This is a genomic window from Streptomyces sindenensis (genome assembly GCF_014649035.1).
Taxonomy (GTDB): Bacteria; Actinomycetota; Actinomycetes; order Streptomycetales; family Streptomycetaceae; genus Streptomyces; species Streptomyces sindenensis.
Genome location: NZ_BMSG01000013.1, coordinates 1 through 183557 on the forward strand (window position 1 = coordinate 1; position 183557 = coordinate 183557).

At 71.8% G+C, this 183557-nt stretch carries 148 protein-coding genes and 3 pseudogenes; 89 read left to right on the forward strand and 62 right to left on the reverse strand.

Going from position 1 to position 183557, the window contains the following annotated elements:
- Nucleotides 1-58 precede the first annotated feature (58 nt).
- The 3 genes and pseudogenes from IE145_RS16255 to IE145_RS16265 all read right to left on the reverse strand — a co-directional run.
- A pseudogene (locus IE145_RS16255) lies at nucleotides 59-607 on the reverse strand (aldehyde dehydrogenase family protein); the annotation flags it as partial.
- A 219-nt stretch (nucleotides 608-826) separates the two neighbouring features.
- Entirely contained in the window at nucleotides 827-1474 is a 648-nt protein-coding gene (locus tag IE145_RS16260) for a CBS domain-containing protein (protein ID WP_189525753.1), read from the reverse strand.
- 317 nt (nucleotides 1475-1791) lie between these two features.
- Nucleotides 1792-3066, reverse strand: a complete 1275-nt coding sequence (locus tag IE145_RS16265; RefSeq protein WP_373296592.1) for an MFS transporter — start codon at nucleotides 3064-3066, stop codon at nucleotides 1792-1794.
- A 305-nt stretch (nucleotides 3067-3371) separates the two neighbouring features.
- Here IE145_RS16265 and IE145_RS16270 point away from each other — a divergent pair, with 305 nt between their 5' ends.
- A complete protein-coding gene (locus IE145_RS16270) occupies nucleotides 3372-3794 on the forward strand; it encodes a pyridoxamine 5'-phosphate oxidase family protein (RefSeq protein WP_189525754.1) in 423 nt (140 codons plus the stop codon).
- Nucleotides 3795-3875: 81 nt separating this feature from the next.
- On the opposite strand, the gene IE145_RS16275 is transcribed toward IE145_RS16270, so the two are convergent.
- From IE145_RS16275 to IE145_RS16300, 6 genes are all read right to left on the reverse strand, one after another.
- Nucleotides 3876-4892, reverse strand: coding sequence for an Acg family FMN-binding oxidoreductase (locus IE145_RS16275; protein WP_189525755.1), 1017 nt, complete (start codon nucleotides 4890-4892; stop codon nucleotides 3876-3878).
- Between the two features lie 351 nt (nucleotides 4893-5243).
- Nucleotides 5244-6449: a globin domain-containing protein gene (locus IE145_RS16280; RefSeq protein ID WP_189525756.1), complete on the reverse strand. Its 1206-nt coding sequence runs from the start codon at nucleotides 6447-6449 to the stop codon at nucleotides 5244-5246.
- A 316-nt stretch (nucleotides 6450-6765) separates the two neighbouring features.
- Nucleotides 6766-7533: a respiratory nitrate reductase subunit gamma gene (narI, locus tag IE145_RS16285; protein WP_189525757.1), complete on the reverse strand. Its 768-nt coding sequence runs from the start codon at nucleotides 7531-7533 to the stop codon at nucleotides 6766-6768.
- A complete protein-coding gene (narJ, locus tag IE145_RS16290; protein WP_189525758.1) occupies nucleotides 7530-8327 on the reverse strand; it encodes a nitrate reductase molybdenum cofactor assembly chaperone in 798 nt (265 codons plus the stop codon). The genes narI and narJ overlap by 4 nt, the downstream gene beginning before the upstream one ends.
- Complete coding sequence (gene narH / locus IE145_RS16295; RefSeq protein WP_189525759.1) at nucleotides 8324-9856, reverse strand: nitrate reductase subunit beta; 1533 nt, start codon at nucleotides 9854-9856, stop codon at nucleotides 8324-8326. Before narH ends, narJ begins: the two co-directional genes overlap by 4 nt.
- Nucleotide 9857: 1 nt before the next feature.
- Nucleotides 9858-13556 (reverse strand): nitrate reductase subunit alpha, encoded by a 3699-nt coding sequence (locus IE145_RS16300; protein ID WP_189525760.1) that lies wholly within the window; start codon nucleotides 13554-13556, stop codon nucleotides 9858-9860.
- A 654-nt stretch (nucleotides 13557-14210) separates the two neighbouring features.
- Between IE145_RS16300 and pflB the strand changes: the two genes are divergently transcribed.
- The 11 genes from pflB to IE145_RS16355 all read left to right on the forward strand — a co-directional run bounded on the left by pflB (nucleotide 14211) and on the right by IE145_RS16355 (nucleotide 26754).
- Complete coding sequence (gene pflB / locus IE145_RS16305; protein ID WP_189525761.1) at nucleotides 14211-16469, forward strand: formate C-acetyltransferase; 2259 nt, start codon at nucleotides 14211-14213, stop codon at nucleotides 16467-16469.
- Nucleotides 16466-17203 carry a pyruvate formate-lyase-activating protein gene (gene pflA, locus IE145_RS16310; RefSeq protein WP_189525762.1) on the forward strand — a complete coding sequence of 246 codons (738 nt, stop codon included), beginning with the start codon at nucleotides 16466-16468 and terminating at the stop codon, nucleotides 17201-17203. Before pflB ends, pflA begins: the two co-directional genes overlap by 4 nt.
- 92 nt (nucleotides 17204-17295) lie before the next feature.
- Nucleotides 17296-17988, forward strand: a complete 693-nt coding sequence (locus IE145_RS16315) for a response regulator (protein WP_189525872.1) — start codon at nucleotides 17296-17298, stop codon at nucleotides 17986-17988.
- 117 nt (nucleotides 17989-18105) lie between these two features.
- A complete protein-coding gene (locus IE145_RS16320; protein ID WP_189525763.1) occupies nucleotides 18106-19863 on the forward strand; it encodes a GAF domain-containing sensor histidine kinase in 1758 nt (585 codons plus the stop codon).
- A 300-nt stretch (nucleotides 19864-20163) separates the two neighbouring features.
- Nucleotides 20164-20310: a hypothetical protein gene (locus IE145_RS16325; RefSeq protein WP_189525885.1), complete on the forward strand. Its 147-nt coding sequence runs from the start codon at nucleotides 20164-20166 to the stop codon at nucleotides 20308-20310.
- A gap of 200 nt (nucleotides 20311-20510) precedes the next feature.
- A complete protein-coding gene (locus tag IE145_RS16330) occupies nucleotides 20511-21308 on the forward strand; it encodes a sigma 54 modulation/S30EA ribosomal C-terminal domain-containing protein (protein WP_189525764.1) in 798 nt (265 codons plus the stop codon).
- A 175-nt stretch (nucleotides 21309-21483) separates the two neighbouring features.
- On the forward strand, nucleotides 21484-22401 hold the full coding sequence (locus IE145_RS16335) for a universal stress protein (RefSeq protein ID WP_189525765.1): 918 nt from the start codon (nucleotides 21484-21486) through the stop codon (nucleotides 22399-22401).
- Nucleotides 22402-22679: 278 nt separating this feature from the next.
- A complete protein-coding gene (locus IE145_RS16340; protein WP_189525766.1) occupies nucleotides 22680-23555 on the forward strand; it encodes a universal stress protein in 876 nt (291 codons plus the stop codon).
- Nucleotides 23556-23930: 375 nt separating this feature from the next.
- The gene (locus tag IE145_RS16345; RefSeq protein WP_189525767.1) at nucleotides 23931-24830 is read left to right on the forward strand and encodes a universal stress protein; all 900 of its coding nucleotides are present in this window, start codon (nucleotides 23931-23933) and stop codon (nucleotides 24828-24830) included.
- A gap of 32 nt (nucleotides 24831-24862) precedes the next feature.
- Nucleotides 24863-25894 (forward strand): zinc-dependent alcohol dehydrogenase, encoded by a 1032-nt coding sequence (locus IE145_RS16350; protein ID WP_189525768.1) that lies wholly within the window; start codon nucleotides 24863-24865, stop codon nucleotides 25892-25894.
- Complete coding sequence (locus IE145_RS16355) at nucleotides 25891-26754, forward strand: universal stress protein (RefSeq protein WP_189525769.1); 864 nt, start codon at nucleotides 25891-25893, stop codon at nucleotides 26752-26754. Before IE145_RS16350 ends, IE145_RS16355 begins: the two co-directional genes overlap by 4 nt.
- Nucleotides 26755-27030: 276 nt before the next feature.
- Here IE145_RS16355 and IE145_RS16360 read toward each other — a convergent pair whose 3' ends face one another.
- The 3 genes from IE145_RS16360 to IE145_RS16370 form a co-directional block, all read right to left on the reverse strand.
- Nucleotides 27031-27486 (reverse strand): cyclic nucleotide-binding domain-containing protein, encoded by a 456-nt coding sequence (locus IE145_RS16360; RefSeq protein WP_189525770.1) that lies wholly within the window; start codon nucleotides 27484-27486, stop codon nucleotides 27031-27033.
- Nucleotides 27487-27838: 352 nt separating this feature from the next.
- A complete protein-coding gene (locus tag IE145_RS16365; RefSeq protein WP_189525771.1) occupies nucleotides 27839-29014 on the reverse strand; it encodes a cation:proton antiporter in 1176 nt (391 codons plus the stop codon).
- A gap of 4 nt (nucleotides 29015-29018) precedes the next feature.
- The gene (locus tag IE145_RS16370) at nucleotides 29019-29498 is read right to left on the reverse strand and encodes a cation:proton antiporter regulatory subunit (RefSeq protein ID WP_189525772.1); all 480 of its coding nucleotides are present in this window, start codon (nucleotides 29496-29498) and stop codon (nucleotides 29019-29021) included.
- Nucleotides 29499-29856: 358 nt separating this feature from the next.
- Between IE145_RS16370 and IE145_RS16375 the strand changes: the two genes are divergently transcribed.
- From IE145_RS16375 to IE145_RS16385, 3 genes and pseudogenes are all read left to right on the forward strand, one after another.
- Entirely contained in the window at nucleotides 29857-30774 is a 918-nt protein-coding gene (locus tag IE145_RS16375; protein ID WP_189525873.1) for a universal stress protein, read from the forward strand.
- 250 nt (nucleotides 30775-31024) lie between these two features.
- A complete protein-coding gene (locus tag IE145_RS16380; RefSeq protein WP_189525773.1) occupies nucleotides 31025-31906 on the forward strand; it encodes a universal stress protein in 882 nt (293 codons plus the stop codon).
- A 78-nt stretch (nucleotides 31907-31984) separates the two neighbouring features.
- Nucleotides 31985-32551: pseudogene (locus IE145_RS16385) on the forward strand (cation-transporting P-type ATPase); the annotation flags it as partial.
- Here IE145_RS16385 and IE145_RS16390 read toward each other — a convergent pair.
- Together IE145_RS16390 and IE145_RS16395 are read right to left on the reverse strand one after the other, a co-directional pair.
- Nucleotides 32484-32651 carry a DUF4259 domain-containing protein gene (locus IE145_RS16390; RefSeq protein WP_229825590.1) on the reverse strand — a complete coding sequence of 56 codons (168 nt, stop codon included), beginning with the start codon at nucleotides 32649-32651 and terminating at the stop codon, nucleotides 32484-32486. The pseudogene IE145_RS16385 and the gene IE145_RS16390 overlap by 68 nt on opposite strands.
- Nucleotides 32652-33012: 361 nt before the next feature.
- Nucleotides 33013-33240 carry a hypothetical protein gene (locus IE145_RS16395; RefSeq protein WP_189525776.1) on the reverse strand — a complete coding sequence of 76 codons (228 nt, stop codon included), beginning with the start codon at nucleotides 33238-33240 and terminating at the stop codon, nucleotides 33013-33015.
- A 158-nt stretch (nucleotides 33241-33398) separates the two neighbouring features.
- Here IE145_RS16395 and IE145_RS16400 point away from each other — a divergent pair, with 158 nt between their 5' ends.
- From IE145_RS16400 to IE145_RS16420, 5 genes are all read left to right on the forward strand, one after another.
- Complete coding sequence (locus IE145_RS16400) at nucleotides 33399-35966, forward strand: XRE family transcriptional regulator (RefSeq protein WP_189525777.1); 2568 nt, start codon at nucleotides 33399-33401, stop codon at nucleotides 35964-35966.
- Nucleotides 35967-36158: 192 nt separating this feature from the next.
- Nucleotides 36159-37268: an alpha/beta hydrolase gene (locus IE145_RS16405; RefSeq protein ID WP_229825592.1), complete on the forward strand. Its 1110-nt coding sequence runs from the start codon at nucleotides 36159-36161 to the stop codon at nucleotides 37266-37268.
- A 92-nt stretch (nucleotides 37269-37360) separates the two neighbouring features.
- A complete protein-coding gene (locus IE145_RS16410; protein WP_189525778.1) occupies nucleotides 37361-38548 on the forward strand; it encodes a glycoside hydrolase family 183 protein in 1188 nt (395 codons plus the stop codon).
- Nucleotides 38549-38670: 122 nt separating this feature from the next.
- A complete protein-coding gene (locus IE145_RS16415; protein ID WP_189525779.1) occupies nucleotides 38671-39540 on the forward strand; it encodes a hypothetical protein in 870 nt (289 codons plus the stop codon).
- Nucleotides 39541-39784: 244 nt separating this feature from the next.
- The gene (locus IE145_RS16420; protein WP_189525780.1) at nucleotides 39785-40336 is read left to right on the forward strand and encodes a hypothetical protein; all 552 of its coding nucleotides are present in this window, start codon (nucleotides 39785-39787) and stop codon (nucleotides 40334-40336) included.
- Between the two features lie 409 nt (nucleotides 40337-40745).
- On the opposite strand, the gene lepB is transcribed toward IE145_RS16420, so the two are convergent.
- Nucleotides 40746-41414, reverse strand: a complete 669-nt coding sequence (lepB, locus tag IE145_RS16425) for a signal peptidase I (RefSeq protein WP_189525781.1) — start codon at nucleotides 41412-41414, stop codon at nucleotides 40746-40748.
- Between the two features lie 170 nt (nucleotides 41415-41584).
- Nucleotides 41585-42505: a hypothetical protein gene (locus IE145_RS16430; protein WP_189525782.1), complete on the reverse strand. Its 921-nt coding sequence runs from the start codon at nucleotides 42503-42505 to the stop codon at nucleotides 41585-41587.
- An 857-nt stretch (nucleotides 42506-43362) separates the two neighbouring features.
- Here IE145_RS16430 and IE145_RS16435 point away from each other — a divergent pair.
- Nucleotides 43363-46044 carry an FG-GAP-like repeat-containing protein gene (locus IE145_RS16435; protein WP_189525783.1) on the forward strand — a complete coding sequence of 894 codons (2682 nt, stop codon included), beginning with the start codon at nucleotides 43363-43365 and terminating at the stop codon, nucleotides 46042-46044.
- A gap of 209 nt (nucleotides 46045-46253) precedes the next feature.
- On the opposite strand, the gene IE145_RS16440 is transcribed toward IE145_RS16435, so the two are convergent.
- A complete protein-coding gene (locus tag IE145_RS16440; RefSeq protein ID WP_189525784.1) occupies nucleotides 46254-47687 on the reverse strand; it encodes an endo-1,4-beta-xylanase in 1434 nt (477 codons plus the stop codon).
- 562 nt (nucleotides 47688-48249) lie between these two features.
- Here IE145_RS16440 and IE145_RS16445 point away from each other — a divergent pair.
- The gene (locus tag IE145_RS16445) at nucleotides 48250-49716 is read left to right on the forward strand and encodes a non-reducing end alpha-L-arabinofuranosidase family hydrolase (RefSeq protein WP_189525785.1); all 1467 of its coding nucleotides are present in this window, start codon (nucleotides 48250-48252) and stop codon (nucleotides 49714-49716) included.
- Nucleotides 49717-49802: 86 nt separating this feature from the next.
- Here the strand turns inward: IE145_RS16445 and IE145_RS16450 are convergent, their stop codons facing one another.
- On the reverse strand, nucleotides 49803-50891 hold the full coding sequence (locus IE145_RS16450) for a lytic polysaccharide monooxygenase auxiliary activity family 9 protein (protein ID WP_189525786.1): 1089 nt from the start codon (nucleotides 50889-50891) through the stop codon (nucleotides 49803-49805).
- An 801-nt stretch (nucleotides 50892-51692) separates the two neighbouring features.
- Here IE145_RS16450 and IE145_RS16455 point away from each other — a divergent pair.
- Both IE145_RS16455 and IE145_RS16460 read left to right on the forward strand, forming a co-directional pair.
- Nucleotides 51693-54284 (forward strand): glycoside hydrolase family 9 protein, encoded by a 2592-nt coding sequence (locus IE145_RS16455; protein WP_373296593.1) that lies wholly within the window; start codon nucleotides 51693-51695, stop codon nucleotides 54282-54284.
- Between the two features lie 389 nt (nucleotides 54285-54673).
- Nucleotides 54674-55969 carry a YncE family protein gene (locus IE145_RS16460; RefSeq protein ID WP_229825594.1) on the forward strand — a complete coding sequence of 432 codons (1296 nt, stop codon included), beginning with the start codon at nucleotides 54674-54676 and terminating at the stop codon, nucleotides 55967-55969.
- Between the two features lie 293 nt (nucleotides 55970-56262).
- Here the strand turns inward: IE145_RS16460 and IE145_RS16465 are convergent, their stop codons facing one another.
- Complete coding sequence (locus tag IE145_RS16465; RefSeq protein WP_189525787.1) at nucleotides 56263-57324, reverse strand: LacI family DNA-binding transcriptional regulator; 1062 nt, start codon at nucleotides 57322-57324, stop codon at nucleotides 56263-56265.
- 139 nt (nucleotides 57325-57463) lie between these two features.
- Here IE145_RS16465 and IE145_RS16470 point away from each other — a divergent pair, with 139 nt between their 5' ends.
- Genes IE145_RS16470 through IE145_RS16485 form a run of 4 tightly spaced genes read left to right on the forward strand, consistent with a single transcriptional unit; the run spans nucleotide 57464 to nucleotide 63037 of the window.
- Nucleotides 57464-58765, forward strand: a complete 1302-nt coding sequence (locus tag IE145_RS16470; protein ID WP_189525788.1) for an ABC transporter substrate-binding protein — start codon at nucleotides 57464-57466, stop codon at nucleotides 58763-58765.
- A gap of 32 nt (nucleotides 58766-58797) precedes the next feature.
- Nucleotides 58798-59754: a carbohydrate ABC transporter permease gene (locus tag IE145_RS16475; protein WP_229825595.1), complete on the forward strand. Its 957-nt coding sequence runs from the start codon at nucleotides 58798-58800 to the stop codon at nucleotides 59752-59754.
- Nucleotides 59751-60572, forward strand: a complete 822-nt coding sequence (locus tag IE145_RS16480) for a carbohydrate ABC transporter permease (RefSeq protein WP_189525789.1) — start codon at nucleotides 59751-59753, stop codon at nucleotides 60570-60572. The genes IE145_RS16475 and IE145_RS16480 overlap by 4 nt, the downstream gene beginning before the upstream one ends.
- Entirely contained in the window at nucleotides 60569-63037 is a 2469-nt protein-coding gene (locus IE145_RS16485; RefSeq protein WP_189525790.1) for a beta-xylosidase/alpha-l-arabinosidase, read from the forward strand. The genes IE145_RS16480 and IE145_RS16485 overlap by 4 nt, the downstream gene beginning before the upstream one ends.
- Before the next feature lie 107 nt (nucleotides 63038-63144).
- Here the strand turns inward: IE145_RS16485 and IE145_RS16490 are convergent, their stop codons facing one another.
- Together IE145_RS16490 and aztA are read right to left on the reverse strand one after the other, a co-directional pair.
- On the reverse strand, nucleotides 63145-63687 hold the full coding sequence (locus tag IE145_RS16490; protein ID WP_189525791.1) for a hypothetical protein: 543 nt from the start codon (nucleotides 63685-63687) through the stop codon (nucleotides 63145-63147).
- A 204-nt stretch (nucleotides 63688-63891) separates the two neighbouring features.
- A complete protein-coding gene (aztA, locus tag IE145_RS16495) occupies nucleotides 63892-64635 on the reverse strand; it encodes a zinc ABC transporter ATP-binding protein AztA (protein WP_189525792.1) in 744 nt (247 codons plus the stop codon).
- Nucleotides 64636-64649: 14 nt separating this feature from the next.
- On the opposite strand from aztA, the gene aztB reads away from it, so the two are divergent.
- The 4 genes from aztB to aztD all read left to right on the forward strand — a co-directional run bounded on the left by aztB (nucleotide 64650) and on the right by aztD (nucleotide 69049).
- Nucleotides 64650-65546: a zinc ABC transporter permease AztB gene (gene aztB, locus IE145_RS16500; RefSeq protein WP_189525793.1), complete on the forward strand. Its 897-nt coding sequence runs from the start codon at nucleotides 64650-64652 to the stop codon at nucleotides 65544-65546.
- Between the two features lie 11 nt (nucleotides 65547-65557).
- Complete coding sequence (locus tag IE145_RS16505) at nucleotides 65558-66796, forward strand: hypothetical protein (protein WP_189525794.1); 1239 nt, start codon at nucleotides 65558-65560, stop codon at nucleotides 66794-66796.
- A complete protein-coding gene (gene aztC / locus IE145_RS16510) occupies nucleotides 66793-67752 on the forward strand; it encodes a zinc ABC transporter substrate-binding protein AztC (protein ID WP_189525795.1) in 960 nt (319 codons plus the stop codon). Before IE145_RS16505 ends, aztC begins: the two co-directional genes overlap by 4 nt.
- Nucleotides 67753-67840: 88 nt before the next feature.
- Nucleotides 67841-69049: a zinc metallochaperone AztD gene (aztD, locus tag IE145_RS16515; RefSeq protein ID WP_189525796.1), complete on the forward strand. Its 1209-nt coding sequence runs from the start codon at nucleotides 67841-67843 to the stop codon at nucleotides 69047-69049.
- Nucleotides 69050-69203: 154 nt separating this feature from the next.
- Here the strand turns inward: aztD and IE145_RS16520 are convergent, their stop codons facing one another.
- From IE145_RS16520 to IE145_RS16540, 5 genes are all read right to left on the reverse strand, one after another.
- Nucleotides 69204-70280 carry a C40 family peptidase gene (locus IE145_RS16520; protein WP_189525797.1) on the reverse strand — a complete coding sequence of 359 codons (1077 nt, stop codon included), beginning with the start codon at nucleotides 70278-70280 and terminating at the stop codon, nucleotides 69204-69206.
- A 32-nt stretch (nucleotides 70281-70312) separates the two neighbouring features.
- Nucleotides 70313-70795: a poly-gamma-glutamate biosynthesis protein PgsC/CapC gene (locus IE145_RS16525; RefSeq protein WP_006128197.1), complete on the reverse strand. Its 483-nt coding sequence runs from the start codon at nucleotides 70793-70795 to the stop codon at nucleotides 70313-70315.
- Nucleotides 70792-72486, reverse strand: coding sequence for a poly-gamma-glutamate synthase PgsB (pgsB, locus tag IE145_RS16530; protein WP_189525798.1), 1695 nt, complete (start codon nucleotides 72484-72486; stop codon nucleotides 70792-70794). Before pgsB ends, IE145_RS16525 begins: the two co-directional genes overlap by 4 nt.
- Nucleotides 72487-72492: 6 nt before the next feature.
- Nucleotides 72493-74748, reverse strand: coding sequence for a cache domain-containing protein (locus IE145_RS16535; protein WP_189525878.1), 2256 nt, complete (start codon nucleotides 74746-74748; stop codon nucleotides 72493-72495).
- 230 nt (nucleotides 74749-74978) lie between these two features.
- On the reverse strand, nucleotides 74979-76157 hold the full coding sequence (locus tag IE145_RS16540) for a CapA family protein (RefSeq protein WP_189525799.1): 1179 nt from the start codon (nucleotides 76155-76157) through the stop codon (nucleotides 74979-74981).
- A 107-nt stretch (nucleotides 76158-76264) separates the two neighbouring features.
- Between IE145_RS16540 and IE145_RS16545 the strand changes: the two genes are divergently transcribed.
- A complete protein-coding gene (locus IE145_RS16545) occupies nucleotides 76265-77164 on the forward strand; it encodes a hypothetical protein (RefSeq protein WP_189525800.1) in 900 nt (299 codons plus the stop codon).
- 193 nt (nucleotides 77165-77357) lie between these two features.
- On the opposite strand, the gene IE145_RS16550 is transcribed toward IE145_RS16545, so the two are convergent.
- Entirely contained in the window at nucleotides 77358-78935 is a 1578-nt protein-coding gene (locus IE145_RS16550; RefSeq protein ID WP_189525801.1) for an aldehyde dehydrogenase (NADP(+)), read from the reverse strand.
- 217 nt (nucleotides 78936-79152) lie between these two features.
- Here IE145_RS16550 and IE145_RS16555 point away from each other — a divergent pair, with 217 nt between their 5' ends.
- Genes IE145_RS16555 through IE145_RS16585 form a run of 7 tightly spaced genes read left to right on the forward strand, consistent with a single transcriptional unit; the run spans nucleotide 79153 to nucleotide 86003 of the window.
- Entirely contained in the window at nucleotides 79153-80313 is a 1161-nt protein-coding gene (locus IE145_RS16555) for an NAD(P)/FAD-dependent oxidoreductase (protein WP_189525802.1), read from the forward strand.
- Nucleotides 80310-80600 (forward strand): (2Fe-2S)-binding protein, encoded by a 291-nt coding sequence (locus IE145_RS16560; RefSeq protein ID WP_189525803.1) that lies wholly within the window; start codon nucleotides 80310-80312, stop codon nucleotides 80598-80600. Before IE145_RS16555 ends, IE145_RS16560 begins: the two co-directional genes overlap by 4 nt.
- Nucleotides 80593-82083 (forward strand): FAD-dependent oxidoreductase, encoded by a 1491-nt coding sequence (locus tag IE145_RS16565; RefSeq protein WP_189525804.1) that lies wholly within the window; start codon nucleotides 80593-80595, stop codon nucleotides 82081-82083. Before IE145_RS16560 ends, IE145_RS16565 begins: the two co-directional genes overlap by 8 nt.
- A gap of 9 nt (nucleotides 82084-82092) precedes the next feature.
- Complete coding sequence (locus IE145_RS16570; protein WP_189525805.1) at nucleotides 82093-83007, forward strand: dihydrodipicolinate synthase family protein; 915 nt, start codon at nucleotides 82093-82095, stop codon at nucleotides 83005-83007.
- 1 nt (nucleotide 83008) lies between these two features.
- Complete coding sequence (locus IE145_RS16575) at nucleotides 83009-84010, forward strand: proline racemase family protein (RefSeq protein WP_189525806.1); 1002 nt, start codon at nucleotides 83009-83011, stop codon at nucleotides 84008-84010.
- Nucleotides 84007-85065: a proline racemase family protein gene (locus IE145_RS16580; RefSeq protein ID WP_189525807.1), complete on the forward strand. Its 1059-nt coding sequence runs from the start codon at nucleotides 84007-84009 to the stop codon at nucleotides 85063-85065. Before IE145_RS16575 ends, IE145_RS16580 begins: the two co-directional genes overlap by 4 nt.
- Nucleotides 85062-86003 carry an ornithine cyclodeaminase family protein gene (locus IE145_RS16585; RefSeq protein ID WP_189525808.1) on the forward strand — a complete coding sequence of 314 codons (942 nt, stop codon included), beginning with the start codon at nucleotides 85062-85064 and terminating at the stop codon, nucleotides 86001-86003. The genes IE145_RS16580 and IE145_RS16585 overlap by 4 nt, the downstream gene beginning before the upstream one ends.
- A gap of 59 nt (nucleotides 86004-86062) precedes the next feature.
- On the opposite strand, the gene IE145_RS16590 is transcribed toward IE145_RS16585, so the two are convergent.
- The gene (locus IE145_RS16590) at nucleotides 86063-86773 is read right to left on the reverse strand and encodes a GntR family transcriptional regulator (protein ID WP_150196605.1); all 711 of its coding nucleotides are present in this window, start codon (nucleotides 86771-86773) and stop codon (nucleotides 86063-86065) included.
- Nucleotides 86774-86858: 85 nt separating this feature from the next.
- Nucleotides 86859-88319, reverse strand: coding sequence for an aminopeptidase P family protein (locus tag IE145_RS16595; RefSeq protein WP_189525809.1), 1461 nt, complete (start codon nucleotides 88317-88319; stop codon nucleotides 86859-86861).
- A gap of 319 nt (nucleotides 88320-88638) precedes the next feature.
- Between IE145_RS16595 and IE145_RS16600 the strand changes: the two genes are divergently transcribed.
- The 7 genes from IE145_RS16600 (at nucleotide 88639) to IE145_RS16630 (ending at nucleotide 98205) form a co-directional block, all read left to right on the forward strand.
- Nucleotides 88639-90384 (forward strand): ABC transporter substrate-binding protein, encoded by a 1746-nt coding sequence (locus tag IE145_RS16600; protein WP_189525810.1) that lies wholly within the window; start codon nucleotides 88639-88641, stop codon nucleotides 90382-90384.
- Nucleotides 90385-90404: 20 nt separating this feature from the next.
- On the forward strand, nucleotides 90405-91349 hold the full coding sequence (locus IE145_RS16605) for an ABC transporter permease (protein WP_189525811.1): 945 nt from the start codon (nucleotides 90405-90407) through the stop codon (nucleotides 91347-91349).
- Nucleotides 91346-92332, forward strand: coding sequence for an ABC transporter permease (locus IE145_RS16610; RefSeq protein WP_189525812.1), 987 nt, complete (start codon nucleotides 91346-91348; stop codon nucleotides 92330-92332). The genes IE145_RS16605 and IE145_RS16610 overlap by 4 nt, the downstream gene beginning before the upstream one ends.
- Before the next feature lie 2 nt (nucleotides 92333-92334).
- On the forward strand, nucleotides 92335-93441 hold the full coding sequence (locus tag IE145_RS16615; protein WP_229825596.1) for an ABC transporter ATP-binding protein: 1107 nt from the start codon (nucleotides 92335-92337) through the stop codon (nucleotides 93439-93441).
- On the forward strand, nucleotides 93438-94472 hold the full coding sequence (locus IE145_RS16620) for an ABC transporter ATP-binding protein (RefSeq protein ID WP_229825597.1): 1035 nt from the start codon (nucleotides 93438-93440) through the stop codon (nucleotides 94470-94472). Before IE145_RS16615 ends, IE145_RS16620 begins: the two co-directional genes overlap by 4 nt.
- A gap of 272 nt (nucleotides 94473-94744) precedes the next feature.
- A complete protein-coding gene (locus tag IE145_RS16625) occupies nucleotides 94745-97006 on the forward strand; it encodes a M9 family metallopeptidase (protein WP_229825608.1) in 2262 nt (753 codons plus the stop codon).
- A gap of 140 nt (nucleotides 97007-97146) precedes the next feature.
- Nucleotides 97147-98205, forward strand: coding sequence for a vWA domain-containing protein (locus IE145_RS16630; protein ID WP_032768702.1), 1059 nt, complete (start codon nucleotides 97147-97149; stop codon nucleotides 98203-98205).
- Between the two features lie 13 nt (nucleotides 98206-98218).
- Here the strand turns inward: IE145_RS16630 and IE145_RS16635 are convergent, their stop codons facing one another.
- Nucleotides 98219-98866, reverse strand: coding sequence for a LysE family translocator (locus tag IE145_RS16635; protein ID WP_189525813.1), 648 nt, complete (start codon nucleotides 98864-98866; stop codon nucleotides 98219-98221).
- A 182-nt stretch (nucleotides 98867-99048) separates the two neighbouring features.
- Between IE145_RS16635 and IE145_RS16640 the strand changes: the two genes are divergently transcribed.
- Complete coding sequence (locus tag IE145_RS16640) at nucleotides 99049-100392, forward strand: aminotransferase-like domain-containing protein (protein WP_189525814.1); 1344 nt, start codon at nucleotides 99049-99051, stop codon at nucleotides 100390-100392.
- Between the two features lie 57 nt (nucleotides 100393-100449).
- Here the strand turns inward: IE145_RS16640 and IE145_RS16645 are convergent, their stop codons facing one another.
- Nucleotides 100450-101976 (reverse strand): cryptochrome/photolyase family protein, encoded by a 1527-nt coding sequence (locus IE145_RS16645; protein WP_189525815.1) that lies wholly within the window; start codon nucleotides 101974-101976, stop codon nucleotides 100450-100452.
- Nucleotides 101977-102103: 127 nt separating this feature from the next.
- Nucleotides 102104-102550, reverse strand: coding sequence for a hypothetical protein (locus IE145_RS16650; protein ID WP_189525816.1), 447 nt, complete (start codon nucleotides 102548-102550; stop codon nucleotides 102104-102106).
- 134 nt (nucleotides 102551-102684) lie between these two features.
- Here IE145_RS16650 and IE145_RS16655 point away from each other — a divergent pair, with 134 nt between their 5' ends.
- Nucleotides 102685-103500, forward strand: a complete 816-nt coding sequence (locus IE145_RS16655; RefSeq protein WP_189525817.1) for a helix-turn-helix domain-containing protein — start codon at nucleotides 102685-102687, stop codon at nucleotides 103498-103500.
- A 22-nt stretch (nucleotides 103501-103522) separates the two neighbouring features.
- On the opposite strand, the gene IE145_RS16660 is transcribed toward IE145_RS16655, so the two are convergent.
- On the reverse strand, nucleotides 103523-103747 hold the full coding sequence (locus IE145_RS16660; protein WP_189525818.1) for a hypothetical protein: 225 nt from the start codon (nucleotides 103745-103747) through the stop codon (nucleotides 103523-103525).
- 185 nt (nucleotides 103748-103932) lie between these two features.
- On the opposite strand from IE145_RS16660, the gene IE145_RS16665 reads away from it, so the two are divergent.
- The 5 genes from IE145_RS16665 (at nucleotide 103933) to IE145_RS16685 (ending at nucleotide 109098) form a co-directional block, all read left to right on the forward strand.
- On the forward strand, nucleotides 103933-104898 hold the full coding sequence (locus IE145_RS16665; protein ID WP_189525819.1) for a DUF8832 domain-containing protein: 966 nt from the start codon (nucleotides 103933-103935) through the stop codon (nucleotides 104896-104898).
- Nucleotides 104899-105059: 161 nt separating this feature from the next.
- Nucleotides 105060-106112, forward strand: coding sequence for an iron-siderophore ABC transporter substrate-binding protein (locus IE145_RS16670; protein WP_189525820.1), 1053 nt, complete (start codon nucleotides 105060-105062; stop codon nucleotides 106110-106112).
- Nucleotides 106113-106162: 50 nt separating this feature from the next.
- The gene (locus tag IE145_RS16675; protein WP_189525821.1) at nucleotides 106163-107200 is read left to right on the forward strand and encodes a FecCD family ABC transporter permease; all 1038 of its coding nucleotides are present in this window, start codon (nucleotides 106163-106165) and stop codon (nucleotides 107198-107200) included.
- Complete coding sequence (locus IE145_RS16680; protein ID WP_189525822.1) at nucleotides 107197-108279, forward strand: FecCD family ABC transporter permease; 1083 nt, start codon at nucleotides 107197-107199, stop codon at nucleotides 108277-108279. The genes IE145_RS16675 and IE145_RS16680 overlap by 4 nt, the downstream gene beginning before the upstream one ends.
- Before the next feature lie 237 nt (nucleotides 108280-108516).
- Complete coding sequence (locus IE145_RS16685) at nucleotides 108517-109098, forward strand: hypothetical protein (protein WP_189525823.1); 582 nt, start codon at nucleotides 108517-108519, stop codon at nucleotides 109096-109098.
- Nucleotides 109099-109205: 107 nt separating this feature from the next.
- On the opposite strand, the gene IE145_RS16690 is transcribed toward IE145_RS16685, so the two are convergent.
- The gene (locus IE145_RS16690; RefSeq protein WP_189525824.1) at nucleotides 109206-109874 is read right to left on the reverse strand and encodes a DedA family protein; all 669 of its coding nucleotides are present in this window, start codon (nucleotides 109872-109874) and stop codon (nucleotides 109206-109208) included.
- Between the two features lie 26 nt (nucleotides 109875-109900).
- On the reverse strand, nucleotides 109901-110788 hold the full coding sequence (locus tag IE145_RS16695; protein ID WP_189525825.1) for an SIS domain-containing protein: 888 nt from the start codon (nucleotides 110786-110788) through the stop codon (nucleotides 109901-109903).
- Between the two features lie 229 nt (nucleotides 110789-111017).
- On the opposite strand from IE145_RS16695, the gene IE145_RS16700 reads away from it, so the two are divergent.
- From IE145_RS16700 to IE145_RS16750, 11 genes are all read left to right on the forward strand, one after another.
- Entirely contained in the window at nucleotides 111018-111815 is a 798-nt protein-coding gene (locus IE145_RS16700; RefSeq protein ID WP_189525826.1) for a DeoR/GlpR family DNA-binding transcription regulator, read from the forward strand.
- A gap of 176 nt (nucleotides 111816-111991) precedes the next feature.
- Entirely contained in the window at nucleotides 111992-112396 is a 405-nt protein-coding gene (locus IE145_RS16705; RefSeq protein ID WP_189525827.1) for a cell division protein SepF, read from the forward strand.
- Between the two features lie 150 nt (nucleotides 112397-112546).
- Nucleotides 112547-112906 carry a nucleotide pyrophosphohydrolase gene (locus IE145_RS16710; protein ID WP_093813194.1) on the forward strand — a complete coding sequence of 120 codons (360 nt, stop codon included), beginning with the start codon at nucleotides 112547-112549 and terminating at the stop codon, nucleotides 112904-112906.
- Nucleotides 112907-113030: 124 nt separating this feature from the next.
- Nucleotides 113031-113552 (forward strand): DUF6099 family protein, encoded by a 522-nt coding sequence (locus tag IE145_RS16715; protein ID WP_189525828.1) that lies wholly within the window; start codon nucleotides 113031-113033, stop codon nucleotides 113550-113552.
- A 91-nt stretch (nucleotides 113553-113643) separates the two neighbouring features.
- On the forward strand, nucleotides 113644-114567 hold the full coding sequence (locus tag IE145_RS16720; RefSeq protein ID WP_006128244.1) for an LLM class F420-dependent oxidoreductase: 924 nt from the start codon (nucleotides 113644-113646) through the stop codon (nucleotides 114565-114567).
- A gap of 57 nt (nucleotides 114568-114624) precedes the next feature.
- On the forward strand, nucleotides 114625-115611 hold the full coding sequence (mmuM, locus tag IE145_RS16725) for a homocysteine S-methyltransferase (RefSeq protein ID WP_189525829.1): 987 nt from the start codon (nucleotides 114625-114627) through the stop codon (nucleotides 115609-115611).
- A 56-nt stretch (nucleotides 115612-115667) separates the two neighbouring features.
- Nucleotides 115668-117176, forward strand: coding sequence for a 3' terminal RNA ribose 2'-O-methyltransferase Hen1 (locus IE145_RS16730; RefSeq protein WP_189525830.1), 1509 nt, complete (start codon nucleotides 115668-115670; stop codon nucleotides 117174-117176).
- Entirely contained in the window at nucleotides 117173-119785 is a 2613-nt protein-coding gene (locus IE145_RS16735) for a polynucleotide kinase-phosphatase (protein WP_189525831.1), read from the forward strand. Before IE145_RS16730 ends, IE145_RS16735 begins: the two co-directional genes overlap by 4 nt.
- A gap of 98 nt (nucleotides 119786-119883) precedes the next feature.
- Nucleotides 119884-121119, forward strand: a complete 1236-nt coding sequence (locus tag IE145_RS16740; RefSeq protein WP_189525832.1) for an arginine deiminase — start codon at nucleotides 119884-119886, stop codon at nucleotides 121117-121119.
- Nucleotides 121120-121233: 114 nt separating this feature from the next.
- Entirely contained in the window at nucleotides 121234-122238 is a 1005-nt protein-coding gene (argF, locus tag IE145_RS16745) for an ornithine carbamoyltransferase (protein ID WP_189525833.1), read from the forward strand.
- Between the two features lie 236 nt (nucleotides 122239-122474).
- Nucleotides 122475-123959 (forward strand): amino acid permease, encoded by a 1485-nt coding sequence (locus IE145_RS16750; RefSeq protein WP_189525834.1) that lies wholly within the window; start codon nucleotides 122475-122477, stop codon nucleotides 123957-123959.
- On the opposite strand, the gene IE145_RS16755 is transcribed toward IE145_RS16750, so the two are convergent.
- Nucleotides 123910-124359 (reverse strand): ATP-binding protein, encoded by a 450-nt coding sequence (locus tag IE145_RS16755; protein ID WP_069736897.1) that lies wholly within the window; start codon nucleotides 124357-124359, stop codon nucleotides 123910-123912. The two genes, IE145_RS16750 and IE145_RS16755, sit on opposite strands and share 50 nt — an antisense overlap.
- A 297-nt stretch (nucleotides 124360-124656) precedes the next feature.
- Between IE145_RS16755 and IE145_RS16760 the strand changes: the two genes are divergently transcribed.
- Together IE145_RS16760 and IE145_RS16765 are read left to right on the forward strand one after the other, a co-directional pair.
- Nucleotides 124657-125484 (forward strand): enoyl-CoA hydratase family protein, encoded by an 828-nt coding sequence (locus tag IE145_RS16760; protein ID WP_006128253.1) that lies wholly within the window; start codon nucleotides 124657-124659, stop codon nucleotides 125482-125484.
- The gene (locus tag IE145_RS16765) at nucleotides 125469-127778 is read left to right on the forward strand and encodes a bifunctional salicylyl-CoA 5-hydroxylase/oxidoreductase (RefSeq protein ID WP_189525835.1); all 2310 of its coding nucleotides are present in this window, start codon (nucleotides 125469-125471) and stop codon (nucleotides 127776-127778) included. The genes IE145_RS16760 and IE145_RS16765 overlap by 16 nt, the downstream gene beginning before the upstream one ends.
- Here the strand turns inward: IE145_RS16765 and IE145_RS16770 are convergent.
- Together IE145_RS16770 and IE145_RS16775 are read right to left on the reverse strand one after the other, a co-directional pair.
- Nucleotides 127765-128208 (reverse strand): hypothetical protein, encoded by a 444-nt coding sequence (locus IE145_RS16770; protein ID WP_189525836.1) that lies wholly within the window; start codon nucleotides 128206-128208, stop codon nucleotides 127765-127767. The genes IE145_RS16765 and IE145_RS16770 overlap by 14 nt on opposite strands.
- Nucleotides 128205-128633, reverse strand: a complete 429-nt coding sequence (locus IE145_RS16775) for a GNAT family N-acetyltransferase (protein WP_189525837.1) — start codon at nucleotides 128631-128633, stop codon at nucleotides 128205-128207. Before IE145_RS16775 ends, IE145_RS16770 begins: the two co-directional genes overlap by 4 nt.
- Before the next feature lie 216 nt (nucleotides 128634-128849).
- On the opposite strand from IE145_RS16775, the gene IE145_RS16780 reads away from it, so the two are divergent.
- Nucleotides 128850-129428, forward strand: coding sequence for a DM13 domain-containing protein (locus IE145_RS16780; protein WP_189525838.1), 579 nt, complete (start codon nucleotides 128850-128852; stop codon nucleotides 129426-129428).
- Between the two features lie 76 nt (nucleotides 129429-129504).
- Here the strand turns inward: IE145_RS16780 and IE145_RS16785 are convergent, their stop codons facing one another.
- Together IE145_RS16785 and IE145_RS16790 are read right to left on the reverse strand one after the other, a co-directional pair.
- Nucleotides 129505-130323, reverse strand: a complete 819-nt coding sequence (locus IE145_RS16785) for a PaaX family transcriptional regulator (RefSeq protein WP_189525839.1) — start codon at nucleotides 130321-130323, stop codon at nucleotides 129505-129507.
- Between the two features lie 9 nt (nucleotides 130324-130332).
- On the reverse strand, nucleotides 130333-132033 hold the full coding sequence (locus tag IE145_RS16790) for an AMP-binding protein (protein WP_189525840.1): 1701 nt from the start codon (nucleotides 132031-132033) through the stop codon (nucleotides 130333-130335).
- Between the two features lie 150 nt (nucleotides 132034-132183).
- Here IE145_RS16790 and IE145_RS16795 point away from each other — a divergent pair, with 150 nt between their 5' ends.
- The 9 genes from IE145_RS16795 (at nucleotide 132184) to IE145_RS16835 (ending at nucleotide 141410) form a co-directional block, all read left to right on the forward strand.
- Nucleotides 132184-133350 (forward strand): acyl-CoA dehydrogenase family protein, encoded by a 1167-nt coding sequence (locus IE145_RS16795; protein ID WP_189525841.1) that lies wholly within the window; start codon nucleotides 132184-132186, stop codon nucleotides 133348-133350.
- Entirely contained in the window at nucleotides 133347-133748 is a 402-nt protein-coding gene (locus tag IE145_RS16800; protein ID WP_069736905.1) for a RidA family protein, read from the forward strand. Before IE145_RS16795 ends, IE145_RS16800 begins: the two co-directional genes overlap by 4 nt.
- Before the next feature lie 300 nt (nucleotides 133749-134048).
- Complete coding sequence (locus IE145_RS16805; RefSeq protein WP_075263731.1) at nucleotides 134049-136952, forward strand: Na+/H+ antiporter subunit A; 2904 nt, start codon at nucleotides 134049-134051, stop codon at nucleotides 136950-136952.
- On the forward strand, nucleotides 136949-137569 hold the full coding sequence (locus IE145_RS16810) for a Na(+)/H(+) antiporter subunit C (protein WP_032777493.1): 621 nt from the start codon (nucleotides 136949-136951) through the stop codon (nucleotides 137567-137569). Before IE145_RS16805 ends, IE145_RS16810 begins: the two co-directional genes overlap by 4 nt.
- Complete coding sequence (locus IE145_RS16815; RefSeq protein WP_189525842.1) at nucleotides 137566-139218, forward strand: Na+/H+ antiporter subunit D; 1653 nt, start codon at nucleotides 137566-137568, stop codon at nucleotides 139216-139218. Before IE145_RS16810 ends, IE145_RS16815 begins: the two co-directional genes overlap by 4 nt.
- Nucleotides 139215-139841, forward strand: a complete 627-nt coding sequence (locus IE145_RS16820) for a Na+/H+ antiporter subunit E (RefSeq protein WP_075263729.1) — start codon at nucleotides 139215-139217, stop codon at nucleotides 139839-139841. The genes IE145_RS16815 and IE145_RS16820 overlap by 4 nt, the downstream gene beginning before the upstream one ends.
- Nucleotides 139838-140230 (forward strand): MrpF/PhaF family protein, encoded by a 393-nt coding sequence (locus IE145_RS16825; RefSeq protein WP_075263728.1) that lies wholly within the window; start codon nucleotides 139838-139840, stop codon nucleotides 140228-140230. Before IE145_RS16820 ends, IE145_RS16825 begins: the two co-directional genes overlap by 4 nt.
- A complete protein-coding gene (gene mnhG, locus IE145_RS16830; protein WP_075263727.1) occupies nucleotides 140227-140580 on the forward strand; it encodes a monovalent cation/H(+) antiporter subunit G in 354 nt (117 codons plus the stop codon). The genes IE145_RS16825 and mnhG overlap by 4 nt, the downstream gene beginning before the upstream one ends.
- 89 nt (nucleotides 140581-140669) lie before the next feature.
- Entirely contained in the window at nucleotides 140670-141410 is a 741-nt protein-coding gene (locus IE145_RS16835) for a CDP-alcohol phosphatidyltransferase family protein (RefSeq protein ID WP_189525843.1), read from the forward strand.
- Here the strand turns inward: IE145_RS16835 and IE145_RS16840 are convergent.
- A complete protein-coding gene (locus tag IE145_RS16840; RefSeq protein ID WP_006128276.1) occupies nucleotides 141379-141828 on the reverse strand; it encodes an FAD synthase family protein in 450 nt (149 codons plus the stop codon). The genes IE145_RS16835 and IE145_RS16840 overlap by 32 nt on opposite strands.
- Nucleotides 141829-141979: 151 nt before the next feature.
- Here IE145_RS16840 and IE145_RS16845 point away from each other — a divergent pair, with 151 nt between their 5' ends.
- Genes IE145_RS16845 through IE145_RS16855 form a run of 3 tightly spaced genes read left to right on the forward strand, consistent with a single transcriptional unit; the run spans nucleotide 141980 to nucleotide 146171 of the window.
- On the forward strand, nucleotides 141980-143242 hold the full coding sequence (locus IE145_RS16845) for a glycosyltransferase (protein WP_189525844.1): 1263 nt from the start codon (nucleotides 141980-141982) through the stop codon (nucleotides 143240-143242).
- Nucleotides 143239-144930, forward strand: coding sequence for a lipopolysaccharide biosynthesis protein (locus tag IE145_RS16850; RefSeq protein ID WP_189525845.1), 1692 nt, complete (start codon nucleotides 143239-143241; stop codon nucleotides 144928-144930). Before IE145_RS16845 ends, IE145_RS16850 begins: the two co-directional genes overlap by 4 nt.
- Complete coding sequence (locus IE145_RS16855; protein WP_189525846.1) at nucleotides 144927-146171, forward strand: MATE family efflux transporter; 1245 nt, start codon at nucleotides 144927-144929, stop codon at nucleotides 146169-146171. The genes IE145_RS16850 and IE145_RS16855 overlap by 4 nt, the downstream gene beginning before the upstream one ends.
- Here the strand turns inward: IE145_RS16855 and IE145_RS16860 are convergent.
- The gene (locus IE145_RS16860; RefSeq protein WP_189525847.1) at nucleotides 146140-147672 is read right to left on the reverse strand and encodes a hypothetical protein; all 1533 of its coding nucleotides are present in this window, start codon (nucleotides 147670-147672) and stop codon (nucleotides 146140-146142) included. The two genes, IE145_RS16855 and IE145_RS16860, sit on opposite strands and share 32 nt — an antisense overlap.
- 108 nt (nucleotides 147673-147780) lie before the next feature.
- Here IE145_RS16860 and IE145_RS16865 point away from each other — a divergent pair, with 108 nt between their 5' ends.
- Nucleotides 147781-148944, forward strand: a complete 1164-nt coding sequence (locus tag IE145_RS16865) for a glycosyltransferase (RefSeq protein WP_189525848.1) — start codon at nucleotides 147781-147783, stop codon at nucleotides 148942-148944.
- Nucleotides 148945-148976: 32 nt separating this feature from the next.
- Here IE145_RS16865 and IE145_RS16870 read toward each other — a convergent pair whose 3' ends face one another.
- From IE145_RS16870 to gmd, 4 genes are all read right to left on the reverse strand, one after another.
- Nucleotides 148977-149816, reverse strand: coding sequence for a glycosyltransferase family 2 protein (locus tag IE145_RS16870; RefSeq protein ID WP_189525849.1), 840 nt, complete (start codon nucleotides 149814-149816; stop codon nucleotides 148977-148979).
- Nucleotides 149813-150547 (reverse strand): Rv1352/Rv1906c domain-containing protein, encoded by a 735-nt coding sequence (locus IE145_RS16875; protein ID WP_189525850.1) that lies wholly within the window; start codon nucleotides 150545-150547, stop codon nucleotides 149813-149815. The genes IE145_RS16870 and IE145_RS16875 overlap by 4 nt, the downstream gene beginning before the upstream one ends.
- Nucleotides 150548-150550: 3 nt before the next feature.
- Nucleotides 150551-152809 (reverse strand): LamG domain-containing protein, encoded by a 2259-nt coding sequence (locus tag IE145_RS16880; protein WP_189525851.1) that lies wholly within the window; start codon nucleotides 152807-152809, stop codon nucleotides 150551-150553.
- Nucleotides 152810-153237: 428 nt separating this feature from the next.
- On the reverse strand, nucleotides 153238-154251 hold the full coding sequence (gmd, locus tag IE145_RS16885; protein WP_189525882.1) for a GDP-mannose 4,6-dehydratase: 1014 nt from the start codon (nucleotides 154249-154251) through the stop codon (nucleotides 153238-153240).
- A gap of 114 nt (nucleotides 154252-154365) precedes the next feature.
- On the opposite strand from gmd, the gene IE145_RS16890 reads away from it, so the two are divergent.
- Nucleotides 154366-155349 carry a GDP-L-fucose synthase family protein gene (locus tag IE145_RS16890; RefSeq protein WP_189525852.1) on the forward strand — a complete coding sequence of 328 codons (984 nt, stop codon included), beginning with the start codon at nucleotides 154366-154368 and terminating at the stop codon, nucleotides 155347-155349.
- A 74-nt stretch (nucleotides 155350-155423) separates the two neighbouring features.
- Here the strand turns inward: IE145_RS16890 and IE145_RS16895 are convergent, their stop codons facing one another.
- The 6 genes from IE145_RS16895 to IE145_RS16920 all read right to left on the reverse strand — a co-directional run bounded on the left by IE145_RS16895 (nucleotide 155424) and on the right by IE145_RS16920 (nucleotide 165663).
- Complete coding sequence (locus tag IE145_RS16895) at nucleotides 155424-156983, reverse strand: exopolysaccharide biosynthesis polyprenyl glycosylphosphotransferase (RefSeq protein WP_189525853.1); 1560 nt, start codon at nucleotides 156981-156983, stop codon at nucleotides 155424-155426.
- A gap of 572 nt (nucleotides 156984-157555) precedes the next feature.
- Entirely contained in the window at nucleotides 157556-160258 is a 2703-nt protein-coding gene (locus tag IE145_RS16900) for a SpoIIE family protein phosphatase (protein WP_189525854.1), read from the reverse strand.
- A gap of 96 nt (nucleotides 160259-160354) precedes the next feature.
- The gene (locus tag IE145_RS16905) at nucleotides 160355-160984 is read right to left on the reverse strand and encodes an alpha-ketoglutarate-dependent dioxygenase AlkB (protein WP_189525855.1); all 630 of its coding nucleotides are present in this window, start codon (nucleotides 160982-160984) and stop codon (nucleotides 160355-160357) included.
- Between the two features lie 39 nt (nucleotides 160985-161023).
- Nucleotides 161024-162601: a GMC family oxidoreductase gene (locus tag IE145_RS16910; protein WP_189525856.1), complete on the reverse strand. Its 1578-nt coding sequence runs from the start codon at nucleotides 162599-162601 to the stop codon at nucleotides 161024-161026.
- A 15-nt stretch (nucleotides 162602-162616) separates the two neighbouring features.
- A complete protein-coding gene (locus IE145_RS16915) occupies nucleotides 162617-164197 on the reverse strand; it encodes an APC family permease (RefSeq protein ID WP_229825598.1) in 1581 nt (526 codons plus the stop codon).
- Nucleotides 164194-165663, reverse strand: a complete 1470-nt coding sequence (locus tag IE145_RS16920; protein ID WP_189525858.1) for an aldehyde dehydrogenase family protein — start codon at nucleotides 165661-165663, stop codon at nucleotides 164194-164196. The genes IE145_RS16915 and IE145_RS16920 overlap by 4 nt, the downstream gene beginning before the upstream one ends.
- Before the next feature lie 256 nt (nucleotides 165664-165919).
- On the opposite strand from IE145_RS16920, the gene IE145_RS16925 reads away from it, so the two are divergent.
- The 5 genes and pseudogenes from IE145_RS16925 (at nucleotide 165920) to IE145_RS16940 (ending at nucleotide 169734) form a co-directional block, all read left to right on the forward strand.
- Nucleotides 165920-166372: a hypothetical protein gene (locus IE145_RS16925; RefSeq protein WP_229825599.1), complete on the forward strand. Its 453-nt coding sequence runs from the start codon at nucleotides 165920-165922 to the stop codon at nucleotides 166370-166372.
- Complete coding sequence (locus tag IE145_RS16930; protein ID WP_189525859.1) at nucleotides 166369-167760, forward strand: hypothetical protein; 1392 nt, start codon at nucleotides 166369-166371, stop codon at nucleotides 167758-167760. Before IE145_RS16925 ends, IE145_RS16930 begins: the two co-directional genes overlap by 4 nt.
- Nucleotides 167761-167822: 62 nt before the next feature.
- Complete coding sequence (locus IE145_RS16935) at nucleotides 167823-168086, forward strand: hypothetical protein (RefSeq protein ID WP_229825601.1); 264 nt, start codon at nucleotides 167823-167825, stop codon at nucleotides 168084-168086.
- A 41-nt stretch (nucleotides 168087-168127) separates the two neighbouring features.
- Nucleotides 168128-168236 (forward strand): annotated as a pseudogene (locus tag IE145_RS33405) (methylenetetrahydrofolate reductase); the annotation flags it as partial.
- A gap of 280 nt (nucleotides 168237-168516) precedes the next feature.
- On the forward strand, nucleotides 168517-169734 hold the full coding sequence (locus tag IE145_RS16940) for an FAD-dependent monooxygenase (protein ID WP_189525861.1): 1218 nt from the start codon (nucleotides 168517-168519) through the stop codon (nucleotides 169732-169734).
- Nucleotides 169735-169761: 27 nt separating this feature from the next.
- On the opposite strand, the gene IE145_RS16945 is transcribed toward IE145_RS16940, so the two are convergent.
- The 8 genes from IE145_RS16945 to IE145_RS16980 all read right to left on the reverse strand — a co-directional run bounded on the left by IE145_RS16945 (nucleotide 169762) and on the right by IE145_RS16980 (nucleotide 180162).
- A complete protein-coding gene (locus IE145_RS16945) occupies nucleotides 169762-170490 on the reverse strand; it encodes an ABC transporter ATP-binding protein (RefSeq protein ID WP_189525862.1) in 729 nt (242 codons plus the stop codon).
- A gap of 10 nt (nucleotides 170491-170500) precedes the next feature.
- Nucleotides 170501-171367: an ABC transporter ATP-binding protein gene (locus IE145_RS16950; RefSeq protein ID WP_189525863.1), complete on the reverse strand. Its 867-nt coding sequence runs from the start codon at nucleotides 171365-171367 to the stop codon at nucleotides 170501-170503.
- Nucleotides 171364-173502 carry a branched-chain amino acid ABC transporter permease gene (locus IE145_RS16955; protein WP_189525864.1) on the reverse strand — a complete coding sequence of 713 codons (2139 nt, stop codon included), beginning with the start codon at nucleotides 173500-173502 and terminating at the stop codon, nucleotides 171364-171366. Before IE145_RS16955 ends, IE145_RS16950 begins: the two co-directional genes overlap by 4 nt.
- A 1-nt stretch (nucleotide 173503) precedes the next feature.
- Nucleotides 173504-174718, reverse strand: coding sequence for an ABC transporter substrate-binding protein (locus tag IE145_RS16960; protein ID WP_189525865.1), 1215 nt, complete (start codon nucleotides 174716-174718; stop codon nucleotides 173504-173506).
- A gap of 62 nt (nucleotides 174719-174780) precedes the next feature.
- Nucleotides 174781-175185: a roadblock/LC7 domain-containing protein gene (locus IE145_RS16965; protein ID WP_118905306.1), complete on the reverse strand. Its 405-nt coding sequence runs from the start codon at nucleotides 175183-175185 to the stop codon at nucleotides 174781-174783.
- Entirely contained in the window at nucleotides 175182-177698 is a 2517-nt protein-coding gene (locus IE145_RS16970; RefSeq protein ID WP_189525866.1) for a sensor histidine kinase, read from the reverse strand. The genes IE145_RS16965 and IE145_RS16970 overlap by 4 nt, the downstream gene beginning before the upstream one ends.
- A gap of 863 nt (nucleotides 177699-178561) precedes the next feature.
- Nucleotides 178562-179521 carry a PaaX family transcriptional regulator C-terminal domain-containing protein gene (locus tag IE145_RS16975; protein ID WP_189525867.1) on the reverse strand — a complete coding sequence of 320 codons (960 nt, stop codon included), beginning with the start codon at nucleotides 179519-179521 and terminating at the stop codon, nucleotides 178562-178564.
- Nucleotides 179518-180162: a GNAT family N-acetyltransferase gene (locus IE145_RS16980; RefSeq protein WP_189525868.1), complete on the reverse strand. Its 645-nt coding sequence runs from the start codon at nucleotides 180160-180162 to the stop codon at nucleotides 179518-179520. Before IE145_RS16980 ends, IE145_RS16975 begins: the two co-directional genes overlap by 4 nt.
- A 133-nt stretch (nucleotides 180163-180295) precedes the next feature.
- Here IE145_RS16980 and IE145_RS16985 point away from each other — a divergent pair, with 133 nt between their 5' ends.
- Nucleotides 180296-181312 (forward strand): alpha/beta hydrolase family protein, encoded by a 1017-nt coding sequence (locus IE145_RS16985; RefSeq protein ID WP_229825606.1) that lies wholly within the window; start codon nucleotides 180296-180298, stop codon nucleotides 181310-181312.
- A 228-nt stretch (nucleotides 181313-181540) separates the two neighbouring features.
- Here IE145_RS16985 and IE145_RS16990 read toward each other — a convergent pair whose 3' ends face one another.
- Nucleotides 181541-182044, reverse strand: a complete 504-nt coding sequence (locus IE145_RS16990) for a MarR family winged helix-turn-helix transcriptional regulator (RefSeq protein WP_189525884.1) — start codon at nucleotides 182042-182044, stop codon at nucleotides 181541-181543.
- A gap of 586 nt (nucleotides 182045-182630) precedes the next feature.
- Nucleotides 182631-182990, reverse strand: a complete 360-nt coding sequence (locus IE145_RS16995) for a hypothetical protein (protein WP_189525870.1) — start codon at nucleotides 182988-182990, stop codon at nucleotides 182631-182633.
- 399 nt (nucleotides 182991-183389) lie between these two features.
- On the opposite strand from IE145_RS16995, the gene IE145_RS33410 reads away from it, so the two are divergent.
- Entirely contained in the window at nucleotides 183390-183539 is a 150-nt protein-coding gene (locus IE145_RS33410; RefSeq protein ID WP_229825607.1) for a hypothetical protein, read from the forward strand.
- Nucleotides 183540-183557 lie beyond the last annotated feature (18 nt).

Consider the following 183557-nt stretch of genomic DNA (forward strand, 5'->3'; position numbering starts at 1 on the left):
CTCGTCCGTTGCGCTCCACGGCCCATCACCCGATCGGTGGCCAACTCGAAGAAGCTCACTGTACGCAGTGCTCCGGAGCACCGGCGGCGATGGCCGCGTCCCGGACGACGCGGGCCGCTTCGGCGCTGCACCGCTGGGCGGAGGGGTGGAACGCGAAGATCACCGGATTACGGGTCTTCAGCGCCATCAGTGCCTTGAAGATCGTGGTCGAGGTCGGGTTGGTGACGGGCGTGACCGCGGCCACCACGCCCACCGGTTCGGCGATTTCGAGCATGTCCTCGATGTCGTCCCGGCCGATGACTCCGACGGTCTTCATGTGGGCCATGCTGTGCGTGACGTGCTCGCAGGCGAACATGTTCTTGGCGGCCTTGTCCTCGAAGACCCCGCGTCCTGTCTCCTCGACCGCCAGACGGGCCAGCGCGGTGTGCTGGTCCAGGGCTGCGACCGACGCCTTCTTGACGATGTGGTCGACCTGTTCCTGGGTGAGGGCGTCGTAGTCGGCGAGTGCTTTGAGGCCGTCCGTGACCAGACGGTCCACGGCGACCGCGGTGTCGGACGGGGCGTCGGTCCTGGCGCGGCCCTCGGTCCGTACGTCCTGTCGGGTCATGGTGGTGTGCCTCCGTTGTGAGGGGCCGCCGTGGTGTGCGGCGGTGCCGGCCAGGAGCGGTGCGACGGTGAACGGTCCCGCTCTCTGCCCTCACTCTCCTTCGGCGACGTCCTCTGCGGGAGGACCCGGAGGGCCCGCGTCGATGCCGTCCGGCCCGGCTCGGCAGGGACCGTCGGCCCAGGCCGCCCGAGCCGCCGGCCGAGGCTTCTCGCCGGGCGCTCATGAACTCCCGGCGCGAGCCGGACCGGCCGGTGCCGCACAGTCGTCGATGCGGAAGCCCAGACCGTTCACCACGCCGACCACACCTTCGAGGCGCCAGGCGGCGTGGACGATCTCCGGTACCCGGGAACGCAGTTCCACCCGGCCCTCAAGAGTGATGACACCGTCGCGAACGGAGACGAGGACCGTGTCGGACGGCAGTCCCTGCGCCGTGCCGACGATCTCCTCGGTCACCTCTCGGCGGATGTCCTCGTCCGCACGCAGGAAGACCCGGAGGAGGTCGCGGCGGGTGGCGATGCCGATCAGGCGGTCGGCCTCGTCCACCACGGGCAGCCGCTCGACACCGCGGCGCTCCATCAGCCGGGCGGCGTCCGGTACGGACTGCTCCGGGTGCACGGTGACGGCCGGGCTGGACATCACCTCCTGCGCGGTCACGGCCAGGGGCGGAGCGGAGCCTTCCCGGTACGCCTGGGCGCGTATCAGATCGCTTCCGGACAGCACACCGAGGACCTTGTCGTCGGCGTCGACCACCGGCAGGCCGCTGATCCGGTGGTGGTCGAGCAGTCGCACGACCTCCTTGAACGGTGTCGTCGGGCCGGCCTGCACGACGTCCCGTGTCATCACCTCACCAACAGTGCGAGAGGGCATGATGGATCCTCCTTCACGAGCATGGGCGAAGAGAGCCGGAGCCGGTGGCCGGCCGGGTTCTCACGGGCACCGAGGTGCCGGGCGACCCGGTGCTCCGCTGTCCGTGACCGTGCCGCCACGCCTCAACACTGCCGCGCTCCGCAGTCACGGACCAGGGGCGTCCGGTCCTGGTGGGGAGGGCGGCCCGGCCCCGGCCACAGGGCCGAGGAGCCCCGTGTCCGGCTGCTGTCTGCTCCGCTCGGTCCCCTCCGGGGCGGGCCCGGTCGGCCCTCCCGGACGTGCCCCCGGCGCCCGGAACGGCGGACGGGAGACGTAGTTCAGGCGGCCGTGCGGGGCTCGCGCTGCCCGCTGGCGCGGGATTTCCCCGCACCGTCCGGGGACGGGGCGTGGACGGCGGTGAGAGTGAAGGCCAGAGCCCCGGCGGACACGGTCGCGAGCAGGACGAGGCCCATCGCGTACGAATCGAACAGCCCGAACAGCGACCCCATCACCAGCGGTGGCAGGAATCCGCCCAGTCCGCCCGCGGCGCCGACCACTCCGGTCACCGAGCCGACCTGGTCGGCCGGGGTGCGCAGGGCCACCAGGGCGAAGGCCGCTCCGCTGCCGGCGCCGAGCGCGGCGGCCATGGCCAGGAAGGCGAGGGTGCCCACGGGTGCCAGGGCGGGGGTGAACGCCTGCGTGGCAGCACCGGCCACGACCGTGGCCAGCGAGCCCGCCAGCACACGGACCGGGCCGATCCGGTCGGACAGCCAGCCACCGAACGGGCGCATCGCCACCGCGAGGACAACGAACCCGGCCATGCGGTTCGCCGCGTCGGCCTGGGCGAGGCCGTAGCCGGTCTTGAGGTACGTCGGCAGGTAGACGGAGAAGGCCACGTAGCCGCCGAACGCAACCGCGTACAGTGCGGACGCCTGCCAGGTGATGGGCAGTCGGAGGGCGGCGGACAGGCGGCTTGCGGCCGACTCGGTCGGCGCGGTCCGGCCGGGCGCGTCACGGAGCAGGAGAGCGGCGGCGGCGGCGTACGCCGCGAGAACCGCCGCGGTGAGCAGGAACGGCGTGGACATGCTGCCCGCGTCGACCAGCTTCACCGTGGTCAGGGCGCTGATGGCGGTGCCGCCCATACCCGCGCCGAAGACTCCGATGGCGAGGCCGCGCCGCTCGGGCGGGAACCAGGCGTTGACGAGCGGAACGCCGACAGCGAAGGCGGTGCCGCCGATACCGAGGAAGAACCCGCCGACGAGCAGGGCGCCGAGTGAGGAGTGTCCGGCCAGGCCGAGGTGGAGCACCGGCACGATGGTGGCCGCGGACACGATGGGGAACATGACCCGTCCGCCGAATCGGTCGGTCAGCGCGCCGGCCGGGATCCGGCCCAGAGAACCGACGACGACCGGCACCGCCACCAGCAGCGACTGCTCGAACGACGACAGGTCGAGCCCGTCCTTGAATCGCGGGCCGAGCGGGCTGAGCAGCGCCCAGGCCCAGAAGTTGACCGCGAAACCGGCGGTGGCCAGGGCCAGCATCAGCCAGGCCCGGCCGGGCACCGGCGCACCCGGCCCCGTCCTGCCGCTGTCCGCCATCGAAACCTTGATCATGCTGTCCGCCTCTGCCCCTCTGTATGGTGCCGCGACACGGTGATCCGCAGGTCTTCCGCCTGCGGATCGGCGACTGCTCAGCCACTGTCGTCCTCGGGGCGCGGGGGGTGGCATGGGCCAAGGGGCCCTGCCGAGAGGCTGAGGGTCCTCCATCGAATCCGGCCGGCTCCCCTTCGCCATGGCGTCCCGATTCGCTCACCCGACGACTCGGCCGGAGCGGTGTACACGGCCGCCCGCTGCCAGGAACCGCAGATAGGGCCGACCGGCCCTACCCGGCGTCGCAGCGCGGCGCGGAGGATGGTGGGATGCTCGAGAACGACGCCATCCGCATTCTCGACCGGCTGGAATGCCTTCGTCTGCTCGCCGAAGTGCCGCTCGGCCGGGTCGTGTACACCCGGCAGGCGCTGCCCGCGGTCCTCCCGGTCAACTTCGCCCTGGACGAGGACGACTCCGTAGTGCTGTACACCTCGGCGGTCTCCGACCTCGTGCAGGCCATCGACGGTGCCGTGGTCGCCTTCGAGGCGGACGAGTTCAGTGCGGCGACCCGGTCGGGCTGGAGCGTCGTCGTCACCGGCCGGGCCGGCGTGGTGGCCGAGCCCGCCGAGCGCGAACGGCTCTCGCAGTCCGGCCCGCGTTCCTGGATGCCCGTACGTGACGGGGTCTTCGTGCGTATCGAGTCCGAGTTGGTCACGGGCCGCGAGATCACGGGCACACGCACCACCGGATGAGCGGGCGTCTCCGCATGCCGCTCCGGTCCGCAGTGCCGGCCGGACACGGTCAGGCCGGTCCGCAGTGGCGACCGGACGCGGTCAGCCGGATGAGGCGGCCCCCTCACCGGGAACCGCCGCCCCGGGCGTCGGGGACGATGCGGCGTACGCGGCCGCGCGCGGGGTGCGACCGCCCTCGGGGCCGTACCCGAACCGGATCAGCAGCTGCGGGCACCGCTGCTGCGCACCGGCGACCGCCGCCCGCAGATCCATCCACTCCATCGCCTGGTGCAGTATCGAGGTGCGTACTCCGTACGAGGTCGCCGTGAGCAGCACGTGCTGCAGCGCCTGGCCCGCCCGCAGCCAGTCCTCCCGCCGGTCCCGCGCGGTCCACAACAGGGCCACCTGCGCGTGGCGTTCGAAGTGCAGGGCAGGAAGACGCGGCACGGGCAGCCGGCCGGTGAAGTCCCGCATCGGCATCCGGCCGGACGCGTCCAGGGCCCCCACCGCGGTGACGGGGATGCCGTACCCGGAGTCGATTCCCGGGGCGGTGAGGCAGCTGTGCGCCTCCGCCGTGCGGCCGGGGTGGGAGGCGTTGCGGGCCTCGCCCGCCCGGGTCAACCGCAGCAGACGCCTGGTCCCCATGATGTCGGGGACCTCAAGGCGCGCGCCCTGCGTACGGGCCGCGGCGGTCATCTCCGTCACGATCGTCTCGGGCACGGGGCGGCCGGTGAACGGCATCCGGCTGCTGTGACGCCGTTCGACGGCCTCGTACAGCCACCGCAGGGACGGGGGGCCTTCCCCGCCGGCCCCGGCCAGGTGCACGGTGGCCAGCAGCTCGGGGTCGGCCTCGGCGGGCAGCAGCCGGACGACGGGCACCCACCCCAGGTGCGCCGCGGCCACTCGGAGATTGAAGACGGCCGCGCCCACGGAGAGATGGCGGGCACGCAGGTCGGGATCGGTCATCGGAAGCCGCCGTCCGGCGGCACGGACTTCGACCGACCCGTTGCCCGCGTCCAGGCCGAACCGCCAGGGCTGCGTGTTGTGGATCGAGGGCGCTGCCACCGCCGCGGCCAGCAGGGTCTGGACGGCTGCGGCATCGATGTCCCGGGTCCTCATGGCGACTCTCCTTCACAAGCTCTCGCGTGCCGCCCACCCCCCCCTGCGACACCATGCCCGCTCGCGGGAGGGTTGGGCGGCCCCTCTCCGCCCGCCACATGGCCCCGAACCGAGGTCCGCGAGGCCCGGGGGAGGGGGCCGGGGGGGGAGGAGGGGAGGGACCGACGAGTTGAACCCGGAGCGAGAGGGGGTGCGGAGGGCCGGGGTGCTCAGGAGAAGGGCTTGTGCAGGCGGCTCGTCGAGCGGACCGGTGGCCGAGGAGGGGATCGCTCCTCACCGCCGCCGGGGCAGTCCGCACCGCCCTTGCCGCGGACGAGGTCGCCCGGCCCCACGCCCTCGTGTCGTCCGCGCTCAGCCTTCCGTGTGGGCCAGCCAGAGATCGGGGCCGAAGACCTCGTAGCGGATGTGGCGCGCCGGAACCCCCGAGTCGAGCAGTTGTGCCCTGACGGCCCGCATGAAGGGCAGCGAGCCGCAGAGGTAGACATCAGTGCCGTCGGGCAGCTCCAGTTCCCTGAGGTCCATCAGACCGCAGTGGGCGCCGGGCTCGGCGGCAGCGTTCTGCTCGTACCAGAACTCCGCCCGGGCAGCGGGCAGGCGGCCCACCAGGCGGCGGGTGTCCGAGCGGAGGGCGTGGTCCGCCGGCGAACGATCCGCGTGCAGCACCGTGACCGGGCGGGTGGCTCCGGTCGCCGCAAGGTGTTCGAGCATGCCGACCATCGGGGTGCAGCCGATGCCGGCCGAGACCAGCAGCAGGGGACTGTCGGCCTCGTCGAGGACCACATCGCCGAACGGAGCGGACAGGGTGAGCGCGTCACCGGCCCCGACGGTGCGGTGCAACTGGTTCGAAACCTCGCCCTCGGGCGCGTCGGACAGGCTCGCCACCCGTTTGACGGTGACCCGGCGGAGTCGGCCGCCGGGGGCGCCCGACAGGCTGTACTGGCGCACCTGGTGCACGCCGTCGGGCATCCGCACCCTGACGCTGACGTACTGGCCGGCGCGGGCGGGCGGCACGGGATCCTCGTCGGCCGGGCGCAGCAGGAAGGACACCACGTCGGGGGTCTCCTCACGCCGTTCCACCACCGTCCACTTCCGCCACGGGTTGCGGGGGTCGACCTGCGCCTGCTGGTAGAGACGGGCCTCCTGGGCGATCAGGGCGCCGGCCATGAGCCAGTACACCTCGTCCCAGGCGGCGGCCACCTGCGGCGTGACCGCTTCGCCGAGAACCTCCGCGATGGCGCGGAAGAGGTACTTGTGGACGATCGTGTACTGGTCCTCGGTCACACCGAGCGCCGCGTGCTTGTGGGCGATCCGGGAAAGCAGGACGTCCGGCCTGTTCTCGGGATCGGCGAGCAGTGCCTGCGCGAAGGCGGCGATGGAACCGGCAAGAGCACGGCGCTGACCGCCGGTGGCCTGGTTGCCGCGGTTGAACAGTCCGTCCAGCAGGTCGGGCTGCTCGGCGAACATGGTGCCGTAGAACCGAGCCGTGATCTCGCCCAGCGCTCCGCCGACGGCGGGCAGGGTGGCGCGGACGACGGCGGCCGAATCGGGCGAAAGCATGGGTCTCCTCGGCGAGGTGGCGTGCGGGGGAACTGTGCTCACCATCCTGGCGGCCCGGGTACCGGGCCGGATGGGCCGATCGGCCTTCTCCGCGGGTCCGACCGGCTCGGGTGCAGCTCGCCGTCCGGCGACGGACCCGCCGGCCGGGTCGCGCGAGCGCGGAGGTCCTGCCGCCCCTTGTCCGGAACGCGCCGTGCCGTGCGTGCGTACCCGGTCACCGGGACCGGAACGCGGCACGGCCGGCGCGTCATCGGCGTAATCGGCGTACAGCGGCAGGATGTTGTCGGGGCGAGCGCGGGCCGGTGCTTCGCTCCGCTCACCGGGAGCCGGAGACCGACCGCCGTCGGCCCGGGGCCGCACTCGGCGCGGCCCGCCTCCGGTAGACGAGATACGGCCGGACGAGGTAGCCGACCGGGGCGCTCCACACGTGCACCAGCCGGGTGAACGGCCAGGCCGCGAAGAGCAGGAAGGCGGTCAGGGCGTGCAGTTGGAACAGCAGGGGCGCCCCGATCATCGCCTCGGGCTGCGGCTGGAGGACGAACAGACCGCGGAACCACACGGAGACGGTGGAGCGGTAGTCGTAGCCGGCGCCGAAGACGTTGTGGGCGGCGGTGGCGGTGATGCCGAGCAGGACGGTCGCCGACAGCAGGGGGAAGAGGAGCTTGTCGCTGCGGTCGGTGCCGAGGCGGACCGTGCGGTTCAGCAGCCGACGGGCGCACAGCATGCCGAGCCCGGCGATCATGGCGACGCCCGCCACCGAGCCCGCCCAGACGGCGGTGGTGTGGTAGGCGTGCTCGGATATGCCGACGGCCTCGGTCCACGAGCCGGGGACGGCGAGTCCCACGACATGGCCGGCGATCACCATGAAGGCGCCGAGGTGGAACAGCGGGCTGCCCCAGCGCAGCCAGCGGTGTTCGAGGAGCTGGCTGGTGCGCGTGGTCCAGCCGAACTGGTCCTGGCGGTAGCGCCACACGTGCCCGACGACGAACACCGAGAGGCAGACGTAGGGGACGGCGACCCACAGCAGGAGGTCGGTGCCGCTCACCGCCGCTGCGGCCGGCGGGGAGAGGAATGCGGCGTTCATCGGGTGCCTTCCCTGCGGGTGGTGGTCGGATCGGCGGGCGGCACCCGGGTCGGCGGAGCGGCCATCGGCGGCACGAAGGTCCCCGGAGGAGCGAACTCTCCCTCCCCGTACGTACCGTAGGGATCGAGGCCGACCTCCTCCTCCGGCGGCCCCTCGGCGACGAGCCGGGCCACCGCCGCGCGGTCCGCGTCGGTGGGCGGCGGCAACAGGGTGAGCAGCGCGGCCATGACGTGCCGGTACGGCGAGTGCGCGTCGGTCAGTGCCCGGTGGATGAGCTCCAGCCCCCGCCGGTGCTGGCGCAGCGGTGCTTCGCCGCCGCCCGGGCCCATCAGAGCGGCGAACTCCAGCACGACCGGAAGGTGGTCGGGCAGTTCACCCCCTTCGATGTCCCAGCCGGCGGCGCGGTAGCGCTGGTTCAGCGTGAGCAGGGCCATGCCGCGGCGGCGGGTGTCGCCGTGCAGGTAGTAGGTGAGGTAGAGACTGCTCCTGCGGCGCAGGTCGAACGTCTCGACGTAGTGCTGCTCGACGGCGTCCGCCTCCTGGCCCGTGAGCCAGGTGGTGAAAGCGGCCAGATGAGCGGCGGCGGGCGACGGCGGCAGCGCCTCGATGACGCCGGCCGACGGTTGTGCGAATGCGGTGAGTTCGGCGTCCGGATACTGAAGCAGCAGCGAGCAGAGCCGCAGCAGCAGGGCGCGCTCCTCCCTCTCCTCGGCTGTGAGCCGGGCCGGGCGGCGGACGGCCGCCCGGACGCGGGTGCGGACGAGGGCGGGAATGCTTGCGGGCAGCGGGCTCACGCGTGACCTCCGGTGGTCGTGCGGCGCAGGGTGGGGATGCCGAGCATCACCCGTCGGCCACCGGCCTCCGCGGGCTCGCCGGAGGACTCGACGGGGCAGCGTTCCTCCATGGCGGTCAGCGCGGCGGCGTCCTCCTTGTGGGCTGCGGGGACGACGTAGCGGTCCTCGTACTTGGCGACGGCGAGCAGGCGGTGCAGGTCGGTGGCCTCCCGGGCGGTGAGGCCGACCGCCTTGAGCACGGCTTCGTCGCCGTCCTCGCCGAGGGCGCGCTCGCGCATGTAGGAGCGCAGGGCCGTGAGTTTCATCAGCACTCCGGCGACCACGTCGGCGTCCCCGGCGCTGAACAGCTCCGCCAGGTACTCCAGGGGGATGCGCAGCCGGGTGACGGCGGCGAAGACGTGGTCGGGGTCGTCCTGGTTTCCGCCCGCGGCGTCGACGGCGTCCAGGACGGGGGAGAGCGGCGGCACGTACCAGACCATGGGAAGGGTGCGGTATTCCGGGTGGAGCGGCAGCGCGACCTCGTACCGCACGACGAGGTCGTACACGGGGGAGCGGCGAGCCGCGGCCAGCCAGTCCTCGGGGATGCCGGCTCCCCTGGCCGCCGCGATCACGTCGGGGTCACGCGGATCGAGGAAGACCCCGCGCTGGGCGTCGAGGAGGTCCTTCTCGTCGGGGGTGGCGGCGGCCTCGCCGACCCGGTCGGCGTCGTAGAGCAGCAGTCCGAGGTAGCGCAGCCGTCCCACGCAGGTCTCGGAGCAGACGGTGGGCTGGCCGGCCTCGATGCGCGGGAAGCAGAAGGTGCACTTCTCGGCCTTGCCGGTGACGTGGTTGACGTACACCTTCTTGTACGGGCACGCCGTCACGCACATCCGCCACCCGCGGCACCTGTCCTGGTCGACCAGGACGATGCCGTCCTCGACCCGCTTGTACAGGGCCCCGGACGGACAGGCCGAAACGCAGGCCGGGTTGAGGCAGTGTTCGCACAGACGCGGCAGGTGGAAGAGGAAGGTCTGCTCGAACTCGAACTTCACCTTCTCGGCCCACGCGCCGGTCAGGTTCGGGTCGCCGCCGGCGTTCTCGGGAGCGCCACCGAGGCCGTCCTCCCAGTTGGCGCCCCAGGTGATGGCGGTGGGCTCGCCGGTGAGGGCGGAACGGGGGCGGGCCACGGGCATGTCCTTGCCCGCCGGGGCGTTGACGAGGTTGTCGTAGTCGTAGGTGACCGGCTCGTAGTAGTCCTCGATGGACGGCAGGTCGGGGTTGGAGAACAGCGAGAGGAGCCGCTTGGCCCTCCCCCCGGAGCGCAGGACGAGACGCCCGCGCCTGTCCAGCATCCAGCCGCCCTTCCAGTGCTCCTGGTCCTCGTAGCGGCGTGGGTACCCGACACCGGGCTTGGTCTCGACGTTGTTGAACCAGGCGTACTCGACACCCGTGCGGTTGGTCCACGTCTGCTTGCAGGTGACCGAGCAGGTGTGGCAGCCGATGCACTTGTCGAGGTTCATCACCATCGCGATCTGTGCCATGACGCGCATGTCAGTACTCCACTTGCTGGCTGCGGCGGCGGATGACGGTGACCTCGTCGCGCTGGTTGCCGGTCGGGCCGTAGTAGTTGAAGGCGTAGGTGAACTGGGCGTAGCCGCCCGCGAGATGCGTGGGCTTGAGCAGGAGGCGGGTGAGCGAGTTGTGGATGCCGCCCCGCACGCCGCTGACCTCGGTCTTCGGAACATTCACGTTGCGGTCCTGGGCGTGGTGCATGTAGACGGTGCCCTCGGGCATGCGGTGGGTGACCACGGCGCGGGCGGCGACGACGCCGTTGCGGTTGTACGCCTCGATCCACTCGTTGTCCCTGGCGCCGATCTTCTCGGCGTCGGCGGTGGACATCCAGATCGTCGGGCCGCCGCGGGACAGGTCGAGCATGTACTTGTTGTCCTGGTAGTTCGAGTGGATGGACCACTTGGAGTGCGGGGTCAGGTAGCGGACGGTGACCTCGGCGCGCCCGTCGTCGTGCAGGTGCTGGTCGCCGTAGTGCCGCGGCGAGTTCAGCGGAGGCCGGTAGACCGGGAGTTGCTCGCCCAGTTCGGCTATCCAGTCGTGCTGGACGAAGAAGTGCTGGCGTCCGGTGAGCGTGTGCCAGGGCTTTTTGTGTTCGGTGTTGATGACGAACGGCGAGTAGCGGCGACCGCCCGTCTCCGACCCCGACCATTCGTACGAGGTGATGACCCCGCGCGGCTGGGTGCGGGTGTCGGCGAACGTGATGCGTTCCGCCTCGCGTTCGGAGGCCAGTTCCGCCATGCCTTCGCTTCCGGTCTGCCGCTCCAGCTCCCGGAAGCCTTCGGTGGCCAGGCGCCCGTTGGTGGTGCCGGACAGGGCGAGGATCGCTTCGCACATGTCGGAGGCGGTGGCGAGGGAGGGGCGTCCGGCCGCGATCCCGTCCCTGACCGCGCCGTTGTGGCGCCGCAGCCCGTCGATCTCCTCGTCGGGGTGGACGGTGACGCCTTTGGTGGTGGTGCCGAGGGTGTCCAGCAGCGGGCCGATGGCACGCATCTTCTGCGCCACGGCCGCGAAGTCCCGTTCGACGACGACGAGCTTGGGCATGGTGCGTCCGGGGACCGGCTCGCACGCGCCGCTCTTCCAGTCCCGTACGGTCCCGCCGGGCTGGGCGAGTTCGTCGGGTGTGTCGTGCAGGAGCGGCACGGCGATGACGTCCGTGCGGGTGCCCAGGTGCTCGGCGGCCAGCTCGCTGAACCTGTCGGCCATGGTCAGGAAGGTGTCGTAGTCGGTGCGGGACTGCCAGGGAGGGGCGATGGCCGGGGTGAAGGCATGTACGAAGGGGTGCATGTCCGTGCTGGACAGGTCGTCCTTCTCGTACCAGGTCGCGGCCGGCAGGACGACGTCGGAGAGCAGACCGGTGGAGGTCATCCGGAAATCCAGCGTGACGAGCAGGTCGAGCTTGCCCTCGGGTGCCTCCTCCCGCCACACCACGTCCTGCGGACGCCCCTCGACCGGGGTCTCCTCGGAGCGTACGGCGGCGTCGGTGCCCAGCAGGTGTCGCAGGAAGTACTCGTTGCCCTTGCCGGACGAGCCCAGCAGGTTGGCCCGCCACACGGTCAGCACGCGGGGGAAGTTCGCCGGGTCGTCCGGGTCCTCGACAGCGAACCGCAGCCTGCCGGACTTGAGTTCGCCGACGATGTGCTCGGCGACCGGCCGGCCCGCGGCGGCCGCCTCGTCCGTGATGTCGAGGGGGTTGCGGTTGAATCCGGGGTGGCCGGGCGTCCAGCCGAGCCGCACGGCCTGCGCGAGCGTGTCCGCGAACGCCTTGCCCTTGAACCGGCCGCTGCCGAGAGGCGAGGCCAGCTCATCGGGCCCGAACGCCTCGTAGCGCCACTGGTCGGAGTTGAGGTACCAGTACGACGTGCCCGCCATGTGCCGCGTGGGCCGCTGCCAGTCGAAGGCGAACGACAGGTGCTGCTGCCCGGTGACCGGGCGCACCTTCTCCTGTCCGACGTAGTGCGCCCAGCCCCCGCCGTTGACGCCCTGGCAGCCCGTCATCGTCGTCAGTGCCAGGAACGCCCGGTAGATGGTGTCGGAGTGGAACCAGTGGTTGGTGCCCGCCCCCATCGCGATCATCGAACGGCCCTGGGTGCGCTCTGCGTTGCGGGCGAATTCCCGGCCGATCCGGGCCGCCTGCACCGCCGGGACCGAGGTGACCGTCTCCTGCCAGGCCGGTGTGTACGGCTGGCTCGCGTCGTCGTACCCGGTGGGCCAACTGCCCGGAAGTCCGGGGCGTACGACGCCGTACTGGGCCAGCAAGAGGTCGAAGACCGTGGTCACCAGCCGCCCCGCGACCCGGCGCACCGGCACCCCGCGCAGCATGGTGGAGCCGCCCTCGGTGGCACCCTCGTCGAAACGGGGCAGTGCCACCTCGGCTGTCTCCTCCGCCCCTTCCAGCAGCGACAGCTCGGGTATCACGTCGCCGAGATCGAGGTTCCAGCGACCCTCGCCGGCTTCTCCCCAGCGGAAGCCGAGCGAACCGTTCGGCACGACCGGTTCGCCGGTGGCCGAGTCGAGGAGGACGGTTTTGGAGTGGGCGTTCTCCTCCACGTGGCCCAGGTCGGCCGCCGTCAGGAACCCGCCGGGGACGAGACCGTGCTCGTGCTCGCGCAAGGTCACCAGGAACGGAGCGTCGGTGAACGTGCGCAGGTAGTCCCGGAAGTAGGGGACCTCGCGGTCCACGAGGAACTCGCGCAGGATCACGTGGCCCATGGCCATCGCCAGCGCCCCGTCGGTACCGGGGTGCGGGGCCACCCACTCGTCGGCGTGCTTGACGTTGTCGGCGTAGTCGGGGCTGACCGCGACGACCTTGGTGCCGTTGTAGCGGGTCTCGGTGAGGAAGTGCGCGTCCGGCGTGCGGGTCACGGGGATGTTGGAGCCCCACATGATCAGATAGCCGGCGTTCCACCAGTCCGCGGCCTCCGGCACGTCGGTCTGGTCGCCGAAGACCTGCGGCGAGGCGATCGGCAGGTCGGCGTACCAGTCGTAGAAGGACAGCAGGGTGCCGCCGATCAGCGAGTGGAACCGCGCCCCGGCCGCGAACGACGCCATGGACATCGCGGGGATCGGCGAGAAGCCGGCGACGCGGTCGGGGCCGTACTCCTTGACGGTGTGCACCTGGGCGGCGGCGATCAGCTCGCCGGCCTCCTCCCAGTCCGCGCGCACCAGGCCGCCCTTGCCGCGCGCCCGCTTGTACGCCCGGGCCTTGGCCGGGTCCCCGGTGATCTCGGCCCAGGCCGCCACCGGGTCGCCCAGGCGCTTGCGGGCCTCCCGCCACAGGCTCAGCAGCTCGCCGCGCACGTACGGGTAGCGGACCCTGTTGGGCGAGTAGGTGTACCAGGAGAAGGACGCCCCACGCGGGCAGCCGCGGGGCTCGTACTCGGGGCAGTCCGTGCCGATGGACGGATAGTCGGTGGCCTGGTGCTCCCACGTGATGATGCCGTCCTTGACGTACACCATCCACGAACAGGACCCGGTGCAGTTGACCCCGTGCGTGGAGCGCACCACCTTGTCGTGGGCCCACCGGTCCCGGTAGAAGCCCTCCCACTTCGGGTCGCCTTCGCCGAACACGGCCCGGCCGTCGGCCGACACCTCGCGGCGTGTCAGCAGTCTGCGGGCCGCGAGCGGCCAGCCTTCTGGGGCGGGCGACGCCTTGCGCCGTGCGTTCCGATCGTTCTCCATGGCAGGGAACGCTATGGGCGGCAGGCAGGGATACGCCTGGGCTGGCGGTCCCTGACGGATGGCCTTCCGGCCCCATCCAGCGGGCCGCAACAGGGACCAACGGCACCGTGCCGGGCCCGGTCGGCGAGGGAGCGCACGGTGCCCGGCGTGCGTCCCGGCGTGCGCACGGTGCCTGGCGAGCGCACGGTACCCGGCGTGTGTCCCGGCCGATGACCGAACGGCAGATGCCCGTCGGCGCCACCGCCCTCCGTGCCCGCCGGACGCGCGGGCACCCGGCTCCGTCGAGCATCCGGCCGCTCCCGCGGCGAGGTGCGGCGAGGTACGGCATCACCCCCGCCAAGGGCCGCACCGGGCCGGGCCGAGCGCCGGCGATCGTCTCCCTCGGCGTCGTCCCGCTCGCCACTGCCTCCCCCGCCACCTGGCCGGCGTCCGCGACGCGGAAGTGGGGAGGAGGCGGCGGGCGCGCCCGGCCCCTGCTGGACGCGCCCACGCGGGAGCCGCTCCGACAGCCGCCGTCATCTGTCCGTGGCGGGCCGAAGGTCCCGCCGGCCGGGGCCGTCCGGGGCCCGCCCGGTGCCCTGTCCGGCACTGCCCGCCACCGGCCCGCACGACGAGCATCGGCAGTGACAAGACCGTCCGACGAGAGGACCCGTGATGACCGCGACGGTGACAGCCGACCCCCGGACCGCGGACGCCTGGCGACAGTTCACCGGGAGCGGGTGGCGTGAACGCGTCGACGTGCGGGACTTCATCCAGGCCAACTACACGCCCTACGAAGGCGACGACGCCTTCCTGGCCGGTGCGACGGACCGCACCCGGGCGGTATGGGAGAAGGTCAGCGGGCTGTTCCCGGAGGAACGGCGCAGGGGCGTCCTCGACGTGGACACCGCCACCCCCTCCACCATCACCTCGCACGCCCCCGGCTGGATCGACCGCGACCGCGAGCTGATCGTCGGCCTGCAGACCGACGCCCCGCTGAAGCGGGCGATCATGCCCAACGGCGGTCTGCGCATGGTGGAGAACGGGCTGAAGGCGTACGGCTACGAGACGGACCCGTTCGTGACGAGGGTCTTCGACACCTACCGCAAGACCCACAACGCCGGCGTGTTCGACGCCTACACCCCGGCGATGCGCGCCGCCCGCAGGGTCGGCATCATCACCGGCCTGCCGGACGCCTACGGCCGTGGCCGGATCATCGGGGACTACCGGCGCGTCGCCCTCTACGGCACCGACCGGCTCATCGAGGCCAAGCACGCCGAACGCGCCGGTCTCGACGGCAGGCCGTCCACCGCCGACGTCATCCGCGACCGGGAGGAACTCGCCGAACAGATCCGGGCGCTGGGCGAGCTGACGGCGATGGCGGCCACGTACGGCTGTGACGTCAGCCGTCCCGCGGCGACCGCGCACGAGGCCGTGCAGTGGCTCTACCTCGGCTACCTGGCCGCCGTCAAGGAGCAGAACGGCGCGGCGATGTCGCTCGGCCGGACCTCCACCTTCCTGGACGTCTACCTCCAGCGTGATCTGGACGCAGGGCTCCTCGACGAGACGCGCGCCCAGGAACTGATCGACGACTTCGTCATCAAGCTCCGCATCGTCCGCTTCCTGCGGACCCCTGAGTACGACGCGCTGTTCTCCGGAGACCCGACCTGGGTGACGGAGTCCATCGGTGGCGTCGGTGCCGACGGCCGCCCGCTGGTCACCCGCACCTCCTTCCGTTTCCTGCAGACCCTGTACAACCTCGGTCCCGCCCCGGAACCGAACCTGACCGTGCTGTGGTCGTCGCGACTCCCGGACGGCTTCAAGGAGTTCTGCGCCCAGGTGTCCATCGACACCAGCGCCGTCCAGTACGAGTCGGACGACCTGACGCGGACACGCACCGGCGACGACACGGCGATCGCCTGCTGCGTCTCCGCCATGGCGGTGGGCAGGCAGATGCAGTTCTTCGGCGCTCGCGTCAACCTGGCCAAGGCGCTGCTGTACGCCGTCAACGGCGGCCGGGACGAGATGACCGGCGACCAGATCGCCCCCGGGGCGGCGCCGCTGACAGGTGAGTACCTCGACTACGACGAGCTGTCGGCGGCGTACGACCGCGTCCTGGACTGGCTCGCGCAGACGTACGTCGACGCGCTCAACGTCATCCACTACATGCACGACAAGTACGCCTACGAGCGCATCGAGATGGCGCTGCACGACTACCCCGTCCACCGCTTCATGGCCTGCGGCATCGCGGGCCTGTCCGTCGCCGTGGACAGCCTGTCCGCCGTCAAGCACGCGCGTGTCAAGGTCTTCCGCGACCGCACGGGGCTGGCCGTGGACTTCCGGACCGAGGGCGAATTCCCGGTGTACGGAAACAACGACGACCGTGCCGACAGCATCGCCGTCGACCTGGTGGAGTCGTTCATGGCGAAGGTGCGGAAGCACCCCGCCCACCGCGACGCGGAGCACACCCAGTCCGTGCTGACCATCACCTCCAACGTCGTGTACGGCAAGCACACGGGCAACACCCCTGACGGCCGGCGCGCCGGACAGCCCTTCGCTCCCGGCGCCAACCCGATGAACGGCCGCGACAAGCACGGAGTGGCCGCCTCCGCCCTCTCGGTGGCCAAGCTGCCCTACGACGCCGCCCGGGACGGCATCTCCCTGACCACCACGATCACCCCGGAAGGGCTGGGGCACGTCCCCGGGGAACGCGCCGGCCACCTGGTCGGTATCCTCGACGCCTTCGTGTCCGCGGGCGGCTTCCACATGAACGTCAACGTGTTGAGCCGAGCCGTGCTGGAGGACGCCATGGAGCACCCGGAGAACTATCCCGAGCTGACCATCAGGGTCTCCGGCTACGCGGTGAACTTCGTCCGCCTGACCCGCGAGCAGCAGCTCGACGTGATCAGCCGCACCTTCCACGGCGCACTGTGAGCGCCGTGACGACAGGCCGGATCCACTCCTGGGACCTGTCCACCGGCGTGGACGGTCCCGGGACCCGGTTCGTGCTCTTCGTGAGCGGCTGCCCGCTGCGCTGCCTGTACTGCGCCAATCCCGACACCTGGCACATGCGCGACGGACGGGAGGCCACCGTCGACGAAGTGATGGCCGAGATCGGCCCGTGCGGGGGCTTCATCACCACGGCGGGGGGCGGTGTCACCGTCACCGGTGGCGAACCCCTGCTCCAGCCGGCCTTCACCGCGGCGGTCCTGCGCCGCTGCAAGGAGGCCGGTCTGCACACCGCCCTCGACACCTCGGGCCTTCTGGGGGCCCGGGCCTCGGACGAACTCCTCGCCGACACCGATCTGGTGCTCCTCGACATCAAGTCTTTCGACAGCACCACCTACCGGAAGCTGACCGGCGGCGCACTCGCCCCCACCCTCGGCTTCGTGACCCGTCTGGAGGCCCTGGGCAAGCGCGTGTGGATCAGGTACGTCCTGGTGCCCGGCTGGACCGACGACGAGATCGCCGTCGACGGGCTCGCCGCGTTCCTCTCGGGCCTGGGCTGCGTGGACCGGGTCGACGTCCTGCCGTTCCACAAGCTCGGCGCCGCCAAGTACGACGCACTGGACATCCCCTTCCCTCTGCACGACACGCCGGTACCCGACCCGGCGCTGGTGGACCGCGTGCGGGGCCGGTTCCGCGAGCACGGGCTCGTGGCCCACTGACGCGGGCGAAAGTGGGGCCGACCGGCCCTGGTCCCGGGCCGTCCGGGAAGATGACGATGTCGGCACAGGACCAGGCACACGAGGAGCGGTCAATGGAGCACGGCGAGCAGGACGGCAGCACGGGGAAGCCGATCACGGTGTTCCTCCTGGACGACCATGAGGTGGTACGTCGAGGGGTGCACGACCTCCTGGAGGACGAACCGGGCATCACGGTCGTCGGGGAAGCGGCGACGGCGGAGCAGGCATTGGTGCGTGTCCCCGCACTGCGGCCCGACGTGGCCGTCCTCGACGTGCGTCTGCCCGACGGCGACGGGGTGACCGTCTGCCGTGAACTGCGCTCGACGGTGCCGGACCTGGCCTGTCTGATGCTCACCTCCTTCGACGACGAGGAGGCACTGCTGGACTCGATCATGGCAGGAGCCGCCGGGTACGTCCTGAAGCAGATCCAGGGATCGGACCTCGTCACGGCCGTGCGGACGGTGGCCCGTGGCCAGTCGCTGCTGGACGCGAGCGCCACGACCAAGCTCATGGCACGGCTGCGGGGCGGGCAGGCGGCCGAGGAGCCGGAGCTGCTGCCCGGGCTGACCGACCGCGAGCGTGAGATCCTCGACCTGATCGGTGAAGGGCTGACCAACCGGCAGATCGGGCAGCGGCTGTACCTCGCGGAGAAGACGGTGAAGAACCACATCTCCCGCCTGCTCGCCAAGCTCGGCGTGGAGCGCCGCGTCCAGGCCGCGGTCATCGCCACCCAGGCTCGCGACCGTATGCGCCCCGACGGCCGCTGAAGGCCGGCGCCCGGGACACCGTCGGCGGTCTCCTGACCTCCTTCCTGTTCGAGCCGCTACTGTGGAAGTCGAACGGGACAGTTGCCTACAGGCGGTGCGGCGTTGGAGGAGCAGCGGGTGGAGAGCGCCGAAGGGCCCCGCGAGGCTCGGGTACGGCTGCCGCAACTGCGGCTGGACGAGTTGCTGGAGGAGCTGCAGGCCCGGCTGGACGCGGCGCGCGGGACCCGGGACCGGGTTCACAGCCTCCTGGAGGCCGTGCTGTCGGTCGGCCGTGAGCTGGACCTGGAGCAGGCGCTGCGCAGTATCGTGGAGGCCGCCGCGGCCCTGGTCGACGCCGAGTACGCCGCGCTCGGAGTGATCGGCCCGGACGGCAAACGGCTGTCGGCCTTCCACACGGTGGGTGTGGACGAGGAACAGATCGCGAGAATCGGGCCCTACCCGCAAGGCCACGGCATCCTGGGCGAGCTCATCCGCCATCCGGAGCCGTTGCGCCTGCCCAAGCTCTCCGAGCACCCGGCCTCCTACGGCTTCCCGGCCGACCACCCGCCGATGAACACCTTCCTCGGCGTCCCCATCCGGGTGCGCGATCACGTCTTCGGGAACCTGTACCTGACGGAGAAGCGCGGTGGGCAGCAGTTCGACGAGGACGACGAGTCGGTGCTCGCCACGCTGGCCGTGGCGGCCGGCGTGGCGATCGACAACGCCCGCCTCTACGAGGAGTCCCGGCTGCGGGAACGCTGGCTGCAGGCGAACGCGGAGATCACCCACACGTTGATGTCCGGTGCCGACCAGGGCGGGGTGCTGCCGCTGATCGCGGACCTGGCCAGGGAGATCACCGCTTCGGCCCTGAGCGTGGTGGCCATGCCGGTGAGCGGGACGGACACACTCGCCGTGGAGCTCGCGATAGGCCAGGAGGCCGACGTGTGGCGGGGGGTCGTCCTGCCGGTGGAAGGCACTCTCGTCGGACGGGCGTTCGTTCACCGGACCCCTGTCAGCACCGCGGACCTTTCCCATGACTCCCCGCTCTCGGTCGGCCTGCCGCCCTCCGACGGGCTGGGACCGGCCGTCGCCGTGCCCATCGGATCGCGCGACGAGGCCCAGGGAGTGGTCCTGCTGGTCCGGCAGTCGGGCGGCCGGGGGTTCACCGGGAAGGAGACCGAGTCTCTCCAGGTCTTCGCCGCGCAGGCCGCCGTCGCGATGGAACTGGCGGAACGCCGTCAGGACGCCGAGCAGATCGCCCTGCTGGAGGACCGCGACCGGATCGCACGCGACCTGCACGACCTGGCCATCCAGCGGCTCTTCGCCACCGGCATGACGTTGCAGAGTGCTGGGCGGCGGGTCCAGGACGGTGTGGCTTCCGAGCGCATCCTGCGGGCGGTGGACGACCTCGACGAAACCATCAAGATCATCAGGTCGACGATCTTCGGCCTGCGCTCCCGCGACGACGAATCGGCGCCCGGCCTGCGCTCCCGCGCGGTACGCGCGATCGGCGAGGCAGCTCCTCTTCTGGGCTTCGCCCCCAGCGTCCGCATGGAGGGCCTGCTCGACACGCACGTGCCCGGTCGGATCGCCGACCACGTCATGGCCGTCCTCACCGAGTCCCTGACCAACATCGCCCGGCACGCCCACGCCGACCGTGCCGACGTGGTGCTGGACACCGACGGCAAGCAGGTCCGCCTGGTGGTCACGGACAACGGCGTCGGCATCCCGGCCGGAGGCCGCCGCAGTGGGCTGGCCAACATGGCGGAACGCGCACGGACGCTCGGCGGCGACATGGAGCTGGAGAGTCCCGAAGGAGCGGGGACACGGCTCGTGTGGCACGCACCCCTGGGGCAGTCCTCGGACACGGTCCGCAGCACCCGGCCCGCCTCGTGAGGGCGCGGAGAGGCAGCTGAGCGGCCCGCCAGAGCCTTCCGCGGACCGCCGTCGGGCGGGGCCGGCAGCTCGCCGGGCCGTCGCCCCGCAACGTGGCGGTCCCGGCGTCGAGGGGCGAGGTCCCCTGGTGACCGGTGCCGCCGATGTGATGGCGATCGCCCATGCCCAACGCCCCTTTTCCTGAGGGCCGTTCAGCCCGTCGGCGTGGACCTCTGGCGTCCGGTGCCGGGGGGCGCGGTCCGGAAGGGTGAGCGGTGCCGGGAACCGCTCGGCCAGTGTCGAAGGGACGGTTCGGCGAGCATGTCGACGAACCCGTTCGCCGACCACCACGTGGTCTACGCGGTCATGCTGATCGCTCTGGCCGCTGTCCCGGCCGGTGACGTGCTCGGACTGGGGCGGCTGTGGGCCCGGCTCCCGGTCGTTCGTGACCACGGGTGGCTGCGCTGAACACGGCCGGAGGGGCGGGTCCGCCGACGAGCCCGGCGAGCTCCGCGGATGGCTGTGGGCCGTAGGGCCCTCACCGCCTGTCCGGTGGTCCTCGCCCACGGGCCTCCCACGGGTACGACCGGCACCTCGGTGCGGACCCGTCGGCTCTGCCGGGGAGAAGCGGCGGAAGCCAGGATGAGGGAGACCGAGGAGGAGTTGCCATGAGCGGTCTCAGGACCAGCGAAGAAGTCGACATCCAGGTGCGGAACCGAGGACAGGTGCCGGAGGAGGCGGGAGCGTACGCCCGGAGGAAGGTGCTCGTGGTGATCAGCCATGTGAGCGAACCGGTCCTGTCGGCCCACGTGAAGCTCACGCAAGCCGCCCATGCCTCGGCGTCCCGTCCCGCCACGGCTCAGGCCGTGGTGGACGTCAACGGCAGGCCGGTGCGGGCCCATGTCGCCGCGACCACCATGTTCGAGGCCGTCGATCTCCTGCAGGAACGCCTGACCGCCCGCATCGCCCGGGCACGGCGGTACAGGGCGCGCGGATCGCGCGGTGGCGGCCCGGAGGACCGGACGTGGCAGGACGGCCCGGGTCATGAGCACCGGCCGCACCGCCGGCACCTTCCGGCCGAGGAACGTCGCATCATCCGGCACAAGTCCTTCAGCCTGGCCCGGCAGACACCGCAGGACGCCGTGATCGACCTGGAGGCCATGGACCACGGCTTCTGGCTCTTCACCGACCTGGCCTCGGGGCACGACAGCGTGGTCTACCGGGACGCTGTCGGTGGCCGGCACCGTATGGCGTCGCTCGGGACCACCGGCCGACGACGGGACTTCGAGGGACCGCTGAGCGTCAGCACGGTTCCCGTCCCCGTGAGCGATGTGGACGGGGCCGTCCGCCGACTGCGCCTGACCGGCCTGCCCTTCGTCTTCTTCCACGACACCGGCACCGGCCGGGGCAGCGTGCTCTACCACCGCTACGACGGCCACTACGGCCTGATCACCCCGGCCCTGTAGGGGGAGCACCTCACCGCCGTACCGCCCGTTCCGGCTCTCCCGGAATCGGGCAGCACGCGGTCGACGGTCCGGGCGCTGCCGCCGGGCGCCGCGTCCGGGCCGTCGCCCTGCCCTCGCTCTGCCGTCGCTCTGCCGTCGCTCCTCGACCAGACGTACCCCCTATCAGGAGGAAGCCATGTCACGACGTACCGTCATCGCCGCCGTGGACGGCTCGGCCGAGTCGCTCGCCGCAGCGGCGTGGGCTGCCCGAGAGGCCCGCCTGCGCGGTCTGCCCCTGCACCTCCTCCATGCCCGGCAGGACCGCTCGCCGCTCTTCAGCGCCGCCCTGCCGGGGGGCGTGGGCCCCGCACCCGACGGAACCACCCTGACCCGGCACGGGGCGGAGCTCGTCCTGGCCGAGACGGCCGACCGGCTGAGGGAGGGGTGTCCCGACCTCGACGTCAGCGTCGAGCAGGTGACCGGGCGCCCCGCGGAGGTGCTGCTCTCCGCGACGGAAGGGGCGGAGGTCCTGGTGATGGGATCACGAGGGCTCGGAGCCCTCGGGGGCTTCCTGGCCGGATCGGTTTCCACGCCCGTCATCGCACGTGCTGAGCGCCCGGTGGTCGTCGTGCGGCCGGGCGAACGGGTCGAGGACGGGGCCGATGGCAGCGCGGTTGACCGGCACTGCCTCGACGTGGTGCTCGGCCTCGACCTCTCCCGGCCGTGTGACGCGTTGATCTCGTATGCCTTCGAAGCCGCCACCGCTCGCGGGGCCGGCTTGCGGGTCGTCCACGGCTGGACCGCCCCGTCCGTCTTCGACCACGACCCGGCAGCCGCCGACCCCGGCCACCGTGTCGCCGGAGGGCTGCGTGAAGCGAGCGCGCTCACAGACGTACTGCGGCCGTGGCGCGGCACGTTCCCGCAGGTCGAGGTCACGGAACAGTGCGTCGTCGGCAAGGCCGCCCACCACCTCGTGGACGCTTCCGCGGACGCCTCTCTGGTGGTGGTGGGGCGGCGTGTACGCCGGGCACCGTTCGGCACGCACGTCGGGCCGGTCACGCACGCGGTGCTGCACCACGCCGCCTCCCCGGTGGCGGTCGTCCCCCACCTGTGAGCGCGTACAGTCGGCTCGACCCGGACGGACACACCACCGGAGCCGGCCGTCACCGCTTCCCCGGCACACCGGCTCCCCGAAACGGTCCTTCCGGCGGTCGCGCCGTCCACCGCGACCCGATACCGGGCGGGGCCCACCGTCCGGTCCAACCAGGGCCGCTCAGGCCCAGACCAGGGACGATCGGCCCGAGCGCCGTTCGCCGGACCCATGTGAGGCTCACACCATCACACCGACGTCCTCTGGGGTCTCCCCTCCCAGCGGCAGCATCAGGAGGCAACATGTCCGGCACCATCACCGTAGGACTGGACGGGACCGACCACGCCGCGGTGGCAGCCGACTGGGCGGCCCAGGAGGCGGAGCGCCGGGGATCGGCCCTGCGCCTGGTGCATGCCTGGGTCTGGCGCCCCACCGACGTGGCATACGTCGGAGACCGGGCGGCCGAGGAGCGCTGGGTACGCGACATGCTCGACGAGGCCCGGTCCCGCGTGGCCGGGCGGCATCCGGCCCTGGACGTCACGACCGAGCTGATCGTCGACGACCCGGTGCCCACCCTTCTGGCCGAAGCCGCACACGCCGACACGCTGGTGCTGGGATCGCGCGGTTACGGCACACTGACCGGTTACCTGCTCGGTTCCGTCTCGATGAAGGTGCTGCGCCACGCCGCCGGGCCGGTCGTCATGGTCGGGAAGCCGCACTCCGCCGCCCCCCGGGAGGCCCAGGAAGTGGTGGTCGGCGTGGAACCGGGACAGATCGGTGACGCCGTCCTGGAGTTCGCCTTCTCCGCCGCGGCCGAACGCGGAGCGACCCTGCGCGCCGTACACGCCTGGAGCGTCCCGACGGCCCTCGCCTGGAGTCCGGGTTCGCTGTACCGGGTCGACGAGGCGAACGGTCTGGAGCAGATCAACAGGGAGGCGCTGACCGAGACCCTCAAGCCCTGGCGCGACACGTACCCGCAGGTCGAGGTCGTCGAGCACTGCGAGATCGGCTCCGCCTCGGAGGTGCTGCTGTCCAACAGCGTCCGGGCCGGCCTCGTGGTCGTCGGGCGGCGCAGTCACGATGCCGGCCTGCGACGTCTCGGTCCGGTCACCCACGCCGTCCTGCACCACGCCACGGCCCCTGTGGCGGTCGTGCCCCACGACTGCCCTCCCGGGTAGGACCGCCGGCCCGCGTCCCCTCGCCGTGCGGACGAAGGAGCGTGCGATGTCTCCTCGTCCGCGGCGGCCGGAGCGGCCTGGCCGGACATCCCGGCCGGCACCCGGGGGCGGCCCGCGCCCGGGGCCGGTCCGCTCACGGGGCCGGGCAGCACTCAGGGTCGGCCCGCGCCCAGGGCCGGGCGATGCCCGCCCGGTGCCGCTCGGCCCTGCGCGGCTCTGCCCGTCCGGGCCCTCATGACCGCGGTCGAGTGCCCCGGAGCGCCCACCCGCACGGACAGGGCCGGTCGGCCCCTGCCGGGGACCTGCGGCCCCTGTTCCGAGAACCTGCCGAACACGACGCTGGAACCAGAGCATCCGACACCGGGAGGGACCATCATGGCCCGCACGATCACCGTAGGACTCGACGGATCGGCCGAGAGCGGAGCCGCTGCGGAATGGGCGGCACGCGAGGCGAAGCTGCGCGACCTGCCGGTACGGCTGATCCACGTATCGATGCCGGTGCCGGAGCCGATGGCCCAGGCCCCGCTCCTGGGGGCAGAGACCCACCAGCACTGGACCGAGCGGGTTCCGCGCGAGGCCGCCGAAGGGCTCAGGCTGCGCCACCCGGGGGTCGAGGTGAGCACCGAGCAGCGTAACGGGACGCCTACCGAGGTCCTCGTGGAAGCCGCCCGCGACGCTGAGCTGCTGGTCCTGGGGTCCCGAGCGCTGAGCGGGCTCGGCGGCTTCCTCGTGGGCTCCGTCGGCCAGGCCGTGATCGCCCGGAGCGAGGTGCCCGTGGTCCTGGTGCGCGCCGGGGAACAGGCGGCCGACGAGCACGTCATGGACCCTGCCGGCCTTCCGTCCGCCGCCACCGCGTTCCGGCCCGTCGTCCTCGGCCTGGGCAGTCCCGACGACACCGTCATCGCCTTTGCTTTCGAGGAGGCACGGCGCCGGGAGACCGCTCTGTACGTGGTCCAGGCGTGGGACACATGGCCCTACGCCGTCTACACCGTCGGGCCGGGTTTCGAGCACCACGAGACATTCACCCGGCAGCGGGCCGACGCACTCGCCGACACGCTGCGTCCGTGGCGGCAGAAGTACCCGGACGTCGAGGTCGTCGAGATGTCCCGACCGGGCAGCGCCGCCACCCACCTGATCGACGCCTCCCGCGACGCCTCCCTCGTCGTCGTCGGCAGGCGTGTGCGCCGCAACCCCTTCGGCACCCACATCGGGGCCGTCACCCACGCGGTGCTCCACCACTCCACCGCGCCCGTCGCCGTCGTCGCGCACGACTGACGCACATCCGTACACAAGAGAACGAGGACATCATGAAGGCAGCGGTCGTACGGGAATTCGGTCAGCCCCTCGTCATCGAGGAGCGCCCCGACCCCGAGCCCGGCCCCGGACAGGTCCGCGTCCGCGTCGAGGCGTCCGGGCTGTGCCACACCGACATCCACGCCGCGCACGGTGACTGGCCCGTCAAGCCCGCCCCACCGTTCGTCCCCGGCCACGAAGGTGTCGGCCTTGTCGAGGAGACCGGCGAGGGAGTCACGCATCTCGCCGTCGGCCAACGGGTCGCCGTGCCGTGGCTCGGCCGCGCGTGCGGGCGCTGCGAGCACTGCTTGTCGGGCTGGGAGTCGCTGTGCGAGAGCCAGGTCAACACCGGTTACGGCTGCGACGGCGGATACGCCGAGAAGATGCTGGCCTGGGCCGACTTCGCCCAGCTGGTGCCCGAGGGCGTCAGCGCCGTCGACGCGGCCCCGCTGACCTGCGCGGGCGTCACCACCTACAAGGCCCTGAAGGTCGCCGACGTCAGGCCCGCACAGCTCGTCGCCATCTCCGGCGTGGGCGGCCTCGGCCATCTGGCGGTTCAGTACGCCAAGATCGCCGGCGCCACCGTCGCCGCCATCGACGTCACCGACGAGAAGCTCGAACTCGCCCGGGAACTGGGCGCCGACATCCTCATCGACGCCCGTACCCAGGACGTCGGGGCGGAGCTGAAGCGGCACGGCGGCGCCCACGCAGCCCTCGCCCTCGCGGTCAGCCCCGCCGCGTTCGAAGCCGTCAACTCGGGTCTGCGGCGTGGTGGGAAGCTCGTCATGGTGGCCCTGCCCGCGCACGGCACCCTCCAGGTGCCCATCTTCGACACCGTGCTCAACGGCACCTCGGTGATCGGCTCCATCGTCGGAACCCGCCAGGACCTCGCGGAGGTCTTCCAGCTCCACGCGGACGGCCGGACGAAGGTCATCCACGAGACCCGACCGCTCACCGCCGTCAACGAATCGATCGACGACGTGCTGCACGGCAAGGTCAAGGCCCGCATCGTCTTCGACCTCGGCGCGGGAGGCCGAGAGCGATGAACCTGCCTCTGATCGTCGGCGTCGACGGCTCCGAGCCCAGCCTGCGGGCCGTCGACTGGGCGGCCGACGAGGCCGTCCTGCGCCGGGCGTCCCTGCGGATCGTGTACGCCTCCTTGTGGGAGCGCTACGAAGGGCCCGCACTCGCGCCGGAGGTGGGCGGCACGTCCGGGCGTGTCGCCGCGGAGGACATCCTCGCGGCCGCGGCCCGGCGGGCGCTGCGCCATCATGCCGAACTGCCCGTAACGACCGCCGACGTGCTGGAGGAGCCTGAGTACGCCCTCGTGCGCGAGGGCCGCGACGCGTCCGCCGTGGTCGTGGGCACCCGCGGACGCAGCGGTCTCGCCGATCTGCTTCTGGGCTCCGTCAGCCTGACCGTGGCCGCGCGAGCGGACTGCCCTGTCGTCGTGATCCGTGGCAACCACAACAGCCGCGCTGTCGGCGGCGGGCAGGACCACATCGTCGTCGGAGTGGCCGACGCGCCGACAGCGGCCGTGCGCTTCGCCTACGAGGAGGCGAAGCGGCGCGGTGCCGCCTTGGAGGCGGTACGGGCGTGGCGGTGCCCCCGGCACGAGACGGTCGGCCACCCTCTGCTCACGGGCGGTCCCGAGCGACTGCACGAGGAACGGGCGGCCAAGGAGCTGGAGGAAGCTCTCGCAGACGCTCCCCTGGAGGTCCGGTTGCGGCGGCGCACAGCGGAGGGCCCCGCCCACGGGGTCCTCCTGGCGGCCTCGCGAGACGCCGGCCTCCTCATCGTGGGCCGACGGCGTCCCGGCCGGCTGGGACCTCATCTGGGACGGGTCGCCCACACGGTCCTGCACCACTCCGGCTGCCCTGTCGTGGTCGTGCCGGAACCGGAGTGAGGGCAGGGCCCCGACGCGGGACGGCGGGAGAGCGGAGCAGCTTCTGCCAGGCGCCGGCAGGCCCCCGTTCACCCGCGACACACGGGTGAAGTACCGGCCGGAAAGTTCGCGGTGGCGGGACTGCCGGGCTGCCGGACTGCCGGGCTGCGAGGGAGGCGGCGGTTCGCCACTCGGCCGGCGAACCACCTCTTCGCTCGCGTGGTGCGCGGCCGGCGAACCACCTCATCGCTCGCGTGGTGCGCGGCACGAGACGACCGGCTGCGTCGAAGGGCGTGCTCACGCTCCTGCCCGGCCGCCGCGATGAGCGTCGAGGTCGAGGAGCCGCTCACGTGTCGCTCGGAGCCGACACGCGACCACCGAGCCGACCCAGACAGCGATCGAGCGCCCGAACTCCGCGTCCGCGGCACACATGGCCCGTACGGTCACCGCGTCGAACTCCCAGGCGCGCACCCGGTTCACAGCCTGAGCGCCCAGCTGCCACCGGTAGGGCGGGAAGTGCCAGGACCATCCGAGGAGTTCCTCGTGACCGAGGGAACCGATGATCGGGGCCGACTGGCCGGGGGCTTGCGAGTCGAGGGCGACCGTGCCGCTGTGGATCACCCAGAACCGGTCTGCGGGCCCGCCCTCCTCCAGCAGACGGGAGCCCGGCTCGAAAACGGCCTCCCGGGCCGTGCGCATCAGCCGGTTCCGGTGTGCGGTCGGCAGGGCCGCGGTCAACATGGTGGTGGTCATCGTGCCGGTTCCCCATCTCTCCCCGACGGCTGTCCGGCCGTGGCAAGGTGCCGGCCGGAATCGCATGCGCCCACGGCGCGGGCTCTTGACTCAGACTGCTTCCCAGCAGGGGGTGTGAGCCATGTGCCGTTCGGCCCCGCAGGGGAGCCGTTCGGCCCCACCGGTCTGCCCGGTTGTGCCGCCGCGCTCCCAGGAGGAGCGCCGGGCGAGGGGGAAGCGCGGGATGCAGCTCTGCCGCGGCCCGCTCCGCAGGGCCGGGCGGCCGGCTCTGGTTCCGTGCTGTCGCAGGCTCATACGCTGGTCCTTCGGGGCTGGGCGCCAACCCCGTGGGGGAGCGGTGCCGTCCGGCGGATCAGGACACCGGCGTGCTGCGGCGTGGTGAGCGCTGCGGATCGGAGGGGCGTGATCCGGCGCAGCGGGTGATGACGGGGCCGGCCACGGCGAGCAGGAGGACATAGGCGGCCACCAGGGCGCCGAGCCGGTCGTGGCCGGTGCCCACGAGGCCGATGATGACGATGGAGAACTCGCCCCGGGCGATGAGCGCGGTTCCTGCCCGCAGGCGTCCTCGGCGTCCCACTCCTTCGCGGCGCGCCGCGTACCACCCGGACGCCACCTTGGTCGCGGTGGTGACCACGGCCAGGACCAGGGCGGCCGGAAGGACCGGCAGCAGCGAGTTCGGAGGGATGGACAGGCCGATGGCGAGAAAGAACACGGCGGCGAACAGATCTCGCAGGGGGCTCAGCACTTTGCGTGCCCGGTCGGCCGCTTCGCCCGTGAGGGAGAGCCCGACCAGGAAGGCGCCGACCGCCGCCGAGACGTGGACGGCCTCCGCGAGGGCCGCGACGACCAGTGTCACGCCCAGGACGCGCAGCAGCAGCTGCTCCGCGTCGGGGTGCGACAGCAATCGCCCCAGGTGATGCCCCCACCAATAGGACATGGTGAGCGCGGCCACGACGGCGGCCAGGGCCAGCAGCACCCCCAGTAGGGCCTGCTGCCACGTTCCTCCGGCAGCCACCACGGCGAGCAGCGGAAGGTACGCGGCCATCGCGAAGTCCTCCAGCACCAGTACGGACAGCACTGCCGGGGTCTCCCGGTTGCTCATCCTCCGCAGGTCGCCCAGGAGCCGGGCGACGATGCCCGAGGAGGAGATGTAGGTCGCCCCGGCGAGCGCCAGGATCCCTGCGGCGTCCAGCCCGAACAACCACCCCGCCACCGCACCGGGGGTCGCGTTCAGCACGAGATCGACCCATGCCGAGGGCAGGTGGCGGCGCAGACTGACCGTGAACTCCGGCACGGTGAACTCGAGACCGAGTACCAGCAGCAGAAGAACGACGCCGATGCCCGCGCCGGTCTCCACGAAGGAACCGGCTGCCGGGACCGGGGCGACGCCTCCCTCGCCCAGCGCCAGTCCGGCCAGGAGATACAGCGGGATCGGGGACAGCGCGTAGCGTCGCGCCAGCGTACCGAGCAGACTCAGCGAGGCGAGGATGATGCCCAGCTCCAGCAGCAGGGCGACCGAGATGTGCATCTGCTCAGCCCCGGACGAGCTGTTCCACCGCGGCGATCCCCGCGCGGGTCCCGATCACCACCAGGACGTCTCCAGCACACAGGACCTTCTCCGGCCCGGGGGACGGGATGACGTCCTCACCGCGGACGATCGCCACGATCGACGCACCGGTCCGTGTGCGTGCCCTGGATTCTCCCAGTGGGCGGCCGACGTACGGGGTGCCGGCGAGCACCTCGACCTGCCCGGCGCTGAGTCCGGGCACCTCTTTGGTCAGATCCGCGAACCGCTCGGCGATGCGCGGCGCGCCCAGGATCTCTGCGAGGACGTCGGCCTCCTCGCCGGTGAGCCGGAACACGGCCCGCGCCTGATCGGGGTCCCCCTCTCCGTAGACCGCCAGTTCGAAGTCGCCGGAGCGCCGGGCGACCACACCCACCCTGTCGCCCTCCAGATTGACGAACTCGTAGAGCAGCCCCACACCCGGCAGGAGCACTTCGTTGACATCCACCTGTACTCATCCCGTCCGCCGTGAAATCGCTGTCGTGCGGCTCGGTGCCCCGACCGCCGTGCCCTGGGTATTCGGCATCCGGGGGCGGCGGCTCAAGCTCCGGCCTCGGCCTCGGAGGCCCGCGGGGCACTCTTCCTCGCGTTGGGCTGGGGCCGGCAGGACCCGAGCGGCCCCGTACAGGGGGCCGAACGGGCCTCTGTACGGGGCCGGCTCCGGCGGGGGCGCTGACAGCCGCCGTGCCGGACGAGCGGGTCAGGACGGTCGGCCCTGAATGTGGCCCACACGCCCCATGGCGGGGGGAGCCCGTGCGGGGTGGGCTGGGAGACGAGAGCCAGGCGGTCCGGAGACAGGAGACATGATGAGTGGTCCGGTGGTTGTGGGTGTGGACGGGTCGGAGTCGAGTTTCGCCGCGGTGGAGGCGGCGGCTCGGGAGGCGCGGGAGCGTGGGCTGGGGCTGCGAGTGGTGCACGCGCTGGTCTGGCCGGTGACGTACGTGCTTCCGCGCCCTTCACCGGGAGGCACGTCGCTGTTGGGGCCGCCGCCGATGGACCCGTCAGAGGCCGGGCTCCGGAAGATGGCCGCGGATCTGGTGACCGAGGCGGTCGGGCGAGCGCGGGCGGTGGCGCCGGATGTCCAGGTCGGTCACGCGGTGGTGTCCGGCGAGCCCCTGACCGTCCTGGAGGCGGAGTCCCGTGCGGCCGAGCTGGTCGTGGTGGGGTCCCGGGGGCTGGGCGGGTTCGTCGGGCTGCTGGCCGGGTCGACGGCGGTGCACCTGGTGGCACACGGCCAGTGCCCGGTGATGGTGGTTCGCGAGGAGCCACGCGCGGACGGCCCGGTCCTCCTGGGCGTCGACGGTTCAGCGGCGGGCGGACCGGCGGTGGACTTCGCCTTCGCCACGGCGGAGCGGCGGAAGGCCCCCCTCCTGGCCCTGCACGCCTGGACGACGTGGAACGCGCCGCTGCCCGCTCCACAGGACGCTTCCGCTGCGTACGCCCGCCTACCGGGCGCTCTCGCCGAGGAGGAGGAGACGCTGCTGTCCGAGGCCCTCGCGGGCTGCCGGGCACGGTATCCGGACGTGGTGGTGGAGCGCCGGGTGGTGCACGGCCGGACACGCGAGGCGCTGATCGGCGCGAGCCGCTCCGCACAGCTGACGGTGGTCGGCGCTCGTGGGCGGGGCGGGTTCGCCGGACTGCTGCTCGGCTCGGTCAGTCAGGCCGTGCTGCACCACGCCCACTGCCCGGTCGTAGTGGTGCGGGCGTCGGGGGCGCGGCACTGACCACGCCCCGGCATGGGGCCGGCGCGTTCCGGGGAGCGGCCGCGGGCTGCCGAGCAGACGGCGATGGCGCCGCAGGGCAGGTGCGCGCGCAGAGCGGGCGCCCTGCTCGGGCGCGACCGCATCAGGGCCGCCGTCAGGACCGAATGGTCCTGACGGCGGCCCGTTGGTCCCTGGGCGCGGTGGATGGGCTGCGACCAGGATGAGGATCACGGGGCCGCGCATCGGCGGCGTCCCGGGACGGGAGACTGCAATGACTGATCCGGTGATCGTAGGGGTGGATGGTTCTGCCTCCAGCCTTGAGGCGGTCGACGTGGCGGCTCGTGAGGCGCGCCTGCGCGGCGCCCCGCTGCGGATCGTGCACGCATTCGGCCGTGCGCCCGGACACCGGCCGGCCGACGGGCCGCCGCGGAGCCCGGCCGGCCACGGCCTGGAGCCGATGGTCCCGGGAGCGCTGGCCGAGGCCGAGGAACGGGCCCACGCGGCGGCACCGGGCGTCGCCGTGACCCGGTCGGTGGTGGCAGGGGAGGCCTTGGAGGTGATGGAGACCGAATCGCGCTCGGCGTCCTTGGCCGTCGTCGGCAGCCGGGGCCTGAGCGGGTTCTCGGGGTTGCTGCTGGGCTCGACGGCGGTGCATCTGGCCGCGCACGGCCGCTGTCCGCTGATGGTGGTGCGAGGCCGCCCCGACCCGTCCGGAGCGGTGCTGCTGGCCGTCGACGGATCCGATGCCGGTGGGGCGGCCGTGGAGTTCGCGTTCGCCGAGGCCGCTCTGCGCGGGGCGCCGCTGGTGGCCCTGCACGTCTGGAACACCTGGAGCGAGCACGCCTACGAAGGCCCCGGCGACCCCCTCAACGCCATGGTGGTCGATATCGAACGGCTTCGAGAGGCTGAGCAACGCCTGTTGGACGAGACGGTCGCGCCCTGGCAGAAGGCCTTTCCTGATGTCACGGTGGAGCGGCGGCTGGAGCGTGCCCGGATCCGCCCGGCCCTGCTCGACGCCAGCCGCGACGCCCAGCTGGTCGTCGTCGGAGCCCGGGGACGCGGTGGGTTCACCGGCCTGCTGCTCGGCTCCGTCAGCCAGGCTCTGCTGCACCACGCCCACTGCCCCGTCACCGTGGTCCGCGGCCAGGACTGACCGTGCCTCAGCAGACCACGGCCGGGAGCAGCGCCCGGACGGCGCCGGGCCCCGCAGCCGGACGCCCACCGACGCGCCGCCGCCGACGTGGCCGGCTCGCTCGCAGTCATTCCGGCACGTGGCCCGACCACCGCGGACGCCGGACGACGGGCCGACGCCCGGGGAGCCGACGAACTGCCCGGACCGGTCCGCCGACCGCAGTGGTTGCGCCTGCTGGACCGGTCCCGCAGCTGGCTGATCGGCATCCTCCTGGCCGCAGCGGTCATCGCCGGAGCCGTCGGCGAGGTCAAGGACACCGCTGTCATCACCGCCGTCCCGCTCATCAACGCCACGATCGGTCACCTGAAGGAACGCCGTGCCGAGCGCAGCTTCGAAGCGCCGCGCCGGATGCTCGTCCCCACAGCCCGAGTGCGCCGCGACGGCGAGGTACAGGTGGTCCCGGCCGGCTCTCCGGTGTGCGGCGACATCGTCCTTCCGGAAGCTGGAGCCCGCTCTCGACCACCAAGCCCACGCCTGGCTTTGTCCATGAGAACGGGCTCTGGCTCATGTTCTGTGGTACGTGACTGTGGGGCACCGATTAGATCGCGAACAGAGCTTCCCCTTGTGGCGGGATCGGAGGGGCAAGGACGTCGCGGAGGCGGGTGATGCCCTGGCGCCACTTCGACCAGTTCGCGGCTTCGGCCCACAGCTCGGCGAGTTCAGGCCGGTTGGATACCACTTGATCGAGGGCGTCGACGGCGAGCATCCGAAGGTCTGCAGGCAACTCCGGTAGCGGCGCTGATGGGCCGTAGCTCCTTCAGACGGAGCACTATCTCGTTCATGGCCCCGAACTGCCAGCCCAACTGCCGTGACCACGGCCTACTTTCGGGCGAACTGGAGCCCCCAGCCTGAGACGATCAGCCGTCACTCGCAGTGGCCGCTGCACGGAAGTTGAGCCAGAACCAACTCGTGAACAAAGCCACCACGCCGGCTCCCCTCTCCCGCCACCCGCCCCACCCCGGACCGCCAGTCCGGTATCCGGCCGGGCGAGACCGCCCTGCCCTGCCCCGGAGTGCCCACCGACCACGCCCGTCCTATCGCGGCGCGGCACGCCGAGGGGTGGCGCCTCAGTGGCGGCAAGCGGCCAAGATGGCCAGCAGGACGAGCGCGATGGCCGCGAGCTGGAGGCACGCGCGGGCTCCGCCCGAGTCGCCCCTGCGGCTCTCGATCTGACCGCCGGGGGGCGTCCCGGGGTGCCTCGCGGCGTAGTGCTCGATCTGCTGGCGCAGCCCCTCGGACTCCTCCAGCCAGGGCGTCTTGAAGCTGCAATCGCCGCACCAGTAGCGGTAGACCACGTCGACTCCTCGTCTGCCGTCGGTGTGTGCGCTGGACCCACGACAGTGACCTTCGTCATGTGACGTGAACAGGACAGAGAACCGGCCATCTGTGACCGGTGGTCAGTGGCTGTCGGTAGGATCACCGCCGTCCGTACTGCCGAGTAGGGAGTTGCCCCGTGACCGATGACCTCGGCACGCTGTTGCGCGCGCTGCGCGATGCGGCGCAACTGACGCAGGAACAGGTCGCCGAGCAGTCCGGGGTCAGCGTGCGTACCATCCGCCGGCTGGAGAGCGGCAGATCCACGAACCACCGGATGGGCACGGTCAATCTGCTCGCTGATGCCCTTGAACTCGGCGAGGAGGACCGACGTCGCCTGGCGGCCGCGATCACCCGGCCGCGCGGCGAGTCGGCGCCCCGGACAGACAAATCCGTGCCCCGCCCCGAGTCCGAAACCCACGGTGAATCCGGAAACCGGCCTCCGCAGGACCCGGATCGCGTGCCCGGACACGCTTCCGGGGTGGTCGCCCCCATCGCCGAACCAGGTCGGCCGCCCGGCGACGGCCTGCCAGGACCCGCCGCTTCCGCGAGTGCGTCAGCGGCTCCCGCCCCGTCCCCCGTACACCCCGCACTCGCCGACGCCGTACGCGAGCTCGCGATGGAGGTCCGGCGCCGCTGGCGTCGCGAGGAGGGGCAGCGCCGGGTCCACGACCCCTTCCCCCTCCCCGTCAGGTGGGAGCCGGCACCTGCCGGTCTGGCCGACCGGCCGGAGAACGTTCAGCGCCTCGGCCCTGGGGGGACGCCCCGGGAGGTGAACGTGAACGGTGACCTGGGTGGCGTTCTCGACGTGTATTGCCGGATCCCCTCGGGACGGCTGACGATCCTCGGCCGGGCCGGCTCCGGGAAGTCCGTCCTCACCATCAGACTCACCCTGGACCTCCTGGAGGCACCGGCCACACACGGCCGCGTGCCGGTCATCTTCAGCATCAGCTCGTGGGACCCGACCGCCACCGCACTGCGGGACTGGCTGATCGGCCGCCTGCTGCGCGACCACCCGCATCTGGCCCGTCGCGGCCCCTACGGGACAACGCTCGCCGCGGCCCTCGTCGACGCCGACCTCGTCCTCCCCGTCCTCGACGGCTTCGACGAGATCGCCGAGGGCCTGCGGGGGGCGGCCCTGGACGCGCTCAACACCACCTCGTCACCCCTCGTCCTCACCAGCCGGCGCGACGAGTACGCCCAGGCCGTCCAGGCGGCGCATGCGCCGCTCGTCTGGGCGGCGGCCATCGAACTCGTCGACCTCACTCCGGACGACCTGGCCGGGTACCTGCCCCGTACCGTCCGGACGATCGCAGGCGACACAGACGTCAAGGCAGGTACTGGCGGTACGGGGAACGTGTGGGACACGGTCCTCGACGAACTGCGCACACGGGGCACCCCCGCGGGCGCGAACCTCGCCACGGTCCTGACCACCCCGCTCATGGTTATCCTCGCCCGCACGCTCTACAGCGAGATGCCGGGCCAGGATCCCTCCGAACTCCTCGACGCCGCCCGTTTCCCCACGGTGAGGGCGCTGGAGGAACACCTGCTGGCCGGCTTCGTGCCCGCCGTCTACCGGCACCGCGCCCCCGAACGGGACGCCGAGGGCCGGCGGCCCAGGAGCCCGGGCCGGGACTCCGCACGTGCCGAGCGCTGGCTCGGTTACCTCGCCCACCACCTGGTCCGGCTCGACCGTGACCGGCACGACCTCGCGTGGTGGCAGGTCGGCGACTCACTGTCCCGTCCGACCCGCACCCTCGTCATCGCCCTGGCCACCGCTCTGAGCGTCGCCCTGGCCGACTGGGTGGTCGGCCTGCTGCTCACCCCGATCGGCATCGGTGAACTCCTGTTGCAGGGAGCCCTCATGGGCCCGGTAGCGGGACTCGCCTTCGGATCCGTCTATGCGCTCATGGACAGGTGCGGGCTCCGGACGGACTTTGAACCGGCCCGCATCCGAGTGACGCTGCGGGCCACCCACGACCGGCTCGGCCGCAGCCCCCTGCGCACCTTCATCGTCCGATTCGGACACGGTCTGTTCGGCGGGAGCGTCATGGGCATCGGCTGTGCCTGTGCGCTCGCCCTTGAGCGCTCGCTGTACTCGGGGATCCCGCTCGCGGAGCCCCGGGTCATCGAGGGCACCCTGATCAACATGCTGTTCCTGGGGCTGACCTTCGGCTCGGCCGCCGGCCTTGTCTTCGGGCTCATTGCCGCACTCGAGGCGCCCGTGGACGTCACCGCCGCGGCTACCCCGGTCAGTGCGCTGGCGTCCAGCCGCAAGACGGTGGGCCGGCAGTTCCTCGTCCTGGCCACCGCGCTCACCGTGGCCATCGCCTTCGGCGGGTACCTGCTCGTCCTGCTGCTCCAGGGCTCACTGGGCCGGCTCAACTGGGGAATGCCGGACAGCCTGTTCATCGGAACGATCGGCGGACTCGGGGGCGCGGGATCCTACGTGCTCGCTTTCACCGCATGGGGGCAGTGGTTCGTGTTCGCCCGAGTCTGGCTGCCGCTGACCGGGAGGCTCCCCTGGGATCTCGTCGCCTTCCTGGAGGATGCCTACCACCGCGGAGTACTTCGGCAGACCGGCGCCGTGTACCAGTTCCGACACGTCCGGTTGCAGCATCACCTCGGGAGCGCGTTCCGCCGACAGGACACCGCCTTCGCACCGGTCACCCTTCCGCCCCCACGGACTGGCGCCGACGCCTCCTGACCACGGGCGTGCGCCACCGGACGACTGTCGGGACGACCGGTCGGGGCAGGGATGGCCCACTCCGGTGAATGCCGGTCACATATGGCCGGTGGCACGGCCTGTCCGTCGAACGGCAGGGGACACCAGCATCGGGGCGTCCGGTCCGCCGCACCTCACCGTGCCGCGGGCACCCCCCTCGACGAAGGGTTCCCGATGATGCCCCTCCGCCACGCCGCCGCAGGCGCCGCGCTCGCGCTTGCCGCCCTGACGGGCGCCGCCCCGGCGCACGCCGACACCCTGAGGACCGCGCCCGCGGTCACCGCCCCCGCTGCCGTCGCCGCTCTCCCCGTCTTCACCGACGGACACGGGCTGACCGTGCTCCCCGGGGCCACCGAGGTGCACAGCCCCACCGACTTCACGCTCACCGTCACCACGAAGCAGCTCTCGGGGCAGCACAAGATCCGCGTTCTCCTTCCCGCCGGGTACGATGCCGCCCCCGAACGGCGGTGGCCGGTCACCTACTTCCTGCACGGCGGCGGCGGCACCGTCGACGACGTCGCGGCCGCCCCGGCACTCCACTCCGACTCGATGATCACCGTGGTGCCGGACGGCGGGTTGAAGGGCTGGTACGCCGACTGGCAGATGCAGAACACCGCCGAAGGCGCCGCGAACTGGGAGACCTTCCACCTCACCCAGGTCGTCCCGTTCATCGACGCCAACCTCCGTACCCGCACCGACCGGGACCACCGGGCCGTCGTCGGACTGTCCATGGGCGGCTACGGCTCCCTCCACTACGCCGAGGCCCGCCCCGACCTGTTCGGTCACGTCGCCGCGCTCTCCGGAGGAATCGACTTCGGCATGGCGCAGGTCCGCGCCGCCGTCCTGGCCACCGAGCTCAACCTCACCGGTGCCTGGTGTGCCGTGAGCAGTTCCTCCAGCACGTCCGGCTCCGGCAAGTGCACCGGCTACGGCCCCTACGTCGACAGCGACGCCATCTTCGGCTCTCCGTACCCGGTCTTCAACGCCGACCGCGTGTGGAAGGCCGTGGACCCGGCCGCGCCTGCCAACCTCGCCAAGCTGTCCCGCACCGGCATCACCCTCTACACCGGCAACAACGACGTCATCGACGTTCACACCGCGGCGGCCTCCAAGACCGTCAAGGCCCGCCTCGACCAGCTCGGCGTCCCCAGCCGCCTCGTCAACTACGGCAACGGCGCCTCATTGGCTCCGGGCTGCAACGGCGGCCACAACTACGGTTGCTGGGCCCCGGCATTCGCCGACTACGTTCCGCGCCTCGAAGCCGCCTTCGCCGCGGCGGGCTGACACGCGCTCAGGCCCGGGCCCGGGCCCGCCCCATCGCATCGCACTCACAGGCACCATCCGCTCCCCTTCTCCCTCTGCTCGGAGGAACGACCGTGACCGAATCGCCCCCCACGGGCCGCCGGCCCCACCCCTCGCGCCGTACCGTCCTCAGGGCCGGCGGCGGCCTTGCCCTGGGCGCGGGCCTGGCAGCCGTCGCCCCGGCTGCCCCCGCCTGGGCCGCACAGCGCGGCACCCCCCTGTGCGACGAGCCCGGGGACTCGGCCGCCGCCCAGGGAATCGGCTCCAGCGACCTCGCCATCCCGTACTACCGCGAACACGACGGCACCTGGGGCTACGTCTTCGGCGACACATGGTCCGGCATGCAGCAGTACGGCGACTACCTCGGCTCGCCGCTGATGCTTTGCCAGGGCGGGTTCGACGCGTCCGGCGCGACTCCCATCTCGTTCACCTGGGCACTGCCCACGGGCGGCCGGGCCCGGCAACTGTTCGACTACCGGACCAACGCGGACAACGGGTTCGGCTTCGAGGTGAGCCGTATCCCCAACGACTGCATCGAGTTCGGTGGACGCACGTACATCCAGTACACCTCGGTCGGCACGTGGGAGCCGCCCGCGGGCTACGACGGCTCGGTGATGTCCGGCGTCGCCTACTCGGACGACCACGGCGTCACCTGGCACGACTACCCGTACCACTGGGCGGGTGACATGCAGGGCGTGAACCAGTCCATGTACGGGATGTGGTCCTTCGCGGGCATCGACCCCGACGGCTGGCTCTACATCTTCTCCAAGCGCTGGAACGGGACACACCGCAACACCGCCGACGGTGGGGCCATCCAGCTCTTCCGGATCCGCCCCGACGACTTCCGGGCGGGGAACTTCGGCGCCCAGCAGAACTGGGCACACCACGAGGGTCGCTGGCAGTGGACCAACGCCGTCGGGCCCTCGCCGATCCTGACCGGCAACCACATCGGCGAGTTCTCGGTCAAGCGGATCGGCGGCCGGTACTGCATGAGCTACTTCGACGTCACCGACTACTCCATCAGCACCCGGTCCGCGTCGCGTCCCGACGCCGTGTGGACCGCGCCCAAGCCGCAGATCGTCGGCGACAACCGCTGGCCGGCGAACCACTGGGGCAAGCCGCAGATCCCCAACCTGTACGGCGGCTACATCCACCCGGGCAGCGCGAGTGCGACCTCGCTCACCCTCATCGTCTCCCAGTGGCCCGGCGTCCTGCACCAACCGCCCTACCGAGTCCTGCAGTTCGACGGCATCAACCCCTAGCCGCGCCCTACGGCACCGCGGCGGGGCCGCCTCAGCCGTGATCCACATCGCGTCGATCGACACCCCGCCAAGGGCATGGCGGACGAGACGCGAACAGCCACCCCGACAGACAGGAAGCACGCATGTTCCGACGACTGAGCACCCTCACCGTGACCCTGGCACTCGCCGGGACCCTCGGCGCCGGCACCGCCTCCGCCGCCGACACCGCGCCGGAGGACCGCGTTTCCGGTAAGCGCGTGCACAACGGCATGCAGATCGCCTTCAACCCGGCCGCGCCCGACGTCTTCTGCACCGTGGGAGCGGTCGGCAATGACGACTACGGGCGGAAGATCGCCATATCCGCAGGCCACTGCATCAACGACCCGCGCTACGCGGACCGCGAGATCCACGAGAACATCGCCCCCGTCTACCACCGGCAGGACATCGCCGCCGGCCCGATCGGGTACGTGCGCTATTTCAAGGACCCCGAGGGTTCGATGACCGGACACCTGACCAAGGACTACATGGTCATCGAACTGGTCGATGGAGTGGCACTCTCATCACAGGGGCCGCATCTGAAGCAGACCGACGAACTGGAGGTCCCCGGCGGCAAGGCCAGCCCGAACGCCCTGTCGCCCGCCCGTGACGACGAGCGTCTCCTCGGCGCCTCTCTGTTCAACAACAACGAACTCGTGGTGTCCGGACAACTGGGCGTCTGGTACGGACGGATCACCAACAGCAGCAGCGGCGTCTACCAGTCGCACGCCAAGCACAAGGCCCGCGACTCCGGCGGCCCGGCCATCTGGCACGTACCGGGCACCGCGTACCCCTCTGAGGCCAATGGATTCCAGGCGGAGGGCCCCTGGGCGGGCATAACCAAGGGCGTCATCCTCGGCATTCCCCCCTACGTGTACACCAGCTCGGCCAACATCCTCGCCGACCTGCGCGCCCGGGACACCGCCGATCCCGCTGACGTCTACGGCTCGGGCTTCGAGGTGACAAGCAACCCGTAGAGCAGCACGCGACGGCTGGTGAACCGGTACGTCATCAGGGCGTCGGTCAGGGCATGAGGCCGATCAGAGACGTCAACACCGCGGAAGCCGGACCTGTCGTGCTGGCTTGATCGCACTTCGGGAGATCACGGCATGACCCGTCCACGATCCGCTCTCCTACCGGTTCGACGCGCGGAGCGTCCTCTTCGCCATGTCCTGACCGCCCACCGCCCGAATACTTTCGATCAGTAACACAGGGGGATCCTTGAACACTCGTACGATATTCGCCGTCCTCGCCGCCACCACCTGCGCACTCGCCGGATGCTCCGGCGCCCAGGAGCTGTCCTATGGCGCCAAGGCGAAGAAGGACAACCTTGAGGTCAGCGTCTTGCGCGTGGTCGCCGGGACCTCCGGCGACCTGTCCGTGCTCAAGGAGGCAGCCACATATGAAGGCCGTACGCCGTACTACGTCCACTACCGTGTGACCAAGACCGACGCGGGCGATGTGAACGGACCCTCTTTCGACGTTACGGCGGACGGTGCCCTGCTGACTCAGTTGAACATCATGAGCGCCTTTCCGGAACCCGTCGTGGGCACGGACGGGAAGCTCAGCTACGAGGACGCTCCGAAGTTCGACAAGTGCCTCGACGAACACAACTCCAGCGAGTTCGCGCAAGCCGCGGCCGGCGAGAGTTACGAGGCATGCACGGTCTACCTCTCCGCCCCGGGCTCCAACGCTGCGCCCGAGAAGGTCGAGTGGGTAAAGGGCGGCCTTCTGCGGCGCAGCGACGACCAGGCGTTCGCCGTCTGGAAATGAGCCGACCCGCGGAGAGCGCCACTCCGTCGGGAACGCACAGTCGCTCGGCCGGCGACGGCGCCGTTCGGGAGCGGGAGGCGGCAGCGGCGCCACCCGCTCCCGGATCGCCTGCAACGTGCCGGCGATCAGCGAGACCGAGGCGCCGCTGCTGCGGCCGCCCAAGGGAGGGGAATCGGTGCCGTGGTCAGCCATGACACGAGTACGGCATGCCGCATGCCACACGGCGGGATCCTGCCTGCGGCGTCATGGCTGCGCTCTCCCTCGTAACGTCAGATGCCGCACATGGCGAACGTCGAGTGGGAAGAGGCCGACGTCCCCGCCGAAGGGCACCTGCACCTGTCCGGACACCGGGGAGGGTCGGCATGTTGAATCCCGGTTCATCTCCGCTTGAGAGGAGATTCACTGGTCTTCACTGTGCCGCGGCCCAGGGCGGCACAGCTGTGATCGGCCGCCGGGCGCGCCGTCTGGCAACGTATCCTCCGATCCCCAGGCCGATTCCGACCATGGCCAGCAGGACCCCAAGGAATCCGAGCGTCCCCGACGCCGCCGGCGCGGCGACACCCTCATTCACGCGCCCGAGCACTCCGGAGGCCGCGACACTGCCCGACTGCTCGTTCAGGAAGAACCGCGAGTCGTTGGAGTTCCCCCGGTGATCGCCCAGCAGGAAGATCCGCCCGTCCGGCACCCGCACGTCGTACGGCCCGGTCCCCGGGTTCACTTCCCCGCGCATCAGATACGGCTCTTCGACCGGCTCGCCGTTCACCGTGATCCGATTTCCGTCGCACACGACGTGATCGCCGGCCATCCCGATGACCCGCTGCAGGACCGGACCGCCCTGATAGCGATCGGGCACATCGACGAGCACGACATCACCCCTGCGTACCTCGTCCGCGTCGATGCGCTCGATGACCAGCCGGTCGCCCTGTCGGTAAGTGGGCGCCATGGCCTCGCTCATGACGGTGGCCCCCTGGTAGTGCGTGAAGAAGTACCCGATGCCTCCTACCGCCAGGAGCAGTCCGAGTGGCACCAGGACCCAGGCCGCGACTCTCAGGCAGCTGCCCGCTCCTTGCTGCTGCATGAACACCTTCCCTTGACACGCCCTGAGCCCAGCGGAGCAGCGGAGGCCAGGCGGTTCCGGAACGGAAACCCACCTGACCCGAACGGCCGCTCTGATTGCTGAAGTCCTCAGCCGCGCTTGATGTTTGCACGAACAGTGACGGACCCGGCCGGGCCGGGCCCGTCACTGGGTCAGGACCTGACGAGCGTGATGTCGTTGCTCTGGAAGTCGCTGACGCTCACGGGGTAGTCACGGTCGTCCGCACTGGCCAGTCCCCGGAGCACGGCCGTGCCGGGCTGGAAGGAGGCGGTGGGGTCGATGTTGCTGGGGAAGGACGTGGTCCACGGGACCGGGGCTCCCGGCTCGCAGACGACGATCAGGCCCTCGTGGGAGCCGTTCGCCGTCGCACGCTTCTGGGTTTGGTAGGCGCTGACGTTGATGCTGATGCGGGCCGGCTTGTTGCAGGTGGCCGTGCCGCCGACGGTGATCTCGCCGGTGCGGGCGGCCACCGTGCCCGTCGTCTCCAGCTGCACGCCGATGGCGAGCTCCACGGGCGGCTCGGGCATCCGGGCATGCAGCTCGCCGCGCACGGGCAGTGTGGAGCCGCTGCAGGTCCGCTCGAAGGTCGCGTCCACCTCACGGATGTAGCCGTGGGGACCGTAGGCGATGTGCGAGATGGTGAAGGAGCCGGTGCCGCTCTCGCAGTACCTGTCCGTCTCGCTGAACTGCAGCTTGGGATCCTCCGGCTGAGCTTCGGGCCAACTGCGGGCGTTGGCGTAGGTGGTTCCGGCCACGAGGATTTGGCCGTAGGGGGCCGACATGGACAGGGCCCAGCGCTCGCCCTCGGGCGTGACGACCGTGGCGCCCACGGCGGACTGCGAGGTCGGCCCGGAGACCTCGAACATCTCCGTCGTCTCGGGGGTGTAGGTGTGGGACTGTCCGCCGGAGATGTACTCACCCGGCTCACCGCTGAAGCTGAGCGATCCCGCCACCGCTTCGTGGGCCTGCGCCGTGCCCGTGAGCGGGGCCATCGTCACCGCCAGGGCGAAAGCCGCTCCGAGGGCAACCGCCGTTCGGGCCACGTTCCGGCCCAGGATGCTGCCTACTGTCATGACGCTCCCTTATATGAATGGTCCCGGTTCCAGCGACCGGGCCGTGATGTCGGGGGTTGATCCGGTGTGGACAGGCCGAGGCGGTGGTTGGGCACGGTGACGCCCGGTACGCCGGTGGTGCGCTCGGTCTTCGGTACGCGTGGCTCGTACGAGGACTCACATGCCCCGCGCCCCAGGGCGCTCTCCTGCGAACGCCGCTTGTCCCCGCCCCTGGCCACACACGCCTCTTCGTTCGTCCGACTCCGGTCCCCTTACCCCTGCGTCCCGGCACACAGAAACGTCACAGGAAACTGAGCCCACGCCTCACCCCCCTGCCCGAACAGTTCGGCTCATCTCACCGGCAGGCCGTCGTCGGCGCCCCCGGGCGACCGTGCGGCGGAAATACATCTGCTGTACGGACTCCTCCGGCCCGGCGGCGAACCGATGGCCACTTTTCCGCTCGGGCTTCCACGCCCGACCGTCGAGCATCCGCCCCCCGGTCATCCGGCCCCCCGGTCTTCAAGCACGGCCGAGTTCCCCCGGGAACGCCCAGAGGGGGAACTCTCCTCGCCCAGTCGGAGACCAAGCGCACCCCGGCCCCGAAACGTCACTCCGGTCGCTCAGTCCTTCTGCGTATCGCCCTGGCCTTCGCATTCGGCCATGGGCCTGATCAGGGGGGCGGGGTCGCACCGGCCTGCCGGCCGACCGCGCAGCACCATCGGCTGACCGCCCGCCCGGCCCCCCCCATGTGACGTTTCAGGAGGGCAGGGCGCTGGGTATAAGGGCACGCCTCTTTTCGGGGGTAAGCCGAAACGGACCTCCGATAAGGGGTAAGGGATTTGAGTTCGCGTAAGTCGCATGCCTACAGACCGCTGAGCATGAAACGCCGCGCCTGGCTGACCGTCGGGGCCGTCGTGCTCGGTGGTGCGGGGGTCGTCACAGCCGCTGTGGCCAGTCCCGGCACGGACCCGGTGCGGGAGGGGCTGAAGCCACGCAAGGCCGAGGTGCACTCGCTCGACTTCAAGGGGACGGGAAGCGAGAAGCGCGATGTGCCGCGCACCAGCACCGAGCCGTTCTCCCTTGTCGGTGTCACCTGGGTGAACCCGGATGCGGAAATCGAAGGCACAGCGGAGGTGCGTACGCGCAACCGCGAGACCGGCGAGTGGGGCGACTGGCTGGAGGTGCACCTCGACCAGCACCTCGCCGAGAAGCGGGACGCCAGGGCCGATCTGCCCGGCATGTCGGAGCCGCTGTGGGTGGGGCCGTCCGACGCCGTTCAGGGACGTGTACTGAGGGCGGACGGCAAGTCGAGCGCCGGTCTGCCCAAGGGGCTGGAACTGACCCTGGTGGACCCGGGTGTCACAGCCAAGGAGGCCAAGGCGCCGGGCGCGGACGCGCAGCCGGCGGCGTACGCCCTCGAAGGGACAGCGACGCCTGCGCCGGCCGCAGCCGCCACGGAGACGGAAACCGCGTCCCCGACACCCACGGACGCGGCCACGCAGACGGCGGGCACGAGCGCCACGCCGACGGATCCGGTCACTCCGACGGGCACGCCGACCACCACCCCGACGCCGACCACACCGACCGCGCCACCTTCCACGGTGACGCGGCCGCCCATGACGCTGCGTACCGGTTGGGGCCCGGACGAGTCGCTGGCCACGAACTACAGCGACCCGGAGTACATCGACAGGATCCAGGCCGTCTTCGTCCACCACACGGCCGACTCGAACAACTACAGCTGCTCCGAGTCTCCCGCGATGGTCCGCGCGATCTACGCCTACCATGTGACGCCGCGCCCGGGTTACGAGGGCTGGAAGGACATCGGCTACAACTTCCTCGTCGACAAGTGCGGCCAGATCTTCGAGGGCCGTGAGGGCGGCGCCGACCTGCCCGTGCTCGGTGCGCACACCTACGGCTTCAACTCCTACTCCACGAGCGTCGCGCTGCTCGGCAACTTCGAGACGGGCAGGCCCAGCCGGGCCGCCCTGGACTCGGCCGCGCGCGTCGCCGCCTGGAAGCTCGGCCAGTACGGTGTCAGCCCCAGCGGCACGGTCACGCTGACCGCCGCAGCCGACACCGGCAAGTACCGGGCCGGCGAGAAGGCCACGCTGAGCACCATCTCGGGTCACCGCGACGGCTTCGCCACGCTCTGCCCCGGCGTGAACCTCTACAGTGAGCTGCCGGCGATCCGCAGGTTCGCGTCCGGCGCGGGCCGCAACTCCGCGATCCCGACGTCCGACTTCAACCGCGACGGCATCACCGATCTCGTCATCGGTACGCCGAAGGCCGCGAGCAGCGACGGCAGCGTCCACATCCTGCCCGGCGGCACGGACGGCCCCGTCGCCGCGGCGCGCCGCACGATCGACCAGAGCAGCCCGGGTGTGCCCGGCACCTCCGAGAGCGACGACCGGTTCGGTTCCTCCACGGCGTACGGCGACCTGAACGGTGACGGTTTCGCCGACCTGATCGTCGGCGCCCCCGGCGAGAACGGGGTGACCGGGCAGGCCAACACCGGTTCCGTCACCGCGCTGTACGGCCCCGCGCTCACCACGGGCAAGCTGTACTGGACCAACTCGGACACCCGGACCGCGGACGAAGGGCTCGGCACGACCGTCGCGGCGGGCGACTTCAACGCCGACGGCAAGGCGGACATCTTCTCCGTCGCACCTGGCGTCCCGGGCCGCTGGTACGCCTGGGACTCCGCGTCCGGCGTGGGTACGAGGGGCTATCTGGACACGGCTACGTCGTACACGGGCCGCGTCTCCTACTCCTCGGCGTCGACCGGCGACTTCAACGGTGACGGTTACGCCGACGCGGCGGTCTCGTTCCGTGACACGGAGGGCAAGGGCCGCCTGGTGTGGCTGAAGGGCTCACCGACCGGTCTGCAGCGGGTCGGCATGCTGACCGCGCCCGGCGGTCGTTCGCTGGCCGCGGGTGACCTCAACGGCGACGGCTACACCGACCTCGCCGTCGGGCAGCCGTCCGCCACCGAGTCGGGTCACACCGCCGTGGGCGGCGCCGTTACCGCGGTCTTCGGTTCGTCGGCGGGCCTGACCTCCGCGGGGACCAAGACCCTGCACCAGGACACGACCAGCGTTCCCGGCCTTGACGAGAGCGGCGATGGCATGGGTGCGTCCGTTTCCATCGGTGACGTCGACCTCGACGGGTACGCCGACATCCTGGTCGGCCTGCCGGGCGAGAACGTAACCCGCAACGACGTTTCGTACGTCAACGCCGGCTCGACGCTGCTCCTGCGTTCCACCTCCACCGGACCCACGGGCACGGGCGCCGTCATCTACTCGCAGGACACCAAGGGTGTGCCGGGCACGTCCGAGCGAGACGACCGCTTCGGCTCGGCAGTCTCCCTGACCGACCTGTCCGGGTACAGCCGGGCGGATGTGGCGATCGGCGCCGAGGGCGAGGACGCCGGCAACGGCACCGTCCTCCAGCTCGACAACAGCAGCGCATCGGGCATCGTCACCACCTCGGGCGTCTTCTACGGCCTCACCGAGCTGGGCACTCCCGCGGCCGCTCGCATCGGCAAGGTGCTCCACCCGTAGGGTCTCCCACCGTGAGGCGAGCGCCACGCGCGCACGCGCCACGCAGGAGGACGGGGCTCTCCCGCGAAGGAGGGCCCCGTCTTTTCCTGGCCGACCGCGCGTGCCGGGGCCCGGGGTGACGCCGGGCCCGGCACGGTCACAGCCTCGGCGCCCTCGTCGCCGCACCGCAGGCCGTCATCGGTTCATCCGTTCGCCTGTGGCAGGTCCCGTCAGGTGAGGGTCCAGCGCTGGTTACTGCCGTTCGAGCAGGAGTAGAGCTGGATCTGGGTGCCGTTGGCGGTGCCGGTTCCGACGGCGTCGAGGCAGAGGCCGGACTGGACGCCGACGATGGATCCGTCGGAGTTGACCCGCCACTTCTGGTTGTCACCGCCCCAGCAGCTGTAGATCTGGACCTTGCTGCCGTTGCTCGTGCCGGCGGCGTCCAGGCATTTGTTGCCGTAGACCCGGAACTCACCCGCGTCGGTGGCCGCCCACTGCTGGTTGGCGCCGCTGCCGCAGTCCCACAGCTGGAGCTGGGTGCCGTCGGCGGTGCCGGAGTTGGGCACGTCCAGACAGCGGCCCGAACCGACGCCCTTGATCTGTCCGGAACCCGCCGGGGGCTCCGTTGTGCCGCCGCCGTTGAGTGCGTTGAGGACGGCCGAGTAGGCGGCCTTCTTGCTCCCGTCGTTGTTGAACAGCAGCGGTGTGTGCTCCGGTCGCCAGGAGTCGCTGTCGCGCACACCCCAGACGGTGACGCCGAGGCAGCGCTCGACGGCCAGGCAGTCATGGGTCACGTTGGCGTAGGTCGTGGGCGAGGCGCCCTGGATGTCCAGCTCGGTGACGGCCACGTCGACTCCGAGGGCGGCAAAGTTCTGCAGCGTGGTACGGAAGTTGCTGTTGTAGGGGCTGCCGTTGTTGAAGTGCGCCTGGAAGCCGACGCAGTCGATCGGCACGCCGCGCTGCTTGAAGTCCCGGACCATGGAGTACATGGCCTGGGTCTTGGCCCAGGTCCAGTTCTCGACGTTGTAGTCGTTGTAGCAGAGCTTGGCGGACGGGTCGGCGGCGCGAGCGGTGCGGAAGGCGAGTTCGATCCAGTCGTTGCCGCTGCGCTGCAGGTTGGAGTCGCGTCGGGCTCCGGAACTACCGTCGGCGAAGGCCTCGTTCACGACGTCCCACTGGACGATCTTGCCCTTGTAGTGGGCCATCACGCCGTTGATGTGGCCGATCATCGCCTGGCGCAGGTCGTTGCCGCTGAGGCTCTGCATCCAGCCGGGTTGCTGGGAGTGCCAGGCCAGGGTGTGGCCACGCACCTCCTTGCCGTTCTGCACCGCCCAGTTGTAGACACGGTCGGCGGCGCTGAAGTTGAACTGGCCCCGCTGCGGTTCGGTGGCGTCGATCTTCATCTCGTTCTCGGCCGTCACCATGGTGAACTCGCGGTTCGCGATCGACGCGTACGTCGAATCGCCCAGCCGGCCCGAGGCGATGGCGGTGCCGAAGTAGCGGCCGCTCTGGGCCGCCGCGGCGCCCAGCGTGCTCTCCGCGGCGTGGGCTTCCGGTGGTGCGACCAGCGCGGCGGACGCACCGAGGGCGCCGACGACCAGCGCTAACAGCAGGCTGCGAGCTTTCCGGCGGACACCGGGCCCGGGAAGGGCGTAAGAGCCCATGACTGTGCCTCCAAGGTGGAATCACGAAAGGACTGAGGGGGTGCGCGGATCTGCTGTGCGGGACACAGGGCCGCGGCCGACGTTCGGTATCGCGGACCACGGTCAGTTCCTCAGACACGGATGATTGAGGCATCGATGATGGGCCGTCAATACTCCTCGCAGCACAAGTTTCGATTGGTGACTCGAAACTTTCAGACACCCTGGTGGGGAGAATGTGGCCCCGGTGAAGTCGTCGGCGAAGGTCGTGGGGTCGCGGTCGGGGTGAGTGCTCGGACGTTGTCTGCTCGGCTTTATCCCTCCATATATGCGCCGTGGGCTGGGAGAACCGCATGAGCGCACCCAGGGGAGGTGTGCTGGGTGCGATCGCTTGTCCGGGGGCGAGGGGGAGATGCTGGCTATGGGCGGACCAGTGGCAAGCCTTGACCGGAGAACCCGGCGTCCCTAGCTTGTGGCGTCGGAGATCCGGGAGTCCTCGAAACTTTCGAAACCGTTCTCGAACCCACGGCACTCCGCTCCGCTGTTCATCAGGGTCACCTCAGCTCACTCTCAGGAGGCGCAGCTCATGTGGTATCGCCACTCGTCCCCGGCCCGGCCCAGACGCCTGCTCGCGGTCCTTGCACCCTTGTTACTCGTTGCCACCTTCCTCGGTGCCCAGCCCGCCGAGGCGGCGACCGTGGACCCCGACGCCTCGTACGTGCTGGTCAATCGCAACAGCGGCAAGGCCCTGGACGTCTACAACAGGGCGACCGGCGACGGCGCCCGCATCACTCAGTGGACCAGGAACGATCAGAGCCAGCAGCAGTGGCAGTTCGTCGATTCCGGCGGCGGCTACTACCGCATCAAGTCCCGCCATTCCGGCAAGGTGCTGGACGTCTACAACTGGTCCACCGCGAACGGCGGATCGATCGTCCAGTGGACCGATCTGAACGCCGCCAACCAGCAATGGCGACTGGCCGACAGCCCGGACGGCTACGTGAGGTTCATCTCGCGCCACAGCGGCAAGGCCCTTGAGGTACAAGGCGCCTCCACCGCCGACAACGCGAACACCGTCCAGTACGACGACTGGGGCGGCGCCAACCAGCAGTGGCAGCTCGTCAAGGTCGGCGGTGGCGGTACCGGCCCGTGCGATCTTCCGGGGACCTACCGCTGGGCATCGTCGGGCCCGTTGGCGCAGCCCAGGCCGGGGTGGGTCTCGTTGAAGGACTTCACCGTCGTCCCCTACGAGGGCAAACAGCTCGTGTACGCGACGACGCACGACACGGGGACGCGGTGGGGCTCGATGAACTTCGGTCTGTTCTCCGATTGGTCGCAGATGGCCTCGGCCGATCAGAACGCGATGTCGGCTTCCACCGTCGCGCCCACGCTCTTCTACTTCGCACCGAAGAGTGTCTGGGTGCTCGCCTACCAGTGGGGCGGGTCCGCCTTCTCCTACCGGACGTCGAGCGATCCGACCGACCCGAACGGCTGGTCATCCCCGCAGGTGCTCTTCTCCGGAAGCATTCCCGACTCCGGAACGGGCCCCATCGACCAGACGCTCATCGGTGACGGGACGAACATGTACCTGTTCTTCGCCGGCGACAACGGCAAGATCTACCGGGCCGACATGCCGATCGGGAACTTCCCGGGCAGCTTCGGCTCGACCTCGACAGTGATCATGAGCGATACGACGAACAACCTGTTCGAAGCCCCGCAGGTCTACAAGCTGCAGGGCCAGAACCGCTACCTCATGATCGTCGAGGCGATCGGCTCGCAGGGTCGCTACTTCCGCTCGTTCACGGCCACCAGCCTGAACGGCGCGTGGACACCCCAGGCGGCGACCGAGGGCAACCCCTTCGCCGGCAAGGCCAACAGTGGCGCCGCCTGGACCAATGACATCAGCCACGGCGAACTGATCCGCTCGAACCCCGACCAGACCATGACCGTCGATCCCTGCCATCTGCAGATGCTCTACCAGGGGCGCAGCCCCGACTCCGGCGGCGACTACGGCCTCCTGCCCTACCGCCCTGGTCTGCTGACGCTCCAGCGCTGACGACGTGACACATGCCCGGCTCCGACAGGGGCCGTGGCGGCGGGCTCGGCGGAAGGCCGAGCCCGCCAGGTCTGCCGCGTCCGCGGTTACGGGGTGACGCAGCCGATCGAACCGACCGGGAAGTCGTTGCCGGCCGAGGTCGCGGTGAACCCGAAGGTGACGCTGCCCTCCGGTGCGATGGTGCGGTTGTGGTCGAGGTTCCTCACCGTGAGCGTGCCGTCGGGCTCCGTGGTCAGCGCGCCGTTCCACACGCTGCTGATCTCGGTGCCCGCGCCGGGCTTCCACCGGACGGCCCAGCCCTCACGCGCCGTCGTGCCGTGGTTCATGACCTCCACCGAACCCTGGAACCCGCCGCTCCAGGAGTTGGTCACGTTGTACAGGGCCATGCACCCGGTGTGCGGGTCGGTGGGTGTCGGAGTCGGGGTCGGAGTGGGCGTCGGATTCGGAGTGCCGCCCGAGCCGCGGATGCCGGTCACCTCGCCGTTGCCGCCGTCGAAGACGATGTCGGAGCAGGAGAAGAAGTTCTCCTGGCTGTCCGAGCGCACCCACTGGATGAACATGACCGCGTCACCCGAGCGGCCCGAGGGCAGGTCCAGGTCCCAGTAGTAGTGACCGTCGTCGGTGCCGGGCCCGCCCGACTGCGGCGGGTCGGAGACGGTCCCGATCAGCTCCAGGTCGTCCCAGCCCAGCTCGGTGCTGGGCGAGTAGCCGGGCTTGGACACGTACACCCGGAACGAGCCCGGGTGTGCCGCCCAGTTGCTGTGCTTGATCTGGATCGTCCTTCCGGACGTCAGGTGCGTCCGTGGCCAGTCGGAGCGCGGGGCGTTGTAGCCGGTGAAGTCGTACGGTGACCGGTCGCCGGCGCTGCACAGCTTTCCGTCCGGTACGTAACCGGCGCCTCGCCCGCCCGCGTTGGAGTCGAGTACGGCGAACCAGTTGTACAGCGCGGTCGGGCCGCTCTCTTCGAGCGCGGCCCTGCACGCCGGGTTTGTCGGGTCCAGAGCGCCGGTGGCGGTCTTGGCGTCCAGCATGCAGAGGTAGGTACGCGATCCCGGCGTCATCGTGACGCCGTGTGCCTGCGCGCTGCCCTGGCCCATTAAGGACAGGCCGATTCCGCCGAGCAGTGTCGCGAGCACCGCCGCCAGGAAGGCGAACAGCTTCTTGCGTCGGGCCATGAGGTTCTCCTGTGCCTGAGGGGGAACGTTCTTCCGGTTGCGCTTCTCTCTCGCGGCCGCCGTCGTGCGGGGGCCCGTGGGTGGACCGGCCGGCGCACCGCGGGAGTCGAAAGTGCGGGGACCGGCAGGCGAGGACCGCGGTGACGTCACCGGGGCCGCGCCCTGGACCTGGGGGACATGAGGGAGGCGGGGCCGATGCGTGTGCGCCCCGGTTCACGCGCGGCGGTGCCGTTGGGGCCGGGGCCGGGGCCGGGGCTGTACGGGCGGTATCCCGACGCGGACCGGGCCGACGCCGGTGAGCGGGATGAGCAGGCTGTGCGTGGTCCCGGGGGAGTGTGCTGACGCTCGCATGCGGGGCCTCTCCAGGAGGGGTGACCGGATGGGGCGATCACGGAATCGGAAGCGCCCGGCCGTTCAGCTCTGGGAGCGCTCCCACCGCTTACCTTATGGACTGTAAGAGTGTTGCCGTGCTCCTGACAACCCGCTGGTGTCCCCTTGCCGAAGTCGTGCCGAGCGGATCGACGGGCACGGGGCGGGGCGGGGCGGCCCGTCGAGCGCACCCGGGCGGCAGCGCGGCGGGCGTCCTCGCACCTCGGCCCGGGCTGTCGCCTTCCGTGACCCCGGCAAGGCGACGAATCCTGTGCAACCGCTTGACGGCGCGTGCTCCGGCCTTGAAGTTGGGAGCGCTCCCACTTCTGTCCGCGCCTCTCTCGTAAGGACTTCAGTGTGTCGCGACATCAGCCGCTCGTTCCCCACCCATCCCGCACGTCCCGCCGTCCGTACCGATCCAGGCACCTCGGCGTGTTAGCGGGCGTCGCAGCCACCGCCGGGCTGCTGGCCGCCACCCTCGTCGGGCCCGCCGACGCGGCCCAGCCGCTCGACGAGGCCCCCGAGCTCATCATCAACGGGGACTTCTCCGCGGGCACCGCCCCGTGGTGGTCGACGGCCAACAGCCCCATCGCCGTCTCGGACGGACGGCTCTGCGCCGACGTCCCCGCGGGCACGGCCAACGCGTGGGACGCCATCGTCGGGCAGAACGCCCTCGCGCTCACCGCCGGCGAAGGGTACACGCTGAGCTACACGGCGACGTCGACCGTGCCGGTCACCATCCACACCAACGTGCAGATGGCGAACGAGCCGTGGACCACGGAACTCGCCACCACACAACAGGTCGGGACGACCGGCGAACGTTTCACGGAGACCTTCACGGCCGGAGCCGACCACGACGCGGCGCAGCTCGCCTTCCAGATCGGAGGCAGCGCCGAACCCTTCACCTTCTGCGTCGACGACGTATCGCTGCGCGGGGGGACCGCGCAGCCGCCGTACGAACCGGACACCGGATCCCCCGTCCGCGTCAACCAGGTCGGATACCTCACCCACGGCCCCAAGTCGGGAACCGTCGTCACCGAACGAATCGACCCGCTGCCCTGGACGCTCCGTTCGGCCGCCGGGACGCGCGTGGCCGAGGGCACCACCACTCCGGCGGGCGTGGACACCGCGTCCCGGCAGCATGTCCACACGTTCGACTTCAGTGCGGTGACGGCCACGGGAGAGGGATACACCGTCACGGTCGCGGGGGAGAGGAGCGAGCCGTTCGCCATCGGCGACAGCCTGTACGCGACGCTGCGCACCGACGCGCTCGCGTACTTCTACCACAACCGCAGCGGCATCGAGATCGACGCGGACCTCGTGGGCGAGCAGTACGCGCGGCCGGCCGGTCATCTGGGCGTGAGCCCCAACCAGGGTGACACCGACGTACCCTGCCAACCGGGCGTGTGCGACTACCGTCTCGACGCGCGGGGCGGCTGGTACGACGCCGGTGACCACGGCAAGTACGTGGTCAACGGAGGGATATCGGTTGCCCAGTTGATGGCCGTCTTCGAGCGGACCCTGTACGAGGGGGCAGCCGACGCGGGGCCGCTCGGCGACGGCGAGCTCCGGCTGCCCGAGCAGGGGAACGGCACTCCCGACATCCTCGACGAGGCACGCTGGGAGCTGGAGTTCCTCATGCGGATGCAGGTGCCCGCAGGGGAGCCGCTCGCCGGCATGGCGCACCACAAGCTGCACGACAAGGCGTGGACCGGGCTGCCGCTCCGGCCGGACCGCGACCCCCAGCCCCGGGAACTGCATCCGCCGACCACGGCGGCCACCCTCAACCTGGCGGCCGCCGCCGCCCAGTGCGCCCGCCTCTTCCGGGTCTACGACGCGGACTTCGCCACCCGGTGCGGGTCGGCCGCGCGTTCCGCGTGGACAGCGGCCAAGGCCCATCCGGACCTCCTCGCTGATCCGCAGGACGCCACGGGCGGCGGCGCCTACAACGACGACGACGTACGGGACGAGTTCTACTGGGCCGCCGCGGAACTCTTCCTGACCACGGGCGAGGACAGCTACCGCCAGGAGGTCCTCCGCTCCCCGTTGCACGGTGACACCGACGCCGTCTTCCCGCGCGGTGGCATGTCCTGGGGCTCGGTCGCCGGGCTCGGAGCCCTGAACCTCGCGCGGGTGCCGGGCGGGCTGTCCGCCGATCAGCTCGCCACGGTGCGAGGCATGGTGACCGAAGCCGCCGACGGGTACGCCGCCGATTCGGCCCGGGCCGCGTACGGCCTTCCGTACGCCCCCGACGACGGGCACTACGTATGGGGCTCGAACAGTCAGGTCGCCAACAACATGGTCGTCCTGGGCTCCGCACACGACCTGACCGGCAGGACCGCCTACCGTGATGCCGTACTGCGCGGGCTCGACTATCTCCTGGGCCGCAACGCGCTGAACCAGTCCTATGTCACCGGGTACGGCGAGCGGGACTCGCGCAACCAGCACCACCGGTTCTGGGCCAACCAGCTCGACCCCGCACTGCCGAACCCCGCACCGGGGTCGCTGGCCGGTGGCCCGAACGCATCCATCGAGGACCCGGTCGCGCAGGCCAAGCTGAAGGGCTGCGCACCGGCGATGTGCTACATCGACGACATCGAGTCATGGGCCACGAACGAGATCACCATCAACTGGAACGCCCCGCTCGCCTGGGTCGCGTCCTATGCGGACGACCTGGGCGGCGGCGAGCCCGTGAGGACACAGTGCGAGGTGACCTACACCTCGCAGCGTTGGAGCGACGGCTTCACCACTCACGTCGCTCTGAAGAACACCGGCGACCGCCCGGTGCGGTCCTGGCGGCTCGACTGGACGTTCGCCGACCAGCAGCAGGTGACCGACGCCTGGGGCGCGGGTATCGGGCAGACCGGTCCCCGGGTCGCCGCCGAGGCCCTGAGCTGGAACGCCACCGTCGCGCCCGGTGGCACCGTGCGGTTCGGCTTCAACGGCCGGCCCACCGGTCTCGTGCACGACCCTCAGGTCTTCCGGCTGAACGGCAAGGTCTGCGGGACGGCAGCACGACGATGAGGGGCCGGTCCGTCCCGCCGCGCACGAGGAGAGCGGCGGGAAACCGCCTCCGGGCGCTCCCGGACGCCTGTGAGACGCGTGGGCCGGACGGGCCGTCGCTGCGGCGGTGACCACGGCCACAGCGGTGTGCTGACCGAATCGGGGGCGCTGCTCGCCCACGGCGTCGGCGCCCCCGGCTCGTTCGCCACCGCTTGCCGAGGTCCACCGGCCCGGTGTTCGCGCAGTGCCGTGAGGGTGCCCTCCGGACCGGCCCCGCCCTCGCCGCCCGGGCGGCCGGGGAATCCCGAGGGGGCCTGTTCAACTTCCCCTCTCCTGGCTACGTTACCTCCAGTAACAGATGCGGGCCTGCCTGACGGCACGCCACCTGCCCCCTGCCTCTGGAGCCCACCATGACGCGTTCCGTCACCCCTCGCCGCCGACACCTCTTCGGCATGGCCGCCGTACTCGCCGTGGGGCTTACGGCAGGTGCGTTGCCCGGCGTCCCCGGCCCGGCCGACGCGAGCGAGATCCCGCGGCCGGTACGGGAGACATCCTCGGAGGGGCTCAGGGAGGTGTTCTTCGTCGGCAACAACTGGGAGGGCACCGCCGACGTCATCGACTCCCGTGGGGACTACGCCAGGATCGGCCGCATCGACATGATCCCCGACAAGAAGGAGCGCCTGTGGGAGATCTACCTGAACCCCGTCAAGCTCGCCTTCTTCCTCGGCATCCGCCTCGGCCCGGGTGAGGGTCACGATCAGTACGTCGACGACATGTACACCACGAAGGACGGCAAGTCCGTGGTCGCCTCCCGGCCGAGTTTCGCCGACGTGGTCTCCATCGACGTGGAGAGCGGCAAGATCAACTGGCGGTTCCCGGTGTCCGGTTTCCGCTCCGACCACATGGCGGTCTCCCCCGACGGTACCCAGGTCGCCGTCTCCGCCTCCACCTCCAACACCGTGCACGTCCTGGACATGGCGACGGGCAAGGAGGCGGGTAGGTTCAAGGCCGGCGACAAGCCGCACGAGAACGTCTACACCGATGGCGGCGAGTACCTCTGGAACATGGCCATCGGCGAGGTCAACACCGACCTGGACGCGCCCTGGCAGGACTTCACCAAGGGCGACCGGCGCATCACCGTCGCCGACGCGAAGACCTTCGAGGTCAAGAAGATCATCGACATGCGCGAGCGGCTCGACGCCTTCGGCCGCGAGGACCTTTCCGACGCGCTGCGCCCGGTCGCCTTCACGCCTGACGAGTCGAAGATGTACTTCCAGGTCTCCTTCTTCAACGGCTTCGTCGAGTACGACGTGCACACGGACAAGATCACCCGAGTGAAGACGTTGCCGAAGAACCCGGACACCAGCGACGACCGCACCACCTTCGTCAATGACTCCCGGCACCACGGCATGTCCATGAGTCCTCGGGGCGACAAGCTCTGCATCGCCGGAACCATGGACGACTATGTCACCGTCGTGAACCGCGAGACGCTTCAGGAGGGCCCGCTCGTCACCGTCTCCAAGCCGTACTGGGCCACGGTGAGTGGAGACGGAAAGCACTGCGTGGTGTCCGAGAGCGGCGCCGACCAGGTGACGGCGATCGACTTCGCCACCGGCGAGAAGGTCGCCTCCATCCCCGTCGGCGACCATCCGCAGCGGGTCCGCCTCGGCCACGTCCCCGCGAACTGGACCGGCCCCACCGGCTGAGCGCACCGGACCCCGCGTCTTGCGCCGCTGTGACGCGAAGGGCCCTGGCGGCGGCTTCCGGCGGAGACGGCCGCCCCGTGTCCAGCCGCGGGAGGCCGAGCGCATCGGCTCCCGTTCACACGTCGCCGGACCGTGCCGGGGCCGCCGTCGGTGCACCGGTGGAGTCCCTGCCCGAACGGCGGGAGGGCCGGATCACGCCGTTCGGGAGCCGAAGGGCTCGCCGACGGCCGGGCTGACGAACGGTCCGGCCGGGCTGACGAACGGACCGGCCGGGCCGACGAGCTGTCCGGCCGTCATGAACGGGCGCCGCCGCGGCCGGCGGGGCTCCCCGTCGGCGCCGACGCCGTGCTCTTCCGTACGATCAGGCTCGTCGCCAGCTCCAGCCGGGTGGACACCGGTTCCTCGGCCCGCAGCCGCATCAGCATCTGTGTGGCCTCCTCCGCCATCCGGCGCAGCGGTTGATGGACCGTGGTCAGCGCCGGGCTCGCCCAGCGCGCGATCGATACGTCGTCGTAGCCGACCACCGAGAGGTCCTGGGGCACGCGCAGGCCGTGGGCCCGGGCGGCTTCCAGGACGCCGAGGGCCTGGAGGTCGCTGCCCGCGAAGATCGCGGTGGGCGGGTGGGTCCGGGACAGCATCTCGGTGGCGCGGTCGTATCCGCCCTCCACGTGGAAGTCGCCGAACAGGATGAGGTCGGGGTCCACTTCGAGCCCCGCCATGGTCATCGCCGACCGGTAGCCGTCGAGCCGGGCGCGGGAACAGAGCATGTCCTCGGGACCGGTGACTATGCCGATGCGCCGGTGCCCGTGTTCGATGAGATGGCGGGTGGCGGCGAGTCCGCCGTTCCAGTTGGCGGAGCCGACCGAGGGGACGTCGGGGTCGGGGTCGCCCGCCGGGTCGATGATGACGAAGGGGATCGAGCGGGACCTGAGCTGCTGTTTCACTTCGGTGGGCAGCGTGGAGAAGACCAGGACGACGCCGAGCGGCCTGCGCTGGAGCATCGCCTCCATCCACTCCGGGCCGGGCGCGTGGCGGGTTCCGCTTTCGGTGAGGACGACCCCGGCGTTGTGGGCCTTGGCGACGTTCTCCACCCCCCGGATCAGCTCCATCGCCCAGATGCTCTCCAACTCGTGGAACACGATCTCGATGAGCGGAGCCTCGCGGGCCGACCGTGTGGTGCGCCGGTAGGCGTGGGCCTCCAGCAGGCGCTCCACCTTGACCCTCGTGGGGGCCGCCACGTCCTGCCGCCCGTTGAGGACCTTCGAAACTGTCGAAATGGAGACGCCGGCCCGCTCGGCCACCTGGGCCAGCGTGATGCGGCCCATTTCCTCGTCATCGCGCATGCCGAGGAGCATAGAGCACGCCTCGACCTCGCACTTTGCGTAACGATTTGGTGACGGCGTGACGGGGGGTTGACCCTCCGGAGGGGGAGTCCTAGCGTCCCGACTCACAAGTTTCGGCAATATCTCCGAAACAGTTTCGAGAGGCGAGTCGATGAAACAACGCGCACGGTTCTCGCGGACCGTTGTCGTCGGTGGTGCCGCGCTGGCCCTGGTGCTGTCCCTGACCGGGTGCGGGGGAGGTTCCGGCGCGGCCGACGACGGCGCCATCCACGTCCTGGTCTACGGGGACGCCGCGAACAAGGTGGAGAAGGAGCTGGTCGCCACCTTCAACGAGACGTCGGAGGTGAAGGTCGTCCTGGACACGATCCCGGGCGCCGACTACCAGGCCAAACTGCAGACGATCATCAGGAGCAAGCAGGCGCCCGACGTCTTCTTCAACTGGGGCGGCGGCAGCATCAAGCCGTTCGTCGACGCCGGTCTGCTGCTCCCGCTGGATTCCTTCATCGCCGACGACCCCGGCCTCAAGGCGAACTTCCTGCCGTCCGTGTTCAACAGCGCGGTGGTCGACGGCGCCTCCTACGGGATCCCCATGCGCGGCACACAGCCCGTCCTGCTGTTCAACAACGGCAAGGTCCTCAAGAAGGCGGGTGTCGAACCTCCTCGGACCTGGGACGACCTGCTGGCGGCGGTCAAGGCGCTCAAGGCCGACGGCGTCACCCCGATCGCGCTGGGCGGCGGCGACCGGTGGCCGACGCTGATGTGGTTCGAGTACCTCTACGACCGCATCGCCGGGCCCGAGCTCTTCCAGAAGGCGCTGGACGGCGACAAGGACGCCTGGGCGAGCCCGGACAGCCGGAAGGCGCTCAGCATGATCAGGGAGCTGGTGGACGCCGGGGCTTTCGGTACCAACTACGACTCGGTGAAGTTCACCGACCAGGGTTCGCCCACGCTCCTGGCGACCGGCAAGGCGGGCTTCGAGCTGATGGGCTCGTGGGAGTACTCCACGCAGCAGGACGCCCACCCGGAGTTCGCGAAGAGCGACCTCGGATACAGCGCCTTCCCCTCCGTCGAGGGCGGCAAGGGCGACCGGGCGAACCTCGTCGGCAACACCAACAACTTCTACTCCGTGGTGAAGAAGACGAAGCACCCGCAGGCCGTCGCCGAGTTCCTGAAGCTCATGTACTCGGACCGGTTCGTGAAGGCGCAGCTCTCCATCGGCAACCTGCCGACCACCACCAACACCGAAGCCTTCCTGGACACCGCCGCCAGCCCCGAGTTCGCGAAGTTCCAGTACGGCATGGTCAAGGAGGCCCCGGCGTTCCAGCTCTCCTGGGACCAGGCGTACCCCCAGTCGGCGGCCACCGCCATGTACCAGGCCCTCCAGCAGTTCTTCAACGGCTCGATGGACGAGGACGCCTTCATCGAGGCCATGCAGGCACTGCCGACCTCGTGACCTCACTCGAATCCGGACGCGGAACCCATGACATGAATCCAACCGCCGTCGTATCCGAACGTCCCGGGGACAAGGGGACGGCCGGGAGAGCCCTCAAGAAGGACGGACCTGTCGGTATCGGAGCGAGCCGGCCGGGATTCCTCTGGGCGGTCCCGGCCGCCGTCTTCTTCGGCCTCTTCGCGATCGTCCCGCTGATCATGGTCGCCGTACTCTCCTTCGCCAGCTGGGACGGTCTGAGCGACCCGGAGTTCGCCGGCCTCGCCAACTGGAAGAAGCTCCTGGACGACCCCGTCATGATCAAGAGCCTCTGGCTGAGCGTCCTGCTCACCGTGCTCGGGGTCGCCGTGCAGACCCCGCTGAGCATTCTGCTCGGGGTCTGGGCGGCGGGACACCAGCGCAACCGGGCCGTCCTGTCCGCCATCTACTTCGTCCCGATGCTGCTGTCCATCGCGGCCGTGTCCGTGCTGTGGCGCGCTCTCCTCGACCCCAACCTCGGGGTCCCCGCGCACGCCACCTGGCTGTTCGGCGACGGCAACCTCTTCGGGGTGCAGGCCGGAGCGATCGGCGTTCTGGTCTTCGTCAGCACCTGGCAGTTCACCCCGCTGCACACGCTGATCTACCAGGGAGCGGCGCGCGCGGTGCCGCAGGTCCTCTACCAGGCGGCGCAGATCGACGGCGCGGGCCGGGTGCGGCAGTTCTTCCACATCACGCTGCCGCAGCTGCGCAACGCGATCATCACCTCGATGATCCTGATGGTGGTCGGCGGGCTCACGACCTTCGACACCGTGCTCATCCTGACCCAGGGCGGGCCGGGGAGCGACACCACCATCAGCGCGTACTACATGTACCAGAAGGCGTTCAAGAGCTTCGACTACGGATCGGCGTCCGCCATCGCCCTTCTCCTGGTCCTCGTCTCCACGCTCATCTCGCTGATCGTCGTGCGGCTCTCGGGCTACGACAAGATGCGCAGCACCATGGAGGGACTGTGAGCAAGAGCCGTCCCAACCACCTCGCGGGCTTCGGCTCGGTGGTCTGGCTCCTCGTGGTGGGGCTGCCGCTGTACGTGATGCTCGTCGCCACGTTCCAGTCGCGCCCCGACTACGCCGCGAACGGCCCGCTGGCCTTCCCGGAGCACTTCACGCTCGACAACTACATCAAGGACCTCAACAGCGGGTTCGCGCAGTACTTCCTCAACACGGTCGTCGTCACCGTGTGCGTGGTGGGCATCGTCGTCCTTCTCGTACCGCCGCTGGCGTACACCATCGTCAGAAGCCGGGGCCGGGCGACCACCACGGTCTTCCGGCTGTTCCTCCTGGGGCTGGCGATCCCCTCGCAGGCGGTCATCGTGCCGATGTTCTTCGTCATCAGCGAGGCCGGCCTCTACGACAACCTCATCGGCGTCATCCTGCCGACGGCGGCCTTCGCCATGCCGGTGTGCGCCCTGATCCTCACGGGCGTCATGCGTGACATCACCCCCGATCTGTACGAGGCGATGACGATGGACGGCGCCTCGTCCCGGCGCGTCTTCTTCCAGCTGGTGCTGCCGCTGTCCAGGAGCGGGATCGCGACGATCGTCGTCTTCTCCGCCCTTCAGGCGTGGAACGGCTTCCTCTTCCCCCTCGTGCTGACGCAGTCCGCGGAGACCAAGGTCATCACCCTGGGGCTCTACGAATTCCAGACGGAGCACGGCGTCGACACCCCCGGCCTGCTCGCCGCGGTCGTCCTGTCCATGCTCCCCATCCTGATCGTCTACCTGTTCGCTCGTCGGGCCCTGGTACAGGGGCTGATGGGGGTCGGAGGAAAGTGACCGCCAACATCGACAACGCCGGTGTGCGGAAAGCCGCCGGGACCACCGAGTCCGCGGCGCCGGCATCCGGCGCCACGGGACACCGCACCGGGCCCTGGCACGATCCCGGCCTCACCCCCGAGGCCAGGGCCGACGCCCTGATCGACGCCATGACCCTGCGGGAGAAGCTCGCCCAGCTCGTCGGCGTCTGGGTGGGCGCGTCCGACGAGGGCGGCGAAGTCGCGCCGTTCCAGCACGACATGGAGGAAGCCGTCGACCTCGACGACCTTCTTCCGCACGGGCTCGGCCAGCTGACCCGCCCGTTCGGGACGGCTCCGGTCGACCCGGCCGTGGGCGCCCTCTCCCTGTCCCGCACCCAGGAGCGGATCGCCGGAGCGAATCGCTTCGGCATCCCGGCGCTCGCCCATGAGGAGTGCCTCGCGGGCTTCGCCGCCTGGGGCGCGACGGCCTACCCGGTGCCGCTGTCCTGGGGCGCCACCTTCCATCCGGAACTGATCCGTGAGATGGCCGCCGCGATCGGCCGCGACATGCGCTCCGTCGGCGTGCACCAAGGGCTCGCCCCGGTCCTCGACGTCGTACGCGACACCCGGTGGGGGCGCGTCGAGGAGACGATCGGCGAGGACCCGTACCTGGTGGGGACCATCGCCACCGCGTATGTACGGGGACTGGAGTCGGCCGGAATCGTCGCCACGCTCAAGCACTTCGCCGGGTACTCCGCCTCACGGGCGGGCCGCAACCTCGCCCCCGTCGGCATGGGGGCGCGGGAGCGGGCCGACATCATCCTGACCCCGTTCGAGATGGCCGTACGCGAAAGCGGCGTACGGTCGGTGATGCACGCCTACACCGACACCGACGGCATCCCCTCCGCGGCTGACGGGCAGCTGCTGACCGGTCTGCTCCGGGACACCTGGGGCTTCGACGGGACCGTGGTCGCGGACTACTTCGGCATCGCCTTCCTGAAGACGCTGCACGGGGTGGCGGGAACCTTCGGGGAAGCGGCCGGTGCCGCACTCGGCGCGGGGGTGGACGTGGAACTGCCGACCGTGAAGACCTTCGGCGACCCGCTGGCCGACGCGCTCGCCCAGGGTCTGGTGTCCGAGGCCCTGGTGGACCGTGCCGTACGCCGGGTCCTCGTCCAGAAGGTCCAGTTGGGGCTGCTCGACGCGGACTGGAGGCCGGACCCGCCGGCGCTGGCCGGGGCCGCCGGACCGGACGGGCCGGCGGAAGGCGACTCGCAGGTCCTGCGGGGGACCGTCCGGCTCGACACCGACGAGAACCGCGCGCTCGCCCGGCGCGTCGCCCAACAGGCCGTCGTGCTCCTGCGCAACGACGGCACCCTGCCCCTGGCGGCGGGCTCCGGGACCCCGCCCCGTATCGCCCTCATCGGACCCAACGCCGACACCCGGACGGCCGTCCTCGGCTGCTACGCCTTTCCCGTCCACGTCGGAAGCCTGCACCCCGGGACGCCGCTCGGCATCGACCTGCCCACCCTGCGCGAGGCATGCGCGGCGGAGTTCCCCCACAGCGAGCTCGTCACCGCGCGGGGTGCGGACATCGACGGCACGTCCACCGACGGGTTCGGCGAGGCCGTCGAACTGGCCCGGGGCGCCGACCTCGTGATCCTCGCCCTCGGCGACCGGGCCGGGCTCTTCGGGCGCGGTACGAGCGGGGAGGGCTGTGACGCCGAGGATCTGGTCCTCCCCGGTGTCCAGCAGCAACTGCTCGACGTCCTCCTCGACACGGGCACGCCCGTTGTCGTCACCCTGCTCGCCGGGCGTCCGTACGCCCTCGGGCGGGCGGTGGACGAGGCGGCCGCGATCGTGCAGTCGTTCTTTCCCGGCGAGGAGGGCACGACGGCCATCGCCTCGGTGCTCAGCGGCCGCACCGCGCCGTCCGGCCGGCTGCCCGTCGGCGTGCCGCGCCACCCGGGTTCCCAGCCGTCCACCTACCTGGCGGCGCGGCTCGGCCACGCCAGCGATGTGTCCAGCGTCGACCCGGCCCCGGCGTTCGCGTTCGGTCACGGTCTGACGTACACCGAGTTCGCGTGGGACGACCTCGTGGTGGAGCGCGGACGGGCCACGACGGAAGGGGAGTTCACCCTCTCCTGCACGGTCCGCAACACCGGTGCGCGGGAGGGGACCGAGGTGGTGCAGGTCTATCTCCACGACCCGGTCGCCTCCGTGGTCCAGCCGGTGCAGCGGCTCATCGGGTACGTACGACTCGACCTGGGGCCGGGGCAGGCGGCCCGCGTGCGGGCGACGGTCCCGGCGGACCTCGCGTCCTTCACGGGCCGCGACGGCCACCGGATCGTCGAACCGGGCGATCTCGAACTGCGGTTGAGCGCATCGAGCGACGCCCCGCGGCTCGCCGCCCGGGTCACGCTGACCGGTCCGGTGCGAACGGTCGATCACACCCGGCGGCTGCACATGGACATCACGACGGAGCTCCTCACGGACACGCCGTAGGCAGGACCGGACCGAGGGGGAGGACAGGCAGCGGCACACACTCCCCCTCGGTCCGGATCAGCCGAGACGAGAGGCGGGGCGGCCATGACGCTCCGGCTCCGGCGTCGCTATGCGGGGCTGCTCGGAAACAGAAGCTCGTACGGCGGGTGATCGTCGTCCGGTACGCGCGGCACGTAGTCCGGGGCCGTGCGTGCAGCCACAGCCAGCAGCCGAGCGGCAGCCTCCTCCTCGGAGACGGAGGCAAGTCCGAGGGCGTGCAGAAGGCGGTCGCGCTCGGCGTCGAAGTCCGGGTGGTCGGCCCGGAGCTCCGAGCCGAGCTCGCTGATCGTGAAGCTCTTTGCCAGGTCGCGCCAGAAGGGCAGTACGGCGATGAGCGTGACGGCCTCCACGAGGTCGGCGCCGATCAGCGTGGCCCGGCCCTCGGAATCGGCGTACAGGACAGGCTGCTCCTCGGCCCCGGCTTCCCCGCAGAGGAAGTACGTGCCGCCGGCACCGCATCCAGCCACCGGGTGCAGCGGCCTGCCGGCGGGGAGTACGAGATCCTCCAGGGGATCCCGGCGGTCCATGTCGAAGTCACCTGGCCAGGCCAGCGCGGCAGCCAGCGAGGAGTCTTGCTCGAGACGGCGAAGCAGAGCGTCTGATGCGGTCATGGGCGGAAGGTAACAGCGCCCTCGGACAGTGGGGTTCGGATGACCCTGCTGCGTGACGCCGAAGGCGCGCTGTCATTGGCGTGTGGCACGACGGGTCCGTCTCGTGGAGATCCGGGACAACCCCATCGCCCGCCAGGGCTTCCCTGGCCGGGCCGCCTTCGGGCTCCGCCTCCACCGGACGCACCGGGTTGCGGGCCCCTGCCCTCACACCGGCTGCCAGATACGGGACAGGGTCGTCGCCGTGAGCACTTCCTCGGGCGGGCCCTGGCGGATCAGTCGTCCGTCGGCCAGGAGCAGGCAGGCGTCGGCCGAGCGGGCGGCCTCCAGGTCGTGCGTGGCCTGGACGACGGTCGTGCCGTCGGCGACCAGGTCGGCCAGCAGCGCCGTGATCCGGTTTCGGGCCTCGGGGTCGAGTCCGGTCGTCGGCTCGTCCAGGAGCAGCAGGTCGGACCGTTGCGCCAGGCCCTGGGCGATCAGTACGCGCTGGCGTTGCCCGCCGGACAACTCGCCGAGTTGGCGGTCGGAGAGGTCGGCGACGCCCAGCCGTTCCATGGCGGAGTCGACCACGGTCCGGTCCCGCCGGGGCAGTCTCCGCCAGGGGCCCAGCTCTCCCCAGCGCCCCATTTCCACCGTCTGCCGTGCGGTGAGGGGGAGTGTGTCGCCGACGGCGCCGCGTTGCGGGACGAAGGCGGGCGGGCTGCCCTCCGCGTACCGGAGCTGCCCGGATGTGGCATCGATCACCCCGGCGAGAACGCCGAGCAGCGTGGACTTGCCGCTGCCGTTCGGGCCGACCAGGGCGGTCATGGCCAACGCCGGTATCACCGCGCTGATTTGGTGGAGCACCGGGCGGCCGGGATAGCCGGCGTCGAGGTCGTCGAACCGGACGCGCTCGCTCCGTCGTGCCCCGCCGGGCGATGTCGTCGCGTTGTTATTGAACATGATTGTCATTGTAGGGTCATCGTATGGAGTGGTTGACGGCCCCGTTCGAGGTGGCCTTTGTGCAGCGTGCCCTGTGGGCCGGGGTCCTGGTGTCGGCGATATGCGCCCTGGCCGGAACGTGGGTGGTGCTGAGGGGGATGGCCTTCCTCGGTGACGCCATGTCCCACGGGCTCCTGCCGGGCGTCGCCGTCGCCGCGCTGCTCGGCGGCAACCTCCTGGTGGGAGCGGTGGTGAGCGCCGCCGTCATGACGGCGGGCGTCACCGCCCTCGGCCGCACCCCACGACTGTCCCAGGACACCGGCATCGGCCTGCTCTTCGTCGGGATGCTGTCCCTGGGCGTCATCATCGTGTCGCGCTCGCAGTCGTTCGCGGTGGATCTCACCGGTTTCCTCTTCGGTGACGTACTCGCCGTGCGCGAGAGCGATCTGGTGCTCCTCGGGGTGGCGTTCCTGCTGGCGCTGGCCGTCTCCGTGCTCGGCCACCGCGCCTTCCTGGCCCTCGCGTTCGACGAGCGCAAGGCCCGGACGCTCGGCCTGCGCCCGCGACTCGCGCACGCCGTACTGCTCGGCCTGCTGGCCCTGGCCATCGTCGCCTCCTTCCACATCGTGGGCACACTGCTCGTCCTCGGCCTGCTCATCGCCCCGCCCGCGGCGGCCCTGCCCTGGGCGCGAAGCGTCCACGGCGTCATGGCCCTGGCCACGGTCCTCGGCGCGGCTGCCACCTTCGGCGGCCTGCTGCTCTCCTGGCATCTGCGCACAGCGGCCGGCGCGACCGTCTCGGCCCTCGCGGTCAGCCTCTTCTTCCTGTCCCACCTGGCGTCCTGGCTCCACCACCGACGTCGCACGCGCCGCACCGGCGCCCCCGCCCGTGCCGCCACGTTCACCGCGAACGCCCTTACGACCCGACCGAACGAAACCTGAGGCGATCCCCCTTGTCCGTCCGAACGCATGGCGCGCCCCTGGCGTCCGCACTCCTGTCCGTGGTCCTGCTGACTGCGGGCTGCGCGGGGCGGGGCGACGCCAAGTCCCCCTCCGACAGCACTGATTCGCCGACCGTTCCCCACGGTTACGTGGAAGGCGCCGCCGAGGCCGCCGAGCAGCAGTCCCGGCTCCTCCTCGGTGACACCGACTCCGGCGCCACGCGTGTGCTGGACCTGATCACCGGAAAGACCCACGACGCCGCGCGCAGAGCCGGTGTCACCGGACTCACCACGGACGGCCGCTTCGGCTACTTCCACGGCGCGGACAGCACCCGGGTCCTCGACAGCGGCGCGTGGATGGTCGACCACGGAGACCATGTGCACTACTACCGCGCGAAGACCAGGGAGGTGGGCGAACTTCCGGGCGGCGCCGGCACGAGCATCCGCAGCGACAAGAGCCTCACCGTCGTGACAGCGGCGAACGGGAAGGCGCGGGCGTACCGTCGCGCGGAGCTGGAGAAGGGCACCCTCGGCACCGCGGACCGGCTCCCGGGCACCTACGGCGGGCCCGTCGTGCCGTACGCCGGACACCTGGTCGCCCTCACGCGCGGCGGCGACGCCCCCGCGAGGGCCGTGGTCCTCGACCGGTCCGGCAAGCGCGTCGCCGCTCCGGAGTCCACGTGCGAGGACCCGAAGGGCGACGCGGTCACCCGGCGGGGCGTCGTCCTCGGCTGCGCCGACGGCGCTCTGCTCGTCCGCGAGGACGACGGCGCCTTCACCGCCGAGAAGATCCCGTACGGCGAGGACGTGCCGAGTCCGGAGCGGGCCGCGGAGTTCAGCCACCGGCCGGGCAGCACCACGCTCACGGCGCGGGCGGGCAAGGACGCCGTCTGGGTCCTCGACGTCACCGAGCGCGCCTGGAAACGAGTGGCGACCGGTCCCGTGGTCGCCGCCAACACCGCGGGCGAGGGCGCTCCGCTGGTCGTCCTGGAGGGCGACGGAGCCCTGCACGGCTACGACATGTCCACCGGTGAGGAGACCACCGCCACCGAGCGGCTGCTGAAGGACGTCCCCCACACCACCGGTGGCCGGACCGGGGCACCGGTGATCGAGGTCGACCGGAGCCGGGCCTACCTCAACGACCCGGAGGGCAAGCGCGTGTTCGAGATCGACTACAACGACGACCTCCGGGTCGCCCGCACCTTCGACCTGGACATCCGGCCGTCCCTGATGGTGGAGACGGGCCGATGAGCGTACGCGTGACGACGGCGCGGCTGCGCGCCCTGCTGCCGGCCCTGGTCACCTGCCTCGTCGTCGCCGGTACGGCGACCGGCTGCGGCTCGGGCGACGACCGGCCCCGGATCGTGGTGACGACCAACATCCTCGGCGACATCACCCGGGAGATCGTCGGAGGCGAGGCGGAGATCAGCGTCCTGATGAAGCCCAACGCCGACCCGCACTCGTTCGGGCTGTCGGCCGTGCAGGCCGCCGAGCTGGAGAACGCGGACCTGGTCATCCACAACGGCCTGGGGCTGGAGGAGAACGTGACCCGGCACGTGGAGGCCGCCCGGGAATCGGGGGTGGCCACCTTCGCGGCGGGCGAGGCGGCCGATCCTCTGACCTTCCACGCCGACGAGGAGGGCGGACCGGGCGACGGGGCCGGAGCGCCCGACCCGCACTTCTGGACCGACCCCGATCGCGTACGCAAGGCGGCCGGCCTGATCACCGACCGGGTCATCGAGCATGTGGACGGGGTGAACGAGAAGGCCGTACGGGACAACGCCGAACGCTACGACGGACAACTCGCCGCCCTCTCCACCTGGATGGAGAAGTCCTTCGCGGCCATTCCCGAGCGCCGCCGGGCCCTCGTCACCAACCACCACGTCTTCGGCTACCTCGCCGACCGCTTCGGCTTCCGCGTGATCGGCGCCGTCATCCCCAGCGGCACGACACTCGCCTCGCCCAGCTCCTCCGACCTGCGCTCCCTGACCCGAGCCATGGAGAAGGCCGACGTCCGGACCGTCTTCGCCGACTCCTCCCAGCCCACCCGACTCGCCGACGTCCTGCGCCGCGAGATGGGCGGTGACGTGAACGTCGTCCCGCTGTACTCCGAGTCGCTGACCGAGAAGGGCGGGGGCGCCGGCACGTATCTGGAAATGATGCGCGCCAACACCTCGGCCATGGCCGAGGGCCTCACCGTCGCCTGACCCGCTTCCCCAAGGGCCGGTCCACCGACGACCGGTCCCTCAACCCCACCATCCCGTGCCCCGCAGGGCCGGAGAGGACATCCCCACCATGAAAACGAACAGGTCGATACGGGCCCGTATGCTCGCGGGCACCACCCTCGCTCTGACGGCGTCCCTGGTACTGACCGCCTGTGGCGGCGGCGCAGCGTCCGAGGCCGAGCCGAAGCAGGCGGAGCAGGCGAAGAACGCCAAGGCCACCCCGGTGAAGAACCCGCTGGTCGCCTCCTTCGACGGGGGACTGTACGTCCTCGACGGCGAGAGCCTGAAGCTGGCGAAGACCGTCGAACTGCCCGGCTTCAACCGGGTCAACCCGGCGGGCGACCAGGACCACGTCGTCGTCTCCACCGACAGCGGCTTCCGGGTGTACGACGCGGCCCGGCAGACCTTCACGGACGCCGAGTTCAAGGGGGCGAAGCCCGGCCATGTGGTCCGGCACGGCGGCAGGACGGTCCTGTTCACCGACGGCACCGGCGAGGTGAACGTCTTCGACCCCGCCGACCTGGCCGGCGGCAAGCGGCCCGAGGGGCGCAGCTACACATCCGCCGAGGCCCACCACGGTGTCGCCATCGAACTGGCCGGCGGAGAACTCGTCACCACTCTGGGCACCGAGGAGAAGCGCACCGGAGCCCTTGCCCTGGACAGGAACAACAAGGAGATCGCGCGCGCCGAGAACTGCCCGGGTGTCCACGGCGAGGCCGCCGCGCAGGGCGAGGTGGTCGCATTCGGCTGCGAGGACGGCGTTCTGCTCTACAAGGACGGCGAGTTCACCAAGGTCGACGCCCCCGGCGACTACGCCCGTACCGGTAACCAGGCCGGAAGCGACGCCTCCCCGATCCTGCTCGGCGACTACAAGACCGATCCCGACGCGGAACTGGAACGCCCCACCCGCATCTCGCTGATCGACACCCGTACGGCGAAGATGAAGCTGGTCGACCTCGGCACCAGCTACTCCTTCCGCTCGCTCGCCCGCGGGCCGCACGGCGAAGCCCTCGTCCTCGGCACCAACGGCGTCCTCCACGTCATCGACCCGGAGACCGGGGAGGTGGAGAAGAAGATCGAAGCTGTCGGCGACTGGACCGAGCCCCTGGACTGGCAGCAGCCCAGGCCCACCCTGTTCGTCCGTGACCACACGGCGTACGTCTCCGAACCGGGCAAGCGCCAACTGCACTCCTTCGACCTGGAATCGGGAGAGAAGGGCGCGTCCGTGACGCTGCCGAAGGCCACCAACGAACTGTCCGGGACGGTGGACGGTCACTGACCGGTCCACGCCCAGCAGCACTCCGCCCCTGTCTCCAGGGGCTCTGAACGGCGCGGCGCCACGGGAGCGGGAACTCCCGTGGCGCCGCGCCGTCTTGTGGAAGGACAGCTCCGGCGGGCCGCGCCCCGCCGCCGTGACGGCGGGGCCCACGGCCTCACAGCCGCTTCGCGCTCCGCAGCGTCTTCGCGTAGTAGCCGTTGCCGTCCAGCCGGGAGACTCCGCCCACGTCGCCGATGGTCGGGCCGTTGATCTCCTCGCGGCTGGAGATGAAGATCAGGTGGCCCTCGGTGTCGTAGCCGAGCACGATCCCGACGTGGTCGAGCCGCTCCTTGGTGCGGGCGTCCAGCTTGAAGAAGACCAGGTCGCCCGGCTGGAGCTGGTCGATGGCGGAGGGCCGGTCGTCGGGGCCCACACCGGTCAGCGGGAGCACGTCGGTGCCCTCGTCGGAGCGGGCCATGCCGTTGGCGGTGCGCGGCAGTCCGTCGCCGGAGGCGTCCGTGGACATCAGGGGGTACCGGGTGCGGTAGCCGAGCACCATCCGGATGAACCCCGAGCAGTCCAGGGACTTGGCGCGCATGGACTCCGGGGTGCCGGTCTGCCCGTCGCGGAAGGGGTAGGGCCGGCCGAGGTAGTCGTAGAAGTCGGACTGCTCCAGGCGCAGGTCGCCGCCCTCCGCGCCGGTGGTGTTCAGCGGACCGAAGTTGGCGTCACCGGCGTAGACGACGCCCTGTTCGTCCTTCTTCTGCGGGGCGCCGGCCACGTACTGGAAGGCGGTCGCGAAGACGTCGTCCTCCTTGCTGTCCGCGTACTCGGCGTGCCAGTCGGTGAACCACTTCTCCTTCTCGGCGCCCTTCTTCCACGGCTCCGGCATCAGGCGTACCCAGTCCGTGGTGGAGACCTTGGAGGCGGTGGAGGCCGGTTCGGTGAAGGTGCGGGCCGGGCCGGTGAGGGTGGCCAGGCGCGCCCCGTCGGTGAACACCGCCTTGATCTGGCCGTCGGAGCCGCGGAGCACGGAGCGCGCCGGGTTCTCCAGCCGGGACCACGTCGCCTCGCCCTTGTCGTCGGCGGAGCCGGAGCTCTTGCCGCCGTCCAGGACGCCGACGTTGCGGACCTCGGTCACCCCGGGCGTCTCCTGCTTGCGCAGCTCCAGCGTGAGGTAGCCGGAGGTCGCCACGAGCGCCAGCACCACCAGTCCCGAGACGACGGGCCGTGATTTCTTCTTCCCTGCCATCGGTTACTCCTCGGTTGTTCGTGGGCGGCTGGTCAGACAGCGGGCATGATGCCGAGCAGCAGCCCGGCGGCGACGACGATGTAGGCCATGAGCGAGACCGTGCCGGTGGCCAGCAGCGTGGGGCCCTTGGGCTGGCGGACCAGCTGGTAGGCGATCAGGCCCGGCACGATGAAGCCGAGGGTCTGGTTGCCGTAGAGCAGCGGGAACTCCAGCGACAGCAGGATCATCACCGTGCTCTGGAGCAGCACGCCGAGCAGCACGACCGAGGCGAACAGCCGCTTGCCGTACAGGATCACCAGCCGCTGCATGACCTTGGTGCCGGCGTAGGTGAGTGCCGTGACGCCCAGCACCATGGCCGCGCGCTGGACGTCCTCGATCAGCGTCAGCGCGAGCCAGCCCGGGGTGATCATTCCGCCGGGCGACAGGTTGGTGGTGAGGTAGCACAGCAGCGAGAAGAACAGCCCGATGGCGATACCCAGGGCGGCCATCTCGGGGGTCAGTGCGGCGGTGGTCAACGGGATCTCCGGGCGTCGTCGTGCGGCTCGTCGTGGGGCGGCCAGGTGTGCGGGGCGGGCTCGTGCGGCTGCGTCCGCGGCCCGCCGGCGAAGAACTCGAACGGTTGGTCCTGCTGTCCCCGGTCCTGCCCCTGGTCCTGCCCCTGGCCCTGGATCTGGCCCTGGATCTGGTTCCGGCCCTGGTCCTGCTGTGCGTACGGCTCCGGCCGGGCGTACCGCTCACGCGGTGCGTGCTGCACCTGCTGGAGGTACGGCGGTTCCTGCTGGGCGTGCACCTGGCGCTGCCCGTACGGCTCCTGCCGCGCGTACTGCTCGTGGTGCTGCGGCTGCGGCTGCGGCCGGTAGGAATCCGTCGGCTGCACCGGGATGCTCACCACCGGGATCTCCTGCGTCTGCGAAGCCTGGTAGCGCTCCTCGTACGCCGGGTGGTACGAGGCGAAGGGGTCCAGGCGGGACGCCTGCGCCGGATTCGCGGCGACCGGGTTCGGGGTCTCCTCGTCCGCCTCGCTCTCGTCGGCGGGGAGTTCGGCGAGGTACTCCAGCAGCTCCTCGCCCTGGCCGTGGATGTTGCCGATGGCCACCAGCGACGCGCCGTCGGACATCCTGCCGAGCATCGCCGGCATGAACTCGTCGGCGGACCGCTTCTCGCCTCCCAGGTCGACCGCCCGGTCCTGCCAGTCGGCGGGGATGGCGTCGATCGCGCTCTTGGCGGGGTGCCCGATGACGAAGACGTTGTCGGGCTGGAGGTCGGGGATGATCTCGCCCATCTGCCCGTTGCGCTCCACGCGGTCGGGGCGGCAGTTGATCACCACGTTCAGCGGCCGGCGGATGGCGCCGAGGTCGAGCAGCTGGTTGATGTTCATCAGCGTCGACTCGGGGTCGTTGGCCGCGAAGACGTTGGCGAAGGCGAGCCGGTTGCCGTCGGGGGCCACATAGCGCTCCACCGAGAGCACACCCGGGTCCGGCGGGGCGTCGTACATCCCCTGGAGGGCGACCTCGCGCTCCACGCCGAGCAGGTCGGCGACGACCAGGGCGATCGCCACGTTCTCCTTGAAGGTGAACCAGCTGAAGCCGCGCAGCTCCTCGTCGCTGACGGTCTCCGGGTCGGCGTACACCAGCTGGCAGTTCCGGGCGTCCGCCTCCTCCTGGAGGATGTGGAAACGTTCCTTCTCGGCGGTGACGCAGATGCCGTCCTCGGGCATCGAGCGGCACAGCGAGCGGGCCACGTCGTCGAGGGTGGGGCCCATCTCGGCGAGGTGGTCCTCGCGTACGTTGCAGAGCACGCCGATCGTCGAGCGGATCAGCTTGCTCTGGTTGACCTCCTGGAGGGCCGGCATCACGGCCATGCACTCGATGACGAGGGCGTCGGGCCGGTAGGTGGCGGCCCGGCGGACGATGCCGATCTGCTCCACCACGTTGGCGATGCCGAACTTGCGGTAGACCGGTTCCTCGGTGGCGTCCGGGTGGATGAAGCGGGCAGCCGTCCCGGTCGTCTTGGCGACGGTGATCAGGTCACCGCCCCGCAGGGCGCCCGCGCAGAGCCGGGTGATGGAGGACTTGCCGCGGATGCCGTTGACGAGCACCCGCGAGGGGATGGTGTGCAGCGCGGCGTAGTGCCGCCGCTGCTCCACGATGCCCGCGACGAGCAGGAACACACTGCCGGTGAGCAGGACGAAGTAGAGGTAGAGCACGCCGGGTCACCTTCCTCCGGCGCCGGGCCGGGTCTCGGCGGGCCGGCGTGCCTGGGTCTGGCGACGGGCCTGCAACTGCTGGCGGATCAGTTCGAGGCTCCGGACGACGGCGCCCACCTCGTCCTGGTAGCGGGGGTAGTGCACGGTCTTGAGGTCTCCGTCGGCGAGCTTCTCGGCGGCCGCCGCGAGGGCCCGCAGGGGCCGTACGACGACGAGGTGGATCCAGCCCAGACAGACCACGATCAGAGCGAGGCCGAGCAGGCTGGCGAGCACGCTGCGGTCCTCGCGCTCGTAGGCGGTGATCTCGAAGCGGCCGGCGTCCTGCCAGCTCACGACGGTCCAGCCCAGGTCGGAGGCGACACCGCCGCCGGTGAACGGCGCGGCGGCGGCCACGGTGACGGCGCCACCGTCCCGGATGAGCAGCCCGTTCTCCAGCGGTCCGGCGCCCACCCGCACATTGGCGGCGCGCACCAGGTCGGGCAGCGCGTCGTCCGGCAGCCCCTCGAAGGCGCGGAATCCGTCGCTGGCGGCGAGGGTGCGCGCCTCCGCGTTCACGATCCGGACCTCGCCGAGGCCGGGCCGCTTCAGCAGCGAGTTGAGGAACTCCACCCGCACCTCGCCGACCAGGGTCATGCCCTTGCGCTCCGGCACGGGCGCTCCGGCCTGGACGACGGGCCGCTTCTCGCCCTGGCCGGAGACGCGGACCAGCGACGGGTCCTTCTCCGCGCTCCACGGGTGGGTGTCGCCGCCGGCCCGGGCGACGATGTCGCCGTTCGCGCCGACGACGTACAGCGCCTGGTAGCGGGTGTGCTCGCGCAGGGCGTTCTTCAGCACGGTCTCGGCGCCCGCGGGGTCGTCGACGTCGAGCAGGCGGGAGGTGGAGACGAGATCGGCCTGGGCCTCGTTCAGCGCCCGGCGGGCCCGGTCGGCGACCAGGTCGGTGCGGTCGCGCTGGTCGTTGACCATGACGGCGGGGATGCTGACGGTCCCGTCCGTGCGGTTGAGCAGGAGGCCGACCGGAACGCACCACAGCAGCAGGAGGACCGCCGTCAGCGCCAACGGTCCGCGCGCACCGCCCCGGAACCTGCCGGGCGGGCGCGCGCCGACGGGGCCGTCGGAGGCCTGAGCGCCGCCGAGCTGGCCGCGGATACGTTCCAGCGCGGCGCCGATCCGGGCCGCCTCGCCCCAGCGGGGCACGGTGACCGGGCGGATCAGATCGCCGCGGGCCAGCCGGCGGGACTCCAGGAACAGTCCGAGCAGCGGGCGCTGCACGGTCATCCACAGCACGGCGACCGCGAGCAGGCCGAGCAGCACCAGGGCGCCCGCCGCGAGCAGCCCGAAGAGCTGCCGGCTGTCGTCGGTGAAGGTCTGCTGCTGGACCACCGGGAGCAGGGAGACGACCGTGAGGCCGAGACCGGCGGCGACGCTCTCCCCGTCCTCCGGGTCGGAGGCGGCGAGGGAGGCGTACCCCACGGTGGCGAGCCGGCCGTTGTAGCCCCCGCCCACCAGGGTTCCGCTGACCCCGGGGTAGCCGCGGGAACCGGGCTCCCTGGCGCTGACCGGGTTCTGCTCGGTCTCCTCGGCGGCCTGGTCGGAGAGCCGGGTCATCTGCTTCTGCAGGAAGGCGAGTTCCTTGCGCTCCGCGTCCGAGTTCAGCGCCTCGGACTGCTCGAAGCCGGCGGTCGCGAGGACCTCGCCACCGCGCGCGACGACGGCCATGCTGCGGAACGGGCCCAGGTTGATGGGCGGCACGGCGAGGCTGTTGGAGGCGACCAGCAACTGCTGCGCCCCCTGCTTCCCCTCCAGCACGGCCATCGTCATCAGGCGTACGTCGCCGGTCTCCAGCCGCACCATCCGCGGGGTGAGCGCCTGGTCACCGGTGAGGACGTCCTTGTCCACCCAGGCGAGCGGGATGCGCTCCCCGCGGGCGGCGAGCACCTTGCCGTCCGCCAGGTCCAGCACCGTGGTGCCGGTCCACTTCTGGTACGCCTTGCTCAGGTCGGACAGCACGCGCTCGGGGTCGGCCGGCTTGCCCGCGTTCAGGGCGGCCGCGGTGCGTTCGAGGTCCGTGACCCGCTCGTCGATCGAGGCGCGCAGGGCGATGGCGCCGTCCTCGGCGAAGTGCTGCTGGGAGGAGAGCACCGCCTTCGGCACGACCGGTTCCGCGCCCGGCCCCAGCACCTTGGCCGTGAGCCCCGCGAGGGCGAGGATCAGCACGCACAGCAACGCGATCGGCGGCCGGATACCACCCAGCAGCGGCATGTCCGCACGTCTGCGGCTGCGCCGCCGGCCTTTCGGCACGAGGGGCGCGGCAGGAGTCGATGTCACCGGTTTCTTCCTTGGTCGCTGCGGGTGCTCAGTGCCCGGAGGAAGCACCGCTGTCGCGTGGCTGCGAGAGGCTGTCGTGGGAAAGCGCGAGACGCTGTCATAGGAAAGACGGACAAGCGCCTAATAGGTTGTACTCATCGGCATACGAGCGGGTGTGTGCCTGATCACTTCTCCAGGGACAGCCGCTTGAGGCCGTCACCGCCCGGTGCTCCCCGGTTGTAGAGGAAGCCGCGCGTGCGGTCCTCGGCCAGCCGGTAGCGGGCGACCCGGCCGGCGGGCAGCCCCTCGGGGTTCTCCAGCGCCTGCTGCACGTCCACCAGTCGGAGGTCGTCGACGGCGCCCTCGGGGGCCTTCTCCCCGGGTTCGACCTCCGGCGGGATGTCGACGAGCGTGGTGCGGTAGCGGGCGGAGACGTCCCAGCCGTCGGCGGTCTCGCGGAACTCGAACCAGCCGATGGCCCCCTCCTCGGTGAGGCCGGTCGGCGAGGAGTGCCGGGCCACCTGGTTGCCGAGGCTGTAGGCGACCCAGGTGCCGTTGACCTTCTGGATGGGCTGCACCACGTGGGCGTGGTGCCCGATCACCAGGTCGATGCCGGTCTCCTCGGTGATCCGCTGAGCCAGTTCCAGCTGCGGGACGCTCGGCTCGTTGTAGTGCTCCAGGCCCCAGTGCAGGGAGAGCAGCACCACCTCGGCGCCCTTCTCGCGGGCCCGCTTCTCGTCCTTCTTGATGTCCGCCGTGCGGGAACGGTTGAAGGCCCAGCTCTGCTTCTCGGGCGTGGGGTTGAGGAAGGACTCCCAGGAGTAGGAGAGGTGGGCGACCTTGACGCCGTTGACGTCGCGGATGTTGATCTGCTCTGCTTCCTTCGGCGTCCGCGCCGACCCGCTGTGTCCGAGGCCCACCTTGTCCATGGCGTCCAGCGTGCGCCGCACGGCTTTCAGTCCATGGTCGAAGGTGTGATTGGAGGCTGTCGAGCAGGTGTCGTATCCGACGTCTTTCAGGCTGGTCAGGATCTGCGGCGGAACTAGGAATTCCGGATATCCCTGGAACGGCCCCTTGGGGTTCCCGACGGGTGTCTCCATGTGACAGATCGCGAGGTCGGCCTTGCTGATCACGGGCTTCACGCCGGCGAGCAGCGGCCCGAAGTCCAGGCCGGCCTCCCCGCGTCCGCTCTTCTCCGCATCCTTGGCGGCCTGGTCGACCAGTTCGGGATGGATGAGAACGTCTCCGGCCGCGGCGACGGTGAAACTGCGGCCGCCCGCCTTGGCCTCGGGTTGCGCCGGCTGCGGGCCGCACGACACGGTCAGGCCGACGGCTGCCGCCAGCAGGACCGCCGACCGACCCATACCGAGAGAATTACGGAATGTCACTGAGTCATACTTACATGCGCCTCATGTGCGATCGTCGTATTACCGTCACGGGACGATCACGGTTCCTCCGCATTTTTGTCCCGGTGGGTCTGCTCCTGGTGCTGGCGGGTTGCCGGGCCGAACCGTCCCCGGCCCCGGAAGACACCGTTCCGCGCGCCCGGGAACTGGTCGACCTGCGCAGCCGTATTCTCGGGTACACCGCGAAATTCCGCGCCGACGCCCCCTATCGCCCACCCGGCAAGAAGCAGCGGGAACGGCTGGCGGAGGCCGTCGGGAGCCTGCTGTCGGGTGACGCCCAGGGTGCCGAGCGCAGACTCGCCCCGCTCGGCCTCGGTGTGACCCGCCTCACGGACACCGACTCGGGCCGCCGCTACGACGAGATCGCCGCCACCGGCCCGGGGAAGAGCACCCGCTGGGGCCGCCTGTACCTGAACGCCGACTCCACCATCCGCTGGAACGCCCAGGTCCCGCACCCCGTCGCCGACCGTGACACCGAGGACCTCGGCATCCGGCTCCTGGAGCAGAACCCCGGCGGCGCACTCGTCATCGCCGGATCCCATCGGCGGGCCGGCGGCAACGGCGAGGCCGATGTGGCCCACCGCGAGGACAGCGCCTTCCACACGATCGTCGTGGAGCTGCAGAAGCGCGGGGTGCCCGGCGTCCAGTTGCACGGCTTCGCCGACTCCTCCGACCGCCCCTACGACGCCGTCGTCTCCACCGGCGCCGTCGAGGCGGCCTCCGCCGAGGTCGTCGCCCTGGCCGACCGGATGGACGACGGCGGGCTGCGGGTCTGCCGGGCCTGGGAGGCGCGCTGCCCGCTGGAGGGCAGGAGCAACGTCCAGGGCCGCTCGGCGGAGCGCGAACACGCCGGCTTCGTCCACGTCGAACTGGCCCGGCACGCCCGCGAGGACGGCGGCCGCGACACGGAGGAGGCGGCCGAGGCGCTGGGGGGACTGGTCGCGGGGTGGAACGCCGGGGGTTAGGCCGTCGCGGGAACGCCTCGCACGCCCGTTACGGGCGACTGGGCCGACGGCCGGGCCTCGGCCGGCGCCCTCCACGCGGACGCGGTCGGCCGGATCCGCCCTGCGAACGCGACAGCCGTGCGTGCGTGATCCCTGGCCAGGACCGCCCGAGTGCACCCTCCCGAGGTGACGGCGAGCCCGGTGCGTCGTCGGGCTACGGCTTTGTGCCGTCGCGGAGTTCGGCGGGCAGGAGGGCGTCGGGGAACGACTGGTAGCAGACCGGGCGGAGCCAGCGCTCGACGGCGAGCGTGCCGACGCTCGTCGTCGCGGGGGAGCTCGTCGCGGGCCACGGGCCCCCGTGCACCATGGCGTGGCAGACCTCGACGCCGGTGGGCCAGCCGCCCCACAGGACCCGGCCCGCCCGCTCCTCCAGCACCGGGAGCAGACCCAGGGCCGCCGCCCGGTCGGCGTCCGTCCCGTGCAGGGTGGCCGTGAGCTGGCCCTCCAGCCCCGCCAGCAGGCGCAGGAGTTCTTCCGTGCCCGACCAGCGCACGACGAGCCCCGCGGCCCCGAAGACCTCGCCGGTGAGGGCCTCGTGTGCGGAGTACGTCGCCGCGTCGCAGGTCAGGACCGCGGGAGCCGGTGCGTACGGGCCGGGCCCTGCGGTGCCCCGGGCCGCCTCCCGCACTCCGGGGACGGCCGCCCACCGCCGTACGCCCTCGGTGTACGCCCGGGCGATCTCCGGGGTCAGCATGACCTGGCCTTCCACCGCCTTCAGCGCCCGGGCCACGGCGGCGAGGAAGGCGTCGCCCGCCGGTCCGGCCGGCAGCAGGAGCAGGCCGGGGTTGGTGCAGAACTGCCCTGCCCCGCTGGTCAGCGACGCCACATAGCCCCCGGCCGTCGGTTCCGGTTCGGTGAGCGCCCCGTCGAGCATCACCACGGGGTTGACCGCCGACATCTCCGCGTGGACCGGGATGGGCACGGGGCGGGCCTGCCCGGCGGCGACCAGGGCAAGACCGCCGGCCCGGGACCCGGTGAAACCCACCGCGGCGATCCGTGGATCTGCGACCAGGGCGAGGCCCACCTCGTGGTCCCGGCCCACCAGCAGCGAGAACACCCCGGCCGGTACGCCGGTGCGCGCGGCGGCGGCCGTGACGGCGCGGGCCACCGCCTCGCCGGTGCCCGGATGGGCCGGATGCGCCTTGACCACCACGGGGCAGCCGGCGGCCAGGGCGGAGGCGGTGTCGCCGCCCGCGACCGAGAACGCCAGGGGGAAGTTGCCCGCGCCGAACACGGCCACCGGGCCGAGGGGGGTGCGGCGGAGCCGTACGTCCGTGCCCGAGGGCCCCGAGTCGATCTGGGCGCCGAGCGCCGCACCGCTCCTGACGAGCTCGGCGAAGAGGCGCAACTGGCCGCACGTGCGCCCCCGTTCACCGGACAGCCGGGCCGGCGTGAGGCCGGTCTCCCGGGCCGCGAGCTCCAGCAGGGCGTCGCCGAGCGCCTCGATCTCCTCCGCGCAGGCGTCGAGGAAGTCCGCCCGGTGCTCGGGCGGGAGGGCGCGGAAGGCGCGGGCGTGCGCGGCGGCGAGGCGGGCCGCCTCGGCGACCTGTTCCGGCGAGGCGTCCCGGTACGGAGGGCCGAACGGTTCGCCGGTCGCGGCGGCCACCGCCTGCCAGGGGGCGCCCGTGCCCGGGACCTCGCGGCCGGCCAGGAGCGAATGCCCCGTCAGGAGCGCTAGTCGGGCGGCCGGGTGTGCGTCTGCGGCCGGGCGCGGGTTCTCGGTCGGGTTCACGGTGATGCGTCTCCCTGGGGTGCGCCGGTGGAGGCGCACCGTCGTCGTCGCGTGTCGCGTGTCGCGTGTCGGGGGGCGGGTGTGCCGGGCGTCCGGGCGCCGCGGGGAAAAGTCATCCCGGCGGTGGCGTTGTCCTCGGGTCGTCCGGATGTATAGCCTAAGCAATGGCATGTGACATTGTACTAGCGGGCGGTCGGGTGGACGCCGAGGGGTGGTCATGGAAGTCGTCATCATCGGCGCGGGCATCGTGGGCGTCGCGTGCGCGTTCCATGCCGCCTCCGCCGGTCTCGGGGTCACGGTGCTCGACCGGGGCCCGGTCGGTGCGGGCACCACCAGCCGGGGCGAGGGCAACATCCTGCTCTCCGACAAGGAGCCCGGCCCCGAGCTGGAACTGGCCCGGCTCAGCCGTGAGCTCTGGGACGAGGCGGGCAAGGAACTCGGCCCGGGAGAAGTCGAGTTCGAGAACAAGGGCGGCCTGGTCGTCGCGAGCACCCCCGAAGCCCTCGCCGCGCTGCACGCATTCGCCGCACGCCAGGCGGCGCACGGAATCCACACCGAACGCGTCGACCGCGCCGACGCGTTCGAGCCGCACATCGCACCCGGCCTCCCGGGCGGAGTCCACTACCCGCAGGACGCCCAGGTGCAGCCCGTCCTCGCGGCGGCCGGACTGCTGCGGGCCGCCGTCCGGCTCGGCGCCCGGGTCCGTACCGGCGAAGCCGTCGCCGCCGTCACCGGAACCGGCGGGCGGATCACCGGAGTTCGCACGGCCGACGGTTCGGTACTGACCGCCGACGCCGTGGTCAACGCGGCCGGAACATGGGGCGGCGAGGTCGGCCGCCGCCTCGGCGCCCCCGTCGAGATCCTGCCGCGCAGGGGGTTCGTCCTCGTCACCGAGCCGCTGCCGCCGATGATCCGGCACAAGGTCTACTCCGCCGACTACGTCGCGGGCGTCGCCTCCAGCGAAGAGGGCCTGGAGACCTCGTGCGTCGTCGAGGGCACCCGCGCGGGTACCATCCTGATCGGCGCCAGCCGCGAACGTGTCGGCTTCGACACCGCGATGAACCCGGACGTGGTGGCCCTGCTCGCCGCGCAGGCGTGCCGCCTCTTCCCGTTCCTGCGCGATGTCCATCTGCTGCGCGCCTACCGGGGGTTCAGGCCGTACTGCCCCGACCATCTGCCGGTCGTCGGCCCGGACCCCCGGGTCCCCGGCGTCCTCCACGCCTGCGGCCACGAGGGCGCGGGCATCGGCCTCGCTCCCGGCACCGGCGCCCTCATCACCGCCCAGTTGCTCGGCCGCCCGTGGCGCGGTGCCGATCCGGCCGCCCACACCGGCCTCCTGCCCGACCGATTCCTCACGACCGGAGGTGTGCCGCGATGACCGGAGCGGTAGCGGAGACCGACGTACCCACCGCACCCGCGTTCACCGTGGACGGCGAACCGCTGACGTTCGTCCCCGGGCAGACCCTGGCCGCGGCGCTCGTCGCCTCGGGCCGGGTCGCCTGGCGGACCACCCGGGGCGGGCAGCGGCCCCGGGGAATCTTCTGCGGCATCGGCGTCTGTTACGACTGCCTCGTCACCGTCGACGGACGGCGCGGGCAGCGCGCCTGCCTGGTGCGGGCCCGCGCGGGCATGGCCGTCACGACGGGGGAGGGCGACGATGGCTGAGCCCCAGGACCTCGGCGGCCTCCCCGCGACGCGGGAGCCACACGACCTCGTGGTGGTGGGCGCCGGGCCGGCCGGCATGGCGGCCGCCGCCACCGCCCTGGACGGGGGGCTGCGGGTCGCCCTCGTCGACGCGGGATCCGCCCTCGGCGGCCAGTTCTGGCGCCACCCCCCGGACGACGTGCGCGACGCCGTTCCCACCGAGGACCTGCACCACGACCTGCGTACCTACCGCACCCTCCGCGCGACCCTGGCCGCCCACGAGCGCACCGGACGCCTCACTCTCCTGCTCGACCACCACGTATGGACCACGGCCCGCGCGGCGGACGGCTTCACCGTCCACGCCGTGGACCGCGGCAGGCCGCCGGCGGAGCGGGCCCTCGTGCTGCGTGCCCCGGCCGTGCTGGTGGCGACCGGCGCCTACGACCGCCAACTCCCCTTCCCCGGCTGGGACCTGCCCGGCGTCCTCACCGCCGGCGGACTCCAGTCGCTGCTCAAGGGCGGGGGAGTGGTGGCCGGCCGCCGCGTGGTCCTCGGCGGCACGGGCCCCTTCCTCCTGCCCGTCGCCGCCGCCCTCGCCGCACGCGGCGCCGAGGTCGTCGCGGTGTGCGAGGCGGCGGCGCCCTCGGCCTGGCTGCGCCACCCCGCGCCCCTGCTGCGCAACCCCGCCAAGTGGGCCGAAGCCGCCGGCTACGCGGGCACGCTCGCCCGGTACCGCATCCCGGTCCGTACGCGCACCGGCATCGTCGGCGCCGAAGGGGAGGGGCGGGTCGCCGTCGTACGCACCGCGTCCCTGGGCGCCGACGGGGCGCCGCTCCCGGGTACCGAGCGGCGGATCGAGGCCGACACCGTGGGCGTCGGCTGGGGCTTCGTCCCCCAGCTCGACCTGCTGCTCCCGCTCGGCTGCGACCTCGCCGACGCGGGCGACGGCACCACGGCCGCCGCCGTCGACGCCGGGCAGCGCACCTCGGTGCCGGGTCTCTACGCGGCCGGCGAGACCTGCGGGGTGGGCGGGGCCGCGCTCGCCCTGAGCGAAGGGCGCGTCGCCGCCGTCTCCGTGCTCACCGACCTCGCCGCACCGGGCCGGCCGGGCGTCCGGCCCCTGGCCGCGGAGCGCCGGTCGGTGGCCCGGCACCGCGCCTTCGCCCGCGCCATGGCCCAGGCCCACCCCGTGCCCGGGAACTGGTCCGCCTGGCTGACCGACGACACCACGGTCTGCCGGTGCGAGGAGGTCACCGCGGGCGCGGTCCGCGCCGCCGGCGTCGACGGCCCGGCGACCGGCCACCGGCAGGTCAAACAGCTGACCAGGGCGGGCATGGGCTGGTGCCAGGGCCGGATGTGCGGACCCGCCGTGCACTGCCTCGTCGCCGACCGCGCCGAGCCCTACACCTCCGCCGAACGGCTGATCGCGACCCCCGTCACTCTCGGCGCGCTCGCCGACTCCAGCGCGCTTCCCGCCGGCGACACCCCTACCGAACCCACCTGAGGAGTTCCCATGAACCACGTGGACCGCACAGCCCCCACCCGTATGCCCTGGCACGGCGTCATCGTCGCGACGAGCCTCCCGTTCGACCGGGACCTCGCCGTCGACCACGGCGCCTACGGCGACAACGTCGCCTGGCTCGCCGAACAGGGCCTGCACGGCGTCGCCCCGAACGGGTCGCTGGGCGAGTACCAGACCCTGACCCACGAGGAACGCGACCGCGTCGTCGAGACCGCCGTCGCCCACGCCCCCGACGGCTTCACCGTGATGCCGGGCGTCGGCGCGTACGGCGCGATCGAGGCGCGGCGGCACGCCCTCTTCGCCAAGGACGCCGGCTGCCAGGCCGTCATGTGCCTGCCGCCGAACGCCTATCGCGCCGACGACCGCGCGGTACTGGAGCACTACGCGATGGTCGCCTCCGCCGGACTCCCCGTCACCGCCTACAACAACCCCATCGACACCAAGGTCGACCTGCGCCCGGAACTGCTGGCCAAGCTGCACGCCGAGGGGTTCATCGTGGGTGTGAAGGAGTTCTCCGGGGACGTACGGCGGTGCTACGCCATCAATGAACTCGCCCCCGGGCTCGACCTGATCATCGGCACCGACGACACCCTCCTCGAGGTCGGCGTCGCCGGGGCGAAGGGCTGGGTCGCCGGATATCCCCAGGTCTTCCCGCGCGCCTGCCTCGACCTCTACAACGCCGCGCTGGCCGGCGATCTCACCACCGCGCTCCCGCTCTACCGGCGGCTCCACTCCGTACTGCGCTGGGACAGCAGGACCGAGTTCGTCCAGGCGATCAAGCTCGGCCAGGACATGATCGGCCGGACCGGCGGTGTCTGCCGGCCGCCCCGCCGGCCCCTGGAGCCGGAGACCGAGGCCGTCGTACGTTCCGCCACCCAGGCCCTCATCGACGCGGGGGTGAACTGACGTGCGTTCCACGGTCTGCTACCACGCGGTCGACTCGCACACCGAGGGCATGCCGACCCGGGTGATCACCGGCGGGGTGGGTGTCCTCCCGGGCGCGACGATGGCCGAGCGTCGGCAGCGGTTCATGGCCGAACGGGACGGGCTGCGCACCCTGTTGATGTGTGAGCCACGCGGGCACGGGGCCATGTCCGGCGCGATCCTCCAGCCCCCCGCCCGGCCGGACGCCGACTTCGGCGTGCTGTTCATCGAGGTCTCCGGCTGCCTGCCCATGTGCGGCCACGGCACGATCGGCGTGGCGACGGTCCTGGTGGAGACGGGCATGGTCGAGGCGGTCGAGCCGGAGACCCTCATCCGCCTCGACACCCCCGCCGGTCTCGTCACGGCACGGGTCGCCGTCCGCGACGGCCGGGCCCGGTCCGTCACCCTGGAGAACGTCGCCTCCTACAGCCATGCCCTGGACCAGGTCGTCGACGTGGCGGGGTTCGGCCCCATCCGGTACGACATGGCGTACGGCGGCAACTTCTACGCGATCGTGCGCACCGAGGACCTCGGTATCCCCTTCGACCGGGCGGAGAAGGGCCGGCTGCTCGACGCGGGCCTCGCCGTCATGCGGGCGGTCAACGAGCAGAACCCGGTGGTCCACCCGGAGAACCCCGCGATCGACGTCTGCCACCACGTCTATCTGGAGGCCCCCGGCTCCACCGCCGCACACTCACGGCACGCCATGGCGATCCACCCCGGCTGGTTCGACCGCTCGCCCTGCGGGACGGGAACCAGCGCCCGGATGGCCCAACTGCACGCGCGGGGACTGCTGAAGACCGGGCAGGACTTCGTCAACGAGTCCTTCATCGGCTCCCGCTTCACCGGCCGGATCCTGGACGAGAGCACGGTCGGCGGCCGGCCCGCCGTCCTGCCCTCCGTCACCGGCCGGGCCTGGATCACCGGGACCGCGCAGTATCTGCTCGACCCGGCCGACCCCTACCCGGAGGGATTCACCGTATGACCACCGCCCCGTACACCGGGCCGATCGACACGGCCGACTGGCACACCGGCGGCGAGCCCTTCCGGATCGTGTCCGCGTCGCCGCCGGCCGTGACCGGGCCCGGTCTCACCGTCGCCGAGCGCCGCACGGCCGCCATCGCGGACGCCGGGGCGCAGTGGACCCGGGCCCTGCTGTGCGGCGAACCGCGCGGCCACGCCGACATGTACGGGGCGTTCCTGGTCCCGCCCGACGACGCAGGGGCCCACCTCGGCGCCCTCTTCTGGCACAAGGACGGCTTCTCCACGGCCTGCGGCCACGGCACGATCGCCCTGGGCGCCTGGGCGGTCGCCACCGGCCGGGTCCCGGCGCCGGCCGACGGGGTGACGGACGTCGTCATCGACGTCCCGTCCGGCCGGGTGACGGCGAGCGTGCGCACGGCGGGCGGCCGGGTCGCGGACGTCACCTTCGTCAACGTCCCCGGCCACGTCCACGCACGCGGTGTCGCGGTGGAGACCTCGTACGGAACCCTCACCGTCGACATCGCCTTCGGCGGGGCGATGTACGCCGTTCTCGCCGTGGCCGCGCTCGGCACCGGCCTCCGGGTCCGGCCACGGGACGTCACCGCGCTCATCGCGGCCGGCCGCGAGATCCGCGACGCGCTGAACGCCGCCCGCGCCGCCGAACACCCCGACGACCCACGGCTGTCCGGCGTCTACGGGACCGTGTTCACCGAAGAGGCCGGCCCCCCGGTCGAACGGCCCGACGGCACACGGCAACTGCACCACCGCAACGTCACGGTGTTCGCGGACGGCCAGGTCGACCGCTCCCCGTGCGGTTCGGGCACCGCGGCCCGGGTGGCGCTCCTGGCCGACTCCGGGGAGCTCCGCCTCGGCGACGAACTGCGGCACGAGTCGGTGGTGGGCTCCGTCTTCCACGCCCGGATCGAGCGGCCGGCCACGGCCCACGGCCGCCCCGCGGTCGTCCCGGCCGTGACGGGCACCGCGTACGCCACCGGGACCGGCCGCTTCACCGTCGACCCGGACGACACCCTCGTACCCGGGTTCGTGCTGCGATGACGGTGACGCTCGACGCGGCGGAGGTGGCCGCGCTCGGTCCGGCCGCCGCCGTCGCCGCGGTCCGGAAGGCGCTGGCCGGGGGGCTCGACCCGGACGGCGGCGTACCGAGGACGGTCGTGCCGCTGGCCCACGGACAGGGGCTGCTCATGCCCGCGGAGTACGGCGGCTGGTACGGCGTGAAGGCCGCCACCGTCGCGCCTGGCAACCCGGCGCGCGGGCTGCGGCGGATCAACGCCACGTATCTGCTGCACGACAGCGCGACCCTGACGCCGGTGGCCCTCCTGGACGGGGTGGCGCTGACGGCCCTGCGCACCCCGGCGGTCTCGGTCGCGGCCTGCCTGGAGCGGCTGCGCGCGCTCGCCGCCCGGTACGGCGGGCTGCGCCTGGTGGTCTTCGGCGCGGGCCCCCAGGGCGAGGGGCACGTCGCCGCCGTACGGGCGCACGTCCCGGTCTGCGACGTCACCGTCGTCACCCGACGCGGTGGGGCCGTGCCCGGCTGGGCGGACCGGCATCCGGCCGTCGGCGACGGCGGTGCGGCGGTCGCGGTGCGGCGTGCCCAGGTCGTCGTGACGGCCACCTCCGCACGCGAACCGCTGTTTGACGGGAGGCTGTTGTCCGACGAGGCGGTGGTGCTGGCGGTCGGCTCGCACGAACCGGACGTACGGGAGGTCGACGGCGCCCTGATGGGGCGGGCGACGGTGCTGGTGGAGAGCCGGGAGACCGCCCTCCGCGAGGCGGGCGACGTGGTGCTGGCGATCCGGGAGGGCGCGCTCGCGCCCGACTCCCTGGTCACCCTGGCGGACCTGGCCGGCGGAGGGGCCGTCGTCCCGGCCGACCGCCCGCTGGTCGTGAAGACGTGCGGGATGGGCTGGCAGGACCTGGTGGTCGCCGTCGCGGCCCACCGGCGGAAGGAGGGAACACCGGCGGAGCGGAGGTGAATTGAGCCGGGTCGTGCTGCCCGGTGCACCGACGCCTGCCGCTCCGACGCGACTTCGGCTCAGCGCGCGCCGAGCTTGCGGGACGGGGCCGCTCGCTCGGCCTCCCGCTTCCGGGCCGCCCACAGGGTCCGCACATGCGCGAGATGGCGGCGCATGTGCTCCTCGGCCGCCTCCGCGTCGCCCTCGATCATGATGTCCAGGAGCGCGGTGTGCTCCTGCGCCGAACCCACCAACGACCCTTCCTGGGAAAGGTCGGTGAGCCCGTACAGCCGGGAGCGCTTGCGCAGGTCGGCCACCGTCTCGACGAGGCGCGCGTTCCCCGCGAGGGCGAGCAGGTCGAGGTGGAAGCGGCGGTCCGACTCCAGGTAGCCGATCAGGTCGCCCCGCTGCGCGGCGGCCACGATCTCCTCGGCCACCGGGCGCACCGCCTCCAGCTGCTCGCGGGAGGCGGTGCGGGTCACGCGGCCGATGGTGGGGATCTCGATGAGTGCGCGGATCTCGGTGTACTCGTCCAGGTCGCGCTCGGAGAGCTCGGTGACCCGGAATCCCTTGTTGCGCACCGCCTCGACCAGGCCCTCCCGGGCCAGATCCAGCATGGCCTCGCGCACGGGTGTGGCCGAGACGCCGTACTCGGCGGCCAGGGTCGGCGCCGAGTAGATCACGCCGGGCTGGAGTTCCCCCGCTATCAGCGCGGCACGCAGGGCGCCCGCCACCTGGTCGCGCAGATGCTCCTGCACCGAGATGAGTTTGCGGGACTTCAGCTCACTCATGCGTTCCCCTTCAGATTTGTCACCGCACTATACAATGTCACGTTGCGCGGTGCGCGACCCCTCCTCGGCCGCCGGCCGCCGGCCTTCACCCGTCCAGGAGTCGGGCCATCCACTCCTCGACGTCGTCGGCCGTACGGGGCAGCGCTCCGGAGAGGAGTTTCGCACCGTCGGCGGTGATCACGAGGTCGTCCTCGATCCGTACGCCCATGCCGCGCAGCTCGGCCGGCAGTGTCTCGTCGTCCGGCTGGAGGTAGAGCCCGGGTTCGACGGTGAGGACGTGGCCCTCCTCCAGTACGCCGTCGAGATAGGTCTCCGCGCGGGCCCGGGCGCAGTCGTGCACGTCGATGCCGAGCATGTGCCCGCTGCTGCACAGGGTGTAGCGGCGGTACAGGCCGCTGTCGTCGGCGAGCGCCTCCTCGGGCGAGACAGGCAGGACGCCCCAGGCGTGCAGCCCCTCCGCGATGACGCGCATGGCCTCCCGGTGGAAGTCCCGGAAGCGGGCGCCGGGCCGCAGGACGGCGATGGCGGCCTCCTGCGCGGCCAGCACCAGTTCGTAGACGTCGCGCTGGGCCGGTGAGAAGCGGCCCGACAGGGGGAGGGTGCGGGTGATGTCCGCGGTGTAGAGGGTGTCGGTCTCCACCCCCGCGTCGAGCAGGAGGAGTTGGGACGGCGAGAGCGGGCCGTCGTTGCGGATCCAGTGCAGGACGCAGGCGTGCGCACCCCCCGCCGCGATGGTCTCGTACCCTGTGCCGTTGCCCTCGGCCCGTGCGCGCAGGTTGAACACGCCCTCGATCCGGCGCTCGCCGCGGGGGTGGCGCAGGGCGTCGGGGAGGGCGCGCACCACATCCTCGAACCCCGACGTGGTGTGGTCGACGGCCAGTTGGAGCTGGCCCACCTCCCAAGGATCTTTGCGCAGCCGGAGTTCGGCGAGTACGGCGTCCAACTCGGCGTCTCTCGAAGGGCTGTGGGACCGTGCGGGGAGCAGGCCGTCGACCCGGAGGTCGACGCCGGCGAGCAGGCGGGTCGGCGGCTGCGGGCCGGCGAGGAGCCCCGGCAGCTCGTCCAGGTGGGCGCAGCGCAGCCCGGTGAGCGCGGATGTCTCGTCCAGGTCGGGCCGGCGGCCGACCCAGAACTCGCCGTAGCGGCGGTCGCGGTAGAACCCGCTGGTGTCGCGCGGGGAGCGGGGGCGGATGTGGAGCACCGCCTCGTGGCCGTCGGCACCCGACGGTTCGAGGACCAGGACGTGGTCGGGCTGCTCCTCGCCGGTCAGTCCGGTCAGCCAGGCGTACGCGCTGTGGGGGCGGAAGCGGTGATCGGTGTCGTTCGAGCGGACCTTGAGCGTTCCGGCGGGTATCACCAGCCGTTCGCCCGGGAAGCGCGCCGACAGCCGCTGCCGCCGCTCCGGCAGCAGGGCGTGGCCGGGAACCCTTGCGTCGGCGGGCAGCGGGGAGGGCGCCCAGCCGGTCGCCATGAAGGCGTCCAGGGCGGCCGGGACCGGCAGGTCGTGACTGCCCGTGTGCGGTCGGGCCGGGGGCGTGGAGGTCATGGGTCTCCTTCGGAGGGTGTGGGGCGGGGCTGCCGAGGACGCCGGGCCGGAGGTCCGAAGCGTCCGGGCTGCCGGACACGTTTCGGTAACGGGGCGTCATACTCCTTGGCTGTGCAATTTCACATTACTATGTTACGGGTCACATCGCGTGGCTGCGGACGCGTTTCCCGGTCCGCTCCGCCTCGTGTTCCGCAAGCAGTAGCCCACCGGGCCGCTCGGCGTTCCGGAGCACCAAGTCCCCCCGGACCCTCCCCTCCTGCTCCTTCCTCCGCCCCGTTCCGCTGTCGCCGTGCCCCGTTCCCGTACCGAGGAGTGCCCCATGTCCCGTCGCAGCCGTGCGCTGTCCGTATCCCTGAGCACCTCGCTGGCCCTGGCCCTGCTGGGCGCCTGCTCCCCGCAGGGAGGTGATGACCGCGGCCCGGACGTCCGGCAGCCCGGGGTGGCGACCGGCACCGTCATCGGCGGCACACCGAAGCGGGGCGGCACCCTGACCGTGCTGTCCAACCAGGACTTCGCCCATCTGGACCCGGCCCGCAACTGGGTCATGCCGACCATGGACTTCGGCACCCGGCTGATCTACCGCACCCTCACGACCTTCCGGGCCGCGCCCGGGAAGCGGGGCAGCGAGATCGTCCCCGACCTGGCGACCGACCTCGGCAGATCCTCCGACGGCGGCCGCACCTGGACGTTCACCCTGAAGTCCGGCCTCCGCTACGAGGACGGCACCCCGATCCGCGCCCGCGACATCAAGTACAACGTCGAGCGCTCCTTCGCCCCGGACCTCGCCGGCGGCCCGGACTACGCCCAGCGCTATCTGGCCGGCGCCGAGGGATACACCGGCCCGCTGGACGGCAAACACCTCGACTCGATCCGCACCCCCGACGACCGGACCATCGTCTTCTCGCTGCGCGGGCCCGTCGCCGAGTTCTCCTCCACGGTCACACTGCCCACCTTCTCTCCCGTGCCCGCGTCCCGGGAGAAGGGCGTCCAGTACGACCTGCGGCCCTTCTCCTCGGGGCCGTACCGCATCGAGAGCTACGCCCGGGGCAAGAAGCTGGTGCTCGGCCGCAACCCCCACTGGGACGCGGCGACCGACCCGGTGCGCAAGGCGTACCCCGACCGCATCGTGGTGATCCAGGGCCTCAAGGGCGGGCAGATAGACGACCGGATCATCGAGAGCGCGGGCGCCGACGCCTCCGCGGTCGAATGGTCCGACCTGCAACCCTCCAGCGTCGCCAAGGTCCTGCCGAAGCCCGGGATCCGGCAGCGGCTCTCCGCCGAGCGCACCGGCTGCACCGACATGCTCGCGCTGAACACCTCCCGGGCGCCCTTCGACGACCCGAAGCTCCGTCGGGCGATGCAGTACGCCGTCGACAAGCAGGCCCAGGTCACCGCCAACGGCGGGCCCGCCCTCAACGACATCGCCACCGCCTATCTGCCGCCGTCCCTCACCGGCGGCCGCGCCGCCGACCCGGTCCACACCGGGCCGGCCACCGGTGACGTGAAGAAGGCCGAGAAGCTGCTCGCCGAGGCGGGCAGGGGCGACGGCTTCGACACGACGATCACCGTGTCCACCGGCGACAAGACCCGCGCCGAGGCGCTCCAGCAGAGCCTGGCCCGGGTCGGCATCCGCCTGCGTATCGAGACGGTCGACCCCTCGGTCTACTACGACACCATCGGCGACACCGCGAACGCCCCCGACATGGCCATCAGCGGCTGGTGCCCGGACTATCCGTCCGCCGCCACCTTCCTGCCGTTCGTCTTCGACGGCCGCACCATCAAGGCCAAGGGCAACCAGGGCAACGTCTCCCAGTTCCGCGACAAGGCCGTGGAGCGGCGCATGGACGAGATCGCCGCCATGCCCGACGCGACCGCCGCCGCGAAGGCGTGGAACGCGCTCGACCGGGAGATCCAGCGCAAGTCCCCGGCCGTCCCCCTGCTCTGGGAGCGCAAGCCGCTGCTCGTCGGCGACAACATCGCCGGAGCCTTCGGACACCCCTCCTGGACCGGCCAGTTCGACTTCGCGGTGATCGGCCTGAAGGACCCGTCCCGGAGCCAGGGCTGAAAGGGCGGGGACGCGTTCCCATGAGCATCCTCGACGCCCCGGCCACCGGCCCCGGCTCACCTTCCCCGCCCGACGCCCTCCGGCGGACCACCTGGCGCCGCCTGTGGGGCGACCGGGGCAGCCGGACCGCCCTGGTCGCCGCCGCCCTGCTGATCCTGATCGCCCTCACCGCGCCCCTGCTCAGCCGGCTGGGCGGCTGGTCGCCCACCGCCTTCGACGCCGACGCCATCGACCCCTACCTCGGCGGTCTGCCCCACGGAGCCCTCGGCGGCATCAGCGCCGAACACTGGCTCGGCGTCGAACCCGTCACCGGCCGCGACCTGTTCGCCCGCGTCGTCCACGGCGCCCAGGTCTCCCTGCTGATCGCCTTCGCCGCCACCGCGATCGTCGTCGCCACCGGCACCGCCGCGGGCATCGCCGCCGGCTACTTCGGCGGGCGCGTCGACACCGTACTGAGCAGGCTGATGGACCTCACCATGTCCTTCCCCTCGCTCATCTTCATGATCGCGATGATGTCGGTGGCCCAGGACGTCAACCGGGTCGTGCTGATGACCGTCGTCATCGGCGTCTTCGGCTGGCCCGGCATCGCCCGCGTGGTGCGCGCCGAGGCCCTCTCCCTGCGCCACCGCGAATTCGTCGAGGCCGCCCGCGCCTGCGGCAGCGGGCCCTGGCGGATCCTCACCCGGCAGGTGCTGCCCAACATCTCCGGCCCCGTCATCGCGTACACCACGCTGCTGATCCCCGGAATGATCAGCACCGAGGCCGCGCTCAGCTTCCTCGGAGTGGGGGTGCGCCCGCCCACCCCCTCCTGGGGCCAGATGATCGCGGAAGCCGTCGCGTACTACGAGACGGACCCCATGTACTTCATCGTCCCCAGCGTCTTCCTCTTCGTCGCCGTCCTCGCCTTCACGGTCCTCGGCGACGCGCTGCGCGACATCCTCGACCCCCAGGGAGGCCGGCCGTGATCGCCTACCTGATCCGCAGAATTCTCGGCGTGGCGGGCGTCCTCCTGGCCATCTGCGCCGTCACCTTCACCATCTTCTACCTGCTGCCCGCCGACCCCGCCGCGGCGGCCTGCGGCAAGACGTGCAGCCCCGAACGGCTGGCGGAGGTGCGCCACTTCATGGGGCTCGACCAGCCCGTGTGGCGCCAGTTCGGCGACTACCTCGTCGGTATCTTCGCCGGCCGCGAGCTGGGCAGCGGCCCCCATGCGATCCAGTGCGGCTTCCCCTGCCTCGGCTACTCCTACGAGAACGCCCTGCCGGTGTGGGACCTGCTGATGGACCGGCTGCCCGTCTCCGTGTCGCTGGCCTTCGGCGCCGCCTGCCTGTGGCTGGTGCTGGGGCTGGGCGCCGGGGTGACCGCGGCCCTGCGCAAGGGCGGCCTCCTCGACCGCACCCTGATGGTCGGCGCGGTCGCCACCGCCTCGCTGCCCGTCTACTTCACCGCGGTGATGCTCCTGTACGGCCTGGTCCGGCTGACCGGACTGCTGCCCTACCCCGCCTACGTCGCGCTCACCGACGACCCGTTCGCCTGGGCGGCCAACCTGCTGCTGCCCTGGGTGGCCCTGGCCCTGCTCTACGCCGCCATGTACGCCCGCCAGAGCCGCAGTTCGATGATCGAGACGATGGAGCAGCCCTACATCCGGACCGCCCGCGCCAAGGGCCTGCCCGCCCGGACCGTGGTGGTCAAGCACGGGCTGCGCTCCGCGATGACGCCCGTGCTCACGCTCTTCGGCATGGACCTCGGCGCCCTGCTGGCCGGAGCGGTCATCACCGAGTCCATCTTCGGCATCCCCGGTGTGGGCCGGCTCTTCTACGACGCCCTGCAACGCTCCGACCAGCCCGTCGTGCTCGGCGTCACGCTGCTCGCGGCCTTCTTCATCGTGGCGGCCAACGTCGTCATCGACCTGCTGTACGCCGTCGTCGACCCGAGGGTGAGGAACTGACCGTGCCGCCCACCACCGTGCCGCCCTCCACCGAACCGGACCAGTGCCCCGAACCGGACCGGCCCCTGCTGCGCGTCCACGATCTGCGGGTCGCCTTCGACACCCCGGCCGGAGCCGTCCAGGCCGTCGACGGGGTCTCCTTCACCGTGGCGGCCGGCCGCACCCTGGGGCTGGTCGGCGAGTCCGGCTCCGGCAAGTCGGTCACCTCCCTCGCCGTGATGGGCCTGCACCGCCGGGCCCGGGTGAGCGGATCGATCACCCTCGCCGGAGAGGAACTCCTCGGCCTGACCGACCGCCGGTTCGGCCGGCTGCGCGGCCGCCGGATGGCGATGGTCTTCCAGGATCCGCTGTCCGCGCTGCATCCCGCGTACACGGTCGGCGAACAGATCGCGGAGGCCCACCGCCACCACTTCGGCAGTGGCCGGCGCGTCGCCCGCAGACGGGCCGTGGACATGCTCGGCGAGGTCGGCATCCCCGAACCGGCCCGCCGGGCGGGGGAGTACCCGCACCAGTTCTCCGGCGGCATGCGCCAGCGCGCCATGATCGCCATGGCCCTGTCCTGCGAACCCGAACTGCTCGTCGCCGACGAACCGACCACCGCACTCGACGTCACCGTCCAGGCGCAGATCCTCGAACTGATCGCCCGCCTCCAGCAGGAGCGCGGACTGGGCGTCCTGATGATCACCCACGACCTGGGGGTGGTGGCGCGCGTCGCCCACGAGGTGCTCGTCATGTACGGCGGACGCGGCGCCGAACAGGCCCCGGTGGACGAGCTGTTCAGCAGCCCGGCCCACCCCTACACCCGCGGCCTCCTGGACTCGCTGCCCCGGCTGGACGACCCCGACGACGCACCGCTGCGTGCCATCCCGGGCTCCCCGCCGTCACCGGCCGAGCCCCTGACCGGCTGCCCCTTCGCACCGCGCTGCCCCCGGGCGGCCGCCGCCACCGCCCCGGAGCGGGCCCGCTGCGCCGGGGAGAGCCCGAGCCCCAGGGACGTACGCGGCGACGGCCGGCTGGTCGCCTGCCATCTGCCCCTGCCGGCCGCCCCGGCCGCCCCGCACCCCGGCCCGCCCGGCGGCGCACCCGTACCGGCCGAGGAGGCCCGATGAGATCCGCGTACTCCAACTCCGCCGAACCGTCCGCACGTTCGGCTTCTCCAGGCGGGGCTGCGCCCCTGCTGTCCGTACGAGGGCTGGTGAAGACGTTCCCCGGCCGCCGCGTCCTGGGCCGCGCGGCCGCGCCCGTCCGGGCGGTGGACGGTGTCGATCTGGAGCTCGCCGCGGGGGAGACCCTGGGGCTGGTCGGGGAGTCGGGCTGCGGCAAGTCCACGACGGGCAGGATGCTGGTCCGGCTGCTCGAACCCACCGCGGGGACCGTCGAGTTCGAGGGCCGCGACATCACCCATCTGTCCCCGCGCGAGCTACGGCCCACCCGGCGGCACCTCCAGATCATCTTCCAGGACCCTCACGCCTCCCTGAACCCGCGGCAGACCGTCGCCCGGATCATCTCCGAACCCCTGCTGGTGCAGGGGGCCACCGCCCGGTCCGCCCGGGAGCGGGCCGCCGAACTCCTCGACCTGGTGGGCCTGGGGGAGGAGCACCTGGACCGGCACCCGTACCAGTTCTCCGGCGGGCAGGCCCAGCGGATCGGTATCGCCCGCGCCCTGGCGACCGGCCCCCGCCTGATCGTCGCCGACGAGCCGGTCTCCGCGCTCGACGTGTCCGTACAGGCTCAGGTCGTCAATCTGATGGACCGTCTGGGAGCGGAGCTGGGGCTGTCGTTCCTCTTCATCGCCCACGACCTGTCGGTCGTGAAGCGGGTGTGCGACCGGGTGGCGGTGATGTACCTGGGGCGCATCGTCGAGATCGGCGACAAACGGGAGTTGTACGACCGCCCCGCGCACCCCTACACCCGGGCCCTGCTCTCCGCGGTTCCCCTGCCCGACCCGGCGGCCGAGCGCCGCCGCGAGCGGATCCTCCTCCTCGGCGACCCGCCGAGCCCCGCGGCGCCGCCCAACGGCTGCGGCTTCCACCCGCGCTGTCCCAAGGCGCAGGCGGTCTGCCGCACCGAGCGGCCGTCGCTCCAGGTCGTGGGCTCGGGAGCGCGCACGGCGGCCTGCCATTTCCCCGAGACGGACTGAAAGAACCGTGGTTTTCCGGCACGGGTCTTCCTTGTGATGTGTGACCTGTGCCATTGTACATGGCACAGGGCGTGCACATGCCAAGTCTGGCTCCGGCCCCTTTCCGTCCGGCCGACAGCACGGCATGACGACATCCCCGAGCCGCGCCCTGTCCACCCCATCGGACACGCACGCCGCGTGCCCCGATCCCTCATGGGAGGAAAATCAACGTGAGAACCACACTCGTCCGCCGAGGTGTGGGTGCCGTTCTGCCGCTGGCTCTGGCCGGGGCGATGGGCGTCGCGCTGCTCGCGCAGCCGGCCCAGGCGCAGCCGAACTCCCCTTCGGCCGCCACGGCATCGAACGCGTCGCAGCCGTCCCGCCCCACCGGGACGGCCGACCCCGCGCCGCAGGCGCAGCAGTCCCCCACGTCCGAGACCGGCCACCTGACCGAGGACCGGCGGCCGGTCTCCCAGCTCCCCCCGCTGAGCGCCGACAAGTCCCCCCTCAAAGAGGCGTACGGCGACCACGACGCCCCGAAGAAGAAGGACGCCGGAGGGAAGCTCTCGGCGAAGGCGGCCGCCGCGTGCGACCCGGCCGACTTCACCGGCCGCACCGGGGCCGAGCTGGTGCGGCAGATCAAGGCGTCCACGACCGACTGCGTCAACACGCTGTTCAGCCTGACCGGGAGCAACGCCCGACTGGCCTTCCGCGAGGCCCAGATGGTCACCGTGGCCTACGCGCTGCGCGACAACGCCGCCTACTACCCGGGCGACGGGAGCACCGGCACCCCGCAGCTCGTCCTCTACCTCCGGGCCGGGTACTACGTGCAGTGGTACAACCCGGATGTCGTCGGACCGTACGGCAGCGCCCTGCGGACCGCCATCCGCTCGGGCCTCGACAGCTTCTTCGCGAGCCCCCGGTCGCGTGACGTCACCGACGAGAACGGCGAGACGCTGTCCGAGGCGGTCATCCTGATCGACAGCGCTCAGGAGAACGCCCGCTACCTCGCCGTCGTCAAGCGGATGCTGGCGGACTACGACGCGTCCTGGAACGACTTCTCGCGGATGCTCGCCGCCGTCAACGGCGTGTACACGGTGACCTTCCGGGGCCACCAGACGCCCGAATTCGTCAGCGCCGTCGAGGCGGACCCGAGCGTCATCGACTCCCTGCACCGCTTCGCCGCCGATCACCTCTCCCTGCTGGGTGGCGACCACGCGTACCTGGCCTCCAACGCCGGGCGGGAACTGGGCCGCTTCCTCCAGTACCCGAGCCTGCGGGGCAAGGCCCGGCCCCTGGCCACCGACCTGCTCGGCCGCAGCTCCATCACCGGCCCCACCGCCGCGCTCTGGGTGGGCATAGCGGAGATGGCCGCCTACTACGACAAGGCGAACTGCGCGGCGTACGGCGTCTGCGACCTCCAGGAGCGCCTGAAGCGCGAGGTCCTGCCGGTCCGCCACACCTGTAGCTCCAGCATCCGCATCCTGGCCCAGCAGATGACGTCCGCCGAACTGAGCGCCAGCTGCACCAGCCTCATCGAGCAGGACGCCTACTTCCACCGGATCGCCAAGGACGACGGCCCGGTCGCCGACGACCACAACACCAGCATCGAGGTCATCGCCTACGACTCCAGCGCCGACTACCAGACCTACGCCGGCGCGATGTACGGGATCGACACCAACAACGGCGGCATGTACCTGGAGGGCGACCCCTCCGTCGTGGGCAACCAGCCCCGCTTCATCGCCTACGAGGCCGAATGGCTGCGGCCGGACTTCCACATCTGGAACCTCAACCACGAGTACACGCACTACCTCGACGGCCGCTTCACCATGTACGGCGACTTCACCGAGAACATGAGCACCCCCACCGTCTGGTGGGTGGAGGGCTTCGCGGAGTACATCTCCTACCACTACCGGGGCGAGCCCTACACCGCGGCGATGACCGAGGCCGGCAAGGGCACCTACGCCCTGAGCACCCTCTTCGGCACCGACTACAGCCACGGCACCACGCGGGTGTACCGGTGGGGCTACCTCGCCGTGCGGTACATGCTGGAGCAGCACCCCGCCGACATGGAAACGGTGCTCGGCCACTACCGCACCGGACAGTGGGCCGCCGCCCGGACCCACCTCACCGGCACGATTGGCACCCGGTACGACAGCGACTTCCGGACCTGGCTGGCGGGGTGCGCGGCCGGTGACTGCGGCGACGGCTCCACCACCCCCGTCTCGGAGTGCACCGACCCCGACACCCGCGTCCTGGGCGAGAACTGCCGCCGCAGCAACCTCTCCGCCACCACCGGCAACTACGCCTACCACTACCTGTACATCCCGGCCGGAACCGAGCAGCTGAAGATCACCGTCAGCGGCGGCACCGGCGACGCGGACCTCTACTACAGCGGCACCGGCTGGGCCACCACCGCATCCCACACCAGCCGCGCCACCGGCCCCGGCAACTCCCACACCCTGACCGTCACCGACCCGCCCGCGGGCGCCAACTACATCAGCCTGCACGCGGCGAGCACCTTCGGCGGAGCCACCGTCACGACCGCCTACTGATCCGCCACCGCACGCTCCGGCCGGGGCCGGGCGCCACGAGCGCCCGGCCCCGTTGTCAGTGCCTCGCCCTACAGTCGAAGACATCCCCCGGGGAACGGCACCGGGGGAGTCGGGGAAGACCGGAGAAGGGGTCAACAGCCATGTCCGCCAACAGGATCCAGCACAAGGTGAACCACGTCGCACTGGTCGTGGACGCCTCCGGTTCCATGTACCAGCACCAGGGGCAGCTGATCCGCGTCGTCGACGAGTTCGTGGCGGGGCTGAAGGCCGAGTCGGACAGCCTCGGCCACGAGACCCGGATCAGCCTCTACTCCTTCGACCACCGGGTGGAGAACCTGGTCTGGGACATGGACGTGAAGCACCTCCCGTCCATGCGCGGGCTGTACAAGGTCAACAACGGGGCCACTGCTCTGATCGAGGCCTCGCTGAAGTCCCTGGACGACCTGGGCCACATCTGGGAGGAGTACGGCGAGCACAGCTTCCTCCAGATCGTCGTGACGGACGGCGAGGAGAACGCCTCCGGCGGCGACCGGCGCCACGACGGCGACATGACCATCCTCGGTCCCTGGCTCGACCGGATCACCGCGAAGATGAACGGGCTCCCGGGGCACTGGACCTCCGCGATCCTCGTGCCGAACTCCCTGGCCAAGCGCACCGCCCAGAACTACGGCTTCCCGGCGGGCAACATCGCGATCTGGGACGCGGACTCCCAGAAGGGCGTCGAGGACGCGATCGGCACCGTGCGCGCCGCCGCCACCAGCTTCCTGCGCGGCCGCGAACAGGGCGTGCGCGGTACGAAGAACCTGTTCGCCGTCGGCCAGGACATATCCGTGGACGATGTGCGGGCCACCCTCGAACCGGTCGCGGCCGACAAGTACCGGCTGCTGAAGGTCGACAAGGAGATGGAGATCCGCGCCTTCGTCGACTCGCACCCGGGCGTCACGTACGAACGCGGCTCCTGCTACTACCAGTTGGGCTCCCGGGTCCAGGTGCAGCCCGACAAGGAGGTCATCGTCGTCGAGAAGGCCACCGACCGCGCCTACACGGGCGAGGCGGCGCGCAACCTCCTGTTCGGCGCCGGAGTCCGCGGAACCGTCTCCGTGAAGGCGGGCAACAACCCCAAGCTGGAGGTGTACGTCCAGAGCCGTTCGGTGAACAGGAAGCTCAAGGCCGATACGCGTCTGCTGATCATGCTCTGACCGGGGCGGTCGTTCAGCCCGAGGCCGCCGGTGCGGTGGTGTCCGTCGCGACCGACACGGCGAGGAGGCCCAGGGCGGTGCCCATCAGATAGCGCTGAGCGCGGAGCCAGGAAGGGCGCCGGGCGAGGAAGCCGGCGATGGCCCCCGCCGTGAGGACGATGCCCAGGTTGACGGTGAGGGCCACCACGATCTGGACCGAGCCCAGCACAAAGCCCTGAAGGAGGACGTTTCCCGCCTCCAGGCTGATGAACTGCGGGATGAGCGAGAGGTACATGATGGCGATCTTCGGATTGAGCAGGTTCGTCATCAGCCCCATGGTGAACAGCCTGCGCGCGGAGTCGTGCGGCATCTCCTCGGGCGCGAAGACGGAGACGCCCCCTGGCCGCAGGGCGGTCCAGGCCAGATAGGCCAGATAGCCGGCCCCGGCCAGTTTCACCGCCATGTACAGCTCGGGCACCGCGAGGAAGACGACCGACAGACCGAGATTCGTGGCCACCAGATAGACCAGGAAGCCCACGGCCACACCGCCGAGGGAGACCACCCCCGCGCGTCGTCCCTGGGTGATGCTCCGGGAGACGAGATAGATCATGTTCGGGCCCGGGGTGAGCACCATGCCCAGGGCGATCATCGTGACCCCGAGGACTCCGCTCAGCTCAACCATGTGTGTCCGCCGCCCTGTTCTGCCTCGGTCCGTGGCTCGGTCCATGCTCCGGTTCCGGCCGCGCGGCTCGGTGCGATGTGAGTCTAGGTTCGCGTTCCGAGTCGGCTCAATAGCGGACATTGCACTCGGTGCAATGGTGTGTTTCGATGCCGTTCCGGTCATCGGGCGGGGGAGGCGAGCTCGTGAAGGACTTCCGGTCCGTCGCGGACGCCGTGGCGGAGGAGATCGCGTCCGGCCGGCTCGGACCGGGGGAACGCCTGCCTCCGCAGCGGGAGTTCGCCCGGCGCCACACGATCGCCAACTCCACGGCCGTCCGCGTCTACCAGGAGCTCGCCCGCCGGGGCCTCACCGTCGGCCAGGTCGGGCGCGGCACGTTCGTCGTGGCCGCTCCCGGCGCCCCCGCTCCGGCTCCCGCCCTTTCCGAGCCGGCCGCCCACCGGGTCGACCTGGAGCTCAATCACCCCGTCGTCCCCGCACAGGCCGGGCTGCTCGCCGCGGGCCTGGAGAAGCTGGTGCGCTCCAACGACCTGGAGTCGGTGCTCCGCCCGGTCGGGCCCGCCGGGACGCCCGCCGCCCGCGCGGCGGCCGCCGATCTCCTCGTACGGGGCGGAGGGCGGCCCGATCCGGAGCGGGTCCTGTTCGCCGGAAACGGGCGGCAGGCCATCTCCGCCGCCGTCGCCGCGCTGACCCGGCCGGGAGCCCGGCTGGGCGTGGAGGAGTACACCTATCCGGTGCTCAGGGCCATCTCCGCCCGGCTCGGCGTCACCCTTGTACCGCTGGCCATGGACGAGGACGGGCTGATCCCGGAAGCGGTGGAGGAGGCCCACCGCGCCGAACCGCTGCACGCCGTCTACGTACAGCCGGTTCTCCACAACCCGCTGTCGCTGACCATGCCCGCGCGGCGGCTCGACCACCTGGCCGACGTGCTGCTGACATCCGGGATCCCTGCGATCGAGGACGCCGTCTGGGCCTTCCTCCGGGACGACCTGCCGTCCCTCGCCGCGCGGGCTCCCGAGCGGACCGTCCTCGTCGACAGCCTCTCCAAGCGGCTCTCCCCGGGACTCTCCCTCGGGTTCGCCGTGGCCCCCGCCGCGCTGGAGGGCAGGGTCACGGCGGCCGTGCGCTCCGGCGGGTGGACGCCCATGCGGTTCCCTCTGGAGGCGATGGTCCGCTGGCAGGAGGACGGGGACGTCGCCACTCTCGTACGGGCCAAACAGCGGGAGGCCGGGGCGCGGCAGGAGATCGCACAACGCCACCTGGGCGACTTCCGCACCCGCAGCGACCCGTCGTCGTACCACCTCTGGTGGGAGCTTCCCGCCCCCTGGCGCTCCGACACCTTCGTCGCCGCCGCCGCGCGGCACGGCATAGCGGTGACCCCGGCCGCGGCGTTCTCCGCCGGCCGCCCCCGAGGGCCTCATGCGATCCGCCTCGGGCTCGCGTCCCCCACCAGGGAGGTGCTCTCCCGGACCCTCGCGACCCTCGCCGGTCTCGCCCGGTCGGCGCCGGACGACTTCGCGGGGGACTGAGGGCCGGGGCCCGGGAGTCGGAGGGAGCCGGAGGAAGTCGGAGGAAGCGGTCGGGAGTCAGGGCGCCCGGTCGCCGCGCTCCGCGATCTCCTCCAGGAGCCCGTCGAGGTCCTTCAGCCGGTCCAGGCCCTTGACCGCCCTGGCCATCCGGTGATTGGCGCTCAGGGACGGGCGATGCCGGTGCAGGAAGGCCCAGTAGCCCGCCGTGTACGGGCAGGCGTGCTCGCCGGTGCGGTCGGCGGGGCGGTAGGCGCAGGGCCCGCACAGGTCGCTCATCCTGTTGATGTAGGCGCCGCCGGAGGTGTACGGCTTCGTCGTCATCCGGCCGCCGTCCGCGTACTGCGACATGCCGACGACGTTGGGCAGCATCACCCAGTCGTAGCCGTCGACGAAGCACCGGTGGAACCAGTCGGTCACCGCGGCCGGGTCCCAGCCGTCCTGGAGGGCCCGGCTGCCCAGCACCATCAGCCGCGGGATGTGGTGCGTCCAGCCGGTGTCGCGGACCTGGGCCAGCACGGTGGACAGGCAGTTCGCGGTGACCGCGTCGGCGTCCAGGCCGAGGAACCAGTCGGGCAGCGGAGCCCGGTGGCGCAGCGCGTTGCGGTGCCGGTACTCCTCGCCGAAGTGCCAGTACAGCTGCCACACGTACTCCCGCCAGCCCGCGATCTGCCGGACGAAACCCTCGACGCTGTTGAGCGGCGCCTCGCCCGCGCGCCACGCCTGCTCGGCCCGCTCCACGCACTCGGCGGGGTCCAGGAGCCCCAGGTTGAGGGGGACGGACAGCAGGCTGTGGCTCATCACGGGGTCGGCCGCGAGCATGGCGTCCTCGTACCGGCCGAAGGCGGCGAGCCGTTCGGCGATGAAGCGCCGGAGCGCGGCGAGCGCCTCCCGCCGCGTGACGGGGAAGCGGCGGGGACCGTCGCGGCCGACGAAGGTGACCTCGCCGTCCCGCTCCCAGCGGTCGAGATCGCGGCGCACCTCGTCGTCGATCTCGTCCTCGCGCGGGCGGTAGGGCGCGGGGACGTCCAGGGTCTCCACGCCCCGGGGCGGCGGCTCGCGGTTGTCGTGGTCGAGGTTCCACGTGCCGCCGGCCGGCTCGTCGCCGTCCATGAGCAGATCGTGCTCCCGGCGCACCCACCGGTAGAAGCCCTCCATCCGCAGCCGGTCGCCCCCGTGCTCCTTCGCCCACGCCCCGAACTCCTCATGAGCCAGCAGGAATCCCCGGGCCGGCAGCACGTCGATCCCGTCCCGGGCGGTCACGAAGTCCAGCGCGGCCCGGGACGTCGGGTGGCAGACCGTCAGACGGCCGCCCCCGCCACCCTCGCCGCCGAAGCCCGCCTCCGCCAGCCCTTCGGCGTAGGTCCGGGCCTTGACATAGCGGACCCGGTCGCCCAGTTCGGCCGCCCGGTGCCGCATCGCGGAGAGGACGAGGTGGGCCTTGGCCCGGTGGAAGCGGCGCCGGTGCAGCACGGACCGGGCCTCGATCATCAGGAGCGGTGCGTGGGCGTCCGGGCCGCCGTCGCGCGGATCCAGGAAGTGGGGGCCGAGCTGGTCCCCGAAGAGCCAGTGGGTGCGTGGTGTCATGGGATGCGTCTGTCCTGCCGTCGGAGGTCCCGCCCCCCCCGCCACGCTAGGGAGGGCGAGGACGGCTCCGGCGGCGCCACGCCGCCGCCGTGGACGCACGGTCGCCGGTGGGCCCGCCGACGCCCGCTCAGGCCGTCGCCGCCGCCGTCGCCGCCGTCATCCGCCGCAGCCCCGCGTACTGGAGCGCCGTGTAGACCGTCACGATCAGTGCGCCGATCAGCAGGAACACCACTCCGGCCCCGTTGAGCGGAACAAGGTCGGCGAAGGCGATCACCACGCATCCGACCGCGCACACGGCGTTGACCGCGACGACGGTCCTGGCCAGGGCGGCCGGGATCACCGGATAGCCCGCGATCAGGGCGAGGCAGCCCGCTCCGCCGAGCTGGAAGATCCCGAACGCGACGGCGAAGGCCACCGGCATCCCGGTCAGCGAGCCGAGCGGCGCGGCGGCCGCGACGAGCACGAGGCCCATCGCGGCGGTGCTCACGCTGTCCACGCGCAGCACCAGCCGGAGGAAGCGGGCGGTGTCCTGTGCGGGGGCCGTCGCTGCGGACGGGGCGAGGGCGTGCGTCATCGCGGATCTCCTTCGTGCGGCGGGTCGACGCCACCGTGCCACGCGTGAGGGCCGGGACTCCATGACCTCCCAGGTCAAGAACGCCCCGGCGGGGATCCAACGCCCTGGCGGGGATCCACGGATACGGTGGGATCATGGAGACCCAAGGTCCTTCCCGCATAGGCCCGTTGCTCCGCGCGTGGCGCCGCCGCCGCAAGCTCAGCCAGCTCGACCTGGCCCTGCGGGCGGACTCCTCCACCCGCCATCTCTCCTGCGTGGAGACGGGCCGCGCCCGGCCGAGCCGCGAACTGGTGCTCCGGCTCGCCGAGCACCTCGACGTCCCGCTGCGGGACCGCAACGGCCTGCTGCTGGCCGCCGGTTACGCCCCCGCCTACCGGGAGTCGCCGCTCGACAGCGACCGGATGGCCATGGCCCGCTCGGCGATCCGGGCGATGCTGGCCGGACACGAGCCCTACCCGGCCGCCGCGATCGACCGGATCTGGAACATCGTCGACCGCAACGACGCGATGTCCCTGCTCCTCGGCACGGTGCCGCCGCATCTGACGGAGTCGGGCGGCAACGTGATGCGGCTGATCCTGCACCCGGACGGGCTCGCCTCCCAGTGCCTGAACTTCGCCCAGGTCCGCGCCCACGCCCTCGGCCGGCTGCGGCACCAGGCGGACACCACCGGCCACGCCGACCTGCGGGGGCTGTACGAGGAGGTCTCGGCCTACCCGGCCCCGGCGGACCTCGACGCCGACCCCGGCCCGGTGGACCCGTCGGGCATCGTCGTCCCGTTGCGTATCCGTACGCCGCTGGGTGACATGGCGTTCTTCAGCACGATCGCCACCTTCGGGGCCCCCGCCGACGTGACCCTGTCGGAACTCGCGGTCGAGTCGTTCTTCCCGATGGACGAGCAGACCGACACCCTGCTGCGCACCCTGGCCGCGCCGGGCGGCGGGGCGCGGTAGCCGGGCCGGCCGGGCGGCCCGGTCAGTAGGGGCGCTGCCCCGAACGGGAGCCCGGCCTGCCGTGCGGGTGGGCCCGGAAGTCCCGCCCCGCGCTCCGCGACTGCTGGGCCCGCAGCCGGGCCGCCTGCTCGATCAGCAGCCCGTCCGCGTTCTCGGTGGCCCCGCGACGCCCGCGCCGGACCAGCACCACCGCACACCACGCGCACACCGCGCCGATACCTGCCAGCAGTGCGACGAACGTCCCCATGGATCCCCCCGTTTCCCCGTGTCGCGGCGGCCCGGTCCTCGTGCCACGCCGGTCTGCCGGCCTTCATTCTCGGTGTCTCCCTCACCGCCCGGCAAGATCGCCCCCGGTTGACTTGATACCCCTGGGGGGTATGGTGGACGGTGAGTGGTCGCGCTCCGGCGGCCTCGATGAGGGAGTGGTGGGTCATGCAGACCGGTCTCAAGATCACGGCTTTCGCCGCGGGGCTCGCGGCGGCTTTCGGGTCGGCGTACGCGGTCGGCGGCGCACTGGATCCCGTGGCCCCGCCGAAGGAGCCGTCCCACCAGGAGAGCGGGGAGAGCCACGGCGAGACGGGGCGCCCGACGGCCGAGAAGAGCGCGGGGGAGGCGGCCGAGCTTCCCGGCGGCCTCCAGGTCTCGCAGGGAGGGTTCACCCTCGACCTCGACACGCCGCGCATCGAGGCGGGTGAGCCCGCCGAGCTCCGCTTCGCCGTCGTCGACGAGGACACCTCCCGCAACGTGACCGCGTTCCGTCGCGAGCACGGCAAGGAGCTGCACCTGATCGTGGCGTCGAGCGACCTCACCACCTACCGGCACCTGCACCCCGCGCGGGCCGCCGACGGCACCTGGTCCGCCCCCGTCGAGCTGCCCGAAGCCGGCGGCTACCGGGTCTTCGCCGACTTCACCCCCGACGAGAAGAACGCCGACGGCGTCACCCTGGGCGCCGACCTCGCCGTCTCCGGCGACGCGCGCCCCGGGCCGCTGCCGAAGGCCGAGCGGACGGTGACCGTCGACGGGTACGAGGTCACGCTCGACGGGGCGCTGCGCCCCGGGGCGGGCAGCGAACTGAAGCTGGAGGTCGAGAAGGACGGCGAGCCGGTCACCGACCTCCAGCCCTACCTCGGTGCGTACGGCCACCTCGTCGCGCTGCGCGCCGGAGACCTGGCCTACCTTCACGTCCACCCGAACGGCGAACCGGGCGACGGACGTACGGAGTCGGGGCCCGAGGTCTCCTTCACCGCGACGGCCCCGAGCAAGGGGGCCTACCGCCTCTTCCTGGACTTCCGGCACGAGGGGAAGGTCCGTACGGCCGCCTTCACCGTGTACGCCGGGGGTGCGGCGGCCGAGAAGCCCGCGCCGCAGGACGGGGAGTCCGCCGATCACGGCCACTGAGTGCCGTCCGCTCCGCCCTTTCCGGTCGCCGCTCCTGCCCGAGCGGCGGCATCGAGGGGAGCGTCTGCGGCTGGGTGTGGAGGGGGGGCGCGTTTGAGCCATTCACCCGTCTGGCTTAGGCTTGCCTAACCTTCATTGCTCGGTCAACCTGAGGACCCTCCATGCTCGGCTTCACCCGCGTGCGCCGCCACACTCTCGCCGCCACGGCCACCACCGTCGCTCTCGCCGTCGCCCTGGTCGGCTGCTCCTCGGACGGTGACAGCGACAAGAAGGACGGCGCGAAGGGATCGGCCAAGAGCGGCGGCGCCTTCCCGGTCTCGATCAAGAGCTCGCTCGGCACCGCGAAGATCGAGGAGAAGCCCGAACGCATCGTCACCCTCGGCCAGGGCTCCGCCGAGACCGCGATAGCCCTCGGCCAGACGCCGGTCGGCATCGAGAGCTACCCGTGGGGCAGCGACAAGTCCGGCTACCTGCCGTGGATCAACGAAGCCGTCAAGAAGTCCGGCGACAAGCTCCCGAAGCAGTTCACCGGCGGCGAGGAGATCGACTTCGAGGCGATCACCGAGCTGGAGCCGGACGTCATCCTCGCCCCCTGGTCGGGCATCACGCAGAAGCAGTACGACGTCCTCAAGGACATCGCCCCCACGGTCGCCTACCCGGACCAGGCGTGGAGCACCGACTGGGACCAGCAGATCGACATCATCGGCAAGGCGCTCGGCCGCACCGAGGACACGAACGGTCTCAAGGCGAAGATCGAGAAGCAGCTCGCCGACGCTGCGGCCACCCGGCCGAACTACAAGGACGTCACCTTCTCGTACATCTACAACTCCGGCCCCGGCACCCTCGGCGTCTTCAAGCCCGAGGAGCAGCGCGTGAAGATGGTCTCCTCGCTCGGCCTGAAGGTCGACCCGGTCGTCAACAGCTTCAAGGAGACCCCCGGCACCGACTCGGCCCTCATCGGCCTGGAGAACGCCGAGAAGCTCAAGGACAGTGACGTGGTCTTCACGTTCTACACGGACGCGAAGAACCGCAAGGAGATCGAGGGCCAGAAGCTGTACGGCGAGATCCCCGCGATCAAGAAGGGCGCCGTCGTCGCGAGCAACGACAACTCCTTCGTCACCGCCTCCTCGATCATCAACCCGCTGACCGTGCCGTGGACGATCGAGCGCTACCTGCCGCTCATCGACGAGGCCGTCAAGACCGCCGGCAAGTAACCCCGGCCGGGTATCCGGACCGCCGAGCCCACAAGGCACACTCCACTCCCATGGCAACCACCACGGTCGCACCGCCGAGCGGCGCCGGTACCTCGCGTACCGGCGCCGCTCGGTCGGCGTTCCTCCTGTTCCTCGGCCTCGCAGCGCTGGCGCTCGCGCTCTGCGCCAGCGTCATGTTCGGCAGCCGCTCCACCTCGTTCGGCGATGTCCTCGACGTCCTGGGGGGCACCGCCGACCGCAACGTCACCACCATCATCGAGAGCCGCTACCCCCGCACCGTCCTCGGCGTCCTCGCCGGGGTCTGCCTCGCGGTCGCGGGCACCCTCATGCAGGGCGTCTCGCGCAACCCGCTGGCCGAGCCGGGCCTCCTCGGCATCAACGCCGGTGCCAGCGCGAGCATCGTCGCCGCGACCGCCTGGCTCGGAGCCTCCGGCGCCACCGACACCATGTGGTGGGCGCTGCCCGGAGCGCTGGTCGCAGGCGTCCTCGTCCACGTCATCGGCTCCGCCGGTACGGGGACGAGCGTGGTGCGCCTGGTGCTCGCCGGAGCCGTGCTCACCGCCGTCCTCATGGCGTTCATCCAGGCGGTGACCCTCAGCAAACCGCAGGTCTTCGACAGCTACCGCTACTGGGTCGTCGGAGCGCTCGGCGGCCGGGACTTCGACGTCTTCTGGTCCGTCCTGCCGTTCGCCGCCGTCGGCTTCCTGATCGCCCTCGCCCTCGGCCCCGGCCTCAACGCCCTGGCCCTCGGCGACGCGACCGCCGTCGCCCTCGGCTCGCACCCCGGGCGCACGCGGGCCGGCGGACTCGTCGCCGCCACCCTGCTGAGCGCCGCCGCGACCGCCGCCGTCGGCCCGATCGCCTTCGTCGGCCTCGCCGTCCCGCACGTCGTACGGGCCCTGGTCGGCGTCGACTTCCGCGCCCAGATCCTCTTCTCCGCCCTGATGGGCCCCACCCTCCTGCTCCTCGCGGACGTGGTGGGCCGGGTCGTCATGCGGCCCACCGAACTCATGGTCGGCGTCGTCACCGCCTTCATCGGCGCACCCGCGCTGCTCATCGCCGTACGCAGGATGCGGGGCACCTCATGACCGTCACCGACCGCACCGCCACCGAGCGGACCGACCGTGTCCGCAAGGCGCCCCGGGGCTATCTGACCGTCGGCGGCACCGTGGCGATACCCATGCGCCGGGCCTCCGTTCTCGCGGGTGCCGGGCTCTTCGCGCTCCTCCTCGCGGCGGCCGTGGCCACCCTGGCCTGGGGACGCCTCGGCATCGACCTCGCCGACCTGCCCGCCGCCCTCGTCGGGGACGCCGAGGGCAAGGACCGGTTCGTCTTCAACCGGCTGCGCGGCCCCCGCCTCACCGTCGCCATCGGCGTCGGCGCGGCGCTCGGCCTGTCCGGTGCGCTGTTCCAGTCCGTCACCCGCAACCCGCTCGGCAGCCCGGACGTCATCGGACTCTCCGCCGGGGCCGGCGCGGGCGCGGCGTTCTGCGCGCTGATGTTCCCCGACACGGTCCCGGTCCCCGTCGGCGCGCTCATCGGCGCCCTGCTCGCGATGGCCCTCGTGTACGTCTCCACCGGCACCGGCTTCCGCAACCCCGCCCGGCTCGTCATCGCGGGCATCGGGGTCGCCGCGATGGGCGCGGCCCTCACCCAGTACGTCGTCTACGCCCTGGAACGCGACAAGGCGTCCGTCCTCACCGCGTACGTCAACGGCAGCCTGACCGCCCGCTCCTGGACCGACGCCACCACGGTCTGGCTGGTCCTGTTCGCCGCCACCCTGCCGGCCGCTCTCATCTCCCGGCGGCTCGACATCGGCGAGATGGGCGACGACATCGCCGAAGGGCTCGGCGCAGAGCCGAAGAAGGCCAAGACCCTCGCCGTGCTCCTGGCCATCGCGCTCTCCGCCGCCGCGGTCAGCGTCTCGGGCCCCATCGCCTTCATCGCCCTGACCGCCCCTCAGATCGCCCGGCGCCTCGCCCGCCGCTCCGGCCCCCACCTGCTGCTCTCGGCCCTCACCGGCGGACTGCTGCTGGTCCTCGCGGACCTCTGCTCCCAGCAGCTGGCCCTCTTCGGCGACCTGCCGGTCGGGATCTACACCATGGCGATCGGCGGCGCGTACCTCGGCTATCTGCTGGTACGGGAGTGGCGCAAGGGCGTGCTCTGAGGACCGGACGGCTCGGGGCCGGGCGCGCGGGGGAGCAGGGGCGGACCGGTCCCGGCCGGCTCGCCCGGCCGCCCTGCCCGTCGGATGCCCGGCGCCGTGCCGCACAGCCGCGTCCTGCGCGTTGCGTCACGAAGGGGGGTGCAACCTCCGTGGCCGCCCGGTCATTTCCGGCACCCGTCGGCCGACCGGAGCAGTGGCGACTGGTCACGTACAGGTTCGTCGACCATACTGCCCGCCGTGGAGCAGAGCATAGATTCGAACAAGAAGCCCGAGTTCGCCGCAGGCACCGACCCGGCGTTCATCCCCCTGCCCGGACTGGCGGCCCCCGCCGGAACCCGCAAGCCGGAAGCGGAATCGGAAGCGGAATCGGAGGCCGGTCCGGAGGCGGAGGGGGTCCGCGACGACGAGGCCGGACCGGCGGCCGCGGAGGGTGAGGCCGACGGGGAACCGGAGGCGGTGGACGAAGCGGCGGCGGTCGACGGCGACAGCGACGGCGATGCCGATGCGGACGCCGATGCGGATGCGGATGCCGGTGGCGAAGAGGGCCCCGTCTTCGAGGTCAGCGACCGGCGCGGTTCGATCCGGGTGGCCCGGGAAGGCGTCCGGTTCCGTCTGGACGACCAGGAGGCCGAGTTCGGCTGGGACGAGATCGGTGCGGTGGAGACCACCCCGGCCCGCTTCGGCCGCAGGTTCACGGTGACCGTCCACCTGTCGAGCCGCCGCTGGTTCAACGCCGAGGTCGAGGCGGCCAGCCGCAGCGAGCTCAAGGGCTGGCCGGCCGAGCTGGACAAGGCCCTGGACGCCTACTTCGAGGAGTGACGCCCACGTCGGGTCCTGAGCGGTCGCGCGCGGGACACCCCCCCCAGCGGGTGTCCCGTCGACCGCCCCGCGCCGTCAGGGCCTCCCGCGTCGACGGCTCCGCGCCGTCAGGGCTTCCCGCGTCGACGGCTCCGGACCCGCATGACGACGTAGAAGGCGAGGGCCACGACGGCCAGCGCCAGGACGGCCCTGGACACGACGCCGACGTAGGACCCCACGACGTCCCACCGGTCGCCCAGCCAGTAACCGGCCATCACGAGCACGGTGTTCCACACCAGACTGCCCGCCGCCGTCAGCGCGGCGAACACCGGCAACGGCATGCGCTCCACACCCGCGGGCACCGAGATCAGGCTGCGGAACACCGGCACCATCCGCCCCAGCAGCACCGCCTTGGTGCCGTGCCGGGCGAACCAGGCCTCCGTCCGTACCAGGTCGGAGGCCTTGACCAACGGCAGCTTCGCCCACCAGGCGTGCATCCGCTCCCGGCCGAACACGGCGCCGACGCCGTACAGGACCACCGCGCCCACGACCGAGCCGAGCGTCGTCCAGAACAGGGCCGATGCGATGCTGAGCACGCCCTGCGAGGCCGCGAACCCGGTCAGCGGCAGGATGACCTCGCTCGGCAGCGGCGGGAACACGTTCTCCAGCGCGATGGCCGCACCCGCGCCGGGCCCGCCGAACGTCTCGACCAGGTCGGCGGCCCACCCGGCGATACCCCCCTGAGGCTCCGGGGCGGCCGACAGCCGGCGGGCCGCCGCGGACAGGGTCAGGTGCATGCCCCCATGATCGCGCGGCCCGCGCCTCAGGCCCCGTCGAGCACCACCGAACGGCTCAGGTGGCGCGGCAGGTCGGGGTCGAGCCCCCGGGCCGCCGCCCGGGCGAGGGCGAGGCGCTGCACGCGTACGAGATCGGCCAGGGGGTCGAGGGAGCCGCTCACCCACTGGGCGCCCGTCGCGCGCACCTGCTCCGGCAGTCCCTCGGGGGCCTCGCCGAACATCCAGGTCGTGGTGCCCGCGGTGGAGATGCTGATGGGGCCGTGGCGGTACTCCATCGCGGGGTACGACTCGGTCCAGGCCAGCGACGCCTCCTTCATCTTCAGCGCCGCCTCGTGGGCCAGACCGACCGTCCACCCCCGGCCGAGGAACGAGAACTGGGTGCTCCGCAGCAGTCCGTCGGGGAGCGGCTCGGCGAGGGCGGCCTCCGCGTCCGCGACGACCGCGTCGGAGTGCAGCCCGAGGCGGGCCCGCAGCAGGGTGAGGGCGGTGGTGGCGAAACGGGTCTGGACGACGGACCGTTCGTCGGCGAAGTCCAGGACGACGAGTGCGTCCGCCGCCGCCTTGACCGGGGTCCGCGGATCCGCCGTCACGGCCACCGTGGGGGTGGTGCCGCGCAGCCGGTTCAGCAGCTCCAGCACCTCGGTCGTGGTGCCCGACCGGGTCAGCGCGACGACCCGGTCGTAGCCGCGCCCGAAGGGGAACTCGGAGGCGGCGAAGGCGTCCGACTCGCCCTGTCCGGAGCCCTCGCGGAGCCCGGCGTAGGCCTGCGCCATGTAGAAGGAGGTGCCGCAGCCGACGACCGCGACGCGCTCGCCCGCGACGGGCAGGGCTGCGGCCTCGGGGCCGCCGGCCAGGGCTGCGGCGCGCCGCCAGCAGGCGGGCTGACTGGCTGTCTCGGTCTCGGCATACGACACGTCTGCACTCCACGGGAACGAGGTGGACCACGGGATGGGGGCTGAGCGGGGCCGATCACCCCGCATGTAGAATTCTGCACGTTACATGCAGTTATCGAGCAAAAACAAGCAAGGTGCAGGTGGGTGGAGGGCTCCCGGCGGGCCCTGTGCGACGCTTGCGGCGGTCCGGCCCCCGGCGACCGCGTTCCCGCGAAACGCGGTGCCCGCACCGGACGGTGAGGAGAAGCTCTTGTCCAGGGACGCCCGGTGGGACGCGCTGCTGGAACTGGTCGGCAAGCACGGCAGGGTGGACGTCGAGGAGGCGGCGACGGCGCTCGACGTCTCGGCCGCCACCATCCGCCGCGATCTGGACCAGCTGGCCGAACAGCATCTGCTCACCCGCACCAGGGGCGGCGCGGTCGCGCACGGCGTCTCCTACGAACTGGCCCTCCGCTACAAGACGGGCCGCCATGCGCCGGAGAAGCAGGCCATCGGCCGCGCGGTCTCCGGCCTCGTGGCCGTCGGCGAGGTGGTCGGCCTGACCGGCGGCACGACCGTGACCGAGGTGGCCAGGGCGCTGGCCGTACGACCGGACATCGTGGGCGAGACGGCGGTGGCGGGCGGCCAGCCGACGCTGACCGTGGTGACCAACGCCCTCAACATCGCGAGCGAGCTGGCGATCCGCCCGCAGATCAAGATGGTCGTGACGGGCGGCGTCGCGAGGCCCCAGTCGTACGAACTGACGGGCCCGCTCGCCGTCGGCGTGATGAACGAGATCACGCTGGACGTCGCGGTCCTCGGGGTGAACGCCATCGACATCGAACGCGGCGCCTACGTCCACCACGAGGGCGAGGCCAGCGTCAACCGGCTGCTCGCGGAACGGGCCCAGCGGGTGGTGGTGGCGGCCGACTCCTCGAAGATCGGCAAACGGGCCTTCGCGCGCGTCTGCGACCTCGGCCTGGTCGACGTCCTGGTCACCGACTCCCGCATCGGCGCGGAGGCGAGGAGCCGGTTCGGCGAGGCGGGGGTCCAGGTCATCACGGTCTGAGGGTGTGCCGAAGGTCCGGGCGTCATGAACCGGTGCCCGTCGGGTATCGGATGCGACACGGACGCGGACTTCGCCGTGTCGCTGGTACGCCGAACGGGTGAGGGGCGAGAGGATTGCCCGATGAACAGTGAGTGCAGCCGGTGCCCATCCGACCGGCTCGACGACGGGGTGGACCGTTGAGCAGGTACGACAGGTATGACAGATACGACGCCACCGACGAGCAGTGGGAGGGGCTCGCCCAGGTCGTACCCCTGCGCGGCCGTGACGAGTGGCCGTCCCGGATCGACCACCGCACCGTGCCCGACGAGCGCGCCGCCGAACAGCGCCGGCTCGTCGTGCTGCGGGTGCAGGTCTTCGCGGACGCCCGGGAGGTCGCCGAGTATCTCGTCGCCCAGGTTCCGGTGCTGCTCGACCTGACGGCGGCGGAGGCGGACGTGGCCAAGCGGATTCTCGACTTCAGCAGCGGTGTGGTCTTTGGTCTCGGCAGCGGCATGCACCGCGTCGACCGCAACGTCTTCCTGCTGGCACCGGTCGGCATGGAGGTCGAGGGGGTCACGCCCGCGGGCCTCGCCCAGTCGTAGGAAGCGGCGGCCGGGGCGGCGGCGGGGCGGCGGCCGGGGCGGTGGCGGGGCGGCGGCCGGGGTGGCGACAGCGGGTCCGGCCGCCGCCCCCCCGGCCGCGCCTCGGACGTGCGGCGGGCGCTGTCGGTGGGCGGTGATAGACCTGGGGCTGTGACGGACATCGATGTGGCAGAACTCCAGCGCCGGCTGGCCGCGTTCGCGGCGGCGCGGGACTGGGGGCAGTACCACACCCCGAAGAACCTGGCGGCCGCGCTCAGCGTCGAGGCATCCGAACTGCTGGAGATCTTCCAGTGGCTGACGCCCGAACAGTCGGCAGGGATCATGAAGGACCCCGAATCCGCCCACCGGGTCACCGACGAGGTGGCGGACGTGCTCGCCTATCTCCTCCAGTTCTGCGAGGTGTTGGGCGTCGACCCGACGGCGGCACTGGTGGCCAAGTTGGAGCGGAACGAGAAACGTTTCCCTCTGCCGAGCGCTGCCGAACCCCCCGATCGTCACTCTTCGGAGTGATCAAGTTATCCACATTCGACTTCGTGTCCACAGATTTCCGATTTCCTCTGGCCTTACGGTGCTGTCTACCTCACTGTGGGTAATGAATGAGGTGAGCGGGTTTTCGTACGGACGGGGGAGACAGATGGAAGCGGAGCGACTCATCGAGGTGGGTCGGCGGGCTCTGGCCGACAGCCGGGGTGCGCTGGACGTCATGGCGGAGGCCTGGCAGGCGCAGGCGCTCGCCCGGGCGGTCGGCAGCCGGCTGGCGCTGTGCGGGCCGATGGAATTACGGAGCGAGGCGCGGGCGCTGGGGGAGATCGGCGCCGGATGCTCGGCTCTGGACCATCCGGCGGTGATCTCCGGCGGCGCCAGGGCCGCCCAGTTGTCGGGGATCGGTGAGGTCCGGCCGACCCTGGCCGGGCTCGCGCTGCTGCTCGGCGAGGCCGGGATCGCGCTGGTCGGGGTGGCCTGCGACACGGGGGAGGACGGGCTGTACTGGCAGTGCATCGAGGCCATGGACGCGGCGGACGAATCACTGGACCGCGTGCACGGGATGCTGAGACGCCTAGCGGAGCGGGAAAGGGAGCGGGAGCGTGACCGCGAGAGGGAGCGTGACGGCCCCTATGGCATACGCGGCCCCGCGCCGTCGGCGGCAGGGTTTTGAGCGGAGCGGGGCGGAGGCTGAGCGGAGACAACGGGCCACCGAGGGGGAGGCGTGGCTCGGACGACGGCTCTGGGGGAGGCAGGATGGAGGCATGGATCTTCGCATCTTCACCGAGCCCCAGCAGGGGGCCGACTACGACACCTTGCTCACCGTCGCCAAGGCCACGGAGGACTTGGGCTTCGACGCCTTCTACCGCTCCGACCACTATCTCCGGATGGGCTCCGGCGACGGCCTGCCCGGACCGACGGACGCCTGGATCACCCTGGCCGGACTGGCGCGCGAGACCCGGCGGATCCGGCTCGGCACGCTGATGACCGCCGGCACGTTCCGGCTCCCGGGAGTCCTGGCCATCCAGGTGGCGCAGGTCGACCAGATGTCCGGCGGCCGGATCGAACTGGGCCTGGGCGCAGGCTGGTTCGAGGAGGAGCACAAGGCCTACGGCATCCCGTTCCCCAAGGAGAAGTTCGGCCGTCTGGAGGAGCAGCTCGCGATCGTCACCGGGCTGTGGGCGACGGAGGTCGGCAAGACCTTCAGCTACGACGGAACCTACTACCAGCTCACCGACTCGCCCGCGCTCCCCAAGCCCGCCCAGGCCAAGGTGCCCGTGCTGATCGGTGGCCACGGGGCGACCCGCACCCCGCGCCTCGCCGCGCAGTACGCGGACGAGTTCAACATCCCGTTCGCCTCGCTGGAGGACAGCGAGAAGCAGTTCGGCCGGGTCCGGGCCGCCGCGCAGGCGCACGGCCGCTCTCCGGACGACCTCGTCTACTCCAACGCGCTGATCGTCTGCACGGGCAAGGACGACGCCGAGGTCGCCCGGCGTGCGGCGGCGATCGGCCGGGACGTGGAGGAGCTCAAGGCGAACGGCCTCGCGGGGTCGCCCGCCGAAGTGGTCGACAAGATCGGCCGCTACGGGGCGATCGGCTCGCAGAGGATCTACCTCCAGATCCTCGACCTGGACGACCTGGACCATCTGGAACTGATCTCCTCGCAGATCCAGTCCCAGCTGACCTGACCTGACCTGACCTGACCTGCTGATGTGACCTGACTGACCCGAACCGAGGAGGCAGAGATGGCCGCGAGCACCGGCGGTACGCTCGCCGACGCGCTGGACGCCGGGCCCGTCCTGCTGGACGGCGGGCTCTCCAACCAACTGGAGGCGCAGGGCTGCGATCTGTCCGACGCGCTGTGGTCGGCCCGGCTGCTGGCCGACGCGCCGGAACAGATCGAGGCCGCTCACCTCGCCTATCTCCGGGCCGGGGCACGGGTGCTCATCACGGCGAGCTATCAGGCCACGTTCGAAGGGTTCAGGAGATACGGGCTCGACCGGGCCGGGACCGAGGCCCTGCTCGCCCGCAGCGTGAAGCTGGCCCGGGGCGCCGCCGACGCGGCGCGCCGGGCCGGGCCCGGACGGGAGATCTGGGTCGCCGCGTCGGTCGGACCGTACGGGGCGATGCTCGCGGACGGGAGCGAGTACCGGGGGCGTTACGGGCTGAGCGTCGGTGAGCTGGAGCGGTTCCACCGCCCCCGGGTGGCGGCACTCGCTGCCGCCGGGCCCGACGTTCTCGCGCTGGAGACGGTGCCGGATCTGGACGAGGCGGAGGCCCTGGTCCGGGTGGCCGAGGAGACCGGACTGCCGTACTGGCTCTCGTACAGCGTTGCCGGGGGCCGGACCCGGGCCGGCCAGCCGTTGGAGGAGGCGTTCGCGGTGGCGGCCGGGCGGGAGTCCGTCCTCGCGGTCGGGGTCAACTGCTGCGACCCGGACGGGGCACAGGCGGCGGTCGAGTCGGCGGTGGCGGTCACGGGCAGACCCGCCGTGGTCTATCCGAACAGCGGTGAGGGATGGGACGCCGGGGCGCGGGGCTGGACCGGGCGCTCCACCTTCGACCCGGACAGGGTGCGGGCCTGGACACGGGCCGGCGCCCGGCTCGTCGGGGGCTGCTGCCGGGTGGGGCCTGACCTCATAGCAGAGCTGGCCGGTCGGCTGGAGGAGCCGGGGGAGCCGGAAGAGCCGGGGAACCCGGAGAACACGGGGAGCCCGGAGGGAGCGGAGATGTAGTCAAGCGGGGCGAAAATGCCTGGTGGGGACAGGGGGTGAGGATCATACTCGGACACGTGTTCCTCACCATCGGTACGACCGGCACCCAAGAGCGTCCCGCCACTGATCTGGGCTTCCTGCTGCACAAGCATCCCGACAGGGCGCAGGCGTTCTCCACTTCGCACGGCTCCGCGCACGTTTTCTACCCCGAGGCGTCCGCCGAGCGTTGCACGGCCGCGCTCCTGCTGGAGGTGGATCCGGTGGCGCTCGTGCGGCGCGGCAAGGGCAAGGGCCGGGGAGGCGCGCCCGACGCGGCGCTCGCGCAGTACGTCAACGACCGCCCCTACGCGGCGTCCTCGCTGCTGTCGGTGGCCCTCGCCGCCGTGTTCAAGTCCGCGCTCGGCGGGGTCTGCCGGGCCATGCCCGAGCGGGCGGCGAGCTCCATGCCGCTGCGGATCGAGGTGCCCGCCCTGCCCGCCCGGGGCGGCGTCGAGCTGGTGCACAAGCTGTTCGCGCCGCTCGGCTGGGAGCGGGTCGAGGCCACGGCCGTACCGCTGGACGAGCAGTTCCCCGCCTGGGGCGACTCGCGCTACGTACGGCTGGTGCTGGAGGGCGAGTTGCGGCTCGCCGACGCGCTGCGGCAGCTCTATGTCCTGCTGCCGGTGCTCGACGACGCCAAGCACTACTGGGTCGCGCCCGACGAGGTGGACAAGCTGCTGCGGGCCGGGGAGGGCTGGCTGGCCGACCACCCCGAGCGGCCGCTGATCACCCGGCGCTATCTCTCCCACCGCTGGGGGCTCACCCGCCAGGCCGACCAGGCCCTGGAGCTGGTCCGGCTCGCCGAGTCGGACGACCTCGACGTGGACAGCGTCGACAACGCCGTGGACGAGAGCACCGACACCGAGGAGCGGCCGGTCCCGCTCGCCGAGCACCGGCGGACCGCGATCCTCGACGCGCTGCGCGCCGCCGGGGCGAGCCGGGTGCTCGACCTGGGCTGCGGTCAGGGCCAGTTGGTGCAGGCGCTCCTCAAGGACGTGCGCTTCACCGAGATCGTGGGCGTCGACGTCTCGATGCGTGCCCTCACCATCGCCTCGCGGCGGCTCAAGCTGGACCGGATGGGGGAGCGCCAGGCCGGCCGGGTGACCCTGCGGCAGGGCTCGCTGACGTACACCGACAAGCGGCTGGCCGGGTATGACGCCGCCGTGCTCAGCGAGGTGATCGAGCACCTGGATCTGCCCCGGCTGCCCGCCCTGGAGTACGCGGTGTTCGGCGCCGCACGCCCCGGGACGGTGCTCGTGACCACGCCGAACGTCGAGTACAACGTCCGCTGGGAGTCCCTCCCGGCCGGGCACGCCCGGCACGGGGACCACCGCTTCGAGTGGACCCGCGCCGAATTCCGGGAGTGGGCCGGGCAGGTCGCCGAACGGCACGGATACACCGTCCGGTACGTGCCGGTCGGGCCGGACGACTCCGAGGTGGGGCCGCCGACCCAGATGGCCGTGTTCACCCGCGTCACTGAGCGGACCGAGCAGAAGACCGAGCAGACCGAGCAGACCGAGAAGAAGAAGGAGGCGGAAGCCGCATGAACAGCGACCACAGCACCACCGGCGCGGAGGCCGCCGAGACCGCCGAGACCGGCGCGGAGGCTGCCGCCCCGAGCCCCGTGCGCACCCTGCCGGTGACCGACCTCTCCCTCGTCGTTCTCATCGGCGCCAGCGGATCGGGCAAGTCCACCTTCGCCCGCAAGCACTTCAAGCCGACCGAGATCGTCTCCTCGGACGTCTGCCGGGGCCTGGTCGCCGACGACGAGAACGACCAGAGCGCCAGCCGTGACGCCTTCGACGTACTGCACTACATCGCGGGCAAGCGCCTGGAGGCCGGGCGGCTCACCGTCGTCGACGCCACCAGCGTCCAGTCCGAGAGCCGCAAGCAGCTCGTCCAGCTGGCCCGGAAGTACGACGTCCTGCCCATCGCCATCGTCCTCGATATCCCCGAGGAGGTCTGTGCCGCCCGCAACGCGGCCCGCCCGGACCGTGCCTCCATGCCCCGCCACGTCATCCAGCGGCACCGCCGCGAGCTGCGGCGTTCCCTGCGCGGCCTGGAGCGCGAGGGCTTCCGCAAGGTGCACATCCTGCGCACCGAGGAGGAGGCCGACACCGCCGAAGTGGTCCTGGAGCGCCGCTACAACGACCTCCGCCACCTCACCGGCCCGTTCGACATCATCGGCGACATCCACGGCTGCAGCTCCGAGCTGGAGACCCTGCTCGGCAAGCTCGGTTACGTGGACGGCGCCCACCCCGAGGGGCGCACCGCCGTGTTCGTCGGCGACCTCGTCGACCGGGGCCCCGACAGCCCGGGCGTGCTGCGCCGCGTGATGTCCATGGTGGCGTCGGGCGACGCCCTCTGCGTGCCCGGCAACCACGAGAACAAGCTCGGCCGCTATCTCGCGGGCCGCAAGGTCCAGCTCACCCACGGGCTCGCCGAGACCGTCGAGCAGCTGGAGCGCGAGGACGCCGAGCACCCCGAGTTCCGGGGCCAGGTGCGGAAGTTCATCGACTCCCTCGTCAGCCACTACGTCCTGGACGAGGGCAAGCTGGTGGTCTGTCACGCCGGGCTGCCCGAGAAGTACCACGGCCGCACCTCCGGCCGGGTCCGCTCGCACGCGCTGTACGGGGACACCACCGGCGAGACCGACGAGTTCGGCCTGCCCGTGCGCTACCCGTGGGCGGAGGAGTACCGGGGCCGCGCCACCGTCGTCTACGGCCACACCCCCGTCCCCACCACCTCCTGGATCAACAACACCATCTGCCTGGACACCGGAGCCGTCTTCGGCGGGAAGATGACCGCGCTGCGCTGGCCGGAGCGCGAACTCGTCGACGTACCCGCCGAGAAGGTCTGGTACGAGCCGGTCAAGCCGCTGGTGACCGAGGCGCCCGGAGGGCGGGAGGGCCGTCCGCTGGACATCGCCGACGTCCAGGGCCGCCGGATCGTCGAGACCCGGCACATGGGGCGTGTCGCCGTCCGCGAGGAGAACGCCGCCGCCGCGCTCGAAGTCATGAGCCGGTTCGCGGTCGACCCGCAACTCCTCGCCTACCTCCCGCCCACCATGGCCCCCACCGCCACCTCCCGCGAGGACGGCTTCCTGGAGCATCCGGCCGAGGCGTTCGCGCAGTACGCGGCGGACGGCGTCGAGCGGGTCGTGTGCGAGGAGAAGCACATGGGCTCCCGGGCCGTGGTCCTGGTCTGCAAGGACGCGGAGGCCGCGGCCGCGCGGTTCGGCACGGCGGGCCCCTCCGGCGCGCTGTACACCCGCACCGGCCGCCCCTTCCTGGACGACCCGGCGATGACCGAGGAGATCCTGGCGCGGCTCCGCAGCGCCGTCACCGCCGCCGGGCTCTGGGCGGAGTGGGACACCGACTGGGTGCTCCTGGACGCCGAGCTGATGCCGTGGTCGCTGAAGGCGGGCGGGCTGCTGCGCTCGCAGTACGCCGCCGTCGGCGCCGCGTCCGGCGCGGTCTTCCCGCCGGCCGTCGCCGCCCTGGAGCAGGCGGCCGCCCGGGGCGTCGAGGTGGCGGGCCTCGCCGGTCACCAGCGGGCCCGCGCGCAGGACGCCGCCGCGTTCACCGAGGCGTACCGGCGCTACTGCTGGCCCACCGAGGGCCTGGAGGGGGTGCGCCTGGCCCCCTTCCAGATCCTCGCCGTTCAGGGCCGCTCCCTGGCCGCAGTCCCGCACGACGAACAGCTCGCCCTGCTCGACCGGCTCGTGGAGCACGACCCGACGGGGCTGCTCCAGGTCACCCGTCGGCTCGTCGTCGACACCGGCGACGAGGCCTCCGTCCGCGCGGGTGTGGACTGGTGGCTGGAGATGACCGGGCGCGGCGGCGAGGGCATGGTCGTCAAGCCGCTCGGCGCCCTCGTCCGGGACGCCGAGGGCCGCCTGGTCCAGCCCGGCATCAAGGTGCGCGGCCGGGAGTATCTCCGCATCATCTACGGCCCCGAGTACACCCGCCCGGAGAATCTGGAGCGCCTGCGCTCCCGCTTCCTCGGCCACAAGCGCTCGCTCGCGCTGCGGGAGTACGCACTGGGTCTGGAGGCCCTGGACCGGCTGGCGGAGGGCGAACCGCTGTGGCGGATCCACGAGGCGGTGTTCGCCGTCCTGGCCCTGGAGTCGGAGCCGGTGGACCCCCGGCTCTGAGCCGGGCAGTGTCCGGCGGACCAGGGCCGGACACCCCGGGATCCAACGGATAGGCGATTCGCCGGGTGAACGGTGCTCCGCGTGGTGAGGATGAAGGCATGGGATTCCATGTCGACTCCGAAGCCGGGCGGCTGCGCCGCGTCATACTCCACCGCCCCGATCTGGAGCTGAAGCGGCTCACTCCCAGGAACAAGGACGCGCTCCTGTTCGACGACGTCCTGTGGGTGCGCCGCGCCCGGGAGGAGCACGACGGCTTCGCCGACGTCCTGCGCGACCGGGGGGTCGCCGTGCACCTCTTCGGCGATCTGCTGCGCGAGTCACTCGACATCCCGGTCGCGCGGCGCCTCGTGCTCGACCGGGTCTTCGACGAGAAGGAGTACGGTCCGCTCGCCACCGAGCATCTGCGGGCCGCCTTCGAGGAGCTGTCCGCGGCGGAGCTGGCGGAGGCGCTGGTCGGCGGGATGACCAAACGGGAGTTCCTGGAGCGGCACAGCGAGCCGACCTCCGTCCGCTTCCATGTGATGGACCTGGACGACTTCCTCCTCGGCCCGCTGCCCAACCACCTCTTCACCCGGGACACCTCCGCCTGGATCTACGACGGGGTTTCCATCAACGCCATGCGCTGGCCCGCCCGGCAGCGCGAGACCGTCCACTTCGAGGCCATCTACCGCCACCACCCCCTCTTCACCGGCCCGGAGGCGGGCGTCTTCCACCACTGGTCGGAGGGGCAGGACGACTACCCCTCCACCATCGAGGGCGGTGACGTCCTGGTCATCGGGCAGGGGGCGGTCCTGATCGGGATGAGCGAGCGCACCACGCCGCAGGCGGTCGAGATGCTGGCCCGCGGCCTCTTCGACGCCGGTTCGGCGCGCACGATCGTGGCGCTGGACATGCCGAAGGCCCGCGCGTTCATGCACCTGGACACGGTGATGACGATGGTCGACGGCGACACGTTCACCCAGTACGCCGGTCTCGGCATGCTCCGGTCGTACACCATCGAGCCCGGCAGCGGCCCCCGCGAACTGAAGGTCACCGACCATCCGCCCGAGCACATGCACCGCGCCATCGCCGCCGCCCTCGGCCTCGACGAGATCCGGGTGCTCACCGCCACCCAGGACGTGCACGCCGCCGAGCGCGAGCAGTGGGACGACGGCTGCAACGTGCTCGCGGTCGAGCCCGGTGTCGTCGTCGCGTACGAGCGCAACGCGACCACCAACACCTATCTGCGCAAGCAGGGCATCGAGGTGATCGAGATCCGGGGCAGCGAGCTGGGCCGGGGGCGCGGCGGGCCGCGCTGTATGAGCTGCCCGGTGGAGCGGGACCCCGTGGCATGAGCGGTCGCCGGAAGGGGAACCGATGGCCCTGTATAGGGATGCGGGGCGTCGTATAGACTTCCAGTCCTGCCGTGCGCAGCGCACCGGACCCCGCCCGACCCAGGAGCAGTCATCATGGCCATAGACCTCACCGGCCGCCACTTCCTCAAGGAGCTGGACTTCACCTCCGAGGAGTTTCTCGGCCTGGTCGCGCTGGCCGCCGAGCTCAAGGCGGCCAAGAAGGCCGGGGTCGAAGTCCAGCGGCTGCGCGGGAAGAACATCGCGCTGATCTTCGAGAAGACCTCGACCCGTACGCGCTGCGCGTTCGAGGTCGCCGCCGCCGACCAGGGCGCCTTCACCACCTACCTCGACCCGGCGGGCTCCCAGATGGGCCACAAGGAGTCCGTGAAGGACACCGCCCGGGTGCTGGGCCGGATGTTCGACGGGATCGAGTACCGGGGCGACAGCCAGCAGGCCGTCGAGGAGCTGGCCGCGCATGGCGGGGTGCCGGTGTTCAACGGGCTCACCGACGACTGGCACCCCACCCAGATGCTCGCCGACGTCCTCACCATGACCGAGTGCCGCGAGGGCTCCCTCACGGGGACGGCCTTCGCCTACCTCGGCGACGCCCGCTTCAACATGGGCAACTCCTATCTGATCACCGGGGCCCTGCTCGGCCTGGACGTCCGGATCGTCGCCCCCGAGGCGTACTGGCCGAACGAGGCGGTCGTGGCACGGGCACGGAAGCTCGCCGAAGTCAGCGGCGCGCAGATCACCCTCACCGGCGACGTGGCCCGGGGCGTCTCGGGCGCCGACTTCGTCGCCACCGACGTCTGGGTCTCCATGGGGGAGCCCAAGGAGGTCTGGGCCGAGCGCATCGCCGCCCTCGGGCCCTACGCCGTGACGATGGACGTCCTGAGGGCCACCGGCAACCCGGACGTGAAGTTCCTGCACTGCCTGCCGGCCTTCCACGACCTCGGCACCCAGGTCGGCCGGGACATCCACGCCCGGTACGGACTGACCGAGCTGGAGGTCAGCGACGAGGTCTTCGAGTCGCCGCACTCCGTCGTCTTCGACCAGGCGGAGAACCGGATGCACACGATCAAGGCCGTCCTGGTGGCGACCCTCGCCGGGCAGTAGCCCCGCGAGGACACCGCGGTACGTATGAGGGCACCCCGGTACGCATACGGGGCAGGGGTTCGCATGCTCATACACCCGATTGGGTGAACATGCGTGCTGGTGGCTACGATGTCGGCTCTTGGTGGGGTTCGGACCCGGGGAGACCCCCGCAGGGTCGAACCCCTTACCTGTGCCGCCGCACACCGGCGCGCACGGGCCGTCCCCCCACTGCACCACCAGAGATGAGAACGTCCCGCATGAGCACCGGTCTGCCGCGATCCGGCACCCCGAAGCCCGGCCCCCACCCGTCGGGCCTGCGCCGCAAGAGCCCCGAGCAGCTCATCGCCGAATCCGGCAGCGACCTGGAGGGCCACGGCCTCAAGCGCACGATGGGCCTCTTCCAGCTCGTCTGCTTCGGGGTCGGCGCGATCGTCGGCACCGGCATCTTCGTCGGGCTCTCCGACAGCGTCGCCGAGGCCGGCCCCGCCGTCGTGATCTCGTTCGTCCTCGCGGCGATCACCTGCATCTTCACCGCCCTGTCCTTCGCGGAGCTGGGCAGCGCCATCCCGGTCTCCGGAAGCTCGTACTCCTTCGCGTACGCCGCCCTCGGCGAGCGCACCGCCTTCCTCGTCGGCTGGTGCCTGCTGCTGGAGTACGGCGTCTCGGTCTCTGCCGTCGCGGTGGGCTGGAGCCAGTACGTCAACGAGCTGCTGAACAGCCTGTTCGGCTGGGAGCTGCCCGCCGCCCTGTCCGCCGGGCCCGGTGACGGCGGTGTGGTCAACCTGCCCGCCGTCGTCGTGATCGCCATGGCCGCCACCCTGCTGGTGCGCGGCGTCCGCGAGAGCGCCACGGCCACCGCCGCCATGGCCGTCCTCAAGATCGGCATCCTGGTCGCGTTCTGCGCGGTGGCGTTCAGCGCCTTCCAGGACGACAACCTCATGCCGTTCGCCACCCACGGGCTCGGCGGGATCACCGCCGGCGCGTCGCTCGCGTTCTTCTCCTACATCGGCTTCGACGCCATCACCACCGCCGGCGAGGAGGTCAAGAACCCCCGCCGCAACATCCCCGCAGCCATCCTGATCTGCATCGGCGTCGTCACCCTGCTCTACTGCGCCGTGGCGCTCTCCGCCATCGGCGCGATCGGCTCGGACGATGTGGCGAACAAGAGCGCCGCCCTCTCGATCGCCGTCAACGAGGTCACCGGCTCCTCGGTGGGCGGCGGCATCATCGCCTTCGGCGCGGTCGTCGCCATCGCCTCGGTGGTGCTGGCCGTGATGTACGGGCAGACCCGCATCCTGATGTCGATGTCCCGCGACGGGCTCATCCCGCGCGTCTTCGAACGGGTCTCTCCCAAGACCCACACCCCGGTCGCCAACACCTGGATCGTCGCCTGCGTCTTCGCGGTCCCCGCCGCGTTCGTCTCGCTCGACGTCGTCGTGAACCTGACGACCATCGGCACGCTGGCCACGATGGTCGCCGTCAATGTCGCGGTGGTGGTGCTCCGTCGCCGCAACCCCGAGCTGAAGCGGACCTTCCGGGTCCCGCTCTACCCGGCCAGTCCGCTGCTGGGCGTCGCGTTCTGCCTGTATCTGATGTACGGGACCGGCTGGACGACCTGGGTCCAGTTCGCGGTCTTCCTGGCCGCCGGCTCGCTCCTCTACGCCGGCTACGGCCGCAAGCGCTCCCGGCTGGTCAGCTCCCCGGCGACGGACCCGGCTGCGCCGGTATCGCCGGAAGCGTGAACCAGACGGCCTTGCCCTGCTCCGTGGTGCGGTGACCGCACGCGGAGCTGAGGGTCCGGATCAGCAGCAGGCCGCGGCCGTGCTCCTGCCAGGGATCGACCTCGAAGCCCGGCTGCGGCCGGGACAGGTCGCCCGGCGGGGCGGGGTCGCGGTCGTGCACCTCGACCTGGCAGCCGGTGGGCAGCAGCTCCACGACCAGTTCGATGGGCTCGCCGCCCAGGGTGTGCTCGACCGCGTTGGCCACCAGCTCGGCGGTCAGCAGTTCGGCGGTGTCGCTGTCGGCCGGGGCGTCGATGTCCGACAGGGCCGTACGGATGAGGGCCCGGGCGATCGGCACCGCCGCGGTGGAGTGCGGCAGGGCGATGCGCCAGGAAGCGGGAACGGGGACATCGGGCGGCACGGCAGGGTTTCCGTTCGGGAGCGGGTCTACCTGAAGCGGGAGGTCTCGGCCCTCGCGTACGCGTCTTCTCGGGTTCACGTCGTGCTCGTGACGAGACTTCTTGGTTTCAACCTTACGAACCGCTCCGGCTCAGCCATAGGGGCGGTCGGCCGGAGCAAAGGGGACTTTCGCCACAACAGTCTCATGGATGCGGTATTGCGACCTCGTGACGGCAGTCACGCATGAGTGATAACTTCGGAGGCGGAACGCGACCCGCGCACGGCCGGCACCAGCCCGATCGCTGAAGGGGACCCCTCCATGAGCCCGTTTCCCAGCTCGGCCCCGAGCACCGAGGAATGGCGTCATCTCCGGCTGACCCGGGACGACGGTGTGGCAACCGTCACATTCTCCCGCCCCGAGAAACTCAACGCGCTCACCTTCGGCGCCTACGCCGATCTGCGCGACCTCCTCGCCGAGCTCTCCCGGGAACGCTCCGTCCGCGCCCTGGTCCTCGCCGGGGAGGGGCGCGGCTTCTGCTCCGGCGGCGACGTGGACGAGATCATCGGCGCCACCCTGGCCATGGACACCGCGCAGCTCCTCGACTTCAACCGGATGACCGGACAGGTCGTCCGGGCCCTGCGGGAGTGCCCCTTCCCCGTCGTCGCCGCCGTCCACGGGGTCGCGGCGGGCGCCGGAGCGGTCCTGGCCCTCGCCGCCGACTTCCGGGTCGCCGACCCCTCGGCCCGCTTCGCCTTCCTCTTCACCCGGGTCGGCCTCTCCGGCGGCGACATGGGCGCGGCCTACCTGCTGCCCCGGGTCGTCGGCCTCGGCCACGCCACCCGGCTCCTGATGCTCGGCGACGCCGTCCGCGCCCCCGAGGCGGAGCGCATCGGCCTGATCAGCGAGCTGGCCGAGGAGGGGAAGGCCGACGAACGCGCCGCCGAGCTGGCCCGCCGCCTCGCGGACGGACCCGCCCTCGCGCTCGCCCAGACCAAGGCCCTGCTCACCGCCGAGCTGGACATGCCGCTCGCAGCCTCCGTCGAGCTGGACGCCAACACCCAGGCCCTCCTGATGCACGGCGAGGACTACGCCGAGTTCCACGCCGCCTTCACCGAGAAGCGGCCCCCGAAGTGGCAGGGGCGGTAGCCGTGGCGCGCGGCACCGCACCCGTACGGCGCATCGCGGTCATCGGCGGCGGCCCCGGCGGGCTCTACGCCGCCTCCCTGCTCAAACGGCTCGACCCGGACCGCGAGGTCACCGTCTTCGAGCGCAACGCCCCCGACGACACCTTCGGCTTCGGCGTCGTCCTCTCCGACGAGACCCTCGGCGGCATCGAACACGCCGACCCCGAGGTCCACCGTGCCCTCGGCCGTGAGTTCGTCCGCTGGGACACCATCGACATCGTCCACCGCGGCCGCACCCACACCTCCGGCGGACACGGCTTCGCCGCCCTCGGCCGCCGCCGGCTCCTGGAGATCCTGCACGAGCGCTGCGCCGGCCTCGGCGTCGGCCTCCGCTTCCGCACCCCGGCCCCGCCCGCCGCCGAGCTCGCCGCCCACCACGACCTGGTCATCGCCGCCGACGGGGTGCACAGCGCCACCCGTGCCGCGCATGCCGACGCCTTCGGGCCGGACATCACCGAACACCGCAACCGCTACATCTGGCTCGCCGCCGACTTCGCGCTCGACGCCTTCCGCTTCGAGATCGCCGAAACCCCCTACGGCGTCATGCAACTGCACGGCTACCCGTACGCCGCCGACGCCTCCACCGTCATCGTCGAGATGCGCGAGGAGGTGTGGCGCGCCGCCGGACTCGACACCTGCGACCCGGCCGAATCCACCACCCGCTGCGCCAAGTTCTTCACCGAAGCCCTCGACGGCCGCCCCCTGCGTTCCAACCGGTCCTCCTGGCTCGCCTTCCGTACGGTCACCAACTCCCGCTGGTCCCACGGAAACACGGTCCTCATCGGCGACGCGGCCCACACCGCCCACTTCTCCATCGGCTCCGGCACCAAGCTCGCCGTCGAGGACGCCCTCGCGCTCGCCGCCTGTATCGAGGAACAGCCCGACCTGCCGTCCGCGTTGACGGCGTACGAGGCCGAGCGGCGCCCGGTCGTCGCCTCGACCCAGCGCGCGGCCGCCGCCAGTCTGCGCTGGTTCGAGGAGCTGGCCCAGTACGTCGACCAGCCGCCCCGGCGCTTCGCGTTCAACCTCCTCACCCGCAGCCGCCGGGTCACCCACGACAACCTCCGGCTGCGCGACGCCTCGTTCACCGCCGCCGTCGAGGAGGAGTTCGGCTGCCCGCCCGGCACCCCGCCGATGTTCACCCCCTTCCGGCTGCGCGGCCTGGAACTGCGCAACCGGGTCGTCGTCTCACCCATGGACATGTACTCCGCCACCGACGGGCTCCCCGGCGACTTCCACCTCGTCCACCTCGGGGCCCGCGCGCTCGGCGGCGCCGGACTCACCATGACCGAGATGGTCTGCGTCAGCCCCGAGGGCCGTATCACCCCCGGCTGCACGGGCCTGTGGAACGACGAACAGGCCCTGGCCTGGCGGCGGGTCACCGACTTCGTGCACACCTCCGCCCCCGGCGCCGCCATCGGCGTCCAGCTAGGCCACTCCGGCCGCAAGGGCTCCACCAAGCTCATGTGGGAGGGCATCGACCAGCCCCTGGACAGAGGCAACTGGCCCCTGACAGCCGCCTCCCCGCTCCCGTACACCCCCGGCGTCAGCCAGGTCCCGGCCGAGCTGGACCGGACCGGACTGGACGCCGTACGCGAGCAGTTCGTCGAGTCCGCCCGGCGCGCCGCCGACTCCGGCTTCGACCTCCTCGAACTGCACTGCGCCCACGGATACCTGCTCTCCGGATTCCTCTCCCCGCTCACCAACCACCGCACCGACGCCTACGGCGGCTCCCTGGAAGGCCGCCTCCGCTTCCCCCTCGACGTCTTCGACGCCGTGCGCGAAGTCTGGCCGCCGGAACGGCCGATGACCGTCAGGATCTCCGCCACCGACTGGGCCGAGGGCGGCACCGACGCCGAGGACGCCGTCACGATCGCCCGCGCCTTCGCCGAGCACGGGGCCGACGCCATCGACGTCTCGACCGGCCAGGTCGTGCCCGAGGAACGCCCCGAGTTCGGCCGCTCCTACCAGACCCCGTACGCCGACCGGATCCGCAACGCCGTGGACGTCCCTGTCATCGCGGTCGGCGCGATCTCCTCCTGGGACGACGTCAACTCCCTGCTCCTGGCGGGCCGCGCCGATCTCTGCGCCCTGGCCCGCCCCCACCTGTACGACCCGCACTGGACCCTCCACGCGGCGGCCGAGCAGGGCTACACGGGGCCGGGCGCGCCCTGGCCCCTCCCGTACCGCGCGGGCAGCCGCACCCCGCCCACCGGCCGCACCGACGGACCGAAGCCCCGGCTCACCCTGGGGTGACCAGACACGTGTGGCAGAAGCACGCCGTGGAGTGCGGAGCGCGGTAGTGGCTGTCGCGGTAGTCGGCGGCGAGCCGCTTCAGCAGGACGGCCAGCTTCTCGGCCTCTTCCCGGGTCGGCGACGCCACCGAGCCGGCCTCGGCCCGCCGCAGCACGGCCGGCGAGTACACCAACTCCGGCCGGAAGGTGTGGAGATGGCGGGAGCCCAGGTCGATGCTGATCCATCGGGCGGAGCCGCGCCCCCGCCCGATGGTGGACACCTCGGCGTGGGCCATGCCTCCGTAAGTGCCCATGACGTACACCTTCGCCCCGCCCCGGTAGGACTTCGTCCCCGGCCGCAACTCCTGCCCGCCGGGCCCGTACCGCCGCCACCGCACCACGTTCGCCGCCACCAGCCACATCGGCTCAGGCGCCACGGACTCCGCCGTCACGTGCCTCTCCTCAGCTGCACCCGGTCCGCCACCGGCTCGTAACCGATGCGCCGATACACGCCGTTACTCGTCGGGTTGGCGAGGTCCGTGAAGAGCAGGACCTCCGCCGCGGCCTTTGCCAGGGCGGCCCGCGAGGACTCGGCCGTCACGGCGGCCCCGTATCCCCGGCCGCGGAACTCCGGCGGGGTGTACACCGAGGTCACCCGCACCGTCCCCGCCAGCATCCGGGTGCGCCCCGCCAGCGCCCCGTCCGCCCCGCGCCACCAGCCGAGGACCGGATCGTCGTCGCCGTAGTGACGCGCGCCCGAACGCCTCAGCCGCTCGGTGACGCCGAGCACCACCGTGTGCTCCACGGGCCGCTCGGCGAGCGACGGGCCGGCCGAGGCGAGGAACACGTCGACGTCTCGCGTGAAGGTCCAGGTCATGCCTCATCGTGCCAAGCCCGGGAGACCGGGAGCACCTGGATTTCCCCGCGTACGAGGGCGGTCCCGCGCACCGGGGGCCAGTTCTCCGGCGTCCCGCGGCGGTCGTGCCGTAAGACTTTCGTCACGTGGGAGTGATCGCCGCGGGTGGGCCGGTCGGATTGAATGGTGGTCCGGAGCCGGTGCAAGCGGTCGGCCGACGTAGCGGAGGAGCCGAAAATGGGACGGGTGCGCGGAGCGCTGACGCGACCGGTGGTCGCAGGGGCCCTGGTGGTGGCCGCGGTGCTGGCGGGCGTGGGGCTCTACTGGTTCCAGCCGTGGAAGCTGTGGCAGGACGAGACCGTGCGGGAGGCCCTGCCCGAGGCGACGGCCGCGGAGTCCGCCGACACCTCCGCGGGCCGGACCGCGCCGCCGCGACAGGCTCCCGGCCCCGACCCGGCGACGCCGGTGACCGTCGCCTCCGGCGACCTCATCAGCCACGAGCACGCCACGTCCGGCACGGTGAAGCTGCTGCGGCTCGCCGACGGCTCGCACATCGTGCGACTGGAGGACCTCGACACCAGCAACGGCCCGGATCTCAGGGTCTGGCTGACCGACGCGCCGGTGAAGGAGGGACGGGCAGGCTGGTCCGTCTTCGACGACGGCCGCCATGAGAGCCTCGGCAAGCTGAAGGGCAACAAGGGATCCCACAACTACCGGCTGCCCGCCGACCTCGACCCGGCGGCCTTCACGAGCGTCAGCATCTGGTGCGACCGGTTCGACGTCTCCTTCGGCGCCGCCGAACTGGCCCGCGTCTGACGGCTCCTTCGGTCCCGCCCGGCCGGCCGTCCGACGGCCGCCGCGCTCGGTCCTTCCGCGCACCCCCCTGGCGTCCTCACTCCCGTACGAAAAGTTCCCCGGCGTCCCGCAGCCGCTCGTGCAGCCGGCCGAACACCTCCGCCGACCGGCCGCCCGGCCAGTCCGCCGGCAGCAGCTCCGCCGGTAGACCCGGGTCCGCGTACGGGAGCCGCCGCCAGGAGTCCAGCGCCAGCAGATAGTCCCGGTAGGCGGTCTGCGGTCGGGGTACGCCGTCGGCCTCGGACGCCTCCCAGTCGCGCAGCACCGGCTCGTGCAGCTCCAGGAAGTCCTGGTGCAGGCGCGCCACCGTGTCCAGGTCCCACCAGCGGGCGACCGCCTCGCGGGTGGCGGCGAAACCGAGGTGCTCACCCCGGAACAGGTCGACGTACGGGGCGAGTTCGAGCCGTTCCAGGGTGTGCCGCGTCTCCTCGTACAGTCCGGCCGGGGCGATCCACACACCGGGCGCGGCCGTGCCGAAACCCAGCCGGGCCAGCCGGGAGCGCAGCACATGGCGCTTGCTGCGCTCCGCCTCCGGCACCGAGAACACCGCGAGCACCCAGCCCTCGGCGAGGCTCGGCGCGGGGTGCCGGTAGATCCGCCGGTCCCCGTCGTCCAGCAGCTGCCGCGCCTCCGGGGAGAGCGCGTACCCCGCCGAGCCGTCCGCCGCCCGGACGGCCACCAGCAGCCCGCGCCGTTTCAGCCGCGAGACGCACGAGCGCACGGAGGGGGCGTCGACGCCCACGGCGTGCAGCAGACGGATCAGCTCCGACACCGCGAACGGCGCACCGTCCGCCGGACGGCCATAGGCGCCGTAGAGCGTGATGATCAGGGAGCGGGGGGTGCGCAACTCGGCCACGTGATCACTTTAGGCTCTGTCCTCCCGGAGGTCTTCCCGGAGCAGGAACCGCTGGAGCTTGCCGGTCGCGGTGCGGGGCAGGGACTCCTCGAACACGAAGACGCGCGGGCACTTGTGCGGCGCCAGGCCGGCCTTCATGTGGGCGCGCAGCGAGTCCGCCGTCTGCTCCGAGCCCTCGGTCAGGACCACGTGCGCCACCACGATCTCGCCGCGCAGCTCGTCCGCCCGGCCCACCACGGCCGCCTCCGCGACCTCCGGATGGCGCAGCAGGGCGTCCTCCACCTCGGGGCCCGCGATGTTGTACCCGGAGGAGATGATCATGTCGTCGGCGCGGGCCACGTAACGGAAGTAGCCGTCCGGTTCGCGGACGAAGGTGTCTCCGGTCAGATTCCAGCCGTGCCGGACGTACTCCGTCTGCCGCGGGTCGGCGAGATAGCGGCAGCCGACCGGGCCGCGCACCGCGAGCAGCCCCGGTTCGCCGGCGGGCAGCTCCTCGCCGCGCTCGTCCACCACCCGGGCCTGCCAGCCCGGCACGGGCACCCCCGTCATCCCCGGCCGGATCGCGTCGTCGGCGGCCGAGATGAAGATGTGCAGCAGCTCCGTGGCCCCGATGCCGTTGATGATCCGCAGCCCCGTCGCCTCGTACCAGGCCCGCCAGGTCGCCTCCGGCAGGTTCTCCCCGGCCGACACACAGCGCCGCAGCGCCGACAGGTCGTGGCCGTTCAGCTGACCGAGCATCGTGCGGTAGGCCGTCGGCGCGGTGAACAGCACCGAGACCCGGTGCCGGGCCAGCGCGGGCAGCAGATGCTGCGGACCCGCCTGCTCCAGGAGCAGCGTCGAGGCCCCGGCCCGCAGCGGGAAGACCAGCAGCCCGCCCAGGCCGAACGTGAAGCCCAGCGGCGGGCTGCCCGCGAACACGTCGTCGGCCGAGGGGCGCAGCACGTGCTGGGAGAAGGTGTCGGCGATGGCCAGGAGATCCCGGTGCAGATGCATACAGCCCTTGGGGCGCCCGGTGGTCCCCGAGGTGAACGCGATGAGCGCGACCTCGTCGGCGGCCGTGTCCACCGCCCGGTACGGACCGCTCCTGCCCTCCGCCAGCCGGGTGAGATCGTCGGGCCCCTCCCCGCCGAACGGGGTGATCCGCAGCCCGTCCACGTCCGCCGCCACCAGATCCTCCAGGGACCGGGCGTCGCACAGCGCGTGGCCGATACGCGCCAGCGAGCAGATGGTGGCCAGCTCAGCGGCGCGCGCCTGTGCCAGTACGGTCACGGCGACCGCGCCCGCCTTCATGACGGCGAGCCAGCAGGCGGCCAGCCAGGGCGTGGTCGGCCCGCGCAGCAGCACCCGGTTGCCCGGGACCACGCCCAGGTCCTCCGCCAGCACCTGTGCGATGCGGTCCACGGTCTCCCGCAGCTCGCCGTAGCTCCAGACGCCCCCGTCGCCGGAGCGCAGGGCGGGACGGTCGGCGCCGTACTCCTCGACGGTGCGGTCCAGCAGCTCGTGTCCGCAGTTCAGCCGGTCGGGGTAGCGCGGCGCCGGATCGTCCAGGAGAAGCTCGGGCCACTGCTCGGGCGGTGGGAGATGGTCGCGCGCGAAGGTGTCGGTGTGGGCGCCGGCGGCGCGCCCGGTCGGCTCGTGAGGCGCCCCGGGGACGCGTACGGACGCGTCGGCGGCGGCGGTGGGCGTGTTCGGCGAGGAATTCGGCTCCATGAAGGATCGCCCCCTTGTCGCCTCTGGAGCGTATCGTTTGAGTGACGGTAGTCAACGGTCCGCGATAAGCCAGGGCGTGCCATACGACGCGACGAGATGCCACCCGGCGCGTCGGGGCACGCGATACGACGCGACAAGAGAGGCGCCGCCATGACGGCATTCTCCCTCGAACCGGAACAAACCGCTTGGTGCGAGGAGCTCCGTACGCTCGCCGTGCGGAAGCTGCGCCCGCTGGCGGAGAAGGGGAAGCCCGGGCTGGTCAACCGTCCCCTGCTGGCCGCGCTCGGCGAGCTGGGCCTCCTCGGCCGGATGCTCGGCTCCGGCGCGCTGGACCTGTGCCTGCTGCGGGAGTCGCTGGCCCGGGGCTGCACCGAGGCCGAGACCGCGCTCGCCCTCCAGGGCCTCGGCACCACCCCGATCGTCCAGGCGGGCACCCCCGGCCACCGCGAACGCTGGCTCCCCGAGGTCCGGGCCGGGCGGGCCGTCGCCGCGTTCGCGCTGAGCGAGCCGGGGGCGGGCTCCGACGCGGCGGCCCTGAGCCTGGCCGCCGAGCACACCGCCGACGGCTGGCGGCTCACCGGCGAGAAGTGCTGGATCTCCAACGCCCCGGAGGCCGACTTCGCCGTGGTCTTCGCCCGCACCACCCCCGGCGCGGGATCCCGGGGCATCACCGCCTTCCTCGTCCCGTCCGACCGCCCCGGACTCACCGGCTCCGCCCTCGACATGCTCTCCCCGCACCCCATCGGCACCCTGGAGTTCGACGGCGTACCGGTCACCGCCGACGACGTCCTGGGCGAACCCGACCGGGGCTTCCGGGTCGCCATGAACACCCTCAACCTCTTCCGCCCCAGCGTCGGGGCCTTCGCCGTCGGGATGGCCCGCGCCGCCCTCGACGCGACCCTGGACCACACCGCCCACCGCACCGCGTTCGGCGGTCCGCTGAGCGACCTCCAGGCCGTCTCCCACCAGGTCGCCGAGATGGCCACCCGCACCGAGGCCGCCCGCCTGCTGGTCCACGCCGCGGCAGCGGCGTACGACGCGGGGGAGAGCGGGGTGCCGCGCCGCGCGGCGATGGCCAAGCTGTTCGCAACCGAGACCGCGCAGTACGTCGTCGACACCGCCGTCCAGCTCCACGGCGCCCGCGCCCTGCGCCGGGGCCATCTGCTCGAACACCTCTACCGCGAGGTCCGCGCGCCGCGCATCTACGAGGGGGCGAGCGAGGTTCAGCGCACCATCATCGCCAAGGAGCTGTACGCGAACGCCGCCGCCCACGAGCACGTGGATCCCGTGGGCCTCACCCAGGAGCCGCCCGCATGAGCCCGTCCCACCGGATCAACCCGGCCGAACTCTCCCCGCCCACCGGCTTCAGCCACGCGGTCGTCGCCACCGGCGGGCACCTCGTCTTCCTCGCCGGACAGACCGCCCTCGACCCGGCGGGCAAGGTCGTCGGGGCCACCCTGCCCGAGCAGTTCGCGCTCGCGCTCGGCAATCTGCTCACCGCCCTCCACGCGGCCGGCGGCGCCCCCGCCGACCTCGCCCGGGTCACCGTCTACGCCACCGACGTCGACGACTACCGCTCCCACTCCGCCGAACTGGGCCGGATCTGGCGCAGGCTCGCAGGGCGCGACTACCCGGCGATGGCCGTCATCGGGGTCGCCCGGCTCTGGGACGAGCAGGCGATGGTCGAGATCGACGGGGTCGCGGTTCTGCCATGATTCGCGTTCAGAGCGGGGCGGGGAGACCCGCCGCACTCGTTCAAAGGACGGAAAGACCCCCGTAAAGAAGTTGTCAAAATGCTCGCGCTAGGCTCTTCCTGTGCGGTACAACGCGGAACGCCTCCAACTCCTGGCGCAGCCATCCCTCCGTCCCCAGCTGACGCTCTCTCGGGACGGCGTCCGGTCTCAGCCTGCCGGTAGGCACGCGGCGTGCCGGTCCGGGGAATCCAGCGGGGGCGTATATCTGTATTCGGTGCCCTTTACTCCGGTCTGTTCGCCGCCCGACCCGGACACCGCGCTGTGATCGGGCTCATCATCGGCCACTTCCTCCTGGCCGCCTTCGCGGGCCCCCTGGTGCACCGGCTCGGTCGGCGCGCCTTCCTCGTGCTGGCGCTGCCCCCGGCGGCGGCCACCGTCTGGGCGTTCACCCAGTGGAGCACCGCCGCCGCCGGTGACGCGGTCACCTGGAGCTGGAAGTGGATTCCGGACTACGACGTCGGCCTCGATCTGCGGCTGGACGCACTCTCCGAGCTGATGGTCCTGATGGCCGCCGGGGTCGGCGCTCTCGTCCTCGTCTACTGCGCCTCGTACTTCAGGGACGACACCCCGCAACTGGCCCGGTTCGCCGGGAACCTCCTCGCCTTCGCGGGCGCGATGCTCGCCCTGGTGCTCGCCGACGACCTGATCACGCTCTACGTGTTCTGGGAGCTGACCACGGTCTTCTCCTTCCTGCTGATCGGGCACAGCAGCGAACACCGGCACAGCAGACGCTCCGCGCTCCAGGCGCTCACCGTCACCACGCTCGGCGGCCTCGCCATGCTGGTGGGCTTCCTGATCGTCGGTCATGCCGCGGGCACCTACCGCATCTCCGAGATCGTCGCCGACCCTCCGGAGACCGGCCTCGCCATCTCCGTCGCGCTGGTGCTGATCCTCGCGGGCGCGCTGTCGAAGTCCGCGATCTGGCCGTTCTCCATGTGGCTTCCGAACGCCATGGCCGCCCCCACCCCGGTCAGCGCCTATCTGCATGCCGCCGCGATGGTCAAGGCCGGGGTCTACCTGGTGGCCCGGCTCTCCCCGGCCTTCGCCGACGTCCCGGTGTGGAAACCGGTGGTCATCGTGCTCGGAGGCGCGACCATGCTGCTGGGCGGCTGGCGCGCCCTGCGCCTCAACGACCTGAAGCTGGTCCTCGCCTACGGGACCGTCAGCCAGCTCGGCTTCCTCACCTTGCTCGCCGGGACCGGCAACCGGGACGCGGCTCTGGCCGCCGTCGCGATGATCCTCGGCCACGCCCTGTTCAAGGCCCCGCTCTTCCTCGTCACCGGCATCGTCGACCACTCCACCGGTACCCGGGATCTGCGGAGACTCTCCGGCGTCGGCCGCTCCCTGCCGTACGTCGCGGGGGTCGCCGTCCTCGCCGCCGCCTCCATGGCAGCCCTGCCTCCGCTGCTCGGATTCGCCGCGAAGGAAGCGGCCTTCGAGGCGCTGCTGCACGGCTCGGCCGCCGACCGCTGGGCGCTCGCCGCCGTCGTCGCGGGCTCCGCCCTCACCACCGCGTACACCCTGCGGTTCGTCTGGGGGGCCTTCGCCCGCAAGCCCGGCGTCCCCGACACCCCCGTCCACCGGGTCGGCTGGGCCTTCCTGGCCCCGCCCGCCCTCCTCGCGGTGCTCGGCCTGGTGCTCGGCCCCGGCGTCGGCCTGACCGACCGGCTGTTCAGCGCCTACGCCGACAGCTATCCGGCTCCCTCCGACCCCTACCACCTCGCGCTCTGGCACGGCTTCGGCGTCGCCCTGCTGCTGTCCGCCGTCGCCTGGATCGCGGGAGCGGCCCTCTTCCTCGCCCGGGACACCGTCGTCCGCGTGTCCCGCCGCGTCGCCTGGCCCACCGCCGACAGCGTCTTCGGCCATCTGCTGCTCGGACAGGAACGGCTCGCCCTCCAGGTCACCGGCTTCGTCCAGCGAGGCTCCCTCTCGGTCTACCTGGCGACGACGCTGCTCGTGATGGCCGGCGGCCAGCTCGCCGTGTTCGCCACCGACCAGCCCTGGCAGGGCGCTCCGGCCCCCCGGCTGTGGGACAACGCGCTCCAGGGCGGCATCGCCGTGCTCACCTGCGTCGCCGCCTTCCTCTGCCTGACCGTACGGCGCCGGATGAAGGCCGTGGTCCTCAGCGGGCTGATCGGCTACGGCACCGCGCTGCTCTTCGTCGTCCAGGGCGCACCGGACCTGGCACTCACCCAGTTCTGCGTCGAGACCGTCGCGATGATCGTCTTCGTCCTCGTGCTGCGCCGGATGCCCGTCCACTTCGAGGAGACCGTCTCTCCCTGGCGGCGCGCGATCCGGATTCCGGTGGCGCTCGTCGCGGCCGGTACCGTCGGCGTCGCCGTCTGGGTGGCCGCCGCCGCGCGTACGGCCGAACCGGCGGGCGCGGCCATGGTCGAGGAGGTCCAGGAACACGGGTACAAGGACGTGGTCGCCACCATCCTCGTCGACCTGCGCGCCTGGGACACCCTCGGGGAATCCGCGGTGCTCGCCGCCGCGGCGATCGGGGTCACCAGCCTCATCTACCTGCACCGCCGCAGCGAGGGACCGATGACGGCGGACGAGCTGAAGGGCCGTACCGCCTGGTCGATCGCGGCCGAGCACACCGCACGGCTGCCGCAGGGCGACGAGGTGGCCCCCGAGCGCGGCTGGCTCGCCGCCGGATCCACCCTCGCCCCCGAACACCGCTCGATCGTCTTCGAGGTGGTGGCGCGGCTGCTCTTCCACCCGATCCTGATCCTCTCCGTCTACCTGCTGTTCTGCGCCGAGAACATGCCCGGCGGCGGCTTCGTCGCCGGACTGGTCGCCGGGGTCGCCCTCATCACCCGCTATCTGGCGGGAGGACGCTTCGAACTGGCCCAGGCCGCCCCCCTGCAACCGGGGCTCTTCACCGGACTCGGCCTCTTCATCTCGACCGGGGTGGGCCTGCTCGGCCTGATCGACGGAACCGTTCTGCACGCCTTCACCTACCACGGACATCTACCGGTGTTCGGCGACTTCCACATGAGCACGCCGATCCTGTTCGACTTCGGCGTCTACCTGCTGGTGCTGGGCGTCGTCCTGGACATCGTCCGGGCTCTCGGAGCCAAGATCGACCGGCAGATCGAACGGGCCGCCGGCGCGCTGAGCGCCACGGGCGGCCCCGAGGCGGAAGGGGACCCCCGATGACCGTCAGCGCCGCACTCCTCCTCACGGCCGTGGTCCTCTGCGCCGTGGGCGGCATTCTCATGCTGACCCGACCGCTGACACGGATCCTGCTCGGGGCCGTCATTCTGAGCAACGGGGTCAACCTGCTGATCCTCGCCTCGACCGGTACCGCGGGTGCCGCGCCCCTTCTCTACGGGGTCGATCTGCGCCGGGTCACCGACCCGCTGCCCCAGGCGATCGCTCTGACCGCGATCGTGATCACCCTCGGCACCACCGCCTTCCTGCTCGCCATGGCCTACCGCAGTCACCAGATCACCGGCACCGACGAGGTGCACGACGACCTGGAGGACCGGCGCATCGTGCTACGGGCCGAAGTGCTCTCCGAACGCGCCCAGTTGCGGGAGGAGTTCCGCTCCGGATCCGAGCCGACCGCGGACGAGCGCGAACGCTACCGCGAGGAGCGCCGCAGGCTCCGCGACCGGCTCCGCGCCGACCGGGCCCGCCAGGCCCGGGGCCGCGACGCCTCCGGCGACCTCTGGAACGACATCATCGGCGCCGACCCCGAGGACTACGTACGCGACGGCGACGCCAAGGCCGACGACCGTTACCCCCGAGACGAACGAGGAGCCGCCGGATGAACGCGCTCGTCCCGCTGCCGGTGCTCCTGCCGCTGTGTGCCACCGGACTCAGCCTCACCTTCGGCACCCGGCTGCAGCGCTTCCAGCGCTTCATCAGCGTCGCCGTGCTCACCGCGGTCCTGGGGCTCTCGGTCACCCTGATGATCGCCGCCGACCGGCAGGGCCCGCTCTCCGTCCACCTCGGCGACTTCGCGCCCCCGCTCGGCATCACCCTGGTCGCCGACCGGCTCTCCGGACTGATGCTGACCGTCTCCTCGGCCGTCACGCTCTGCGTACTGATCTACTCCCTGGGCCAGGGCATGACCGACCGGGACAAGGAGACCCCGCTGGCGGTCTTCCACCCGGCCTACCTGATCCTCGTGGCCGGGGTCTCCTGCACCTTCCTCGCCGGCGACCTGGTCAACCTCTTCGTCAGCTTCGAGATCATGCTGGTGGCCAGCTTCGTGCTGCTCACCCTCGGCGGCACCGGCCCCCGGATGCGCGCCGGATCGACCTACGTGATCATCTCGCTGTTCTCGTCGATGGTCTTCCTCATCGCCATCGCGATGACCTACGCGGCCCTGGGCACCGTGAACTTCGCGCAGCTCGCCGAACGGCTGCCCGACCTCTCGCTCGGCGTGCAGACCCTGATCCAGGCGATGCTGCTCACGGTCTTCGCGATCAAAGCCGCCGTCTTCCCGCTGGCCGCATGGCTGCCCGACTCCTATCCGACGGCGCCCGCACCGGTGACCGCCGTCTTCGCGGGGCTGCTCACCAAGGTGGGCGTCTACTGCATGATGCGGACCGAGACCCTGCTCTTCTCGGGCAACCGGATCGGCGACCTTCTGATGGCCGTGGCGCTGGCCTCCATGGTGATCGGCATCCTCGGCGCGGTGGCCCAGACCGACCTGAAGCGACTGCTCTCCTTCACCCTGATCAGCCATATCGGCTTCATGATCTTCGGCATCGGCCTCGCCACCCGGGAGGCGTACGGCGGTGCCATCGTCTACGTCGTCCACCACATCACCGTCCAGACCACCCTGTTCCTGGTGGCGGGGCTCATCGAACGCCGGGGCGGCACCACGGAGCTGACCCGGCTCGGCGGACTGGCCAAGGCCGCACCGATACTGGCCCTCCTCTTCTTCGTCCCCGCCATGAACCTGGCGGGCATCCCCCCGCTCTCCGGCTTCATCGGAAAGCTGGGGCTGATGCGGGCGGGCGTCGCCGACGGCAGCGCCTGGGCCTGGATCCTGGTCGCGGGCTCGGTCGTCACCAGCCTCTTGACGCTGTACGTCACCGCCAAGGTGTGGAACCTCGCCTTCTGGCGGGCGGCCCCGCCCGGACAGGCCGAGTCGGGCACGATCCTGGAGGCCGGGGACGACAGCGACGACGACACCGACGAGGGTCCCGACGGCGTTCCGGGCACCGGTGACGAGGGCATCGCGGTGCTCGACCGCCCGTCCGAGGGCGCGGCCACCGCCACGCTCCGGGCGCGAGCGGTCACCACGACCAACCGCCTGCCCCGGCCCATGATGGCGGCCACCGCGGCGACCGTCGCGCTGGCCCTGTCCTTCACGGTGTTCGCCGGACCGCTCACCGCCTTCACCGACCGCTCGGCCGTGGAACTGCTGGAGCGGACGCCCTACATCGAGGAGGTGCTGGGCCGGTGAGCCGTTTCCTGCGGTTCTCGTTCCGCGACGCCGACCTGCCGCCGCTGAGCTGCCGGATCGGCCGTCGCGGCCGCGTGCTGGACCTGCCGCTGATCGCCTGGCTCACGCTCATCTGGGTGCTGCTCTGGTCCACGTTCAATCTGGCCAACATCATCACGGGCGTGATCGTCGCGGCCGCCGTCTGTCTGGCCTTCCCGCTGCCGCCGGTCGACCTCGGCCTCCGGCTCCATCCCTGGGGCATCCTCCGACTGGCCGGATATCTGCTCTACGACATGTACACCTCGGGTGTGAAGGTCACCCGGCAGATCTTCGCCGGGGTGCCGCACCGGGCCGCCGTCATCGGCGTACCGCTGCGCTGCCGCAGTGACCTGATGCTGGCCGCCGTCGCCGTCGCTGTCTCGAATGTCCCTGGTGGTTCTGTCATCGAGATGCGCCGAGCCACCGCGACCGTCTTCCTGCACGTCCTGGACGCCGACCGCCCCGAGGAGCTGGAAGCGGCCCGGCGCCAGGTCTGGCGGCTGGAGGAACTGACCGTACGGGCCTTCGGAACCGCCGACGAGATCGCCCGGGTCGCCGAACCGCCCCCACCGCCGCAGCTCACCGCCGGAAGGCCCGCACCATGAGTGTCTTCGAACAGATCGACCGCGTCCTGCTGACCGCCGCCATCGTCCTGGTCCTGGCAGCCGGGCTCCTGCTGCTGGTCCGGATCTGGCGCGGGCCCTCCATGCTCGACCGGGCGATCTCGCTGGACGTCATCGCGGCGCTGATCATCGCCGGGCTCGGCGCCAAGTCCGCCGTGGCGCTGGACTCGTTCTACTTTCCGATCATGCTGGTGCTGGCCTTCCTCGGGTTCACCGGCTCGGTGGGCATCGCCCGCTTCATCGCTGTGCGCGACCGGCCCCAGGCCGTGACGGCGACCGTGCCGTCTCCCGCTGCGGCTCCCGGGACCGGCAGCCGCCCCGGGGGCGACGCGGGTTCCGGCTCGGGCGCGACCAAGGAGGACCCCAAGTGAACGTCTGGCTCCAGCTCCTCGACACGGCGGGCGCGCTCCTCGTCCTGGTCGGCGCCGCGATCTCGCTGCTCGGGGTGATCGGCATGCTCCGGCTGCCCGACGTCCTCTCCCGCAGCCACGCCGCCACCAAGCCGCAGACCCTCGGCATGATTCTGGTGCTGGCCGGGGTCGCGCTCCGGCTGCGCAGTGGCATGGACCTCGCCACCCTCGGCCTCATCGCCTTCTTCCAGATGCTCACCGGACCGGTCGCCTCGCACCTGGTGGCCCGCTCCGCCTACCGCACCGGTCAGATCGACCACGGTGAGCTGCTCTTCGACGAACTCGACGAGCAACTCACCGACGGGAAGTAGGCGCGTACTCCCACCCGTCGCGGCCAAACACCCCCGGGCCCCGGGCCCGCGTGCCATGATGCGGGCACTGCCGGACGCTGGGGGGCGTAGTGGGAAGCACGGGCACCGTGCTGCGCGAATTGCGCGGCGCACAGAAGAGCGCCAAAGGCGTCTCGCTCTACTCGCGGTACGTGAACCGGCCCGCCGGTCGCGTGCTCGCGGCCGGGGCCTACCGGGCGGGACTGACGCCCAATCAAGTGACGTTGATCAGCGCACTGTTCACCTACGGTGCGGTGGCGGCCGTCGCGCTCGTCGAACCGTCGTGGACGCTCGCCGTCCTGGTGTACGCGGCCCTCGCGGTCGGCTTCGCCTTCGACTCCGCCGACGGGCAGCTCGCCCGGCTCACCGGCCGGGGCGGGCCCGACGGGGAGTGGCTGGACCATGTCGTGGACTGCGGGAAGCTGCTGCTCGTCCACACCGCGGTCCTGATCTCCTTCTACCGCTTCGGTGAACTTCCCTCAGCCGCTTGGCTGTTGCTGCCGCTCGGCTTCCAACTGGCCGCCGTCCTCACCTTCTGCGCGGGGCTGCTGCGCGAACACCTCGGCAAGGCGGCGGCGAGCGCCCGGGGCCCGTCCTGGGCGGCGACGACGTCGGCGGCGCCCGTCTCCCGGGTACGGGCCGTGGCCCTGCTGCCCGCCGACTACGGGGGGTTCTGCCTGGTGTTCCTGCTGCTCGGCGCACCCGGGGCCTTCCGCGCCGGGTACGCCGCGCTGGCGGTCGTGCACACGCTGTTCCTGGCGGCCTTCCTCGCCAAGTGGTTCAGGGAGCTGAAAGCGCTCCGGGCCGGTTGACGAGAACGTCCAGCGCCCGGCGCAACTGGGTGCTGGACGTATGCACGGTGTACGGGAAGTAGACGACCTCCACGCCGACTTCGGCGAAGTCGCGCTCCAGCTTCAGCCCCTTCTCCGTGCCCCGCCAGTCATCGCCCTTGAAGATCACGTCGAACCGGACCTGCTGCCAGGTCTCGACCTTGTCCGGCACGGTCTCCACGAACGCGGCGTCCACGAACCGCACGCTGCGGACGATCTCCAGTCGTTCGCGGAGCGGGATCATCGGCGTATGGCCCTTGGCGAGCGCCGCCATCTCGTCCGAGACGACCCCCGCGACCAGGTAGTCGCACTGACTGCGCGCATGTCGCAGGATGTTGAGGTGCCCGACGTGGAACAGGTCGTACACCCCGGGTGCGTAACCCACCCTGTGCTGCACCATCCGTATCTCTCCCCCCACGGTGAACGTGATCCGGTGATGTTCCAACGACCTTACTGTGAAGAACACTTGTGCAAGCCGTGAACGGATAAGCTCGACGGGGGCTGTTCCTCGCCGGGAACAGCGGCTGTCGTGGGGGGAAGGCGATCGTCCGATGTCCGATGCTGCAAGGCCCGGCCCGTTCCAGGGCCGCCGACTTCTGCTCGTTTCGACCAACTACGCTCCGGAGCTCACGGGCATAGGCCCGTACGCCACCCAACTGGCCGAGCACTGGGCCGCGTCCGGCGCCCGCGTCCGGGCACTCACCGGCATGCCGCACTACCCCTCCTGGCGGCTGGAGGAGGGCTACCGGGGCGTGTGGCGGACGGTGGAGATACGCGGCGGCGTCGGGGTGCACCGACGCCGCCACTACATACCGTCCCGTCAGACAGCCCTGAGACGCGCCGCGTTCGAGGCGAGCATCCTCACCACCGGGCTCGTGGCACCGCCGCCCGGCCGACCCGACGCCGTGGTCTCCCAGATGCCCAGCCTCGCCGGCGGGGTCATCGGGGCGCGCCTCGCCCGGCACCACCGCGTGCCCTACCTCCCCGTCGTCCAGGACCTGATGGGCGCGGCCGCCGCGCAGAGCGGCATCCGGGGCGGAGGCAGGGCCGCAGCCGTCGCCGCCGCCGCCGAGCGGTACGCACTGCGCGGGGCCGCCCTCGTGGGCGTCATCCACGAGAGCTTCGTCCCCGGAGTCCGGGCCCTCGGCGTCGACCCCGGCCGCATCCGCCTCGTCCCCAACTGGACCCATGTGCAGGGCCCCACCGCCGACCGGGCCGCGACCCGGGCCCGGCTCGGCTGGCCCGAGGGCGTCCCCGTGCTCCTGCACTCCGGCAACATGGGCCTCAAGCAGGGCCTGGAGGTCCTGGTGGACGCCGCCCGCCTCGCCCCCGACGTCCGCGTCGTCCTGATGGGCGACGGCAACCAGCGCGACGCCCTGCGCGCCCGTGCCGAGGGGCTCGCCAATGTGGAGTTCCTGGAGCCCGCGGGGGCCGAGGAGTTCACCGACGTCCTCGCCGCCGCCGACGTCCTCGCGGTCACCCAGCGCGCCTCGGTCCTCGACATGAGCGTCCCCTCCAAGCTCACCTCCTATTTCACCTCCGGCCGCCCCGTGATCGCCTCCGTCGCCGACGAGGGCGGCACCGCCGACGAGGTCCGCCGCTCCGGCGCCGGGGTCCTCGTCGCCCCCGAGGACCCGGCCGCCCTGCTGGAAGCCGTGCAGAAGCTCGCCGCCGACCCGGCCGCCGCCGACGCCCTCGGGGCCGAGGGCCCCCGGTACGTCGCAGCCCACCTGAGCCGGGAGGCGGGACTCGCCCGCTTCGACGACCTGCTCGCCGAGGTCCTGCGGGACGGACAGGACAGTGGCCGCCGATGACACCTGTGAACCGGGTCCCGGACGACCACGACGAGCCCGCCCTCCTGCGCGACCAGTTCCGCCAGCTCCTGCGCTACCGAGCCCTGCTGGCCGTCGGTGTCGCCGTCGGCCTGCTCGGCGGCGGCTATCTCGCCCTCGGCGGCGAGAAGACGTACACCGCCACCGGCGAGGTCCAGGTCCGGTCCGCCATCGCCGACCCCTTCGCCGCCGGAGCCACCGCCGACAAGGGCATCAACATCGGCTCCGAGCGCCAGACCGCCGTCAGCGACACCGTCGGCACCCTGGCCGCCGGCACCCTCCTCAAGGAGGGCGACGACGTCACCGCCCACAAGCTGCTCGCCGGACTCCAGGTCACCAACCCGCCCAACACCCTCATCCTCCGCTTCTCCTACACCGGCGCCACCCCCGAGCAGTCCCGGGCCCGCGCCGAAGCCCTGGCCAATGCCTATCTGGCCCACCGCAGGGCGCGCACCGAGGAGAGCATCGAGAACATGGCGGGCGGCTACCGCGCCCAGCTGAAGCCGCTGGAGGAGAAGCGCGACCTGCTGGAGGAGCAGATCGGTGCGGGAGCGGCCGACGACGTCACCAGCGCCCGCGCCAACATCATCGTCTCCATCTCCGAGCTGAGCCGGAAGATCTCCGAGCTGAAGGCCCTGGACACCACCCCCGGCTACCTCAACAAGAAGCCGGTCGCCCCGACCTCGCCCACCGGCGCGGGCCTGCCCCTGCTCCTCGGCCTCGGCGGAGCCGTCGGCCTGGCGCTCGGGCTGCTGCTGTCCTGGGTGCGGCTCGTCTTCGACCCCGCCGTACGCTCCGACCGCGAGCTGGTCCGCTCGCTCGGCGCACCGCTCCTGGGCACCCTGCCCCGGGATCGCGCCGCCGGGACGGGGCTGCTCGCCATCGGCCGCAACGGCTCGCGGCTCGCCGAGGAGTACCGCGCGGTCGCCTTCCGGCTCGCCTACGACCCGGCGTTCGCCGAGAGCCGCCGACTGCTGGTCACCGCCCCGCGCGGGGACAACGCGGAGGCCGCCGCCGCTGCCGCCAACCTCGCCGCCGCCTTCGCCGAGATGGGCCGGGACGTCCTCCTCGTCGAGGCCGACCTGCGCACCCCGACCCTCGCCAGGCAGCTGGGCTCCGCCGCCCACGAGACGCGTTCGCCGCGCTGGGCCGCCGACGAGGGCGACGGCAGCTGGCCCACCGGCAGCCGCTCCGGCGTGGACGTCCCCGGCTCCGGGGCGTTCACCCTGATCCCCGGCACCGTCGTCGACAACGTCCCGCGCGCCCTGACCTCCCCGCCCGTCGGCCGCATCGTCGGCGAGGCCGACAGCCCGGGCACCGTCGTCATCGTGCTCGCCCCGCCCGTCCTCGCGTACGCCGACGCCGTCGCCCTCGTCGACCGGGTCACCGGCGTCATGATCGTGTGCGATCCGCGCGAGGTGCACCGCAGCGACCTGGAGCGCATCCGCGAGATCATCAGCGCGTCCGGCGGCTCCGTCCTCGGCGCCCTGCTCCACCCGTCCCGGCGCCGGCTGCGCCGCGCCGAGCGCCGCCCGAAGTCCGCCCGCCGCCGCTCCGGAGGATCCGGACCCACCGCTCCCACCCCGGAGCCGGACACCCCCGAGACCACCGGAGACCCCACCGAGACCCTCGGCCTGCGCTCCCTGACGCTTCCGGCCCCCCGCCGGTGAGAGCCCGCACCGCCGTCCTCTGCTCGGTCGCGGACCAGGGCGTGGCGGCGCTCACCAACATCCTGGTGCTGGTGGCCGCCGCCCGCCTCTCCACCCTCGCCGACTTCGCCCGCTTCTCCGCGGTCTACCTGGTCTTCACCGTGCTGCTCGGCGTCTCGGGGGCGTACACCGGGCAGCCGCTGGTCCTCAAGCGCGGCGCGGGGGAGGAGACCCGGGGCGCCTGCCGGTCGGCCGTCACCTTCACGGTGCTCGCCGCCGCCGTGCTCGGCGCGCTGCTCGCGGCCGTCTGCGTCCTCGTCCCCGGCGACACGGCCCGCGCCCTGCTGATGCTCGGCCTCGTCCTCCCCGTGGTGCTGGGCCAGGACGCCGTACGGTACGCCTTCGCCACCCTCCAGCAGCCCCATCTCGCCCTGCTTTCCGACCTGTTGCGGCTGGTCTGTGTGCTCGGGGCACTGTCCGTACAGGAGCACGGGGCGTCCCCGGCCCGGCTGATCGCCCTCTGGGGCCTGTCCGCGCTGCCCGCGCTTCTGCTCTCCGCCGCGCTCCTGCACCGCGCCACCGCCGGATCCCCGCTGCGGCTGCGCCCGATGCTGCGGCGCGGCCACCTCGGGCAGCGCTTCACCGTCGAGTTCGGCGTCGGCAACGCGACCGGCCAGCTGTCCGTCCTCGGCCTCGGTGCGGTCGGCAACCCCCTCCTGGTCGGAGCGCTGCGCGGCGCGACCACCCTGTTCGGGCCGCTCAACGTGCTGTTCACCTCGGCCACGTCCTTCGGCCCGCCGATCCTCGGCCGCATCGGCGACGAGCGCCGCCGGATCCGGGCCACCGCCGCGCTCGCCGCCGTCCTCGCGGCGTCCGCCGCCCTCTGGGCCACCGTGCTCGCCCTGCTGCCCGACTCCGCCGGTCGCCAACTCCTGGGCGAAACCTGGCCGGTGGCCGCCGACCTGCTCCCGGCGACCGGCAGCCAGTACGCGGCGATGGCCGCCGGCACCTGCGGGCTGCTCGCCCTGCGCATGCTCGACCCGCGCACCACGCTCGCCATCCAGATCGTCTTCTCGCTCACCTCCGTGGCGTTCCTCGCGGGCGGATACGTCGTCGGGGGCGTCCCGGGCGCCGCCTGGGGGCTGTTCCTGGGCTCGCTCTGCAAGGCCGCCGCCACCTGGATCAGGGTGGCCCGGCTGCGCCGACGCACCCCGGCCCGCGACGAGGACGTCAGCGCCGACGCCCTGCCCGCCGCTCCCTGAACGTCGCGATCGCGACCAGACACAGCGCGGCGATGGCCAGCTTCCCCGCGGCCTGGAGGAGCGGGCCCCGCAGCAGGATGAAGGTGTATCCGGCGATCAGCGGCGCGGCGATCGCCAGCACACTCCCCGGGCCGGGCCCCGCCCGGGTGACGGCCAGGGCGTAGCGGCGGTCGGTGCGGGCCGACGCGTAGCCGATCAGCGCCATCCCGCCGGCCGTGCCGGTCACGCCGAGATCGACCCAGAACTCCGTCCACAGCGGGGCCGAGAGATTGGTCATCCGCAGCCCCATCCACTGCCCGACCCGGACCCCGGTGTCCTCCGGCTTCCCGCTCCACACCGCGCGCGGCACGAAGAACAGCCCGGATCCCGCCAGTTGGCGGCCGTACGTATGGCCCCGGGTGTCGACCCAGGAGATGGTGTTGGCGAACATCACCATCTGGTCGTAGTCCTTGGTCACCAGCGGATCGAAGACCGAGGCCGACTGCACGGACCGCTGGCTCCCCTCCTCGTACCGGAACCTGTCCGCGTACGGGAACACCACCAGCGCCCCCACCACGCCCGCCGTCAGCACCGTGCGGTAGACCGCCGCGCTGCTCGGGAACGCGGCGAACACGAATGCCACCACCACCGTCAGGAACCAGTAACGAGCGTTGGAGATCGGGTTGTTGACCAAGAGGTTCAGTGCCGCCAGCGCCACCCACACCAGCACCGTCGACGGTCGGCGCCGGGCCCGGTAGGAGGTCGCCAGACGGCGGGTGTAGAAGAGCAGCGCCAGCAGCGCCGGGACCTGTCCGAAGCCCTTGAGGAACGCCGAGCCCACATTCGACCCCTCCGCGACGACTCCGCTCGCCGCCACGGTCTCGTTGATCTCCTGCCGGCTGGCGAAGAAGACCGCGGGCCCGCCCAGCTTCAGCACGTAGAAAGCGCTCGCCGTGAAGGCCAGCAGCACCAGCAGCCGCAACCGCAGCGGATGAGCGACCGCGGGCCCGCCGCCCACCCCCTTCGCGGAGGGCGTCCGGCGGCGCAGCGGCCGCCGGGAGGCCAGCAGCGCCCCCAGGTCGTAGGCGGCGCACCCCACCAGGACCATCGCGATGGCCGTGACCAGGTCCTGGCGCGGGCCCACCATCGGCGTCGGCGTCTGTCCGATCACCACCTGGGCGAACGGCGCCACGCCCATCGCGATGTACACGAACATCCAGAAGACGCCCTGGAGCAGCCGCCGCCGGGTGGAGAGGATCATCGTCGCGAGCCGGGCGCCCGCGTAGCAGGTCAGCACCAGCTGGAGCCAGTACGCCGTGTCCCGGACCCCGTTGCCGGGCTGGGCGGCGATCACCGCGGGCAGGAAGCAGACCAGGCCCAGGATGAGCGGCACGGACAGCGCCCGCGACAGCATCGACCAGGCGATGGGCCGTTCCGGAGGGCCGCCGGGAGCCCCGGGCTCCCGCGGGCCCACGGCCGTGGGCCCGACCTGCTCCCGCACCGACGTGTGCACCGACGTCATGCGCCCCCCCGGGATCAGTGAACCGCTGAACACTCTAACGAATCAGCCCACTTGAGGGGGGTCGATGGCTACGCTGTGAATACTTGGCCATTGTCGAGGGGAACTCTGGTGAAAATCCTGCACGTTGTCACGCTCCACACCCCGGACCACGCCTTCGGCGGTCCGACGCGCGTGGCGTTCAACCTCTCCAAGGTCCAGCGTGGACACGGCGACGACGCGCGCGTCATGGCCCTCGGTGACGGCTTCCCCCACGGCGAACTGCCCTCGCAGGTGGAGGGAGTTCCGGTCCATCTCTTCCAGGCCCGGCACATCCTCCCGATGTTCGAGGTCAGCGGCATCACCTCCGCCGGTCTGCTGAACACCGCCCGTCGCATGATGCGCGGCGCCGACCTCGTCCACGTGCATCTGATGCGGGACCTGGTGACCCTGCCCGCGGCCCTCCTCGCGCTCGCGACCCGGACGCCCCTGGTCGTGCAGACCCACGGCATGATCGACCCCACCGAGAAGAAGGTCGCCCAGCTCACCGACCTCCTCGGGGTCCGCAAGGTGCTTCGCGAGGCGGACGCCGTCCTGCATCTGACCGAGATGGAGCGGCTCGACGTGAACGCCGTCGCCGCGCCCGTCCCGCTCACCCGCACCGTCCGGCTGGTCAACGGGGTCCGCCCGCAGGAGCGCAAGCCCGCCCGCGAGCCCGGCCGCCCGCCCACAGTGCTGTATCTGGCCCGGATCCAGGAGCGCAAGCGGCCCGAGGACTTCGTCGCCGCGATGCCCCACGTCCTCGCCCGCCACCCGGACGCCCGCTTCGTGCTGGCCGGCCCCGACACCGGGGCGCTGGCCGGCACCCTCGCGCTGGCCCGGAAGCTCGGGGTGGCCGAATCCCTCGACCACGTCGGCCCGTTGGAGCACGACGAGGTGCTGGCCGCCGACCGGGAGGCCGATGTGTATGTGCTGCCCGCGATCGAGGAGCCGTTTCCGGTCTCGGTGCTGGAGGCGATGTCGGTCGGCACCCCGGTCGTCATCACCCGTACCTGCGGCCAGGCCCCCGATGTGGCGGGGGCGGGCTCGGGGCGGGTCATCGACAGCCGGGTCGGCGAGGACGCGGCCAACGCCCGCAAGGTCGCCGACGCGATCCTGGAACTGCTGGAGCCCGAGGCCGCCGAGCAGGCGGGCAAGGCCGCCTGGGAGCTGGTCAACGAGCAGTTCACCATCGAGGCCGTCACCGCCACCCTCCGGCGGACCTACGAGGACGTGGTCCGCCGGAGGCGAGGGTGAGCGGCCGACGCGTCAACGGATCGGCCGACGCGTCAACGGTGTGGCTTCTCACGTGACTTGAGCGCGATCTGCCAGCGGTAGAAGCTCATCGCCAGCGCGAAGTCGAAGCCCGCCCGGCCGTCCAGGAACCCCCGCTTGTAGAGATACATGTAGGCGAAGGACACCACCGGCTTGAACGGCGCCTTGTGGAACAACTGCCCCTGGCGCGACTTGACCTGGCGCACCTGCTCCTTCACCTGGGGATGGTGCTCCAGCCAGGCCTCCCAGTCCGAGTAGCGGTTGTGCCGCTCGAACCAGGCGGTCACCGGGTCGAGGTCCTGGTGCTCGATCGGGTGGGTGAGGGTGCCCACGCTCGCCGCGACCGGCTGGTAGTGGCCCTCCACCTCCCCGATCCCCGGCGCGTCCAGGTCCCCGACCTCCGGGTAGTGGCAGCGGGTCCGGTCGGTCAACGACCGCTTGCGGATGGTGTATCCGTGCCGCAGCCGCTTTCCGGAGAACCAGTAGCCGAGAGGGATGTCATACGCGGCGGGCTTCGGCGCGTCCGGGTCGCGGAAGGTCTCCCGCAGCTCGGCCAGCAGCCCGGGGCTGAGCCGCTCGTCGCCGTCGAGGAGCAGGATCCAGTCCAGGTCCGTGCGGACGTTCTCCAGGCACCACTGCTTCTTGCGGGGGTGGCCGCCGTCCCAGGTGTACGTGACCACCTCCGCCCCGCACTCCTCGGCGATCTTCACGGTGTCGTCGGTGCTGTGGGAGTCCACCACGACGACGGCCTCGAAGTGGCCGAGTACCGATCTCACCGCCTCCGCGATGTTCAGCCCTTCGTTCTTCGTGGGGATCGCCACGGCTATCGGGAGTTTCGGCGTACCTGCGGTCATCCCGCGGCTCCTTCGGGCAGCCAGGCGTAGCAGCCTGTGGACGTGAACGCAACTGCGGAATCGGGGATGGTGATCTTCCGGGACTTCCCGGTGCCGGAGGCGCCGGAGGCCAGCTCCTTGCCGCCCGCCCCCTCGATCTGCCAGGAGCAGTCCGGGGTGGGCGATGCCGAGCGGTACACGCCCGGACGGAGCTTCTTCCCGGAGTGCTTGCCGTCCGGGTAGCCGTACGCCGCCACGTCGACCAGGTCCTGATGCTGGGGGCAGAGTCCGGCCACCGCGTCCTTCGCGTCGGGGATCTCGCCCGTCACGATCGCGCCGACCGCGGTGTCCCGGTCGGCCTTGACGAGGTAGCGCAGCTTGTCGCAGGTCTCCTGGCCGGTCTGGAGCACAGCCGCCGGGTCCATCCCCTTCGGCACCCGGTCCTTCAGATACTCCCTCTGCTTCTTGGTGAACGTCCCCGTGGCCGGGGCGATCTCGCCGGCGGGCGTCTTCGGTCCCTCGGCCGTGGCGGCCGGAGCGGACCCCTCCGGGGCCGTCGGCTCCTCGGTGGGCGGTGCGGCGGGCTCGGTGGCGTCGGTGGCGGCGGCCGGGCCGGGGACGGCGGACCCGGAGGCCGCGGGGCGCTGGGCGCCCGCGGCCTCCGGTCCGTTCCCGTCCGCGGACGAGCCGCAGGCGGCCAGCGCCGCCGCCGTCAGGACGACGGCGGCGCAGGCCAGGAACGGGTTTCTCATCTCTCAGCCGTTTCTCAGCGCGTAGTGATCGCTGATCGTGGATCCGCTCAGCGCGGTCGGGTAGATGGCGGTCTCGTCGATCTGCCCTTCGAAGAAGTTGCTGGTGGGACGGCTGGGCCAGCCCGACAGGTTGTCCCCGCCGACCCGCCAGTAGCCCGGCCGGCTGTCGTTGCCGGAGACCAGGATGTTCGACGCGCGCAGCTGCCCGTCGACGTACAGGGACATGCCCTGCCCCAGCGGGCCCTGGGTGGCGACGACGTGGTGCCACTGGCCGTCGTTGTACGCCCCCGAGGTGGTGACGGTGCGGGCCCCGCCGCTCTGGACGCCGAACACGAGGCGCCCGTCGTTGCGCATGTAGATGTGCTTGTCGTGCCGGGTGCTGTTCTGCTGGGTCAGATTTCCGAAGCCGACGATCTTTCCGCCCCGGTTCGTGGTCGTCTTGATCCAGGTCTCGATGGTGAACCGGTCCGGCTGCGGGTGCTGGCGGTTGCTGTAGGCGTAGTCGTTGCTGCCGTTGAACCCGATCGCCGTCGAGGGCCCGGAGACCGCCGCCGGGGTCTGTCGGTAGGCGGGGCCGTTGCGCATGAAGCCGTTGTTCAGATTGCCGCTGCTGTCGTGCGCGAAGGTGGAGGTGCCCTCGTCCCAGCGCCAGTAGAGGCTCGCCCCGTCGGACCTGACCCGTGCCGGGTACGCCTCGGTCGCGCTCGCGACGGTGGCGGAGTGGGCGGGGGACTTGGCACTGGTGTTGGTGCCGTCGCTCGCGGTGATCCGGTACGAGTGGGTCTCGCCCGGTGCGACGTCGGTGTCCGTCCAGGTCAGCTGCGGCCGGTCCCAGAAGACGGAGTAGCCGGTCGTCGTGTGGATCGGGGTGTTCGAGCCGTCCTTGTAGATCCGGTAGGTCAGCTCACCGTCGTCGGTGTCGAAGCTGGTCTGCCAGTTCACGTCGATCCGTCCCGGAGTCAGCGTCGAGAGGCTGACGTTGGGCACCCACGGCACGCCCGTGTCCGGGCCGTCCGCGAAACGGGTCAGCCCCTGCTGCGGCTTGGTGTTGACGGTGGTGAACTCGCCGCCCACCCAGAGGTAGTGCCGGCCGCCGCTGCTTGTCCGGCTCATCACGCGCGGCCCGACCGGCTCCCCGATCCCGTCATTGGTGTCCGGGAACCAGGGCAGCAGCTTCGGGTCGTCGACGGACTGGGCCAGCAGGTGCTTGCGCGGCTGGTCAGGGAACGCGCCCATGCTGGAGCAGTCGTGGGCGTGGCTGCCGCTGTAGAGCACCCCGGAGTGCACCAGCACCGCCTGGGTCGCGCCGAGGCAGGTGTCCCGCCAGCGCTGCTCGAAGGTGCCGAGGTTCAGCGCGATGCGGCCGTCGAACACGCCGCCGCCGGTGCCCTCGTTGGCGGTGTAGAAGCCGCCCGCGTCGGTGGTGATGTCCTGGACCGTGGAGTTGTTGTGGATGAACCCCGGATAGGACTTGGTGAGCTGTCCGGTCGTGGCGTCGACGACGGCCAGGGCGTGGGTGTTCGTGCCGTTGATCCGGAAGAAGTCACCGCCCAGCAGCACGTTCTGCCCGTCCGGGGTCACCTCGACGGCCCGTGCGACCTCGTCGGCGTCGGCCGTGAAGGGCAGCAGTGAGGCTCCGGTCGTGACGGCGGCGAAGTGGTTCCTGGTCTGCCCGCCGACCTGGGTGAAGTCGCCCGCGAGATAGACCGTGTCGTCGGTGACGGCGAGCCCTCGCACGGTCGCCGAGACCCCGATCTTGAAAGTGTTGCTGACGGTGCAGCTCTCGGTGTCGATCGCGGCGATGTTGCTCACGCCTTCACCGTTCACCGCACCGAACCGGCCGCCCGCGTAGAGCGTCTCGCCGTCCGGTGAGAGAGCGAGGGCCCGTACGGTCGCGGTCCCCGAGGAGATGGTGAAGGACAGCGAGCAGTCGGTGGGCGCCCCGGTCGCCGCGTCGAACGCGGCGAAGTTCACCGCGGGCTGTTCGTCCGTGCCGGGGGCCGCGGTGGGGGGCCGCAGCGTGGAGAAGGTGCCGCCCGCATAGACGACGCCGTCGCCGGCGGCCATCGACCAGACGATCCCGTTGGTCTGCCAGGTGGTGAGGTCGTCCGCGGTGATGGCGACCGGTGGTGTCAGCGCCGCCGCCGGGGAGGCCCCGACCGTGGTCGCGGTCAGGGCTCCGGCCAACAGACCGAGAGCGGCGGACGCGGCCCGCACACGGCCGCGCCCTCCACTTCTGCGCCCCGTACTTCCGTTCATCATTCAGCTCCGAAGGTGAGATGCGCGCTGCGGCCCGAAGGCCGCGGATCCTGCCTCGCCCGGTCGGCCGGGGGGACGGTGTGTCCCGCCGAGGGCCGGGGCGAGTGGGGAGGCGGGGCCGGGGCCCCGCCCGTGGCCGGCGCTCCGGTCTCCACCGAGCGGTCGGTGGAGACCGGCGGAGGCGCCGGTGATCTTCCCGGTCACGGGCGCGACGAGCGCCGGCCGGGAGTCATGGGTGGCCGCCGGCCCGGTGCGGGCGTCGGCGGTCACGCGGTCCGGCCGGTCCGGTAAGGGAACGGCGGGCCGGCGGCGGAGCGGACCCACCGGACCGCCGGGGGAGCGGCGCGGGTCGCGGCGGTGCCGCTCCGCAGGCCCACCCGCACGGCGGGCCTTCCCCGTCACCGGTCCACCCGGACGGCGGCCCTTCCCCGTCACCGGTCCACCCGCACGGCGGCCCCGGACAGCTGGTCGGCCAGCTTGCGGATATCGGCGTCGACCATGATCCGGGCCAGCTCCCGGGACTTCACCTCGGGCTTCCACCCCAGCAGCTCCTCGGCCTTGGAGGCGTCGCCGATCAACGCGTCGACCTCGCTCGGGCGTTCGTACTTCGGGTCGTAGCGCACATGCTCGCGCCAGTCGAGGCCGGCGTGCTCGAAGGCGCACTCCAGGAAGTCCCGGACGCTGACGCCCTCGCCGGTGGCGATCACGAAGTCGTCGGGGGTGTCGCACTGGAGCATCCGCCACATGGCGTCCACGTACTCCGGTGCGTACCCCCAGTCGCGGACCGCGTCCAGGTTGCCCAGGTGCAGCCGGTCCTGGAGCCCCGCCTTGATCCGGGCGACGCCCCGGGTGATCTTCCGGGTCACGAAGGTCTCGCCCCGGCGCGGCGACTCGTGGTTGAAGAGGATCCCGTTCACCGCGAACATGTCGTACGCCTCGCGGTAGTTGACCGTCGCCCAGTAGGAGTAGACCTTCGCCACGCTGTACGGGCTGCGCGGGTGGAACGGGGTCTTCTCGTTCTGCGGGGGCGGGCTGGCACCGAACATCTCGGAGGACGACGCCTGGTAGATCCGGGTCTGGATACCGCTGGCCCGGACCGCCTCCAGGAGCCGGATCGTGCCGAGCCCGGTGACATCACCGGTGTACAGCGGGGCGTCGAAGGACACCCGCACATGCGACTGCGCCCCCAGGTTGTAGACCTCGTCGGGCTGGATGTCGCGCAGCAGGTTCACCAGTGCCACACCGTCGGAGAGGTCCGCGTGATGCAGGACGAAGGAGCGCTCCGGCTCCTCGGGACCCTGGTAGATGTGGTCGATGCGCTCGGTGTTGAAGCTTGAGGAACGGCGTATGAGCCCGTGCACCGTGTATCCCTTGTCGAGCAACAACTCGGCCAGATACGAACCGTCCTGGCCTGTCACTCCGGTGATGAGCGCGGTCTTCGCCACGATTCCCCCTTCTCTGCTGATCGCCTCGGCGGCGATGTTCACCGATATTCCGGAATTGGAGCGTTCTGCGGCAAAGTGTCACCGCAGTCCCTTTCTGCTGGCACAATCCGAGCCATGACGACCGAACTCCCCGTCCCGTCCAAGGAATCCGCCCATTCCCTACTGCGGCCCGGCTCCCGCATATTCGTCGCGGGACACCGCGGCCTGGTCGGCTCGGCGGTGGCCCGCCGCCTCGCCGACGACGGCCACGAGGTGCTCACCCGCGGCCGGGACCTCCTCGACCTGCGCGACGCGGCGCGGACCGAGACGTATCTGAAGGAGGTCCGCCCGGACGCCGTGGTGCTGGCCGCCGCCAAGGTGGGCGGGATCATGGCCAACAGCACGTATCCGGTGCAGTTCCTGGAGGACAACCTGCGCATCCAGCTCAGCGTGGTCGCGGGCGCGCACGCGGCCGGGACGCAGCGGCTGCTCTTCCTCGGCTCGTCGTGCATCTACCCCCGGCTCGCACCCCAGCCGATCCGCGAGGAGTCGCTGCTCACCGGGGAACTGGAGCCCACCAACGAGGCCTACGCCCTCGCCAAGATCGCCGGAATCGTCCAGACCCAGTCCTACCGGCGGCAGTACGGCGCCTCCTACATCAGCGCCATGCCCACCAACCTCTACGGGCCCGGGGACAACTTCGACCTGGAGACCTCGCACGTCCTGCCCGCGCTGATCCGCCGCTTCCACGAGGCGCGCCGGGACGGCGCCCCCGAGGTGACCCTGTGGGGATCCGGCTCGCCGCGCCGGGAGTTCCTCCATGTCGACGACCTCGCCGCCGCCTGCGTGACCCTGCTGGAGGCCTACGACGGCGACGAACCCGTCAACATCGGCTGCGGCGAAGACCTCACCATCCGCGAACTGGCGGAAACCGTGAGGGAGGTGACGGGGTACGACGGACGGATCGTCTGGGACACCTCCAAGCCCGACGGGACCCCCCGCAAGCTCCTCGACGTCGCCCGTCTGAACGCCCTCGGCTTCACGCCGAAGATTCCGCTGCGCGACGGCATCGCCCGCACCTACGCCTGGTGGCTCGGGCAACTCCCGCCCGGCCAGTGACCGCCCGCCGCCGGGAGGGCCCTCCCGGCGGCGCACCGGTGGTGCCGCTCCTCGCGTCCGCACGCCCGCCGCCCTCAGTACGCCCCGCGGCCGTCGGTGACGGCGCGCACGGTGCGGGCGAGAAGTCCCAGGTCGGCGGCGACCGACCAGTTGTCCACGTACCAGAGGTCGAGCGACACGGTCTCCTGCCAGCTCAGGTCGGAGCGCCCGCTCACCTGCCACAGGCCCGTGAGCCCCGGCTTCACGGTGAGGCGGCGGCGCTCCCGCTCGTCGTAGCGGGACGCCTCCTCCGGCAACGGCGGCCGTGGCCCCACCAACGACATGTGGCCCAGCAACACGTTGACCAGTTGCGGGAGTTCGTCGATCGACGTACGCCGCAGCATCCGGCCGACCGGAGTCACCCGGGGGTCGCTGCGCATCTTGAACAGCGGCCCGTCGACCTCGTTGACCACGGCGAGCCGCGCCTTGAGCTGTTCCGCGTCTGCCACCATCGTGCGGAACTTCCACATGGTGAACGGCCGGTTGTGCTGCCCCTGCCGTACCTGCCGGTGGAAGACCGGCCCCCGCGAGGACAGCCGGACGCTCAGCGCCACCGCCAGCAGCAGCGGGGCCAGGGCCAGCAGGCCGAACAGGGCGCCCGTACGGTCCAGCACGCTCTTGACCACCGCCTGCGGCCCCCCGCGCAGCGGCGGCGCGATGTGCAGCAGGGTGAGCCCGGCCGCGGTGACGGGACGCACCCGCCCGGCCGCCACGCCGGTCAGCTCGGAGAGTACGGAGAGGGCGACACCCCGGTCGTGCAGTGCCCAGCCGAGGCGGCGCAGCCGGTCGCCGGTCAGCTGGGGCCCGGGAGCCACCAGCACCAGGTCCGCCGCGTGGGCGTGGACCCCGCCGAGCACCGTCGGCACATCGTCGTCGGCCGGGCAGGACGCGAGGCGCCCCGGCACCTGGACCCCCTCCAGCTCCAGCCGGGCGGCACCCACCGGAATGGCGGCGACCAGTGAGAAGTCGTGATCCGTCCGGGAGGTGAGCAGTTCGGCCGCCCGGTCCACCCCCGACGCCTCGCCGACCAGCAGCACCCTGCGGACGTGGCCGGCCCGCCGGGCGGCGCGTGGCCACCGCCGCAGCCCCGCCACCGCGGCGGCGACCAGCAGCCCGGGCGCCACGGCCACGACGGCTGTGGCAGGGTCCACCGGGCTGCCCGCGGCGGTGTGCAGCACGGCCAGCAGGCCGATGAGCACGAGCCAGTCGCCGACCGCCCCGACGGCGCCGGCCGCACCGCCCGGAGCGGCCCGCAGCCGGTCCGGGTACCGTCCCCGGGCGCCGCGCAGTCCGGCCCACAGCAGCCCGGCCACCGCGGCGGCCGCCACCGGGCGGGGCTCGTCCCCCGCGCGCAGCAGCAGCCAGGCCGGACCGGCCAGACCCAGCAGATCGGTCAGCGCGGCGAGGACCGGGCCGTGCGCGGGCTTTCGCCGGACCGGCACCGGGCCGGCCGGGTCGCGCTGAGCCGTCGGGGCCCTCCAGAGCTGCTCCAGGGCCGCCGTGCGATTCCGGGAGGCGGCGGTGCGAGGGCGCGGCGCGCCCCGTAGCCCCACCGGTCCGGACAGATCGGTATCAGGTATTTCGACATGCCCCATGAGCCCCCCAGCCACAGTTGCACCCCCGCAAACGGGACGCATCCGTCGATCCCATGGACCGACGGATGCGCCCTCGCTCGGTGCACGATATCCACACACGTGCCATTTCGCTGGAGTTCTCGTGAAGTTCAGACGACTCGATCCAGACACCTCCGATCGGCCGGAACCGTCCGATGTCGCCTGTCGGGCAAGGAGATTGATGGAGTGACAGGCGAGTAAGCGCTTGTACCCGACCGTGCCGAGCGGGTGGGCCGGCGAGGGTGCGGCGCCGCCGTGTCCGGGTGGGGACGCGTGAACCCCCTGGCGGGCGGTGTGCCGGGCCGGGGGGTTCACGTATCGCCTGCCGAACCCCGCAGAGCGGCAAGGGTGTTACGGCGTCGGAGTGCGCCCTCCGTGCGCCCTCTGGTGCGCCGGTGGGCCAGCGCCCCTGTGTCAACGGGCCTGTTTGCTGCGAGAGTTACCGACGTCACAGCGGCAGCCTGGCTGCCTGCGGACCCTGGGCTCAGGGTCTCCCTCCCGAGCCGGCGTGTGCCGGGTTGTCGGCACAGTGGACCGGCCCGTACGGAGAAGGGTCAGCCCTCGTCGGCGGACGGCAGCGCCTGCTCGGTCCAGATGGTCTTGCCCGTCGGGGTGTACCGGGTGCCCCACCGCTGGACGAGCTGCGCCACGATGAACAGGCCGCGCCCGCCCTCGTCGTCCTCCGCGCTGTGCCGCAGGTGGGGGGAGGTGTGCCCGGTGTCCGCCACCTCGCAGACCAGGGTGCGGTCCCGGATGAGGCGGAGCCCCAGCGGCCCGCCCGCGTACCGGACGGCGTTGGTGACCAGTTCGCTGACGACGAGCTGGGTCGCGAACACCAGCTCCTCCAGGCCCCAGGCCTCCAGTTGCCCGGTGGCCAGTTCGCGGGCGCGGCCCACCGACACCGGCTCCGCGCTCAGCTCCCAGTCGGCGACCCGCTCCGCGTCCAGTTCGCGGGTGCGGACCAGGAGCAGGGCCGTGTCGTCGGCGCTCGTGCCGCCGGGCACCAACGCGGCCACCGCCCGGTCGCAGAGCTCCTCCAGCGAAGCGGAACGGTCTGCGAGCACCCGGCCCAGCGTGTCGAGGCCATGGCCGATGTCGTGGTCCCGGCCCTCGACCAGACCGTCGGTGAACAGGGCCAGCAGACTGCCCACGGGCAGCTCGAACTCCCTCGCCTCGAACGGCAGGCCGCCGAGGCCCAGCGGCGGTCCGGCGGGCAGGTCCGGGAACGACACCCCGCCGTCGGGGTCGACGATCGCCGGCGGCAGATGCCCCGCCCGGGCCATGACGCACCGCCGGGAGACCGGATCGTAGACCGCGTACAGACAGGTCGCCCCGGTGGTGACGTCGTACGTCTCGACGGCCCCGCCGTACGCGTCCGGCGGCTCCTCGGCCGGCTGCCCCACCAGGTCGTCCAGCCGGGTCAGCAACTCGTCGGGAGGCATGTCCAGTTGGGCGAAGGCCCGGACGGAGGTGCGCAGCCGCCCCATGGTGGCGGCGGCCTGGAGGCCGTGCCCGACGACGTCCCCCACCACCAGGCCGACCCGGGTCCCGGACAGCGGGATCACGTCGAACCAGTCCCCGCCGACGCCGGTCACGTCGTCGGCGGGCAGATAGCGGTAGGCCGTCCGGACCGCGGACCGGGGCGGCAGGTGGTGCGGCAGCAACTGCCGCTGGAGGGCGAGGGAGGCGGTGCGCTCGCGGGTGTAGCGGCGCGCGTTGTCGATGCAGACCGCGGCCCGGGCGGTCAGTTCGTCGGCCAGGGCCACCTCGCCGTTGTCGAACGTGGTCGCCCGGTCCGGGGCGGGCGTCCGGCCCGCGGCGTCCGGCCCGACACCCCGGTCGAAGGTGGCGAGCCCGAGGATGCCGCCCCCGGCCCGCAGAGGGACGACGAGGGTGCCCTCGTCGAGCACGAGCCCGCCGGAGGAGAGGCTGCGGTGCTGGGGGGACCCGGGCGGATAGACGACCGGCGGATACGGGTGCGGGTGCCGGTCCTCACCGCAGGAGCTCGCCGCCCGGGACACACCGTCCGGTCCGGCCTCCGGGCCTTCCGGGCCCGGGCCTCGGAGATCCGGCAGACCGGGACCGGCGGCGCCCGGGGCGGTCTCCGGGGCGCCCGGGTCCGGGAGGGCCGGGTCCGGGGTGGCGGCCCCCGGCTCCGAGCGGTCCGCGACCCGGAGCAGTGACATGTCGGCCGGGCTGCCCACCGCCGCCGTCTCCCCGGTCACCGCGGCCCGCGTGACATCGACCCGTACGGTCGCGGCGAAGTCCGGCACCGCCACCTCGGCCATCTCCTCGGCGGTGGTGACCACGTCCAGGACCGTGCCGATCCTGCGGCCGGCCTCCACGAGGAGGGCCAGCCGCTCCTGGACCCGGTAGCGGTCGGTGATGTCGAACGCGTCCTCGCACACCCCGAACACGTGCCCGTGGGCGTCCTCCAGCCGGTAGTAGGCGCAGGACCACAGATGATCCCGCCCCGGGTCGCTGGGCGGCTGCCCCCGGAAGTTCAGGTCGAGGATGGGCGCGCCGGTGTCGATCACCTGGTGCATGACGCCGGCGAGCGTCTGCGGGTAGCCCGGGGACACGAAGGAGCCGCCGGGGTACAGCTCGTCGGCCCGCATGCCCCGGAACGCGGCCAGCGGCTGCCCGATCTCCCGTTCGTAGGCGGTGTTGCACCAGGTCAGCCGCAGATCGGTGTCGTAGATCGCCAGCCCGACGGGCGACTGGGTGGCCAGCCCCTGGAGCAGGGCGATCCGGGACTCCCAGTGGCGCAGTCCGCCCACCTCGGCCGCCACCAGGATCCGGTCCGGTGCGCCGGGACCACGGTCCGCCTCCCCGCCCGGCAGCGGGCACATCGCCGTCGCCACCAGCAGCTCACGGCCGTCCCGGGCGTGGGCCACGTGGATCTCGTTGCCGACGAGGGACGGCGGTGCGACGCCGGCGGCGGTCGTCCCCGGAACCCCGGTCGTTGCCCCGGTCGTCCCCGGAACCCCGGTCGTTGCCCCGGTCGTTCCGGAAAGCCCCGGCGTGCCGGATGCCTGGGCCGCTTTTGCCGGGGGAACGCCCCCCACCGGGTGTACGGAGAGGAACGCGCTCAGCGGCCGCCCCAGGGCTTCGGCAGGTCCGTAGCCCAGAAGCTCGGCCGCCGCCGGACTCCAGCCGATGACGGTGCTCCCGGCGTCCAGCACCACCGTGGCCGCCCTGGTGATGTCCAGAGGCCCACGGAAATCGGCGCTCTCCGCCGTGTTCGCCGCGCTCACAGCGCGGCCCCGGCCCGGTTCATTACTCTCAGAATCGGCCCTGCCCGGGAGCCGCACAACCGCGGAGCCCCGGGGTGCCGCCTCGGAAAGCCGGGGTCAGCGCACCCCGTCGGGCCGGAACTGCACGCTCACGCGTGGCCCGACGGCCCGCGCGGTCTTGGGGATCGCGTGCTCCCAGGTGCGCTGACAGCTGCCGCCCATGACGATCAGGTCGCCGTGGCCGAGCCGCCTGCGGAGGGGGGAGGGCCCCGGGCGGCGCGGCCGCAGCGCCAGGTACCGAGGCGCTCCCAGCGAGAGGATCGCGACCATCGTGTCCTCGCTGCTTCCCCGCCCGCTGGTGTCCCCGTGCCAGGCGACCCCGTCCCGCCCGTCACGGTAGAAGCACAGCCCGGCCGTGGTGAACGGTTCGCCCAGCTCAGCGGCGTAATGATCGCCCAGCTCGGTGCGGGCGGCCTCCAGCGCCGGATGGGGCAGGGGGTCCTGGCGGCCGAAGAAGGCCAGCAGCCGGGGGACCGCGACCACGCGCTCGTACATCACGCGCTGCTCGGCCCGCCAGGCGACATCCCGCACCAGCGTCTCGAACAGCGTGTCCGCGCCCCTGAGCCACTGCGGCAGTACGTCGATCCAGGCCCCGTGGCCGAGATCGGTGCGCCGCAGTCCGCTCAGGGGGCGGGTGCCGACCTCGTCCTCCTGGTCGAAAAGCGAGCTTTGCAGGTGTACGGCCATGAAGAGAGCGTAACGTCATTCGAGCATACGTGCGAATACTTAGCGCGTGACCGGGGTGGGGCCGTCCTTGATCAGATCGGCGCACTTCTCGCCGATCATCATCGTGGTGATGCACGGATTGACCGTCGGCAGGAACGGCATGACCGACGCGTCGGCCACCCGCAGACCGGTGACGCCCTTCACCCGCAACTGGGGGTCGAGCGGCGAGTCCGGGTCCTCCGCCGGCCCCATGCGGACGGTTCCGGCCGGGTGGTAGACGGTGTTGTGCGTCTCGCGGATGTAGTCGAACAGCTCCGCGTCCGTGGTCGCGCCGGGCCCCGGAGCCAGCTCGGCCCCGGCCCACGCGGCCATCTCCGGCCGCGCCACGATCTCCCGCGCCAGCCGCAGCCCGTAGGTCATCACCCGTACGTCGTGCTCGTCGGTGAAGTAGCGCGGATCGACCCGCGGCTTGTCCCGGAAGTCCCGGGTCCGCAGCCGCACCGTGCCCCGGGACCGGGCGCGGGTGACGTTCGGCGTGAGGCAGAACGCGTTGTCGGCGGTCGGGTAGCCGCGCCGGTAGGTGTTCATGTCGAACGGCACCGAGCCGTAGTGGAACATCAGGTCCGGCCGGTCGAGCCCCGGCTCGGTGTCCGCGAAGATCCCGATCTCCCACCACTGGGTCGACGAGGTGACCATGGGCTGCTTCGCCTCCCACATGATCACGCCCTCCGGGTGGTCCTGGAGGTGCGAGCCGACGCCGGGGGAGTCCACCCGTACGTCCACCCCGGTCTCCCGCAGATGCCCGGCCGGCCCGATACCGGACAGCATCAGCAGCTTGGGCGAGTCGATCGCCCCGCAGGAGACGATCACCTCGCGCCGCGCCCGCACCCTCCCGCTGTGCACGGTGTCGGGCTCCAGGTACTCCACCCCCGTGCACCGCTCGCCGTCGAACAGCAGCCGCTTCGCCTGGAGCCCGGTCCGTACCTCCAGGTTGGGCCGCTTCCCCAGCACCGGGTGCAGATACGACACCGAGGCCGAGGAACGGGTGCCGTCCGCGCGGGCGTTGATCTGGAACCAGTGCGCGCCCCGGATCACGGTCGAGCCGGTGTTGAACGGGACGGTGGGGATGCCCGCCGTCGCGCACGCCTCCAGCAGGGCCGTACCGCACGGGTCGCGGGGCGGTACGGTCCGGATGGTGACGGGGCCGGAGCGGCCGTGGTGGTCGCCGGGTGCGTCATTGGTCTCCAGGCGGCGGTAGAGCGGGAAGCAGTCGGCCGCGCTCCACCCGGTGCAGCCCAGCGCGCCCCACTCGTCGAGGTCCTCGGCCGGGGCCCAGAAGGCGATGCAGGAGTTGTGCGAGGAGCAGCCGCCGAGCACCTTGGCGCGGGCGTGCCGCAGGAAGCTGTTGCCCCGCTCCTGCGGCTCCACCGGATAGTCCCAGTCGTAGCCGGACTCCAGCAGGGCCATCCACCTCTCCAGCCGCAGGACGCTGTCGTCGCCGACGTCCGAGGGGCCCGCCTCCAGTACACAGACGGTGACGTCGGGGTCCTCGGTGAGCCGGGCGGCGACGACGGCACCGGCGGTACCGCCGCCGACGACGACGTAGTCGAATGCGGGTGCAGGGCCTGCTTCGGGCATCGGGTCTCCAGGATTTCAGCCGGCCGGGGGAGGCGGGGCGGGGTCGGTGGGGTCGTCCTGGGCCTCGAAGCGGTGCTCGACGAGTACGCCGGTCCGGTGACGCTGGACGAACCAGTAGTAGGCGAAGCCGCCGAGCGCGACGACGCCGATGAACAGGAACGCCCCCCAGCGCAGATACCAGTGCTGCGGGCCGGTCGCGTTGTACACCTCGGCGCGCGGCCAGGCCAGGTTGAGCGACATGGCCGCGCCCCAGAGCACGGCGAGCACATTGACGGGCAGGCCCCAGCGGCCCAGCGAGAACGCGCCCTCGCGCGGCTCCCAGCCGCCGCGCAGCCGGCGCACCAGCATGGGCGCGGTGACCAGCAGATACGCCAGGTAGATCATGATGATCGCGATGCTGGTGATCACCGAGAAGATCTGCGGCTGGTTGATGTTCACGACCAGGATGACGACGCCGACCGCCCCGATCAGCACGGCGGGCACCACGGGGGTCTTGAACCGGGGACTGACCTTGGCCAGCTTCGATCCGGCGGGCAGGTTGTTGTCCCGCGCCATGGCGAACATCAGCCGGATCCCGGCCGCCTGCACGGCCAGCACGCAGACCGTGATCGCGACGACCACCGCCCAGAGGAAGATCTCCCCGACCCGTTCGCCGAGCGTCGCCAGCACCACGTACTGGAGTCCGCCGGTGGAGAGTTCCCCGGCCTTGAGGTCCGGCACCGAGAGCAGCGCGAAGAGCAGGATGAACGCGCCGATCAGGAACGACGCGATGAGCGCCCGCAGGATGGCGCGGGGCGCGTTGCGCCCGGGGTTGTGCGACTCCTCACCGAGCGAGGACGCGGTGTCGAAGCCGTACATCACATAGGCGGAGGCCAGCGACGCGGTGAGGAACGCGCCGAAGTAGCCGAGCGACTGGCCGCTGCCCAGCCCGTACGTCTCCGTCAGCGCGGTGCTGGGGCCCCGGGTGATGTGCGCGCCCAGGAAGACGATCAGGGCCACGGCCGCGATCAGCTCGATGAAGACGCCCGCGGAGTTGATCCTGGCCATGAGCCGGACGCCGAACGCGTTGACCAGCGTGGAGAACAGGATCAGCACACTGCCCAGCAGGACGGCGTTGGCCGCCTGGTCGTTCCGGCCGCTCCCGTCGCCCACGAACTGGAACCACCCGTCGATCTGCGGCAGCGTGATCTGGTAGGCCAGCGCCACCGCCGACAGGGTGACCATGGTGGCCGTCATCATCATCCAGCCGCCGAGCCAGCCGACGTGCGGACCGCCCATCTTCTTGGCCCAGTTGTAGACCGAGCCGGCCACCGGATAGCGGGCGGCCAGCTCGCAGAAGCACAGGGCCACCATCAGCTGCCCGCAGAAGACCATCGGCCAGGACCACCAGTAGGCGGGGCCGCCGAAGGTGACGCCGAAGTAGAACAGCTGGAAGGTGACGGTCAGGATCGAGATGTAGCTGATCCCGGCGGCGAAGGTGTGGAAGTTGCCGAGCGTGCGCCGCAGTTCGGGCCGGTACCCCAGCTCGCCGAGCGCGTCGTCGTCATGGCTGCTGTCCGGCACCGCCCGGCCCGCGGACCCCTTGGTCCGGCTCACTCGAACCACCGCTGAGGGGTGGCGGCGGCATTGCGCCAGATGTGCTTGGCCTCCTGGTACTCGGCGAGCCCCGCGGGCCCCAGCTCCCGGCCGAAACCGGACTGCTTCATCCCGCCCCACTCCGCCTGCGGTACGTAGGGGTGGAAGTCGTTGATCCACACGGTGCCGGCCCGCAGCCGCGACGCCACCCGGTGGGCCCGCCCGCCGTCCTGCGTCCAGACCGCGCCCGCCAGCCCGTACACGGTGTCGTTGGCCAGCCGGACCGCGTCGTCCTCGTCCCGGAACCGCTCGACGGTGAGCACCGGACCGAACGACTCGTCCTGCACCACGGACATCGAGGTGGCGCACTCGTCCAGCACGGTGGGCGGGTAGTAGAAACCGTCCGCCAGCGCCGGATCGTCGGGCCGCGCACCGCCGCAGCGCAGCACCGCGCCCTCGGCGATGCCCTCCGCCACGTACGCCTCGACCTTGTCGCGGTGCGCGGCGGAGATCAGCGGACCGCTGCGGGCGTCCTCGTCGAACGGCCCGCCGAGCCTGATCCGGCCCGCCCGCTCCACCAGCTCGTCCACGAACCGGTCGTGCAGCTCGTCCTGCACGAGGAGCCGCGCCCCGGCGGAGCAGACCTGCCCCGAGTGCAGGAACACCGCCATCAGCGCGTAGTCGACGGCGGTGTCGAAGTCGGCGTCGGCGAACACGATGTTGGGATTCTTGCCGCCCAGCTCCAGTGCGACCTTCTTCACGGTGGGCGCGGCGGCCGCCATGATGCGCCGCCCGGTGGCCAGCCCTCCGGTGAACGACACCAGGTCGACCCGCGGATCCTCGGTCAACGGCGCCCCGACGTCCGCGCCCGCCCCGAGCACCAGATTGGCCACCCCGTCCGGCAGCCCGGCTTCGGCCAGCAGCCGCATCAGCAGGACGGCGGTGTGCGGGGTCAGCTCGCTCGGCTTGAGGACGAACGTGTTGCCGGCCCCGAGCGCCGGGGCGACCTTCCAGGCGGTCTGGAGCAGCGGATAGTTCCACGGGGTGATGAGCGCGCACACCCCGACCGGCTCGTACACGATCCGGCTGTCGACGTCCGCGAGCCCGGTGTCGACGACCCGCCCCGCGTCCCCGGCCGCGACGAGGTTGCCGAAGTACCGGAAGCAGTCGGCGATGTCGTCCATGTCGTAGGCGCTCTCGACGAGCCGCTTGCCCGTGTCCAGCGACTCGGCCCGCGCGAAGGCGTCCTTGTCCCGCTCCAGCAGCTCCGCCACCCGCAGCAGCAGCCGCCCCCGCTCGGCGGCGGGCGTCCCCGGCCAGGGCCCCCGGTCGAAGGCGGCCCGCGCGGCTGCCACAGCGGCGTCGGCGTCCTGCGCCCCGCCCTCGTCGACGGTGGCGACCAGCGTGCCGTCGGCCGGACAGCGGATCTCCCGCTTCCGCCCCTCGGCGGCAGCGGTCCACTGGCCATCGATGAACAGCTCCGGCATGGGCTCCTCCTGTACGGGGCCGGGCCGGGCGCCCCGCCGGGCGCGGGTCACGGCACCCACCGGCTGCCTGCGCGACGACGTCAGCACAGACGGTAAGGGCGGCGGGGCGGGCGCGCTCGGCGGGCGCGGCCGACCGGGGGAGGGGGCGCCGGGCACGGCCGGGAGCCGCTCATCCGCTTTCAGCGCGCTGCCCGCCCCCACCGCCCGATAGGATTTCCTGCTGGGCCGAGTCGTATGACAACAGCGTGGGGGATGCGTGTCTTTCGATGAAGAGTGGGCCAACCTGAAAGCGGAGGCGCTCGCGCGCCAGGCCGCCGGTATGCAGCTCAATCAGTTGCCGGCTGACGCCGGAGGCAGTCCGGGAGGCGCGCCTGCGGACGGCGCTCTCGACTACAACAGCGCGTCCATCAACGGGAACGCCAATCTGCTGATCGAGATCGCAGGATTCCTGCACGAGGGCCGCCCGGACGGCGACCTGTGCACCATGGCTCGCGATCCGAGGTCGCACAGCGACGTGGCCGCGCAGGTGGAACGATTCGGCAGATTCGCCGACGACCAGTACCAGGACGCGGTCGCGCTGTTCGCAGCCCTCGCCACGCGGCTCCGGACCGCCGGCTCGAACCTGGTGACCGTGGACGACGACCGTGCACGTCAGTTCCTGGACACGGTTCTGCGTGACGGCAGCTACATACCGCCGGAGGCGAAGTGAGCGGTCTGAGCTACCGAAGTGACGTCGAGTTCCTGGAAGGCTGCAATCCACCTCTGGTGGAGCGGAACGCCGATGAATTCCTCCGCATACGCAACATGCTGGCGGAGGCTGACGAGCCCGCGGAGCGGGCCGAGAAGAAGACGCATTGGCGCAGCGAGGGAAGCCGGCGCTACGAAGCCCGCGTCGCCGAGGCACGGAAGCTGGTGGTCAACCTCGCGGAGGGTTACGGCAAGGCCGCCAGCGCGCTCCGCAGCTATGCCTTCGCGCTGACGACCGCGAAGAGCCACTACTCCAACGGCAAGGCCAATGAGCAGGCACTGGCGACGCTGATCGCCACCAAAGGCACCGCCATCACCCGTAAGGCGCAGGATGCGGAGCCCATGCGCCAGTGGGAGGACATGCGCGGCACCACGGGGGTGCTGGACTTCTTCGCCGAGTTGACCATGGATGTGGACGACATCAAGGACGAGGCGAACCGGCTGCACGACGCCGCCGGGGGCGATTTCCACCTCGCCAGGACAGTGGAGAAGGAGGCTCGTGACATCTGCGTGCACGCGATGAAGCAGGCATACGACCTGCTTCCGGAGTTCCGGCTGCGAGACGTCCCGCGCGTGGACGTCCACTCGGCCATATCCGCCCTGCGGAGCGAGGCCCGTGAGGCCCGCGACAACCCGCTGACCCAGCTGCCCGGCAGCGGGCCGAAGCGGGACTACGCGGCACCGGTCGGCAGTGCTCCTGTCTCCCCGATGCTCCGTGACATCAGAATGCAGCTCGCCGACCTCCCCCCGGCGAAGGACGGTTACTGGATCCCCCCGTCCTCGGACCAGGAGAAGCGGGAGTGGATCGCGGCGAACAAGGAGATCATCCAAGCCGCGGCGAGCAGATCCGGGCTGCCCGCGGACATGGTCGCGGGCATCGCGTGGCAGGAGATCGCGGGCCAGCCGGGGTACGCGGACGATGTGGTCGACACGATTCGGGAGCAGGCCGACGCCCCCTGGGGGCTGAGCCCCATCTCGCCGGAGAACCTGCCGTGGCGTCTCGGCGGCAGTCCTGACGAGACCTCTTTCGGCCCCATCGCGATCCAGATCCGGCGTGGGGCTGAAGTGCTCGGCTACGACCCGGACAGTTTGACCGACCACCAGCGGGCGATCGTGGAGGAATCCCTGCAGGACCCGGGACAGAACATCTTCATCGCGTCCGGATATCTGGCGCAGCTCAAAGCGGAGAGCGAATTTGCCGACGTCCCGGCGGATGAGATGACGTCCGCTCAATACGAGGAGTTGGCGGCCCGGTACAACGGAGGTCCCTACTGGGAAGGGGACCAGGCCCAGGCATACGGCCGGGGATTCGGCAACCACCTCGAGAACGCCAGGGATGCATTGCGGTGATGTTCGATCAGTACAGAATTGCACGCACTGCCGGGGACGACAGCGGTTGCCTGCGATGGGTCATGGCGGTACCGCTGACGATTCTCTACGCCCTGGCGGCCTTCTGCTGCTACACGGCACTGATCACCCGCCCCTCGGGGAGCTGGGATCAGGACGCGTACGCCGCGATCGCGCTGATGAGCTTCCTCGCCCTGGCGCTCAGCGCGCTCGGGGTCCTCGTCACGGTTGCGCCCCCGACCGTGCGACGCGCCATGGGCCCGTGGTGGCTGGCGCCGCCACTGGGCATCAGTGTGGTCGCCGCGATCCGGTGGGCGCTGGGGGGCTGAGGGCGGGGCAGCCCGTGGCCGGGTACTCCCCGATAGGATCCCGCGCGGGCGCGGACTACGCGGTCACCCAGATGTACTTCCGGGTCGAGGACTACCTGCGGCTGCGGGACCCGGGTCGTGGCGCCGGGGTGCGACACCCCGGTCATCCCTGTGACCATCGGCGCCAACAAGGTCGGCGTGATCGCCGCCGTGTCCCCCCGGGATCCTCCACCGCTCGCGGCAGGTCTCTGCTGCTCGGCGGCCGGTCCTGTCGGGCACTCGGGTCGACGGGCGCGCCCCGTTAGGATCAAGCCCGGGTCCTGGCCGCAGGGTTTCGGCTCAACAGCCCTTGATGCAGGGTGATTTACGGCCGGTCGCGCCGCCGCCACGACAACGGTGCCGCTGACTTGGGCCGCAACGCCCGGAATACCGAGTGAGTGGAGTGCCAGTCATGCGTGGAGGCAGTGTCGCCGTGGTCGGCGGCAGCATAGCGGGGTGTGCGGCGGCTCTCGCCGCGTCGCGCGGGGGTGCCGAGCGGGTCACCGTACTGGAGCGCGCCGACGACCGGCTCCGTGACAGAGGCGTGGGAATCGCCCTCCACAGCGACCGGTACGACGAGTTGCGGGAAGCCGGATACGTGGCCCCGGAGATGCCCTGGGCGCCGCTGACCCGGCGGGTGTGGAGCGTGCGCGACGGGGAGGCCGACCACGGCAGGGTCGTCGGCGAGCAGCCGTTCCCGTTCCGGGCCTACAGCTGGGGCTCGTTGTGGAGCGAACTGCGGCGCCGGGTGCCCGAGGGGGTGTCCTACCGGTCCGGGGCCGTCGTCACCGCCGTCGAACCGGACGCCGACGGCGCGACGCTGCGGCTCGCGGACGGGTACGAGGAGCACTTCGACCTCGTGATCGGCGCCGACGGGTACCGCTCCGTCGTCCGCGAGGCCATGTTCCCCGGTGCGGACGCCACATACGCCGGATACATCGGCTGGCGCGGCACATCGCCGGACGTCGCCGACCTCCCCTCGGACGGCAACGACGCGCACAACATCGTCTTCCCCGGCGGACATTGCATGATCTACCGCATCCCGGACGGCTCCGGCGGGCACCGGCTCAACTGGGTGCTCTACACCGCACCCCCGCGGACCGACGGCCTCCACCCGGACCTGCGGACCCCCACCTCCCTGCCGCCGGGCCGCCTCAACTCCGAACTCACCGCACACCTGCGCGCCCTGGTCGCCGACAACTTCCCGCCGTGCTGGGCGGCCCGGGTGCTCCGCACCCCCGCCGAGACCACCTTCATCCAGCCCATCTACGACCTGGAGGTGCCGCACTACACCTCGGGCCGCCTCGCGCTCGTCGGCGACGCCGCCAGCGTGGCCCGGCCGCACATCGGCGGCGGCAGCGTGAAGGCGCTCCAGGACGCCACGGCGCTGGAGGCCGCGTGGGTGGCCGGGGGCAGCTGGAAGGAGGTCCTGGAGGGCTACGACGACCGGCGCGGAGCCGTCGGGGCCGCGATGGTCGCGCTCGCCCGCCGGATGGGCGACGCGCAGGTGGAGAACACGCCCGACTGGACCGCCATGGACCAGGCCGGGTTCGACGCGTGGTGGCAGGCACAGAACAGCGGCTCCGACCGGCGCAGCGGCTTCGGCGGGCACAGCATGAAGGCCGGGTAGGGCCGGGTCGGGCGGAAGGCGGCCCGCTCAGGCCCCCGGCGCCGTCAGCTCCAGCGCCGCGTGCAGCGCCGTCGCGTCGGCGCGGGCCTCCTCCCCGGACAGACGCAGCGCCATCCGCCCCGAGGTGAGGACCGTGAGCGTACGGGCGCACGCGGCGGCCTGCGCGGGGCTGGGGGACACCAGGAGAACGGCGAGGCCCTCGGCCGCCAGCGTGGTCACCAACGCGTCGATCTGCCGCACCAGTACGGGCGCGAGGCCCTCCGTCGGTTCGTCGAGCAGCAGGACCCGCGGCGAGCCGAGCAGTGCCCGGGCCAGCGCCAGCATCTGCTGTTCGCCGCCGGACAGATCCGTACCCCGGTTGCCCCGGCGCTCGCCCAGCCGGGGCAGCAGCTCCAGGACCCGCGCGGGGGTCCACACGCTGGGGCGGGCGGTGTCGCCCCGGCGCGGCGGACGGTGGGACAGCCGCAGATGCTCGTCGACGGTGAGCCCGGCGAACACCCGGCGGCCCTGCGGTACGAGACCGATCCCGGCCCGGGCGATCCGGTGCGCCGGCTGCCCGGTCACATCGCGGCCGTCCAGGCGTACGGTTCCGGCGCTCGGCCGCATCAGCCCGGCGATCGTGTGGACGAGCGTCGTCTTGCCCGCGCCGTTGTGGCCGACCACGGCATGGACCGTACCGGCGGGCACCGACAGGTCGAGGCCGTGCAGGACGGTGCCGCCGTGGTAGCCCGCGGTCAGGCCGGTGAGTTCGAGCATCGGGCGTCGGTCATCCTCTCGCGTCGGTGGGGGACGGGCAGACGGTCGGGATCGTCCTGGCCCGGGGTTCGTCCGGGCCCGTCGACGGGGCGGTGCCGTGATACGCCTCCCGGACCTCCGGATGGGCCAGCACCTCCTGGGTCGGCCCGTCGACCAGCACCTTTCCCGCCGCCAACACGGTCACGGACGTGGCGAGTTCGGCGACCACCTCGACATGGTGCTCGACCAGGACGACCGCGACGTCCGACGGCAGCGCGCCGATGATGCCGAGCAGCCGGCCGATGTCGCCGTCGGTCAGCCCGGCCGCCGGCTCGTCCAGAAGCAGCAGCCGGGGGTTGCCCGCCAGCGCGGCGGCGAGATCGAGCATGCGGCGCCGACCGTGCGAGAGCGTGGCGGCCGGCCGGTGGGCGAGGTCCGCGAGGCCGACCGTCTCCAGGTGGCGGCTCGCGGACTCCTTGTGCAGCCGGTAGCGGGACGGCCTGCGCCACGCCCCGCGATGCTGGGGATGGTGCGGCCAGCCCGCCAGGACGACATTCTCCAGCACCGACAACTCCGCGATCACCGAAGGCTGTTGGAAACTGCGGGCGATGCCGAGACGGCTCCGCTTCGCCGTGGGCTTGCGGGTGATGTCGGCGCCGTCGAGAGCGATCGTGCCGTGGTCGGGCCGGTCGGTGCCCGCGATGAGGTTGAGCAGGGTGGTCTTGCCCGCCCCGTTGGGGCCGATGACGGCGTGCCGGGCCCCCGGCGCCAGCTTCAGGCTCACGTCGTCGACGGCGGTGAGCGTGCCGTACCTGCGGGTGAGCCGGTCGAGGGCGAGGACCGGAGGGGGAGCGGTGAGGGTCGGGGCGTCGGCGGTCGGTGGGGGTGTCGGTGTCATGGGGAGACCTTCCCGGCGCGGGTCGGGGCGGGCACGGACGGGGGCTGCTCCTCGGCCGCTGCGGAGTCGGAGCCGTGGGAACCGCGGGGGCCGCCGGGGTCGCCGGAGATCCCGGGCGCACCCGGGGTTCCGGGAGCCCCTGTCGTACCGGAGGGCCGCCCGCTCTCGCCACCGCCGCCGGGCCCGCCACTCCGCAGACCCGCGAGCCCGCGCGGCAGCACGTACACCGTCGCGACGAACAGCACGCCCAGCAGCAACGGCCCGTGGCCCGGCCAGGAACCGGCGACCCAGTCCCGGGTGGCGACGATGAGCCCGGCGCCCAGCAGCGCGCCGATCACCGACGTCGTACCGCCGATGACCACCGCCAGCAGGGCGAACGCGGCGATCTCGAACCCGACGTCGGCGGGCGAGAGATACTGCTGGACCGTCACCATCAGCGAACCGGCCACCCCGGCCAGCGCGCCCGCGCAGACGTGGGCCACCAGCAGATACCGCCCCACCGGGTGCCCGGAGGCGCGCATCCGGGCCTCGGCGCCCCGGGTGCCGGTCAGCAGCTTCCCCGCCGGGGAGTGCAGCACGAGCAGGGTGAGGGCGACGGCGACGACGGCCACGACGAGCGCGTAGTTGTACAGCTCGCTCTCCTCCAGCATCCCCTCACCGCCCCACAGCGCCCGCGTGGCCGGGAAGCCGACGAGGCCGTCCGCGCCGCCGGTGACGGACTTGAGCTGGTTGACGACCGCCCCGGTCAGCTCGCCGATCGCAAGGGTGATCATCAGTACGGTGGTGCCACGCGCCCGGATCACCGCGGGCCCCACGACCGCCGCGAAGGCGGCGGCGGCGAGCGCGGAGAGGACGATCTGGACGGGGCCCACGGTCCACCCGGCATCCGCGAGGTTCGCGGTGGCGTACGCGCCCACGGCGAACGGCGCGGTCTGCCCGAGGGTCGGGAGTCCGGCGTACCCGGTGAGGACGGTGACGCTGATCGCGAGCAGCCCCAGGGCCAGGGCGGAACCGGCCAGCGAGATGCTGTACGCGTCGAGCAGGGCGGGCAGGGCGATCAGCACGACGAGCAGGACGAGCAGCGGGGCCGCCTGCCACCACGCGGCCCTGCCCGGCAGCCGGGAAGACCACGCGGGGGCGCGGTCGTGCCCGGGGGGCCGGCCCAGCCGCACCGAGGGGCGCTTCGGACCGGGAAGGCGGCCCGCCAGCAGGCCCCGGAGCCGGGCGACCGGATCCGGGCCGGATCCCTCGGAACCGTGCCCCGCCCCCGCCTCTGTCGGCTCCGCGAAGCGGGAGCGCAGCACCAGGACCGCCGCCATCGCGGCGAACAGCAGATACGGCGCCAGCTCGGGCGCCACCGAGACGCCCAGCGTCTGCACCTCGCCCACGGCGACCGCCGCGAAGAAGGTCGCCCACAGCGAGCGCAGCCCGCCCAGCACGACCACCACGAGGGAGAGCATCAGCACGGTCTCGGACGTGCCGGGGCCGGGGCCGATGATCGGCGCCCCGAGCACGCCCGCCGCCCCGGCCAGCGCCCCCGCCGCCGCGAGGACACCGGTGTGCACGGCCCGGGGGCTGTGCCCGGTGGCCGCGAGCATCTGCGGATCGTCGGCGGCGGCCCGTACCGCCGCACCCATCCGGGTCCGGGTCAGCACCCACGTCCCGAACGCCGCGAGCAGCACGGCCATCACGATGAAGCAGAGCCGGTACGCCGGATAGCGGTGCCCCAGCAGGTTCACCGAGGAGTCGAGCGCCTCGGGTACCCGGACGGGGAGTTCGTCCGCACCGAAGAACTGGATGAGCAGATCACCGCCGATCAGGGCCAGCCCGAACGTGAGCAGCGCCTGCGCGAGATGCCCACGCCGGGCCAGCGGAGCCGTCGCCGCCGACAGCCCCGCCCCCGCCACGCACGCCGCCGCCGTACCGGCGGCCAGACCGAGGGCGAGACCGCCCCAGGTCCCGTCGCTCAGTTCGGCCCCCGTGTACGCGCCGATCGCGTACAGCGTGCCGTGCGACAGATTCAGCACACCCGCCGTGCCGAAGGCGAGACTCAGACCCGCGGCGACCACGAACAGCAGCAGCCCGAAGGCCACGCCGTCCACCGCCGGTACGAGATGGGCATCCAGGAGTTCCATCTCAGCTGCCGAGCGTCGCCAGGTCCTGGACCATGACGTTGGCCAGCTTGGAGCCGTCGGGCCGCACCTGGCGCAGGTACCAGGTCTGCACCGGCGAGTGGGCCTTGTCGCCGAACTCCCAGGCGCCGCGCGGGCTGTCGATCTGGCCGAGACCCGCGATGGCCTTGTTGATGGTCTGCGACGTCACGTCGCCGTCCTTCGCCGCGTCGGCGATCGCCTTGTCCAGCACGGCCGCCGCGTCGTACGACGCCATGGCGTAGGTGGTCGGCTGTGTTTCGTGCTCGGCCGTCCAGTCGGCGGCGAACTTCCGGTTGGCCTCGTTGTCCAGGTCGGCCGCGTAGTTCAGGACGGAGTAGATGTCCTTCGCGGCGGGGCCCTGCGCCTGGAGCACGCTGCCCTCGGTGACGAAGGCCGTGTACAGCGGCAGATCGGCGATGTCCGACTGGGCGTACTGCTTGGCGAAGTCGATCGCGGCCTTGCCGGCGTAGAAGCAGTACACCGCCTTGGCGTCCGTCTTGGCTATCTCCGCGAAATACGGCATGAAGTTCGTCGTCTTCGGGAAGGGCGTCCAGGTGGTCTTGCCGTCGGGGTTGGCGAGCTTGCCCTTCACCCGCTTGAACTCATCGGTGAAGCCGCGGAGTTCGTCGTGGCCGCCCTGGTAGTCGGGGCCGATCGCGTAGACCGGGCCGTCGACCTTCTCCTTGATGTACGGGGCGATGGCCTTGCCCGGTTCGTCGGACAGGAAGCTCGTGGTCCACACGTACTCGATGTCCTTGACCGGCGGCCGGGCGTTCGACCCCAGGAACGGGATCTTGGCCTGCTGGGTCAGCGGCAGCACCGCGTTGACCGAGCCGCCGCCCACCAGGCCCGTCAACACGTCGACCTTGTCCTTCTTGACCAGCTTGGTGGCCGCGGGCACGGCGGTCGGCGGGCCGTCGCCCTCGTCCGCCACGATCAGCTCGACCTTTCGGCCGCCCAGTTTGTTGCCATGGGTGTCCAGATACAGCTTGAAGCCGTCCCGCAGCTCCGTGCCGACCGGTTCGTAGGTGCCCGACAGGGAGGCCACCAGGCCGATCTTCACGGTGTCGTCGGAGGAGCCGCTGCCGCCGCCGCTGCAACCGGTGGCGGCGGCCAGCCCGAGGGCGAGGGCGGCGGCACCGGCCGCGCGGAACCGGGCTCTGCGGTGGCGGGGAGCGGATGGGGCGAAGGGGAACATGAGCGCTCTCATCGGGGGAGGGGGAGGGGAGGGAGAGGAGGCGGAACGTGGCGGTAGGGGGTTCAGCGCGCGGGCGGCAGGCTCGGGTCGCGGACCTCGGGGGAGAGCGAATCACCGACCTGGTTGATCAGTTCGGACATCATGTAGCTGACCTCGCCGATGTCGGCGTCCCTGGTCGTGGTGACGAGCAGCGAGGCGCCGCTGGAGACCGCCATCGAGAACATGTAGCCGCCCTCCATCGCGGTGAGGCTGTGCTCCACCGGGTCGGTGTCGGTCAACTGCGCTGCCGCGGAGAGCAGGTTGACGACGCCGGACGCGATGGCGGCCAGCCGCTCGGCGTCGTCGCGTTCCACGCCGGTGTACGCCAGCGCGAGTCCGTCCACGGACACGGCTATCGCCTGGGTGACTTCCGGGAGGCGCCCGGCGAAATCGCTCAGGATCCAGCTCAGGTCGGAGGAGGTGGTCATTTCTCGGTCCGTTCGGTGTGGTCGTCCGGGGCGGAACGCCCCCGGTGGTTCGTGCTCCTGTTGATCCCCTGGGCATAGGCCGCCAGTACGTCGGAGACCTGCCGGGAGTCCCGGCGGCGGGGCGACGGTCGCGGGGCCCCCGCGCCCGGGCGCTGTTCGGCGCCCTCCCGTCGGCCCGCGGTGGGCCACTGCTGGGGTGCTCGGCGCTGCCGCACGGGCAGCCCCGAGGAACTGACACCCGCGACCCGTGACGCCGACTCGTTGTGTGCGGGGCGCGGCGCGGGCGTCGTGCCGTGTCCCCGGTCCCGCGCGCCGACGCCCGGCCCGTCCTCGCGCGGCCTTTCGTGGCCGGGCCGGGCTTCCCGGTCACCGCCGTCCGCCGGCGGGTGGGGCCCGGCGGCGCCGAAGCCCGCACCCGGGTCCGTACCGACGCCTGTACCGGGGCCCGCGCCCGTACCGGCGCTCGCGGCGAGGCCCGCGCCGACCGGGGTGCCGAGGTGGCCGGGCTGCACCCCCGCTCGGGCGGGCTGCCTGCGGCCCTGCGGTCCCGGGGGTGTGATCGGCAGGGGCGGTTCGTAGCCGACACCGTTGCCGAGGTCGTCCTGCGACGGCCCCCGGTCCTCCTCGAAGTCCAGGGCCAGCACCTTCGCGGGCAGCGTGACCTCGGCGATGGTGCCGGGGCCCGAGGAGTCGCGCAGTTCGACAACGATGCCGTGGCGCGCGGCGAGCCGGGCCACCACATGCAGCCCCATGGACCGTACGTCGCCGATGCCCGCCTGCGGTTCGAGCAGCGCGGCGTTGTGGACCGCGCGGCGCTCCGCCGTCATGCCCACCCCCTCGTCGACGATCTGCACGACCGCCCGGTCCCACAGCCGCCAGACGGCGACCCCGACCTGCTTGTCCGGGGGCGAGTACCGCGTCGCGTTGTCGAGCAGCTCCGCCAGGATGTGCGCCACGTCGTGCACCGCGCGGGCGGTGATGCCGATCCCGGACTCGATCGCACCGAGCGAGACGCGGTCGAACCGCTCGATCTGCTGCGCGGCGGCCACGATGACCGTGGAACATCCCACATCGGCCGAGCGGACCCGGGCGTTTCCGTAACCGCCCAGCACCAGAAGGTTGTTGGTGTTGCGCTCCATGCGCACCGCGAGGTGGTCGAGAGCGAACAGGGCCTTCATCCGCACGGGGTCGGCCTCGTCCCGCTGCACGGTGTCCAACTCGGACACCATGACCGCGGTCAGCCGGGCGCCCCGGCGCGCGACACCGACCAGCGTCTCGGCCAACTGCTCGTGTGCGTGAGCCTGTTGTGCGGCCAGTCGGACGGCTTCGTGGTGGACCGCGTTGAACGCCTCACCCACCTCGCCGATCTCGTCCTCGCCCGTGGTCCGGACCGGATCGCCGGTGCGCCGGGCCACTTCCTCGGGCGTCGCACCGCGCAGCGCGCCGGGCTGGGACAGCTCGGCCATCACGGTGGGCAGCCCGGAGTGGGCGACCTCGTGCGCGGCGTTGCGCAGCTCCCGCAGCCGCCGGATCATGACGCGCCCCAGGCGGATTGCGACCACGACGACGCCGACCAGGGTCAAGACCACCAGGGCGATCTCCGCACCGGCCGTCCAGATGAGGGTCGTGCGGACGTCGGAGACCTGGGCGAGCACGGCCGCGTCGACCCGCTTCTCCACCGAACGCAGCAGCTCCTGGCGGTCGTTGGACGCCTTCTGCCACTTCTCGGGGGTGACCGTGAGGTCCCGGCCGGCGCCCGTGCGCCCGATCTCGTCCTCCAGGCGCCGGGCCTCCAGGGCCCTTGCCCCGGAGAGGGTGCGTTCCAGCCAGGTCCGCCAGGCGCCCGGGCCGAGGCCGTACATGACGCGGATCGATTCGGTGTAGCCCATCCGGCTCGCGTCGAAGGTCCGCTGCGAGGCGGTGGTGAACCCGCCCGCGGCCTGCGCCCTCGCGACCGTGACCTGTTGCTGGGCGGTGTGCTCGGCGGCCTCGGACAGGGCGGCCGCGGCGCGGATCCGGTCCGCGATGTCGGCGTCGACGCCGTCGGCCTGCGCGATGCCGTCGCGGTAGCTGTTGAGGTCGGCGATCACGATCCGGTAGCCGAAGGCGAGAGCGGAGACGGTGCTGCTCTTCGAGCGGACCTGGGCGCGCAGCCCGGGCATCTCGTCGACGAACCGTTCGATACGGTCCAGGGCGCCCCTGGCGCTGCCGGGTACGGCGGAGAGCCCCTCGGCCCTGCTGCGGAATCCGGCGATGCTCCGGTCGGTCTCCTCCGTGCGTAACCGGAACGCTTCCGCGTCCCCCTGTTCGGAGACCAGTGCGGTGGCCGCTGCCCGCTCACGTTGCAGCCGGTAGGTCAACTCACTTGCTTCGTCGGCGACTTCGACCATCGATGTCAGTCGTTCTGCCTGGAGCGCCTGGTTGGTCGCGGGGGCGAGCGCCAGCACCGAGAAGGCGACGGCCACGGTGAGCGGTGCGGTGACGAGGAGGACGAGGCGACGATTGATTTTCACTGCGCGGCTCCATCGCCGGAACCGGGCTTGTCTATCGGTGACACGCGGATACCTGTTAACGGGTTGTGGGGGGGTGCCGATGGGTGATGGTGCCGATGAGGGCGTGCCGCCGGGGGGTAGTGGTGCTGATGGGGTGATAGGGGCCCCTGGGGCACGCGCGGCATGATCCTATGCCGTAGGGCGCGCCTTCGGGCGGGTGAATCATCGAAAAAAATGCACATCGATCACACAGGGATGGCCTCGCTTCGCTCACAAGTGAGCAGAAACCAAAGCGTTTTGAGCCTCGGTGGCTGGATCGGTGCCGGTGCGGAGCTCGTTCGATGCCCGCGATGACGTGCGCACCTGCTGCCGATCCGAGGTGCGGCCGACGGCCGCGGAGGGGCCACTCCGTCGCCGGGGCGCCCCCGCCCGGCACGCCGGACTCCGTGAAGCGAGTGTGCGCCGAATCACCCCTGGCCGCCCGCGGGCGCGCCCATCGCTACCGCCTGTCGCAAGGGAGATGACCTGCTTGACCGGCCAACGCACACCATCTATGCCGACCCAGTACGTGCGGATGTCCTCGGGCAGGTGACCGGCAAGACTCCCGCGAACGAGCGGGTCAGCTCGAAGGATTCGCCATCGAGGGTGGGTTGCAGGGGAGGGAGGTCAGTCCCGATCGTTCACGAGTCCTCGTCGGTTCGCCGCAGAGGATTTCGCCGGCGCCGGGTGCGAGGTGACCGGAGGCGCGGTTGCGGGGCCCGTGTGCGCCGAGACCGTGCGCGCCGCCCGGGAGACGCCGGGCGGCGGGCTCCGCGCTCGGTGCCGGGGACGCGGCAGCCCGGGGCGTCCCCGCCGGCCGGCCTCCGTACTTCCGCCGGTTCGGCTCATTGCCTCTCGGCACGTTCCTCGTGGTCCCGAGCCGGATCGGCCCTCGGGCGGGGGGCGGGGCCGGGCGGCCGGACAGCGTGATCGTAGAGGCTGAACAGCCGCAGCCGGTCCGCGGCTCCGTCCCCCTCCGCCGCGAGAGCGTCCCAGCACCGGGCCGCCAGGGCGCGGGCGCGGGTGCCGGGCCAGGGCTGGGGGAGCAGCTCGGCGGGGAGCAGCGGGTCGGGGTCCATCGCGGTGGTGAAGGCCGCTGCCACTTCGATGGCGTACGTCAGCCGCTCGGTCGCGGTGGGCGGGGCGGCGGGGCCGGACAGCCTGGCCAGACGGTCCTCGGCGAGCGCCGCGAGCGCCTCGTGGCGCTCCGCGATCGCGGGCAGCGGCCACAGCAGCGCGGCCAGCCGGACGGGGTCGGTCTCCTCGCCCACTCGCAGGTCCCGACTGGTCAGCCGGGTGAGGGAGGGCAGGACGCCGAGGTGGCGGGCATGGGCCTCGACGATGCCGGCGATGTCGTTGGCGCAGACGTAGAGGCCCCCTTGGAGGGGGGCGGCGCCGAGATGGACCAGGGCGTCGCGCAGGGTGTCGCGGGCCTGCCGGGCGCTCTCGGGGATGGCGAAAGCGAACATGCGCCAGGTTCCGTCCCAGGGGGCGAGCCCCTGGTCCTGCCGGTAGGCGTGGCGTACGTACTCGACGTCCGGTGCGATGGAGCCGGTCGCGTCGGTGGTCGCGTGCAGCCGGGCCTTGCGGCCACGGCCCTCCTGGGTGAACCGCTCCTCGGCGACCAGCCGTTTGACGCACAGCCGGACCTGCTGGCCGGTCATGCCGATCGCCTCGGCGACCGAATACAGCTCGTCCGCGTGAACGGTGCCGTCCTCGCGGACGAGGGCGAACACCAGGGTCCGGGTGCTGATCGCGGGCGGCGCGGGATCCGCCGCAGGGGTGCCTGCGGGCGTGCTCGTCATCGCTGCTGCTCCAAGCTGTCACCGGGTGCGCCGTCGCCCGTGCGGTCCTGAAGGGCGCGACGCATGGTAGTCACGGCGCCGAATCCCATGAGACGCCTGAGATACGGGGTCTGCTCGGTGCGTACGGTGGTGAAGCCGTGCCGCTCGTACAGCGCGCGGGCGCGGGGGTTGACGTCGATGACGTCCAGGCGGATCCGCGAGCAGCCGTGTTCGGCGGCGACGGCCGCGATCTCGGTCAGCAGCAGGCTGCCGATGCCGGTTCCGCGGTGGGCGGGGTCGACGGCGATGCCGTCCATGACCAGTTCCCCCCGCTCCGGGGTCCGTTCGAGCAGGGCCAGCACGGCGAGCCGGGGGAGGCCCCGGAAGAGCCCGTAGCCGGTGAGCACGTCGCGTACGCCACCGCCGGTCAGGCCGCGTCCCCCGAGCCGGTAGCCGGCCACGCCCACGACGCGGTCCCCGCCAGGAGCGAGGGCGACGACGGCGCGGTCGTGGTGGAGATGGCCGGCGATGAAGGCGCGCCCCTGGTCCGGCGGGCCCAGCGCCGCCCCGAGCTTGCGCCCGAACGCCTCCCAGTACAGCGCGGCGACCTGGTGTTCGGTCCGCCGGGGGACGCCGCGTCGGACGGCGACTGCTGAGTCCATGATTTCCTCCTGGCTCTTTACGTACGATCATAGTACGGTCGAATGCAAAACGAGCGTTTCAGTTTCAATAGATTCTACTGGGGGGCACATGACGGCGAGGAGCGGCACCCGTGGGCGTCGGATGGTGCGGACCGTGCTCGCGACACTGGTCGCGGTCGCGGTGACGGCGGCGGGCCTGAGTGGATTGGTGATCTGGCAGCACACCTACGACCTGCGCGAACAGGCGGTGACGTTGCGACGGGACGGCCGGACCCTGCAGGGCGTCCTGGCCCTGCCCGAGCGGGGGAAGGGCCCCTTCCCCCTCGTGGTCGTCGTTCACGGTGACGGCCCCGTCGACGCCACGCACGACACCTTCTACCGGCCGATCTGGGAGTCCTTCGCACGCGCCGGGTACGCCGCGCTGTCCTGGAACAAGCCGGGCGTGGGCGGCGCGCCGGGGAACTGGCTCGACCAGTCCATGGGCGACCGGGCCGCGGAGGCCCTCGACGCCATCGCCTGGGCGCGGCAGCGCCCGGACATCGACGGCGGCCGGATCGGCCTGTGGGGCGCCAGCCAGGCCGGATGGGTGCTGCCCAGGATCGCCGCCCAGGACCCCGGCATCCGCTTCGCCATCGCCGTCTCACCCGCCGTCAACTGGCTGCGGCAGGGCCGCTACCACCTCCTCGCCGAACTCCGCCGCGACGGTGCCTCCGACGCCGAGATCGCCGCTGCCCTGCGCCGGCGTGAGACCGGTCTGGAACTGCTGGGGCGCGGCGCGTCCTACGAGGAGTACGTACGCGCTGTCGGTGACCCGCAGGGCATGACGGCCGCCCGCTGGCGGTTCGCCGCCCGGAACCACACGGCCGACGCCACCGCCGATCTGCCCGCCCTGCGCGGCGTCCCCGTCCTGCTCGCCCTCGCCGGACACGACGCGAACGTGGACACCGCCGAGACCGAGGCCGTCTACCGCAGACTCCTGCCCGGGCCCGCGCTGCGTGTCGCCCACTACCCGGACGCCGCCCACAGCCTGGTCGACCACGACGTCGAGAACTCCACGCTCCGGCTCACGCTGACCGCGCTGTGCGCGCCGAGGGCGCTGTTCGCCGATGGGTTCCTGGACGACCAGCGGCGGTTCCTGGCCGCCCTCGACGACGGGAGAGGGCGGCGATGACCGTACGGCCCACGACGGGCACCCATGCGGGCCCGCCACCCGGCGCCGTCGCTCGGGGCGCCTGTTCGGCATCGACGCCCTGCGCGGCTTCGCCCGTCGAACATCATCCGCCGGCGGGTCATGCCACGTCAGGGCTCACGGCATCGATGGGGCTTCGTGTCCACACCAACCGGTGATCACCCAGTGGCAGTATCCGTTCCCAGCCGGGTTGGTCACGAAATCGCAGGATCAGGACGGCCGGCCGGGAGTCCCGTCGCCCTCGACGTTGGCCACCATCCTGCGCAGCACCTTGAGCGCAGCCACATACTCCTCATCACTGATGCCCTGGTGGACCACGGCGCGCACCTCGGTCGCCAGCTCACGGAGCCGTACCCTGGCGGCTTCCCCGGCCTCCGTGAGGTGCAGACGCTGCCCGTCGCCGATCCGTAGCCATTCACGGTGGAGCAACTGATCGACGATTCTGGCGATCTCGTGCGGCCCGTCGGCAAGGTGCGTCAACTGCGCGACGACCTCCTCGCGGCTCGGCGCCGCAGGGCCGCCGTTCACGCGGTTGAGCACCCAGTACTGCGGCTGGGTGACGTCGACCTTGGCCATGGCGTCACGCAGATGCCGGGTGACGGCCGTTTGGGCCAGGCCGCACCAGTACCCGACCGGCTGAGTGGCCAGCATGTCATCGGTGGCAGCCGGGTTCGCCGGCGCCTGATCGGTGGAGGATCCCGTCAGTAATTCCATGATCATGAAGCTACACTCCTCCGGCGCACCGAACCATCGGCATGCGACCGCTACGGCAACTCGCCTCGGACGGGGTGCAGCGACGTCGTCGTGTCAGATGTCCCGGAAGAGACCAGCCAGGAGGTGAGCTGCGACGATGAGTGGGCTTGGTTGCTGACCTGCACGAATGGTCATTCAGTTGCTCATGCTCATGCCGGTTGATGAAGTCGGAAGTCCCAGAAGAGTCCGTGGCGACTCTCACGACCGACGGACTCTCTACCGGGGTCACTGGAAGTAGGCTCGCGACGTCGCCAGGACTGCGCGTCGGGGTCGGCCTTGACCTCCGCGTGAATGGCTGCGTACTTCGCTCGCGCGCATGGTGCGTCTGCCGGCCTGCCTGGGTGTAGTGGTTCAGTTTTCGCCGTACCACGTCCGGATTTCGTACCGTCATCGCGTCGTGGTTCGAGTCGAGTGGACCAGCGCAGCGGGTCAGCGGCCGGCAAGCCCAGGACCGTGGTGAGCGGGTTATGTGACTGTGGGAAGACAGAGTTGATGGATGCCCGTGCGCCGGTACGTGCAACACGACATCGGCCCGCAGAATTGTGCGCTACCCGCACATCGCAGCTGACACAGACGAAGGAGGAGAACAGGAACTGGCGCTGGCCTCCGGGATGTCGACCACCTCGACTGTCACCCCACGTGCTGCAAGGGCCTTCGCGGTCTGGGCCATGGTGATCTGCGAGAAGCCGAATACGTACTCCGGAGTGAGGCCGTCGCGATTCTTGAGCTGCATCGTGAGGATGATCCGCCGCGGCGTGTAGTCCTCCGGAAGTACCAGCGCTCCGCGGCTCAGCCGCCTCACCTTCGCGGTGAAGTCCGCCCGGACCTGAGCGGACGCCTGCTCCTGCGGGACACGCTCAAGGGACTCACGGTTCCGAAGGCTCCCGTCGAGGCCGCCACCGTCCACAGTTGGGTCCTGAACCACTTCGGTTACGGGGCGCCACGTACTCAGGACGGCTGGTTCGACTGGGCGACCCTCACCAGCGAGGCCGCCGGGGCACACGGTGCGCACGGCGCGACGACGCCCCACCTCGTCGTCGACGAGGGCCAGGACCTGTCACCCGGCTTCTACCGACTGGTCCGCATCGCCGCCGCCTCTGTCACGGTCTTCGCCGACGAGTGCCAGAGCCTCACGGAGACGAACTCAACTCTCGACGAGATCACCGGCGCGCTCGGCAGGTCCACAAGTCGTGCGGAGATCGGTGGCAACCACCGAAACAGCCGCGAGATCGCCTCCCTCGCGGAACACTTCCGCACCGGGGGTACCCGACCAGCAATTCCCTTCCGCAGCGGCACGCTTCCAGTGGTGCGAAACTGCTCAGGCGACAAGGACCTGGCCGAGGACATCACCCGAGAGGCGACCCGGTATCCGCAGGACCGCATCGGGGTCATCGTCAACACCAAGCGGCTGGCCAGTGAGGTTTTCTCAATGGTGATCACTTCCAGATTCCGTTGAGGACGAGGGCGGCGCGGG

Excerpts from the sequence above, each read along its gene's own strand:
- IE145_RS16260 (WP_189525753.1), bottom strand. The coding sequence starts at position 1,474 with ATGCCCTCTCGCACTGTTGGTGAGGTGATGACACGGGACGTCGTGCAG.
- IE145_RS16265 (WP_373296592.1), bottom strand. The coding sequence starts at position 3,066 with ATGATCAAGGTTTCGATGGCGGACAGCGGCAGGACGGGGCCGGGTGCG.
- IE145_RS16270 (WP_189525754.1), top strand. The coding sequence starts at position 3,372 with ATGCTCGAGAACGACGCCATCCGCATTCTCGACCGGCTGGAATGCCTT.
- IE145_RS16275 (WP_189525755.1), bottom strand. The coding sequence starts at position 4,892 with ATGAGGACCCGGGACATCGATGCCGCAGCCGTCCAGACCCTGCTGGCC.
- IE145_RS16280 (WP_189525756.1), bottom strand. The coding sequence starts at position 6,449 with ATGCTTTCGCCCGATTCGGCCGCCGTCGTCCGCGCCACCCTGCCCGCC.
- narI (WP_189525757.1), bottom strand. The coding sequence starts at position 7,533 with ATGAACGCCGCATTCCTCTCCCCGCCGGCCGCAGCGGCGGTGAGCGGC.
- narH (WP_189525759.1), bottom strand. The coding sequence starts at position 9,856 with ATGCGCGTCATGGCACAGATCGCGATGGTGATGAACCTCGACAAGTGC.
- IE145_RS16300 (WP_189525760.1), bottom strand. The coding sequence starts at position 13,556 with ATGGAGAACGATCGGAACGCACGGCGCAAGGCGTCGCCCGCCCCAGAA.
- pflB (WP_189525761.1), top strand. The coding sequence starts at position 14,211 with ATGACCGCGACGGTGACAGCCGACCCCCGGACCGCGGACGCCTGGCGA.
- IE145_RS16315 (WP_189525872.1), top strand. The coding sequence starts at position 17,296 with ATGGAGCACGGCGAGCAGGACGGCAGCACGGGGAAGCCGATCACGGTG.
- IE145_RS16325 (WP_189525885.1), top strand. The coding sequence starts at position 20,164 with ATGTCGACGAACCCGTTCGCCGACCACCACGTGGTCTACGCGGTCATG.
- IE145_RS16330 (WP_189525764.1), top strand. The coding sequence starts at position 20,511 with ATGAGCGGTCTCAGGACCAGCGAAGAAGTCGACATCCAGGTGCGGAAC.
- IE145_RS16335 (WP_189525765.1), top strand. The coding sequence starts at position 21,484 with ATGTCACGACGTACCGTCATCGCCGCCGTGGACGGCTCGGCCGAGTCG.
- IE145_RS16340 (WP_189525766.1), top strand. The coding sequence starts at position 22,680 with ATGTCCGGCACCATCACCGTAGGACTGGACGGGACCGACCACGCCGCG.
- IE145_RS16345 (WP_189525767.1), top strand. The coding sequence starts at position 23,931 with ATGGCCCGCACGATCACCGTAGGACTCGACGGATCGGCCGAGAGCGGA.
- IE145_RS16350 (WP_189525768.1), top strand. The coding sequence starts at position 24,863 with ATGAAGGCAGCGGTCGTACGGGAATTCGGTCAGCCCCTCGTCATCGAG.
- IE145_RS16355 (WP_189525769.1), top strand. The coding sequence starts at position 25,891 with ATGAACCTGCCTCTGATCGTCGGCGTCGACGGCTCCGAGCCCAGCCTG.
- IE145_RS16360 (WP_189525770.1), bottom strand. The coding sequence starts at position 27,486 with ATGACCACCACCATGTTGACCGCGGCCCTGCCGACCGCACACCGGAAC.
- IE145_RS16365 (WP_189525771.1), bottom strand. The coding sequence starts at position 29,014 with ATGCACATCTCGGTCGCCCTGCTGCTGGAGCTGGGCATCATCCTCGCC.
- IE145_RS16375 (WP_189525873.1), top strand. The coding sequence starts at position 29,857 with ATGAGTGGTCCGGTGGTTGTGGGTGTGGACGGGTCGGAGTCGAGTTTC.
- IE145_RS16380 (WP_189525773.1), top strand. The coding sequence starts at position 31,025 with ATGACTGATCCGGTGATCGTAGGGGTGGATGGTTCTGCCTCCAGCCTT.
- IE145_RS16390 (WP_229825590.1), bottom strand. The coding sequence starts at position 32,651 with ATGCTCGCCGTCGACGCCCTCGATCAAGTGGTATCCAACCGGCCTGAA.
- IE145_RS16405 (WP_229825592.1), top strand. The coding sequence starts at position 36,159 with ATGATGCCCCTCCGCCACGCCGCCGCAGGCGCCGCGCTCGCGCTTGCC.
- IE145_RS16415 (WP_189525779.1), top strand. The coding sequence starts at position 38,671 with ATGTTCCGACGACTGAGCACCCTCACCGTGACCCTGGCACTCGCCGGG.
- lepB (WP_189525781.1), bottom strand. The coding sequence starts at position 41,414 with ATGCAGCAGCAAGGAGCGGGCAGCTGCCTGAGAGTCGCGGCCTGGGTC.
- IE145_RS16430 (WP_189525782.1), bottom strand. The coding sequence starts at position 42,505 with ATGACAGTAGGCAGCATCCTGGGCCGGAACGTGGCCCGAACGGCGGTT.
- IE145_RS16435 (WP_189525783.1), top strand. The coding sequence starts at position 43,363 with ATGAAACGCCGCGCCTGGCTGACCGTCGGGGCCGTCGTGCTCGGTGGT.
- IE145_RS16440 (WP_189525784.1), bottom strand. The coding sequence starts at position 47,687 with ATGGGCTCTTACGCCCTTCCCGGGCCCGGTGTCCGCCGGAAAGCTCGC.
- IE145_RS16445 (WP_189525785.1), top strand. The coding sequence starts at position 48,250 with ATGTGGTATCGCCACTCGTCCCCGGCCCGGCCCAGACGCCTGCTCGCG.
- IE145_RS16450 (WP_189525786.1), bottom strand. The coding sequence starts at position 50,891 with ATGGCCCGACGCAAGAAGCTGTTCGCCTTCCTGGCGGCGGTGCTCGCG.
- IE145_RS16460 (WP_229825594.1), top strand. The coding sequence starts at position 54,674 with ATGACGCGTTCCGTCACCCCTCGCCGCCGACACCTCTTCGGCATGGCC.
- IE145_RS16465 (WP_189525787.1), bottom strand. The coding sequence starts at position 57,324 with ATGCTCCTCGGCATGCGCGATGACGAGGAAATGGGCCGCATCACGCTG.
- IE145_RS16470 (WP_189525788.1), top strand. The coding sequence starts at position 57,464 with ATGAAACAACGCGCACGGTTCTCGCGGACCGTTGTCGTCGGTGGTGCC.
- IE145_RS16475 (WP_229825595.1), top strand. The coding sequence starts at position 58,798 with ATGAATCCAACCGCCGTCGTATCCGAACGTCCCGGGGACAAGGGGACG.
- IE145_RS16490 (WP_189525791.1), bottom strand. The coding sequence starts at position 63,687 with ATGACCGCATCAGACGCTCTGCTTCGCCGTCTCGAGCAAGACTCCTCG.
- aztA (WP_189525792.1), bottom strand. The coding sequence starts at position 64,635 with ATGACAATCATGTTCAATAACAACGCGACGACATCGCCCGGCGGGGCA.
- aztB (WP_189525793.1), top strand. The coding sequence starts at position 64,650 with ATGGAGTGGTTGACGGCCCCGTTCGAGGTGGCCTTTGTGCAGCGTGCC.
- aztC (WP_189525795.1), top strand. The coding sequence starts at position 66,793 with ATGAGCGTACGCGTGACGACGGCGCGGCTGCGCGCCCTGCTGCCGGCC.
- aztD (WP_189525796.1), top strand. The coding sequence starts at position 67,841 with ATGAAAACGAACAGGTCGATACGGGCCCGTATGCTCGCGGGCACCACC.
- IE145_RS16520 (WP_189525797.1), bottom strand. The coding sequence starts at position 70,280 with ATGGCAGGGAAGAAGAAATCACGGCCCGTCGTCTCGGGACTGGTGGTG.
- IE145_RS16535 (WP_189525878.1), bottom strand. The coding sequence starts at position 74,748 with ATGCCGCTGCTGGGTGGTATCCGGCCGCCGATCGCGTTGCTGTGCGTG.
- IE145_RS16540 (WP_189525799.1), bottom strand. The coding sequence starts at position 76,157 with ATGGGTCGGTCGGCGGTCCTGCTGGCGGCAGCCGTCGGCCTGACCGTG.
- IE145_RS16555 (WP_189525802.1), top strand. The coding sequence starts at position 79,153 with ATGGAAGTCGTCATCATCGGCGCGGGCATCGTGGGCGTCGCGTGCGCG.
- IE145_RS16560 (WP_189525803.1), top strand. The coding sequence starts at position 80,310 with ATGACCGGAGCGGTAGCGGAGACCGACGTACCCACCGCACCCGCGTTC.
- IE145_RS16565 (WP_189525804.1), top strand. The coding sequence starts at position 80,593 with ATGGCTGAGCCCCAGGACCTCGGCGGCCTCCCCGCGACGCGGGAGCCA.
- IE145_RS16570 (WP_189525805.1), top strand. The coding sequence starts at position 82,093 with ATGAACCACGTGGACCGCACAGCCCCCACCCGTATGCCCTGGCACGGC.
- IE145_RS16580 (WP_189525807.1), top strand. The coding sequence starts at position 84,007 with ATGACCACCGCCCCGTACACCGGGCCGATCGACACGGCCGACTGGCAC.
- IE145_RS16585 (WP_189525808.1), top strand. The coding sequence starts at position 85,062 with ATGACGGTGACGCTCGACGCGGCGGAGGTGGCCGCGCTCGGTCCGGCC.
- IE145_RS16590 (WP_150196605.1), bottom strand. The coding sequence starts at position 86,773 with ATGAGTGAGCTGAAGTCCCGCAAACTCATCTCGGTGCAGGAGCATCTG.
- IE145_RS16595 (WP_189525809.1), bottom strand. The coding sequence starts at position 88,319 with ATGACCTCCACGCCCCCGGCCCGACCGCACACGGGCAGTCACGACCTG.
- IE145_RS16600 (WP_189525810.1), top strand. The coding sequence starts at position 88,639 with ATGTCCCGTCGCAGCCGTGCGCTGTCCGTATCCCTGAGCACCTCGCTG.
- IE145_RS16605 (WP_189525811.1), top strand. The coding sequence starts at position 90,405 with ATGAGCATCCTCGACGCCCCGGCCACCGGCCCCGGCTCACCTTCCCCG.
- IE145_RS16620 (WP_229825597.1), top strand. The coding sequence starts at position 93,438 with ATGAGATCCGCGTACTCCAACTCCGCCGAACCGTCCGCACGTTCGGCT.
- IE145_RS16625 (WP_229825608.1), top strand. The coding sequence starts at position 94,745 with ATGGGCGTCGCGCTGCTCGCGCAGCCGGCCCAGGCGCAGCCGAACTCC.
- IE145_RS16630 (WP_032768702.1), top strand. The coding sequence starts at position 97,147 with ATGTCCGCCAACAGGATCCAGCACAAGGTGAACCACGTCGCACTGGTC.
- IE145_RS16635 (WP_189525813.1), bottom strand. The coding sequence starts at position 98,866 with ATGGTTGAGCTGAGCGGAGTCCTCGGGGTCACGATGATCGCCCTGGGC.
- IE145_RS16645 (WP_189525815.1), bottom strand. The coding sequence starts at position 101,976 with ATGACACCACGCACCCACTGGCTCTTCGGGGACCAGCTCGGCCCCCAC.
- IE145_RS16650 (WP_189525816.1), bottom strand. The coding sequence starts at position 102,550 with ATGACGCACGCCCTCGCCCCGTCCGCAGCGACGGCCCCCGCACAGGAC.
- IE145_RS16655 (WP_189525817.1), top strand. The coding sequence starts at position 102,685 with ATGGAGACCCAAGGTCCTTCCCGCATAGGCCCGTTGCTCCGCGCGTGG.
- IE145_RS16660 (WP_189525818.1), bottom strand. The coding sequence starts at position 103,747 with ATGGGGACGTTCGTCGCACTGCTGGCAGGTATCGGCGCGGTGTGCGCG.
- IE145_RS16665 (WP_189525819.1), top strand. The coding sequence starts at position 103,933 with ATGCAGACCGGTCTCAAGATCACGGCTTTCGCCGCGGGGCTCGCGGCG.
- IE145_RS16670 (WP_189525820.1), top strand. The coding sequence starts at position 105,060 with ATGCTCGGCTTCACCCGCGTGCGCCGCCACACTCTCGCCGCCACGGCC.
- IE145_RS16675 (WP_189525821.1), top strand. The coding sequence starts at position 106,163 with ATGGCAACCACCACGGTCGCACCGCCGAGCGGCGCCGGTACCTCGCGT.
- IE145_RS16680 (WP_189525822.1), top strand. The coding sequence starts at position 107,197 with ATGACCGTCACCGACCGCACCGCCACCGAGCGGACCGACCGTGTCCGC.
- IE145_RS16690 (WP_189525824.1), bottom strand. The coding sequence starts at position 109,874 with ATGCACCTGACCCTGTCCGCGGCGGCCCGCCGGCTGTCGGCCGCCCCG.
- IE145_RS16715 (WP_189525828.1), top strand. The coding sequence starts at position 113,031 with ATGGAAGCGGAGCGACTCATCGAGGTGGGTCGGCGGGCTCTGGCCGAC.
- IE145_RS16720 (WP_006128244.1), top strand. The coding sequence starts at position 113,644 with ATGGATCTTCGCATCTTCACCGAGCCCCAGCAGGGGGCCGACTACGAC.
- mmuM (WP_189525829.1), top strand. The coding sequence starts at position 114,625 with ATGGCCGCGAGCACCGGCGGTACGCTCGCCGACGCGCTGGACGCCGGG.
- IE145_RS16735 (WP_189525831.1), top strand. The coding sequence starts at position 117,173 with ATGAACAGCGACCACAGCACCACCGGCGCGGAGGCCGCCGAGACCGCC.
- IE145_RS16740 (WP_189525832.1), top strand. The coding sequence starts at position 119,884 with ATGGGATTCCATGTCGACTCCGAAGCCGGGCGGCTGCGCCGCGTCATA.
- argF (WP_189525833.1), top strand. The coding sequence starts at position 121,234 with ATGGCCATAGACCTCACCGGCCGCCACTTCCTCAAGGAGCTGGACTTC.
- IE145_RS16750 (WP_189525834.1), top strand. The coding sequence starts at position 122,475 with ATGAGCACCGGTCTGCCGCGATCCGGCACCCCGAAGCCCGGCCCCCAC.
- IE145_RS16760 (WP_006128253.1), top strand. The coding sequence starts at position 124,657 with ATGAGCCCGTTTCCCAGCTCGGCCCCGAGCACCGAGGAATGGCGTCAT.
- IE145_RS16775 (WP_189525837.1), bottom strand. The coding sequence starts at position 128,633 with ATGACCTGGACCTTCACGCGAGACGTCGACGTGTTCCTCGCCTCGGCC.
- IE145_RS16780 (WP_189525838.1), top strand. The coding sequence starts at position 128,850 with ATGGGACGGGTGCGCGGAGCGCTGACGCGACCGGTGGTCGCAGGGGCC.
- IE145_RS16790 (WP_189525840.1), bottom strand. The coding sequence starts at position 132,033 with ATGGAGCCGAATTCCTCGCCGAACACGCCCACCGCCGCCGCCGACGCG.
- IE145_RS16795 (WP_189525841.1), top strand. The coding sequence starts at position 132,184 with ATGACGGCATTCTCCCTCGAACCGGAACAAACCGCTTGGTGCGAGGAG.
- IE145_RS16800 (WP_069736905.1), top strand. The coding sequence starts at position 133,347 with ATGAGCCCGTCCCACCGGATCAACCCGGCCGAACTCTCCCCGCCCACC.
- IE145_RS16810 (WP_032777493.1), top strand. The coding sequence starts at position 136,949 with ATGACCGTCAGCGCCGCACTCCTCCTCACGGCCGTGGTCCTCTGCGCC.
- IE145_RS16815 (WP_189525842.1), top strand. The coding sequence starts at position 137,566 with ATGAACGCGCTCGTCCCGCTGCCGGTGCTCCTGCCGCTGTGTGCCACC.
- IE145_RS16825 (WP_075263728.1), top strand. The coding sequence starts at position 139,838 with ATGAGTGTCTTCGAACAGATCGACCGCGTCCTGCTGACCGCCGCCATC.
- IE145_RS16840 (WP_006128276.1), bottom strand. The coding sequence starts at position 141,828 with ATGGTGCAGCACAGGGTGGGTTACGCACCCGGGGTGTACGACCTGTTC.
- IE145_RS16845 (WP_189525844.1), top strand. The coding sequence starts at position 141,980 with ATGTCCGATGCTGCAAGGCCCGGCCCGTTCCAGGGCCGCCGACTTCTG.
- IE145_RS16850 (WP_189525845.1), top strand. The coding sequence starts at position 143,239 with ATGACACCTGTGAACCGGGTCCCGGACGACCACGACGAGCCCGCCCTC.
- IE145_RS16860 (WP_189525847.1), bottom strand. The coding sequence starts at position 147,672 with ATGACGTCGGTGCACACGTCGGTGCGGGAGCAGGTCGGGCCCACGGCC.
- IE145_RS16870 (WP_189525849.1), bottom strand. The coding sequence starts at position 149,816 with ATGACCGCAGGTACGCCGAAACTCCCGATAGCCGTGGCGATCCCCACG.
- IE145_RS16875 (WP_189525850.1), bottom strand. The coding sequence starts at position 150,547 with ATGAGAAACCCGTTCCTGGCCTGCGCCGCCGTCGTCCTGACGGCGGCG.
- IE145_RS16880 (WP_189525851.1), bottom strand. The coding sequence starts at position 152,809 with ATGATGAACGGAAGTACGGGGCGCAGAAGTGGAGGGCGCGGCCGTGTG.
- IE145_RS16890 (WP_189525852.1), top strand. The coding sequence starts at position 154,366 with ATGACGACCGAACTCCCCGTCCCGTCCAAGGAATCCGCCCATTCCCTA.
- IE145_RS16895 (WP_189525853.1), bottom strand. The coding sequence starts at position 156,983 with ATGGGGCATGTCGAAATACCTGATACCGATCTGTCCGGACCGGTGGGG.
- IE145_RS16905 (WP_189525855.1), bottom strand. The coding sequence starts at position 160,984 with ATGGCCGTACACCTGCAAAGCTCGCTTTTCGACCAGGAGGACGAGGTC.
- IE145_RS16910 (WP_189525856.1), bottom strand. The coding sequence starts at position 162,601 with ATGCCCGAAGCAGGCCCTGCACCCGCATTCGACTACGTCGTCGTCGGC.
- IE145_RS16920 (WP_189525858.1), bottom strand. The coding sequence starts at position 165,663 with ATGCCGGAGCTGTTCATCGATGGCCAGTGGACCGCTGCCGCCGAGGGG.
- IE145_RS16935 (WP_229825601.1), top strand. The coding sequence starts at position 167,823 with ATGGCGGTACCGCTGACGATTCTCTACGCCCTGGCGGCCTTCTGCTGC.
- IE145_RS16940 (WP_189525861.1), top strand. The coding sequence starts at position 168,517 with ATGCGTGGAGGCAGTGTCGCCGTGGTCGGCGGCAGCATAGCGGGGTGT.
- IE145_RS16945 (WP_189525862.1), bottom strand. The coding sequence starts at position 170,490 with ATGCTCGAACTCACCGGCCTGACCGCGGGCTACCACGGCGGCACCGTC.
- IE145_RS16950 (WP_189525863.1), bottom strand. The coding sequence starts at position 171,367 with ATGACACCGACACCCCCACCGACCGCCGACGCCCCGACCCTCACCGCT.
- IE145_RS16955 (WP_189525864.1), bottom strand. The coding sequence starts at position 173,502 with ATGGAACTCCTGGATGCCCATCTCGTACCGGCGGTGGACGGCGTGGCC.
- IE145_RS16960 (WP_189525865.1), bottom strand. The coding sequence starts at position 174,718 with ATGTTCCCCTTCGCCCCATCCGCTCCCCGCCACCGCAGAGCCCGGTTC.
- IE145_RS16965 (WP_118905306.1), bottom strand. The coding sequence starts at position 175,185 with ATGACCACCTCCTCCGACCTGAGCTGGATCCTGAGCGATTTCGCCGGG.
- IE145_RS16975 (WP_189525867.1), bottom strand. The coding sequence starts at position 179,521 with ATGACGAGCACGCCCGCAGGCACCCCTGCGGCGGATCCCGCGCCGCCC.
- IE145_RS16980 (WP_189525868.1), bottom strand. The coding sequence starts at position 180,162 with ATGGACTCAGCAGTCGCCGTCCGACGCGGCGTCCCCCGGCGGACCGAA.
- IE145_RS16990 (WP_189525884.1), bottom strand. The coding sequence starts at position 182,044 with ATGGAATTACTGACGGGATCCTCCACCGATCAGGCGCCGGCGAACCCG.